The organism is Achromobacter sp. MFA1 R4, from assembly GCF_900156745.1.
GTDB lineage: Bacteria > Pseudomonadota > Gammaproteobacteria > Burkholderiales > Burkholderiaceae_B > Achromobacter.
This window is the reverse complement of sequence record NZ_LT707065.1, coordinates 5,223,156-5,453,841: the sequence shown is the minus strand read 5'-3', so window position 1 is coordinate 5,453,841 and position 230,686 is coordinate 5,223,156. Positions and strand designations below refer to the sequence as shown.

At 66.5% G+C, this 230,686-nt stretch carries 194 protein-coding genes, 1 pseudogene and 1 other annotated feature (2 of these 196 only partly in view); of the genes and pseudogenes, 96 read left to right on the top strand and 99 right to left on the bottom strand.

Translation table 11 applies throughout. The features are described 5' to 3' along the window. Together BXA00_RS24930 and BXA00_RS28980 are read left to right on the top strand one after the other, a co-directional pair. A protein-coding gene (locus BXA00_RS24930) for an ABC transporter ATP-binding protein (RefSeq protein ID WP_076521053.1) crosses the window boundary here: on the top strand, window positions 1–671 show its 3' portion. 7 nt of this gene lie to the left of the window's left edge; the window shows 671 of its 678 coding nt (coding positions 8–678); the start codon falls outside the window, past its left edge; the stop codon is at window positions 669–671. Between the two features lie 351 nt (window positions 672–1,022). Then, window positions 1,023–1,328 (top strand): hypothetical protein, encoded by a 306-nt coding sequence (locus BXA00_RS28980; RefSeq protein ID WP_156902864.1) that lies wholly within the window; start codon window positions 1,023–1,025, stop codon window positions 1,326–1,328. Window positions 1,329–1,392: 64 nt separating this feature from the next. On the opposite strand, the gene fabV is transcribed toward BXA00_RS28980, so the two are convergent. Next, window positions 1,393–2,583: an enoyl-ACP reductase FabV gene (fabV, locus tag BXA00_RS24920; RefSeq protein ID WP_076521051.1), complete on the bottom strand. Its 1,191-nt coding sequence runs from the start codon at window positions 2,581–2,583 to the stop codon at window positions 1,393–1,395. 106 nt (window positions 2,584–2,689) lie between these two features. Next, the gene (locus BXA00_RS24915) at window positions 2,690–3,664 is read right to left on the bottom strand and encodes a DMT family transporter (protein WP_076521050.1); all 975 of its coding nucleotides are present in this window, start codon (window positions 3,662–3,664) and stop codon (window positions 2,690–2,692) included. Between the two features lie 111 nt (window positions 3,665–3,775). Between BXA00_RS24915 and BXA00_RS24910 the strand changes: the two genes are divergently transcribed. From BXA00_RS24910 to BXA00_RS24880, 7 genes are all read left to right on the top strand, one after another. Beyond that, a complete protein-coding gene (locus BXA00_RS24910; protein ID WP_076521049.1) occupies window positions 3,776–4,663 on the top strand; it encodes a LysR family transcriptional regulator in 888 nt (295 codons plus the stop codon). A 415-nt stretch (window positions 4,664–5,078) separates the two neighbouring features. Beyond that, the gene (locus BXA00_RS24905) at window positions 5,079–6,125 is read left to right on the top strand and encodes a TRAP transporter substrate-binding protein (RefSeq protein ID WP_076521048.1); all 1,047 of its coding nucleotides are present in this window, start codon (window positions 5,079–5,081) and stop codon (window positions 6,123–6,125) included. Window positions 6,126–6,280: 155 nt separating this feature from the next. Next, window positions 6,281–6,901, top strand: coding sequence for a TRAP transporter small permease subunit (locus tag BXA00_RS24900; protein ID WP_076521047.1), 621 nt, complete (start codon window positions 6,281–6,283; stop codon window positions 6,899–6,901). Then, complete coding sequence (locus tag BXA00_RS24895; protein WP_076521046.1) at window positions 6,898–8,181, top strand: TRAP transporter large permease; 1,284 nt, start codon at window positions 6,898–6,900, stop codon at window positions 8,179–8,181. Before BXA00_RS24900 ends, BXA00_RS24895 begins: the two co-directional genes overlap by 4 nt. 66 nt (window positions 8,182–8,247) lie before the next feature. Continuing rightward, window positions 8,248–8,931: a DUF2848 domain-containing protein gene (locus BXA00_RS24890; RefSeq protein ID WP_076521045.1), complete on the top strand. Its 684-nt coding sequence runs from the start codon at window positions 8,248–8,250 to the stop codon at window positions 8,929–8,931. Between the two features lie 91 nt (window positions 8,932–9,022). Then, the gene (locus BXA00_RS24885) at window positions 9,023–10,372 is read left to right on the top strand and encodes an amidase (RefSeq protein ID WP_076522114.1); all 1,350 of its coding nucleotides are present in this window, start codon (window positions 9,023–9,025) and stop codon (window positions 10,370–10,372) included. 36 nt (window positions 10,373–10,408) lie between these two features. Then, the gene (locus tag BXA00_RS24880; protein ID WP_076521044.1) at window positions 10,409–11,215 is read left to right on the top strand and encodes a putative hydro-lyase; all 807 of its coding nucleotides are present in this window, start codon (window positions 10,409–10,411) and stop codon (window positions 11,213–11,215) included. An 18-nt stretch (window positions 11,216–11,233) separates the two neighbouring features. Here the strand turns inward: BXA00_RS24880 and BXA00_RS24875 are convergent, their stop codons facing one another. The 5 genes from BXA00_RS24875 to BXA00_RS24855 all read right to left on the bottom strand — a co-directional run bounded on the left by BXA00_RS24875 (window position 11,234) and on the right by BXA00_RS24855 (window position 16,911). Next, complete coding sequence (locus tag BXA00_RS24875; protein ID WP_172805888.1) at window positions 11,234–12,457, bottom strand: alpha/beta hydrolase; 1,224 nt, start codon at window positions 12,455–12,457, stop codon at window positions 11,234–11,236. A 338-nt stretch (window positions 12,458–12,795) separates the two neighbouring features. Beyond that, the gene (locus BXA00_RS24870) at window positions 12,796–13,866 is read right to left on the bottom strand and encodes a porin (protein WP_076521042.1); all 1,071 of its coding nucleotides are present in this window, start codon (window positions 13,864–13,866) and stop codon (window positions 12,796–12,798) included. Between the two features lie 268 nt (window positions 13,867–14,134). Further along, window positions 14,135–15,436, bottom strand: coding sequence for a TRAP transporter large permease (locus BXA00_RS24865; RefSeq protein ID WP_076521041.1), 1,302 nt, complete (start codon window positions 15,434–15,436; stop codon window positions 14,135–14,137). Then, on the bottom strand, window positions 15,429–15,929 hold the full coding sequence (locus BXA00_RS24860) for a TRAP transporter small permease (protein WP_076521040.1): 501 nt from the start codon (window positions 15,927–15,929) through the stop codon (window positions 15,429–15,431). Before BXA00_RS24860 ends, BXA00_RS24865 begins: the two co-directional genes overlap by 8 nt. Window positions 15,930–15,936: 7 nt before the next feature. After that, window positions 15,937–16,911 (bottom strand): TRAP transporter substrate-binding protein, encoded by a 975-nt coding sequence (locus BXA00_RS24855; protein WP_076521039.1) that lies wholly within the window; start codon window positions 16,909–16,911, stop codon window positions 15,937–15,939. Window positions 16,912–17,191: 280 nt separating this feature from the next. Between BXA00_RS24855 and nudC the strand changes: the two genes are divergently transcribed. From nudC to BXA00_RS24840, 3 genes are all read left to right on the top strand, one after another. Then, complete coding sequence (gene nudC / locus BXA00_RS24850; protein ID WP_076521038.1) at window positions 17,192–17,962, top strand: NAD(+) diphosphatase; 771 nt, start codon at window positions 17,192–17,194, stop codon at window positions 17,960–17,962. 202 nt (window positions 17,963–18,164) lie between these two features. Beyond that, window positions 18,165–18,674, top strand: a complete 510-nt coding sequence (locus tag BXA00_RS24845) for a winged helix DNA-binding protein (protein WP_076521037.1) — start codon at window positions 18,165–18,167, stop codon at window positions 18,672–18,674. An 88-nt stretch (window positions 18,675–18,762) separates the two neighbouring features. After that, complete coding sequence (locus tag BXA00_RS24840) at window positions 18,763–22,386, top strand: hydantoinase B/oxoprolinase family protein (RefSeq protein WP_076521036.1); 3,624 nt, start codon at window positions 18,763–18,765, stop codon at window positions 22,384–22,386. A gap of 23 nt (window positions 22,387–22,409) precedes the next feature. Here BXA00_RS24840 and BXA00_RS24835 read toward each other — a convergent pair whose 3' ends face one another. After that, the gene (locus BXA00_RS24835; RefSeq protein WP_076521035.1) at window positions 22,410–23,444 is read right to left on the bottom strand and encodes a C45 family peptidase; all 1,035 of its coding nucleotides are present in this window, start codon (window positions 23,442–23,444) and stop codon (window positions 22,410–22,412) included. 167 nt (window positions 23,445–23,611) lie between these two features. Here BXA00_RS24835 and glnH point away from each other — a divergent pair, with 167 nt between their 5' ends. The 3 genes from glnH to glnQ all read left to right on the top strand — a co-directional run bounded on the left by glnH (window position 23,612) and on the right by glnQ (window position 25,907). Then, entirely contained in the window at window positions 23,612–24,361 is a 750-nt protein-coding gene (glnH, locus tag BXA00_RS24830; protein WP_076521034.1) for a glutamine ABC transporter substrate-binding protein GlnH, read from the top strand. 164 nt (window positions 24,362–24,525) lie between these two features. Beyond that, complete coding sequence (gene glnP / locus BXA00_RS24825) at window positions 24,526–25,182, top strand: glutamine ABC transporter permease GlnP (RefSeq protein WP_076521033.1); 657 nt, start codon at window positions 24,526–24,528, stop codon at window positions 25,180–25,182. Then, window positions 25,179–25,907, top strand: coding sequence for a glutamine ABC transporter ATP-binding protein GlnQ (gene glnQ / locus BXA00_RS24820; protein WP_076521032.1), 729 nt, complete (start codon window positions 25,179–25,181; stop codon window positions 25,905–25,907). Before glnP ends, glnQ begins: the two co-directional genes overlap by 4 nt. 70 nt (window positions 25,908–25,977) lie before the next feature. Here the strand turns inward: glnQ and BXA00_RS24815 are convergent, their stop codons facing one another. The 3 genes from BXA00_RS24815 to gmk are packed head-to-tail and all read right to left on the bottom strand — an operon-like array spanning window position 25,978 to window position 29,175. Then, complete coding sequence (locus tag BXA00_RS24815; RefSeq protein WP_076521031.1) at window positions 25,978–28,272, bottom strand: bifunctional (p)ppGpp synthetase/guanosine-3',5'-bis(diphosphate) 3'-pyrophosphohydrolase; 2,295 nt, start codon at window positions 28,270–28,272, stop codon at window positions 25,978–25,980. Window positions 28,273–28,294: 22 nt separating this feature from the next. Beyond that, window positions 28,295–28,498, bottom strand: a complete 204-nt coding sequence (rpoZ, locus tag BXA00_RS24810) for a DNA-directed RNA polymerase subunit omega (RefSeq protein ID WP_006219679.1) — start codon at window positions 28,496–28,498, stop codon at window positions 28,295–28,297. Window positions 28,499–28,542: 44 nt separating this feature from the next. Continuing rightward, window positions 28,543–29,175 (bottom strand): guanylate kinase, encoded by a 633-nt coding sequence (gmk, locus tag BXA00_RS24805; RefSeq protein ID WP_076521030.1) that lies wholly within the window; start codon window positions 29,173–29,175, stop codon window positions 28,543–28,545. Between the two features lie 153 nt (window positions 29,176–29,328). Between gmk and BXA00_RS24800 the strand changes: the two genes are divergently transcribed. After that, window positions 29,329–30,099 carry an SDR family oxidoreductase gene (locus BXA00_RS24800; RefSeq protein ID WP_076521029.1) on the top strand — a complete coding sequence of 257 codons (771 nt, stop codon included), beginning with the start codon at window positions 29,329–29,331 and terminating at the stop codon, window positions 30,097–30,099. A gap of 93 nt (window positions 30,100–30,192) precedes the next feature. Here the strand turns inward: BXA00_RS24800 and BXA00_RS24795 are convergent, their stop codons facing one another. Then, entirely contained in the window at window positions 30,193–30,789 is a 597-nt protein-coding gene (locus BXA00_RS24795) for a C40 family peptidase (protein WP_076521028.1), read from the bottom strand. 373 nt (window positions 30,790–31,162) lie between these two features. Between BXA00_RS24795 and BXA00_RS24790 the strand changes: the two genes are divergently transcribed. Together BXA00_RS24790 and BXA00_RS24785 are read left to right on the top strand one after the other, a co-directional pair. Continuing rightward, entirely contained in the window at window positions 31,163–32,662 is a 1,500-nt protein-coding gene (locus BXA00_RS24790) for an AMP nucleosidase (protein WP_369825584.1), read from the top strand. Window positions 32,663–32,818: 156 nt separating this feature from the next. Continuing rightward, window positions 32,819–34,378, top strand: a complete 1,560-nt coding sequence (locus BXA00_RS24785) for an amino acid permease (protein WP_255376744.1) — start codon at window positions 32,819–32,821, stop codon at window positions 34,376–34,378. Between the two features lie 19 nt (window positions 34,379–34,397). Here the strand turns inward: BXA00_RS24785 and BXA00_RS24780 are convergent, their stop codons facing one another. Continuing rightward, on the bottom strand, window positions 34,398–35,330 hold the full coding sequence (locus BXA00_RS24780) for a YicC/YloC family endoribonuclease (protein WP_076521027.1): 933 nt from the start codon (window positions 35,328–35,330) through the stop codon (window positions 34,398–34,400). Between the two features lie 184 nt (window positions 35,331–35,514). Here BXA00_RS24780 and rph point away from each other — a divergent pair, with 184 nt between their 5' ends. After that, entirely contained in the window at window positions 35,515–36,249 is a 735-nt protein-coding gene (gene rph, locus BXA00_RS24775; protein ID WP_076521026.1) for a ribonuclease PH, read from the top strand. Window positions 36,250–36,256: 7 nt separating this feature from the next. On the opposite strand, the gene BXA00_RS24770 is transcribed toward rph, so the two are convergent. Together BXA00_RS24770 and BXA00_RS24765 are read right to left on the bottom strand one after the other, a co-directional pair. Then, window positions 36,257–37,639, bottom strand: coding sequence for an MmgE/PrpD family protein (locus BXA00_RS24770; protein WP_076521025.1), 1,383 nt, complete (start codon window positions 37,637–37,639; stop codon window positions 36,257–36,259). A gap of 16 nt (window positions 37,640–37,655) precedes the next feature. Then, the gene (locus tag BXA00_RS24765) at window positions 37,656–38,816 is read right to left on the bottom strand and encodes an acyl-CoA dehydrogenase family protein (protein ID WP_076521024.1); all 1,161 of its coding nucleotides are present in this window, start codon (window positions 38,814–38,816) and stop codon (window positions 37,656–37,658) included. Window positions 38,817–39,045: 229 nt separating this feature from the next. On the opposite strand from BXA00_RS24765, the pseudogene BXA00_RS24760 reads away from it, so the two are divergent. Further along, a pseudogene (locus BXA00_RS24760) lies at window positions 39,046–40,431 on the top strand (methyl-accepting chemotaxis protein); the annotation flags it as partial. 198 nt (window positions 40,432–40,629) lie between these two features. On the opposite strand, the gene BXA00_RS24755 reads toward BXA00_RS24760, so the two are convergent. Beyond that, window positions 40,630–42,399: an EAL domain-containing protein gene (locus BXA00_RS24755; RefSeq protein ID WP_083714484.1), complete on the bottom strand. Its 1,770-nt coding sequence runs from the start codon at window positions 42,397–42,399 to the stop codon at window positions 40,630–40,632. A gap of 313 nt (window positions 42,400–42,712) precedes the next feature. Here BXA00_RS24755 and rdgB point away from each other — a divergent pair, with 313 nt between their 5' ends. From rdgB to ntrC, 5 genes are all read left to right on the top strand, one after another. Beyond that, window positions 42,713–43,336: an RdgB/HAM1 family non-canonical purine NTP pyrophosphatase gene (rdgB, locus tag BXA00_RS24750; protein ID WP_076521022.1), complete on the top strand. Its 624-nt coding sequence runs from the start codon at window positions 42,713–42,715 to the stop codon at window positions 43,334–43,336. A 33-nt stretch (window positions 43,337–43,369) separates the two neighbouring features. Next, window positions 43,370–44,590 (top strand): radical SAM family heme chaperone HemW, encoded by a 1,221-nt coding sequence (gene hemW / locus BXA00_RS24745; RefSeq protein ID WP_076521021.1) that lies wholly within the window; start codon window positions 43,370–43,372, stop codon window positions 44,588–44,590. A 184-nt stretch (window positions 44,591–44,774) separates the two neighbouring features. Beyond that, on the top strand, window positions 44,775–46,187 hold the full coding sequence (gene glnA, locus BXA00_RS24740; protein WP_076521020.1) for a type I glutamate--ammonia ligase: 1,413 nt from the start codon (window positions 44,775–44,777) through the stop codon (window positions 46,185–46,187). A gap of 186 nt (window positions 46,188–46,373) precedes the next feature. After that, window positions 46,374–47,438: a nitrogen regulation protein NR(II) gene (gene glnL / locus BXA00_RS24735; protein ID WP_076521019.1), complete on the top strand. Its 1,065-nt coding sequence runs from the start codon at window positions 46,374–46,376 to the stop codon at window positions 47,436–47,438. Continuing rightward, a complete protein-coding gene (gene ntrC / locus BXA00_RS24730; protein WP_076521018.1) occupies window positions 47,438–48,943 on the top strand; it encodes a nitrogen regulation protein NR(I) in 1,506 nt (501 codons plus the stop codon). The genes glnL and ntrC overlap by 1 nt, the downstream gene beginning before the upstream one ends. Window positions 48,944–49,003: 60 nt before the next feature. On the opposite strand, the gene BXA00_RS24725 is transcribed toward ntrC, so the two are convergent. Continuing rightward, complete coding sequence (locus tag BXA00_RS24725) at window positions 49,004–49,915, bottom strand: LysR family transcriptional regulator (protein ID WP_076521017.1); 912 nt, start codon at window positions 49,913–49,915, stop codon at window positions 49,004–49,006. 181 nt (window positions 49,916–50,096) lie between these two features. Between BXA00_RS24725 and BXA00_RS24720 the strand changes: the two genes are divergently transcribed. The 5 genes from BXA00_RS24720 (at window position 50,097) to BXA00_RS24700 (ending at window position 54,514) form a co-directional block, all read left to right on the top strand. After that, window positions 50,097–50,795 (top strand): pirin family protein, encoded by a 699-nt coding sequence (locus tag BXA00_RS24720; protein WP_076521016.1) that lies wholly within the window; start codon window positions 50,097–50,099, stop codon window positions 50,793–50,795. 102 nt (window positions 50,796–50,897) lie between these two features. Then, window positions 50,898–51,803: a pirin family protein gene (locus BXA00_RS24715; RefSeq protein WP_076521015.1), complete on the top strand. Its 906-nt coding sequence runs from the start codon at window positions 50,898–50,900 to the stop codon at window positions 51,801–51,803. Window positions 51,804–51,881: 78 nt separating this feature from the next. Further along, window positions 51,882–52,502 carry an ABATE domain-containing protein gene (locus BXA00_RS24710; protein WP_083714335.1) on the top strand — a complete coding sequence of 207 codons (621 nt, stop codon included), beginning with the start codon at window positions 51,882–51,884 and terminating at the stop codon, window positions 52,500–52,502. A gap of 194 nt (window positions 52,503–52,696) precedes the next feature. Continuing rightward, window positions 52,697–53,569, top strand: a complete 873-nt coding sequence (locus BXA00_RS24705) for an alpha/beta fold hydrolase (protein WP_076521014.1) — start codon at window positions 52,697–52,699, stop codon at window positions 53,567–53,569. Window positions 53,570–53,608: 39 nt separating this feature from the next. Next, on the top strand, window positions 53,609–54,514 hold the full coding sequence (locus BXA00_RS24700; protein ID WP_076521013.1) for a LysR family transcriptional regulator: 906 nt from the start codon (window positions 53,609–53,611) through the stop codon (window positions 54,512–54,514). A 6-nt stretch (window positions 54,515–54,520) separates the two neighbouring features. Here the strand turns inward: BXA00_RS24700 and BXA00_RS24695 are convergent, their stop codons facing one another. The 5 genes from BXA00_RS24695 to BXA00_RS24675 all read right to left on the bottom strand — a co-directional run bounded on the left by BXA00_RS24695 (window position 54,521) and on the right by BXA00_RS24675 (window position 59,697). After that, entirely contained in the window at window positions 54,521–54,985 is a 465-nt protein-coding gene (locus tag BXA00_RS24695; protein WP_076521012.1) for a RidA family protein, read from the bottom strand. Between the two features lie 78 nt (window positions 54,986–55,063). Next, on the bottom strand, window positions 55,064–55,795 hold the full coding sequence (locus BXA00_RS24690; protein WP_076521011.1) for an SDR family NAD(P)-dependent oxidoreductase: 732 nt from the start codon (window positions 55,793–55,795) through the stop codon (window positions 55,064–55,066). 260 nt (window positions 55,796–56,055) lie between these two features. Then, window positions 56,056–56,832 carry an ABC transporter ATP-binding protein gene (locus tag BXA00_RS24685; RefSeq protein WP_076522110.1) on the bottom strand — a complete coding sequence of 259 codons (777 nt, stop codon included), beginning with the start codon at window positions 56,830–56,832 and terminating at the stop codon, window positions 56,056–56,058. A gap of 5 nt (window positions 56,833–56,837) precedes the next feature. Then, complete coding sequence (locus BXA00_RS24680; protein WP_076521010.1) at window positions 56,838–58,508, bottom strand: iron ABC transporter permease; 1,671 nt, start codon at window positions 58,506–58,508, stop codon at window positions 56,838–56,840. Window positions 58,509–58,653: 145 nt separating this feature from the next. Next, window positions 58,654–59,697: a Fe(3+) ABC transporter substrate-binding protein gene (locus BXA00_RS24675; RefSeq protein WP_076521009.1), complete on the bottom strand. Its 1,044-nt coding sequence runs from the start codon at window positions 59,695–59,697 to the stop codon at window positions 58,654–58,656. 360 nt (window positions 59,698–60,057) lie between these two features. On the opposite strand from BXA00_RS24675, the gene BXA00_RS24670 reads away from it, so the two are divergent. Beyond that, entirely contained in the window at window positions 60,058–60,834 is a 777-nt protein-coding gene (locus tag BXA00_RS24670) for a ferredoxin--NADP reductase (RefSeq protein WP_076521008.1), read from the top strand. A gap of 149 nt (window positions 60,835–60,983) precedes the next feature. Here BXA00_RS24670 and BXA00_RS24665 read toward each other — a convergent pair whose 3' ends face one another. Genes BXA00_RS24665 through BXA00_RS24655 form a run of 3 tightly spaced genes read right to left on the bottom strand, consistent with a single transcriptional unit; the run spans window position 60,984 to window position 63,722 of the window. Continuing rightward, window positions 60,984–61,946, bottom strand: coding sequence for a tripartite tricarboxylate transporter substrate binding protein (locus BXA00_RS24665; RefSeq protein WP_076521007.1), 963 nt, complete (start codon window positions 61,944–61,946; stop codon window positions 60,984–60,986). A 37-nt stretch (window positions 61,947–61,983) separates the two neighbouring features. Continuing rightward, the gene (locus BXA00_RS24660; protein WP_076521006.1) at window positions 61,984–62,367 is read right to left on the bottom strand and encodes a hypothetical protein; all 384 of its coding nucleotides are present in this window, start codon (window positions 62,365–62,367) and stop codon (window positions 61,984–61,986) included. Further along, on the bottom strand, window positions 62,364–63,722 hold the full coding sequence (locus BXA00_RS24655) for an acyclic terpene utilization AtuA family protein (protein WP_076521005.1): 1,359 nt from the start codon (window positions 63,720–63,722) through the stop codon (window positions 62,364–62,366). Before BXA00_RS24655 ends, BXA00_RS24660 begins: the two co-directional genes overlap by 4 nt. Before the next feature lie 95 nt (window positions 63,723–63,817). Here BXA00_RS24655 and BXA00_RS24650 point away from each other — a divergent pair, with 95 nt between their 5' ends. The 12 genes from BXA00_RS24650 (at window position 63,818) to BXA00_RS24595 (ending at window position 79,366) form a co-directional block, all read left to right on the top strand. Then, a complete protein-coding gene (locus tag BXA00_RS24650) occupies window positions 63,818–64,744 on the top strand; it encodes a LysR family transcriptional regulator (protein ID WP_076521004.1) in 927 nt (308 codons plus the stop codon). Between the two features lie 96 nt (window positions 64,745–64,840). Next, a complete protein-coding gene (locus tag BXA00_RS24645; RefSeq protein WP_076521003.1) occupies window positions 64,841–65,227 on the top strand; it encodes a Rid family detoxifying hydrolase in 387 nt (128 codons plus the stop codon). Between the two features lie 39 nt (window positions 65,228–65,266). Continuing rightward, the gene (gene recG / locus BXA00_RS24640) at window positions 65,267–67,357 is read left to right on the top strand and encodes an ATP-dependent DNA helicase RecG (RefSeq protein ID WP_076521002.1); all 2,091 of its coding nucleotides are present in this window, start codon (window positions 65,267–65,269) and stop codon (window positions 67,355–67,357) included. Between the two features lie 79 nt (window positions 67,358–67,436). After that, window positions 67,437–68,387 (top strand): LysR substrate-binding domain-containing protein, encoded by a 951-nt coding sequence (locus BXA00_RS24635; RefSeq protein ID WP_076521001.1) that lies wholly within the window; start codon window positions 67,437–67,439, stop codon window positions 68,385–68,387. Between the two features lie 178 nt (window positions 68,388–68,565). Next, entirely contained in the window at window positions 68,566–69,066 is a 501-nt protein-coding gene (locus tag BXA00_RS24630) for a Dps family protein (RefSeq protein ID WP_063954941.1), read from the top strand. Window positions 69,067–69,446: 380 nt separating this feature from the next. Further along, window positions 69,447–70,247, top strand: coding sequence for an SDR family oxidoreductase (locus BXA00_RS24625; protein ID WP_076521000.1), 801 nt, complete (start codon window positions 69,447–69,449; stop codon window positions 70,245–70,247). After that, window positions 70,240–71,904 (top strand): LTA synthase family protein, encoded by a 1,665-nt coding sequence (locus tag BXA00_RS24620; protein WP_076520999.1) that lies wholly within the window; start codon window positions 70,240–70,242, stop codon window positions 71,902–71,904. Before BXA00_RS24625 ends, BXA00_RS24620 begins: the two co-directional genes overlap by 8 nt. 118 nt (window positions 71,905–72,022) lie before the next feature. Next, window positions 72,023–73,129, top strand: a complete 1,107-nt coding sequence (locus BXA00_RS24615; RefSeq protein ID WP_076520998.1) for a Wzz/FepE/Etk N-terminal domain-containing protein — start codon at window positions 72,023–72,025, stop codon at window positions 73,127–73,129. 129 nt (window positions 73,130–73,258) lie between these two features. Then, window positions 73,259–74,245, top strand: coding sequence for a polysaccharide biosynthesis/export family protein (locus tag BXA00_RS24610; protein WP_231952154.1), 987 nt, complete (start codon window positions 73,259–73,261; stop codon window positions 74,243–74,245). Then, window positions 74,232–75,053 carry an ABC transporter permease gene (locus BXA00_RS24605; RefSeq protein ID WP_231952153.1) on the top strand — a complete coding sequence of 274 codons (822 nt, stop codon included), beginning with the start codon at window positions 74,232–74,234 and terminating at the stop codon, window positions 75,051–75,053. The genes BXA00_RS24610 and BXA00_RS24605 overlap by 14 nt, the downstream gene beginning before the upstream one ends. After that, a complete protein-coding gene (locus BXA00_RS24600; protein WP_076520996.1) occupies window positions 75,050–75,709 on the top strand; it encodes an ABC transporter ATP-binding protein in 660 nt (219 codons plus the stop codon). Before BXA00_RS24605 ends, BXA00_RS24600 begins: the two co-directional genes overlap by 4 nt. A 48-nt stretch (window positions 75,710–75,757) precedes the next feature. After that, entirely contained in the window at window positions 75,758–79,366 is a 3,609-nt protein-coding gene (locus BXA00_RS24595; RefSeq protein WP_076520995.1) for an FkbM family methyltransferase, read from the top strand. Between the two features lie 166 nt (window positions 79,367–79,532). On the opposite strand, the gene BXA00_RS24590 is transcribed toward BXA00_RS24595, so the two are convergent. The 6 genes from BXA00_RS24590 to BXA00_RS24565 all read right to left on the bottom strand — a co-directional run bounded on the left by BXA00_RS24590 (window position 79,533) and on the right by BXA00_RS24565 (window position 94,680). Then, on the bottom strand, window positions 79,533–80,882 hold the full coding sequence (locus BXA00_RS24590) for a glycosyltransferase family 2 protein (RefSeq protein WP_156902863.1): 1,350 nt from the start codon (window positions 80,880–80,882) through the stop codon (window positions 79,533–79,535). Between the two features lie 138 nt (window positions 80,883–81,020). Beyond that, window positions 81,021–82,229: a capsule biosynthesis protein gene (locus BXA00_RS24585; protein WP_076520993.1), complete on the bottom strand. Its 1,209-nt coding sequence runs from the start codon at window positions 82,227–82,229 to the stop codon at window positions 81,021–81,023. Then, window positions 82,226–84,265, bottom strand: a complete 2,040-nt coding sequence (locus tag BXA00_RS24580) for a capsular polysaccharide biosynthesis protein (RefSeq protein WP_231952152.1) — start codon at window positions 84,263–84,265, stop codon at window positions 82,226–82,228. The genes BXA00_RS24585 and BXA00_RS24580 overlap by 4 nt, the downstream gene beginning before the upstream one ends. A gap of 78 nt (window positions 84,266–84,343) precedes the next feature. Further along, entirely contained in the window at window positions 84,344–85,684 is a 1,341-nt protein-coding gene (locus tag BXA00_RS24575) for an aminotransferase class I/II-fold pyridoxal phosphate-dependent enzyme (RefSeq protein ID WP_076520992.1), read from the bottom strand. Between the two features lie 6 nt (window positions 85,685–85,690). Next, a complete protein-coding gene (locus tag BXA00_RS24570) occupies window positions 85,691–93,301 on the bottom strand; it encodes a type I polyketide synthase (protein ID WP_076520991.1) in 7,611 nt (2,536 codons plus the stop codon). A 785-nt stretch (window positions 93,302–94,086) separates the two neighbouring features. After that, window positions 94,087–94,680 (bottom strand): alpha/beta hydrolase, encoded by a 594-nt coding sequence (locus tag BXA00_RS24565; RefSeq protein WP_076520990.1) that lies wholly within the window; start codon window positions 94,678–94,680, stop codon window positions 94,087–94,089. A gap of 266 nt (window positions 94,681–94,946) precedes the next feature. On the opposite strand from BXA00_RS24565, the gene BXA00_RS24560 reads away from it, so the two are divergent. Continuing rightward, on the top strand, window positions 94,947–96,074 hold the full coding sequence (locus BXA00_RS24560; RefSeq protein ID WP_076520989.1) for a branched-chain amino acid ABC transporter substrate-binding protein: 1,128 nt from the start codon (window positions 94,947–94,949) through the stop codon (window positions 96,072–96,074). Window positions 96,075–96,217: 143 nt separating this feature from the next. On the opposite strand, the gene BXA00_RS24555 is transcribed toward BXA00_RS24560, so the two are convergent. The 4 genes from BXA00_RS24555 to ugpB all read right to left on the bottom strand — a co-directional run bounded on the left by BXA00_RS24555 (window position 96,218) and on the right by ugpB (window position 100,647). After that, window positions 96,218–97,306, bottom strand: coding sequence for a sn-glycerol-3-phosphate import ATP-binding protein UgpC (locus BXA00_RS24555; protein WP_076520988.1), 1,089 nt, complete (start codon window positions 97,304–97,306; stop codon window positions 96,218–96,220). A 47-nt stretch (window positions 97,307–97,353) separates the two neighbouring features. Further along, entirely contained in the window at window positions 97,354–98,205 is an 852-nt protein-coding gene (ugpE, locus tag BXA00_RS24550; RefSeq protein WP_076520987.1) for a sn-glycerol-3-phosphate ABC transporter permease UgpE, read from the bottom strand. 21 nt (window positions 98,206–98,226) lie between these two features. Next, entirely contained in the window at window positions 98,227–99,108 is an 882-nt protein-coding gene (ugpA, locus tag BXA00_RS24545; RefSeq protein WP_076520986.1) for a sn-glycerol-3-phosphate ABC transporter permease UgpA, read from the bottom strand. 225 nt (window positions 99,109–99,333) lie between these two features. Continuing rightward, a complete protein-coding gene (gene ugpB, locus BXA00_RS24540) occupies window positions 99,334–100,647 on the bottom strand; it encodes a sn-glycerol-3-phosphate ABC transporter substrate-binding protein UgpB (protein WP_076520985.1) in 1,314 nt (437 codons plus the stop codon). Window positions 100,648–100,840: 193 nt separating this feature from the next. On the opposite strand from ugpB, the gene BXA00_RS24535 reads away from it, so the two are divergent. The 7 genes from BXA00_RS24535 to BXA00_RS24505 all read left to right on the top strand — a co-directional run bounded on the left by BXA00_RS24535 (window position 100,841) and on the right by BXA00_RS24505 (window position 107,216). Beyond that, complete coding sequence (locus BXA00_RS24535; RefSeq protein WP_076520984.1) at window positions 100,841–101,185, top strand: hypothetical protein; 345 nt, start codon at window positions 100,841–100,843, stop codon at window positions 101,183–101,185. Beyond that, complete coding sequence (locus tag BXA00_RS24530; RefSeq protein WP_076520983.1) at window positions 101,182–101,736, top strand: queuosine precursor transporter; 555 nt, start codon at window positions 101,182–101,184, stop codon at window positions 101,734–101,736. Before BXA00_RS24535 ends, BXA00_RS24530 begins: the two co-directional genes overlap by 4 nt. 546 nt (window positions 101,737–102,282) lie before the next feature. After that, complete coding sequence (locus BXA00_RS24525) at window positions 102,283–103,398, top strand: high-affinity branched-chain amino acid ABC transporter substrate-binding protein (protein WP_076520982.1); 1,116 nt, start codon at window positions 102,283–102,285, stop codon at window positions 103,396–103,398. Window positions 103,399–103,589: 191 nt separating this feature from the next. Continuing rightward, window positions 103,590–104,516, top strand: a complete 927-nt coding sequence (livH, locus tag BXA00_RS24520; protein WP_076520981.1) for a high-affinity branched-chain amino acid ABC transporter permease LivH — start codon at window positions 103,590–103,592, stop codon at window positions 104,514–104,516. Further along, entirely contained in the window at window positions 104,516–105,751 is a 1,236-nt protein-coding gene (locus BXA00_RS24515) for a high-affinity branched-chain amino acid ABC transporter permease LivM (protein ID WP_076520980.1), read from the top strand. The genes livH and BXA00_RS24515 overlap by 1 nt, the downstream gene beginning before the upstream one ends. Next, entirely contained in the window at window positions 105,748–106,515 is a 768-nt protein-coding gene (gene livG, locus BXA00_RS24510) for a high-affinity branched-chain amino acid ABC transporter ATP-binding protein LivG (protein ID WP_076520979.1), read from the top strand. Before BXA00_RS24515 ends, livG begins: the two co-directional genes overlap by 4 nt. Next, window positions 106,515–107,216, top strand: coding sequence for an ABC transporter ATP-binding protein (locus tag BXA00_RS24505; RefSeq protein WP_076520978.1), 702 nt, complete (start codon window positions 106,515–106,517; stop codon window positions 107,214–107,216). The genes livG and BXA00_RS24505 overlap by 1 nt, the downstream gene beginning before the upstream one ends. Window positions 107,217–107,301: 85 nt before the next feature. Here the strand turns inward: BXA00_RS24505 and BXA00_RS24500 are convergent, their stop codons facing one another. From BXA00_RS24500 to BXA00_RS24490, 3 genes are read right to left on the bottom strand one after another with little or no spacing between them, the layout of a single operon-like run. Beyond that, window positions 107,302–108,045 carry an aspartate/glutamate racemase family protein gene (locus BXA00_RS24500; RefSeq protein WP_083714332.1) on the bottom strand — a complete coding sequence of 248 codons (744 nt, stop codon included), beginning with the start codon at window positions 108,043–108,045 and terminating at the stop codon, window positions 107,302–107,304. Between the two features lie 16 nt (window positions 108,046–108,061). Further along, window positions 108,062–109,513, bottom strand: coding sequence for an amidohydrolase family protein (locus tag BXA00_RS24495; protein WP_076520976.1), 1,452 nt, complete (start codon window positions 109,511–109,513; stop codon window positions 108,062–108,064). Between the two features lie 9 nt (window positions 109,514–109,522). Continuing rightward, the gene (locus tag BXA00_RS24490) at window positions 109,523–110,500 is read right to left on the bottom strand and encodes a tripartite tricarboxylate transporter substrate binding protein (RefSeq protein ID WP_076520975.1); all 978 of its coding nucleotides are present in this window, start codon (window positions 110,498–110,500) and stop codon (window positions 109,523–109,525) included. Between the two features lie 118 nt (window positions 110,501–110,618). Here BXA00_RS24490 and BXA00_RS24485 point away from each other — a divergent pair, with 118 nt between their 5' ends. Next, window positions 110,619–111,575 carry a LysR family transcriptional regulator gene (locus tag BXA00_RS24485; RefSeq protein ID WP_076520974.1) on the top strand — a complete coding sequence of 319 codons (957 nt, stop codon included), beginning with the start codon at window positions 110,619–110,621 and terminating at the stop codon, window positions 111,573–111,575. A gap of 82 nt (window positions 111,576–111,657) precedes the next feature. On the opposite strand, the gene BXA00_RS24480 is transcribed toward BXA00_RS24485, so the two are convergent. Continuing rightward, entirely contained in the window at window positions 111,658–112,269 is a 612-nt protein-coding gene (locus tag BXA00_RS24480) for a glutathione S-transferase family protein (RefSeq protein WP_076520973.1), read from the bottom strand. Between the two features lie 149 nt (window positions 112,270–112,418). Between BXA00_RS24480 and BXA00_RS24475 the strand changes: the two genes are divergently transcribed. Continuing rightward, a complete protein-coding gene (locus BXA00_RS24475; RefSeq protein ID WP_076520972.1) occupies window positions 112,419–113,582 on the top strand; it encodes a PQQ-dependent sugar dehydrogenase in 1,164 nt (387 codons plus the stop codon). 5 nt (window positions 113,583–113,587) lie between these two features. Beyond that, window positions 113,588–114,226 carry a glutathione S-transferase family protein gene (locus BXA00_RS24470; RefSeq protein WP_076522107.1) on the top strand — a complete coding sequence of 213 codons (639 nt, stop codon included), beginning with the start codon at window positions 113,588–113,590 and terminating at the stop codon, window positions 114,224–114,226. Window positions 114,227–114,248: 22 nt separating this feature from the next. Here the strand turns inward: BXA00_RS24470 and BXA00_RS24465 are convergent, their stop codons facing one another. Continuing rightward, window positions 114,249–115,157 carry a DMT family transporter gene (locus BXA00_RS24465; RefSeq protein ID WP_076520971.1) on the bottom strand — a complete coding sequence of 303 codons (909 nt, stop codon included), beginning with the start codon at window positions 115,155–115,157 and terminating at the stop codon, window positions 114,249–114,251. Between the two features lie 60 nt (window positions 115,158–115,217). Beyond that, entirely contained in the window at window positions 115,218–115,595 is a 378-nt protein-coding gene (locus BXA00_RS24460; protein WP_076520970.1) for a DUF423 domain-containing protein, read from the bottom strand. A gap of 293 nt (window positions 115,596–115,888) precedes the next feature. Between BXA00_RS24460 and BXA00_RS24455 the strand changes: the two genes are divergently transcribed. Both BXA00_RS24455 and BXA00_RS24450 read left to right on the top strand, forming a co-directional pair. Beyond that, window positions 115,889–116,374: an antitoxin Xre/MbcA/ParS toxin-binding domain-containing protein gene (locus BXA00_RS24455; RefSeq protein ID WP_076520969.1), complete on the top strand. Its 486-nt coding sequence runs from the start codon at window positions 115,889–115,891 to the stop codon at window positions 116,372–116,374. Next, window positions 116,371–116,883 (top strand): RES family NAD+ phosphorylase, encoded by a 513-nt coding sequence (locus BXA00_RS24450; protein ID WP_076520968.1) that lies wholly within the window; start codon window positions 116,371–116,373, stop codon window positions 116,881–116,883. Before BXA00_RS24455 ends, BXA00_RS24450 begins: the two co-directional genes overlap by 4 nt. A gap of 54 nt (window positions 116,884–116,937) precedes the next feature. On the opposite strand, the gene BXA00_RS24445 is transcribed toward BXA00_RS24450, so the two are convergent. Further along, window positions 116,938–117,999, bottom strand: coding sequence for an alcohol dehydrogenase (locus tag BXA00_RS24445; protein ID WP_076520967.1), 1,062 nt, complete (start codon window positions 117,997–117,999; stop codon window positions 116,938–116,940). 65 nt (window positions 118,000–118,064) lie between these two features. Next, window positions 118,065–119,273: an ABC transporter substrate-binding protein gene (locus BXA00_RS24440; protein ID WP_076520966.1), complete on the bottom strand. Its 1,209-nt coding sequence runs from the start codon at window positions 119,271–119,273 to the stop codon at window positions 118,065–118,067. 257 nt (window positions 119,274–119,530) lie between these two features. Between BXA00_RS24440 and BXA00_RS24435 the strand changes: the two genes are divergently transcribed. Then, entirely contained in the window at window positions 119,531–120,271 is a 741-nt protein-coding gene (locus tag BXA00_RS24435; protein ID WP_076520965.1) for an IclR family transcriptional regulator, read from the top strand. A gap of 30 nt (window positions 120,272–120,301) precedes the next feature. Here the strand turns inward: BXA00_RS24435 and rocF are convergent, their stop codons facing one another. Further along, on the bottom strand, window positions 120,302–121,240 hold the full coding sequence (gene rocF, locus BXA00_RS24430) for an arginase (RefSeq protein WP_076520964.1): 939 nt from the start codon (window positions 121,238–121,240) through the stop codon (window positions 120,302–120,304). Window positions 121,241–121,288: 48 nt separating this feature from the next. Beyond that, a complete protein-coding gene (gene rocD / locus BXA00_RS24425; RefSeq protein ID WP_076520963.1) occupies window positions 121,289–122,512 on the bottom strand; it encodes an ornithine--oxo-acid transaminase in 1,224 nt (407 codons plus the stop codon). A gap of 277 nt (window positions 122,513–122,789) precedes the next feature. Between rocD and BXA00_RS24420 the strand changes: the two genes are divergently transcribed. Both BXA00_RS24420 and BXA00_RS24415 read left to right on the top strand, forming a co-directional pair. Next, window positions 122,790–123,545 carry a MetQ/NlpA family ABC transporter substrate-binding protein gene (locus tag BXA00_RS24420; RefSeq protein ID WP_076522106.1) on the top strand — a complete coding sequence of 252 codons (756 nt, stop codon included), beginning with the start codon at window positions 122,790–122,792 and terminating at the stop codon, window positions 123,543–123,545. Between the two features lie 140 nt (window positions 123,546–123,685). Continuing rightward, window positions 123,686–124,141, top strand: a complete 456-nt coding sequence (locus BXA00_RS24415) for an Lrp/AsnC family transcriptional regulator (RefSeq protein ID WP_076520962.1) — start codon at window positions 123,686–123,688, stop codon at window positions 124,139–124,141. Between the two features lie 19 nt (window positions 124,142–124,160). On the opposite strand, the gene BXA00_RS24410 is transcribed toward BXA00_RS24415, so the two are convergent. From BXA00_RS24410 to BXA00_RS24375, 8 genes are all read right to left on the bottom strand, one after another. Next, window positions 124,161–125,330: a metallophosphoesterase gene (locus BXA00_RS24410; RefSeq protein WP_076520961.1), complete on the bottom strand. Its 1,170-nt coding sequence runs from the start codon at window positions 125,328–125,330 to the stop codon at window positions 124,161–124,163. 114 nt (window positions 125,331–125,444) lie between these two features. Next, window positions 125,445–126,662, bottom strand: a complete 1,218-nt coding sequence (locus BXA00_RS24405; RefSeq protein WP_076520960.1) for an alpha-hydroxy acid oxidase — start codon at window positions 126,660–126,662, stop codon at window positions 125,445–125,447. A gap of 184 nt (window positions 126,663–126,846) precedes the next feature. Next, window positions 126,847–127,716, bottom strand: coding sequence for an archaetidylserine decarboxylase (asd, locus tag BXA00_RS24400; protein WP_076520959.1), 870 nt, complete (start codon window positions 127,714–127,716; stop codon window positions 126,847–126,849). Between the two features lie 144 nt (window positions 127,717–127,860). Next, window positions 127,861–129,492 carry an ATP-binding cassette domain-containing protein gene (locus BXA00_RS24395; RefSeq protein WP_076520958.1) on the bottom strand — a complete coding sequence of 544 codons (1,632 nt, stop codon included), beginning with the start codon at window positions 129,490–129,492 and terminating at the stop codon, window positions 127,861–127,863. 187 nt (window positions 129,493–129,679) lie between these two features. Further along, window positions 129,680–130,549 carry a CoA ester lyase gene (locus BXA00_RS24390; RefSeq protein ID WP_076520957.1) on the bottom strand — a complete coding sequence of 290 codons (870 nt, stop codon included), beginning with the start codon at window positions 130,547–130,549 and terminating at the stop codon, window positions 129,680–129,682. A gap of 10 nt (window positions 130,550–130,559) precedes the next feature. Further along, entirely contained in the window at window positions 130,560–131,282 is a 723-nt protein-coding gene (locus tag BXA00_RS24385) for a response regulator transcription factor (RefSeq protein ID WP_076520956.1), read from the bottom strand. Window positions 131,283–131,615: 333 nt separating this feature from the next. Next, window positions 131,616–132,110 carry a hypothetical protein gene (locus BXA00_RS24380; RefSeq protein ID WP_076520955.1) on the bottom strand — a complete coding sequence of 165 codons (495 nt, stop codon included), beginning with the start codon at window positions 132,108–132,110 and terminating at the stop codon, window positions 131,616–131,618. 313 nt (window positions 132,111–132,423) lie between these two features. Continuing rightward, on the bottom strand, window positions 132,424–133,557 hold the full coding sequence (locus BXA00_RS24375; RefSeq protein ID WP_076520954.1) for a 3-deoxy-7-phosphoheptulonate synthase: 1,134 nt from the start codon (window positions 133,555–133,557) through the stop codon (window positions 132,424–132,426). Between the two features lie 314 nt (window positions 133,558–133,871). Here BXA00_RS24375 and BXA00_RS24370 point away from each other — a divergent pair, with 314 nt between their 5' ends. Continuing rightward, window positions 133,872–135,098, top strand: coding sequence for an EAL domain-containing protein (locus BXA00_RS24370; RefSeq protein ID WP_076520953.1), 1,227 nt, complete (start codon window positions 133,872–133,874; stop codon window positions 135,096–135,098). A 49-nt stretch (window positions 135,099–135,147) separates the two neighbouring features. On the opposite strand, the gene BXA00_RS24365 is transcribed toward BXA00_RS24370, so the two are convergent. Together BXA00_RS24365 and BXA00_RS24360 are read right to left on the bottom strand one after the other, a co-directional pair. Further along, window positions 135,148–136,803 (bottom strand): mucoidy inhibitor MuiA family protein, encoded by a 1,656-nt coding sequence (locus BXA00_RS24365; RefSeq protein ID WP_076520952.1) that lies wholly within the window; start codon window positions 136,801–136,803, stop codon window positions 135,148–135,150. Between the two features lie 132 nt (window positions 136,804–136,935). Continuing rightward, window positions 136,936–137,835, bottom strand: coding sequence for a LysR family transcriptional regulator (locus BXA00_RS24360; protein WP_076520951.1), 900 nt, complete (start codon window positions 137,833–137,835; stop codon window positions 136,936–136,938). Window positions 137,836–137,955: 120 nt separating this feature from the next. Between BXA00_RS24360 and BXA00_RS24355 the strand changes: the two genes are divergently transcribed. The 3 genes from BXA00_RS24355 (at window position 137,956) to BXA00_RS24345 (ending at window position 142,788) form a co-directional block, all read left to right on the top strand. Continuing rightward, window positions 137,956–139,236, top strand: coding sequence for an MFS transporter (locus BXA00_RS24355; protein WP_076520950.1), 1,281 nt, complete (start codon window positions 137,956–137,958; stop codon window positions 139,234–139,236). Window positions 139,237–139,300: 64 nt separating this feature from the next. Beyond that, on the top strand, window positions 139,301–142,297 hold the full coding sequence (locus tag BXA00_RS24350) for a GAF domain-containing protein (protein WP_076520949.1): 2,997 nt from the start codon (window positions 139,301–139,303) through the stop codon (window positions 142,295–142,297). 128 nt (window positions 142,298–142,425) lie between these two features. Further along, window positions 142,426–142,788 carry a hypothetical protein gene (locus BXA00_RS24345; RefSeq protein ID WP_076520948.1) on the top strand — a complete coding sequence of 121 codons (363 nt, stop codon included), beginning with the start codon at window positions 142,426–142,428 and terminating at the stop codon, window positions 142,786–142,788. A gap of 95 nt (window positions 142,789–142,883) precedes the next feature. Here the strand turns inward: BXA00_RS24345 and BXA00_RS24340 are convergent, their stop codons facing one another. Then, a complete protein-coding gene (locus tag BXA00_RS24340; RefSeq protein ID WP_076520947.1) occupies window positions 142,884–144,326 on the bottom strand; it encodes an RNA polymerase factor sigma-54 in 1,443 nt (480 codons plus the stop codon). A 157-nt stretch (window positions 144,327–144,483) separates the two neighbouring features. Next, window positions 144,484–145,485: a sigma-54-dependent Fis family transcriptional regulator gene (locus tag BXA00_RS24335; protein ID WP_083714330.1), complete on the bottom strand. Its 1,002-nt coding sequence runs from the start codon at window positions 145,483–145,485 to the stop codon at window positions 144,484–144,486. 174 nt (window positions 145,486–145,659) lie between these two features. Between BXA00_RS24335 and BXA00_RS24330 the strand changes: the two genes are divergently transcribed. Then, window positions 145,660–147,045: a sigma-54 dependent transcriptional regulator gene (locus BXA00_RS24330; RefSeq protein WP_076520946.1), complete on the top strand. Its 1,386-nt coding sequence runs from the start codon at window positions 145,660–145,662 to the stop codon at window positions 147,043–147,045. Between the two features lie 49 nt (window positions 147,046–147,094). On the opposite strand, the gene BXA00_RS24325 is transcribed toward BXA00_RS24330, so the two are convergent. Further along, window positions 147,095–147,469: a hypothetical protein gene (locus BXA00_RS24325; RefSeq protein WP_076520945.1), complete on the bottom strand. Its 375-nt coding sequence runs from the start codon at window positions 147,467–147,469 to the stop codon at window positions 147,095–147,097. Between the two features lie 257 nt (window positions 147,470–147,726). On the opposite strand from BXA00_RS24325, the gene BXA00_RS24320 reads away from it, so the two are divergent. Then, window positions 147,727–147,942 (top strand): hypothetical protein, encoded by a 216-nt coding sequence (locus BXA00_RS24320; protein ID WP_076520944.1) that lies wholly within the window; start codon window positions 147,727–147,729, stop codon window positions 147,940–147,942. Window positions 147,943–148,057: 115 nt separating this feature from the next. On the opposite strand, the gene BXA00_RS24315 is transcribed toward BXA00_RS24320, so the two are convergent. Then, the gene (locus BXA00_RS24315; RefSeq protein ID WP_076520943.1) at window positions 148,058–148,360 is read right to left on the bottom strand and encodes a DUF378 domain-containing protein; all 303 of its coding nucleotides are present in this window, start codon (window positions 148,358–148,360) and stop codon (window positions 148,058–148,060) included. A gap of 9 nt (window positions 148,361–148,369) precedes the next feature. Then, complete coding sequence (locus tag BXA00_RS24310) at window positions 148,370–148,666, bottom strand: hypothetical protein (RefSeq protein ID WP_076520942.1); 297 nt, start codon at window positions 148,664–148,666, stop codon at window positions 148,370–148,372. Between the two features lie 150 nt (window positions 148,667–148,816). On the opposite strand from BXA00_RS24310, the gene BXA00_RS24305 reads away from it, so the two are divergent. Further along, the gene (locus BXA00_RS24305) at window positions 148,817–149,407 is read left to right on the top strand and encodes a hypothetical protein (RefSeq protein WP_076520941.1); all 591 of its coding nucleotides are present in this window, start codon (window positions 148,817–148,819) and stop codon (window positions 149,405–149,407) included. Continuing rightward, window positions 149,404–150,063, top strand: coding sequence for a DUF4142 domain-containing protein (locus BXA00_RS24300; RefSeq protein WP_231952151.1), 660 nt, complete (start codon window positions 149,404–149,406; stop codon window positions 150,061–150,063). The genes BXA00_RS24305 and BXA00_RS24300 overlap by 4 nt, the downstream gene beginning before the upstream one ends. Window positions 150,064–150,128: 65 nt before the next feature. Here BXA00_RS24300 and BXA00_RS24295 read toward each other — a convergent pair whose 3' ends face one another. The 3 genes from BXA00_RS24295 to BXA00_RS24285 form a co-directional block, all read right to left on the bottom strand. Beyond that, on the bottom strand, window positions 150,129–151,019 hold the full coding sequence (locus BXA00_RS24295) for an SDR family oxidoreductase (protein ID WP_076520939.1): 891 nt from the start codon (window positions 151,017–151,019) through the stop codon (window positions 150,129–150,131). An 82-nt stretch (window positions 151,020–151,101) separates the two neighbouring features. Beyond that, complete coding sequence (locus tag BXA00_RS24290) at window positions 151,102–151,443, bottom strand: YqjD family protein (RefSeq protein ID WP_076520938.1); 342 nt, start codon at window positions 151,441–151,443, stop codon at window positions 151,102–151,104. 75 nt (window positions 151,444–151,518) lie between these two features. After that, the gene (locus tag BXA00_RS24285; RefSeq protein WP_076520937.1) at window positions 151,519–151,848 is read right to left on the bottom strand and encodes a four-helix bundle copper-binding protein; all 330 of its coding nucleotides are present in this window, start codon (window positions 151,846–151,848) and stop codon (window positions 151,519–151,521) included. 148 nt (window positions 151,849–151,996) lie between these two features. Between BXA00_RS24285 and BXA00_RS24280 the strand changes: the two genes are divergently transcribed. Continuing rightward, window positions 151,997–152,248, top strand: a complete 252-nt coding sequence (locus tag BXA00_RS24280) for a hypothetical protein (RefSeq protein WP_076520936.1) — start codon at window positions 151,997–151,999, stop codon at window positions 152,246–152,248. On the opposite strand, the gene BXA00_RS24275 is transcribed toward BXA00_RS24280, so the two are convergent. Then, window positions 152,249–153,301, bottom strand: coding sequence for a DNA topoisomerase IB (locus tag BXA00_RS24275; protein WP_076520935.1), 1,053 nt, complete (start codon window positions 153,299–153,301; stop codon window positions 152,249–152,251). It lies immediately after the preceding gene. A gap of 182 nt (window positions 153,302–153,483) precedes the next feature. On the opposite strand from BXA00_RS24275, the gene BXA00_RS29125 reads away from it, so the two are divergent. The 3 genes from BXA00_RS29125 to BXA00_RS24265 all read left to right on the top strand — a co-directional run bounded on the left by BXA00_RS29125 (window position 153,484) and on the right by BXA00_RS24265 (window position 154,981). After that, entirely contained in the window at window positions 153,484–153,648 is a 165-nt protein-coding gene (locus BXA00_RS29125) for a hypothetical protein (RefSeq protein ID WP_172805887.1), read from the top strand. Window positions 153,649–153,698: 50 nt separating this feature from the next. Next, on the top strand, window positions 153,699–153,851 hold the full coding sequence (locus BXA00_RS24270; RefSeq protein WP_076520934.1) for a DUF3309 family protein: 153 nt from the start codon (window positions 153,699–153,701) through the stop codon (window positions 153,849–153,851). Between the two features lie 173 nt (window positions 153,852–154,024). Then, window positions 154,025–154,981, top strand: a complete 957-nt coding sequence (locus BXA00_RS24265; RefSeq protein WP_076520933.1) for a 2-hydroxyacid dehydrogenase — start codon at window positions 154,025–154,027, stop codon at window positions 154,979–154,981. Window positions 154,982–155,014: 33 nt separating this feature from the next. Here BXA00_RS24265 and BXA00_RS24260 read toward each other — a convergent pair whose 3' ends face one another. Further along, the gene (locus BXA00_RS24260; protein WP_076520932.1) at window positions 155,015–155,851 is read right to left on the bottom strand and encodes a universal stress protein; all 837 of its coding nucleotides are present in this window, start codon (window positions 155,849–155,851) and stop codon (window positions 155,015–155,017) included. Between the two features lie 148 nt (window positions 155,852–155,999). After that, window positions 156,000–158,123: an FUSC family protein gene (locus BXA00_RS24255; RefSeq protein ID WP_076520931.1), complete on the bottom strand. Its 2,124-nt coding sequence runs from the start codon at window positions 158,121–158,123 to the stop codon at window positions 156,000–156,002. A gap of 255 nt (window positions 158,124–158,378) precedes the next feature. Between BXA00_RS24255 and BXA00_RS24250 the strand changes: the two genes are divergently transcribed. Together BXA00_RS24250 and BXA00_RS24245 are read left to right on the top strand one after the other, a co-directional pair. Further along, window positions 158,379–159,290 (top strand): EAL domain-containing protein, encoded by a 912-nt coding sequence (locus tag BXA00_RS24250; protein ID WP_076520930.1) that lies wholly within the window; start codon window positions 158,379–158,381, stop codon window positions 159,288–159,290. Between the two features lie 152 nt (window positions 159,291–159,442). After that, a complete protein-coding gene (locus BXA00_RS24245) occupies window positions 159,443–159,622 on the top strand; it encodes a hypothetical protein (protein ID WP_076520929.1) in 180 nt (59 codons plus the stop codon). Window positions 159,623–159,809: 187 nt separating this feature from the next. Here the strand turns inward: BXA00_RS24245 and treY are convergent, their stop codons facing one another. From treY to glgA, 8 genes are read right to left on the bottom strand one after another with little or no spacing between them, the layout of a single operon-like run. Beyond that, window positions 159,810–162,437 (bottom strand): malto-oligosyltrehalose synthase, encoded by a 2,628-nt coding sequence (gene treY, locus BXA00_RS24240; RefSeq protein WP_076520928.1) that lies wholly within the window; start codon window positions 162,435–162,437, stop codon window positions 159,810–159,812. Next, window positions 162,434–164,566 carry a 4-alpha-glucanotransferase gene (malQ, locus tag BXA00_RS24235; RefSeq protein ID WP_076520927.1) on the bottom strand — a complete coding sequence of 711 codons (2,133 nt, stop codon included), beginning with the start codon at window positions 164,564–164,566 and terminating at the stop codon, window positions 162,434–162,436. The genes treY and malQ overlap by 4 nt, the downstream gene beginning before the upstream one ends. Next, window positions 164,563–166,353, bottom strand: coding sequence for a malto-oligosyltrehalose trehalohydrolase (gene treZ, locus BXA00_RS24230; RefSeq protein WP_076520926.1), 1,791 nt, complete (start codon window positions 166,351–166,353; stop codon window positions 164,563–164,565). The genes malQ and treZ overlap by 4 nt, the downstream gene beginning before the upstream one ends. Further along, the gene (gene glgX, locus BXA00_RS24225) at window positions 166,350–168,461 is read right to left on the bottom strand and encodes a glycogen debranching protein GlgX (protein ID WP_076522104.1); all 2,112 of its coding nucleotides are present in this window, start codon (window positions 168,459–168,461) and stop codon (window positions 166,350–166,352) included. Before glgX ends, treZ begins: the two co-directional genes overlap by 4 nt. Before the next feature lie 4 nt (window positions 168,462–168,465). Next, the gene (gene glgB / locus BXA00_RS24220) at window positions 168,466–170,664 is read right to left on the bottom strand and encodes a 1,4-alpha-glucan branching protein GlgB (RefSeq protein WP_076520925.1); all 2,199 of its coding nucleotides are present in this window, start codon (window positions 170,662–170,664) and stop codon (window positions 168,466–168,468) included. Next, on the bottom strand, window positions 170,661–174,038 hold the full coding sequence (gene treS / locus BXA00_RS24215; RefSeq protein ID WP_369825583.1) for a maltose alpha-D-glucosyltransferase: 3,378 nt from the start codon (window positions 174,036–174,038) through the stop codon (window positions 170,661–170,663). Before treS ends, glgB begins: the two co-directional genes overlap by 4 nt. After that, window positions 174,035–177,256 (bottom strand): alpha-1,4-glucan--maltose-1-phosphate maltosyltransferase, encoded by a 3,222-nt coding sequence (locus BXA00_RS24210; protein ID WP_076520924.1) that lies wholly within the window; start codon window positions 177,254–177,256, stop codon window positions 174,035–174,037. Before BXA00_RS24210 ends, treS begins: the two co-directional genes overlap by 4 nt. Window positions 177,257–177,271: 15 nt before the next feature. After that, window positions 177,272–178,840 carry a glycogen synthase GlgA gene (glgA, locus tag BXA00_RS24205; protein ID WP_076520923.1) on the bottom strand — a complete coding sequence of 523 codons (1,569 nt, stop codon included), beginning with the start codon at window positions 178,838–178,840 and terminating at the stop codon, window positions 177,272–177,274. A gap of 297 nt (window positions 178,841–179,137) precedes the next feature. On the opposite strand from glgA, the gene BXA00_RS24200 reads away from it, so the two are divergent. The 5 genes from BXA00_RS24200 (at window position 179,138) to BXA00_RS24180 (ending at window position 182,453) form a co-directional block, all read left to right on the top strand. Next, the gene (locus BXA00_RS24200) at window positions 179,138–179,338 is read left to right on the top strand and encodes a hypothetical protein (RefSeq protein WP_076520922.1); all 201 of its coding nucleotides are present in this window, start codon (window positions 179,138–179,140) and stop codon (window positions 179,336–179,338) included. 103 nt (window positions 179,339–179,441) lie between these two features. Next, a complete protein-coding gene (locus BXA00_RS24195; RefSeq protein WP_076520921.1) occupies window positions 179,442–179,783 on the top strand; it encodes a YqjD family protein in 342 nt (113 codons plus the stop codon). Between the two features lie 164 nt (window positions 179,784–179,947). Beyond that, entirely contained in the window at window positions 179,948–180,388 is a 441-nt protein-coding gene (locus BXA00_RS24190; protein ID WP_076520920.1) for a PRC-barrel domain-containing protein, read from the top strand. Between the two features lie 22 nt (window positions 180,389–180,410). Beyond that, window positions 180,411–181,112, top strand: a complete 702-nt coding sequence (locus tag BXA00_RS24185) for a PIG-L family deacetylase (RefSeq protein WP_076520919.1) — start codon at window positions 180,411–180,413, stop codon at window positions 181,110–181,112. Window positions 181,113–181,307: 195 nt separating this feature from the next. After that, a complete protein-coding gene (locus BXA00_RS24180) occupies window positions 181,308–182,453 on the top strand; it encodes a DUF748 domain-containing protein (protein WP_076520918.1) in 1,146 nt (381 codons plus the stop codon). A gap of 24 nt (window positions 182,454–182,477) precedes the next feature. Here BXA00_RS24180 and BXA00_RS24175 read toward each other — a convergent pair whose 3' ends face one another. From BXA00_RS24175 to BXA00_RS24150, 6 genes are all read right to left on the bottom strand, one after another. Continuing rightward, entirely contained in the window at window positions 182,478–183,236 is a 759-nt protein-coding gene (locus tag BXA00_RS24175; protein ID WP_076520917.1) for a S9 family peptidase, read from the bottom strand. Next, the gene (locus tag BXA00_RS24170; protein WP_076520916.1) at window positions 183,223–184,353 is read right to left on the bottom strand and encodes a DUF3182 family protein; all 1,131 of its coding nucleotides are present in this window, start codon (window positions 184,351–184,353) and stop codon (window positions 183,223–183,225) included. The genes BXA00_RS24175 and BXA00_RS24170 overlap by 14 nt, the downstream gene beginning before the upstream one ends. A 7-nt stretch (window positions 184,354–184,360) precedes the next feature. Then, a complete protein-coding gene (locus tag BXA00_RS24165; RefSeq protein ID WP_076520915.1) occupies window positions 184,361–185,362 on the bottom strand; it encodes a lysylphosphatidylglycerol synthase domain-containing protein in 1,002 nt (333 codons plus the stop codon). Further along, window positions 185,359–186,549 carry a cardiolipin synthase ClsB gene (gene clsB / locus BXA00_RS24160; protein ID WP_076520914.1) on the bottom strand — a complete coding sequence of 397 codons (1,191 nt, stop codon included), beginning with the start codon at window positions 186,547–186,549 and terminating at the stop codon, window positions 185,359–185,361. Before clsB ends, BXA00_RS24165 begins: the two co-directional genes overlap by 4 nt. Next, window positions 186,546–187,313, bottom strand: a complete 768-nt coding sequence (locus BXA00_RS24155; protein ID WP_076520913.1) for an endonuclease/exonuclease/phosphatase family protein — start codon at window positions 187,311–187,313, stop codon at window positions 186,546–186,548. Before BXA00_RS24155 ends, clsB begins: the two co-directional genes overlap by 4 nt. Window positions 187,314–187,432: 119 nt before the next feature. Further along, window positions 187,433–188,899, bottom strand: coding sequence for a SulP family inorganic anion transporter (locus BXA00_RS24150; protein ID WP_076520912.1), 1,467 nt, complete (start codon window positions 188,897–188,899; stop codon window positions 187,433–187,435). A gap of 90 nt (window positions 188,900–188,989) precedes the next feature. After that, window positions 188,990–189,042, bottom strand: a sequence feature (sul1 is cis-regulatory element that is thought to sense ions involved in sulfur or methionine metabolism; They are found in Alphaproteobacteria). 214 nt (window positions 189,043–189,256) lie between these two features. Here BXA00_RS24150 and BXA00_RS24145 point away from each other — a divergent pair. Both BXA00_RS24145 and BXA00_RS24140 read left to right on the top strand, forming a co-directional pair. Continuing rightward, window positions 189,257–189,466 (top strand): hypothetical protein, encoded by a 210-nt coding sequence (locus BXA00_RS24145; protein ID WP_076520911.1) that lies wholly within the window; start codon window positions 189,257–189,259, stop codon window positions 189,464–189,466. A 433-nt stretch (window positions 189,467–189,899) separates the two neighbouring features. Further along, complete coding sequence (locus BXA00_RS24140; protein ID WP_076520910.1) at window positions 189,900–191,477, top strand: TerC family protein; 1,578 nt, start codon at window positions 189,900–189,902, stop codon at window positions 191,475–191,477. A 3-nt stretch (window positions 191,478–191,480) separates the two neighbouring features. Here the strand turns inward: BXA00_RS24140 and BXA00_RS24135 are convergent, their stop codons facing one another. From BXA00_RS24135 to BXA00_RS24125, 3 genes are all read right to left on the bottom strand, one after another. After that, entirely contained in the window at window positions 191,481–192,023 is a 543-nt protein-coding gene (locus tag BXA00_RS24135; protein WP_076520909.1) for a hypothetical protein, read from the bottom strand. A gap of 214 nt (window positions 192,024–192,237) precedes the next feature. Beyond that, complete coding sequence (locus tag BXA00_RS24130; RefSeq protein WP_076520908.1) at window positions 192,238–192,876, bottom strand: FMN-dependent NADH-azoreductase; 639 nt, start codon at window positions 192,874–192,876, stop codon at window positions 192,238–192,240. Continuing rightward, complete coding sequence (locus BXA00_RS24125) at window positions 192,873–193,331, bottom strand: GNAT family N-acetyltransferase (RefSeq protein ID WP_076520907.1); 459 nt, start codon at window positions 193,329–193,331, stop codon at window positions 192,873–192,875. Before BXA00_RS24125 ends, BXA00_RS24130 begins: the two co-directional genes overlap by 4 nt. A gap of 110 nt (window positions 193,332–193,441) precedes the next feature. Between BXA00_RS24125 and BXA00_RS24120 the strand changes: the two genes are divergently transcribed. Continuing rightward, a complete protein-coding gene (locus BXA00_RS24120) occupies window positions 193,442–194,866 on the top strand; it encodes a PLP-dependent aminotransferase family protein (protein WP_076522102.1) in 1,425 nt (474 codons plus the stop codon). A 44-nt stretch (window positions 194,867–194,910) separates the two neighbouring features. Here BXA00_RS24120 and BXA00_RS24115 read toward each other — a convergent pair whose 3' ends face one another. Further along, window positions 194,911–195,390: a carboxymuconolactone decarboxylase family protein gene (locus BXA00_RS24115; RefSeq protein WP_076522101.1), complete on the bottom strand. Its 480-nt coding sequence runs from the start codon at window positions 195,388–195,390 to the stop codon at window positions 194,911–194,913. Between the two features lie 237 nt (window positions 195,391–195,627). Between BXA00_RS24115 and chrA the strand changes: the two genes are divergently transcribed. Further along, on the top strand, window positions 195,628–196,884 hold the full coding sequence (chrA, locus tag BXA00_RS24110; RefSeq protein WP_076520906.1) for a chromate efflux transporter: 1,257 nt from the start codon (window positions 195,628–195,630) through the stop codon (window positions 196,882–196,884). A gap of 31 nt (window positions 196,885–196,915) precedes the next feature. Here chrA and BXA00_RS24105 read toward each other — a convergent pair whose 3' ends face one another. Both BXA00_RS24105 and BXA00_RS24100 read right to left on the bottom strand, forming a co-directional pair. Next, window positions 196,916–197,710, bottom strand: coding sequence for an enoyl-CoA hydratase (locus BXA00_RS24105; RefSeq protein ID WP_076520905.1), 795 nt, complete (start codon window positions 197,708–197,710; stop codon window positions 196,916–196,918). Between the two features lie 60 nt (window positions 197,711–197,770). Further along, entirely contained in the window at window positions 197,771–198,973 is a 1,203-nt protein-coding gene (locus tag BXA00_RS24100) for a multidrug effflux MFS transporter (RefSeq protein ID WP_076520904.1), read from the bottom strand. Window positions 198,974–199,059: 86 nt separating this feature from the next. Between BXA00_RS24100 and BXA00_RS24095 the strand changes: the two genes are divergently transcribed. Further along, the gene (locus tag BXA00_RS24095) at window positions 199,060–199,380 is read left to right on the top strand and encodes a SelT/SelW/SelH family protein (RefSeq protein ID WP_076520903.1); all 321 of its coding nucleotides are present in this window, start codon (window positions 199,060–199,062) and stop codon (window positions 199,378–199,380) included. Between the two features lie 308 nt (window positions 199,381–199,688). Next, on the top strand, window positions 199,689–199,844 hold the full coding sequence (locus BXA00_RS29120; RefSeq protein ID WP_172805886.1) for a hypothetical protein: 156 nt from the start codon (window positions 199,689–199,691) through the stop codon (window positions 199,842–199,844). A gap of 7 nt (window positions 199,845–199,851) precedes the next feature. On the opposite strand, the gene BXA00_RS24090 is transcribed toward BXA00_RS29120, so the two are convergent. The 3 genes from BXA00_RS24090 to BXA00_RS24080 all read right to left on the bottom strand — a co-directional run bounded on the left by BXA00_RS24090 (window position 199,852) and on the right by BXA00_RS24080 (window position 204,612). Continuing rightward, window positions 199,852–201,603: a diguanylate cyclase gene (locus BXA00_RS24090; RefSeq protein WP_076520902.1), complete on the bottom strand. Its 1,752-nt coding sequence runs from the start codon at window positions 201,601–201,603 to the stop codon at window positions 199,852–199,854. Window positions 201,604–201,810: 207 nt separating this feature from the next. Beyond that, window positions 201,811–203,361, bottom strand: a complete 1,551-nt coding sequence (locus BXA00_RS24085; RefSeq protein ID WP_076520901.1) for a sensor domain-containing diguanylate cyclase — start codon at window positions 203,359–203,361, stop codon at window positions 201,811–201,813. A 111-nt stretch (window positions 203,362–203,472) separates the two neighbouring features. Then, window positions 203,473–204,612: a site-specific integrase gene (locus tag BXA00_RS24080; RefSeq protein ID WP_076522100.1), complete on the bottom strand. Its 1,140-nt coding sequence runs from the start codon at window positions 204,610–204,612 to the stop codon at window positions 203,473–203,475. A 213-nt stretch (window positions 204,613–204,825) separates the two neighbouring features. Here BXA00_RS24080 and BXA00_RS24075 point away from each other — a divergent pair, with 213 nt between their 5' ends. Further along, window positions 204,826–205,869 (top strand): DNA-binding protein, encoded by a 1,044-nt coding sequence (locus tag BXA00_RS24075; protein ID WP_076520900.1) that lies wholly within the window; start codon window positions 204,826–204,828, stop codon window positions 205,867–205,869. A gap of 163 nt (window positions 205,870–206,032) precedes the next feature. On the opposite strand, the gene BXA00_RS24070 is transcribed toward BXA00_RS24075, so the two are convergent. From BXA00_RS24070 to BXA00_RS24055, 4 genes are all read right to left on the bottom strand, one after another. Then, a complete protein-coding gene (locus tag BXA00_RS24070; RefSeq protein WP_231952150.1) occupies window positions 206,033–206,842 on the bottom strand; it encodes a response regulator transcription factor in 810 nt (269 codons plus the stop codon). Window positions 206,843–207,096: 254 nt separating this feature from the next. Beyond that, window positions 207,097–210,366: a hybrid sensor histidine kinase/response regulator gene (locus tag BXA00_RS24065; protein WP_156902860.1), complete on the bottom strand. Its 3,270-nt coding sequence runs from the start codon at window positions 210,364–210,366 to the stop codon at window positions 207,097–207,099. A 10-nt stretch (window positions 210,367–210,376) separates the two neighbouring features. Beyond that, window positions 210,377–211,597: an EAL domain-containing protein gene (locus BXA00_RS24060; RefSeq protein WP_076520898.1), complete on the bottom strand. Its 1,221-nt coding sequence runs from the start codon at window positions 211,595–211,597 to the stop codon at window positions 210,377–210,379. After that, the gene (locus tag BXA00_RS24055; RefSeq protein WP_076520897.1) at window positions 211,597–214,419 is read right to left on the bottom strand and encodes an ATP-binding protein; all 2,823 of its coding nucleotides are present in this window, start codon (window positions 214,417–214,419) and stop codon (window positions 211,597–211,599) included. The genes BXA00_RS24060 and BXA00_RS24055 overlap by 1 nt, the downstream gene beginning before the upstream one ends. Window positions 214,420–214,701: 282 nt before the next feature. Here BXA00_RS24055 and BXA00_RS24050 point away from each other — a divergent pair, with 282 nt between their 5' ends. The 7 genes from BXA00_RS24050 (at window position 214,702) to BXA00_RS24020 (ending at window position 221,460) form a co-directional block, all read left to right on the top strand. Further along, window positions 214,702–215,478, top strand: a complete 777-nt coding sequence (locus tag BXA00_RS24050) for a hypothetical protein (RefSeq protein WP_156902858.1) — start codon at window positions 214,702–214,704, stop codon at window positions 215,476–215,478. A gap of 124 nt (window positions 215,479–215,602) precedes the next feature. Then, complete coding sequence (locus tag BXA00_RS24045; protein ID WP_076520895.1) at window positions 215,603–215,959, top strand: hypothetical protein; 357 nt, start codon at window positions 215,603–215,605, stop codon at window positions 215,957–215,959. 225 nt (window positions 215,960–216,184) lie between these two features. Further along, window positions 216,185–217,261: an AI-2E family transporter YdiK gene (gene ydiK / locus BXA00_RS24040; protein WP_083714329.1), complete on the top strand. Its 1,077-nt coding sequence runs from the start codon at window positions 216,185–216,187 to the stop codon at window positions 217,259–217,261. Between the two features lie 449 nt (window positions 217,262–217,710). Further along, entirely contained in the window at window positions 217,711–218,424 is a 714-nt protein-coding gene (locus tag BXA00_RS24035) for an RNA pseudouridine synthase (RefSeq protein WP_231952149.1), read from the top strand. A 59-nt stretch (window positions 218,425–218,483) separates the two neighbouring features. After that, complete coding sequence (locus tag BXA00_RS24030; protein ID WP_156902951.1) at window positions 218,484–219,623, top strand: LD-carboxypeptidase; 1,140 nt, start codon at window positions 218,484–218,486, stop codon at window positions 219,621–219,623. Between the two features lie 168 nt (window positions 219,624–219,791). Then, window positions 219,792–220,136 (top strand): helix-turn-helix transcriptional regulator, encoded by a 345-nt coding sequence (locus tag BXA00_RS24025; protein ID WP_076520892.1) that lies wholly within the window; start codon window positions 219,792–219,794, stop codon window positions 220,134–220,136. 16 nt (window positions 220,137–220,152) lie between these two features. After that, window positions 220,153–221,460, top strand: coding sequence for a type II toxin-antitoxin system HipA family toxin (locus tag BXA00_RS24020; protein ID WP_231952148.1), 1,308 nt, complete (start codon window positions 220,153–220,155; stop codon window positions 221,458–221,460). A 6-nt stretch (window positions 221,461–221,466) separates the two neighbouring features. Here the strand turns inward: BXA00_RS24020 and BXA00_RS24015 are convergent, their stop codons facing one another. The 3 genes from BXA00_RS24015 to BXA00_RS24005 form a co-directional block, all read right to left on the bottom strand. Continuing rightward, window positions 221,467–221,931 carry an Rrf2 family transcriptional regulator gene (locus BXA00_RS24015; protein ID WP_076520891.1) on the bottom strand — a complete coding sequence of 155 codons (465 nt, stop codon included), beginning with the start codon at window positions 221,929–221,931 and terminating at the stop codon, window positions 221,467–221,469. 81 nt (window positions 221,932–222,012) lie between these two features. Beyond that, the gene (locus BXA00_RS24010) at window positions 222,013–222,888 is read right to left on the bottom strand and encodes a cyclopropane-fatty-acyl-phospholipid synthase family protein (protein WP_156902857.1); all 876 of its coding nucleotides are present in this window, start codon (window positions 222,886–222,888) and stop codon (window positions 222,013–222,015) included. Window positions 222,889–222,931: 43 nt separating this feature from the next. Continuing rightward, the gene (locus BXA00_RS24005) at window positions 222,932–224,284 is read right to left on the bottom strand and encodes an APC family permease (protein WP_076520890.1); all 1,353 of its coding nucleotides are present in this window, start codon (window positions 224,282–224,284) and stop codon (window positions 222,932–222,934) included. A gap of 402 nt (window positions 224,285–224,686) precedes the next feature. Here BXA00_RS24005 and BXA00_RS24000 point away from each other — a divergent pair, with 402 nt between their 5' ends. Together BXA00_RS24000 and BXA00_RS23995 are read left to right on the top strand one after the other, a co-directional pair. After that, window positions 224,687–225,073, top strand: a complete 387-nt coding sequence (locus tag BXA00_RS24000) for a DUF6152 family protein (protein WP_076520889.1) — start codon at window positions 224,687–224,689, stop codon at window positions 225,071–225,073. An 18-nt stretch (window positions 225,074–225,091) separates the two neighbouring features. Then, on the top strand, window positions 225,092–225,577 hold the full coding sequence (locus BXA00_RS23995; protein ID WP_076520888.1) for a DUF6644 family protein: 486 nt from the start codon (window positions 225,092–225,094) through the stop codon (window positions 225,575–225,577). Between the two features lie 60 nt (window positions 225,578–225,637). On the opposite strand, the gene BXA00_RS23990 is transcribed toward BXA00_RS23995, so the two are convergent. Next, window positions 225,638–226,573, bottom strand: a complete 936-nt coding sequence (locus BXA00_RS23990) for an SMP-30/gluconolactonase/LRE family protein (protein ID WP_076520887.1) — start codon at window positions 226,571–226,573, stop codon at window positions 225,638–225,640. A gap of 192 nt (window positions 226,574–226,765) precedes the next feature. Here BXA00_RS23990 and BXA00_RS23985 point away from each other — a divergent pair, with 192 nt between their 5' ends. Then, the gene (locus BXA00_RS23985; RefSeq protein WP_076520886.1) at window positions 226,766–228,088 is read left to right on the top strand and encodes a tetratricopeptide repeat protein; all 1,323 of its coding nucleotides are present in this window, start codon (window positions 226,766–226,768) and stop codon (window positions 228,086–228,088) included. 33 nt (window positions 228,089–228,121) lie between these two features. Here BXA00_RS23985 and BXA00_RS23980 read toward each other — a convergent pair whose 3' ends face one another. Both BXA00_RS23980 and BXA00_RS23975 read right to left on the bottom strand, forming a co-directional pair. Next, window positions 228,122–229,486, bottom strand: coding sequence for an ATP-binding protein (locus BXA00_RS23980; protein WP_076520885.1), 1,365 nt, complete (start codon window positions 229,484–229,486; stop codon window positions 228,122–228,124). Next, window positions 229,483–230,154 carry a response regulator gene (locus tag BXA00_RS23975; RefSeq protein WP_076520884.1) on the bottom strand — a complete coding sequence of 224 codons (672 nt, stop codon included), beginning with the start codon at window positions 230,152–230,154 and terminating at the stop codon, window positions 229,483–229,485. The genes BXA00_RS23980 and BXA00_RS23975 overlap by 4 nt, the downstream gene beginning before the upstream one ends. 195 nt (window positions 230,155–230,349) lie before the next feature. Between BXA00_RS23975 and BXA00_RS23970 the strand changes: the two genes are divergently transcribed. Then, window positions 230,350–230,686 carry the 5' portion of a thermostable hemolysin gene (locus tag BXA00_RS23970; protein WP_231952147.1) on the top strand. It continues 224 nt past the right edge of the window, so the window shows 337 of its 561 coding nt (coding positions 1–337); it begins with the start codon at window positions 230,350–230,352; its stop codon lies beyond the right edge, outside the window.

Genomic DNA, 230,686 nt, shown 5'->3' with positions numbered 1-230,686 from the left:
GCAATAACTCGATCGTGGTGAAAGGGCTGGGCAAGCGGGTGGCCGATGCCGGCGGGACGCTCTCTATCCTGGAAGGCATTGATTTTACGGTCGCCGCGGGCAGCGCCGTGGCCATCACGGGCAGCTCCGGCTCGGGCAAGTCCACCTTGCTGGGACTCCTGGCCGGCCTGGATGTTCCCAGCATGGGCAGCGTACACCTGGCGGGGCAGGACCTGTTCGCGCTCGACGAGGACGGCCGTGCGCGCCTGCGGGCCAATCATGTCGGTTTCGTGTTCCAGTCGTTCCAGCTCCTGCCCAACCTGACGGCGCTGGAAAACGTGATGCTGCCGCTGGAGTTGGCCGGCCAGGCGGCGCGCGAGGCCGCGCAGGCCATGCTTGAGCGGGTCGGGCTGGGTGCGCGCCTGCACCACTATCCGCGCACCCTGTCGGGCGGCGAGCAGCAGCGCGTGTCGCTGGCCCGGGCCTTCGTGGTGCAGCCCGATCTGCTGTTTGCGGACGAGCCCACCGGCAGCCTGGACGCCGCCACGGGCGTGACGGTCATCGACCTGATGTTCGACCTGCACCGCGAACACGGCACGACGCTGGTGCTGGTGACCCACGATGCCCAACTGGCCGCGCGCTGCGGGCGGCAACTCGTGCTGGCCGCGGGCCGCATGGTCCAGGGCGCCTGACGCGATTCTCGCGCCGCGCTCGCGGCGCTTTCTGTCTTGCGATGGCCTTGACGCGCGTCAGTGCGGCAGGCCCGCGTCGTCAAAAAATCATTTCTGCAATCTGTGTTTGCAGTTCGACCTGCAATGTTGCGCCTGTGCAGCGTCAATCGAAAAATTATTAAAAAATCGAATTGCTGCGTAAAAACAACCGGAGTAGGCTCTTTTCAACGACGAAGTTGGCATTGAATACCCGCGCAGATGCGGCAGGTCGGACGGATTACTTGGTGCGGCCTTAGCTTTTGCGCAAAAGCGCCGTAATAGGAATGAAGAATGCAGTGCCGTTCTTGTTCTTACCCACGCCAAGGAGTTGCCATGTCTATACGTTCGTCAATCCATGCATCCTTGTTTGTTGCTTTGCTGGCCCCGGCGGTCGCCAGCGCGGACGGCGGAGTCATCCGCTTCGTCGGTGCAGTCGTAGAACCCAGTAGTTGCATGCCCCGCGTGACGCACGCCAATCCTGCCGCGCGTCCCACGGTCGCCTGCGCCCCGGTCCGCGGCCAAGGCACGTTCGATCCGGCGCTACGCGTCAAGACGAGTGTGGTGCAGGTGCCTGCGGAAGGCCCTCAGGCAGGGCGCGCCGCGTCCAAACGGTACGTGGTCACGTTGGAATACATCTGACCGAGGCGGCGCCCCGGCTGGCCGGGGCAGCCAGGCACGCGAGGCCCGCGGGCCCCGCGGCTGGTCAGATCAGTCCACGCATTTCCACGACGGGATCGACGTCGGCGTCATAATCCACGCCGTCGAATTCAAAGCCGAAGAGGCGCAGGAATTCGCGCTTGTAGCCCGCAAAATCGGTCAGCGTATAAAGGCTGCCGGTGTCGACCTGGTTCCATAGGGCCTGTACTTGCGCCTGTACGTGCGGGGCCAGTTCCTTGCGGTCGGCGCGCAGGCGTCCTTCCTCATCCATGATGGGCGAGGGGCCGCAGAGGCTGTCGCGGTAGAGGCCATACACCTGCTCGATGCAGCCTTCATGGGTGCCGTCTTCCTTCATGACTTTGAAGAGCAGCGACAGGTACAGCGGCATCATCGGAATGGCCGAGCTGGCCTGCGTCACGACGGCCTTGAGCACCGACACGCGCGCGTCCCCGCCATGGGCCGCAAGCTTTGCGCGGATGTCCAGCACCTTCTGGTCCAGGTCTTTCTTGGCGGCGCCGATCGAGCCGTTCCAGTAGATGTCGTGCGTGATCTTTTCGCCCAGATACGTAAAGGCGGTGGTGGTGGCGCCTTCAGCCAGCACGCCGGCCGCCTGCAGCGCATCGATCCACATCTGCCAGTCCTCGCCGCCCATCACGGCGACGGTGGCGTCGATCTCGGCTTGCGAGGCCGGTTCCAGCACGCCGTCCTTGATGAGCTCCTTGTCGGTGTCCAGGCCGCGCAGGGTCACGGACTTGCCGATGGGCTTGAGGGTGGAGTTGTGGACCTGCCCGGTCTTCGGATGCGTGCGGCGCGGGGCGGCCAGGCTGTAGATGACCTGGTCGACCTGACCCATGCCCGCCTTGATGGCGGCGATGGTCTTTTGCTTGATCTCGTCGGAGAACGCATCGCCATTGATGCTTTGCGCGGTCAGGCCTTCGGCCTCGGCGAACTTGTGGAAGGCGGCGCTGTTGTACCAGCCCGGCGTGCCCGCCTTGCTGGCTTCGCCCGGGCGTTCGTAGAAGACGCCCAGCGTCTGCGCGCCACAGCCGAATGCCGCGGTGATGCGCGCGGCCAGTCCGTAACCGGTCGATGCACCCAGCACCAGCACGCGCTTGGGCCCCCCGGGCACCGCTCCCTGCGCCTTCACGTAGTCGATCTGGTTCTTGACGTTGGCCTCGCAGCCGACGGGATGGGTGGTGACGCAGATGAAACCGCGCACGCGGGGCTTGATGATCATGAGGGCCTCTTGTTGGGGATACGCCAGGGGCCGATGCCGCATAGGGCAAAAGGCGAAGCGCATTGTACGGGAGGCGGTCGGCCCGCGGCGGCGGGCCGGCCGCCGTTCAGCGTGCGGCCGTCTTGCCGGCGGCGGAACCGGCCGGGACGGCGCCCTGGGCGCGGCTGCGTCGCCATTCGACCAGGCCGATGCCCATGCCGCTGGCGCAGATGATCGCGATGCCCAGCCACGTCAGCGCGTCCGGGAAGTGGCCCCACACCAGCCAGCCCACCGACGCCGCGCTGATGATCTGCAGGTAGATGAACGGGGCCAGCGTGGAAGCCGGGGCGCGGCGGTAGGCGGCGATCTGGAACAGATGGCCCAGGCCGCCGGTGACGCCGGTCGAGATCAGCACGATCCAGTCCAGCGTGGACAGGCCCTGCAGCACGGGCAGGGCGGGCGGCAGGATGAAGGGCAGGGTGACCGTCAGGCACACGGTGCCCACCGCGCCGCTCCAGATCAGGGACGTGAACGGGTCGTCGCCCGCCACGCGGCGCGTGGCGATGAATTGCGCGGTAAAGCAACAGGCCGTCAACAGCCCGAAGATCGTTCCGATGGGATGCAGCCCGCCGCCGGGACGGATGACGATGAGCACGCCGACGAAGGCAATGCCCGCGGCGACGAAGCGCGACAGGCGCGCGGGTTCGTTCAGGATCCAGGGCGCCAGCGACAGCACCAGCAGCGGCGCCAGGAAGTTGATGGACGTGGCCTCGGCCTGCGGGATGTAGCTCAGCGTCGTAAAGAACATGAGCGTGGCCAGGAACATCGAGCCGCCGCGCACGAGCTGCTCGCGCGGCTTCTTGCTGCGCAGCACGGCGGTGCCGCGGGCCGGCAGGACCAGTGCCAGCACCAGCACCAGGTGAATGGCATAACGAAACCAGGACAGCACCAGGAGCGGCACGCCCGCATCCATGACCCACTTGCCGCTGGCGTCCAGGCAGGACAGGGTCCACATCGACAGCACCAGCAGCAGCACACCGATCATCGGGCCGCGCGCGGCGGATGCGCCGGGGCGCGGGCGACCGTTATCGGCCGGGGACATGGACAGGGCTCCTGTTCTGGATGTAGGGACCGTCGCGCCATCGGACTGATGCAGGCGACGCGGCGCGGGGCGGCTGACATGATACGCTCATCCCGGCAGGGGAACAGGCCAATGATAGAACTACGAAACGTCGAAACTTTTTTCTGGGTCGCCACGCTGGGCAGCTTTCGCGCCGCGTCGGACAAGCTCAACACCACGCAGCCCGCGGTCTCGCAGCGCATCGCCTCGCTCGAGGCGGACCTGGGCGTCAAGCTGTTCGACCGCGATGCGCGCGGCGTCAAGCTGACGGCCAAGGGGCATGAACTGCTGTCGCACGCGGAGCGCATGCTGCAGGTGCGGCGCGACATGTTCGAGGCCGCGCGCGAGCAGAACGTCATGTCCGGCACGGTGCGCATCGGCGTGGCCGAGACCATCGTGCAGACCTGGCTGCCGGCCCTCATCGAACTGATCCATGCGACGTATCCGGCGCTGGTGCTCGAGATCGAGGTGGACACCACGCATGTGCTGCGCTCGCACCTGATGTCGCGCCAGATCGACCTGGCGTTCCTGATGGGGCCGGTGCTGGAGGCCCGGGTCGAGAACCTGCCGCTGTGCACCTATCCGCTGGCGTGGGTGGCGAGCCCGTTGCTGGACCTGGGGCCGGAGCCCCTGACGCTGGCGACGATCGGCAAGCTGCCGATCATCACGTATCCGTCCAACAGTTCGCCGTACCGCGTGGTGCGCGACATGCTCACGCGGGCGGGGATCGCGTCGCCGCGCATGTATGGCAGCGCGTCGATGTCCATGGTGGTGCGGATGACGCAGGATGCAATCGGCACCAGCGTGATCGCGCCCGTGTTCCTGGGCAAGGAACTGGCCCGCGGCGAACTGCGGATCCTGCAGGTGCAGGCCGATCCGCTGCCCGAGCTGAGCTTTACCGCCACCTGGGTGCAGGGGCCAGACAGCCACGCCGTGCGCATCATCGCGCAGATGGCGCAGAAGGTCGCGGCGCAGGCCTGAACGGCCAAATGGCCGTAGGTGTTTTCCCCAGATGGGGCGCCGCGCCACCCGTGGCCGGCGCGCCTGCCGGGCGGGTTTGCGCAGTGCGGCATCCGCCGCAAAGCCGCGCCGATGCGTCGTTTGCGAAAAACGGCGGCAAATCGCGCGGCGAGACCCAAAAAAAATTTATACCCCCACATCGGAACATACGATTGGACGGTCGCCGCCCCTGGCGATGCAATGGCGCTACAGAAATAAGTAGCGCCTGGATACACAGTGCGGGGGAAAAACCATGAATAGGCATCAGTTGCACGTCGGACCTGACGCATTTCCTGTCCCTGCCTTGCATCCCTGACACCCGATTCTTAACGGCGCGCGACCAGGATAACGGGATCCCGCGCGCGACAGACGATCCCGCCAGCCAGGAGTTTTGTCCATGAAGAAGTCTCTTGCTTTCGCCGCCGTCGCCGCCAGCCTGTTGGCCGGCGCCGTCCAGGCCCAGGACCTGCCCAAGACCAATCTGAAGGTCGTGGGCGGCCTGTCCAACCTGACCGCTTACAACGACTACGAGAAGCCGTTCTGGACCAAGACGATTCCCGAGCTGTCCAAGGGACAAGTCACGGCGGAAATCAAGGGCTTCAACGAAATGGGCCTGAAGGGGCCTGAGCTGCTGCGCCTGATGTCGCAGGGCGTGATCGAATTCGGCACCGCCACGCTGTCGTACTTCGCCAGCGACAATCCCATCAACGAAGCCATCGACCTGGCCGGCCTGGCGCCGGACGTCAAGACCGCGCGCGCCGTGACCGACGCATTCGAGCCCGTCTACGCCAAGCTCTACGGCGAAGGCAACAACGTCAAGCTGCTGGGCATTTCCACCTATCCGGCGCAGGTGCTGTTCTGCAATGCCGAGATCAAGGGCCTGGCCGACATCAAGGGCAAGAAGGTCCGCACCAGCAGCCGCACCACGGCCGAGTTCGTCGAGGCGCTGGGCGGTTCCAGCGTGACGATGGCCTTCGGCGAAGTGGTCCCCGCGTTGCAGAACAAGGTCGTGGACTGCGCCATCACGGGTTCGCTGTCCGGCTATTCGGCCAAGTGGTATGAAGTGTCGACCCACCTGGTCGCGCTGCCGATCAACTGGAACCAGCAGATCCATGCCGTCAACCAGAAGGCCTGGGACAAGCTGGATCCGAAGGTGCGCACGTTCCTGCAGACCAACATCACCATGCTGGTCGACAACATCTGGGACGCCGCCGCCCGCCAGACGCAGGAAGGCTATGACTGCAACACCGGCGCTGCCGCATGCCCGTTCCCCGTCAAGGGCAAGATGGTTCTGGTGCAACCCTCCGATGCCGACCGCGCCCTGCTGAAGAAGGTGGCGCAAGAGGCCGTGCTGCCCAAGTGGGCCGCCCGTTGCTCGGCGCAGTGCGTGAAGGACTGGAACGCCACCGTCGGCAAGACCCTGAACCTGACCGCCAGCAAGTAAAGGCCAGGACGCGCCAGCCCGCGGGCCGGCGCGTCCGCCGGCCAACGCGCCGGCCTGCTGTACCCGCCCGTGACACGGGCTTGCGATTCCGGCTTGCGATAGCGGCCTGCGCCATCCGCCTGTGATGCCAGGCCGAGCCACCCGAGGTTCCATTCATGACTCAAACCGAACACTTCCGCCTGCTAGGCGGCCTGTTGCGGCGCGCCGAGAGCTTTTCGCGCGCGGCCGTATGGGCCGGCGGCGCCCTGACGGTCGCCAGCGTGCTGCTGATCTCCTTTGACGTGCTGGCCCGTAAATTCCTGGGCTTCACGACCGGCGGCGCGGACGAACTGTCCAGCTACGCTTTCGCGATCAGCACGTCCTGGGCGCTGGCCTTTGCGACGCTGCAACGCGCCAACGTGCGCGTCGACGTGCTGTACCAACACCTGCCCGTCCGACTGTCGGCCGTGCTGGACTGGCTTTCCATCGTGGCGCTGGCCGTCTTCATGGTGTTCCTGACCTACTACGCCTACGACGTGGTGGTGACGTCCTGGACCCAGAAGTCCACCGCCAACACGCCGCTGGCCACGCCGCTGTGGATTCCGCAGGGCCTGTGGATGCTGGGCCTGGGCTGGATGTGCATCACGGTCGCGCTGATGCTGGCGCGCGCCTCTGCCGCCCTGGTCACGGGCGACATCGAACTGGTCAAGCAGATCTGCGGCGTGCGCTCCGCGCAGGAAGAGGCCGAAGAAGAAGCCGCCGCCGGCGAGCGCATGGTCAAGGGAGAATCCGCATGATTGCCACCGCGTTGACACTATTGCTGGTGCTCATCGGCCTGTCCATCCCCGTGGGCGCCGCGCTGGGCGTGCTGGGCCTGATCCTGGACCCGATGTTCTCGATGCTGCCGCTGACGCGCGCCATCGGCGAGATTTCCTGGAGCTCGAACAACGAGTTCCTGCTGGTCGCGATTCCGCTCTTCATCATGCTGGGCGAGGTCTTGCTGCGCGCCGGCTTTGCCGAGCGCATGTACGGCGCCATGAGCCTGTGGCTGTCGTGGCTGCCGGGCGGGCTGATGCATGCCAATATCGGCGCGTCGACCCTGTTTTCGGCGACCTCCGGCTCCAGCGTGGCCACCGCGGCCACCGTGGGCACCGTCGCCATTCCGCAGATCCGCAAGTACGGCTACAACGAACCGCTGTTCCTGGGCAGTCTTGCCGCGGGCGGCACGCTGGGCATTCTTATCCCGCCTTCCATCAACCTGGTCATCTATGGCGTGCTGACGAACTCGTCGGTGCCCAAGCTGTACCTGGCCGGCATCATTCCCGGCTTCGCGATGGCGATGCTGTTCATGCTGACGGTGGTCGTCGCCTGCGTCGCCAAGCCGTCGTGGGGCGGCAAGAAGATCAGCGCGACGTGGGGCCAGCGCCTGGCCAGCATCGTGCACCTGGCGCCGCCCATGGGGATCTTCTTCCTGGTGGTGGGCTCCATCTATGCGGGCCTGGCGACGCCGACCGAGGCCGCGGCGCTGGGCGTGCTGGGCGCCTTCATCCTGGCGGCGTGGTTCCGCCGCCTGAGCTGGTCGATGCTGCGCGAGGTAATGGAGGGCACGATGCGCTCCACGGCGATGATCATGCTGATCGTCATCGCGGCGAGCTTCCTGAACTTCATCATGTCGGCCACGGGCTTGACGGATGCATTGACCAAGTCCATCACCGGGCTTGGCTTGTCGCCCGGCTGGATGTTGCTGATCGTGGTGATTTTCTATCTGGTGCTCGGCTGCTTCATGGAAACCCTGTCCATGATGATCACGACGATTCCCATCGTCGCGCCCATCATGATCGCGCTGGGCTACGACCCCATCTGGCTCGGCATCGTGATCATCATCCTGGTCGAGGCCGCCCTGATCACGCCGCCCGTCGGATTGAACCTGTTCGTCGTGCAGAGCCTGCGCAAGAGCGGTTCCATGAGCGCGGTCATCGTCGGCAGCCTGCCGTTCGTCGCAGCCATGTTCGTGATGCTGGCGCTGCTGGCGTTCTGGCCCGACATCGCGCTGTGGCTGCCGCGCGTCTTTGGCTGATTTCCCTTTGATCCCGGCGCGGCCCGATGCCGCGCCGCTCTTCACCCCCTTCTTCGCAGGACAGACATGAAAGCCGTATTCAAGATCGACGACGCCAATCCCCGTCAGGTGGAAGTGGATTTCAACACCGTGATCGTGGCGGGCTGGGCCGGCCGCGACATGGCCGCCATCGAGCACCACATCGAGGAATTGGCCGCCATCGGCGTGCCGCGTCCGAGCAGCGTGCCGCTGTACTACCGCATCGCGGAGAACCAGTTGACCCAGTCCGCCAACGTGCAGGCGCTGGGCGAGGAATCGTCGGGCGAAGTCGAGACGTTCGTCTTTGCCGTGGACGGCGAGATGTACGTCAGCATCGCTTCCGACCACACCGACCGCAAGCTGGAAACGGTCAGCGTGGCCATGTCCAAGCAGGTCTGCGTCAAGCCCGTGGCCACCGAGGCCTGGCGCCTTGCCGACGTGGCGGACCACTGGGACGAGCTGGTCATCCGCTCCTACATCGTCGAGAACGGCGAAAAGGTGCTGTACCAGGAAGGTCCGCTGTCCACGCTGCGCACGCCGCAGGACCTGATCGCGGGCTACACCGGCGGCGCTGCCGTGCTGCCGCAAGGCGCGGGCATGACCTGCGGCACCGTGGGCGCCATCGGCGGCATCCGCGCGGCGGCGGATTTCACGATGGAACTGCACGATCCGCGCCTGCAGCGCACGTTGCGCCACCGCTATCATGTCGAATCGCTTCCCGTGGTGGCCTGACACCTGCCATTCCCGGCACTGATTAACCGGGCGCATTCCTGCGGATGCGTCCGTTCGCACATTCACGCCGCCCGGCGGCATGAGGACAATGATGGTTTCGACCCTGAATGATCTGACCACGGCCCTGCGCGAGGGCCGCAGCACCTCCGTTGCGCTGACCGAAGCCGCGCTGGCGCGGGCCCAGGATCCGGCGGGCGAGGGCGCCCGCGCGTTCACCAAGCTGTATGCCGAATCGGCGCTGGCCCAGGCGCGCGCGTCCGACACGCTGCGCGCGGCAGGGATCGTGCGATCCGCGATCGACGGCCTGCCCATCAGCATCAAGGACCTGTTCGACATCGAGGGCGAAACCACGATGGCCGGTTCGGTGGCCCGCGAGGGCGAGCCCGCGGCCGAGGCGAATGCCGAAGTCGTGCAGCGCCTGATCGCCGCCGGCGCCGTCATCATCGGCCGCACCAACATGACCGAATTCGCGTATTCGGGCCTGGGCATCAATCCGCACTACGGCACGCCGCTCAACCCCTACGACCGCGCCACCGGCCGCATTCCCGGCGGATCGTCCTCCGGCGCCGCCGTTTCGGTCGCGGATGGCATGGCTGTCGCGGGCATCGGCTCGGACACGGGCGGCTCCGTGCGCATCCCGGCCGCCCTGTGCGGCCTGACGGGCTTCAAGCCCAGCGCCTGGCGCGTGTCCATGCAGGGCGTGCTGCCGCTGTCGGCCAACCTGGACTCCATCGGCCCCATCGCCGCCAGCGTGCGCTGCTGCGCCGAGCTGGACGCCATCCTGTCGGGTGACGCGGGGCCGCTGCCGCAGGCATTGCCCGTGCGCGGCCTGCGCCTGGCCATTCCGACCACGCTGGCGCTGGACGCCATGGACAAGCACGTGTCGGACAGCTTTGCGGCGGCCGTGCAGCGCCTGGAAGCGGCCGGCGCGCTGATCGACCGGATCGAGATTCCCGAGTTCGCCGAACTGGCGTCCATCAACAGCAAGGGCGGCTTCACCGCCGCGGAAGCCTGGGCCTGGCACCGCGACCTGATCGCGCGCGCGGGCAAGCGCTACGACCCGCGCGTGGTGTCGCGCATCATGCGCGGCCAGGACATGTCGGCGGCGGATTACCTGGATCTGCTGGATGCGCGCGAAGCCTGGGTCGCCGCCGTGGATCACCGCATCGCGGGCTATGACGCGCTCATCATGCCCACCACGCCCATCGTGGCGCCGCCGGTGGCGGACCTGCAGGCCGCCGACGAGGCCTACTACGCCGCCAACGGCCTGATCCTGCGCAATCCGACGCTCATCAACTTCCTGGACGGCTGCGCGCTGTCGCTGCCGTGCCACGCCGCAGGCACCGCGCCGGTCGGCCTGATGATCGCCGGCAGCAACGGCGCGGATCGCCGGATCCTGGGCATCGGCCTGTCCGTCGAAGACCTGTTCGCCGGCCGCTGACCGGCATTTCAAGCAACCTGCAACAAGAGAACTTTCATGCCTGACGCCGATAACGTTCGAACCAGCCTCGCGCTTGCCCGGCAGGCGCGGCTGGACGCGCGCAGCGGGCGCCTGACCGGACCCACGGCCAATCTGGCGCCGGGGCACGTGCAGGCCAACCTGGCCATCCTGCCGCGCGCGCTGGCGGCGGACTTCCTGCACTTCTGCCAGCGCAATCCCAAGCCTTGCCCCTTGCTGGCCATGTCCGAACCGGGCGATCCGTCGTTGCCGGAACTGGGCGCGGACATCGATATCCGCACCGACATTCCGCGCTACCGGGTCTGGAAGGACGGCGTGCTGGTCGCCGAACCGACGGACGTGCGCGATCTCTGGCGTGACGACCTCGTCTCGTTCCTGATCGGCTGCTCGTTTTCGTTCGAAGAGGCCATGCTGGACAACGGCCTGCCCGTGCGCCACATCGAACAGGGCAGCAATGTGCCGATGTACCGCACCAACATCCCCACGCAGCCCGCCGGCGTCTTCGGCGGCCCGCTGGTGGTGTCCATGCGGCCGCTCAAGGCGGCGGACGCGATCCGCGCGATCCAGGTGACGTCGCGCTTTCCGTCCGTGCACGGCGCGCCGGTCCACATCGGCGATCCGTCGCTCATCGGCATCGCCGACATCGACCGTCCCGACTACGGCGATCCGGTGGATATCCGCGCCGGGGAAATGCCCGTGTTCTGGGCCTGCGGCGTCACGCCGCAGTCGGTCGTGGCGGCCGTGCGGCCCGAGTTCTGCATCACGCACGCGCCGGGCCACATGCTGGTCACGGACCTCATCAACAGCCGCATGGCGGTGTTCTGACCGGGCGCTGCGCAGGCTTCAACGCTTGCGCATGAGCGCTTCGACGCGCTGGTCGTAGTCGGGCGGGAAGGTCCAGAAGCGCATGCCTTGCTGCGTGTAGCCTTCCTGCAGCCCGCGGTCGGCTGGCGCCTTGTGGTACAGGAACTGCATCAGCACGTCGCTGCTGACCCAGCTGTTGCCGAACCAGAAACTGTGCGCGCGGCGGTGCATGTCGGGGATGGCGCGCGGATCGACCCAGATCATGTCGAAGTTCAACTGCTGGGAAGCCGCGTTCACGAATTCCACCTGTTCCGGCGTCAGGTCGTCCGCGCTGGGGCGGCCGGCCCGGGACGCGCGCTGATGGCGCGCCGCGAAGCCCAGGGCGCGATCGTCCAGGTTGGCGCCCAGGCTTACGCGTTCGGTCAGGTCGATGTACTGGCGCAGGTCCGTCACGAACCGATAGGTGTCCTCGTCGGGCGCCGCAAAATAGATCTGCCCCAGGCGCAGCCGCGCACGCAGCTGTTCGCGGCTTTCGCCGTCCCGCGGCTGGGCCAGCGTGGCCAGCCCTTCGCTCGCGATCCGCGCGCCCGCGCTGAAGGCGAGCACGTTGATGTGTTCCGCATTCGTGTTGCTCGCCAGCAGTTCTATCAACCGCGCAAACGCGGGCACCGACGCGCGCGCGGCGCGGACGTCGGTCGCATAGGAAAGCAGACTGCCCGCCGAGGGCCACAGGAAGGCCAGCACGACGGCCTGGCGGCCCGTGAAATGATGGAACTGGGCGGCCTGCGCGGTGCCGCGCCACACGGCGTTGTTGAACCCGTGCACGTAGATGATCAGGTCGCGGTGCCGGCTGACCGCCAGGGCGTCGTTGATGAGGTCGAAGTATGCCCGCGCCTCGGGCGAGGCTTGCACGTCGCTTTGCAGGGGCAGCGCGACCAGCTCGTCCATGCGCTCCAGGCTGAGCACCGGCCGGCCGCGCTGGCTGTCCGACGTGGAAAGCTGCCGCAGTTGATCCCAGTCCAGCGTGCCGTCGCCGATCTGCACTTTTGCGATGCCCAGGCGCAGTGTGTCGCTGGGGAAAATGGAATAGAACGGCTGGCGCGACCCGATGAACACGGCGCGGTTGGTGGCGTACAACAGGGGAATCGAGGTGCTGTCGAGCGCCGCGTCCTTGTGCGCGAAGGGGTCCACGAGGCCCGTTGTGAACTTGAGCGGCGTGGGCATCAACTGCACCGGCGAGGAGCAGGCCGCCAGCAACGCCATGGCTGCCATCGCCAGGGCTGTCAGGACAGCCCGCAGCGGACGGCTCGGTGACGCAGACGCGCAGGCACGCGGGAGGCTCATGCGTTGGGCCCGGTTCAGGTTGGTGGGGATGGGCGCTGCGCAGGCGCCGGGAGCGTCACGCGAAGCGCCACCGTCATACCACTGCAAACGGCGAAGGCACGCGTGGATTGTCGCCGTGGTCATGGCGACGATCAAGGGGGAAGGGGGGGGTGTCTGACCCCCTTGGGCCACGGTCTCGGAAGGAAGACCATTTCACTCGGGTGTCAGACAGCTCGTCCTGACACGCGCCGGCCCGGCGGGGGCCGGCGCTTGGGGCATCAGAAGATGTGGCGCATGCCCACGGCGGCGCCGAGCTGGTGGCTCTGGCCGGCGATTTCGCCGCTGGCGGCGTCGCTGACCTTGTTCCAGTCGACGGTGCCGTACAGTTGCGTGCGCTTGGACAGCGCGTATTCGGCCACGGCGACCAGCGCATAGCGCTTGCCCTTGTCGCCTTCCTCGACCACGTTCTCGCTGCGGTCATAGTAGGCTGCGCCCGTGATGGCCCAGCGCGGGGTGGCCTGCCAGGTCACGCCGGCGAAATAGCCGTTGTCCTTGCGATCGAGGCTGGCGGTGGTGGTGCCGCCCATGACGCCGTTGACCCAGCCCGTTTCGTCGCGGCCATTGAAGTAGCCCGCGAAGACCTTGGCCCCATCGAACTGGTAGGAGGCGTTCAGGTTCCAGGCGCGCTGGCGCTGGTCGGAATCGGCGGCGGCGTAGGTCTGTTGCCAGGCCGCGCCCAGGCCGAGCTGGCCCACGGTGTAGCGCAGGCTGGCGCCATATTGCTGGCCGGCCTTGCGATCGTCCCAGTCGTCGCCGTTGGCCCACGAGGCCACCACGGCCAGGTTGCCGAAGGTGTTGGCGTACTTGGTCATGTTGTTGGTGCGCACGCGCGACATGGCGGCGGGCAGCCAGGCGTTCTGCTCGTAATTGCCGACGGTCAACGGGTCGAAATAATCGGCCAGCAGGTCGAACATGGGCGTGTTCTGCAGGCCCAGCGTCAGCGTGCCGATGCTGCCGCCATCCAGGCCGACGTAGGCCAGGCGGCTGAAGGCCTTGGACGTATCCGACCCGCGGCCGTTCTGCAGGTTGACGCCGTTTTCCAGGCGGAAGAAGGCGCGGTTGCCGTTGCCCAGGTCTTCCGAGCCGCGCAGGCCCCAGCGGCTGTTGGAGATGGCGCCGTTTTCCATGGAGACGCGGCTGCCGTCTTCGCCCACGGCGCCTGAACTGGTGCTCAGGTAACGGATGCTGACGTCGGCGATGCCGTACAGGGTGACGCTGGTTTCGGCGCTGGCCGTACCGGCGGCCAGGCCCATGCCGGCCGCGGCCAGCGTGAGGGTGATGCGTTTCACTTGAGACTCCTCCAGGTGTAGCTGATTTGTGGTTGCGCCGCGCTTTTGGCTTGGCGGGTCGCGCCCGGCGGTTGGCCGCGCGCCTGGGGATTCTAAGAAAGTTGGCGCGGCCGGAACATCGAAAAACTTCGGCGTTTTCCCGGGTTTACAGCGTGAGGCGACCGCGACAGGTCCCCAAGCAGAAAAAACAGACCGACGGAAAAGAAAAAACCCCGTTCGAAGAACGGGGTTTGGAGGGCACGGGGCCTGGGCGACGCTTGCGCGGGCGCTACAGCGTCATGTGCAGCGGCAGCCAGGTCGCGATGCCGGGAATCACATAGAGCAGCAGCACGGCCACCGTCATCAGGATGAACATCGGCAGCGAAGCGCGGGCGATGTAGGGCAGTTCCCGCCCGCTCATGCCCGACAGCACGAACAGGTTGAAGCCCACCGGCGGTGTGATCTGTGCCATTTCCACCACGAACACGACGAAGATGCCGAACCAGATCAGGTCGATGCCGGCAGCCTGCACGGTCGGCAGCAGCACGCCCATGGTCAGCACCACGATCGAGATGCCGTCCAGGAAGCAGCCCAGCACGATGAAGAACACCATCAGCGCCATGATCAGGCCGAACTGGGGCAGGCCCAGGCCGCCGATCCATTCTGCCAGCGCGCGCGGCAGCCCGATGTACCCCATCGCCAGGGTAAGGAACTGTGCGCCCGCCAGAATCAGCGCAATCATGCAGTACAGCCGGGTGGCGCCCAGCAGGGATTGCATGAAGCTGCTGCGGTTCAGCGACCCTTGCAGCGCCGACAGGAACAGCGCGCCCACCACGCCGACCGCCGCGGCTTCCGTCGCGGTGGCGATGCCGGTGTAGATGGAGCCCAGCACCGCGCCGATCAGCAACAGCACCGGAATCAGGTGCCGCGAGCGGCCCAGCTTTTCCATGAAGGACAGGCCGGGGTCCGCCGCCGGAACCTGGTCCGGATTGCGGATGGCCCACCAGGCGATGTAGCCGCTAAAGAGCAGCGCCAGCACGATGCCCGGCACGATGCCCGCGATGAACAGCTTGGCGATGGACACGTCCGCCGCCACGCCGTACACGATCATGATGATCGAGGGCGGGATGAGCAGGCCCAGCGTGCCGGCGCCCGACAGCGTGCCAAGGATCTTGTCCTCGGGGTAGCCGCGGCGCGTGAGCTCGGGGATGGTCATCTTGCCGACCGTCGCGCAGGTGGCCGCCGATGAGCCGGACACCGCCGCGAAGATCGCGCAGCCGATCACGTTCGTGTGCAGCAGGCGGCCGGGCACCCGGTTCAGCCAGGGCGCAAGCCCCTTGAACAGGTCTTCCGACAGCCGGGTGCGGAACAGGATTTCGCCCATCCACAGGAAGAGCGGCAGGGCGGTCAGCGTCCAGCTGGACGAGGCGCCCCAGATCGTGACGGCCATGGCGTCGCCCGCGGGGCGGCTGGAGAAGATCTCCATGCCGATCCAGGCCGTGCCCGCCAGCGTCAGGCCGACCCACACCCCGCAGCCAAGCAGGACGAAGATCGAAACGACCAGTAGGGTAATGACGAGAAGTTCATTCATGAGTTTGCTGCGATGTGGCGGCGGAGAGGCCGCGCGAACGGCGGATCAGTTCATCGACGAGGGCGACGAAGAACAGGATCGTGCCGACGGCCATGGTCGTCTGCGGGATCCAGAGCGGCGTGGCGTCGTTCGACGTGGAGATGTCGTTGAACAGCCAGGAGTCGTACGTGAGCTTGACGCTGAAAAACGCGAAGGCGGCGGCCAGCAGGCAGCCGACGGCCAGGGCGAAGATGTCGAGCCGGCGGCTGCCCGCGGGCGCCAGCGAATTGAGCAACAGCGTCACGCGGATGTGCTCGCCGTGCTTGAACGTGCTGGCCAGCGCCAGGAATCCCGCCGCGGCCATGAAATACCCGGCATAGGCATCCGTGCCGGGAATGTTGAAACTGAGCTGGCGGGAGATGATCGCCGCCAGCACTGAAACAAGTACGCCTATCGTGCACAGGCCGGCCAACAGGCCGGCCGCGCCGTACAGGGAATCTAGAAAACGGCGCATGTCGGAATTACTGCTTCTTGTAGGCGTCGATCATGGCCTGGCCGTCCGCGCCGGCCTTCTTGAGCCAGTCGTCAAGCATGCGCTTGCCGATCACGCTCAGGCCTTCCTTGAGTTCGACCGTGGGCTTGATGGTTTCCATGCCGTTCTTGGCCAGCTCGGCCTGATACCACTTGTTCTTTTCCTGCGACAGCTTCCAGCCGCGTTCCTCGGCTTGCGCGGCGGCCTTTTTCAGGGCTTCCTGCGTGGCCGGATCCAGCGCGTCGAACGCCTTCTTGTTCACGATGATGGCGTTCTTGGGCAGCCAGGCCTGCGTGTCGTAGAACTTCTTGATGTACTCGTAGGTCTTGGTGTCGTAACCCGTGGACGCGGAGGACATGTAGGAATCGATCACGCCGGTGGCCAGCGCCTGGGCCAGTTCGGCCTGCTGCACGGTCACGGGCTGCGCACCGACCAGTTCGGCGATCTTGGCCGTCACCGGGCTGTAGGCGCGCCACTTCAGGCCCTTCATGTCGCTGATCTGCTTGATGTCCTTGTTGGCGAAGATGCCCTGGGGCGGCCACGCCACGGCATACAGCAGGGTCATGCCCTGCGAGGCCAGCTTCTTTTCCAGGAAGGGCTTTTGCGCCTGGTACAGCTTGAACGAGGCGTCGTAGCCGGTGGCCAGGAAGGGCAGGCCGTCCAGTTCGTAGACCGGGTCTTCGTTGGCGAAGTTGGTCAGCAGGATCTCGCCGATCTGCGCCTGGTTGCCTTGCACCGCGCGCTTGATCTCGGGCGCCTTGTAGAGCGAGGCGTTGTTGTGCAGCGTGATCTTGAGCTTGCCATCCGACAGCGTGTCCACGTCCTTGATGAAGGTGGTCAGGTTCTCGACGTGGAAGTTGCTCGCCGGGTAGGCGCTGGGGAGGTCCCACTTGGTCTGGGCCTGTGCGCCCGCGCTGAATGCCAGGACGATGCTGCCGGTCAGCAGCGAGATTTTCTTGTACATGGTGGTCCTTCTTTGCGAATGGTGAAGACGGGTCTTTCCCGATAGGCAGTGCGGAAAAAGATTGCGCGGCGCGGCGTCGCGCCGCCTGAGCGCCGTGCCATTCTATGTTGCTGTGCGGTAACAAAGCGCGGTAAATCGCCGTTTTACGGGTAATTCCTAAGGCTGCCTGTCGTTCATTGATTGAAGGTTCAATGTTTGCGGTCCATGACCGCCGAGGCGTTATCCGCGCACGGTTTTTCTTCTAAGATTGCGCCATTGCCTACGCAGCGCAGAGGGTCGTGTGAATTTCGTTTTTCGCCGTGATGAGTTGCTGGTCGAGACATCGTCCAGCGTGTTGCCGGATTCGGCGTTGTGCGAACGCATCGGCCTGACTGCCGCGGCCTTGCTGCCCGTCTGGGTGCAGGCGGATTCGCCGTATCGGACGGTGTGCGTCGAGCCTGGCATCGAAGCCCCGGAAGGCTACGCATTCAAGAAGCTGCGGTCGCTGTTCGGCGTGTTCGACGACGAAGCGATGGCATTGGCGGGCCGCGCCTACCAGATCGCCGAATGGGCGCGCACCCATCGCTTCTGCGGCGCCTGCGGCACCCGCGCCGAGCGCGTGGCGCACGAATTCTGCCTGCGCTGCCCCGCCTGCGGGCTGTCGGCGTATCCGCGCATCGCGCCGGCGATGATGGTGCTGATCCGCAAGGGCGACAGCATATTGCTGGCGCGCCACGCCAACGCGCCCACGGCCCGCTACACGGCGCTGGCCGGCTTTGTCGAGCCGGGCGAAAGCATCGAGCAGACCGTTCATCGCGAAGTCTTCGAAGAGGTGGGCCTGAAGGTCGGCAACCTGCAGTACTTCGGCAGCCAGCCCTGGCCGTTCCCGCACTCGCTGATGGTGGCGTTCACGGCGGACTACGTGTCGGGCGACATCCGTGTCCAGGAAGATGAGATTGTCGACGCCCGCTGGTTCGGCCCGGGCGACGCCATGCCCGAGATCGCGGCCCGCATTTCGATTGCCGGCTGGCTGATCCGGGCGAACCTGCCCATGGGCTGGACCGCGCCCTGACGGCCTGAGCCGTATGGCCCGAGCCCGGTGCCTCCGTGCCCTGAGGGACCGATGCCCTGAAGGCCGGCAGGTCGATTCCACCTAGGGGTATTCCCTCGAAGCGAGGGATTTTTTACGGCCACGCCTTATTTTTTATTGATGAAATATGGATAAATTATTAGTATTTCATCCAGATAAACTTGGCTTTCGGGTCCTGGCTCCTATGTCCTCTGCGTTGATTGCGTCATCGGCTCATCTGGCTGGCGGTAGCGCGCCAGATCTTTCCGAAGTGGAATTCGGCCTGATGATCGCCGGCCATGCGTTCGATCGCTGGACCGTGCGCTGCATGGCGGCTGCCGGCCTGCCGGACCTGACGCCTACCGACGTCATGGTGTTCCACCACGTCTACCACCGTCAGCGGCCCAAGAAGCTGGCCGACATCTGTTTCACGCTCAACGTGGAAGACACCCACGTCGTCAGCTATGCGCTGAAAAAGCTGGACCGGCTGGGCGTGGTGCGCGGCGAGCGCAGCAGCAAGGAAGTCTTCTACAGCGTCACACCCGAGGGCGCGGCGATTCTGAAGCGCTACGGAGAAATCCGCGAGCAGTGCCTGACCGCCGGCCTGGACGCGCCAGGCGGGGGCGGGCTGGAATTCAGCCGCCAGTTGGCGCACACGCTGCGCGCGTTGTCCGGACTGTATGACCAGGCGGCGCGTGCCGCGACCTCTCTCTGATTCCAATACGCGGGGCAAGGCCCCGATCCATCCGCAACCCGACCGTGGCCGAGCGCGCCCCGGCGGCCTCTTGTTTTCGAGGATACCTATGAAGTGGCAATTCTGGATTGACCGTGGGGGCACCTTCACCGACATCGTGGCGCGCCGCCCCGATGGCACGACCACCACGGCGAAGATGCTGTCGGAAAACCCCGAGCAGTATCGCGACGCCGCAGTCGCGGGCATACGCAAGCTGCTGGGCATCGCGCCCGGCCAGCCGGTGCCCGCCGATCAGGTCGAGTGCGTGAAGATGGGCACCACCGTGGCCACCAACGCGCTGCTCGAACGCAAGGGCGAGCGCACCTTGCTCGTGACCACGCGGGGCTTTCGCGACGCGCTGCGCATCGCCTACCAGAACCGCCCGCGGCTCTTCGACCGCAATGTGCTGCTGCCCGAGATGCTGTACGAGTCCGTCATCGAAGCGGACGAGCGCGTCGCGGCCGACGGCGAGGTGATCCGTCCGCTGGATGAAGCCGGTCTGCGCAAGGACATGCAGGCCGCGTACGACAGCGGCATCCGCGCCGTCGCCATCGTCTTCATGCATGCCTGGCATGCCACCGGCCACGAACAGCAGGCCGCGCGCATCGCGCACGACATCGGCTTCACGCAGGTGTCCGTCTCGCACGAGGTCAGCCCGCTGATCAAGTTCGTCTCGCGCGGCGACACGACCGTGGTGGACGCCTACCTGTCGCCCATCCTCAAGCGCTATGTGGACCAGGTTGCCGGCGAACTGCCCGGCATCCGCCTGATGTTCATGCAATCCAGCGGCGGCCTGACCGACGCGCATCGTTTCCGCGGCAAGGACGCGATCCTGTCGGGCCCGGCGGGCGGCATCGTCGGCATGGTGCGCACCAGCGAGATCGCCGGCTTCCCGAAGGTGATCGGCTTTGACATGGGCGGCACGTCGACCGATGTGTCGCATTACGCGGGCGAGTTCGAGCGCGAGTTCGAGACCCAGGTGGCCGGCGTGCGCATGCGCGCGCCCATGATGAGCATCCATACGGTCGCGGCCGGCGGCGGCTCCATCCTGCATTTCGACGGCGCGCGGCTGCGCGTCGGGCCGGATTCGGCGGGCGCCAATCCCGGTCCGGCCTGCTATCGCCGGGGCGGTCCGCTCGCGGTGACGGACTGCAATGTCCTGCTGGGCAAGATCCAGCCCGATTTCTTCCCCAAGGTGTTCGGACCCGAAGCCAACGAGCCCCTGGACCGCGACGCCGTGGTCGAACGTTTTTCCGCGATGGCCGCCGAGGTCCGCGCCGCCACGGGCCGCGAGATGTCGCCCGAACAACTGGCCGAGGGTTTCCTCGAGATCGCGGTGGGCAACATGGCCGAAGCCATCAAGCGCATCTCGGTGCAGCGCGGCCATGACGTCACCGAATACGCGCTGACCGTGTTCGGCGGCGCCGGCGGGCAGCATGCCTGCCTGGTGGCCGACGCGCTCGGCATGACGACCGTCTTTGCCCACCCGCTGGGCGGCGTGCTGTCGGCCTATGGCATGGGCCTGGCCGACCAGACGGACATGCGCCAGAAGACCGTCGAAAAGGTGCTGGACGCGGCCCTGATGAGCGAGCTGAAGGAAGAGCTGGACGTCCTGGCAAGCCAGGCCGTCGGCGAACTGCGCCGCCAGCATGTGGCCGAGGCCGACATCGGCGTGCAGCGCCGCCTGCACCTGAAGTACCGCGGCACGGATACGGCGCTGGAAGTGGCGTTCACCGACCTCGCGCAGGCCCGCCACGATTTCGAGGCCGCCTATCGCCAGCGCTATTCGTTCCTGATGCCCAACCGCGAACTCGTGGTCGAGACCATTTCGGTCGAGGCGACGGGCGGGGGCGAACGCGTGGGCGAGGCAGCGACGGCGCGCGCCCGCGACGGCGCGCTGCAATCGCGCCGCGTGGTCAGCATGTACAGCGCGGGCGCCTGGCGCGATACGCCGCTCTATGTGCGCGAAGACATGGCCGGCGGCGACGTGGTCCCCGGCCCGGCCATCATTTCCGAGCCCAACCAGACCACGGTCGTGGAACCCGGCTGGCAGGCCGAGCTGACCGCGCAGGACCACTTCGTGATCCGCCGCGTGGAAGCGCGTCCCGAGCGCCGCAAGGTCGGAACGCAGGCCGACCCCGTCATGCTGGAGGTCTTCAACAATCTCTTCATGTCGATCGCCGAACAGATGGGCTACCGCCTGCAGAACACGGCGTACTCGGTCAACATCAAGGAGCGCCTGGACTTTTCCTGCGCCATCTTCGATGCGCAGGCGCGCCTGATCGCCAATGCGCCCCACATGCCGGTGCACCTGGGTTCCATGGGCGAATCGGTGCGCACGGTCATGAACGCCAACGCCGGCCGCATGATGCCGGGCGACGCCTACGTCGTGAACGACCCCTACCACGGGGGCACGCACCTGCCGGACGTCACGGTCATTACGCCCGTGTTCGACAAGGCGGGGCGCGAGATCCTGTTCTATGTGGGCTCGCGCGGCCACCACGCCGACATCGGCGGGACCACGCCGGGCTCCATGCCGCCGGATTCCAAGACCGTGGAAGACGAGGGCGTGCTGTTCACCAATTTCCAGCTCGTCAAGAACGGCGAGTTCCGGGAAGAGGCCGCCCGCCAGATCCTGGGGTCGGGCCGCTGGCCGGCGCGCAATCCGGACCAGAACATCGCCGACATGCATGCGCAGATCGCCGCCAACGAAAAGGGCGTGCAAGAGCTTCTGCGCATGTGCGACCACTTCGGCCTGGACGTCGTGCGCGCCTACATGGGGCACGTGCAGGACAACGCGGAAGAGGCGGTGCGCCGCGTGATCTCGGTGCTCAAGGACGGCAGCTACGAATACCCGCTGGACAACGGCGCGGTCATCCGGGTGGCCGTGCGCGTGGACACCGAGGCGCGCAGCGCCGTGGTCGACTTCACCGGCACGTCGCCGCAGTTGGACAACAACTTCAACGCGCCCGGGGCGATCGCGGTGGCGGCGGTGCTGTACGTCTTCCGCACCATGGTCAACGACGACATCCCGCTGAACGACGGCTGCCTGGTGCCGCTGTCCATCATCCTGCCGGAAGGCTCGATGCTCCGTCCGAACCCGCCGGCATCGGTGGTCGCGGGCAACGTGGAAACGTCCATGTGCATCGTCAACGCGCTGTATGGCGCGCTGGGCGTGCTGGCGGCCAGCCAGGGCACGATGAACAACTTCACGTTCGGCAACGCGCGCCATCAGTACTACGAGACCATCTCGGGCGGCACGGGCGCGGGCCCGGTGCGCATCGACGCGGCCGGTCCGCATGACGAGGGCTTTGCCGGCACGTCGGTGGTCCAGGCGCACATGACGAACTCGCGCCTGACCGATCCCGAAGTGCTGGAGTTCCGCTTCCCGGTGCGGCTGGAATCCTACGAGATCCGCAAGGGTTCGGGCGGCAAGGGCCGGTATCCAGGGGGCGACGGCGGCGTGCGCCGCATCCGCTTCCTGGAAGACATGACCGCGGCCATCCTGTCGAACAACCGGCGTTACGCCCCGTTCGGCCTGGCCGGCGGGCAGCCCGGCGCGATGGGGCGCAACTCGGTCGAGCGCGTGGACGGCACCATCGAGGAACTCGGCCCGCAGGACAGCGCGCAACTGCACCCGGGCGATGTGTTCGTCGTCGAAACGCCGGGAGGCGGGGGTTACGGCACGCTGTGATCCGGGCGGGTGTCCGGTCCCGTTCAGTCGGGATCGGACATCACGTCCAGCGCGATATCCGCTCGCGCCTTGCGGTCGTGCACGCGCAGGACCACGGCATCGTCCGTGATCTCGAACAGGGCGGTCGCCAGGGTGTTCTCGTCGTCGGGATCATCCCGCGCGGTCCGCAGGATCGGCAGGGCGCCCTCGGTGTCGAGCAGCGCGGCAAGCATGTCGGCGCTGCCCGACTCCGGGGACCACCCATCCACCAGTCCTTCGATCCGGTTCTGCCGGGCCCGCGACGAATCGGTGACGATCTGCGGCTGGCCGCGGGTGTCGGCGTGCACCATATGGTTGGCGTGCCCGTAGCGTCGGCCGATTTCCAGTATCGACACCGAGCCGGGGGTGACTTCGGCGCTCAGCAGGCGCGCGTCCGTGGCCGCGCCCAGCGTGTGGTGAAAGCCGCCGGCATGGGGCAGGTCGCGCAGCAACGCCACCGCCTCGTCCAGGGTCGCGCAGTCCAGGACCGCGCGCGCCAGGAACATGCGCGGCACGCCCGTATGCCGCTGCCGCGTGCGCAGATTGTTGATGGTCTGCACCAGCCCCGCCCGGTTGGCGGCAAAAGTGTGCCCGGGCAGCGAGCCGGGATAGTAGAAGCTGAGATAGCCCGGCGCGTCATCCAGGGCGACGTCCACCAGATGGCAACGGCCATACAGATACGGATCGCCGTCTTCGTTGTGGCCGATCCAGCGCGCGCCGTCGGCGGTGCGCAAGGCCACCGAGGTGCAGCCGTCCGTGGCGCTGTGGAGCAGATCTCCGCGGCAGTGCCACAGCAGCACGTCCTTGATCGGCATGCGCAGGCCCTCGGCCATTCCCTCGAGTTCTTCCCAGATCAGCGGCAGGGCGGCCTGCGCCTGTTGCGCCAGGTCGTCCACGAAGGGATGCCCGCGCCATGGCCGCAGCGCTTCCCAGGTTGCGCTCTGCTCCAGGTAGGTCGCCATGATCGGGCGGGCCAGCCTGCCCAGCGCCTGGCCTACCTGGCGGCGGTTTCCGGCGATACGTAGGTACTTGTAAGCCATGGGAATCCTCCGGATGTCTCGCGGATTGTAAGTTTTCTCCCGCCCGCCCGGCGGGGACTGATGCGTTAAGATCGTCGATAAGCTGGCCCGGCGAACCCGGCTCAGCCCAGGAATCATGCCCTTACAACAGCCCCGGGGTGCCTGGCGCTCCCCAAGAGGAGAGTTTCATGATCAAGCGTAAAGTCGCCGCCGCACTGGTCGGCCTGTCCCTCGCCCTGACCGGCGCTTCGGCCGTGCAGGCCCAGGGCAAGGAATTGGTGGTCGCCACCGATACCGCTTTCGTGCCGTTCGAATTCAAGCAGGGCAATACCTATACCGGATTCGACGTGGATCTTTGGGCGGCCATCGCCAAGGAACTCAACCTCAAGTACAAGCTGCAACCGATGGACTTCGCCGGCATCATCCCCGGCCTGCAGACCAAGAACATCGACGCGGCGCTGGCTGGCATCACGATACGCGACGATCGCAAGAAGGTCATCGATTTCTCCGATCCCTACTACGAAAGCGGCCTGGCCATCCTGGTGGGCGAAAAGAACACCGACATCAAGGATGCCGCCTCGCTGGCCGGCAAGACCGTGGCCGTCAAAACCGGCACCGCCACCGTGGACTTCCTGCGGTCCCAGGTCCCCGACGCCAAGCTCAAGTTGTTCCCCAATATCGACAACGCCTACCTGGAACTGGCGACCGGCCGCGTGGATGCGGCGGTGCACGACACGCCCAACGTGCAGTATTACGCCAACACGGCCGGCAAGGGCCGCGTGAAGGTGGTCGGGTCGGTCAAGAGCGGCGACTTCTACGGCATCGCCTTCCCCAAGGGCAGCCCGCTGGTGCCCGAGGTGAACAAGGCGCTCGCCACGCTCAAGGCCAACGGCCAGTACGACGCGATCTACACCAAGTGGTTCGGCAAGAAGCCCTGACGGGCCCGGATAGCCGCACTTTTCGCGGGCGCGCCGCCTAGGCGGGACGGGACCATGCCGGCGCCGGCCGCAATGCCGGCTTCCGGCGCAGGCACCGTCTTCGCGCTTACGCGGTTGCCCGCGCCATGATAGGGGCGCGCCATCGCGCGCCAGGGGGGAAGATCGTGGAGTTCGACTGGGCTGTAATCAACGATGCGCTACCCAATCTCCTGACGGGTACGCTCATGACCATCAAGATCACGTTCTGGGGCCTGGCGGGCGGTTTCCTGCTTGGCGCGCTGTCGGGCGTGACGCGGGCCTACGGGAACGCGATTCTCTCGGGCATTGCGCAGGTCTATGTCGCGGTCATCCGCGGCACGCCGATCGTGGTGCAGGTCATGTTCATCTATTTCGCGCTGCCCTTGCTGGCGGACATCCGGGTGGACGCCGAATGGGCGGCCATCGTCACTCTCATCATCAATTCGGGCGCCTACATCTCGGAAATCGTGCGCGGGTCGCTGCTGTCGGTCCACAAGGGGCTGAAGGAAGCGGGGCAGGCCATGGGGCTGCCTTTCCACAAGATCCTGCTGCACATCATCGGGCCGGTCGCATTCCGGCGGATGATCCCCCCGCTGGGCAACCAGTGCATCATCAGCCTGAAGGACTCGTCGCTCTTCATCGTGATCGGCGTGGCCGAACTGACCCGGCAGGGACAGGAAATCATGGCCAGCAATTTCCGCGCGGTCGAAATCTGGTCGGCCGTCGCGATCATCTACCTGATACTCACGGGCCTGATGGCGTTGACCCTGCATCTGGTCGAAAAGAGGATGCGCATCCTATGAGCATGATCGAATTCCATAACGTCACCAAACGCTTTGGCGACTCGACGGTGCTAAATGGCATCTCGCTGAACATCGATGCGGGCGAGGTCGTGGTGGTGGTGGGGCCGTCCGGCTCCGGCAAGTCCACATTCCTGCGCTGCATCAACGTGCTGGAGACCATCAACGAGGGCGACCTGCTGGTCGATGGCCTCAGCGTGAAAGGGGATCCGGCGCAAATCCGCGAGATCCGGCGCGAGGCGGGCATGGTGTTCCAGCAGTTCAATCTGTTTCCGCAAATGACGGCGCTGGAAAACGTCATGTTCGGGCCGGTGCACACACGGGGCCAGAGCCGGGCGGAAGCGCGCAAGCTAGCCGGGGAGTTGCTTGCCAAGGTCGGGCTGGCCGAACGCATGAACCACTATCCGGCCGAACTTTCGGGCGGCCAGCAGCAGCGCGTGGCGATTGCACGCGCGTTGGCGATCATGCCCAAGCTGATGTTGTTCGACGAGCCCACCTCCGCGCTGGATCCCGAGCTGCGCCATGAGGTGCTGCAGGTCATGCGCGACCTGGCCGAGGAGGGCATGACCATGGTGGTCGTCACGCACGAAATGGAATTCGCGCGCAAGGTCGGCAGCCGGCTCATTTTCATCGACGCCGGCAAGATCGCGCACGACGGTCCGCCCGAGGAACTGCTGAACAATCCCCCCAGCCAGCGCCTGAAGGACTTTCTGCAGCACGTGGCCTGACCCGGGCATGAAAAAAGGCGCCCGGCACGGCCGGACGCCTTTGGTTGGCCTGGAGAGCGTGAGCCCGGCCTCAGCCCTTCACACGAACGATCTTCTGCACCTGCGGCACATGCCGGATCGCGCGGATGACCTGGGCCAGGTGCTTGCGGCTGTCGACCTGGATCGTCAGGTGCAGCGACACGGTGGCGACGGCATCATCATGCATCGTGACGTGGACGATGTTGGCGTCGGCGGCGGTGACTTCGGCCGCCAGCCGTCCCAGCACGCCGCGTTCATTGCGCGTGACGATGTCCAGGCGCGTGGCCAGGTGCTTGGCGGTCTGCGCGTCCCAACCCACGCTGATCCAGCGCTCGGGTTCGCGCAGGCGTTGGCGCATCGCCACGGGGCAGTCGGCGGTATGCACCACCAGGCCATGGCCCATGCGCATCCCGGCCACGATGGGGTCGCCGGGCAGCGGGCCGCAGCAGGGGGCCAGTTGCACGGCCTGGCCTTCGTTGCCCTGGATCAGGATGGGCGCGCTGCGCGCCGAGGTCAGTTCGTCCACCGCGGCGGCGGTGGTGGCGACCAGTTGGTGCTCGGGTGCGAAGCGGCGCGCGACGACCGCCGCCAGCCGCTTGCCCAAGCCGATGTCGGCCAGGATTTCCTCGCGCGAGCTGGCGCCCGTGCTGCGCGCCAGCTTCTGCCATGCCGGGTCGTCCGTGGCGGGCAGGGGCATATGCAGCTCCTGCATCGCCTGGGCGAGCAGCCGCTCGCCAAAGGCGACCGACTCTTCGTACTTGACCGTGCGCAGGTAGTGCCGGATCTCGGAGCGCGCCCGGCCGGTGCGCACGTAATTGAGCCACTGCGCGTTGGGACGCGAGGCCGGGGACGTGACGATTTCCACGGTGTCGCCGCTGCTCAGTTCGGTGCGCAGGGGGACGAACTCGCCGTTGACCTTGGCCGCCACCGCCTGGTTGCCGATGTCGGTGTGGATCGCATAGGCGAAATCCACCGGCGTGGCGCCCCGGGGCAGCGAAATGATCTTGCCGCGCGGCGTGAACACGTAGACGGCATCCGGAAACAGGTCGACCTTGACGTGTTCGAGGAATTCGCCGGAATCGCCGGTCTGGCTCTGGATGTCCAGCAGCGATTGCAGCCACTGGTGGGTGCGCTTCTGCAGGTCGTTGAGCGTCAGGTCCGCGCCCTTGTACAGCCAGTGCGAGGCCACGCCTTCTTCCGCGACATGATGCATGTCGCGCGTGCGGAACTGGAATTCAACCGGCGTGCCGTAGGGACCGACCAGTGTGGTGTGCAGGGACTGGTAGCCGTTCACCTTGGGGATGGCGATGTAGTCCTTGAACTTGCCGGGCACCGGGCGGAACAACTGGTGCAGCGTGCCCAGCGCCAGATAGCACTCGGGCAGCGTATGGACCACGACCCGGAAACCGTAGATGTCCAGCACGTCCGAGAACGACTTCTTCTGGTCGACCATCTTGCGGTAGATGCCGAACAGCGTCTTTTCGCGGCCGCTGACCTCGGCTTCGATGCCCGCGGCGGGCAGCGCGGCGCGCACGGAATCGGCGATCTTGGTGATGACCTCGCGACGATTGCCGCGCGCGGCCAGCACGGCCTTGTACAGCACCTGGTAGCGGTTGGGGTACATCGCGGCAAAGCACAGGTCCTGCAGTTCGCGGAACAGCAGGTTCAGGCCCAGCCGGTGCGCGATGGGCGCGTAGATGTCCAGGGTCTCGCGGGCGATGCGGCGGCGCTTTTCGGGATTGACCGCGTCCAGCGTGCGCATGTTGTGCAGCCGGTCGGCCAGCTTGATGAGGATGACGCGCACGTCGCGCGCCATCGCCAGCAGCATTTTCCGGAAGCTTTCAGCCTGTTGTTCCGCCTTGGTGGCGAAATCCAGGCGGTCCAGCTTGGACAGGCCATCGACCAGTTCCGCGACTTCGGGGCCGAATCGTTCGGCCAGCTCGTGCTTGGCGATGCCCTGGTCTTCCATCACGTCGTGCAGCAGGGCGGCAGACAGCGCGTTGACGTCGAGCTTCCAGCCCGCGCAGATTTCCGTGACGGCGATGGGATGAGAGATGTAGGGCGATCCGCTGGCGCGGAACTGGCCCAGGTGCGCCTGGTCCGCGAAGCGATAGGCTTCGCGCACGCGCTCTACATCGTTCTTGTCGAGATAGCTGCCGATGATTTCGGTCAGCGGCGCCAGCGAGGCGACCGGAGATCCGGTCGCGTCCGCCGCTTCTTGCGCGGCGACGGACGGTGGCGTGGGGGAGTTCTTGTCTTTCTTGCCCGTGCGGCGCCCGAGACGGGAGCCGGCACGCAGTGCGGCAAGCAGACCAGATGAAGCGTACTTCAGCCCGGGAAAAGCCATGCTAGCAGCCCCCCGGCAGTGATCAGGTGGGAACTTTACGCAGCATTTCCACGCCGGTGAGGCCGCCCGCGATTTCGCGCAGTGCAGTGACCGTGGGCTTGTCTTTGCTGTCCAGGCGCGGGGCATGGCCTTGCGCCAATTCACGGGCACGGTACGTCGCGGCCAGCGTGAGCTTGAAACGGTTGGGGATTTGATTCAGACAGTCTTCGACGGTAATGCGAGCCATTAGGACACCTGGTGCTGATGGAAGAGAGGGAGAATGCGTTCGGCTCAGTGTTCGGCCGGGATGCCAAGTTGGGCAAACAAGTCGGCGTGCCGGGCGGCCTGAGACGAAAAGCGTAGCCGCGCGGCGCTGACAATTTGGGTCAGTTCCGACAAGGCTACGCTAAATTCTTGATTAATAATAACATATTCGCATTCAGGCGCGTGGGCGATTTCGCCGCCCGCCGCCATCAGCCGGCGGGCGATGACCTGCGGCGCATCCTGGCCGCGCGCCTTGAGCCGACTTTCGAGTTCGTCGATGGAGGGCGGCAGCACAAAAATGCCGATCGCGCCGGGGAAACGCTGCCTCACCTGGCGCGCGCCCTGCCAGTCGATTTCAAGCAGCACGTCGCGGCCCTGGCTGGTGGCCTCGTCGATGCGATCGCGGGGGGTGCCGTAGAAATTGCCGTGGACTTCGGCCCATTCCAGCAGGTTCTGGGCTTCGCGCATGCGCTTGAATTCGTCGGTCGACACGAACCGGTATTCACGGCCGTCTGCTTCGCCCGGGCGGGGCGCGCGCGTGGTGCACGAAATGGAAAGCAGGATGGAAGGATCCTGGGCGAGCAGGGCCTTCACGAGGCTGGACTTGCCGGCGCCGCTGGGCGCGACGACCATGAAGACGTTTCCGGGAGTGGCGTGCATGAATGAATGTGACCGGCGTGTGATGCTAAGACTCGAAGAATAGCAAATCGCGCGGCGCGGCTGTTGAAAGTGTGTTGCGCTTGGAACCTTCGCTTGCAGCATCCGCGGGACGATTCGGGTAGGATTTCGCGCATCCATAAGCAGGAGAATCCGATGACGACGAACGAGATCGACCCACCCCGCGTGGCCTTGGTAACCGGCGCCGGCACCGGCATAGGCCGCGCGGTTGCCCTGGAATTCCTGGCGCAGGGCTACCGGGTCGTGCTGGCCGGCCGCCGGCGCGAGCCGCTCGAAGCCACGCGCACCGCTGCGGGCGAAGACGGTTTGCGGGCGCTGGTGGTGCCCACGGACGTGTCGGACGAGCAGGCGGTCCGGGATCTCTTCGATACCGCCCAGCGCGAATACGGCCGCCTCGACGTGCTCTTCAATAACGCCGGGCGCGGCGCGCCGGCGGTGCCGATCGAGGAATTGCCGGTGTCCGTCTGGCGCGATGTGGTCGACACCAACCTGACCGGCATGTTTCTGTGCGCCCAGGCCGCGATACGCATCATGAAGGCGCAGACCCCGCGCGGCGGACGCATCATCAACAATGGCTCGATCTCCTCGCACGCCCCGCGTCCGTTCTCGATCGCCTACACGGCCACCAAGCATGCCGTGACCGGCCTGACCAAGTCGATTTCGCTGGATTGCCGGCCGTACAACATCGCCTGCGGCCAGATCGACATCGGCAACGCCGCGACCGAAATGACCGAGCGCATGGCCGCCGGCATCCTGCAGGCCGACGGCAGCACCAAGGTGGAGCCGCGCATGGACGTGGCCCACGTGGCGCAGGCCGTGGCCGCCATGGCCCGCCTGCCGCTGGACGCCAACGTGCAGTTCATGACGCTGATGGCCACCAACATGCCGTTCGTGGGCCGGGGCTGACGCTTCCGGTCAAGCAGCGGGCATTGGGCGCACGGCCTTCGGTCATGCGCCCATCCGTCCCCCAGGGCGCCGGCCCGTAATGTGCTTGCCGGCTCAGCGCGAGGCTTGGGCCAACATCTGCTTGGGCGGCGTGTCCAGGTAGGCGCGGGCGCCGAGGTAGCGCTTGGACCAGTACGCGGATTTCATGTCGTCCACCCGCACCTTCGTGCCGCGGCGCGGCGCGTGCACGAATTTGTTCTGGCCGATGTAAATGCCCACGTGCGAGGTCACGCCCCGTCCGCGGGTGGCGAAAAACACCAGGTCGCCAGGACGCAGTTCCTTATTGGCGGCGACTTTGTGCCCCTCGGAGCGCTGCGCGCGGGCGGTGCGGGGCAGTTCGAGTCCGGCGATTTCGCGGAAGACATATAGAACGAGGCCGCTGCAATCAAAACCGTCGGCGTCGTCGCCGCCCCAGCTGTACGGCGTGCCGATGGCTTCCAGGCCGGCCTGCACGACGCGTTCGCGCAGCGTGGGCACCGTGGGCTCTTGCGCCAGGCGCAGGCCGCTGAGGGTGGGGCGGGCCTGATCGGAAGCCAGCGATGCGTGGGCGGCGCCGGGAGTCCAGGACAGGGTCAGGGCCAACAGCGGCGCTGACAGGAATGCGGGAATGCGGAAAAAGGAAAAGCGGACTTTTCGCGTGGGCGGAGTCATTACGTCACTTCAAGAATCGGAGTGGGCGGCATGGCTTTGCCTGGGGTGGCAAGCCGGCGGAAAAGGGAGCGGTTCGCAGGCGGAACACCCGGAACGCCTCACGATTATAGTGTAATAATATTCCATTACATTTGTAGTGCAATGCAGCATTATCGGCCGCCCGCCGTTACGGCCTTCCCACTGGCTGGCGTAACAGGACTCCCCCTGGCGATCCCGGACGCGGCAAGGAGGCGCGGGTATCCCCATCCGCGTGCGGGCCTGTCACGTGATCGCGCACCGCCTCGGGCATAATCGACTGCATCGGCTCCCCGCGGCGCCGCCGCGCGCGGCAAGGGATTCGAGCAAGACAGATAAGAAGGCGGAGTAAAGCTCAATGATGAACGCAGTACACCTTTTGTCGTCCTTCAACCGGCCCGAGGCGTTGCCCTTCGAACCCTTCCAGGACGCGCAGTCCGCGGTGGACCGGCTGGCTGAAATCTATGCGCGCAACACGGCTTTTTTGCGTACTGCCTTTCGTGAGGTCTTGAAGGACCCCGGCAATGGCGCCGCCCGTTTCAGGGCCTATTACCCAGCCATCCGCATCGTCGTGGATACCTACGACCCCATCGACACCCGGCTTTCGTACGGCCATGTCGCCGAACCGGGCATCTACCAGACGACCATCACGCAGCCGGCGCTGTTTCGCGATTACCTGATCGAGCAGGTCGGCCAGTTGTTGCAGAACCATCGGGTGGCGGTTGAAGTGGGCGAATCCGATTCGCCGATTCCGCTGCACTTTGCCTTTCCCGAGGGCGCCTACGTGGAAGGCGAGCACCTGGAGGCGCTCAAGCGGCCCCTGCGCGACCTGTTCGACGTGCCGGACCTGGCGGTCACGGACGACGCCATCGTCAACGGCTCCTGGCGGGGCAAGGAAGGCGAGCCCCGGCCGCTCGCGCCGTTCACGGCGCAGCGGGTCGATTATTCGCTGCACCGGCTGCAGCACTACACCTCGACCGCGCCGGCGCACTTCCAGAATTTCGTGCTGTTCACCAATTACCAGTTTTATGTGGACGAGTTCTGCGCGCGCGCCCGCGCGCTCATGTCCAGCGGCAACGAAGACTACGAGATGCTCGTCGAGCCGGGCAATCGCATCACCCGCCGCGGCGAAAGCGGCCCGGGCGACGAGGTCCAGCCGGTGCGGCTGCCGCAGATGCCCGCGTACCACCTGGTACGCGGCGACCATTCCGGCATCACCCTGGTGAACATCGGCGTCGGGCCGTCCAACGCCAAGACGATCACGGACCACATCGCCGTGCTGCGCCCGCACGCCTGGCTCATGCTCGGGCACTGCGCCGGCCTGCGGGATTCGCAGCGGCTGGGCGACTACGTGCTGGCGCATGGGTACGTGCGCGAAGACCACGTGCTGGACGACGACCTGCCCACCTGGGTGCCGGTGCCGGCGCTTGCCGAGGTGCAGGTTGCGCTGGAGCAGGCGGTGGAAGAGGTGGCCGGGCTGTCCGGGTGGGACTTGAAGCGCATCATGCGCACAGGCACGGTGGCGACCATCGACAACCGGAACTGGGAATTGCGCGATCACGTCGACCTGGTGGAACGCTTCGCGCAGTCGCGCGCGATCGCCCTGGACATGGAGTCCGCCACGATCGCGGCGAACGGCTTCCGGTTTCGGGTGCCTTACGGGACCCTGCTGTGCGTGTCGGACAAGCCCCTGCACGGCGAACTGAAGCTGCCGGGCATGGCCAGCGCGTTCTATCGGCGCCAGGTCAACCAGCATCTGGAAATCGGCATCCGGGCGCTGGAGCGCCTGCGGGACATGCCGCCGGAGCGGCTGCATTCGCGCAAGCTGCGCACGTTCATGGAAACAGCGTTTCAATAAATGCGAGGCGGGCGGGGCGCCAGGACGGTTGATCCGTCCCCCGCCGCCGGTCATTTTTCATGTCGGGGCCGATTGCGCTATTCTCGCGCGTTGCTCGGATTTCCCAGGGCCTACGCGCTGCGTTGCGCGGGGCCTGCAGACGTGAAGGAATGCATTTTGGCTCCATCGGAACACGATGATCGCCGCTCAGGCGGCACGCGCAAATCGGAGGCGGGCAGGCCGTCCGAACTGCGGCGCACGCTGTCCGCGCGCCACCTGACGATGATCGCCGTGGGCGGGTCGATCGGCACCGGGCTGTTCGTGGCGTCGGGCGCGACCATCGCGAAGGCCGGCCCCGGCGGCGCGCTGCTGGGCTACGTGCTGATCGGCATCATGGTCTATTTCCTGATGACCAGCCTGGGCGAACTGGCGGCCGCGATGCCGGTGTCGGGCTCGTTTTCCACGTACGGCGCGCGCTACGTCGAAGACGGTTTCGGCTTCGCGCTGGGCTGGAACTATTGGTACAACTGGGCCGTCACGGTTGCGGTGGACCTGGTGGCGGCGCAGCTCGTCATGGCGTATTGGTTTCCGGACGTGCCCGGCTTCTACTGGAGCGCCTTGTTCCTGGCGGTCACCTTCGGGCTGAACGCCCTGTCTGCCCGAGGGTTCGGCGAGGCGGAATTCTGGTTCGCCCTCATCAAGGTGATCGCCGTGCTGGCTTTCGTCGTCATGGGCGTGATGATGCTGCTGGGCATCATCCGCGGCGGCGACACCGGGGGCCTTGCCAACTGGACCGTGGGCGACGCGCCTTTCGCCGGCGGGTTCGCCGCGCTGATCGGCGTGGCGATGGTGGTGGGCTTTTCGTTCCAGGGCACCGAGCTTATCGGCATCGCCGCGGGCGAATCCAAGGACCCGGCGCGCAACCTGCCGCGCGCGGTGCGCCAGGTGTTCTGGCGCATCCTGCTGTTCTACGTGGCGGCCATCCTGGTCATCGGCCTGCTGATTCCCTATACCGATCCCCATCTGCTGCGCAACGACGTGGAAGACATCAGCGTCAGCCCGTTCGCGTTGATTTTCGAGCGGGCCGGTCTGTTGGGGGCGGCATCGGTCATGAATGCCGTCGTGCTGACCTCGGTGCTGTCGGCCGGCAACTCGGGCATGTACGCGGCGACGCGCATGCTGTACAGCCTGGCGCGCGAAGGCAAGGCGCCGCGCATTTTCGGGCGCATTTCGCATAGCGGCGTGCCGCTGTGGGCGTTGCTGGCCACCACGGCCGTCGCGGCGCTGTGCTTCTTCACGTTCATCTTCAGCCCCAACGCCGTCTATATCTGGCTGCTCAACACGTCGGGGATGACCGGCTTCATCGCGTGGCTGGGCATCGCCATCAGCCACTACCGTTTCCGCCGGGGCTACGTGAAGCAGGGCAACAGCCTGGCCGATCTGCCCTATGTGTCCCCGTTCTTTCCCTTCGGTCCGATCTTCGCGTTCGTGCTGTGCCTGGTCATCACGCTGGGCCAGAACTACCAGGCCTTCCTGCAGGACCGGATCGACTGGGGCGGGGTGGTGGCCACGTATATCGGCATTCCGCTCTTCCTGCTGATCTGGGCGGGCTACCGGCTGGCGCGCGGGTCGCGCGTTGTCAGCTACCGCGACATGCGCTTCCCGGATGCGCGCGCCCGCAGGGATTATCTGGATTCGGCGCTGCGCGGCGAGCCGGCCACGGGCGAGATCCGCTGAACGAGGGGCGCAACCCCCCTTATTCGATGTTCTGCGCCTGTTCGCGCATCTGCTCGATCAGCAGTTTCAGGTCCATCGCGGCGCGGGTGACTTCCATGCTGCCGGCCTTGGAGCCCAGCGTGTTGGCTTCGCGGTTCATTTCCTGGAACAGGAAGTCCAGGCGCTTGCCGGCGCTGCCGGCGTTCTTCTTGCCGGCGGACGGCTTGCCGCCGCCGTCCGTGAGCAGGTGCCGCAGTTCTTCCAGGTGCGAGCGCAGACGGGACAGCTCTTCGGCCACGTCGATGCGCAAGGCGAACAGGTTGGCTTCCTGGGACAGGCGTTCGGACAATTCGGCGCCGGAGATATGGGCAAAACCGCCGGGGAAGGCCGATTCCACGCTTTCGCGCAGCTTGGCGGCCTGCCGGTCGCGGTGGTCGGCCAGGAGTTGCGGCAGGTGGGCCTGCACGATGTCGACCACGCGGGCGACGCCGTCGGCGCATTCGCGCATCATGCCGGCGAGACGTTCGCCTTCGCGTTCGCGGCCTTCCTGCAATTGCGTCAGGGCCTGCTGGGCGGCCTGCAGGCAGGCGGCGCCCCAGATCTGCGGATCGAGCGCGTCATTGCCACGCTGGCCGGGCCAGTTGAACAGCTCGGCCAGGCGCGGCGAGGCGATGTCGGGGATGATGCGGCGGGCGGCCTGGAGCTGTTCGGCCAGGCTTTCGAGCCAGGCTGGGTCCAGCTTGGACAGGTCCGCGCTGGCGGCGCGGGTATAGGAAACGCGGATCTCCACCTTGCCGCGGGCCAGGTTGGCCGTCAGCAGTTCGCGCAGCGGCGTTTCGACGTGGCGCAGCTCGTCGGGCAGGCGGAAATACAGGTCGAGAAAGCGGCTGTTGACGCTGCGCAGTTCTATGGCAAGCGTGCCTTGTTCTAGGTCTGCTCGGGCGTTGCCGAAGGCGGTCATGCTGCGGATCATGATGGGCGTGTCCTGGTGATTCTTGGGGTGGAAGCCGGTTGCGCCGGGGCCCGCGGCGCCCAGGTCGTGGGCAGCGGGTCTGTGTTTTCAACCGGATGCATCGCGGCAGGATACTCCAAGCGCGCTGTTCCCGTGGCGCCTGCCCGTACAATGCCGCGAATCGAAGCCATGTCTGGAGCCCGCTGTGACCACTCTATCCACCCTTGCCCGGCCCTCGGGCCGCGCCGTCGAGCAATTGCGTCCTTTCAGCCTGGAGCGCGGCTTCACGCGCTACGCCGAAGGGTCGGTGCTGGTGAAGGCGGGCGATACCCACGTGCTGTGCACGGCAAGCGTCCTGGACAAGGTGCCGCCTTTCCTCAAGGGCAAGGGCGAAGGGTGGGTGACGGCGGAATACGGCATGTTGCCGCGCGCCACCCACACGCGCGGCGACCGCGAGGCGGCGCGCGGCAAGCAGAGCGGCCGCACGCAGGAAATCCAGCGCCTGATCGGCCGCAGCCTGCGCGCCGTGTTCGACATGAAGGCGCTGGGCGAGCGCACGCTCCACCTGGACTGCGACGTGCTGCAAGCCGACGGCGGTACGCGGTGCGCCAGCATCACTGGCGCCTGGGTGGCGGCGGCCGATGCGGTCGCGCTGCTGATGAAACGGGGCGACCTGACGGCCAATCCCATCCGCGACGCGGTGGCCGCGGTGTCCGTGGGGCTGGTGGGCGGGCAGGCGGTGCTGGACCTGGACTATCAGGAAGATTCCGCCTGCGACGCCGACGTGAACGTCATCATGACCGGCAGCGGCGCCTTCGTGGAGGTGCAGGGCACGGGCGAAGGGGCGACCTTCACGCGTGCCGAACTGGATACGATGCTGGTGCTGGCCGAGAACGGCATCGCCAACCTGGTGAAGGCCCAGCGCGCCGCCCTGGCGTAGCGGCCGGTCAGGCAGATTGCCGGGGCAGCAGCGCGTCCACCTTGCCCCGGTTCTCCAGTGCCCAGATCGTGGCGATCAAGCCGCGAAGTTCGGGTTCGGTCGCGGCGTCCGCATAGCGGCCCAGGCTGAGCGTCTTGTCCTCGATCTCCGCGCGGCTCAGGGTGTTGCCCGGATCGCCCTTGGGCTCGTCCACCCGTCCATGCAGCGTGCGTCCGTCGCGGGTATGCACCGTGACTTTGCCGATCCAGCGCTGCGGATAGGCGCCATCGACCTCGTCGTCCAGCACCATTTCCACCTTGCCGCGGAAAGCCGCGACGCCTGGGTCATCCAGGCCGGCGTCGAATTCCGCCAGCCCGGCGCGACCTTTGCGGGCGATCAGCGCCAGCACCGTTCCCATCGAGAACTTGGACTGGTGCACCGTCTGCGGGTTGACGACGGGGCCCAGCACATCGATGGCGCCCTGGTGGACGTGCGCCACGACGCGCTCGACGTCGGCTTCGGTGAGGCCGTTGTCGCGCAGGGCCTGCTGCAGGGCGTCGGCCGCCGGGTGCGTGTGCCGGCATGACGCGTGGAACTTGAATGAGGTTTCGGCCAGCGCCCAGCGCTGGCCCAGGCGGTCGCACAGGCGGCTGGGATCGGCGTCCGTGGACATGCCGGCGGCCATGCCCTGCGGGCCTTCGAGGATGTGCCGGGCGCCCGTGAAACCTTCCCGGGCCAGGTAGGCCGCGGTGATGCCGTCGGCCGCCGCCTTGGCGGTGTGAAGCTGCTTGGAATCGGCGGCGTCGCGCAGGAACTCCCAGAGTCCGGCCGCCTGCGTGCCGGCCGAACCCAGCGCGTGGAGCATCTGCTCGGGCGTCAGGCCCAGCAAGCGTCCGGTGGTGACGGCGGCGGCCAACGTGCCCGCCGTCCCCGTGGTGTGGAAGATCTTGTAGTGGGACCGGCCCAGGAATTCGCCCACGCGGATGCCGACCTCGTAGCCCGCCACCGCGGCGGTGAGCAGGTCGCGGCCCGACGCGCCCAAGGCCTGGGCGACGGCCAGGGCAGGGGGGAACACGACCGCGGCGGGGTGGAAGACCGACCCGTTGTGCACGTCGTCCTGCTCGACCACATGCGCGGCGGCGGCGTTCACCATGGCCGCAAACAGCGGCGTCGTGCGGCGGCGGGTGATCAGGACTTCGCTGGGACCATCCGCCGGGCCCATCGCCGCGGCGTAGCGGTCGATGGCCTGGACGGCGCGGGCGGAGGCCCCGGCCAGGATCGAGGCCAGGCAATCGAGCAGCAGGTCTTCGGCGCGGCGCAGCACGGGCGCCGGGATGTCTTCGTAGCGCAGGTTGGCGGCAAAGGCCGCGAGTTGGGCGCTCAGGTGCGGGGTGTCTTGGTCAGCGTTCATGGGCAAGGGTGGCGTGTCAGAAGGAGCGGGGCAGGCCCAGGATGTGTTCGGCGACGTACGACAGGATCAGGTTGGTCGAGATGGGCGCGACCTGGTAGAGGCGGGTTTCGCGGAACTTGCGCTCGACGTCGTACTCGTTGGCAAAGCCGAAGCCGCCGTGGAACTGCAGGCAGGCATTGGCCGCTTCCCAGGACGCGTCGGCGGCCAGCAGCTTGGCCATGTTGGCCTGGGCGCCGCACGGCTCGTGGGCGTCGAACAGGCGGCAGGCCTCGTAGCGCATCAGGCTGGCGGCTTCGACGTTGATGTGGGCGCGGGCGATGGGGAACTGCACGCCCTGGTTCTGCCCGATGGGGCGGCCGAACACCACGCGCTCTTTGGCATAGGCCGTGACCTTGTCGACAAACCAGTAGCCATCGCCGATGCACTCGGCGGCGATCAGCGTGCGTTCGGCGTTCAGGCCGTCCAGGATGTATTTGAAGCCTTTGCCTTCTTCGCCGATCAGGTTTTCTTCGGGGATTTCCAGGTTGTCGAAGAAGAGCTCGTTGGTCTCGTGGTTGACCATGTTGGGGATGGGGCGGATCGACATGCCGTGCTTGACCGCGTGGTGCAGGTCGACCAGGAAGATCGACATGCCTTCGGACTTGCGCGTCACCTGGTCGAGCGGCGTGGTGCGCGCCAGCAGGATCATCAGGTCCGAATGCTGCACGCGCGAGATCCAGACCTTCTGGCCGTTGATGACGTACCGGTCGCCGCGCTTGACCGCGGTGGTCTTGATCTTGGTGGTGTCGGTGCCGGTGGTGGGTTCGGTCACGCCCATGGACTGCAGGCGCAGTTCGCCGGCGGCGATGCGGGGCAGGTATTCACGCTTCTGGGCTTCGGAGCCGTGGCGCAGCAGCGTGCCCATGTTGTACATCTGGCCGTGGCAGGCGCCGGAGTTGCCGCCGCTGCGGTTGATTTCTTCCATGATGACCGAGGCCTCGGTCAGTCCCAGGCCCGAGCCGCCGTATTCCTGCGGGATCAGGGCGGCCAGCCAGCCGGCTTCGGTGAGGGCGCGGACGAAATCCTCGGGGTAGCCGCGCGCCTCGTCGATCTTGCGGAAGTAGTCGGCAGGGAACTGGGCGCAGAGGTCGCGCACGGCTTCGCGGATGTCCTGGTAGGCGTGGGAGGCGTGGGGCATAGGGCTGCTTATCGGGTGGGTGGGATGGTTCGATTCAGCATCGAATGTGCCGCAACACGGCAGACGTGCCAATTCACAATTCGTTAATACGGGGTTCCTGATCGCAAAAGCGCGCCTTCATGACGGCAGTGCGACATGCGGTTCCGAGGTTGTGTCAAGAAATTGCCAAACTGGGTGGCCATAATCCGCAGCACTGCCGCGCAGGCGGCGAGGCTACACACGGATTCATATGCGGAAAAATCTGAGGGTCACGACGGCGCTGTCGGCCATTCTTGCCTTGTTCGTCGTGCTGTTCGCGGTCGCCGCGGCGGCGGGCATCACGGTATTGCGCGACAACCGCGCGGATATCGAGGCCTTGGGGCGCGGCAGCATCGAAAGGGCGAGCGATCTGGCCGACATGACCAGCCGGCTGTTCCAGGCGCGCGCGGCCCTGACGGACGCCAAGACCGCCATGGAGGGCGGCCTTGAAGAGGCGCGCAACACGTCGCTCGCGCAGGCCGACACCTTGCTCAAGCAGGCCGCGGCCAGCCTGGCGCGGCTGCGCGCCAACCCGGACGACAGTGCGCAGGGCGCGCCGCTTTTCGGGCAGGTGCTGGCGGCCTATGCCGCCTTCGCGGACCAGACCCTGGTTCCGATGCACAAGGCGATCCAGGGCTGGAACGGCATTGAGGTCAACCGCCTGACGGACAAGGCATTGCCCGCCAGCGGCGCGGCCTATGTCCAGCGGGCCGAGGGCTACCAAGCCTTTGCGCGCGCACGGGGCCAGGAAGCGGTGGCGGGCGCAAGCCGCACGCTGGAGCGGGTGATCCTGGTCGCGGCTGGCGTGCTGGGCTTCGTGCTGATCCTGGCCGTGCTGATCCGCCTGGCATTTCGCCGCAGCATCCTGCGCCCGCTCAACGAGGCGGGCGCGCACTTCGACCGCATTGCGGACGGGGACCTGACCGGCGCGATCGCCCTGCGCGGCGACAACGAGATCGGCGTGCTGTATTCGGCGATGCGGCGCATGCAGACGGGGCTGTCGGCCGCGGTGGCGTCGGTGCGCCAGGGCGTCGAGGAAATCCACACGGGGTCCGGCGAGATCGCGGCCGGGGGCGCCGACATGTCGGACCGCGCGGCGCGCCAGGCCGGGTCGCTGCAGGAAGCGGCGGCCAACATGACGCAGCTTGCGCACACCGTGCAGCTGACCGCTGGCAATGCCGACCTGGCGAGCCGCCAGGCGCTGAGCGCCACGCAACTGGCGCAGCGCGGCGGCCAGGCGGTCGATGAAGTCGTGCACAGCATGCAGGGCATCGCGGACAGCGCGCGGCGCATCGGCGAGATCGTGGGTGTGGTGGACAGCATCGCCTTCCAGACCAACATTCTTGCGCTGAACGCGGCGGTGGAAGCGGCGCGCGCCGGCGAGCAGGGCAAGGGATTTGCGGTGGTGGCGGGCGAGGTGCGGTCGCTCGCCCAGCGCAGCGCGCAGGCGGCCCGCGAGATCAAGGGCCTGATCGAAGACTCGGCCGGGCGGGTGGACGCCGGCGTGCGCCACGTGAAGCTGGCGGGCGAGACCATGCGCGACATGGTCGCGTCCGTGGACAGCGTCACGCAGATCGTGGCCGAGATTTCCAGCGCCACGGCCGAACAGGCTGCGGGCATTGCGTCGGTGAACGATGCCGTGGCCGACATCGAGCGCGCCACGCAGGAAACCGCCGCCATGGTCGAGCAGACGGCGGCGGCAGCGGCCGCGCTGGAATCGCAGGCGCAGGGATTGCGCCGCGCCGTGGCCAAGTTCCAGATCGCCCAGGGGGCGCAGCCCGCCGGCGTCCAGGCCTTAGCCGGTGAGTTGCGGCAGGATGGCCCCGGCGTAGCGCTCGGCCACCAGCGACAGGTTCCCGTGCTTGACCTTGTGCTTGACATGCGCGGCAGCCGACGCGATGTCCTCCGGGCGGATGCGCTCGCATAGCGAGGGTGTGACGGTCAGGGCGCCCACGCCCAGCGTCACGAAGGGAAAGAAGCGCGGCACGCCGTAGCGGTCCTCGGCCTCGATGCCGCCGTTGCGGCGGCCCTGTTCGTCGTACAGGGCCACCGCCGCCTCGTTGAACTCCGCGATGATGCGCTCGATGCGCGCCATCCAGTCCGCGCTGCGCAGCAGCACGACGAAGTCGTCGCCGCCCACGTGTCCTACAAAGTCGCGCTGCGGATCGCAGTGGCGTTTGATGACCTCGGCGGTGAGCATGATCATGTCGTCGCCGCGCCAATAGCCGTAGACGTCATTGAACGGCTTGAAGTTGTTCAGGTCGCCGTAGCAGATGGTGAAGTCGGCGGCGTCTTCCAGCAGCGTGGCGATGTGCCGGCTGATGGGAATGTTGCCCGGCAGCGAGGTGAGCGGATTGGCGTAGCGGGCGGCCTCGATGCGCATTTCGGTCACCGAGCGCACCAGCGTCTCGCCCGTGGCCAGGCCGTCGTAGCGGCCCTCGCGGGTGATGATCAGCCCGTCCATCAGGTAGCGCTGGTCTTCGGAGATCAGCACATGGCTCAACTGGTCGATGGACACGTTCACGTCCACCAGCACGGGCTCGGCATTCATGAAGGTCGAGCAGGCATCGCGCCCGAACAGCTCGCGCGTGTAGCGCTGGGCGTAGTGTTCCGAGAAATCCCGCCGGTTGATGATGCCGACCGGCCGGTTGTCGCCGTCGATCACCGCCACGGCGTGCAGGTTCTTGTGTTCGATGAACAGCCGGTGCACGTCGTCGTTGGTGTGCTTGGTCAGCAGGGCGGCCGGCGCCTCGACCCGCAGGCTGGCCGCGGTACCGCCCGCCGAGCGTTGCGACACCGGGGCCGACGAGCGCGAGCGCAGCGAATCGCGCAGCGGCGGCGTCAGTTCGGTCAACAGCGTCTCGTCGGGCATGCCCAGGAACCAGCCCTGCGCGTAGCGGATGTCCAGTTCGCGCACCACCGCCAGGTCCGCGGCGGTTTCGATGCCTTCGGCAACGACCGAGGTGCCCAGGTGCTGCGCGACCTTCAGAATGGCGCGCACCATGTTCTGCTTGCGCTCGTCGTGGCCGATGCCGTCAAAGAAATAACGGTCGATCTTGACCAGCTCGGGCTGGGTTTCCGCCCAGAGTTGCAGATTGGAATTGCCGACGCCGTAGTCGTCGAGCGCGATGCGCATGCCGGCCTCGCGCAGGCAGGCGAATGCGTCGTGCAGCTCGCCCATGCGGTCCGACAGCGGGTCCTGTTCGGTGAGCTCGACGATGATGTTGCCCGGTTCGAGTGCGCAATCCTTGAGCAGCCGGGCCGGCATGTCGTGGCCCCACAGCGTCCAGTAATGGAGCAGGGCCGATCCGGACAGGTTGAGGAACAGCTTGCCGGCGGCGTCGTTCTGTTCAAACCCGCGCGCCCCGGCGCGGAAGCTGGCCAGTTCGAGCTGCGGATGCAGCCCCTGGCGGCGCGCCTCGGCAAACAGGGCGTCGGGAAAGTGCAGGGGAGTGTCGGCGGGGCCGCGGATCAGGCTTTCGTGGCCATAGATACGGCTGTGCGACAGGTCGACCACCGGCTGGAAGCGGGGCCGCAACAATCTTTCGCGCAGGATGCCGGCCAGGCTGGCATGGGCGGGCGCTCCGTGGGCTGGGTTGAGGAGTGCGCGGGACGCGGCCGGCCTGGGCAAAGCGTGAAGTGAGTTCATCGCCGGGGCATTGAGATACGATCAGTGACAAGATGGGTCATATTGACGACAAAATATGTCTGCGTTGTTGCGCCGCGCTGTTGCGCCGCATTGTTTCGCCGAATCGTGACGTGCAATATTCAGTCGCTGTTACAAAAGTGTCAACCGGCATTTGCGGTCCCCGGCGGTACCCGCGCCTGCATCGTGGGATGCGCGCCCGCAGGGGGCCGGGGCCTATACAATCCGCGCTATGACTTCCCCCAAGATTCCCGATACCCTGCGCCGCGTCGTCCTGGCGTCCAACAATGCCGGCAAGCTGCGCGAGTTTTCCGCCTTGTTCGCGCCCCTGGGCATTGAACTGGTTCCGCAAGGCGACCTGGGCGTGCCTGAAGCCGAAGAGCCGCACGTCACGTTCGTCGAGAACGCGTTGGCCAAGGCGCGCCACGCCAGCCGCCTCACCGGGCTGCCGGCGCTGGCCGATGACTCCGGCCTGTGCGTGGCTGCGTTGGACGGCGCGCCCGGCGTCTATTCGGCGCGCTATGCCAAGATGCACGGCGGAGAAAAGTCCGATGCGGCCAACAACGCGCTGCTGGTGCGCAACCTGGCGGACGTGGCCGACCGCAGCGCCTGGTACGTGGCCGTTCTGGCCCTGGTGCGATCCGAAAACGATCCGCGCCCGATCATCGGCGAAGGCCTGTGGCACGGCGAGATCATCGACGTGCCCGAAGGCGCCAACGGCTTTGGCTACGATCCGCATTTCTACCTGCCCGACATGGCGCTGACCGCCGCGTCGCTGGATCCCGACGAAAAGAACCGGGTCAGCCACCGCGCCCGGGCGCTGCGCGAGCTGCTCAGCAAGCTGAGCCAGGCCTGACCAAGGCGCCCCCCGGGGCGCCAGGAATTTTGCATGTCCATCACCATACCCATCCGCAATGACATGGGCGCACCCGCGTCGCGACTGGTCGTGCCCGCGGGCGCCACGCTGACCAGCCTGCCGCCGCTGTCGGTCTACGTCCACGTGCCCTGGTGCGTGCGCAAGTGTCCTTATTGCGACTTCAATTCACACGCCGCGCCGGGCGAAATCCCGGAACGCGCTTATCTGGATGCCCTGCGCAGCGACCTGGAGCAGTCGTTGCCGTCGATCTGGGGCCGCCAGGTGATTTCCGTCTTCATCGGCGGCGGCACGCCCAGCCTGCTGTCCGCCGCCGGGCTGGACGAACTGCTGGCCATGCTTCGGGCCTATTTGAATCTGTGGCCGGACGCCGAGATCACGATGGAGGCCAACCCCGGCACGGCCGAGGCGGACCGCTTCCGGGACTACGCGGCCAGCGGCGTCACCCGGTTTTCGCTGGGCATCCAGAGCTTTGACGACGCGCAGCTCAAGAAGCTGGGCCGCATCCATGACGCCGCCCAGGCCCGCGCCGCGATCGACATGGCCCAGCGCGCCGCGCCGCGGGTCAACCTGGACATGATGTTCGCTTTGCCCGGCCAGACGCTGGACGCCTGTAGAACCGATCTACGGCAGGCCATTGCCTTCGGCACCGAGCATCTGTCGCTGTATCACCTGACCATGGAGCCCAATACGGTCTTCGCGAAGTTCCCGCCCGAAGACCTGCCCGACGACGACACCAGCGCCGCCATGCAGGACGCGGTGGAAGCCGATCTGGCCGCGGCGGGGCTGGCGCGCTATGAGGTGTCGGCTTACGCCAAGCCGGGCGGGCGTTGCCGGCACAACATGAATTACTGGGAATTCGGCGACTACCTGGGCATCGGTCCCGGCGCGCACGGCAAGCTGTCGTTTCACGACCGCATCGTGCGCGAGGCCCGGCTGCGCAGTCCGGACTCCTGGATGCAGGCAGCCATGGCGCGCGACGGCAGCCATCTGGCCGAAAGCCACCAGGTCGGGCCGGACGAGCTGCCGTTCGAATTCATGCTCAATGCGCTGCGCCTGAAAGAGGGCGTGGCGGCCACCGCCTTCCATGAACGCACCGGCTTGTCGCTTGCCGTCATCGCGCACCAATTGGAGGCAGCCTCGAAACGGGGCCTGCTGGACGCCGATCCCACCCGCCTGCGGGCCACGCCCTTGGGCTGGCGATTCCTCAATGACCTGCAGGAAATGTTCCTGTAAGGTGCAAGCACCAGGATGGGGCGATCGTGCCCCATCTTTTGCACCACGATGGTGCTACATTTCCCCAAACCCGCACCGCCTCCCTCCGGGAATACCGGGGGTAAAACCTGGCACGCATATTGCTTCCTACTTTTATGCCAGTCGACGGGCAAAGCCCTCGACCCTTTTATCTAATGGAGATGACATGGCAAGCCCGAAAGACGTCCTGAAACAGATCGCCGATAACGAAGTGAAATTCGTGGATTTCCGCTTTACCGATACGGTTGGCCGTGAGCACCACGTTTCCGTGCCCACCACTGCTATCGATGAAGACAAGCTGGAAAGCGGGCAGGCTTTCGACGGTTCGTCGATCCCGGGCTGGAAGGGCATCGAAGCCTCCGACATGCTCCTCATCCCCGACTGCTCCACCGCGAACCTGGATCCGTTCCGCGAAGAGCCGACCCTGATCCTGTCGTGCGACGTGGTCGAACCGTCGGACCTGAAGGGCTATGACCGCGACCCGCGTTCGCTGGCCAAGCGCGCCGAAGCCTACCTGAAGTCCTCCGGCCTGGGCGACACCGCCTACTTCGGTCCGGAACCCGAGTTCTTCGTGTTCGACGGCGTGACCTGGAACACCGACATGTCGGGCACGTTCGTCAAGATCAAGTCCGAAGAAGCCCCGTGGTCCACCGGCCTGGAATTCGAAGGCGGCAACACCGGCCATCGTCCGGGCGTGAAGGGCGGCTACTTCCCCGTCCCGCCGGTCGATTCGTTCCAGGACATGCGCTCGGAAATGTGCCTGCTGATGGAACAGATGGGCGTGCCGGTTGAAGTGCACCACCACGAAGTGGCTGCCCCCGGCCAGCTCGAAATCGGCACCAAGTTCAGCACGCTGGTCCAGCGCGCCGACTGGACGCAGATCGTCAAGTACATCGTGCACAACGTGGCCCACGCCTACGGCAAGACCGCCACGTTCATGCCCAAGCCCGTCGTCGGCGACAACGGCTCCGGCATGCACGTCCACCAGTCCATCTGGAAGGACGGCCAGAACCTGTTCGCGGGCAACGGCTACGCCGGCCTGTCCGAATTCGCCCTGTACTACATCGGCGGCATCATCAAGCACGCGCGTGCCCTGAACGCCATCACCAACCCCGGCACGAACTCGTACAAGCGCCTGGTCCCGCACTTCGAAGCGCCCGTCAAGCTGGCCTACTCGGCCCGCAACCGTTCGGCCTCGATCCGCATCCCCTACGTGGGCAACCCGAAGGGCCGTCGTATCGAAACGCGCTTCCCGGATCCCCTGGCCAACCCGTACCTGGCTTTCTCGGCCCTGATGATGGCCGGCCTGGACGGCATCCAGAACAAGATCCACCCCGGCGATCCGGCCGACAAGAACCTGTACGACCTGCCGCCGGAAGAAGACGCGAAGATCCCGACCGTTTGCGCCTCGCTGGAAGAAGCGCTGGAAGCCCTGGACAAGGACCGCGAGTTCCTGACCCGTGGCGGCGTGTTCAGCAACGACATGATCAACGCCTACATCGACCTGAAGATGGCCGATGTGACGCGTCTGCGCATGACGACGCACCCGGTCGAATTCGACATGTACTACAGCCTCTGATGCATTGAGGCCGTGGCTGGGGGGAGCGCGATGATGTAGGCAGAAACCAGGGCCCACACCATGCGCACCACCAGGTCGCCGTCCGACGAACTGCCTGCCCGGCCCGCGCCGGCGGGCAGGGCGCCGGGCCGGCGCCCCCGTCGCGGACGCGTTCCGCTTTCCCCTGTCCATTCGGGTACGTTGAAAATGAATGTAGAAGCTCTCGATCTGCTAGCCACGTCAGTTTTCCTGGTCAACGAGCGCGGCCACATCGAATACGCCAACGCAGCCGCCGAGGACCTTTTCGGCCGCTCGCGCAAGCAACTGGGCGGGCAGTCCGCCGCCACCCTGTTCGACAATCCAGAGAATATCCAGTCATCGATCGACCGCGCCGCGGGCGGCCGGTACGCGGACGTGAGGCAACTGGCCTCGCTGCGCCGCGCCGCCGAATCCGTGGAAGTCGCCGTGACGACCGTCGGCCTGACCGGCCAGCGTTGGCCGGTGCTGATCGAGACGCGCGAAATCGAGCAGCGCGTCCTGGCCGATCGCAACCACCGGCTGGTGGACGAGATCGAAGCCCACCGCGAATTGCTGCGCAATCTGGCGCATGAAGTCAAAAATCCCCTGGGCGGCCTGCGCGGCGCCGCGCAACTGCTGGAAGCCGAGCTGCCCAGCGCGGCCCTGGCCGAATACACCCAGGTCATCATTTCCGAAGCCGACCGCCTGCAGGCGCTGGTGGACCGCCTGAGCGGTCCGCAACGTGTGCCGCTGAACGCGCGGCCGGTGAACATCCATGAAATCTGCGAGCGCGTCTGCGCGCTCATCCAGGCCGAGTTCCGCAACGACGTCACGATCCAGCGCGATTACGACGCCTCGGTGCCCGACCTGAAGGGCGACGCCGCCCGCCTGATGCAGGCCGTGCTCAACGTGGCGCGCAACGCCGCGCAGGAACTGGTGGCGCGCCCGCAAGGCCCGCAGACCGAGCCCGGCGTGGTCACCTTGCGCACGCGCGTCGCGCGCCAGGTCATGCTGGCGCACCGGCAGCACCGCCTGGCGCTGGTGCTGTCCATCATCGACAACGGTCCGGGCGTGCCGGACCACATCCGCGACCGCATTTTCCATCCGCTGGTCACGGCCAGGGCAGGTGGTACCGGCCTGGGCCTGAGCCTGGCGCAGGATTTCGTGCAGCAGCACGGCGGCATCATCGAATTTGAATCCCGACCGGGGCGCACCGAGTTTCGCCTGGTCCTCCCGATGGAGCCCGCAAACTGATGAAACCCGTATGGATCGTCGACGACGACCAGGCCATCCGCTGGGTCCTCGAAAAGGCCCTGGCCCGCGCTGGCGTCCCCACCCGCAGTTTTTCCCAGTCGGCCGACGTGCTGGAGGCGCTTTCACGCGAAACGCCCGTCGCGCTGGTGTCCGATATCCGCATGCCTGGCGGCAACGGCCTGGAGCTGTTGCGCCAACTGAAGGAGCGCCATCCGGGCTTGCCGGTCATCGTGATGACCGCCTTTGCTGACCTGGACAGCACCGTGTCCGCCTTCCAGGGCGGCGCGTTCGACTACCTGGCCAAGCCCTTCGACGTGAACGAAGCCGTCGCGCTGATCCAGCGCGCCATGCAGGAGTCCGCGCAGCCGGAAGCGCCCGAAGGGCAGGGCGAGGCAGGGCAAAACAATGAGCGCTGGATGATGACGCAGTCGTCATCCACCGCGATGCAGGAAGTCTTCCGCGCCATCGGGCGCCTGGCGCAATCCAAGGTCACCGTGCTGATCACCGGCGAGTCCGGCACCGGCAAGGAACTGGTCGCCCGGGCGCTGCACGGCCACGGCGTGCGCGCCAACGGCCCCTTCGTGGCGCTGAACGCCGCGGCCATTCCGCGCGATCTGCTGGAAGCCGAACTCTTCGGCCATGAACGCGGCGCGTTCACCGGCGCCAACAACCTGCGCCGCGGCCGCTTCGAAGAGGCGCATGGCGGCACCTTGTTCCTGGACGAAATCGGCGACATGCCGATCGAGTTGCAGACGCGCCTGCTGCGCGTGCTGGCCGAGGGCAGCTTTTACCGCGTCGGCGGCGCGCAGCCCGTGCGCGTGGACGTGCGCATCGTGGCGGCCACCCACCAGCCGCTGGAACAGCGGGTCGAACAGGGCCTGTTCCGCGAAGACCTGTTCCATCGCTTGAATGTGATCCGGCTGCGCCTGCCGCCGCTGCGCGAGCGGGTCGAGGACATTCCGGCGTTGGCGCAGCATTTCCTGACAGCCAGCGCGCGCACGCTGGGCGTGCCGGTCAAGCGCCTCACGCCCGAGGCGCTGGCCGTGCTGACCAAGTTCGACTTTCCGGGCAACGTGCGTCAGCTCGAGAACTTCTGCCACTGGCTGACGGTGATGGCGCCCGGCCAGACGGTGGACCGCATCGACCTGCCGCCCGAGATCCGGGCGATGGAACACCAGCCGCCCGCGGGCGCCGCGCCGCTGCGGCCGGCCGTGCCGATGGCAGGGGTGGGCACGGTCGTTCCGGCGGGGGTGCCGGCCGCCGCCAGCGCGGACGACGGCGCACCCCGCAACTGGCAGGACTCCTTGTTGCGCGATGCGCAGTACCGGCTGGAACGCGGCGAGCCCGCGGTGATGGCCACGCTGACGCGCCAATTCGAGAAGATCCTGCTGCAAAGCGCGCTGGACGCCAGCCGCGGCCGGCGCGTGGAAGCCGCGTCGCGCCTGGGCATCGGCCGCAATACCATCACGCGCAAGCTGCGCGAGTTGGGAATCGAGGACGAGTAACCGTCCCGGCGCCGGGCTCGCGGGCCCGCGCCGCGCATTCCCGCCCGCCTGCCCGCCGGCCTACAGACCCAGCAGGCTCTCGCACAGGCGCGGTGATTTCAGCTTCTGCAGCCACCACTTCATCGCTTCGCCCGGCGGCTCCGCCCGCCAGGCATACGCGACGTGTTCCGTCAGGGACATGCCTTCATCCGTTTCGCACACCACGAGCAGTCCCTGCGCCAGGTAAGGCGCCGCCAGCGTCAGCGGCAGGTAGCCGCAGCCCAGGCCGCGCACCTGCGCCTCGATCTTGGCCTGCATCGACGGCATCACCAGCGTCGGTTGTTCCGACAGGATGCCCCGCGACTGCACCGGCAGGTTGCGCGAGGTATCGGCGATCACCACGGCGCAATAGCGCGTGATGTCGGCGCGACTGAGCGGCTGGGGCAGCGACGCCAGCGGATGGTTCGCCGCCACGCAGAAGCCGAACTGCATCACGCCGATGGCCTGCGTGCGATACGGCCCGGTGGGTTCGCCCGCCGCGCCCGCGCCGATGACCAGGTCGGCGCGGCCCGACGTCAGCGCATCCCAGTTTCCGCTAAGCACTTCGGTGGAAAAGCGCAGCGTCGTGGCGCTGCCCACCGCATGGAATTCGTCGATCAGGTCATAGATGGGCCGCCACGGCAGCACCGCGCTGACGGCGATGCGCAATTGCACTTCCCAGCCCGTGGCGATGCGCTTGACGCGGCTGGCCAGCTCGTCCAACGACTGCAGCAGGTGCCGTCCGTCCTTGAGCAGCGCCTCGCCCGCTGGCGTCAGCAGCGCCCGGTGTCCCGAGCGGTCGAACAGCAGCACGTCCAGGCCGTCCTCCAGCTTGCGGATGGAATAGGTGACGGCGGAGGGCACCTTGCCCAGTTCGCGCGCCGCCTTGGCGAAGCTGCCGTGGCGCGCGATGGCGTCGACCAGGATGAGGAGTTCGGGGGTAATCGGTTGCATGGAAATCGCGCCGGAAATCAGCGTTCAAATAATTTGAACGAAGTCATCAAAATATAGCGCCAAACGCAGCCCGGAGCACGCGCAGAATATCACTCATGCCGGGGTTGCAGCCAAACGGAACGGCAAAGAGCCAGACGAGATGCAGCCCTAATCATTCATATTATTGAAACAGGAGTTCAACATGCTTACGATCCGCCGCGCTACCGAACGGGGTCACGCCAACCATGGATGGCTCGATTCGTTCCACACTTTCTCGTTTGCCAACTACTACGACCCGGCTCACATGGGCTTCGGCGCGCTGCGCGTGATCAACGATGACCGCATCGCGGCGGGCCGCGGCTTCGGGACCCACGGCCACCGGGACATGGAGATCATCACCTACGTGCTCGACGGCGCCATCGCCCACAAGGACAGCATGGGCAGCGGCTCCACCATCCGCCCGGGCAACGTCCAGCGCATGAGCGCCGGCCGTGGCGTCATGCACTCCGAGTTCAACCCGCTGCCGGACGCCGAAACGCACATGCTGCAGATCTGGATCGAGCCGGACGTGACCGGGATTGCGCCCGAGTACGAAGAGCGCGCGTTCAGCGACGCGCAAAAGCGCGGCCGCCTGCAAGCCCTGGTGACGGGCGACGGCGCCGACGGGTCGATGAAGATCCATCAGGATGCCCGGCTGTATGCGGGCCTGTTCGACGGTGACGAGTCGGCCGCGCTGACGCTGGCTGCCGGGCGCCGCGCCTGGGTCCATGTGGCCCGCGGCAGCCTGACCGTCAACGGCGTCGAGCTGGCCGCCGGCGATGCCGTGGCCATCACCGGCGACAGCAGCGTCGAGCTGTCGGGCGGCAAGAACGCCGAAGTGCTGGTGTTCGACCTGGCCTGAGGCCAAACGCCGGGCGGATGTCGTAATCCGCCCGGTTTCACCCTGTATCGGCCGCAAGGCCATTAAGATGGCCCCAGGCCAATTCATGCGGAGCATTGCACCATGTCGACCTTGTCCCAAGCCGGCGAAAGCCAGATCGAAACCATCGTGGTGCCGCGCACCAGCGACCTGGGCGGGTTTTCTGTCCGCCGCGCCATCCCGTCCGCGCAGCGCCGCAGCGTCGGCCCGTTCGTCTTCCTGGACCATATGGGTCCGGCCGATTTCGACGTCGGCAGCGGCATCGACGTGCGGCCGCACCCGCACATCGGCCTGTCCACCGTCACCTATCTGTACGAAGGCTCCATGGTGCACCGCGATGGCGCGGGCCATACCCAGACCATCCTGCCCGGCGAGGTGAACTGGATGACCGCGGGCCGCGGGATCGTGCATTCCGAGCGTTCCTCCCCGGAGAGCCGTCTTGCGCCGCAGCGGCTCTGTGGCCTGCAGATCTGGGTCGGCCTGCCCAAGGCCCATGAAGAAACGGACCCCGGTTTCACCCACTACGGTCTGGATGCCCAGCCGGTCGTCGAAGGCGAGGGCGTGCGCGCCCAGGTCGTGGCGGGCTCGCTGTTCGGACAGACCTCGTCGGTCAAGACCCTGTCGCCCCTGTTCTATGGCGATCTGCAACTGCAGGCCGGGGCCACCACCGTGCTGCCGGCCGAACATGAAGAGCGTGCCGCGTATTTGGCGCAAGGCACCGTCGAGATCGAGGGCCAGGTCTACGAAAGCGGCCGCCTCGTGGTGTTTGCGCCGGGCAAGCCCGTGCAGATCCGCGCCAAGACGGCTGCGCGCTTTGCCGTGCTGGGCGGCGAACCGCTGGATGGGCCGCGCTTCGTGTGGTGGAACTTCGTTTCCAGCAGCAAGGACCGCATTGAGCAGGCCAAGCAGGACTGGCAGCGCTCGCGCTTTGACCAGGTCGTGCCGGGCGACGAGACCGAATACATCCCGCTGCCGGAACCGCGCGTCTGACGGACATGACACTCGCTCCGGTGACGATGTAACTTTTAATATGTTTTTTTGAGGGTTACACTGTCCTCGGAGGTCACCATGAACGCCGCGCACGCACCCGCAGTCCACTCATCCGAAGCCCACGCACCCGAATTCAGGCAACTGGGCGACCACGTTGCCCTGGACATGATCAATACCGTCGAACAAGGCGGCGCCGGTCCGCTGGACCGCTGGCAATCCGACGCGGACGTGTCGGCGTGGCTTGCGCTGTCCGGCCTGGCCGCCGGGCAGGGCGCCGCGCCGGCCGGCTTGCTGGAAATCGCCCGCAGCCTGCGCGAAACGGTTCGCGAACTGGTGGTGCAACGCAAATCGGGCGCGCCGCTCGCGCTTTCTGAACTCAACCGCGCGCTGGCGGCCGGGGGAAGCCACCTGGAGTTGTCCGAGACGCAGGGCGCCGGCCTGTCGCTGGCGCGCCGTTACCCGTCCAAGACCCCAGCCCAATGGTTGCTGCCCGTCGCCGAGGCGGCCGCCGACCTGCTGGTTCACGGCGATTTCGGGTTGGTGCGCAAATGCGAAAGCGAGGCGTGCTCGCTCTGGTTCTACGACCGCACGCGTTCGCACAAGCGGCGCTGGTGCAGCATGGCCTTGTGCGGCAACCGGCACAAGGTGGCGGCATTCCGGCAGCGCGAGGCGGCCGACGCGACCGCCAAGCCTCGCTGATCGGTAGGGGTAGATACGAAGCCCGGCACGCCTGCCGGGTTTTTTCATGCGCGGGGCCCATGCCAGGGGAATCGGCTAGTTGGCGATTGCGTAACCGTTAAAACTACTCTTGACAGGTTACGCAGGGCGCGTAGACTGTGTTCTGACGCGTCGACACAGTCCGATTTCCCCTATCCCCCCTGCTGGAGCCCGACATGACCGCCCAAGCCACCCCCACCGTCCATTACCGCCACGCACACGCCGACGGCCTGCGATTCTTCTACCGCGAAGCCGGCGACCCGCAAGCGCCCGTTCTCCTGCTGCTGCACGGATTTCCCAGCTCGTCGCACCAGTTCCGCAATGTGATCCCCCAACTGGCCAGCCGCTTTCGCGTCATCGCGCCCGACCTGCCGGGCTTCGGTTTCACCGACGTGCCAGCCGAACGCGACTACCGCTACACGTTCGACAACCTGGCCAAGTCGCTGGAAGCCTTTGTCGACGAACTCGGCCTGACCCGGTACGCCATGTACTTCTTCGATTACGGCGCGCCGACCGGCCTGCGCCTGGCGCTCGCGCACCCCGAGCGGGTGACGGGGCTGGTGTCCCAGAACGGCAATGCCTATCTCGATGGCCTGGGCGACGCCTGGGCGCCGATCCGCGCCTATTGGGAGGACCCGTCGCCCGAAAATCGCCAGACCATCCACGACGCCATCCTGCATCTGGAAGGCACGAAGTGGCAGTACGTGCACGGCGTGGCCGACCCCGACAGCGTCGCCCCGGAGGGCTACACCCTGGACGCGGCTTTGCTGGAACGTCCCGGCAACAAGGACATCCAGCTCGATCTCTTCCTGGACTATGCGAACAATCTGAAGCGGTATCCGGCGTTCCAGGCGTTCTTCCGCCAATCGCGCCTGCCGACGCTGGCGATCTGGGGCCGCAACGATCCGTTCTTCATCCCGCCTGGCGCCGAGGCGTACCGCCGCGACAATCCGGATGCCGTCGTCGAACTGCTGGACACGGGTCACTTCGCGCTGGAAACTCACGGCCAGTACATCGGCCAGCGCATCATCGACGTGCTGCTGGGGTGACCCGCAGGGAACGCTGCCCGCCTATTTGCAGGAGTCCGCATGACCCGCCACTTCGACGACCTGCAATTGGGCAGCATCGAGATGTTCTGCCTGGCCGCGGAACTGAGCAGCTTCACCGCGGCGGCCAATGCCGCCGGGGTCACGCCCGCGGCCGTCAGCCGCAGCGTGTCGCGGCTGGAGGCGCGGCTGGGCATACGGCTCTTCGTGCGCAGCACCCGGCACATCCGCCTGAGCGACGAAGGGCTGGCGTATTTCGAACAGGTGCGTCCCGCGATCGCGCAACTGGTCGACGCGGAGCGCCAGGTGGGCGGGCAGGGCGCGGCCGGACGGTTGCGCATCAGCCTGCCCACGCCTTATGCGCATTACCGCGTGCTGCCGCTGCTGCCGGCGTTTCGCGACCAGTATCCCAACGTCGACGTCCACGTCCACATCAGCAATCGCAATGTCGATTTCGCCGACGACGGTTATGACCTGTCGGTGCGCGGCCGTGCGCCCGACGACTCCACGCTCATCGCGCGCAAGCTGGAAGACGCGGAGCTGATGGTCGTCGGCGCGCCCGACTACCTGCGCAGGCGCGGCACGCCCCAGTCGCTGGACGACCTGGGCGGGCACGACTGCATCCAGTTCGACCGGCCCAGCAGCGGGCGCCGCATACCGTGGACGTTTCAACGCGACGGCGAATCCGCCGACATCCTGACCGAAGGCCCTTACAGCACCGCCGAGGACGTACTGGGCGGCGTGTCCCTGGCCCGGGCGGGGGCAGGGCTGTTCCAGACCTACCGTTTCGTGGTCGAGGAAGACCTGCGCGCAAACCGGTTGACCGAGGTGCTGCAGCGCCATGGCGGCAGCACCCGGCCCTTCGTGTTGCTGTACCCGCATGCCCGGCATGTGTCGCGCCGGGTGCGGGCGTTCGTCGACTTCCTGGTCGACAGGCTGGCGCGCTGAGCGCGCTCAGGCGCGCGTCAATTGCGCGATCACCACCAGGATGACCGACGCATTGGCAGGCTGCTGAGAAACCGAATTGGCGGTACGCGCATGGCCGGCCTTGTCGCCCAGGACACGCGCAAAGAGCCCGGACGCGCCGTCGAGCACCGCGGGCTGGTCGAAGAACCCCGGCGCGCTGGCGACGTAGCCCTCCACCCGGACGATGTGGTCGAGCCGGTCGAAACTGCCGGCGTGCTGGCGTATCTGCGCCAGCGCATTCAGCGCCGCCAGTTCCGCGGCTTGCCGGCCCTGGTCGACGGTGAGGGCCGCGCCGACTTGCCCCTGCCACACGACGCGGCCGTCGCGCAGCGGCAATTGCCCCGAGATGAACAGCAGATCGCCCGCCTGGCTGGCGGCGGTGTATTGGCCCAGCGGCTGGGGCGCGGGAGGAAGGCTGAGGCCGAGTTCGGCCAATCTGGCTTCAATGGACATGGCGGTATCCCGGTGCGCGGAACGCCGGGAAGGCGTTCCGCTGTAGTGGTTCGTGACGGGTTCGTGATGGGTTCTTGTTTACCAGTGGCCGGCTGCGGCGCCGCCGTCCACGGGCAGGATGGCGCCCGTGGTGTAGGCCGAATCCGTCAGGTATAAGACCGCCCCGACGATGTCGTCCACCTTGCCCATGCGGCCCGCGGGCTGCAGCGAGTTCAGGAAGCCGAACGTGGCGGGATCGTGCATCGGCGTCTCGATGATGCCGGGCGCTACCGCATTGACGCGGATGTTCCGGTCCGACAGTTCGATTGCCAGCGCCCGCGTCGCATGATTCAGGCCGCCCTTGATCAGCACCGGCAGCAACGCCGGCACGCGCATGCTGGGCTGCAGGGCAATGCTGGCCGTGATGTTCACGATGTGGCCGTCGCGGTTCGCGGCCATGTGGCCCGCCGCCTGTTGGGTGATATGGAAAAAGCCCTTCAGGTTGGTGTCGATGATGCGGTCCAGGTCGTCGTCGGTGTACTCGCCCAAGGGCTTGGGGATGAAGATGCCGGCGTTGTTGATCAGCACATCGATCCGGCCAAAGCGCGCGATGGCCTGAGCCACGATCTCGCGGGCGGTGCTGGCGAGCGCGATGTCGCCGGCGACGGGAAGAAAGCCCGCGGGATTGCCCAGGCGGTCGGCCGCCGCGGCGAGCCCTTCCTGGCTGCGGGCGTTGCCCACCACGTTGTCGCCTCGGCGCAGGTAGGCCTGCGCCAGGGCGAATCCGATCCCGCTGGACGCGCCCGTGATCACTACAGTCTTGTTGGACATTTCAATACTCCGGTTCTGGCATGTGAAGGGTGCCTGCGCGCTCAGACAGTGAGACGAACTATAGGAGCGCGCGCGCCGGCGATAAACGCCCGCGCCGGAACATGAATTGATACCTGACGGAACAAGCGGCGACCGCCGGCGCTGGTCGAGGCTTCAAGCCCTGGCCGCAACAGGTCAGGGCGCCGGCGGATGGATGCGCGGGCAGGGCCCGAGCCGCTGCATGGCCGAGGGCCCCGCAACTGGGTGCGCCAATGGCGCGGCTAGCGGCCGCGCGCCAGCGCCTGTTCCCGCTGCTCTTCCAGCGCCTCGCGACGGATGAAGTCGCGCACGAAGGCATCGGCCGGATGATGGTGCAGGTTGTAGGGCGTATCCCACTGCGCGATGCGGCCCTTGGCCATGATGCCGATGCGGTCGGCGATGGCGAAGGCCTCGGCCTGGTTGTGCGTCACCAGGATCGCGGTGTGGCCGGTGGTCTTCAGGATTTCGCGCACCTCGAAGGCCAGGCGCTCGCGCGTGTCCACGTCCAGGTTGGAAAACGGTTCGTCCAGCAGCAGCAGGTCGGGCGAGGGCGCCAGCGCCCGGGCCAACGCCACGCGTTGCTGCTGGCCGCCGGAGATCTCGTGCGGATAGCTGTTCGCGGCATGCGCCAGGCCGACCAGCTCCAGCATTTCCTCGACGCGGCGCGCGCGATCGGGACGCGGCAGCTTGCGCAGTCCGAACGCCACGTTCTGCGCGACGGTGAGGTGCGGGAACAAGGCATAGTCCTGGAACATCATGCCCACGCGGCGCAGCTCCGGCGCGACCTGTTCGGTGGGAGAAGAGATGACGACGCCGTCCAGCAGGATGCGGCCCGCGCGCACCGGCTCGAAGCCGGCGATCGCGCGCAGCACCGTGGTCTTGCCGCAGCCCGATTCGCCCAGCAGGCAGCCGATGTGGCCGGCGGGCAGGCCGAGCGACAGGTCCTGGACGATCGGCTTCAGGCCGGCGGGCGTGTCGTAGGCCAGGGAGATGTGGTCGATTTCAAGCAGATCGGGCACGATGATCAATGTCCCATTTTCAGATTGGTGCGCGCCAGCAGGATGACCGGCAACAGACCGGCCAGCACGATGGCCAGGGCCGCCACGGCGCCTTCCTCATACGTGCCGCGCGCGGCTTCCGCGTAGAGCCAGGTGGCGAGCGTGTCGAAGTTCATGGGGCGCAGCAGCAGGGTCGCGGGCAGTTCCTTCATGGCATCGACGAACACCAGCAGCGCGCTGGCGGCCAGCGCGGGACGCAGCAGCGGCAAGTGGACTCGCCGCAACGTGCCGGCCGAGGTTTCGCCCAGCAGGCGGGAAGCCTGCTCCAGCGAAGGCGGAATGCGCGCCAGCCCCGCTTCGAGCGCGCCGGTCGAAATGGCCAGGAAGCGGATCGCATACGCGCACACAAGCGCGCCCATGGAACCCATCAGGAACAGGCCGGTGCCGCCGAAGAGGCGCGCGACCGCGGTGTCGATCCACACGAACGGCGTCAACAGGCCAATGGCCAGGACCGTGCCGGGCACAGCGTAGCCCAGGCTGGCGATGCGCGCGCAGGCGCGCCCCGGATTGAAGCTGGCGCTTTCGCGCAGGCTGCGGCCGGCCCAGGCGACGATCAGGCCGCACAGCAAGGTCACGACCGTGGCGCTGGAGGCGACGATCACAGTGTTGCTCAGGCCGCGGATCAACTGGTCGGACACGCCGCCCACCAGGTGCAGGCGCTTGTAGGTTTCCACGACGAGATACAGCGCGGGCGCGGCGAACCCCAGCAGCACCGGAATCCAGCCCAGCACGGCCGCGACCGCGGCGGACGCGCCGTGCAGCCGGCGCGGCTGCATCGGCCGCATGCGCTGCGTGTTGGCATAGCGCTGCCGCTTGCGCCCATGGCGTTCCAGCAGGATCAGTCCGATGACGATGGCCAGCATGGTCAGCGCGATCTGCGCCGCGCCCGCCAGGTCGGATCGCGTGACCCAGGTGGTGTAGACGGAGACGGTCAGCGTTTGCACGCCCAGGAACTCGGACGCGCCGATGTCGTTCAGCGTCTCCAGCAGCGCCAGGCTCACGCCGACCACGATCGCCGGCCGCGCCAGGGGCAGGGCGACGCGGCAGAACACCGCGACGCGGCCCGCGCCCAGCGTGCGCGCCGCTTCGAGCAGACTGGCCGCCTGCGTCATGAACATGACGCGGGTGCTCAGGTAGACATAGGGATACAGCACGAAGCCCAGCACGAAGATCGCGCCGTAGATCGAGCGCAGGTCGGGCAGGCGGAACTGGCGGGGGCTGTCATAGCCCAGCAGCGCGCGGATCGCGGACTGGATGGGGCCGATGGGATGCAGCAGGTCCAGGTAGGCGAAGGCGATGATGTAGGTGGGCACCGCCAGCGGCAGCAGCAGGGCCCAGGTGAGGACCCGGCGCGTGGGAAAGTCGTACGCCGTGACCAGCCACGCGGCGCCGGTGCCCAACAGCGTCACCACGATGCCGACGCCGGCAAGCAGCAGGGCGGTATTCGCCAGGGCTTGGGGCAGCACGTAGCTCGCCAGGTGCTGCCAGTGTTCCAGGCTGCCGCCCAGCGCCCACCAGCCCAGCGTCAATACCGGCGCAAGCACCGCCAGCGCGATCAGGGCCGCGCCGGCCAGCCAGCCGGTTCCGCGTTCAGACCAGCGCAGCCGCAGCGGCCGGGGCAAGGAATCTGTATGCATGCTTCAAAGTCGGTTGCATCAAAGGCAAGGCCTGTTCCCCCGAAAAGCGGGAACAGGCCCTACGCGTGGCCCCGCTGCCGGGGCGCTTGCGTGTCACTGCCGCAGGGTTGCGCCATGCCCGCGGGCATGGCTGCCCGGCAGCTTATCAGTTGTCGAAGCCGACCTTGTCCACCAGTTCGCTGGCTTGCTTGCGGTGCTTGGCGATCTCGGTCAGGGGCAGGGGATCGACCTTCAGTTCGCCGAAGCTTGCGACGACCGGATCCAGCTTCACGCCCTTGCGGACGGGGTATTCATAGTTGGCCTGCGCATACAGGGCCTGCGCCGGCTCGGACACCAGGAAGTCCAGCAGCTTGACCGCGTTGGCCTTGTTGGGCGCATGCGCCGCCACGGCCGCGCCGCTGATGTTCACGTGCGTGCCGCCTCTCTTGGCGTTGGCGAAGGTCGGGCGGATGACCTTGATGGCGTCGCCCCACTTGCGTGCGTCGGTGCCCGGTTCGGCGTTCTTCATGTGGCCGACGTAGTAGGCATTGGCCAGGCCGATGTCGCAGATGCCGCCCAGGATGTCGCGCGCCACGTCGCGGTCGCCGCCGGCGGCCTTGCGGGCCAGGTTGGCCTTGACGCCGCGCAGCCATTTCTCGGTGGCTTCGGCGCCGTCGTGCGCGATCATCGAGGCGACCAGCGCGGTGTTGTAGGGATGCTGGCCCGAACGGATGCAGACTTTGCCCTTCCATTTGGGATCGGCCAGGTCTTCGTAGCGGAAGGACTCCAGCTTGAGGTCCTTTTCCACGTACAGCACGCGGTCGCGCAGCGACAGCGCGTACCACTTGCCGTCGGCGCCGCGCAGGTTGGCGGGGATGACCGATTCCAGCGTCTGCGACTTGACCGATTGCGTGACGCCGCCGTCCACGAGGTCGAGCAGGTTGCCGATGTCCACGGTCATCAGCACGTCGGCGGGCGACTTGGCGCCTTCAGCCTTGACGCGCTCCAGCAGGCCGTCCTTCACGAAAACGGTGTTGACCTTGATGCCGCTTTCCTTGGTGAAGGCGTCCAGCAGCGGCTGGATCAGCTTGGGTTCCCGGGTGGTGTAGAGGCTGACTTCTTCCGCGGCGTTGGCCGAAACGGTGAAGGCGGCGGCGCCGGCGAGCGCCAGGGCGCGCAGCAGCGAATTCAATTGGGGACGCTTGGTCATGAAGGAACTCCAGCTCAGGCTGAATCGAAGATGGCTCAGGGGGCGCAAGGCGGAAGGCTGAATCGGTTGCCCGTCGCCGTTGCCAAAAACGGTCTGCTAACGAAAATGATTATCAAGTGAGAGTGCGACGATAACAGGAAGCAATGCGCCGTTCAACTGTCCGTAAGCCGATGATTCAGGACCTTGATTCCTATCAAGATGGAATAAGGGTATTACGGAATAATGAGAGCAGTTATCATCGAGACCCTGTAGAATAGGGTCAACCCTAATGCCCGCCGCATCCTTTTTCGCGGCTGGGAAATGACCTCGCGGCGCCAGCCGGGCCACGCCCGTCCACTGTCCGCACTTACTGAATACGACATGGCTGCTTTCAATACTGAGCGCGTACTTAGCGTGCACCACTGGAACGACACCCTGTTCTCCTTCACCACGACGCGTGACGCGGCCTTGCGGTTCCACAATGGCCACTTCGTGATGATCGGCCTCGAAGTCGAAGGCAAGCCGCTGCTGCGGGCCTACAGCATCGCCAGCGCCAACTACGAAGAAAACCTTGAATTCCTCAGCATCAAGGTGCAGAACGGTCCGCTGACCTCGCGCCTGCAGCACCTGAAAGAAGGCGATACCATCCTCGTCAGCCGCAAGCCCGTGGGTACGCTGGTCGTCGACGACCTCAAGCCCGGCAAGCACCTGTTCCTGTTCGGTACCGGCACGGGTCTCGCGCCCTTCATGAGCATCATCAAGGACCCGGACGTCTACGAACGCTTCGACAAGGTCATCCTGGTGCACGGCGTGCGCTGGGTCAGCGAGCTGGCCTACGCCAACTACATCGAAAACGAGCTGCCGAACAACGAGTTCTTCGGCGACGTCGTGCGCGACAAGCTGGTCTATTACCCCACGGTCACGCGCGAGCCCTTCCGCAACCAGGGCCGAATCACCGAACTGCTCGAAAACGGCAAGCTGTGCGCCGATATCGGCATTCCGCAGATCAACCCCGAAACCGATCGCGCCATGATCTGCGGCAGCCCGCATATGCTGGCCGACATCAGCGCCATGCTCGACAGCCGCGGCTTCGTGGTGTCGCCGGGCGTGGGTCAGCCGGGCGATTACGTCGTCGAACGCGCCTTCGTGGACAAATAACTCGCTGCGGCTACGTCGGGCGGACAACGTCCCGACGACACTCGCAACGTCAGCCGCAACGACAGCAGAAAAAAAGGCCCATCGCAATCGCGATGGGCCTTTTGCCATCTGTCTTTTGCCTTGTGCGCCGATGGCGCACGGGGCGGGGTTCATTCCGGCTTGATGCCGGCCTTCTTGATGATGTCGCCCCACTTTCTGGATTCGGCCTGTTGGAACTTCGCCAACTCGTCCGGCGTCGACGTGGCGGCCTCGGTGCCGGTCTGGGCGTAGAACTGTTGGGCGGCCTTGCCCTTGGTGGCGTTGACCAGCAATTCGTTCAGGCGCTTGACCACATCCGGCGGCGTGCCGGCCGGCGCATAGGCCGCGAACCAATAGCCCATCTCGTAGCCGGGCACGCCGGCTTCGGCGATGGTTGGCACGTCCGGCGCCAGCGGCGAGCGTGCCTGGCCCGTCACGCCCAGCGCGCGCAGCTTGCCGGACTTGACCTGGGGCAGGCCGGTGGCCGAATCGGTGATCATCATGTCGATCTGCCCGCCCAGCAGGTCCGTGACGGCCAGCGGGTTGCTCTTGTAGGGCACGTGCAACAACTGCACATTCGCCATCTGCTGCAGCAGCTCACCCGCGATGCGGCTGCTGGAACTGCCGCTGCCAAAGCTCAGCTTGCCCGGCGACTGCTTGGCCAGGGCCAGGAACTCGCCCACCGTCTTGGCGGACGAACTGGGATTGACCACCATGATCTGGCCGCCCTTGCCCAGCAGCGTGAGCGGGGCAAAGTCCTTGACCGGATCGTAGGTCAGCGATTTGTAGAGATGTTCGTTGGCGGCGTGCGTGGTGTTGGTGGTGATCAGCACCGTATAGCCGTCCGGCGTGGCGCGCGCGCCCGCCGCGGCGCCGATCATGGCGCTGGCCCCGGGCTTGTTCTCGATGACGACGGCCTGGCCGGTCTGGTCCGTGACGCCCTGGCCGACCGCCCGACCGATCTGGTCGGTGGCGCTGCCTGCCGCGAACGGCACGATGAAGGTGATGGGCTTGGCGGGGAATTGCGCCATGGCCGAAAGGGGCAGGGCGGCGGCCAGCAGCAGGGCCAGCCGGCCCTTGGTAGCAATGCGCATGTGTGTCTCCTGTGGTGTTTTCTTATCGGAACTGCAGTCAGGCGGCCGCGGGGCGGTCGCCGGGTATGTCTGGCAGCCGGCTCGCCAGCTCGGGGCTGACCTCCACCGTCATGTCCAGCAATCTGAAAGACAGGCTCTTGCCGTGCGTGTCGAGATTCAAGGCATCGTTGACGCCGCCGTCCAGGACGCCCTCCAGCACGAAATTCATGGCGTTCAGCGTCGGCAAGGCGTAGCGGGTGACCCGCTTCGGATGGCGATAGGCAAACCATTGCGCCACGCGCGATTCGGTCACCTGTTCGGCCAGCACGTCATAGCATTCGGCGTCCCAGGCGATCAGGCTCAGGTTCGAAATGTCGCCCTTGTCGCCGGAGCGGCCATGGGCCAACCGGTACAACGGCACAGCGAGCAAAGTCTGGGTCATGGCGCGATTTCCTCCAGGAAATTCCAGCCGCTGCGGACGGCCTCGCGGGGAATGGTGCAGGACATCATGTTCAGGCGCGGGCGCAAGGCGGTGCGCACGCCGCCGCCGCCGGCCGGACCGCAGGTATAGAGCGCGGTCACTTCGCGCAGCACGCGCTCGGCCTGGGCGCGGTCGGCGTTTTCCGTCGCCAGCCGCAGCCGCACGTCGCGGGCGTGGCTGTCGGGCGTTGCGCGCCGCATCGCGCCCGCGTCGTCGCCCAGGATGCTGATGGCGCCGATCAGGTCGGCGCGCAACTTGTAATCGCCGCCCAGGCGCTTTTGCACGATGTCGGCGGCGAGGCGGGCGCGGGCCTCGGCCTGCACGCCCGCGTACGAGATCTCGGCTTCGGCCAGCCACCCGCCGCGATAGCAGACATTGACCTTCAGTTCGTCGGGCCGCGCATGGCCCGTGATGCCGTGGACCGCGACGCGGTTGCCGCCCAGCTCGACCACGCGCGCCTGGCTCAGGTCGGCCACCACGTCCGGCGTCAGATAGCGCGCAGGATCATGGACTTCGTACAGCAGTTGCTCCTTGACAGTGCGCGCGTCGACGGCGCCGCCCGTGCCCTCGGCCTTGCCGATGACGAACTCGCCATCGGCCTGGATCTCCGCGATCGGAAAGCCCGCGGCGTGCACGTCCGGCACCTCCTTGAGCCCCGGCACGCAGAAATAGCCCCCGGTGACCTGCAGGCCGCATTCGAGCATGTGGCCCGCCATGGTGGCGCGCCCCAGCCGCGGCCAGTCGGCGGGATCCCAGCCAAAATGGGCCAGCGCCGGTCCCAGGGTCAGCGACGGGTCGGCCACGCGCCCCGCCACCACGATCTGCGCGCCGGCGGACAAGGCCTGCGCAATTTCCGCGGCGCCCAGATAGGCGGTGGCGCTCACGATGTCCAGGCCGTCCAGCGCGGCGCCCAGGCGCGCTTTGAGAAGGGCGCGATGTTCGGGCCCATTGAGCGCGTCGCCATGCACGACCGCGATGCGCGGGACGGGCAGCCCCTGTTCGCGCGCCAGTTCGGCGATGCGTCTTGCGGCGGCGGGCGGATTGGCCGCCCCGAAATTGCTGACGATGTTGATGCCATGGCGCAGGCAATCGGCCAGTATCGGGCCGACCAGCTCGTCCAGCAGCGGCTCATAGCCGCGGTTGGGATCGTCATTGCGCGCCAGTTGCGCCAGCGCCAGCGTCCGCTCGGCCAGCGTCTCGAAAATCAGGGTGCCGCCGCCGCGAGCGGCAAGGGTGCGGACCACGGCAGCGGCGCCGTCGCTGCGGTCGCCGGAGAACCCGGAGGCGCAGCCTATGAGCAGGGGAGGTTGAGACATGAGCGGGTCCAGAGGCGTTCAGGGTTGGAACCACTATAGGCAAGCCGCGATCATCCGTAAAATAGAAAAATCGGATCGATTAATCCAAGAAATCCATGAATCTATCCTCCCGCCAATTGCGTGCCTTCGTGGCGCTTGCCGATGAAAAGCACTTCACCCGCGCCGCGCAGCGCTGCCACCTGACCCAACCGGCGTTCAGCGCGCTGATCCGATCGCTCGAAGACAGCGCCGGCCTGCGGCTGTTCGACCGCAGCACGCGCCACGTCGAACTGACCGCCGAAGGACGGGTGCTGGACGCTTCGGCGCGCCGCCTGCTTGCGGACATGGACCTGGCCATGGGCGACCTGCGCGACCTGGCCGACCGCCGCCGGGGCAGGGTGACACTGGCCGCGCTGCCCTCGCTGGCGGCCGGCTGGCTGCCGACCCTGCTGGCGCGCTTCAAGCAGGCGCATCCGGGCATCGTGCTGGACCTGCGCGATGCCTTGCTCGATCCCTGCCTGGACATGGTGCAAAACGGGGTGGTCGATTTTGCCGTGGCCTCGCGCCGCCCTGATATGACGGACCTGGACAGCGAATTCCTGCACGCCGACCGCTATTTCCTGGTCTGCCGCGCGGACCATCCCCTGGCGCAACAACCCCGGGTGCGGCTGCGCGACGTCCTGCGCCATCCCCTGATCCAGCTTGCGCGCGGCAGCAGTGTGCGCAAACATCTGGACGAAGCGCTGGGCGCCGAGGCCCCGCTGCCGGTCTTCGAGGTGGAACACCTGGCCACGGTCACGGGATTGGTGCGCGCCGGCCTGGGCGTATCGGTCGTGCCCGCCATGACGCTGTTCCATTTCCGCAGCGACGACCTGCGCGTCGTGCCGCTGGCGGGGCGCGCGCTGACCCGGCCCCTGTACCTCGTGCGGCGCAAGGGCCGCAGCCTGTCCGTGGCGGCGCAGGCGCTCGCCGACCTGCTGATCGCGCACCGGGGGGACATCGGCGGCGCGGGCCATCGGCCCGTGGCGCACGACCCGTCCTAACCCATCTATACGGCGAACCGCCACTTTCGCAAACGTCTATTGCTGATTAAACTCCGATAGTTGTAGCTTCTATCCGTCACCAGAAGGATTCCGCCCATGAGCAAGCAAATCATTCATACCGACGCCGCGCCCGCTGCCGTCGGCCCTTACTCGCAAGCGGTTGCCGTCAGCGGCACCAAGACCGTCTATCTCTCGGGCCAGATCGGCCTGGAGCCGGGCACCGGCGACCTGGTATCCGAAAACTTCGACGCCCAGGTGCGTCAGGCTTTCGCCAACATGCAGGAGGTCATCAAGGCAGCAGGCGGTACGCTGGACAACGTGGTCAAGCTCACGCTGTTTTTGACCGACCTGGGCAAGTTCACGGCGGCCAACGCCATCATGGCCGAGATCATCCCTCAGCCGTTCCCGGCGCGCTCCACCATCGGCGTGGCCAGCCTGCCCAAGGGCGCGCAGTTCGAAGTCGAAGCCATCATGGTCCTGTAAGACGCGCCCGGACGTTTCATTCCAGGGGTTCGTTCCTACATGCCGGCCGCAGCAGTGGCCTCCAAACGCACCGGCGCCGACAAGAACGGCGCCGGCAAACCGATGACGGATACGGAGCGCAAGCTTCGTAACCTGGGCTTGGTGCTGCCCGAGGACTTCATGCTGCACCTGCCGCTGCGCTACGAAGACGAAACACGCGTCATCCCCATCAGCGCGCTGCGGCCCGGCCTTGCCGGCCAGGTCGAAGGCGAAATCACCAAGTCCGAGGTCCTGTACCGGCCCCGGCGCCAGCTCACCGCCACGCTGGCGGACGACAGCGGCGAACTGCAATTGCGCTGGCTGAACTTCTATCCCAGCCAACAAAAGCAAGTCACCGTGGGCAAGCGGCTGCGCGCCCGCGGCGAAGTGCGCGGCGGCCTCTTCGGCCGCGAAATGGTCCATCCGCGGCTGACCAGCGCGGACTCGCCGCTGCCGACCGCGCTGACGCCCGTCTATCCCACCACCGAAGGGCTGCCCCAGCCGACCCTGCGCCGCGCCATCGCGCAGGCGCTGGACCGGGCGGACCTGTCTGACACGCTGCCCGACGAGGCGCGCGCACGCTACGACCTGCCGCCCTTCGAACCCGCGATCCGCGCATTGCACACCCCAGCGCAGGGTGAATCGGAACAGGCCTTGCTCGACCGCGTGCACCCCGCATGGCGCCGGATCAAGTTCGACGAATTGCTCGCGCAGCAGCTTTCGCTGGCGGCCGCGCGCGCGGCGCGCCGCATCAAGGAAGCAGAGGCGCTGCCCGCGCAGACGGGGGGCGGCGGCCTGGTCGCCCGGCTCTACGAGGCCCTGCCGTTCAAACTGACGGGCGCGCAGCAGCGCGTCGTGCAGGAAATTTCCGCGGACCTTGCCAAGCCGTATCCCATGCATCGCCTCCTGCAGGGCGACGTGGGTAGCGGTAAGACCGTGGTGGCGGCCATCGCGGCCGCGCAGGCCATCGCGGGCGGCGCGCAGGTCGCGCTGATGGCGCCCACCGAAATTCTGGCCGAGCAGCACTTCCGCAAACTCGTGTCCTGGTTGCAGCCGCTGGGCGTGAACGTCGCCTGGCTGAGCGGCAGTCTCACCGCCAAGGCGCGGCGCGAAGCCGCCGCCGCGGCCGCCGACGGCAGCGTGCAGCTCGTGGTGGGCACCCAGGCCCTGATCCAGGACCATGTCGAATTCCATCGGCTTGGCCTGTCCATCGTGGACGAACAGCATCGCTTCGGCGTGGGCCAGCGCCTCGCGCTGACGCGCAAAGGCGAGACCGTGCGCGGCCGCATCGTGCCGCACCAGCTCAACATGAGCGCCACCCCCATCCCGCGCACCCTGGCCATGACCTTCTTCGCCGACCTGGACGTCTCCGTGATCGACGAATTGCCGCCCGGACGCAGCCCCGTGGTCACCAAGCTGGTCTCCGACGCGCGCCGCGAAGAAGTCATCGCCCACATCGCCCAGGCCGCGCGCGGCGGGCAACAGGCCTATTGGGTCTGTCCGCTGGTCGAGGAGAGCGAGGCCCTCGAACTCCAAACCGCCGTCGACACCTACGAAGGCATGCGAACCGACCTGCCGGACCTGCGGATCGGCCTCGTGCACGGCCGCCTGCCGCAAGCCGAGAAGGCCGCGGTCATGCAGGCCTTTCGCGACGGCGACATCGACCTGCTCGTTGCCACCACCGTCATCGAAGTCGGCGTGGACGTCCCGAACGCCTCGCTGATGGTGATCGAACACGCCGAGCGTTTCGGCCTGGCTCAACTGCATCAGCTGCGTGGCCGGGTAGGGCGCGGCACGGCAGAGTCCGTCTGCGTCCTGCTCTACCAGACGCCGCTGTCCCAGGTGGCGCGCGAACGCCTGCGCGCCATGTTCGAAACCTCGGACGGCTTCGAGATCGCACGGCGCGACCTGGAACAGCGCGGCCCGGGAGAATTCCTGGGCACGCGCCAGTCGGGCATGGCGCTGCTGCGCTTTGCCGACCTGGAAACGGACGCCGCGATCGCCGAAGACGCCCGCGACGCCGCCGTCTGGCTGCGCGCCGAACATCCCGCCGCCGTCGAGGCGCATCTGGCCCGCTGGATGCGCGGCCGCGAAGACTTCCTGCGGACCTGATCATGCGGCCCGACCACCACCTTGAATCCTCAAGCACCGGCCACAGGGCCGGCGCGTAACCCCGGGGGCGCAGTCCACCATGACTCTCACCGAACTGAAGTACATCGTCGCCGTCGCCCGCGAGCGGCATTTTGGCCGCGCGGCCGAAGCCTGTTTCGTCAGCCAGCCGACGTTGTCGGTCGCCATCCGCAAGCTGGAGGATGAATTGGGCGTGACGCTGTTCGAGCGCGGCGGCTCCGAGGTCGGCGTAACGCCCATCGGCCAGCGCATCGTCGCGCAGGCGCAGAAAGTGCTGGAGGAGAGCGCCAGCATCAAGGAAATCGCCAGGCAGGGCCACGACCCGCTGGCCGGCCCGCTGCGCGTCGGCGTCATCCACACCATCGGGCCCTATCTGCTGCCCAAGCTGGTGCCCGTGCAGATCAGCCGCACGCCGCAGATGCCGCTGCTGCTGCAAGAGAACTTCACCGTCCGTCTCGTGGAACTGCTGCGCCAGGGCGAGATCGACTGCGCCATCATGGCCTTGCCGCTGCCCGAAGCCGGCCTGGTCATGCAGCCGCTCTACGACGAACCCTTCGTCGTCGCCGTGCCCAACGACCATGAACTGGCCCAACGCAAGTCCATCGACGCGCAGGACCTGAAACAGCAGACCATGCTGCTGCTGGGCAGCGGGCATTGCTTCCGCGACCAGGTCCTGGAAGTCTGTCCCGAGCTGTCGCGCTTTTCGGCCGCCAGCGACGGCATCCAGCGCACCTTCGAAGGCTCCTCCCTGGAAACCATCCGCCACATGGTCGCCGCCGGCATCGGCGTCACCGTGCTGCCGGTCACCGCCGTACCCGAACATCCGCCCGCCAACAGCCTGCTGCGTTATCTGCCTTTCGACGGACAGGTGCCCGAACGCCGCGTGGTGCTTGCCTGGCGCCGCAGCTTCCCGCGCCTGGCCGCGATCGAGGCGCTGGCGCAGGCCGTCTACGAATGCGAGCTGCCGGGCGTGAAGATGCTGGCTGGCGAAGCCGCGGCCATGCAGGACTGACCGCGCGTGCCCGCGCCCGCGCCCGCGCCCGCGCCCGCACCCATTTTCGTCAACGCGATGGTTTTTTGCGCCGCGTCAAACGGTCGCAGGCCATCTTGAGATCGGGCCCGCGACAACGCCCGTTCTGTCGTGTTTGCAGTGGTATTCTTATTCCCGCCTTTTTCCATAGGAGCTAGCAATGGCCAAGTCCACCAAGAAGACCTCGAGCGTTCCGCGCATCAACATCGGTATTTCGGACAAGGACCGCGCCGCGGTCGCAGGCGAACTGTCCAAGCTGCTGGCTGATTCGTACACGCTGTACCTGATGACGCACAACTTCCACTGGAACGTCACCGGTCCCATGTTCAACACGCTGCATCTGATGTTCATGACGCAGTACACCGAAGAATGGAACGCGCTGGACAGCATCGCCGAGCGCATCCGCGCGCTGGGCCACTACGCGCCGGGCACCTACCGCGAATACGCCAAGCTGTCGTCCATCGCCGAGCCGGACTCCGTGCCGGACGCGCTGGAAATGGTGCGCCTGCTGGTCGACGGCAATGAATCGGTCGCCAAGACCGCCCGCGCCGCCTTCGAAAAGGCCGACGCCGCCAACGACCAGCCCACGGCCGACCTGCTCACGCAGCGTCTGGACGTTCATGAAAAGAACGCGTGGATGCTGCGCAGCCTGCTGCAGTAAATTCAATTCGTAGTTCGCTTACAATAGCCGGCCGTCGCACCCGTCAAGGGCGACGACCGGACTTTGTGAACACTGACAATGGCCGCCGAGAGGCGGCCATGTCTATGCGACGTGCCACAGTTAACGCCCCAGACGCCATCTTCTGCCACCATCTCTTGCTCCGCGCATTCGTTGCGTTGGCTCCGCGCGTCGCTGTGCATTCTGTCGCAGCAAGCCAAATACCTACCCCCCCAAGCCGTTCCATCCTCTAGCGCACAGTCCCGCCTGTCGCCGCGCGCCTTCGCCCGGTCTCTGACGGACATGCGAGCCGGCACGAGCGCCGCCACGGCCGCGCTGCGCCGCAATCCGTCGCGGCCCCTCCATCCCCAACCAGGCAGGTCATGAGTAGCAGTAGCAGTGAAGTCCGTGAACCCGGTTTCCCGAGTTGTGTGCTGATTACTGGAGCGACTGGCGGCATAGGCGGGGCCTTGGCGTTGGAGTACGCGGCCGGCGGCACCCGGACGCTCATTTTGCAGGGCCGCAACGCTGCGCGGCTGAGCGAGTTGAGTGCAGCCTGCCAAGCCCACGGCGCGCGTGTCGTCACGCACGAACTCGACGTGCGCGACCACGAGGCGCTGATGACGTGGTTGTCGGCCGCGTGCGAAGCCGACATGCCGGAACTCGTCATCGCCAATGCGGGCGTCAACATCAATACCGGCGAGCAACAACAGGGCGAAGCGTGGCAGGACGTGCACCGCCTGCTCGACGTCAACGTCAAGGCCGTGTTCGCCACCGTGCACGGCGTTTTGCCCGCCATGCGCGCGCGCGGTCACGGCCAGATCGCACTGGTCAGTTCTCTGGCCGCCTGGCGCGGCCTGCCGGAAACCCCCAGCTACAGCGCCAGCAAGGCTGCCGTAAAGGTCTACGGCGAAGCCATGCGCGATGCGTTGGCCGCTGAAGGTATCCGGTTCAACGTCATCATGCCGGGGTATGTCGAGTCCCAGATGTGCTTCGACATGCCCGGCCCCAAGCCATTCCTGTGGAAGCCGGAAAAGGCAGCTCGAGTCATCCGGCGTGGATTGCAGGCGAACCGTGCCCGGATCAGCTTCCCGTTTCCCTTGAATCTGGGGTGCTTTTTGCTGTCGGTGATCCATCCCGCGGTGTCTGGATGGATCCTGAAAAGGCTGGGTTACGGTGATTGACGCGTTCTGGATACCGCTGCTGCCGCCGTATTTGATTGGGTTGGCTTTGTCGTGGGCGATTGAGACCTTGCTGACGCCGCGACCAGTCGCCCCATGGCGCCGGCCTGCGGCCGCGATCGGCGTGCATGTGGGGGTGTGGACGCTGGCGTTTGCGTTGGAGTTGGCACTGTTCAGGCGGCCATACTTCGGGGTCTTCAATGTGCTGGCCGTTCAACTGCTCATCGTCTTGGTCAGCAACGCAAAATATCGCGCGCTGCGCGAGCCATTTGTCTATCCGGACTTTGAATACTTCACCGACGCGATCAGGCATCCGAGGCTGTACTTGCCGTTTTTCGGCGTGACTCGTGCGTTGGCTGCCGGGGGAGGGTACGGCGCGGCGCTATGGGCGGGATTGGCACTCGAGGACTCGGTCACGGCGGGCGCCGGAGTTTGGTTGGTATCGTTCGCAGAGTTGCCGCAAGAGCACATGTTCGATCCCACGGCGCCCATGGTGCCGTTCTTCGTACATGCTCTGGGGCTCGCCATGGCCGGTATCGCCCTAGCTGCCTTTGCTGGAATGCGTAATGCGGTGTGCCTTGATGCTTCCGTAGACCTGCGCCGCCTCGGCTTGGTCGCGGCGCTATGGTCGTACGGTCTCTGCGAACGGCAGACTGCGGATGATCTTCGAGCTAGCGCTCCGTTTTCTGGCGCCAGGCTGCCAGAGGTTCTTCCTGATCCAATGCCCGATTTGGTTGCGATTCAAAGCGAGTCGTTTTTCGATGCGCGGCGGGCCTATTCCAATCTGTTGCGCGCGGACATATTGGCCAACTTCGATCTGCTCAAGTCCGAAGCCGTCGCGCATGGACAATTGAAAGTCGCCGCTTGGGGCGCAAACACCGTACGTACCGAATTTGCCTTTTTGGCAGGCATGGAACAGGGCGATTTAGGGATTCACAAGTACAACCCCTATCGCAGATTGGCAAAACGAGGCTTTCCCACCATCGCGTCGTACCTTAAATCCCTCGGATATCACACCGTCTGCGTGCATCCATATCATCGTGGCTTTTACGGGCGAAATGAGGTCTTGCCTGCGTTGGGGTTTGATGAATTTATTGGTGGCGAAGCGTTCGCGGCATTGCCGAAAGATGGTCCATACGTCGGGGATAGAGCGTTGGCTGATTTTGTCAACGGCATTCTGCGAGGTTCAGAGGGGCCCCTCTATGTGCACGTTATTACTATGGAAAATCACGGTCCGCTGCATTGGGAAACCGTGAGTGAAACCGACGTTGGAGACGTGCTGACTGGAGGCATGCCGAAGGAATGCGAGGAGTTGGTCTCGTACGCGCGGCATCTTCGCAATGCCGACGCCATGTTCGGCATGGTCAGAGACGCTTTGATCAAGCGCAGACGACCTGCGTCCCTATGTATTTTCGGCGATCACGTGCCGATCATGCCGAATGTTTATCGCGCGCTCGGGGAGCTTGAGGGGACGACCGATTACGTCTTGTGGCAAACGGCTGTGCGCGCCGGTGCGCCCGTGCAGCCAGAGCAGGTTTCCGCGCTTAGCCGCTTGTGGTTGCGAACCTCAGGGCTACTGAATGTGCGCACAACGGAAAAAAATCAGGCGCGGCCGAGCGAAGCGCCAGGCAATCCGAGAATGTCATGCGTGGAGTGTTAGCCACACCATTGGGCACTTTCAAATACCGTACAATTCCCGCGCCCAGCAGATGCCTTGCCGCGACGGCAGGCTTCTGAGAAATACCGCGATTATGCTTAATTGGAACTTCAACGCTTAGATGATCAATTTTGAAAAACTAAAATCCAGACGCCTGTTTTGGTGGTTGGTAGGCATTCCAATGCTTGCGGCGGTAGTTTATTACAGCTTTTTCGCCATGGATCGGTATGTGAGCACCGCGCAGGTTGCGGTTCGGCAGGTCGGCAACAATGAGGCGCCACAGATCCCCGGATTGGCCGTGATGCTAAGCGGATTGAATCCCACATCACGGGAGGAAACCTTGTATCTTCGCGAATTCCTCACGTCGCAGGATATGCTCAGGGTCCTCCAGACAAAGCTGAATTGGGCAGAACACTACTCGGGCCACTGGCGCGATCCTTTGTATTTTTTAGCGAACAGTTCTCGGCAAGAGGATCTGCTCGACTACTATCGCCGCGTTGTGACAGCGCACTTCGACGAACAAACGGGCTTGCTCAGTGTGAGTGTCGAAGCATTTGATCCGCAGTTTGCCGAGAGAGTGCTGAAAGTAATGCTCAGCGAAAGCGAGCGGTTTGTGAATGAATTGTCCCATCGTATGGCGCGCGAGCAGATGACCTTCGCGCAGAGCGAGTTGGCCAAAGCTCGCACCGTATATGAAGATCGGCGTGAGGACATGCTGGTATTCCAAAGTTCCAATAATCTGCTCGACGCAGAGGCAACGGCTAAGGCCAGGGCCGAAATTATTGCGGAATTGGAGGCCAGTCTGACGAAAGAGCGAACGACTTTAAAAAGCCTCGCCGCAACGTTGAATGCCGATACCCCGCAAGTTCGGCAACAGCGGAATCGCATTCATGCCCTTGAACAACAACTGGCCTCTGAGATTCAACGTCTGGTTTCGCAGAAAGGGGGCGACAAATTAAACGTGGTTGCGTCCCGATATCGCAATCTGACCATCGATGCCGCTATTGCAGAAGAAGCGTACAAATTTGCAGTCAGTTCTGTGGAGTCGGCGCGCATTGAGGCGAGCAAAAAGCTCCGAAGTCTCGTCACAGTCGTGTCTCCCAATAAGCCGGATCGGGCACTTTATCCGGATCGGATATACAACCTAATTACCCTGTTTATGGGTTTGCTTCTGTTCTATGGTATCGCTCGATTCGTGATTGCGACGATCGAAGATCATCGAGACTAATGTTCTTGTTCCCAAAATAATATGAAACTTCGGCTTTCATCCGTTCGTGCGACTGCGGTTATCCTGCCTTTGATTTTGGGTGGTTGCGGAAGCCTCCTATCGTCCGCCGGACCTTCACGGTTCGCGATCATGAACAACGACCAAGCTCAGAACTATGTTTTGGTCGATCTGACGGCGGAGACCATTAGCCCATATATGCGTCCGCCGGAACCGGAGGTCGTCAGCACAGTCGCGCTACCTTCAGTTCCTGACATCAGTCTGGTTCCAGGCGACGTGCTCCGGATCATGATCGCCGATTCGGCCATGGATGGTGCAATCTTTGCCCCGTTGGCGACCGGAGGAACAATCTTCGAGAACATCCGTGTCGATAGCAAGGGAACCGTTTCTCTCCCGTATGTGGGTCGCGAACGGGTGACCGGCAAAACCCTTGAGGAAGTTGAGCGGCTCATTCGCAAGAAACTGAAAGGGATAACTAGTGATGTTCAGGTCCAGGCGACGCTGACCGGAGATTTGTCCGGGTCGGTATTGGTCGCCGGAGCCGTCAAGAGTCCGGGACGCTTTTCGGCCCTTCAGGGACCTCTAACGCTGTTGGATGCGATCAATAGGGCTGGAGGGCCGCTCCTGGAACCACATTTGATCAAGGTAATTGTTCGCACCGGGCAAAAGTCCTACCAGTTCAATTACCAAGAATTGCTCGCCGGAAACAATCAGGTCTTGCCTCCCGGGGCCGAGGTGGTGCTGGAGCGAGCGCGCAAGCGCTTCGTGGCGATGGGAGCTGTAGGCGATCCAGGATTACATGATCTGCCCTCCAACAATCCCAGTCTGCTCGAAGTGCTGGGAAGTGTGAAAGGACTCAGTGAAATCAAGGCGGATGCGGCCGGCGTTTTTGTCTTTCGTCTCGATGAAGAGCGAAATGACCAAAACGGCGGTGAACCAGTCGCCCAAGTGTTCAGGTTGAACTTGAAGGAGCCGGCATCAATGTTCCTTGCGCGCCAATTTCTTGTTCATCCAGAAGATGCGATTTTTGTCACCAACGCCGCGGTGCATGAATGGCAGAAAATCATTTCGCCGATTGTGCAAGTGCTGGTATTAGGACGCACCATTGAGAACTTCTAATGAGCGGATTGGAGCCGCGGAAATCACGCGGCGCACTCCGGCCGGTATTGTTCGGGCCGTCATATTCGCCTTGGTCTTGCGAGAGATGCGCGGGCGCTTTGGCACTCATCGGTATGGCGCGTTTTGGCTGATATTCGAGCCTTTGGCCCATATAGTGGCGCTCATGGCGATTTACGCGCTTTTGCGTGGACGCGCCAATAGCGGCCTGGATCTTTCGGTTTTCCTTGTTTCGGGAATCATCCCATTCATTTTGTTCAAAAATATCGCACTTAAAGGAATGGAAGCGGTAAATGCGAACAAAGGCCTATTTGCGTATCGACAGATTAAGCCAATTGACACCATAGTTGCGCGGGTTGTCGTTGAATGTGCACTGATGGCTTGCGTCTATGGAATGATATTGTTTGGGTTGGGCCTGTGGGGTGGAAGTGATGTTTCGATTTATCGTCCAATCCAATGGGGATTGGTCCTCTTTGTAGGCACGATCTTGTCATTCGGCCTGGGGTTGATTTTTTGTATTGTGGCCGAGGCTCTTCCGGAGAGTAAGACTTTTATCCGGCTTTCATATATGCCGCTGTATTTTTTGTCTGGAATAATTATTCCTCTTTGGCTGATTCCCGAGAAATTCCAGCACTTTATGCTTTGGAATCCCTACCTTCATCTGATTGACTCTTTGCGAGCCAATGTTTTTCAGCACTATCCGCAAGTTGCCGGTATCAGCATGTGGTATGCCTCCTTCGTTGCTTTGTCAACTTTATTTGTCGGGCTGGCTCTATACCGCGTGCGGCGTTTGAATTTGGTGGCGGTATGATCCAGATCGATAATGTAACGAAGTCGTATTTGACCAATAAAGGTAGAAAGTTCGTCTTTCGCAATTTGAGTCTGTCGCTGCCGTCCAATAAGAACATTGCGCTAATCGGGCGGAACGGTGCGGGTAAGTCCACGTTAATGCGGCTTCTGGGGGGGCAGGACGTTCCAGATAGCGGAAGAATCGTCAGCACTAAATCTATCTCTTGGCCGGTGGGCTTGTCTGGTGGATTTCAGGGTTCCTTAACCGGTCGGCAAAACGTCAAGTTTGTTGCTCGTGTGCAAGGGGCATACGGAGACAGTCTTCGTAGAGTCGTAAAATTCGTCGAAGAATTTGCGGATATTGGCGAATATTTTGATTTGCCAGTTAATACCTATTCTTCAGGCATGCGTGGCCGTGTGGCTTTTGGCCTTAGTCTGGCTTTTAATTTTGATTATTACCTTGTGGACGAAGCCATATCCGTTGGGGATGCGCACTTTCGAGAGAAGGCGCAACATCTATTTTCTGAGAGAACTGGAACGTCTAATCTCATTCTCGTTACCCACGGAATGGGGCAAGTCAGGAAGATGTGTGATTACGTGGTGCTTCTCAAAAATGGAGGTGTGGTGGAGCAGTATGAAGACGTCGAAAAAGGCATCGCAGCCTATCAAAGTCTTTAATCCACCAAACCCAAAAACCCATAAATATTTCGATCAAAACAACGAGAAATGAACAACTCCGGCAATCTCTTTGGCATCGCGTACGCGGGCAGGTCTGTCACCTTCCATTTTCAAGACGCTACGGATTATATTTCAAAGAAGATAATTGACTCTAAGGCGTTTTATGAGCTGGACGTTTTAGAGGAGATATCCGGGCTTTCTTTGGGCGAAGGGATTTTCGTGGATGTCGGTGCCAATATTGGCAATCACACGCTGTTCTTTTCGCTGATTCTGAATAGAGAGGTCGAAGCGTTCGAGCCGGCGGGTGATGCATTCGCGCAGTTGGTTCGGAATGTCCAATTGAATCGAGCCGAGGCATTGGTATCCTGCCACCGATTGGCAGTTGGCGCGCGGCAGAGTCGTGGGCTTATGAACGTTGTACCGGGAAATCTCGGTGCATCCAGTTTTTCCCTTGACGATAGCGGGACTATTCAACTCGTGACGCTCGACTCTATGCTCTATGAAAAAAGCAGCAAAGTGGCGTTGATAAAGATTGACGTAGAGGGCTTCGAGCTTGAAGTGCTTCAAGGAGCAATCCAAATTCTGGATAGAGATGCTCCTACACTAATTGTCGAGGGGCAGACAAACGCCGCATTCGGAGAGATATCCCAGTTTTTGTCAGCTCGGGATTATGTGCCAGTTTCAATTCGAGGCATCACTCCCACGTATTTTTTCGTGCATCGTGAAAAGCTTGGTTCAGTCCAGGAGCGTTCGCTATTTTATATTAGGCGCGATGTCGATCACAATAGAAGGACGCTGCAGAGCTATTTAGCCAGAATTGAATCGAGCCTGCGTGGCGTGCTGTCGACTGCCGAGTTCGAAAAGCTCAGTAGCGCTTTGGAGTCCCGACAGAAGTCATTGCTAGGCTCGTTGCCGGATCACAAGAGCTTGATGTCGGAGAATCTCAATGCCCTAGCAAGCGATATGAAAACCGCTGTGGCTAGTGCAGGGGCGGAACAAAGTCAGAGAATACAACTGCTTTCCGAAATACTTGAGCATAAATTTCGAGTGCTCATGCGGGAATTAGAGCTGGATCGAGAGGCTCGGTCCAGCTTGACGGACGAACTGCTCAATAAGATTTTGGAAGCCGGTCGTATGATCGCCGAAGAAGTTCTCTTCGAGGATCGAAGCCGGCTTGCCGAGGAGAGTGCTCGACGACAAGAATTTCTGGACAGCAGCCAAAACTCTTTGAGAGGAATTGCCGACCGTTTTGACGTCCGCATCTCAGAGTTGGACCTACGGCTCTCTGAGATTTCGGAAACTGTCAGCAATGAAATCGCTGAGGTTGGCAAGGTTGATTTGTCTACGACGCACGCCTTGCTTAGAGAGCAAGGCAGTTCAGTATGCGAGTTAACTGACTCCGTTGAGCTTGGCCTGAAGTCCTTGCAGGAAGGGCTTGCGAGCTTGACAGCGGCATCGGCTCGGGACAGCGGTCTTACAAAGGAATTGGAGGGGCTTCGCCTGGAGAGCAGGCAGGAGTCAATACGCAAGGAGAAGGAACTCGAACGTGCACATGCAGAGACCGAGCGTCTGCAAAGCGAAGTCAATCGTTTGATCGTAGCCGTGCAGACGGAACGCACGCGGGCGAGATACGCCGCGCGACGTCTGAATGTTCTTTATACGACGGGCGTGAGAGCCACATTTGGCAAGATCCGGAAAGTACTCTCCCCGTTGACGTTCGGATTTCTAAAGCCTTACGAAACGTGGCCTTCGTTTGAAAAGCGCATGGAGGCGCGAGTTGTTCGCGAGGTGCAGGACTTCAAGAAATTGAATGCCAACTCTTTAAGGAGCCCTTTGCCTGTGCCTGAGTCCGGCACGGAGAATCCCAGGGACCTCTTGGTTGGTCCTGCGCCGCAGCGCGGGCAAGTATTTAATGAAGCGAGCTACCGAGATCGAGTCCGCATTGGAATTGCTTCAATTGAAGTGAGGCGCACGGCGCTATCCCGAGTGATCGAGTGTTTGTACGATCAGGCAGATGAGCTTTTGGTCTACCTGAACGATTACGCCGAGGTACCCAACTTTCTCCGGCGGGAGAAGATCACCGTGATCCATAAGCAGGGGGATGTGGGGGACCGGGGAAAATTCTACGATATTGACAACTTCTCCGGTTACTTCTTTACATGTGACGATGATATCGACTATCCGCCTTATTATGTGCAGCACTGCATCGATGCTATAGAGAAGTACGGTCGAAAGGCGGTAGTGGGCTGGCACGGCTCTCTGCTGAAAAAGCCTTTCAACGACTATTACAGCCCCGAGTCGCGTCGTGTCTTTTCCTTCAGGTCCGGCCGCCCCGACGATCTGCCGGTACACATCCTCGGAACGGGCTGCTCGTCGTTTCACACAGACACTATCGACGTAAAGTACAGCGACTTTCTGACGCCCAACATGGCCGATGTCTATTTCGCTTTGCTTGGCCAGCGACAACGCGTTCCCTTTGTTGTGATCAAACACGATGCGTCCGAAGCCATACCGCTCGACATTCCTGATGACAAGCCCATTCATCGTGAATCCATGCAAAAGACCGGTTCTCGTGCTGACACCAGGGAGATACAAAATCAATGCGTCAAAAATTGGAGTGATTGGCGCGCAGAGGCGCCGACCCCGGTATATCTAAGATCGTCGTATACCATCGCGTATGTTGGACGCGTCGACGCGGTCCGCTGGAAGAAGGGCGGAATCCTTAAGTCTGGCGGCCTGATTACCCAGGCGTTGCGCGCCCTGGGCCATCGTGTCATTGACGTCGAAATCTCTCAAGAATTCGGGGCGATATCAGAACAAATCAAGCCAGCAGATATCGTTTGGATTTATCCTGGAGACCCCGAGCGACCTGATTTCGCGCCGGTGGAAAAGCTTATCAACCTGGCTGCCAAGGCTGACAAGCAGGTTTATGTAAATTTGTCGTACAACCGTGTAGCATCCCGCACTCGTTGGATAAGAGAAAAATTGAAGGGGTGGAATTCGGCGTATGGAAGCCGGGTAAAGGCTTGTCTATTTACCTACGCAGCTCTGAACGAGCCTGATTTTCATGACGTCAGGACAAACTTAATATGTATTCCGAAATCCATCGATTTCAGTGAGGGTGTGCAAGCTAATTTCGCCTCGACTGAGGGAATATTCCTTGGCGATCTTCAGAAGCTATTGAATAGAAGCTTGGTCGACGGCGAGATCGAGGATTGGATACTTGCTTTGCGCAAGGCATTGCCTGGCGTACCGTTGTATGCCGTCCGTCAGTACGGCGGAAAAATCGACAGGGATCTAGGACTGACCGTATTGCCTTACACACATGGCAGACCATGGGAGGAATGGCTTGCGGCGAGACGGATCGTTTGTTGCCTTACGCCTCATGCCACCTACGAAATGATCCCTGTCGAAGCGGGTGGGCTTGGGGTGCCCACTGTATATCGTCCCATGCCTCAATCTCATTCAGAGGATCTGTCGACCGCAGGCATCCAGGTGCATACGCCAGCTGAGTTCGCCGCAGCTTGCGCTGCCATTTATCATGACTATACGTTGTGGAATATGTACAGCCGTGCCGCAAGGTCTAGAGCGAAGAGCGCGCACATCAGTCAGGTTGCTGGATCGTTGCACGTCCAACTGGCACTCGGTAGGGTGTAGGGCCCCCAGAAGATGGGTGGACAAGCGCTGGAGGGGGACGCGCAGTGATGGCACCCTCCGCGCGATGCGATTCGATCGCGTCGCTTCCCTAAATCGTCCGTTGTTGGTGGACTGCGTCAAGGTGTGGGATGAGCGACTTTTAGAGCACGAGCTACAAGGGCGCGGGTCAATTTGCTTTGGGGAAGTGCGGATGCGAGCCGTCTCGAGCCATCCCTAGAATTCGTTCGGCACTGACGTCTCTGTAAGTCACTCGCTTCATTGAATGACCATTTCCATCCAAGCCGGTATCTGGGTCGTGCATGAGCGAAGAAGGGAGCCCCATTGCAATAAGCATGACCTGTTTTTGAAAAAGTACGCGACTATCGCCAAAATAGGCTCGGATGCGTTCGAAGAAGTCGGTATCGGCCCCAAAACGGATCTGGTCAAACTGCCCGATCATTTCTAGCGTCGGTGCGCGACGGAATACCAGGGTATTTGGCGACCACTGCCGCAGGGGCCATATATTGGGCGAAAAGAAGCGGCCTTCTTGATCCATTCTGACATATCGCGACGTAGCAGCAACGTGCTGTTCGCTGAGAGACAGCCAATTGATGGCGCTTATCAGTCGCGCCGGGTGCGACCAATCGTCCGCGTCCTGGAATGCTATGTACTCCCTGGTGCATAGTCTCAGGGCAATGTTCTTCGCAGCGTATGTGCCTACATTGCCGGCAAGCCGTCTCGAAATCACCCGGCCGGGGTAATCTCGAGAAAACTGCTGGATAATGTCCCAGGTATCATCGGTGCTCGCGTCATCAATGATTACGATCTCGCTTCGGACACTCATTTGTCGTAGCATGGAGAGCATCGATGAACGCAAGTATTTTCCCCCATTATATACCGTCATAACTACCGAAACTGCCGGTGTGTCGGCGGATAGCACTGAAGTCGCCGCCGACTCCGGGCTCAATGCGAGGATGTCGAAATTGCTTGCGGTATCGGCTCCACTGACTGCCGATAATCCCATCTCCTTCCAATAGGAATTCAGATAATGAAGCTTTTCCGGATAGGACCCCGCGTGGTTTGCAATTAGCAGATGCTCATCCCCGGTCGGACGTTGCAAGTCAGGGTGCGCACTGCTTTTAGTCTGCGTTGCCATGCGCAGGCATTGCTCGAGCCGAGTTTGGCCCGAGGTACTTGCGGAAGCGATGACACGGGAAGGCGACAGGCGGGTCAGTAGCTTTGCCGCGCGCTGGCGCTCCGTTGATATTGAAGACTGTAATGCGGATTCCAGGAGTTTCTCTGCAGTATCGTGATTGCCGCGAAGATACTCCAGCTTTCCCCGTGCAGCCTCCGTGAACAGCTTGGGATTTTCTTGATACAGCGCTGCCGCTCTCGTAATCAAACCGCAATCAAGTATTCGGTGAATAGTGTCTTTATTGGTGTGGGTGGCCAGCTCAAAGGCGATTTTATGATAGGGCGAATGCCAGCGGCATCCGGCCCGTATCCAATAACGAAAAAAATAATTCAGTCTATTCAATCGGTATTCCGAGTGACGTGGTTAGGCAGTGGGGACTGTCGCCATCCATGTGCTTGGCCATTGGAATGACTTAGGGCGTTAATCCAATTTGAATTGAGCTGTCGAGCGATTTTGACCTCTTCTGGCATCCAGTGTTATTCAAACCAAGAGCCTTCTGAGCGAATTGGTGACCGACAGGGCGATTCCCGATTTGCAATAAAACCCGCCATTTATTTGAGTGTCGTGTATGACTACGTTCCGGAATTTTCTGAACAGCTGTACATCCGGCTTGTCCTGATGTTTCCAGAACTCATCCAATCCCTTCTGATCTGTTAGACCAGGCATGTCATATATCGCTCGCCCAAGGGCCTTCGTGGGCTTGCCGTGAATGAGAGCTGACGCACCAACCGTACTGTTTATTGTGATCACCGCTGTACAGCGATTGATCAATGATGGCAGGTGCCCGCCGTCTATGTAAACTACACGGTTTCCTAGCATTAGTTGCCTACTTAATCGACGTATAAGTCTTGAGTAATTAACTAGTCCTGGATCAAGAGGGTGGGCCTTTATCAGTAATAGACTCTGTGCCGGAGCGTGGCGCGCAAAGGATCGAATCACCGTATCCAGGGCCTGACTCATGCTGGCAAAGTTGGAGTGGTGGATAATTTGTGAATCGGTGGTGAGTTGCAGTGGAAATAGATAATACGGTGGAGTTTGGCCGTCCATCGTAACCATCGTTTGTATTGCTTTTGCGCGTCGTCGGCTTATGTGAGTGCCTATGCCTTTTCGCAGGTAGCTTGCATACTCCGTGGCGGGACTATAGGGGACATGGCTTTTGACCCCCCGGTGAAGAATCGGATTGAGACCTGCCCAGAAGTTGTATCCCACGTCATAGGCTGCGCGCTTCCAAAACGGCGAAGAAAAGGAGGTGCCATTATCGTAGTTTGGCAGTTCCGTCGCTCGTTTGCGGTAGTAGTCAGGGTCACGGGGCAAAGCAGAATAGCCATTGACTCCTCCGCGCTCCAGCGTTACCCAGTAAGGACGGAAGTAGCCTTCTTCGAACACATGGACCCGAATCTCCGAGTCCCTGGCAAGTTCGATGGCGGGGCGATGAACTGGGCGGCAGTCGCCAAAGAGGACCACATCGGTTATGCCGTGCCTGTCGAACTCTCCCCTGTAAAATTCCGGCAGCTGGTCCATGGAGCCCCGATACGAGATCGCATCGCCTTGCCGCCAATAGATTCTGTCTCCCACGGAGAAGTTGACTTTCCGGACCTTCATTCCTTCTTGCCTTAGTCCTTTGGCAAGGGTCGGAAAGAAGGGAGAACAGACGCCCTGCAGGAAAAGAAACCGTTGTTTGGCGTTCATCGCTTCAATGCAAATCCAGCTTTTGCCCAAAGACGAACTTTATGCAACTGCCGCTGAAAGTAGTTTTTTCGTACCGAACGGAGATTTCCCGACTCGATAATTTTCGTCCGTTGAACGATTATCCGGCGTAGTGATGCTTCACAGGTCGTGTAGCCGTTCAGCGTCCAATCCCAATAAATAGGGTAGTGAAGCATTACACCCGCGACAAGCTCGTTCAACGTTAGCTTGCGATTTCGACGAGGCACGGTCATTCGGTCTTGTGTGAGGCCCCAACCCGAATAGAACGGCATCCCATAGACAACTACAGGCTTGCCTCGTAACAACGCGTCGAATCCGCTAAGCGAGGTCATCGTATGCACTTCATCACACGCGTCTAGGCAACTTATTATGGAAACTTCTGTTTCTATATGGTCTACATAGCGCAGCGCGTCGTCGATATGCACTTTGCCTTTGCGGTTCCTTACTGCAACATCGGGATGTGGTTTGTAGACGATGTAAGAATCTGGGTGCGCTTGCCGGGCCGCCCTGATGAGTGACAGGTTGTCGTGAACCGGCCCGCATCCGTAGCGGATTGACGCGTCATCTTCTACCTGGCCTGGCACCAGGACCACATGGCGGTGGCACGTGCTCCAGTTGGGAACTTGGGTCGGTTCTATGTTGTATTTAGTTAGCGCGTTCTCGACAATCAGGCTACGCACCCTCGTCGCCCGTTCGTTATCGCGCAATGTGAATTTGCGAGTATTGAGTAATGTTTCCAGGTCGTGGGCCTGTCTTGCGTCGAAATAAAGTCCCTGTGCGTCCAGGACCAGTGCGTGCGGCGGGGCGAAATCCGAGCCTAAACCGACGGATCGAATGAAACCGTCTTCCATGCGAAGCAAGGTGGCGCCCGAGTTCTGCGCCAGATCTGCGATGGCGGGGGATGGTGATGCACCCCATACTATTATTCGGTCTTTCGGATTTGGATTCAGTTCCTTCGCCGCCTCGATGTGCGGAACAAAATGTATTTTTTTTGGATCCGGACCAAGAAATGGTTTGATGTTTTCCGCCTTCCAACGCCGATAGCCAACCGCAATGCTTCGACCAGTCATGGCACGCTGCATGCGGCGCTGAAGATCAATCCAATCCATCACGTCGAAAATGGAGCCCGGCTCAAGGGTTTCAGGATTGAGGTAGCGTGTGTAGTGCAGATAAGCAGCCGCAAATAGCTCGTCAGTATTACGTGTGCGATTGCGCCTATCGCATTTCAGGCGATCGACTGTTGCTCCCCAACCGGCATACCAAGGCATGCCGAAACACGTCACGGGTATACCGTGAAGTAACGCTTCAAACCCCATGTGTGATGTCACTACATAGACGCGGTCGACCTGTCGTAGAAGGCTGCTGGGCGAAATCGGATTGCGCAGCAAAATGGTTTTGCTGTCTTCTTGGGTGTCAGAGAGATACCCTTTTTTTAAGCCTTGGCTTACTTCAGGATGTGTTTTTACATATACCGTCGCGCCCTGGTTTTCTTCTCTGGCGCACTGAAGCATTTGACTGAACGCCTCGGTGCTGGAGAGACCAAATCCAACACTCGCGTCTCCGAAGGTCTGATCGACGACCAGTACTTTGAAGCCGTTTGCCGGGCCGGGCAGAGTGTCGATATCGGGCGCTAGGTTGTATTTGCTCAGGCCTTTGGAAAGAATTAGGTCTCGTGCTCGCGAGTACTCCGAACCTTTGCCGGTCAGAAGGTTGCTGTCGGAGGACAGCAAGGTTTCGAGCTGAGACTCCCGGTCTGCTGCGTAATAAATGCCACAATTATCCACGACCAAGGAGAGCGTTGGATATCCGGGGCCAGCGCCATACGAACGCAAAAAACCGTCTTCAAGTCCGATGAAGGGCAGGCCGTGCGTCGCAGCTATGTCGCGAGGCCGTTTTGTTGATGGGCGAAATCCCCAGCCTGCAAGCGCGCTGATAGTTTTGGAGTGCGGAGGCTGTCCTGGGCGCAAATATACGAGACGCTCGCCTAGAAGGGCTTCAATGCCCGGCAGTTGAGACAAGCGACGAGAATAGGTTCCAATTGTCACAGGGCGGTTATCGAAATCGGCGGTTGGCGGCGCGCAGGATTGATCGAAAGATTAAAGTGAGCGAGCAAGTGCTTGAACCGTTTTGTGAATTTCGGCTTCCGAATGGGTGCAGGAAATAAAAAACCTTATTCGTGCGGCCTTTTCCGGCACCGCGGGATACAGAATCGGTTGCGCATTTATTCCCGCGTTGAAGAGCGCCGCTGACACCCGCGTCGCCTTCAACGAACTCCCCATAATCGCCGGCACGACCGCCAACCCGGTACTCATCCCCGTATCAATCCCCGCAGCCTTAGCCTGCTCCAGAAAGAAACGCCCACGCGCCTGCAGCGCCGCGACGCGATCCGGCACTTCCTTCATCCGCCGCAACGCGGCCAGCGACGCTGCCGCGACGCTCGGCGGCATCCCCACGCTGTACAGGAACCCCGGTGCTAGAAACTTCAGATGTTCGACCAGCGCCGTTTCACCGGCGATATACCCGCCGCAGCCAGCGAGCGTCTTGCTCAACGTCCCCATCCAGATATCGACGTCCTTGCCATCCAGGTCGAAATGTTCCCGAATCCCGTATCCCCGCGCGCCCATCACACCCAGCGAATGGGCCTCGTCGACCATCAGGAAGGCGCGGTGCCGGCGCTTCACTTCGATGAAGCGGGGCAGGTCGGGGTAATCCCCGTCCATGCTGTAGATGCCTTCCAGGACGATCAGGACACGTTCGAACTGGTGGCGTTGCTCATTCAGGATCTTGTCCAGCGCTTCCCAGTCGTTGTGAGGGAAGGGCAGGCGGCGTGCGCCGGATAGCTGGATGCCTTGCAGCACGCTGTTGTGGATCAGCTCATCGTGCAGGACCAGGTCGCGCGGGCCGAAGAGGTAGCCGATGGTCGAGACGTTGGTGGCGTGACCGCTGACGAAGGTGATCGCATCGTCCACGCCGTACAGTGCGGCGATTTCGGTTTCGAGTTCGCGGTGGATGGGACGTTCGCCGGAGACCAGGCGGCTGGCCGATACGGACGTGCCATAACGGTCGATCGCTGCCTTGGCTGCTGCGGCGACGACCGGGTCGCCCGACATGTCCAGGTAGTTATAGCTGGCGTAGTTGATGTAGCCGGTGCCGCTGATTTGGGTGCTGGCGCCGGCGGTGCCATCGTGCAGCTTGAAGAAGGGGTTCTTGACGCCCAGGCGGCTGGCGCCGTCGTTGATGATGCGCAGCTGCTGGTATCCCGGATGGAGATGGAAGCGGTAATGCTCTTCGGGAATCTCGGCCTTTTTCTCCGCGGGGCGCGACAGCGCCTGGCCGCCAGTGTTGGCGGCCGCGCGCAGTTTGCGCTCGAGCGCCTGCTGGATGAGTTTGTCCTTGATGCCGGCGGCAAGGCCGGGCAGCTTTTTTGCGGTGCTCAATTCTGTCTACTGGATCATGCGTTGCTTGGAGAAGCTGCCGTTGAGCTTGAGCTCGTCGACGAACTCCGAGACCGAGATGGAGGTGACCTCCGCGGCGTGGCTCGCGACGACTTGCTGCACGCTGGCGGCGACGGTGTCGTCGTCGGCGCTGTCGTGTTCGTCGCGCAGCAGCACGACGAGCTTCTGGGCGAGCTTGGCGGGGGTGGGGCTTTCGTTGAGCGCCATGACGGGCAGGCGGATGCCAAAGCGGTTTTCAAGCGCGACGACCAGTTCCACGCCCATGAGCGAGTCCAGGCCCAGGTCGTAGACCGAGCGGTTGGGTTCGATCTTGTCGGGTGCGACGCGCAGGATTTCGCCGATCTCGGCCTGTAGCATTTCGACGAAGCGGTCGTGCAGGGCCTCGTCGTCCAGGGTGGCGATCAGGTGGGCGATGTCGTCCGAGCCGGTCTCGTCGTCTGCGGCATCGCCGGCGTGGCGGGCGATGTCCGAGAATTTGGGCAGGCCGGCGGAGGGCAGGAAGCGGCTGAGGGCGCGCCAGTCCAGCTCCAGCACGCCCAGGCCGGACGCGTCTGCCGCCAGCATGGCGTCCAGCGCGTCCAGCGCGACCTGGGAGGCCAGGGCGCCGCCGCCCATGCGGCTTTGGAGGGCGTTCTTGATTTTTTCGTTGCGAGCAAGGAAGCCGACGTCATCGATGGCGCCCCAGCGCACGCAGGTGGCGGGCAGGCCTTCGGCGCGGCGTTGCGCGGCCAGGCGTTCCAGCCAGGCGTTGGCAGCGACATAGTTGCTTTGGCCGGGGTTGCCGAACAGCGTCGTGGCCGACGAATAGCAGATGAAGAGGTCCAAGGCCTGCGTGCGGGTGAGCTCGTGCAGGTGTTGGGCCCCGAGCACTTTCGCGGCCAGTGTGCGCTGGATCTGTTCCGAGGTGGCGTTGCGCGCCAGTCCGTCGTCGATGACCACGGCGGCGTGGACCACGCCCTTGAGGGGCGGCAGTGTTTGCGCCGTTTCCTGCAACAGGCGCGCGAGCGCCGCGCGGTCGGTGACGTCGCAGGCGGCGGCGTGGAGGCGTACGCCGCGGGCTTCGAACGCGGAGATGGCGGCCTGGGCCGACTCGGTGGCGGGCCCGCTGCGGCTGATGAGGATCAGGTTGCGCGCGCCGCGGTCCGCCAGCCATTGCGCGGTGCGCAGGCCAAAGCCGCCGAGGCCGCCGGTGACGAGGTAGGTCGCTTCGGCGGGCAGGGCGAGGCCGGGTGCGGTCCGGGCGTGGGGATGATGCACGCCGCTGATGCCGTTGCGGTAGGTGACGACGATCTTGCCGATCTGGCGGGCCTGCTGCATGTAGCGGAAAGCGTCGACGATGTCGTTGGCGTCGAAGACGGCATACGGCAGCGGATGCAGCGCGCCCTGGCGGAACAGGTCCATCATCTGGCCGAACAGGCGCTGGGTCAGGTCGGGCCGCTCGTTCATCAACTGGTCGGCGTCGATGCCGAAGTAGCTGATGTTGTTGCGGAACGGACGCAATCCGATGCGGGTGTTCTCGTAGAAATCGCGCTTGCCCAGTTCCAGGAAGCGGCCGAAAGGCTTGAGCACGCGCAGATTGCGGTTGATGGCTTCGCCCGCCAGCGAGTTCAGCACGACGTCGACGCCGCGCCCGCCGGTGTCGGCGAGGATTTCGTCGGCATAGGACAGCGAGCGCGAATCGTAGATGTGCTGCACGCCCAAGAGGCGCAGCAGATCGCGCTTTTCGTCGGAACCGGCCGTGGCGTAGATCTCGGCGCCGAGCCATTGGGCGAACTGGATGGCGGCAATGCCGACACCGCCCGCGGCGCCGTGGATCAGGATTTTCTCGCCTTCTTCGAGGCGCGCCAGGTGGTGCAGCGCGTAATAGACGGTGAAGAAGGTGCTGGGGATCGTGGCCGCGGCTTCGAACGAAAAGCCGTCGGGGATGTGGGAGATGGCATTGGGCCGCGTCAGCACGCGGTCTCCGAAGCTGGCGGGGCCGAAGCCGACGACAGCGTCGCCCACCTGGTAGCCGCCTGCGTCGGGGCCGACGCGGGTGACCGTGCCGGAGAATTCCAGGCCCAGGGTGGGACCGGCGAAGCCGTTTTCGATGGCTTCGTCGGACAGCAGGCCGAGCGCGTACATGACGTCGCGGAAGTTCAAGCCGGTGGCTTCGATGCGCACTTCGAGCTCGTCGTTGACCGGGGCGGGCGCCGCGCAGGATTCCCAACGCAGGTTGCGCAACTGGCCCGGGAATTCGAAGCCCAGGCGCACGGCCTGGCCTTCGGAGGGCTGGGCAATCGCAGGGCGTGGGCTGATGCGCATGCGGGGGGCATAGCGCTCGCCGCCCGCTGCAAGGAGGATTTCGTCCTCGTTGTCCGGGGTCGTCAGTTCGCGCGTCAGGGCGTCGGCCATCTGGCCCGCCATGGCCAGCGGCAGGTCGACCATGCGGATGCGGAAATTGGATGCTTCATTGGCCAGGGTGCGGCCGTAGCCCCACAGCGAGGCGTCGTTCAGGGCGTGCATGCCCGCGGCTTGCGGTGGTTGGCGCAAGTACTGCGCGGCGTCGGCAGTGATGAGCCACAGGGTGGCGGGCACTTGCGTGCGTTCGCACGCCTGGATGGCGGCGGCAGCCACGGCGCAGCGGCGCGTCTGCTTGGCGAGCAGTTCGTCGGGCGTCTCGTGCGCGTCGGCCCAGGCGAGGCCGTCCAGGTGCACGATGTGCTGCACCGGGCCCGAGGCGTCGCCGGCGAGCAGGGCGTCAAGGGCCTGGGGTGCGACATTGGCTTCCAGCCGGACCTTGTGGCCCGCGGCGGCCAGGGCGTCCTTGAGCGAATGCGCAAGGTTCAAGCCATGCTCGGGGTTCTTGTCGCCAAGAATCAGCCAGCGCGCCGGTTCGGCCGCGATCGCGGCGGGTTCGGCGCAGGCGTCGGCATTCAGGCGGGCGGTCAGGACATAGGCGCCGGTCGCCGGGGCCTGCGCAAAATCGAGCACCTCTGCGCATTGCAGACCCAAGCCCTGCAATTCCTCTTGCCAGAAGTCCGCGGGCTGCTGGGTGGAAAGCTGTTCGCCGTGCTCGCCGCGCTGCCACCACTGCGCACGCGCGCCGAAGACGAAGTCGGCCCAGGCGGCCGGGTGCGCGCCGCAGAACAGCAGCAGGCCGCCATCGCGCAGGCTGCCGCGGGCGTGCCGGAGCGCGTTGCGGGCGGCGTCCAGGGTGTTGAAGTCGCAGTGGAAGATGACCAGGTCGTGGCGCGCGACGGGCGCGGCGCCGTTCTCGGTGATGCTTTCGGTGCGGGCGTGGGGATAGCGCTCGGCCTGTTGGGCGGCGACGTGATCCAGGGCGTCCGCGTCGGTCGATGCGTAGGTGTAGTCCGCCACGTCGAAGTCGAGCGCATCGCAGCAGCTGAAGTTGAACAGCGGCGTGGCCTGGCCGATCTCCATCACGGCAAGGCGCTGCCCCGGCAGGCGCGCCGCCTGAGCGGCTTCCAGCACGTTGCGCAGGGCGATGCCCAGGGTCTGGCCGCTGGCCGTGCCAAGCAGGCTGCGGGTGATGGTGGCCGGGGAGGTCGCGCGCGGGCAGATCTCTTCCACCGACGCCTCGCCGCGCAGCAGCGCGGGCAAGTGCAGGCCGATGCGGCCGACGGCGTGGACGATCTGCGCGTAGTCCGGGTACTCGCGCAGCAAGGTGTTCCAGATATCGGTCGCGCCGCTGTCGACATCGGGGTCGGCGGATACGGCGATGCCCGACGCCTGCGCGTCGGCATGGCCGGCAGCGGACAGCCTGTCCACGAGATATTGCAGCAGCGGCGCGGCGCCGGGCGTGTGTCGGCCCATGTCGGCCAGCAGGGCCTGCGGAATCTGCCGTCCGTCCGGGGCAAGGGCGCGCAGGGCGTCCAGCGCGAAGCTGTCGCACAGGCTTTCCAGCAGCGGGTCGACTTCTTCCGCGTAGCGGGCATGCGCGCCGCCCGTCCTGCATTGGTCGATCGCCTTGGATAGTGCCGTGCGCAGGGCGCCGTGGTCGATCGGGTTGGCGCCAAAGGGGGCATGCGGGCGCGGAACGGCGACCGTGTCCAGAAAGCTCAGGTGGTCGGCCGCCGCCTTGCGCAAGCGGATGCTCCGGAAGCGGGCTTGTTCGACGGCGGCGATCTGCTCGCCCTGGGCGTTGTACAGCTCGAAGGTGGCCGTGAGCGAATGCGGGGCGCGGCGCTCCAGCCGCACGCGCGCGGCGGTCGGCTGGCCAGCCTTGGCGCGCAGGCTCAGGCGCCCGATCTTGGACGGCACATAGGCGATGCCCTGGCCCATGGCTGCGTCGTTCTTGAGCAACTGGATGATGAGCTGGAAGGCACAGTCCAGCAGGGCGGGGTGCAAGTGCGTGGCGTCCAGCTCGGCGTCCAGGCAGGCGTCGGCCTCCAGCACGGCCAGCACGCTGGTCTCGGATTCCATCCAGCCATGCTTGACGGCCTGGAAGGCCGGGCCGTAGTCCAGGCCCACGGCGCACGTCAGCGCGTTGTGGGTGTCGCGCGTGAAGTCGGGCGGGCGCGTGGGCAGGGTCAGCGCGGGCTGCGTGAGGCGAGCCAGGCGGGGTTCGCGCAGCAGTCGGCCGCTGGCGTGCCTGACCCACGGCTCGGTGCTGCCAATGTCCTTGGCGTTGATGCGGAAGCGGCCGTCGCTGTTGTCGAGCTGCATGCGCAGCACCTTGCTGGGGGCGGCGCCGAGCAGCAGCGGGCTGTGGATCTCCAGCTCTTCGAATTCGGCGCAGTCGGCGCTGCCGCCTTGCCAGCGCAGCGCGGCGGCCAGTGCGACCTCGGCAAAGCCGGTGGCCGGAAACACCACGGCGTCGCCGACGACGTGGTCGGCCAGCGAAGGGTGCGACTGCGTGTCGAGCTGGTTTTCCCAGGTGTGCTCATGCTGGTGCATGGCGTAGCCCAGCAGGGGGTGCACCAGGCGGCGCGTAAGCAGGCCGAGCGATTCCGGCGTGGTCGGGTGCCAATGGCGTTCGCGTTGCCAGGGGTAGGTCGGCAGATCCACCGGGGGCGCGGCCCACGGAAAGAGCGAGGCCATGTCGAGCTGGCCGCCGGCTACGATGACCTGCCCGGCGGCGCCCCAGATCTTCTCCGGGTCGTCGGCGCCGCGCGTGGCGGTACTCAGGACGCTGCCCGGCATGTCGGCCGTCTTGAGCGTGTCGTTCAAGTACGAACGCAGCACGGGGTGCGGGCCGATTTCGACGTAGATGTTGTTGCCGTCGGCGGCCAGTTGATTGGCGGACTGTTCGAATCGAACGGCCTCGCGCACGTTGCGCCACCAATAGGCGGCATCCAGTGCGGCCCCGTCGAGCGGTGTGCCCGTGACGGTGGAATAGAACGGAACGTCGCTCGTGCGCGGCCGGATGTCGGCGAGCGATTCGCGGATGCCTGCCTCGATGGCGTCCATCGCGGGGCTGTGAAAAGCGTAGTCCAGGTCCAGTCGGCGGTAGAACACGGATTGTTCCGCCAGCGCGGCCTCGAGCACGGCCAGCGCGTCGGGCGCGCCCGCCACCGTGGCGCCGCGGCTGCTGTTGAAGCCCGCCACGCATACGTGCTGGGCCAGTCCATGCTCGGCGATCAGGGCAAGCGCCTGCTCGCCACTGATGCCCACGGCGGTCATGCGGCCCAGGCCCTTGGTCTGCCCTTGAAGGCGGCTGCGCTGGAAAATGACGCGAACCGCATCGGGCAGCGTCAGGGCGCCGCAAGCCCAGGCGGCCGCGACTTCACCGACGCTGTGGCCGATGACGGCCACCGGGACGACGCCGCGCTGCGCCAGCATCCGGGTGATGCCGACCTGCAGCGCAAACAGGGCGGGCTGGGCGAATTCGGTGCGCTGGTAGCGATGATCGCCATTTTCGCCGGCCAGTTCCGCGCGCAGCGAGAAGTCGGCGTACTGCGCGAATTGCGCGTCCACGTCGTCGATCGCGGTGGCAAACACCGGGTCGGCCAGCAGGCGGCGTCCCATGTTGGCCCACTGCGAGCCATTGCCGGAGTAGACGAACACCGGGCCGCGCGCGTGCGCCAGCGCGCTGCCGGTTACCACGCCCGCCTTGGGATCGCCGCTGTCGGCGAATTGCTGGAGGGCTTCGGCGACCGTATCGCACTGCGTGCCGAACACGACGGCGCGTTCGCCGTGCCAATCGCGCCGCATGGCCGCATGGTAGGCGGCGTTGTACAGGAACCTTGCGGACTGTCCGCGCAGGACGCCGGCCATCTGGTCGGCCGCGGCCTTCAAGGCGGGTATGGACTTGCCCGATACCAGCACGGGGATCGGGGCGGTCTTGACGATCTTGCCTTCGGCGGCGGGGCTGCGCGGCGACGCGCTTTCCAGGATGACGTGCGCGTTGGCGCCGCCAAAGCCAAACGAGTTGACCCCGACCACCAGCTTTCCGGTGGGACGCAGTTTGCGGTTCTGCGTGACGACGTCCAGGTTCCAGTTCTGGAACTCGATCTTGGGGTTGAGGGTTTTGATGCCGATGGTGGCGGGCACCTCGCGGTGCTGCAGGACGTGCAGCGCCTTGACCAGCCCGGCGACCCCGGAGGCCGCCTCCAGGTGGCCCAGGTTGCTTTTCACGGAACCGATCGGCAGGGGGGCTCCCTTGTCTCGCCGCTGCGCCAGGGCCAGGCCGATGGCGCGGGTTTCGATGGGATCGCCGACGGCCGTGCCGGTGCCGTGGGCTTCCAGGTAGTCGATTTCGGACGGGGCAATGCCGGCCTGTTCGTAGACCTGGCGCATCAGCGCGGCCTGGGCCTCGACGCTGGGCACGGTCAGGCCGGATTTTCGGCCGTCGGTGTTGACGGCCGTGCCTGCCACCACCGCCAGGATGTTGTCGCCGTCGGCGACCGCCTGGTCGTAATCCTTCAGCAGGAACATGCCGCCGCCTTCGGAGCGGACATAGCCGTCGCCGGAGGCGTCAAAGACGTTGCAGCGGCCGCGCGGGGACAGCATGGACGCCTTGGAGAAGGTGATGAATCCGTAGGGATGCAGGTGCAGGCTGACGCCGCCCGCCAAGGCCTGCGTGCATTCGCCCGACAGGATGGCCCGGCACGCCTGGTGAAAGGCGACCAGCGAGGACGAGCACGCGGTGTCCATGGCGATGCTGGGACCGCGCAGGTCTAAGAAATAGGACAGGCGGTTTGCGGCGATGCTGGCGGTGTTGCCGGTGGCCATCGACGCGTCGACGGCCCCCAGGTCCTCGGCCAGGCGATAGGCGTAGTCGCTGCTGGCGATACCGATGTAGACGCCGCAGTCGGAGCCGCGCAGGGTGGAAGACGGGATGCCGGCGTGCTCCAGCGCTTCCCAGCTCATTTCCAGCAACAGCCGCTGCTGAGGATCCATGAGCGCGGCTTCGCGCGGAGAAATGCCGAAAAACGCCGCGTCGAATCCGGAAACGTCGCCGATGGAGCCGGCGGCAAACGTGTAGGCGGTGCCGGGATGGTCCTTCGCGGGATGCAGGTAGGCGTCGGCCGACCAGCGGTCTTTTTCGACACGGGTCACCAGATCGCGGCCTTCCAGGAGGGCCGGCCAATAGCTGTCATTGGTGGTGCTGGGAAACCGGAACGAAAGTCCGATGATGGCGACGCGTTTACGCATGCGTAGTCCTTCTAGCCCCGCAGCGCGGCGGCGGGTGAGTAAGCAATGGCGGTGGAGCGGATACGGGGATCGCAGGGGCGCCGATCAGGGGGCGCGCGTCATGCGCGCCTTGGCTGGCAGAAAGGCGAAAGCCCACGACGACAGTCAATCGCGGGCCGTTCAGCCGGGGATGACGGGACGATCCAGTCCGGAATGCGGTAGCAGCGTGGAGTCGCCGTGGAGCGGGGATTTGCGCCGTTGCCGGGGCGCGAGGGTAATGCTCTGCTTTTTCATTTTTGATGCAGGTCTTGCGCCGGGGGTGGGACTGCGCCGCTCGCACCTAAATACCAAGCAAGCGGGGTGGTGCTGCGGCCCGGACGCCGTGACATTTGGATAAATAGAAGGCGATTTTACTATATGTATCGAATTCGACCGAATCGGGTTCTGCTGCGAGCGCGGTAATCGCCCGGATTCTGCCTTCAATAGCAGCAAATTCGCTTCCACGTGGTCAATGCGGGCGCCAGCATAACAATTAGTTGTAACTACTTTGGCGCAAAATTCGACAAATCACTTCAATGACGCCCAGATCTGGGCATTTCATTTGGCCGAATAAAGATAATCGCTAGCGTTTATTAACGAATATCGAGGCGCAGTTTCGATTTGCAGGGTATCTGCGAATAAATGTGTAATCGTATGCAATTGCGTGGCGAAAATGCCCCAGTCAGCGCGAGGGCGCTGGGGTGCGTATGGCCTGGCGGCGGCTGGGCGACGCCGTTGCGTGGCATGCATGACGCCGGGAGAATCGCCTACAGTCCGTACAACGGAATGGGCGGGATGCGTTTGGGGGGCGGGGGGATACGCCAGGAGGCTCTGCGCCGCAGGGCGCCCAGCAGTTTCAATCCTTGCGGCCAGTCGGCAAGGCCGCTGTCCGCATTGAGGTGGCCGGCGCCCGGGATGACGACGATGCGGCTGCCCCAGTCGGCCGCGAAAGCCATGGCGCGGTCCAGCGAGCAGTAGGGATCGTTATCGCTGGCGACCACCACGCTCTGGAACGGCAGGGGCTGGCGGGGAACCGGGGCGAAGCCGCGCAGGGATGGCGGGGTGTCGGGACGTTCGACGTCCGCGGGCGCGACGAGCAGCGCGCCGGCGACCTTGGCGCGAAGGGGCACGGGCAGCGCGGCGCTGATCAGGCAGCCGAGGCTGTGCGCGATGAGCAGCACGGGGCTGCGCGCTTCGTCGACGCTGGCGGTCAGGCTGGAAATCCAATCGGCGGCGCACGGGTTGTCCCAATCGTGCTGCTCGATGCGCCGGGCATGGGGCATGACGGCCTGCCAACGGGATTGCCAGTGATCGGGACCGGAGTTTTTCCAGCCCGGGACGATTATCGGTTGGAGTCTCATGCGGCACATGATGCCGCCGCGCTTTAGTAACTCAAACGAATTAATCGTCTTTTGCATATACGGCGTTCGGAATAAAGCGGGGCGCGGCGGCGATGCCGCGGCGCAATACGGAACGGCGGCAAAACCGCCCCGGAACCGGCCAAAAGCCGCGATATTTCAGTGTATGCTTGCCGTGCAAATGCACTGTCACGGGCGCGACATCAACGATATCCGGCCGTCCGCTCGTTGACGGATCAACGATTACAAGTCATTCGAGGAGTCCACTCATGAAGCCAGTATTCCGTCTGACCCCGGTCATAGCAGCGCTGGGCGTCGCCGCTGGTTTGGCGTTTGGCGCGGCCGCGCACGCGCAGACCATCAAGATCGGCGTCGTCGGCCCCACCACCGGCGCGGTCACGCAGTATGGCGATATGGTCCGTGAAGGGGTCGATACCGCGGTCGAGCGCATCAATGCCGCCGGCGGCGTCAATGGCAAGAAGCTGGAAACCGTCGTAATCGACGACGGCTGCGAGCCCAAGCAGGGCCCCGTCGCCGCCAACCGCGTGGTCAACAGCAAGATCGGTTTCGTGGTGGGCCACGTGTGCTCGGGCGCGACGATCGCCGCTGCCGACATCTACAACAACGAAGGCGTGGTGATGATCACCCCGTCCGCCACGTCGCCGGCCCTGACCGACGGCAAGAACTACGAGTTCATCTTCCGCACCATCGGCCGCGACGACCAGCAAGGCCCCGCCGCCGCCAAGTTCATCCTCGAAAAGATCAAGCCCAAGAAGGTCGCCGTGCTGCACGACAAGCAGTCGTATGGCCAGGGCATCGCCACCGCGGTCAAGAATGACCTCGAGAAGGGCGGCGTGACCGTTGCCGTCTTCGAAGGCATCAACGCTGGCGACAGCGACTATTCGGCGGTCATCACCAAGCTCAAGAGCCAGGGCGTGGACTTCGTCTATTACGGCGGCTATCACCCCGAGATGGGGCTGCTGCTGCGCCAGTCGGCCGAGCAGGGCGTGAAGGCCAAGTGGATGGGGCCGGAAGGCACCGGCAACCCGGACATCAACGCCATTGCGGGCGACGCCGTCGAAGGCATGCTGCTGACGCTGCCGGCGGACTTCACCCAGAACGCCGCCAACGCCGACATCGTGAAGGCGTTCGAAGCCAAGAAGCGCAATGCCGGCGGCGCGTTCCAGATGACCGCCTACACGGCCACCCAGCTCATCGCGGACGGCATCAAGGGCGCGGGCTCGGACGATCCCACCAAGGTCGCGAAGTACCTGCATTCGAACACCTTCGACACGCCGATCGGCAAGGTGTCGTGGAACAAGCAGGGCGACCTGACGAACTTCCAGTTCGACGTGTTCACCTGGCACAAGGACGGCTCCAAGACCGTCTACAAGTAAACCGCGGCGCGACGGGTCCTGCGGGGCCCGTCCCGTGCACGGGGGGCGCCTGCCTGGCGCCCGAAAAAAAACCGGGCCGCAAGCGTTTTGCTTGCGGCCCGGACTTTTTGTGCGGCGAAAAAGCGCGGCGTCTCGTCGCCGGCTTACAGGCCTTGTACGCGGCGGCCCGTGTCGGCTTCGAACCAGTGCAGGGGATGGCGGCCATCGGGGCCGACATTGACGCGGGCGCCGACCTTGGCGGACGACTCGGACAACTGGCGCGTCGTGCAGCGCACCACCAGGGTGCTCTTGCCGCAGCGGCAGTGGACGAGCTGTTCCGAGCCCAGGGTTTCGACCATTTCGACTTCGGCGGGAATGCCCTGCGTATTGAGCAGCATGTGCTCGGGACGCATGCCCATGATGACCTTGCGGCCGCGCACCTGCGAAGGCACCTGCAGCGGCGAGATTTCGAGGTCGTTGCCGTCGGCCGTCTTGACCGTGCCGTCGCCGGCCACCTGCACTTCCATGAGGTTCATCGGAGGCGAGCCGATGAAGCCGGCCACGAACGTGGAGGCGGGCTTTTCGAAGACTTCCATCGGGGTGCCGATCTGCTCGGGCACGCCCTGGTACATGACGATCATGCGATGCGCCAGCGTCATGGCCTCGACCTGGTCGTGCGTGACGTACAGGCTGGTGGTGCCCAGGCGGCGATGCAGCTTCATGATTTCAAGGCGCATCGCCACGCGCAGCTTGGCGTCCAGGTTGGACAGCGGCTCGTCGAACAGGAACACCTTGGGTTCGCGCACGATGGCGCGGCCCATGGCGACGCGCTGGCGCTGGCCGCCCGAGAGGGCGCGCGGACGGCGGTCCAGCAGGTGGCCCAGTTCGAGGATCTGCGCGGCGATGTCGACGCGCTTTTTGATCTCGTCCTTGGAGAATTTGCGGATCTTCAAGCCGTACGCCATGTTCTCGAACACGGTCATGTGCGGGTAGAGCGCGTAGTTCTGGAACACCATCGCGATGTCGCGTTCGGCCGGTTCCAGGGTGTTGACCACCTTGTCGTCGATGACGATTTCGCCGCTGGTGACGGTCTCCAGGCCGGCGACCATGCGCATCAGCGTGGATTTGCCGCAGCCCGACGGGCCGACGATGACGATGAATTCACCGTCCTTGACGTCCATGTCGATGCCATGGATGACCGGCACGTTGCCGGCATAGGTTTTCTTGACGTTGCGGAAGCTGAGAGTAGCCATGAGTTATTCGTGTTCGGAGTCGTGTTCGGATTGGCGCGGCGTGGGGGTCATTTCTCGGTGTCGACCAAGCCCTTGACGAACCATTTCTGCATCAGGATGACGACCAGCGCCGGCGGGATCATGGCGAGCATGGCAGTGGCCATGGTGATGTTCCATTCGGTCACGCTGTCGCCGCCGCTGATCATCCGCTTGATGCCGATGACGACGGGGTACATGTCTTCCTGGGTGGTGACGAGCAGCGGCCACAGGTATTGGTTCCAGCCGTAGATGAACTGGATCACGAACAGGGCGGCGATGCTGGTCTTGGACAGCGGCAGCAGCACGTCGCGGAAGAACCGCACGGGCCCCGCGCCGTCGATGCGCGCGGCCTCGATCAGCTCGTCCGGCACCGTCAGGAAGAACTGGCGGAACAGGAACGTCGCCGTGGCCGACGCGATGAGCGGCAGCGTCAGGCCGGCGTAGCTGTTGAGCAGCCCCAGATCGGCCACGACCTTGTAGGTGGGCGCGATGCGGACTTCGACCGGCAGCATCAGCGTGACGAAGATCATCCAGAAAAAGAACATGCGGCCAGGAAAGCGGAAGTACACGACCGCGAATGCCGACAGCAGCGAGATGGCGATCTTGCCGAGCGAGATCGCCAGCGCCATGATCAGGCTCACGTACATCATGCGGCCGACGGGCGCGCCCGACGAACCGCCGGACGATCCGCCGAACAGGGCTTTCATGTAGTTGTCCACGAAGTGCGGACCGGGGATCAGGGACATCGGCGCCTGAGCGACTTCCTGCGCGGTCTGGGTGGACGCGACGAAAGTGACGTAGAGCGGAAATGCCACCATCGCCACGCCGCAAAGCAGAATGACGTGGGCCAGAATATCCAGCCAGGGACGGCGTTCAACCATTGTTATCAGCCTCGGACAAAATCAATACTGCACTTTGCGGTCGACGTAGCGGAACTGCACGACCGTCAAGGCAACCACAATGAACATCAGGACGACGGACTGGGCGGCGGACGAACCGAGGTCCAGGCCGCGGAAGCCGTCGCTGTACACCTTGTAGACCAGGATCGAGGTCGCCGTGCCCGGTCCGCCTTGCGTCGTCGTGTCGATCACGGCGAAGGTATCGAAGAAGGCGTAGATGATGTTGACCACCAGCAGGAAGAACGTGGTGGGCGACAGCAGCGGGAAGACGATGGTCCAGAAGCGGCGCGCCGGGCTGGCGCCGTCGATCGCGGCGGCTTCGATCAGCGAGCGCGGAATCGATTGCAGGCCGGCCAGGAAGAACAGGAAGTTGTAGGAGACCTGCTTCCAGACGGCCGCGATGATCACCAGGATCATGGCCTGGTTGCCGTCCAGGCGGGGGTTCCAGTCCACGCCCGACTTGCGCAGGGCCACGGCCAGGATGCCGACGGAAGGCGAGAACAGGAACAGCCACAGCACGCCGACCACGGCGGGCGCGACGGCATAGGGCCAGATGAGCAGGGTCTTGTAGAGTCCGGCGCCGCGGATCACGCGGTCGGCCATCACGGCCAGCACCAGGGACACGGCCAGGCCGACGCCCGCTACCATGACCGAGAAGAAGGCCGTCACGCGGAACGAATCCAGGTAGGCCTGCTGCGAGAATAATTCGATGAAGTTGTCCAGGCCAACGAACTGCGAGGACAGGCCGAAGGGGTCTTCAAGGCGCATGGACTGCCACATGGCTTGTCCGGCGGGCAGGAAGAAGAACACCACGGTAATGATCAACTGCGGCAGTAGCAGCAGATAGGGCAAGGTCTTGTGCCCGAATACAACGCGTTTTTCCATAGGGGGAACCCAAGGTACAGAAAAGCGGCGGTTGGAATAACCGCCGCCTGAAACCGCCAGCGCGCGTGCCGCGCGAGGCGCCCGGAGCCCGAAAAGCACCGGCACTCATAAAAACACGATAGGCTTAAAGCCCTAAAAAAACCAGGGCTTTAAGCCTCGTAAGTCCTTGTCGCGACATGGAAAATGCCGATTGACAAGGCGGCGGTCAGATCGCGCGAAAGGGCGTTACTTTACACTCTTCTCGAACTTTTCCAGCAACTCGTTGCCGCGCTTGACGATGTTCTCGGCGCCGTCCTTGGCCGAGACCTTGCCCGACACGATGCGTTCGATTTCGGCGTCTTCGATTTCGCGGATCTGCGGCAGGAAGCCCAGGCGCAGGCCGCGCGATTGGGCGGTGGTTTCGACGTTGAGCTGCTTGACGCCGACTTCGGTGCCCGGGTTCTTGTCGTAGAAGCCTTCCTTCTTGGTCAGCTCGTAGGCGGCCTTGGTGACGGGCACGTAGCCGGTCTGCTGGTGCCAGCGGGCGGCGATTTCCGGGCTGGCCAGGAACTTGAAGAATTCGGTCACGCCCTTGTAGACCTCGGGCTTCTTGTTGGCGAAGACCCACAGCGAGGCGCCGCCGATGATGGTGTTCTGCGGCGCGCCCTTGACGTCGGCGTAGTAGGGCAGCGTGGAGGTGCCGAATTCGAACTTGGCGTTCTTGGCGATGTTGGCGCGCAGGCCGGACGAGCCGGTGATCATGGCGCACTTGCCGCTGATGAAGAGCGAGTTGGGCTCGTCGCCGCGGCCGCCGTACATGAAGATGCCTTCCTTGCCCAGCTTGGCGAGGTTTTCCAGGTGACGCACGTGCAGCGGGGTGTTGATGGCGATGCGCGCATCCAGGCCGCCGAAGCCGTTGTCCTTGGTGGCGTACGGCACGTTATGCCAGGCCGAGAAGGTCTCGAGCTGGGTCCACGACGGCCAGGACGTGGTGTAGCCGCATTCCTGGCCCGCGGCCTTCAGCTTCTGGCCGGCAGCGGCCAGCTCTTCCCAGGTCTTGGGCGGATTGTCGGCGTCCAGGCCGGCCTTCTTGAAGGCGTCCTTGTTGTAGTAGAAGACCACGGTCGAGCTGTTGAAGGGCATCGACACCAGCTTGCCGTCGGCCGACGAGTAATAACCGGCCACGGCGCCGATGAATTCCTTCGGGTCGATCGGGTTGCCGGCTTCTTCGGACATCTGCTGCACCGGCTTGATGGCGCCCTTGGCGTACATCATGGTGGCGGTGCCGACTTCGAAGACCTGCAGGATGTCCGGGGCGTTGCCGGCGCGGAACGCGGCGATGCCGGCGTTCATGGATTCACCGTAGTTGCCCTTGTAGATGGCCTTGACCTGGTAGTCGGGGTTTTTCTTGTTGAATTCATCGACCAGGCCATTGACGCGGTCGCCCAGGGCGCCTTCCATCGAATGCCAGAACTGGATCTCGGTGGCCGCATGCGCGGAAGCGCCGGCGAAAGCCGTCATGATGGCGGCAAATGTCAGGGCAATACGGTGGGATCGCATAAATGGGTTCTCCAGTTGGGCGTGTTGCGAACGGGGTGTCCGGCCGCATGAAACACGACACCTTATGAATTGTTTGTGACAAAACCGTGACTTTCACATCCCTACAAACGCCTGTCAAATTGCGCGTTTCAGGCGCGAACGAACATTTTGTATCCGCTTTGCCCGGGAATTCGACCGATTACAATCGCCGCCTATGAAAAACGAACTTTCGATTGCGTTCATCGGCAAGGGCGGCAAGGGCGGCATCTGCGGCGCCCCGGCCCGTCGGGCGGCGGGCCGGCCCGGCAGAGTATGCGCCGCCTATGACCGTCATGTCATTGACATAAACCAGGATGCCCGGGGCGCCTGGACGGCGGCCGGCGGGCTTGCTGCCGCGCCCTGCGGCAGCGCGCTTGCGCGCTCGCGCGCGGGCAGGTTCGCGGCCAAGGCACGGAACATCGAAGACGGTGTGGCTTGCGCGCGTCAGTCGCGGCAAGACGACACTTTGGCGGCTCGCGCGGCGGCGCGGACGGCGCTGGCCGGGGAGTGGGGCAAATGACCGCGGACGTTGCGCGCTTTCCCGCCATGAGCCGTACCCAGTTCGGGATCTCGGTGCTGTGCATGCTGGCCGTCGTGGTGGGCTCCAATATCCTGGTCCAGGTGCCGCTCAATGATTGGCTGACCTGGGGCGGGCTGTCATATCCGGTGGCGTTCCTGGTCACCGACGTCCTGAACCGCCGCTTCGGGCCGGCCGCGGCCCGGCGCGTGGTGTGGTTCGGCTTTGCGGCCGCGCTGGTGGTGTCGGTCTGGGTGGCGTCGCCGCGCATCGCGCTGGCCTCGGGCCTGGCCTATCTGGGTGCGCAGCTCGTCGACATCCAGGTGTTCGACCGGTTGCGCGACCAGCGCTGGTGGCGTGCGCCGCTGGCGTCGGGCGTGCTGGGCGCGATCCTGGACACGGCGGTGTTCTTCAGCGTGGCGTTCGCGGCGAGCGGGGCGCCCTGGGTGACGTGGATGCTGGGCGACCTGGCGATCAAGCTGGCGGTCAATATCAGCATGCTGGCGCCGTTTCGCGCGTTGATGTGGAATCTGGCGCGGCCCGCGAACGCCTAGGCCCGCGCATCGTCTGGCGCCGTTCATGCGCGCGCCCATGGCATGTTTTCATGCCGGGGCGCGCGTTTTTATATTGGTGCGCCGCACAGGCATTGCATTATTAACGTGTGCATTAATCAGGTGCGATGCAGCACGTTGTGCAAGGGCTGTGTAAGACCCGCGTAAGTACTGTATTTAAATGCGAGATTAAACGACGTATTAATCGCTGCGTATAACTACGTATAGCTACGTATATTTAATCGCCCATCCCTGGCACAAGCGGAAGACGCAAGCATAGATATCGTTTTTTCACCAGTCATCGAAGCAGGAATTTTTGCGATTTATCCAAGGAATTCACGGACTTGCGGCCGCTATCCGTCCCGAATAAAAGGCCCTGACAAAATATTGGGGATTACACGCAGTGACAGTATGACGGCTTGCTTTCAGAATACCGCCCACACCGTGTTTTTGCCCAAGAAGCCGGCGACGGGCAATGCGGACAAAGGGGTACTCTCCCGATAACCCGTGTTGGACAGAGCCGCTCAAAACCTCGCTGGAGAACTCCGCATGAAGTTTCTGAATCGCCTTACCCCGGTAGCCATGGCGCTTGGGGCCCTTGCCTTGGCTGGCGCCGCGCACGCCGCCGACACGATCAAGATCGGCATTCCCCAGCCCATGACCGGTCCCAATACCCAATACGGCGACCAGATCCAGGCCGGCGCGCTGACCGCCATCGAGACCATCAATGCCAAGGGCGGCGTCAAGGGCAAGAAGCTCGAACCCATCCTGATCGACGACGGCTGCGAACCCAAGCAGGCCGTGCCCGCGGCCAACCGCGTGGTCAATTCCGGCGCCAAGTTCGCCGTGGCCCATGCGTGCTCGGGCGTGACGGTCGCCGCCGTGAAGGTCTATGAAGAAGAGGGCATCGTTGGCATCACCCCGGGCGCCACGTCGCCGCTGGTTACCGACACCATCAAGCCGCACTTCTTCTTCCGCACCATCGGCCGCGACGACCAGCAAGGTCCGTACGCCGCCAACTACATCGCCAAGACGCTCAAGCCCAAGAAGGTCGCCGTCCTGCACGACAAGCAGACCTACGGTTCGGGCGTGGCCACCCAGGTCAAGGACGCGCTTGCCAAGCAGAACGTCAACGTCGCGCTGTTCGAAGGCATCAACGTCGGCGACAGCGATTACTCGGCCATCATCACCAAACTGAAGTCCGCGGGCGTGGACCTGGTCTATTTCGGCGGCTACCACCCCGAACTGGGCCTGTTGCTGCGCCAGTCGCGTGAACAGGGCCTGACCGTCCAGTTCATGGGCCCGGAAGGCACGGCCAACCAGGATCTGGTGGCCATCGCCGGCCCGGCCATCGATGGCCTGCTGGTCACGCTGCCGGCTGACTTCACCAAGCTGCCGGGCAACGAAGCCATCGTCAAGGCCTTCAAGGACGCCAAGCGCGATCCGGACGGCGCCTTCCAGATGCCGGCCTACGCCGCGGTCCAGATCCTTGTCGACAGCATCAACGCGGTCGGCGAAGACCCGGCCAAGGTCGCGGACTACATGCACAAGACCACCTTCAACACCGGCATCGGCAAGGTCGAATACGATGCCAAGGGCGACCTGAAGGACTTTGAGTTCGCCGTCTACAAGTGGGACAAGAACGGAAAGAAGACCCAGCTGTAAACACGCGATCCCGCCGGCGCGTCGCCGGTGTGTAGGGCCTGTCGTCTCCGTCTTGCCGTAATCCGCGTAGCGATGCGCCAAAAGCGCTGTGCGGCCGGCAAGGCGGCGATCACAGGCCCTTATGAAATACGCCCAGGTTTCCGGCTCCGGGTCTCACTACCGGGGCCGGAACCATTTGGAGCAAGAGAATCATGTCTGACCTCATACCCCAACTTACCCAGCAATTCTTCAACGGATTGTCCCTGGGAGCGATCTATGCGCTGATCGCCATCGGCTACACAATGGTCTACGGCATCATCGGTATGATCAACTTCGCCCACGGCGAAATCTACATGATCGGCGCCTATGTGGGCCTGGTCACCTTGACGGCCATCGGCACCGGCAGCGGCCTGCCCATGCCGTTCATCATCGCCACCATGCTGCTCGTGGCCATCGCCGTTACCGGCATCTACGGTTTTTCGGTCGAACGCGTCGCGTACCGGCCGGTGCGCGGCAGCCCCCGCCTGGTGGCGCTGATTTCCGCCATCGGCATGTCGATCTTCCTGCAGAATTGGGTGGCGCTCGGCCAGGGCGCACGCGACATGGCCGTGCCCGCGCTGGTGTCCGGCGCCGTGCAGTTCCAGATGGGTACGGACTTCGACGTGACGGTGCCGTACTCGCGCATCATGATCATCGTCGTGACGGTGGTGCTGATGGTGGCGCTGACGCTGTTCATCAAGTATTCCCGCATGGGACGCGCGTCGCGCGCCTGCTCGCAGGACATGCACATGGCCAACCTGCTGGGCATCGACACCAACCGCGTGATCTCGTTCACGTTCGTGATGGGCGCGATCCTGGCGGCGGTGGGCGGCGTGTTGATCGCCATCACCATCGGCAAGCTCAATCCCTTCATCGGCTTTCTGGCCGGCATCAAGGCCTTCACGGCGGCGGTGCTGGGCGGCATCGGCAGCATCCCCGGCGCCATGCTGGGCGGCGTGTTGCTGGGCCTGGCCGAAACCTTCGCGGCCGCCTATATCTCGTCACAGTACAAGGACATCGTGGCGTTCTCGCTGCTGGTCCTGATTCTGCTGTTCCGTCCCACCGGGCTGCTGGGCAAACCTGAGGTGGAAAAAGTCTGATGTCGAACAACAATCTCAAAAACGCCACCGTGGCCGCCGTGTTGACGGCGGTCATCGTCACGCCGGTCTTTGGCCTGCAGCTCATCCGGCAGGGGGCTCGCACCTCCATGGAATCGAACTGGTCGCTGGTGGCGCTTGCCGCCGCGGCGGTGTTCGTATTCCAGCTGCTGCGGCCCTGGATCGCCATTCCATTCCAAAAGCTCAAGACCGGGCTGCCGACCTTGTCGGCGGCACCCGCCAAGACCCACAAGCCGCTGATGTTCCTGCTGTTGGCCATCGCGGTGATCTGGCCGTTCTTTGCGGGCCGCAGTTCGGTCGACATCGCCACGCTGGTGCTGATCTACGTGATGCTGGGCCTGGGCCTGAACATCGTGGTCGGCTTCGCCGGCCTGCTCGACCTGGGGTTCGTGGGCTTTTATGCGGTGGGCGCCTATACCTACGCCTTGCTGTATCACTGGGGCGGCTGGAGCTTCTGGGAGGCGCTGCCGTTCGCGGGCGCGATGTCCGCGCTCTTCGGCTTTGTCCTGGGCTTTCCCGTGCTGCGGCTGCGCGGCGACTATCTGGCCATCGTGACGCTGGGCTTCGGTGAAATCATCCGCCTGCTGCTCATCAACCTGAATACGGTGACGGGCGGCCCGGACGGCATCTCCGGCATTCCCAAACCCACGTTCTTCGGCCTGGAAATGACGCGCCGCGCCAGCACCGAGGGCGACCAGACGTTCCATGAGTTCTTCGGGCTGACGTTCCAGAACCAGGACTTGGTGATCTATCTGTACATGATGGCGCTGCTGCTGGCGCTGGTGACGCTGTTCGTGTCCACGCGCCTGATCCGCATGCCGGTGGGGCGCGCCTGGGAGGCGCTGCGCGAGGATGAGATCGCCTGCCGCTCGCTGGGCCTGAACCCCACGCGCATCAAGCTGTCCGCGTTCACGCTGGGCGCCATGTTCGCGGGCTTTGGCGGCGCGTTCTTTGCCGCGCGCCAGGGTATGGTCAATCCGGAATCCTTCACCTTCATCGAGTCCGCGCTGATCCTGGCCATCGTGGTGCTGGGCGGCATGGGGTCGCAGGTGGGCGTGATTCTTGCGGCCATCCTGCTGACCGTGCTGCCCGAGCTGGCGCGCGAGTTCGCCGAGTACCGGATGCTGATGTTCGGCCTGGTGATGGTGTTGATGATGATGTGGCGTCCGCAGGGGTTGTTGCCCATGAAGCGTCCCCACGTGGAGCTGTCTAAATGAGCGAGGCATTGCTGAAAGTATCCGGCCTGACCATGCGGTTCGGCGGCCTGCTGGCCGTCGATAGCGTGGCCTTCGAGGTCAAGTCCGACGAGGTGTTCGCCATCATCGGCCCCAACGGCGCCGGCAAGACCACCGTGTTCAACTGCGTGGGCGGGTTCTACGCGCCCACGGCGGGCGAAATCATCATGGACGGCAAGCCCATCACGGGGCTGGCCAGCCACAAGGTGGCGCGCCACGGCCTGGTGCGCACGTTCCAGAACGTGCGCCTGTTCAAGCAGCTCACCGTGCTGGAGAACCTGCTGGTCGCGCAGCACACGCAGGTGGAGGCGCGGCTGCTGCCCGGCCTGCTCAAGCTCAGGGGCTACCGGCAGTCCGAAGCCGAGGCGCTGTCGCGCGCGGCGCAATGGCTCGATTTCATGGGCCTGCGCGAGTTCGCCAACCGCGAAGCCGGCAACCTGGCGTACGGCCACCAGCGGCGCCTCGAGATCGCGCGCTGCATGATCACCAAGCCGCGGCTGCTGATGCTGGACGAACCGGCGGCCGGCCTGAATCCCCAGGAAAAGCGGGACCTGCAATCGCTGATCGACCAGTTGCGGCGCGAGTTCGGCGTCGCGGTGCTGCTGATCGAACACGACATGAGCCTGATCATGGGCATTTCGGACCGCATCCTGGTCATGGAACATGGCAAGCCCATCACGACCGGCACCCCCGACCAGGTGCGCAACGACGAGCGCGTCATCAAGGCGTATCTGGGGGAGGAATGATGCTCAAGCTGGAAAACATACACACCTACTATGGCGCCATCCAGGCGCTCAATGGCGTGTCGGTGGAAGTCAACAAGGGCGAGATCGTCACGCTGATCGGCGCCAACGGCGCGGGCAAGACGACGCTGCTGATGACGGTCTGCGGCAACCCCCGGGCCCGCGAGGGCAAGATCACGTTCGAGGGCGAGGACATCACCCACAAGGAAACGCACCACATCATGCGCAGTGGCATCGCCATTTCGCCTGAAGGCCGGCGCGTGTTCAAGGACCTGACGGTCGCCGAGAACCTGATGATGGGGGGCTTTTTCGCCAAGCGCGACGAGATCCAGGCGGGCATCGACCATGTCTATGGCCTGTTTCCGCGCTTGAAAGAGCGTGCCAGCCAGCGCGCGGGCCTGATGTCCGGCGGCGAGCAGCAGATGCTGGCGATCGGCCGTGCGCTGATGACCCGTCCGCGCCTGTTGCTGCTCGACGAGCCCACGCTGGGCCTGGCGCCGCTGGTCATTGCGCAGATCTTCGACATCATCCGCGAGATCCGCGAACAGGGCGTGACCGTGTTCCTGGTCGAGCAGAACGCGAACAAGGCATTGGGCGTGGCCGACCGCGGCTACGTGCTGGAGAACGGGCGCGTGGTGTTGCAGGACACCGGCGCGAATTTGCTGGTCAACGACCAGGTCCGCAAGGCGTATCTGGGCGGTTGACGTCTTCCCCGCGAAGGAAGCAGGCGCATCGGAAGATGCGCCTTTTTTTTCGTATGGCTCGCCAGGCGGCGGCATTGCGCCGTCTTCAGGCCGCGATGCGTTGTTCCGGCTGGTCGGCCTGGTAATGCGCGATCGCGGCGCGGGCGAGGGCGTCGATGGAGTCGGTCAGCGTCACGCCCAGGCTGGCGCGCAGGGCGTGCGGGACGGCGAGGGGCAGCTCGGTGCAGCCCAGCACCACGGCGTCGGCGCCGCGCGCCTTCAGGCGGGCGATGCATTCGGCGGCGGGTGCGAAGGCGTCTTCGAGCTGGTTGCCTTTGACGGCGCGGATCGAGCCCATGCAGTAGCGTTCGACTTCGTCGTCATCGGGCACGATGCATTCGTAGCCCTGGGCCTGAAGGTGGCGCTGGTAGAGGCCGAGCTTGAGCGTGGCGGCGGTGCCCATCAGGCCGATGCGGCCGCTGGGCAGGCCCAGGCGGCGCAGGTCTTCGATGACGGCTTCGATGATGTGCAGCACCGGCAGCGGCGTGGACGCGGCGATCTCGTCGAACCACAGATGGGCCGTGTTGCACGGGATGGCGATGAGCTGGGCGCCGGCCTGTTCCAGGAAGCGCACGCCGTCCACCATGTGGGGCAGGGGGTTCTCGCCGCCCGCCATGTAGGCGCTGGAGCGGTCGGGAATGCGGGGATCGTTGCGCAACAGCGTGGGAATGTGTTGCTGGTCGATCGTGGCGGGGGTCAGCGCCGCCAGGCGGAGGGCAAAGGCCGCGCCGGCCATGGGCCCCATCCCGCCCAATACACCCAGGTAGCAGCCCTGGGAAAACGTCTTCACTTTATGTACTCCGTGCTCATGCATCACCGGGCGTCAGGACCTGGCCCGGGCGTTCGGCGCTCGTCCGTTCCCCGTCCCAGACCTGCCTGCCATTGACCCACACGGCGTGGATGCCCCGGCTTGCCTGAATGGGAGCTGAAAAAGTGGCCGCGTCAGTGACGGTGGCGGGATCGAACAGCACCAGATCGGCATGATACCCCTCTCGCAGCAGGCCGCGGCCGGCGACGCCGTATTGGGCGGCCGCCAGTCCGGTCATTTTGTGGATGGCGGATTCGAGCGTCAGCAACTGCTGTTCGCGCACGAGGGTGCGCAGCACGTTGGTGAAGGTGCCCCATTGGCGCGGGTGCGGATGGGGATCGAAGGGCAGGCCGTCCGAGCCGACCATGGTCAGCGGATGGGCAAAGATGCGCTTGACGTCGGCCGGGTCCATCAGGAAGTAGATGGCGCCGGCGGGCGCCAGCCTGGCGACGGCCGCCTCGTCGTCCAGGCCCAGCTCGGCCATGACGTCGCTGAAGTCGCGGCCGGTTGCGTCCGGGTAGCCCTTGGACCACGTGATCATCGTGCGGCTGGCGAGCCGCGCGCGGTCCAGCCGCAGCATGGTCGACGTGGCGGGGTAGGGATGGCAGTCCAGGCAGACGGGCTGCGAGGCCGCCGCGCGGCTGATGAGGTCCAGCGTTTCGCGGGTGCGGCCGTGGTTGCGTTCGCCCGCCAGCTTGTGGTGCGAGAAGACGACGCGGCAGTCGATCTCGCGGCCGATGTGCAGCGCCTCTTCCATGGCGGGCACGATGTGGTCGGCCTCGTCGCGCAGGTGGGTGGCGTAGATCCCGGCGCGGCCGCGCAGCGGCAGGCACACGTCGACGATCTCGTCGGTGGGCGCGGCGCTGGCCGGCGGATAGAACGTGCCCGTGGACACGCCGAACGCGCCGGCATCCAGCGCTTCCTGCAGCAGCGCGCGCATGGCGGCCCGTTCGGCGCCGTTGGCCGCGCGCGCGGTGTCGTCCATGACGGCGACGCGCAACGTGGTGTGGCCCACCAGCGGAATCACGTTGACGGCCGCGGGCGTGGCCCGCAGCGCGTCCATCCAGGCGCGGAAGGTGTCAAAGCGGAACAGCTCCGGCGGCCCCAGCAGGTCCAGCGGCTGCGGGACCTGGGTGCGGGACAGGGGCGCCAGGCTGATCCCGCAGTTGCCGGTGACGACGGTGGTGATGCCCTGCGACACCTTGGGCCGCATGTCGGGATGGGCCAGCAGGTAACCATCGTCGTGGGTGTGCGAGTCGATGAAACCCGGCGCCAGGACCTGGCCCCGCCCGTCGATGACCGGTACGCCGTCCGGGTGGGCAAAGCCGCCCACCGCCGCGATGCGCCCGCCGCGCACGGCCAGGTCGCCCTGGCGCGCGGGCCCGCCCGATCCGTCGATGAGCGTTGCGCCCGCGACGATGAAGTCAGCCTGCAAGGTGTCTGCCGTCATGACGCTGGCTCAGTCGAGCTTTTCGATGCCGGCCGTGTCGATGATCTGCTGCCATTTGGCGGTTTCACGATCGATCAGCTTCTTGAAGTCGGCGGGGGAGCCGGTGGCCGGTTCGGCGCCCAGCGTGGCCAGGCCCTGGCGCACTTCCGGCGCCTGCAGCGCCTTCTGGACGGCGGCGTTCAGCGAGGCCACCACGTCGTCGGGCGTGCCCTTGGGCGCCACCACGCCGCCCCAGGCGACGGTTTCATAGCCCTTCAGGCCGGCTTCGTCCAGCGTGGGCACGTCGGGCATCATCGGCAGGCGCTTCAGGCTGCTGACGCCGATGGCGCGGACCTTGCCGCTCTTGACCAGCGGCGCGGCCTCCGAGGTGTTGACGAACAGGTAGTCCAGGCGGCCGCCGAGCAGGTCCTGGATGGCGGCCGGGCCGCCGTTGTAGGGGATGAACATCACGTCCACCTTGGCCATGCTCTTGAAGAGCTCGCCGCCCATGTGGCCCGTCGTGCCCACGCCCGACGCGCCGTACGACAGGCGGCCCGGTTCCTTGCGCGCGCGATCGATCAGGTCCTGGACGCTCTTGACGGGCGAGTCGACCGGGACAATCAGCGCGTTGTAGAGATCGAACATGTGGGCGACCGGGGTCAGGTCTTTGTCGACGTCGTAGGGCAGGCGCTTGAAGAGCGAGCGGTTCACGGCCAGCGTGTTGATGTTGCCGTAACCCACGGTGTAGCCATCGGGCGCGGCGCGCTTGATCAGCGCGATGCCGATGTTGCCGGCGGCGCCGGGACGGTTTTCGATGACCATGGTGGCGCCGGTGTCGCGGGCGATCTGGGTGGTGATCAGGCGCGACAGGACGTCGGGCGATCCGCCCGCGGCGGACGGGACCACGAAGGTGATGGGCTTGTCGGGATAGCCGGCGGCTGAGGCCGTGCCGAACAAGGCGACGCTGAGCGCCGCCACGGAAAGGCTGCGGAAGAACTTGTTGCGCATGGTGGATTTCCCCTGATGTTGTTTTGTGGAGCGGGCAGATTACACCCGGCCATGCGGCACTGCGTCATCGAAAAATGTCTCAAACCTATAATCCCCCGTTATTGGAAAAGGGGAAGAAATGGAAGCGGATGCGTATGCCGACGAGGTGGGTCCCAGCGCCGGGCGGCCGCTGAATCTGCGCCAGATCGAGGTGTTCCGCGCCATCATGATGGCCGGGTCGATCAGCGGGGCGGGGCGCATGCTGCATGTGTCGCAGCCGGCGGTGAGCCGGGTGCTGGCCCTGACGGAGACCCGCCTGGGCTATCGCCTGTTCGAGCGCGTGAAGAGCCGGCTGTCGCCGACCGCCGAGGCGCGGCGCCTGTATGCCGAGGTCGAGCAGGTGTACGGCGGCATCCAGCGCGTGAACGACCTGGCCGCCAGCCTGGGCCAGTCGGGCGCGGGGATGCTGAAAATAGTGGCCAGCGCCAGCTTCGGCCAGCGCCTCATTCCCATGGCGCTGGAGCGCTTCCGCGGCCGCAATGCCGGCGCGCGGGTGGATTACCGCAGCGTGACCTTCGACGAACTGGCGGCGTACTTTCTATCCGGCCAGGCGGACATCGGCATTTCCATGCAGCCGCCGGATCATCCGAACCTGACCTCCGTCCGTCTTGCGCGGGTGCCCGTGATCTGCGTGCTGCCGCCCGGCCATCCGCTGGCCAGCCACGAAGCGATCCTGCCGGAGGATTTCTCGTCGGCGGCGTGGATCGGCTACCCGCGCGACACGCCGCTGGGGCGCGCGCTGCAGTCATTCTTTGGCGATGGTCCGCGCTGCGCCGCCGCCATCGAGGTGCATTCTCCCGTGACAGCGTGTTCGTTCGTGCAGCAGGGATTGGGGCCAGCGCTGGTGGACGCGTGGTGCGTGACGCCGGACCAGGCCGCGCACATGGCGCTGCGCCCGATCCAGCCCGAGGCCAGCGTCGAAATCTGGGCGACCCATTCCAACCTGACCGCGCCGCCCTTGCTGGCGCGGCGCTTTCTGGCGGCGGTGAAGAAGACGCTGGAAGGTCAGGTGCTGCCCGGTGTGGTGACGGGATAAGTGGCGCCGGGACAAGGGACGCCGAGACAAGTGACGCCGGGACAAGTGACGCCGGGATAAGGCGGCCGGGCAGCGCGGTGCGTTACAGCCCTTCGGCCTGCAGGGCAGCCTTGACGCCGGCGTCGGCTTCCATGCGCGCATGGAACGTGGACAGGTTGTCCAGGCCGGACAGGTTCACTTCCTTGGCGCGCGCCCAGCGCAGCACCACGTACAGGTAGGCATCGGCTATCGACGGCGCGCTGCCCACGAGATAGGACTTGCCGGCCAGTTGCGCGTCCAGTTGCGCAAACAGCTTCGTCAGCAGCGCCGAGGCGGACGCCGCCAGTTCCTTCTGTGCGCTTTCGTCCTGCAGGTAGCGTTGCGCGCCGAACAGCAGCGAGAAGGTCTTGTGGACGTCGGAGTTGATGAAGCCGACCCAGCGGCGCACTTCGGCGCGCGAACGCGGGGTGCCGTCGCCGAGCAGTTGGCTTTCCGGAGCCTGTTCGGCCAGGTATTCCAGGATGGAGACGTTCTGCGTGAGGGTCCAGTCGTCCACCGTCAGCGCAGGCACGGCGCCCAGCGGGTTGATCTGCAGAAACTCGGGGCTTTTGAGGGCGTCGCGGCTGAGCTTGTGCGTTTCGTACGGCTTGCCGATCCACTCCAGAACGATGTGAGAAGCGAGCGAGCACGCGCCGGGCATGTAGTACAGTTTCATGTGATGGAGTCTCCTGACAGGAAGGACGGGAGAGCTCCCGTCGCTGGGCGCTATGGTACGCCAAGCGGGCGCGCCATTCGCCGGCACCCCGCGCCTCTCTGTCATGCCTTCCGCGCCCGCATTCCAACCTGTCGCCGCCGGAGATGTCCATGCCGTCACGCACCGCCGCGAGCACGCGCGCGATTCCCTTTTTCGTGTCCTTGACGCTGGCCTGCGCCGCCGCGCCCGCGATTGCGCGCGCCGCGCAGGAACCGCCCACGGCGCCGGCGCGGGTGACGCCCGTGGTGGGCGGCCTGGACCATCCCTGGTCGATGGCCTTCCTGCCCGATGGCGGCATTCTCATCACCGAACGCCCCGGGAACCTGCGGCTGCTGCGCACGCCCGGCGGGCTGTCCAAGCCGCTGGCCGGCGTGCCCAAGGTGGCCGCGCGCGGGCAGGGCGGCCTGCTCGATGTGGCGCTGTCGCCGGACTTCGCGACCGACCGCTATGTCTATCTGGCCTATGCGGAAGCGGACGGCGGCAAGAGCGGGACGGCCGTGGGCCGCGGGCGCCTTTCCGATGACGCCAGCGGCCTGGAGGATTTTCGCGTGTTGTTCCGTCAGGAGCCCAAGCTGTCGTCCGGCCAGCATTTCGGGGCGCGCCTGGTATTCGACGGCAAGGGTCACCTCTACATCGCGTTGGGCGAGAACAACCAGCGCCCCACCGCGCAGGACCTGGACAAGCTGCAGGGCAAGGTCGTCCGCCTCAAGGCCGACGGCACCGTGCCCGCGGACAATCCCTTCGTCGGCCGGCAGGGCGCGCGGCCGGAAATCTGGTCGTACGGGCATCGCAATCCGCAGGGCATGGCGCTCAATCCGTGGACGGGCGAACTCTGGGAAAACGAACACGGGCCGCGCGGCGGCGACGAGATCAACGTGGTGCAGCCGGGCAAGAATTATGGCTGGCCGCTGGCGACGCACGGCATCAACTATTCGGGTCTGGCCATTCCCGAGGCCAAGGGCGAGACCTTGCCGGGCATGGAGCCGCCGGTCTTCTGGTGGCCGAAGTCGCCCGCCATCAGCGGCATGGCCTTCTATGACGCGGACCGGTTCCCCGTGTGGCGCAATTCGGTGTTCATCGGCGCGCTGGGCAACCAGAACCTGATCCGCCTGACCGTCGACGGCAATCGCGTGATCGAAAAGGAAACGCTGCTCGACGACCGCAAGCGCCGCATACGCGACGTGCGGCAGGGGCCCGACGGCTATGTGTATGTGCTGACGGATGCTTCGCCGGGTGAATTGCTGCGGTTGGCGCCCGCCGAAACGGGGGGGTGACCGTCATGAAAACCTACGAACTCATCGGGTCCGCGGGCTGCGGCTCCGCCATCATCGAAATGGCGCTGGTGCTGGCCAACGTGCCCCACACGCTGACGAGCGTGCCCTACCTGAAGCCCGGTCCCGAGCGCAACCGCCTGCTGCGGCTCAATCCGCTGGGCCAGGTGCCCACGCTGGTCCTGCCCGACGGCGAGGTGTTGACGGAAAGCGCGGCGATGATCCTGCACCTGAACGACGTGGCGCCCGAGGCGGGTCTTGCACCCGCGCCGGGGCAGCCGGAACGGGCGCGCTTCCTGAATCTGTTGATGCGCATCGTGGCGGCAATCTATCCCACTTTCACGTACGGCGACGATCCTTCGCAGTGGACGACGCCAGGCCCGGCGGTGGACCTGCTGCGCGAGCGCGTGCACACGCGACGCGCCGTGCTGTGGCAGGAACTGGAACGGCAGGCCGGCACGCCGCACATGCTGGGCCGGCGGTTTTCGGCGCTGGACCTGTATGTGACCGTCATGACGCACTGGCGCCCGGGGCCGTCCTGGTTCAGCGCTATGTGCCCGGCCCTGACGGCGGTGGCGCGCGAAGCGGCGCTGGAACCGAACGTGGCCAGCGTGTTGCAGCGGCACTTTCCCCCGCCAAGCGAATAGCGCGGGCGGGCGGCCCGCGGCGTCAGCTTGCGGCCCGGCGGCGCGACTTGCCCCGCGCCTCGCGCACGGCGATGTACACGCCGCTGCCCGCAATGAAGAGGGCGCCCAGGTAGGCATAGGCATCGGGTGCCTCGCGCCAGAAGATCCATCCCAGGATGGTGGCCCAGACCAGGCCCGTGTAGTCGAAGGGCGCCACGACCGACGCGGGGCCGATGCGGAATCCCTGCGTGATCAGCGCCAGTCCCAGCGTGCTGAACAGCGCGACCGCGCCGAAATACGGCAGGTCTTCGACGGCCGGCGCGCGCCAGACCCACGGCAGCCCGACCGCGCTGCACACCAACTGACCCAGCACGATGTAGAAGGTGGTGGTCAGCATGCCTTCGGCGCGGTTGATGCCGCGCGCCGTGATCATCATGACCGCGTAGAGCAGGGCGGTGGTCAGGGGCAGCAGCGTCGCCGCCTGGAACGCCTGCGTGCCCGGCCGTACCACGATGAGCACGCCGGCAAAGCCGGCCAGCACGGCCAGCCATCGCTTTCCATCCACGCGTTCTTTCAGGATCAGCACCGACAAGGCCGTGACAAAGAGCGGCGCGGCGAACGCGATGGCCGTGGCCTCGGCCAGCGGCAGCGCCTGCAGGCCCAGGTAGAAGCAACAGGCCGACACCACGTTGATGGCGCCGCGCGTCAGGTGCAGGCCGGGGTGCGTCGTGCGCAGCACGCGGCGTCCGCCCAGCCACAGCGCCAGCGCGGTCACGAACGGCAATGCGATCAGCGCCCGCAGGAACAGGATCTGCAGCGGGTTGTAGTGGGCGCCCAGCCATTTGGCGTTGGCGTCGCTGAGCGTCAGGAAGAAGATGCCGCCCGCGACGCAGGCGATGCCAGCGGCGGCGGAGTGTTCACGGACGGCGGGTAATGCGGTGGAGGGGGACATCTGAAGCCTGCAAAGTCGGCGGTTCCTGCCGCCGGGGGGAGGGAAAGCGGGAAAGCGGCCTTAGCCCTGGGCGCGATAGGCGGCCAGCGCGACCATGGCCCAGGCGGCCAGGAAAGCGGTCCCGCCGAATGGCGTCACGGCGCCCAGCCACCGGACGCCGGTCAGGGACAGCACGTACAGGCTGCCGGAGAACAGCACGATGCCTACGAACATCACGAGCCCCGCGGCCGACAGCAGCGGCGAGCCGAAGCGCGTGCCCAGCAGCGCGATGATGAACAGGCCGAGGGCGTGGACCAGGTGGTACATCACGCCGGTCTGCCAGACGGCCAGGAGGTCCGGCGTCAGCAGCCGCTTGAGCCCGTGCGCGCCGAACGCGCCGGCGCCCACCGCCACCATGAGATTCAACGCCGCGAGTATCGTGAGCTGCCGGTCCGTCATTGCCAGTCCTTGTAAGAGATGCGAGGGGGAAATTTGCCGCCGCCTATGATAGGCCGAAACCTCGGGCCGAATGTCTGCCCGAATGTCTGCCCGGACAGGGCGCATGGCGGGGGCGGCGGCGGGTCTTGAAGGGGCATTTGGTGGACCCTTGATGCGGCCTTGGGCCAGCGCAACCCGGCCTTGCCCGGTGATTTCCAAATGGGATATTATAAATTCAATATGGAAACCCAGCCGCTGGTGGACCGTCCGCCTGCCCGGGCCGACAGTCCCCTTCGCGGCGTCAGGAGCCCCCCATGACCATCGCCCTTGCCGACAAGTCCCCCGCCAAGCGCGGCGCCAGCGCCAAGCGTCCGCCGCGCCATCCCACGGCCCGCGCCAAGCAGCTTTTTCGCGGCCTGATCGACAGCCCGCTCATCGACATGGCGCGCGACGTGCGGCGCGGCCTGCCCGCGCAGATGGTGGACGACGCGGCCGACTACCTGCAGGTTCCCAAATCCGAAATCATGGCCATCACCGAGGTCAAGGCGGCATCGCTGTCGCGCTGGACGCGTGAAGGGCAGGCGCTGCCGCTGGGCGAATCCGACCGCCTGGCCCGCGTCGCCCGCGTCGTGCGCGTCGCCCGCCAGGTGCTGGGCAGCGACGAAGAAGCCGTGCTCTGGCTGAACACGCCCGTGCCTGCGCTGGGCAACGTCAAGCCGCTGTCCCTGCTGACCTCCGACGCCAGCAGCCGCATCGTCGAAGACACGCTGGCCCGCGCCGCCGCCGGCGTTTACGCATGACGGACTTCGTCTCGTTGTGGCGCATCGGCACGACGGCGGGCAAGTACCGGGCGGATGACCTGAGCGGCGCGGGGGCCGCCGCCGTGGGCGGGCGTTACAACAGTCCGGGAACGCCGGTGGTGTATGCGTCCGCGAGCGTGGCGCTGGCGGTGCTGGAGACCGTGGTGCACTTTGCGGCGCGCGCGTCCGAACACGCCAACCGCTACCTGATCGAACTGGCGGTGCCCCACGCGCTGTTCGAGGCGCGCCAGGCGCTATCCCTGACCCAATTGCAGGAAGACTATCCGTTCTGGGATGCGGTGCCGTTCGCCGAGGCCTCGCAGGCGGTCGGCGACAACTGGGTGGCATCCGGCGTGTCGGCGCTGCTTGAACTGCCCAGCGCCATCGTGCCGTACCGGGGCGTGCCGGACTGCAATTTCCTGATCAATCCCGCGCATCCCGATGCGGAGCAGATCGTGGTGGTGCGGCGGGAACGCTTCATCTACGACCCGCGGCTGCGGCCGGCCTGAGCGCCGGGGCGCGCCCGTCGTCGAGCGCGCCACCGCGTGATCCGCGCCGCGGCGTCAATCCACCGTCAGCACGGCCCGGCCCACGACCTTGCCGGCCCGCAACGAGGCGAGCACGCTGTCCGCTTCGGCCAGCGCATGGCGATGGACCGGCATCGGCGGCACCTTACCGGCCCGCACCAGTTCCATCAGCTCCTTCAGCTCGGCCAGGTTGCCCACGTAGCTGCCGATGATGGACAGGGCCTTCATCGGGATCAGCGCGATGGGCCAGGTGGATCCGCCGCCGAAGAGACCCACGATGATGAGCTTGCCGCCCTTGGTCAGGAAGTCGAAGGCCAGCGACGTGGTGGCGGGCGCGCCCACCAGGTCGATCGCGGCCTGCACGGGCTTGCCGCCGGCCGCCTGGATGATCTGTTGCGCCGCGTCGGGCGCGGCGCCGTCGATGGCGGCCAGCGCGCCCGCGTCCAGCGCCGCCTGGCGCTTGGCGGGGTCGATGTCGACCACGATGGCGCCCGCGCCGCCCAGCGCCTTGATGAGGGTCAGGCTCATGAGGCCGAGCCCGCCCGCGCCGAAGATCACGACGGGATGTTCGCGGTAGACGTCGGCGCCGATCTTTTTCAGCGCGGAGTAGGTGGTCAGGCCCGAGCAGGCATAGGGCGCGATCTGCGCCGGTTCGAGGTCGCCGATGTCGATGAGATAGCGGGGGTGCGGCACCAGGATGTGGTCGGCGTAGCCGCCCGCGCGGTGCACGCCCAGGCAGGCCGGCGCGGTGCAGTGGTTTTCCATGCCGGCCATGCACGACGGGCACTTGCCGCAGCCGATCCACGGATACACGAGATAGTTGCGGTCGGGGGCGAGTCCCTGCGCGTCGGGCCCGGCCGCCACGACGGCGCCCACGGTTTCGTGGCCCATGGTCAGGGGCAGGGACACGCCGCGGTCCTTGAGCGACAAGGTGCGGCCCTGGCCGAGGTCATAGCCGCCTTCCCACAAGTGGATGTCGCTGTGGCATACGCCGGCCGCGCGCACCTTCAGCAGCACTTGCGACCCTTGCGGGGTGGGCGTGGGCTGGTCCATTTCCTGCAGGGGTTCGCGGAAATTGACGACGCAATAGCACTTCATGGATGTCTCCTTTGTATGTTCGCTGCGCCTTGCGGCCGGACGCGAGCCCGGCGCGCCGGCGGGATCTATTTCTTGACCAGGGGGCACTCGCTGTCGGCGAGCGACACGAAGACCTTTTCGCCCGGCACCGTGGACAGGATGCGGTAGTAATCGTTCGGATGCTTGGAGTCGGCGGGCTTTTTCACTTCAACCAGATACAGGTCCATGATGACGCGGCCGTCTTCGGGGCGCACCCGGGCATTCTTGATCAGTTTGGTCGTGATGGGCAACTCGCGCATCTTCTGGTTGACCGCCGCCCCGTCGAAGGTGCCCGCGGCCTGCGCGGCCTGCAGGTAATGGGTGGTGGCGACGTAGCTCAGGGCCTGGACGATCGACGGCGCGCGCGTGACGCCCATCTTCTTTTGCCAGCGCTGGGTCCAGGCGCGCGTGTCTTCGTCGGCGTCCCAGTAAAAGCCCGTGGGAAAGGCCAGGCCCTGGGCGACGGGCAGCCCCATGGCGTGCACGTCGTTGATGAAGGTGAGAAACGTCAGCATGCGCTGCTTGCCACCGCCCAGGCCGAACTCCTGCGCCTGCTTGATGAGATTGACCAGGTCGCCGCCGGCGCTGGCCAGGCCGACCACGTCGGACTTGGAGGACTGCGCCTGGATCAGGAACGAGGCGAAGTCCAGGGCGCCCAGGGGATGGCGCGTGCTGCCCACGACCTTGCCGCCCGCGCCCTCGACAAAGCGCGACGCGTTGCTCTCCAGCGATTTGCCGAACACGTAATCGGTGGTGATGAAATACCAGCTTTTGCCGCCGCTTTCGACGACGCTCTTGACCACGGCGTTGGCCAGCGCATAGGTGTCCGGCGCCCACTGGGTGCTGAGGTTGCTGCATTGCTTGCCGCTGAAGTCGCCCGCAAAGCCGCCGCTGATGAGGGCCGTGCCGCCTTTTTCGCGCGCCACGCCCTGGGCGGCAAGCCCGGCCGAGCTGGCGCCGCCATCGACGACCGCCACCACGCCCTGCGTATCGAACCACCGGCGCACCAGCGCGGATGCGACGTCGGCCTTGTTCTGGTTGTCCGCGCCGACGACCTCGACGGTCTTGCCGGCCACTTTGCCGCCGAAGTCTTCCACGGCCATGCGCACGGCCATTTCGGAGCCCAGGCCCCCCAGGTCGGAATAAATGCCGGAGCGGTCGTTGGATACCCCCAGCCGCACGACGTCGGACTGGGCTTGGGCCGCGCAGGCGGCCAGGGCGGCGGCAAGGGCCGCCAACACGGGTTTGATACGCATCTGTCTGTCTCCCAGCCCGTGGACGGGCCGTTTTTATTGAATGTGATGGATGACGCGGCAACACGGGAAGGCGGCGCCGGTCTCCAGCCGGCTGAAACTTATTTCTTATTGGTGAATGGAAATTCCTGTGCAAGAATTTATGTACCTGACCATGAAAAGTCAACACGGTGGAATACCTTAGTTCCTTAGCCCCCGTAGTCCCGTAGTCCCTTGGTCCGGACGCGGGGAAATCGGACGCCACGAAGGAGGCCGACGCAGTGGAAGTCAAGCTAGTCGCGCGGACGCTGGAATTGATCGAGCTGTTTGCGCACGCGCGCCGTCCGATGCCGCTGACGGAGCTGGCCCAGGGCCTGGGCGCGCCGATGTCCAGTTGTCTGGCGCTGGTGCGCACGCTGGTCGCGCGCGGCTACCTTTACGAAGTGCGGCGCCGCGCGGGCTACTACCCGACCGCCAAGCTGCACGCGCTGGCCGGGCAGATCCTGGCGGGCGATCCCTGGCTGGAGCGGGTGCGCCCGCGCCTGCTCGCCTTGCGCGACGCCGTCGACGAAACCGTGATGCTGGGAAAGATCCAGGACGGCGCGGTGGTCTTTCTGGACGTGGTGGAATCCACGCAGCCCGTGCATTACGCGGCCCGGCCGGGCGAGCGGCGGCCGCTGCACACCAGTTCCGTCGCCAAGGCCATCCTGGCCCGCCTGCCGGCCGCCGAGCGCGAGCACGTGCTGGCGGCGGCGCAGTACACGCGCTACACGGACAGCACGTTGACGACCCGTGACGCGCTGCTGGCCGACGTGGCGCGCGCGGCCGAACGGGGGTGGGCGTCGAACGTGGGGGAGAGCGTGGTGGACCTGACCGGCCTGGCCGTGGCGCTCGACCTGGGCGGGGAATGGTATGCGCTATGCCTGGCCGGACCCACGCCGCGGGTGTGGGGCCAGCATGAGGCAAAACTGGTTCACATGCAGGCGGCGGCCGAGGCCATCCGGCGCGACCGCGAAGGCTGAGCGGGCGGCCCGGCGCAACATGGCCGCCCGCTACGCGCCGCGGCGCACCAGCGTCGACTTGCCGAACAGGCTTTCGATCAGGTCCACGGCCAGTTCGGCAGTGCGGTTGCGCACATCGAGCGCGGGGTTGAGCTCCACGACGTCGAGCGAGCGCATGAGGCCGATGTCGGCGATCATCTCCATGCAGAGCTGGGCCTCGCGGTACGTGGGGCCGCCCATGACCGTGGTGCCCACGCCCGGCGCGATTTCGGGGTCCAGGAAGTCCACGTCGAAGCTCACGTGCAGATGGGTCTGGGCGTCCAGGCCGGCCAGCGCGGCCTGCATGGTGGCGCGCATGCCCATTTCATCCAGGTAACGCATGTCGAAGACCTCCATGCCGGCGTCGTGCAGCAGCCGCTTTTCGCCCGGGTCGACGCTGCGGATGCCGATCTGGCGCACGCAGGCCGGATCGATGTCCGGGCAGACGCCCGACATGCCGGTCAGGGGCGCGGGTCCGTTGCCGCACAGGCAGGCCACCGGCATGCCATGCAGGTTGCCGGTGGGCGTGAGCGCGTTGGTGTTGAAGTCGGCGTGGGCGTCCAGCCACAGGATGCGCAGCGTCTTGCCCGTGGCGCGGCAATGGCGCGCCACGGCGCTGATCGAACCGATGCCCAGGCTATGGTCGCCCCCCAGCAGCACGGGCAGGCGGCCGTGGGCCAGCTCCTCGTGGACGGCATCGTGCACGGCCTGGTTCCAGGCGGCCACTTCCGCAAGGTGGCGGTAGCCGTCCACGGGCGGCAGCCAGGGGTTGGCCGGGCCGTATAGGTTGCCGCGGTCGCGGACCTGGTAGCCCAGGGCCTCGATGACCGGCCCCAGGTTCGCGACGCGCAGGGCTTCCGGGCCCATCGAGGCGCCGCGCGCGCCGGCGCCGATGTCGGTGGGCGCGCCGATCAGGGTGACGTCGGCGGGCAAGGCGGGGGTGTTCGTCAAGTCGTGGGCTCCGGTGTTGCGGTTCAAGGGGTGTCGTGATGGGGGGAATCAGGCGGCGGACAGCACCGCCGCCAGTTGGTCGCAGGCCCAGTCGACTTCGTCGCGGGTGACGACCAGGGGTGGGGATAGCCGCAGCGTGTGGCCGTGCGTGTCCTTGACCAGCATGCCCCGCGCCTGCAGGCGCTCGCACCACAGGCGGGCGCCGCCCGCGTCCGGCTCCAGTTCGACGGCCAGCATCAGGCCGCGTCCGCGCACTTCGCGCACGGGGCCGGGCAGGTCGCGCAGCCGCGCCAGGAAATGGGCGCCGACCGTGGCCGCGTTGTCGATCATGCCTTCCTCGGTCAGCACGCGCAGCGCGGCGCGCGCGATGGCGCAGGCCAGTGGATTGCCGCCGAAGGTGCTGCCGTGCTGGCCGGGCTGGAACACGCCCAGCACGTCGGCGTTGGACAGGACGGCGGACACGGGATAAAAGCCGCCCGACAATGCCTTGCCGATGAGCGTGACGTCGGCCTCGATGCCTTCGTGTTCCTCGGCCAGCAGCTTGCCCGTGCGGCCCAGGCCGGTCTGGATTTCATCGAGGATCAGGGTGATGCCTTTTTCCGTGCAGCGCTGCCGCACGCGGGCGAAGTAGCCGGGCGGCGGCAGCACGACGCCGGCTTCGCCCTGGATCGGCTCGACCAGGAAGGCCACCGTGCGGTCGCTGATGGCGGCGTCGAAGGCGTCGAAATCGCCAAAGGGTACGATCTTGAAGCCCGGCGCGAAGGGGCCGTAGTGGCCATAGGCGTCGGGGTCGGTCGAAAACCCGACGATGCCCAGCGTGCGCCCGTGGAAGTTGTTGGCGCAGACGATGATCTCGGCCTGGCCCTCGGGCACCCCGCGCACCTCGTAGCCCCATTTGCGCACGGCCTTGATGGCGGTTTCCACGGCCTCCGCGCCGCTGTTCATGGGCAGGATCTTGTGGGCGCCGGTCAGGCGCGCCAGATCCTCGTAGAAGCCCGCCATCTGGTCATGGCGGAACGCGCGGGAGGTCAGCGTGAGCTTGCCCGCCTGTTCCACCATCGCGGCCAGGATACGCGGATGGCAGTGGCCCTGGTTGACCGCGGAATAGGCGGCCAGGCAGTCCAGGTACTTGCGGCCGTCGACGTCATACACCCACACGCCGCTTGCCCGCGAAAGCACCACGTCCAGCGGGTGGTAGTTGTGCGCGCCCAGCTGGTCTTCGATATGGTCCCGGCGGCTGGCAGCGGACTGCGCGCCGGTCTGAGGGGGCATTACCGCACTCATGAGCGTCTCCCGAAGGCGTTCGGCGGCCATGTCTGGCCATGGATGGCGGCCCGGTCTTTGGAGCCATCTTAGCGCCACCGGCGCGGCTTGGCATTGCCATTGCATGACCAAGGCTTTTCCGGAGGCGGCGGGCGGGGTGCTGCACAATAGCGCCTGTGCCGGACCGTCGTCCGGCGTTCCGAATCTGTGGATGGCCGACATGCTTTTGCACCAATTGCTTGAGAAACTGACGCGCGGGGCCATCGTGGCCGCCCTGGGATTGGCCATGGTCGCGCCTGCGGCGGCGCAGGAACAGCCGCTGCGCATCGGCGTCATCGCCAGCGTCGCCAATGAAGCCACCGAACTGGCCATCGCCCAGGCAAAAAAGGAAGGGCTGGACGTCAAGCTGGTGGAGTTCAACGACTGGGTGCTGCCCAACATCGCCGTGGCCGACGGCTCGGTGGATGCCAATTTCTTCCAGCACGCGCCATTTCTCGAACTCTTCAATCAGCGGCGCGGCGCCAACCTGCAGCCCATCGCGTATGGCTATTCGACCACCATCGGACTGTTTTCCAAGAAATTGAAGAAGGGCGATCCGGTGCCCGAGGGCGCGACGATCGCGGTGCCCAACGACCCGGTCAACACCGGCCGCGCCTTGCTGCTGCTCCAAACGATGGGGCTCATCACGCTCAAGCCGGGCGTGGCGCACCAGGCGACCCTGCAGGACGTGGTGGCCAACCCGAAGCGGCTCAAGTTCGTGCAGATCGAAGGGTCGCAATCGGCCCGCACATTCGATGACGTGACGGCCTCGGTGACCTACACGACGTTTGCCAAGCAGGCGGGCCTGAACGAAAAGGACGGCCTGGCCTTCGACAATACGGACCCGGACAGCATCCGCCGCTACGCCATCCGCTGGGTCGCCAAGCCGGAAAAGGCGCAGGATCCGCGCCTGCTGAAGTTCATCGCCATCTATCAGAACTCGCCCGAGGTGAAGGCCACGCTCAAGCGGCTCTACGGCGATCTGATTTCCTTTCCTTGGTGAACGGGCAAACGGAATAAGCGGAATCAGCGGAATAAGCGGTATACGGAATGATGGGGCAAACGGAATAAAATCCGGGTTTGCGCCGATCAACCCTTATTCCCTCAAAGGGCGGCCTGCGTCGCAGGCCGAACCTGATTCCCATGTCTGACCTCGATGACCGCGACCGGAAACTCTTGACGCTGCTGGCCCACGACGCCACGCCCAGCTATGCGGAACTGGGCAAGCAGCTCAACCTGTCGGCGCCCGCGGTGCACGAGCGGGTCAAGCGGCTCAAGCGCGACGGCCTGATCAAGGGCATCACCGCCAAGCTGGACGGCGCGAAGATGGGCCGGCCCTTGCTGGCCTTCGTGCACGTGGACACCATCAACTGGACCATCACGCAGCAGGTGCTGGGCCTGGCCGAGCTGAACGAGGTCGAGGAAATCCACACCATCACCGGCAAGAGCGCCATGCTGCTCAAGGTGCGCGTGCGCGACACGCAGGCCCTGGAGCTGCTGTTGGCGCGCATCCATCAGATCGAAGGCATCTCCAACACCACCAGCGATATCGCCCTGACCAGCTACCTGGAACGCGGTCCGCTGCCGGAGGCGGCCTGAAGGCCGACCGCGCGATACATCACCGGGCAGGCGCCCCGCGCAGGCGCAGCCGCGTGATTTCCGACGGCGCCCACAGGCGCTTGGGCGGCCCCCAGTAGCCGGTGCCGCGGCTGGTATACACCCACATCTGCCCCAGCCGGTGCAGCCCGGCCGTGAAAGGCTGCTGGAACCGCACGAAGAATCCCCATGGAAAGAACTGGCCGCCATGCGTATGGCCGGACAACTGGAGGGTGTAGCCCACCGGCTCGGCCGCGGCGGCGCTGCGCGGTTGGTGCGCGAGCAGGATCCGCGGAAACGCGTCGGCCGGGGCGCCCGCCAGCGCCGCGGTGGGATTGCTGCGCTGGTGCGGGTCATAGGCGCCGGCGCTGTAGTCCGTGATGCCTGCGACCACCACGGGCAGGCCCGACGGATGGATCACGGCATGTTCATTGAGCAGCACGCGCAGGCCCAGTCGCCGGAACTCGGCGATCCAGGGGCCGGCGCCCGAATAGTATTCATGGTTGCCGGTGACCAGGTAGACGCCGTGCGGCGCGCGCAGATCACCGAGGGGACGCGCCTGGGCGGCGAGCTGCTCGACGCTGCCGTCGACCACGTCGCCCGTGATGGCGACCATGTCCGGCAACTGCGCGTTGACCGCATCCACGATGGCCTGGACGTAGCGGCGCTTGATGGTCGGACCGACATGGATATCGCTGATCTGCACGATGGTGAAGCCGTCCAGGTCTTGCGGCAGTCCCGCGATCGGCACGTCGACGTCGACAACGCGCGCGCGGCGGCGGGCGTTGTAGAAGCCCGCGAGCGTTCCCGCCAGCGCCAGGCCGATGACCGCCCACGCGCTGGCGCCGCGCAGGGCCGTCCAGGGCACGGCCGCGCCGGCCGCCAGGTTGCCCAGCCACAGCAGCAGCATCGCGCCGTCGCGCAGGACGGTCAGTACGAAGAGCGACGAGAACAGCCCCATGGCCAGCAGACCCACCCAGGCAATGCGGTCGCCCCAGGGCGGATGGACCGACGAGCGCGCCAGCATGCCCATCGGGATGAGCACGCACGACAGCACGAGCGCCAGAATGGCGGCGGCGGCGCCTTGGCCGCCAAGCTGCAGGTCCGGAATCAGGCGGGCGCCCACATACACATGGGCCAGGGCGCCCAGGGTCAGAAAGCGCAGGAAAAATGAGGATTGGCGCAGGGACACGGAAGGAGAGGGTCGCGCCGGAGCGGGCGCGCGGGTAACGGAGGAACCGCCATTCTATGCTCCGCGGGCCGCCGGGCACACCGGGGCCCCGCGCCTGCGCCCGCCGCCGCGCCTTCAAGCGGGCAGCTCGCCTTCCCGGCAGATGAGGCTGGCGTCCATTTCGCTCAGGCGGTTGATGCCCAGCATCGCCATGTTGCGGTCGACCTCGGCGCGCAACAGACCGATGGCGTGCGCCACGCCTTGCTGGCCGCCCACCGCCGCCGCGTAGTTGAACGGGCGTCCCACGAACACGCAGCGCGCGCCCAGGGCCAGCGCCTTGAGCACATCGCCGCCGCGGCGCACCCCGCTGTCCATCATGACCGTCATCGCGCCAGCCTGCGCGACCACGGCGGGCAGCACGCGCAGCGGCGAGATCGCGCCGTCGAGCTGGCGCGCGCCGTGGTTGGACACGATGATGCCGTCCGCGCCATGCTGGCGCGCCAGCATGGCGTCGCGCGGATGCAGGATGCCCTTGATGATCAGGGCGCCGGGCCACGCGCGGCGGATGCGCGCCACGTGCTCCCAGTTCAGGTGGTCGCGCGCCGTGAAGTCGCGCAGCACCGACGCGGACACGATGGGCGCGCCGCGCGTGGCGAAAGAGTTCTCGAAGTGCGGCATGCCATGCGCCAGCAGCGTGCGCAGAAAGGTGCCCGCGAGCCAGCGCGGCCGTGCCAGGCCGTCCAGCGCAAGGCGCAGGCTGGGCTTGAGCGGCGTGGAAAAGCCGGTGCGCACGTTGTTTTCGCGGTTGGCCGACACGGGGATGTCCACGGTCAGCACTAGGGTCTCGTAGCCGGCGCGGCGGGCGCGTTCGATCAGCGCGTCGATCTTGGCGGGATCGCCCGGCAGGTACGCCTGGAACCAGGTGCCCGGGGCTTCATCGATGACGGCTTCAAGGGGGATCAGCGACGTGCCGCTCAGGATGGCGGGCACGTTCTCTTCACGGGCCGCGCGCGCCAGCACGATGTCGCCGCGATAGGCCGACAGCGCACTGATGCCCATGGGCGCAATGCCGAAGGGCGATGCGTACGTGCGACCGAACAGTTCGGTCTGCTGCGTGCGGCGGGACACATCGACCAGGACGCGCGGCGTGAACGCGATCTGCGCGAACGCCGCGCGGTTGCCGGTGAGGGATTGGTTGTCTTCCGCCGCCCCGGCGATGTAGCCGAAGATCGGCCGCGGCAGGCGCCGTCTGGCGGCGGCCTCGAAGTCGTCCAGGGACAGGATGCGGCCGAGCGCGCGGGGCAAAGGGCGGGCCGCGGCGCGGGCGGGGGCGGGCAGGGCGGTGGTAGACATGGCGGGCCGGTAAAAGCCCGTAATCTAGCAACCCGGATTCATCGCATAAAGCGAATAAATATTGAATTGCATGTTCGCTCCAGGCGAAGGAGCGTGCGTCGTGGCGGCCAAGCGCGGCCGCCAAGCGCGGCGGCCAAGCGCGGCGGCCAGGCGCGGCGGCCAGGCGCGGCCGCCAGCGCGCCGGTCAGCCCTGGACGGGCAGCGCCAGCAGTTCACCCATGCGCACGGGGCCCAGCACCGACGGCGTGTCGGCCCAGCGCACCTTGTCGGGTCCGAACAGCACGATGGCCGTGGAGCCAAGCTTGAAGCGGCCCATTTCAGCGCCTTTTTCAAGATGGATGGGCGCGCGCGCCGCGGCGTCGTAGCGGACGGACCGGATGCGGCGCTTGTGCGGCGTCACCAGGCCGGCCCACACGGTTTCGATCGAGGCCACGATCATCGCGCCCACCAGCACCACGGCCATCGGACCGTGTTCCGTGTCGAAGATGCAGACCACGCGTTCATTGCGCGCGAACAGCCGCGGCACGTTGCGCGCCGTCAGCGGGTTGACCGAGAACAGGCGGCCGGGCACGTGGATCATCTCGCGCAGCGTGCCGGCGGCGGGCATGTGGACGCGGTGATAGTCCTTGGGCGAAAGATAGATGGTGGCGAACTGGCCGCCCTGGAACGGCGCGGCGCGTTCGGCATCGCCGCCCAGCAGGTCCACCAGGCCGTAGTTGTGGCCCTTGGCCTGGAAGATGCGGCCCTGTTCGATCGCGCCCATCTGGCTGATGGCGCCGTCGGCGGGACAGACCACCGAGCCGGGCTCGTCGTCCAGCGGACGCGCGCCGTCTTTCAGCGCGCGCGTGAAGAAATCATTGAAGCAGTCATAGGCCAATGGGTCTTCTTGCAGGGCCTCGCTCATGTTCACGCCGTACTTGCGGACAAAGCGCGAGATCATCCAATTCTTCACCGCGGGTTCGCGGCAGTCCGACGCGTATCCGAAAAAGCGCGACACCAGGTGGTGCGGGGCGAGATACTGGCTGGCAAGAAATAGTTGGTCTTTGATAGGCATCGATGGCGCTAAAAAACGCGTCCCGCATACAGCGGGACGTGGTTGAAGGTGCCGCGCGGGCCCAGGTTGAGGCTGGATGCAGGCAATTCGGCGCGATTGTAACGCGTCCGGGGGCGCGGCGGCGTGCTTGGTGCCGTGGCGCGTTCAGGCCGCCTTGGCCGCCAGCTTGGTCTTGTAGAGCCAGTCCTTGTAGTCGTCCAGGTCGCCGTCGAACGGACTGACCTTGCCGTCGGCCACGATGATGAACTGGTCGGTGGTGGCGCGCAGCAGATGGCGGTCGTGCGACACCAGCACCAGCGTGCCCTCGAACTGCGCCAGCGCCGTGGTCAGGGCCTCGCGCGTTTCCAGGTCCAGGTGGTTGGTGGGCTCGTCCAGCAGCAGCAGGTTGGGGCGCTGCCACACGATGAGCGCCAGCGCCAGGCGCGCCTTTTCACCGCCGGAGAACGGCGCGATCGAACTGGTGGCCATGTTGCCGTTGAAGTTGAAGCTGCCCAGGAAGTTGCGCAGCTCCTGTTCGCGCACGGTGGGCGCGGCCTTGGTCATGTGCCACAACGGCGATTCGTCATGGCGCAGCATCTCGACCTGGTGCTGGGCGAAGTAGCCGATGGACAGGCCCTTGTTGAATTGCGTTTCGCCGGCCAGCGAATCGAGTTCGCCGGCGATGGTCTTGATGAAGGTCGACTTGCCCGCGCCATTGATGCCCAAGAGGCCGATCCGCTGGCCCGCCTGCAGCGAAAAATTGATGCCCGACACGATGATCTTGTCGGACACGTCTTGGGTGGCCTCGTCCTCGATGCGATACCCGGCGCTGACCTTGTCCATCGTCAGCAGGGGATTGGGGGCGCGCAGCGGTTCGCGGAATTCGAACGAGAACTCGGCGGCCGCGCGCAGCGGCGCCACCTCTTCCATGCGGGCCAGGGCCTTGATGCGGCTCTGCGCCTGGCGCGCCTTGCTGGCCTGCGCCTTGAAGCGGTCGATGAAGGATTGCAGGTGCGAGCGCTGGCGCATCTGCTTTTCGATCATGCCCTGCGCCAGTTCCAGCTGGGCCGCGCGCTGACGTTCAAAGGACGAATAATTGCCCGAGTAGCGCTTGAGCTTGCGTTCGTCGATATGCACGATCACGTTGACCACGCCGTCCAGGAAGTCGCGGTCGTGCGAGATGACGATGAGCGTGCCCGGGTAGCGCTTGAGCCAGTCCTCCAGCCAGATGATCGCGTCCAGATCCAGGTGGTTGGTGGGCTCGTCCAGCAGCAGCAGGTCGGACGGGCACATCAGCGCCTGCGCCAGGTTTAGGCGCATGCGCCAGCCCCCGGAAAAGCTGGTGAGCGGCAGGTGCATCTGCGCCTGCGAGAAGCCCAGGCCGGTCAGCAGCTGTTCCGCGCGGGAGTGGACCGTGTAGGCGTCCGCGTCGGCCAGGGCGGCGTAGATATCGCCCATGCGCAGGCCGTTCTCGGCGCTTTCGGGTTCGGCTTCCAGCGCCGCGAGTTCGGCCTCCAGCTTGCGCAGCGTGACGTCGCCGTCGATGGCGTATTCGATGGCGGGCCGGTCCAGCGCGGGCGTTTCCTGCGCCACGTGGGCCACGCGCCAGCTCGCGGGATAGTCCAGGTCGCCCTGGTCCGCGTGCAGCGTGCCGCGCAGCAGGCCGAAGAGGCTCGATTTGCCGGCGCCGTTGGCGCCGATCAGGCCGATCTTGTCGCCGGGGTTCAGAAGCAGGTCGACCTTGTCGAGCAAGGGCTTGACGCCGCGCATGAGTGAAACTTGTTGGAAGCGGATCATGGGTGTTGGGCTGGATGGCGCGGCAGGCGCGCGGCAAGGCTCCCGCCACAAGGCGCGGCCAAAAAGAGGGAACCGGGGCGGGTTCGCGCATGCGCAAAAGCGGGCGCGGGGCGCGAAAGACGGAAGCGGACGGGAACGAGCCTTATCCGATTGCGGACGACATTGTAGCGGGCCGGCGCGGACCGGGTTATTTCGTCTCGATCGCCGCGGCCAGCGCCAGCAGGCGCTCGGCCTCCCGCGCATGCAGGTTCTCGACCAGGGCGCCGTCCACGACCGCCACGCCCTTGCCCGCGGCCTGGGCCGCCTGCCAGGCGTCCAGGCGCTTGCGCGCGCCGTCGAGCTCCTCGGGTGTCGGCGCAAAGGCGGCGTTGGCCGCCGCGATCTGGCGCGGATGGATCAGGGTCTTGCCGTCAAAGCCCTGGTCGCGCCCCTGCCGGCAGGCGTCCTGCAGGCCGGCGTCGTCGTTCAGGTCCAGGTGCACCCCGTCCAGGACCGCGAGGCCGTGCGCGCGCGCCGCCATCACCGCCAGCGAGCGCGCCAGCAGCGTCTCGTGGCGCGCGGGCGTGTGGCGGGCGTGCAGGTCCTTCACCAGGTCCGAGGTGCCGACGACGATGGCGGCCAGGCGCGCATGGCCGCCGGCGATGGCGTCAAGGCGCAGAAAACCCAGCGGGGTCTCGGCCATGGCCCACAGCGGCAGGTCCGACGGCGCACCCGCGGCATCCAGCGCCTCGCCCAGCGCGGCAAGCTGCGCGGCCGATTCGACCTTGGGCAGCAGCACGGCATCGGCGCCGGCTTGCGCGATGGCGCGCACGTCGTCCAGCCCCCACGGGGTGTCCAGGGCATTGACGCGCACGATGCATTCGCGCCGTCCGAAACCGCCCGCGCGCAAGGCCGACGCCACCTGCGCGCGCGCCAGTTTCTTGGCGTCGGGCGCCACGGCGTCCTCCAGGTCCAGGATCAGCGCGTCCGCATCGAGCGTGCGCGCCTTGTCGAGCGCCCGCGCATTGGCGCCGGGCATGTAGAGAACGGAACGGCGGGGGCGGAGGATGGCGTTCATGCTTGCGGTCTCAGCGGTTGGGGAGCGTGCCGACGATGGTGACGGGCGAGGTGCAGACGTAGCCCACGCCATACACCGTGCGGATGCCGATGTCCCCGCCAGTGTGCGCGCGCAGCTTGCGGCGCAGCCGGTGCATGTGGGCGTCCAGCCGGTGCGTGTCGTAGGCCTGCGCGCTGGCGCCCAGGGCTTCGACGAGGCGTGCGCGGGTCAGGGGCAGGGGCGCCGCCTGGATCAGCGCGCCGATCAGGCGGCTTTCGGCATCGGTGATGTCGACGCTGACCTGGCCGGGCGATGTCAGGGTGCGGCGCGCCGGGTCGAAGCGCCACGCGCCGGACTGCGTATCGTCGAGGTCGGCGGCGGGCACCACGCGCAGACGGCGCGACAGCGCGACCAGCGTGGCGCCCAGTTCGGCCAGGTTGACGGGCTTGGTCAGGTAATGGTCGGCGCCCAGGCTCAGCCCGGACACCTTGTCTTCGCTCAGGAGCCGTCCCGTCAGCATGACGATGCCCATGGACGGGTAGGTGGTGCGCAGGTGGGAGACGCGCGCAAGCCCGTCGCCATCCGGCAGCATGGCGTCCAGCACGAGGATGGCGGGCGTGACGGTCAGCAGCAGGTCGTCCAGCTCGGCCAGGGAGCCGGCCGTGAGGATGGCCTTGTCCAGGCCCAGGTCCTGGATGTATTCGGCGATGGAGTCGCGCCAGTCCCCGTGGTCGTCGACGACGATGATCGTCACGGCGCGGCGCGCTCTCGCGCTCCTTGTGCGAACAGGTGTGTTCTGGTCATGCTGCGGTTTCTTAGAGGGGGCGGGCTCGCGCGGCGCGCGGACCCCGGGAGCAATACGGCGATCGGTCTGATGTGCTTGCGTTCTTGCGCGCAGAATATCATCCCGGCCGTTGCGGCGGCGCGGCATCGAACGGGGACGCCATCCGGATGGTGTAAAAAAAGGGGCTGGTCAATAATTGAGCAGGCCGTTTCGTGTCGCCCGAAAGGCCATCAGCCGTGCGTTTGGGTTTTTCTTATCCACAAATTCTGTGGATAAGAAAAAACCGCCCGGATACCGTCCAATCTACGCGGGCAGCAATTCGACCGGCACGCCCTCAGGCACTTTGCGCATCCGTTCGCGTTCAATCCGGGGCGGCGCAAAGCGCGTCTTGCGCGCCGCAGCATTCTGCAGCAGGACCGACAGCACCGAGCCCTTGTCCTGGATCCAGTGGGTCTTGCCGCGCAGCAGCTTCATGGCGTTCTCGGGCGTGCCCAACCGATACGACATGGCGTTGATCTCGGTCGAGGACTTGCCGTTGAACACGGACGCGTCCAGTTCGGTGATGGCCGCCGCATCGAGATTGCTGCTTTCGTGATCGATGCGGTAGACATACTTGAACCCGTGATGCGGGTCCTGCACGACGATGAGTTTCTCCGAACCGGAGATATCGGACAGCATGCCGAGCACCAGCGACTCGACCATCTGGTTGCCGCGTTGTTCTTCGGTGTAGATGAAAATGCTGTGGCGCACGCGGGCGGATTGAGCCGGCGCGGCCGGCACGAGGCGAGAACGTTCCATACCTGACGGGAAAATTGCGGGAAGGGCGCGGGGCCCTGGAAGATGCGGAACGAACGTGTCGCCCGGTTCCGACTTGAACACCACGCGCATGATACCAATTGTTTCAAAAGCGTGCTGTAACAGCAGCAATGCCGCCGCGGAGCGGACGCCGGTCAGCGCCGATGATCTGGCCCGATCTTTGCAGGACGATGACAAGCGGCAAGCCAAGGCCTGCCGCCGGCGCGCCGCCCGCGCCAGGCGGCGTGGCGGTGCACCGGCGTATCGACGCACCGGCGTATCGACGCACCGGCGTATCGACGTATCGGCGTACCCGTCAGGCGACCGCGGCGAGCTTCTGCCGGCGCTGGCGCACGGCTTGCGCCAGCGCGGCGAGCACCGGTTCGGTCTGGGCCCAGCCCAGGCAGGCGTCGGTGATGGACACACCATGGCGCAGCGGCTGGCCGGGCTTGAGGTCCTGGCGGCCTTCTTCGAGATGGCTTTCGATCATGACGCCCGTGATGCGGCTGTCGCCCTGGGAGATCTGGGCCGCGATGTCGTTGGCCACGTCGATCTGGCGCAGGTGCGACTTGTTGGAGTTGGCGTGCGAGCAGTCGATCATGACCTGCTCGCGCTGGCCCGCGGCGCGCAGCGCGGCGCAACAGGCGTCGACGCTGGCCGCGTCGTAGTTCGGCCCTTGCTTGCCGCCGCGCAGGATCACGTGGGTGTCCTGGTTGCCGCGGGTTTCGAAGATGGCGGCCATGCCCATCTTGGTCATGCCCATGAACGCGTGCTTGGCGCTGGCCGCGACCATGGCGTCGGCCGCGATCTGGACGCCGCCATCGGTGCCGTTCTTGAAGCCCAGCGGGCAGCTCAGGCCCGAGCTGAGCTGGCGATGGCTGGGGCTTTCGGTGGTGCGCGCGCCGATGGCGCCCCAGGCGATCAGGTCGGCGATGTATTGCGGGCTGAGGAGATCCAGGAATTCGGTGGCGATGGGCAGGCCCAGGCCGCTGATGTCCAGCAGCAGTTCGCGCGCGCGGCGCAGGCCTTCGTTGATGCGGAAGCTGCCGTCCAGACGCGGATCGTTGATATAACCCTTCCAGCCGACGGTGGTGCGGGGCTTTTCGAAGTACACGCGCATGACGATCAGCAGGTCGTCCTTGTGCGCGTCGGCGGCGGCGCGCAAGTGGCGCGCATACTCCATGGCCTGCGCATGGTCGTGGATGGAGCAGGGGCCCACCACCAGCACCAGGCGGTCGTCGCGGCCGTGCAGCACGTCGGCGATGTCGGCGCGGCTTTGCTCGACGAGCGTCTGGATCTCGGTCGAGACGGGCAGTTCGTCTTGCAGCAGGGCCGGTGAAATCAACGGACGCACCGCGCTGATGCGGGTGTCGTCGGTGCGCGTGTTGTCCTGGGTGGCGTCGGCCGCGCCGACCTCGCGGTCGTGCAGGGGGTCGTCAATGCGGGTCAAGGGAAGCTCCGTGCCGTAGATGCGGGAAAGTCCGCCATTATCGCACCCGCGGACGGTGGAGGCGGATGGGCGGGGGCGGATGCGGGGTTGGCGGGGACAGGCACCAAGGAACGGGACCAGACGGCGGATGCGCCGGCAACTACGACTATCGGCGACGGGCTGAATTAACCCGTTATCGATAAAGACATGCTTTGCGCGGATGCCTTAGCATTGACCCGTGCTCCCAAGGGGCCGGGCTCACCGGCTTGCGGCAGGCGCAGGCAGGGGCCGATCGAGGCTTCTTTCCGTGTGTAAAGGTTCCAGGACGGTCAGCAATGCCCAAACCCGATGCCGGCGCGTCCCGACGGTTTCTTCTCGTGGAAGACCACCCCGTCGAACGCGCCTATCTGCAGAACATGCTGCTGGCGTTGGGCTACCGCCGCGTGGCGGGGTTGGGAAGCAGCATCGAAGCCGTGGGCGCGATGACGCGCCAATACTATGACGTCCTGATCAGCGACATCGTGATGGGCGAGGGCGATGGCACGCGCCTGCCCAATGACCTGCGCCGGCTGGTGGACGCGGGACGCCTGAAGAGCATGCCGCCGATCATCTGGATCAGCAGCCTCAGCGACGAACTCCTGCAATCCCATGTGCGGCTGGCCCTGCAGGCGGGCTGCCCGTCGGCGCAGGCGCTGGCCAAGCCCGTGTCGCGCGCGGCCATGCAGCAGGCCATCAAGAACGCCCTGCACAGCATCGACGACGAATCGGCGTCCCCGCACAAGCCCAAGTCGGTGCGGCGCGAGGTGATGGAAGCCGCGCTGAGCCAGGCGCTGGCGACCGGCAAAGGCATGCACGTGGTGCTGCAGCCGCAGATCAGCCTGTCCACCGGGCGCGTGGTGGCGGCCGAGGCGCTGTCGCGCTGGGTCCACCCCAAGCTGGGCGCGATCTCCGCGGCCGATTTCGTGCCGGCCGCGCACCGGCTGGGCATGGACCGGATGCTGTTCAGCCGTGTGGCGGACCGGGTGATCGAGGTGCTGCGGCGGATGCAGGACGAGGACATCGCGGTGCCGATCGCCATCAATGCCTCCGCGTCCACGCTGTGCTCGCGCGAGCTGCCCGGCCTGCTGGAGCAGAAAGTCGGACAGGCCGGCCTGCCGGCCCGGCTGATCAAGGTCGAGCTTACGGAAGACGAGCCCGTGACCGATTGGCTGGCGCTCTCGTCCACGCTGAACCTATTGCGCGTGCGCGGCTTTGAACTGGCGATGGATGACTTCGGCGCCGGCATTGCCTCGATGCGGCTGTTTTCGGCCATGCCATTCAATGAGTTGAAGATCGACCGGGACTTCATCGTCCACATGCACCGCGAGGCCGCGTCGCGCGCGGTCGTCGCGGCAGCGATCGAAATGGGGCGGGTGCTTGGGCGTCGCGTGGTGGCCGAAGGCGTCGAGCAGGAGCGCGACGTGCAACTGCTGCGCGAACTGGGGTGCGACGTCGCGCAGGGCTACGGGATTTCGGTGCCGCTGGAGCCCGACGAGTTCATCGAATTCTGCCGGTCGCATTGAGCGGGCCGCGCCGCCATGTCGCGCGCGATGGCGGCCTGCGCCCGCGCATTCAAAGGCCGGACACGTCGATGTCGCCCGGGTAATCCACCGAGAACTTGAACACCGTCTCGCGCGACTTGCCCGGTTCGAGCGTCCAGTCCCAGGCCACCTTGCCGTCTTCTTCGCGCTTGATGTCGCGGTCGGCGGGCGATAGCAGCTTGACCACGATCTTCTCGTTGCGCGAGACCGGCAGGCGGTCCTTGAAGGACACCTGTTCCTGGGTGGTCTTGTTGTTCTTGACCGTGATCTTGTATTCGTAGGTGACGCGCTTGCCGCTGCCCGAGAAGCCGGTGCTTTCGGTGTAGCGGTTCACGAGCTGCCGCTTGATCGAAATGCCGTCGTCGGCGCCCAGCGCCAGTTCCAGTTTTTCGCCGGGCATCACGGCTTTCATGGCGCCCGAGGCGACGAAGGCATCGTCCAGGAAGGTATTGAGGGGCCCCGCGAGGAACGGGAACGCCGTTGTGTTGCTGGCCTGCGCCGTCAGGTACGTGGCCTCGCGCAGCGCCGGCGTGGACTGGTACTGCAAGGTGGCGGGCAGCCTGGCGCTGGCGATGGCGACGCGCTGCGCCGTGTTGTCGGACGGCAGCGTGGCCGGATTCTGGATCTGGAAGGATGCGCTGGTCGCGGCGTTCTGGACCTGGGCGGTGGCGACGTCGATCGCCTCGGGCGCCGGTTCGGCCGCCATTTGCGCGTCCGCCATGGCGCGGGCCCGGGGCGCGCGCTTGGTCTGCATCTCCGGCTGCATTTCCGCCTGAACCGCGGCGGGAGCCGGCGCGGGAGCGGGCATGGGCGGCGGCGGGGCGGCCACGTCGATGATCCACGGCCGCAGCGTGGGCGCGCCACCGCCCAGCGATGGCCGCGCGGTGGACAGGGTCAGCTTCACGTTGTTCCAGTCCTCGCCCGTGTTCTGGCGGATGACGCCGAAGTAGCCCAGGTCCACGTGGCGATCGGCCGGGCGCAGCCGCGCATCGTAGGACGGCGTCCAGCGCGCGCCCGCGACCGCATAGGACAGCGCAAGGTCCAGCTTGCCGCTTCGGGCCATGTCGACACGCAGGACGACCGTCTTGCTGCGCCGGCCCGCCGCCCCGCGCACCTGCCCGAGCTGGGCTTGCAGGGCGGCCAGTTCACGTTCCAGCACAGCCCGCTTTTCGGCCACGCCGCGCAGGCCCGCCAGCGTCGTGCCCAGCGTCTCGGCGCTGAGCGCCTGGATCGCCTTGAGTTCGTCCAGGGTGAGGCGGGCGCCATCCTTGGCCGGTTCGGTCGCCCCGCGCTGCATCATCAGGATGAGTTCGCGCTGGTTGTCCAGCACGGCCGCTTCGTCGTCCAGCGCCGCCTGCCGGGCCTCCAGTTTCTCGATCTGGGCTTCCAACTGACGGACGCGTTCGCTGGCGGCGTCCGCCTGGTAGGCGTCCCGGACCTTCACGTCCAGCAGCGTGGCCTGGCCGGTGCTGCGGGCCGACACCTGCAGCGAGTTGTCCTGCAGCGTCGCCGGCAGGTTTTCCAGCACGAGTTCATGTTCGCCCGCGGCGAGGTCGCTGCTGGCGGCGCGGGTGACGACCGCGCGGTCCTGGTAGACGGTGACCGCGCCGATGGCGGAGGGCAGCGCGGCGGCGCCGCCGAGGCCGGGGAGGGTTGCGAAAGCCAGGGCCAGGAGGGTACGTCTCACGGGAGCACCTTGGAAAAGTGGGGGGCGGGAGCGTCCCCACGGGGACGCATTGCGGCAAGCGCGTGAGTCTATCGCCGGCCCAGCCCGGCCGGTTTACAGAAAATGACAAACGCGACAGGGCGATACCGCGGTTCAGGCGGATTCCGGATGCGCCAGACGCCGCAGCATCTGGACGGCGTTCTCCGCGGCGGCCGAGCGGTCGTGGCGGCGGTAGGCCATGTCGAGCAGCGCGTGCGGCGCGTCGCCCTTGATCGGGCGGTACTCGATGCCCTGCGCGCCCATGTGGCGCATGGCGGCGGGCACGATGGAGATGCCCACGCCCGCCGCCACCAGGCTCACGATCGACGCCATCTGCGGCGCCTCCTGGATGACGCGCGGCGCAAAGCCCGCACGCTGGCAGGCGGACTGGATGGCGTCATACAGCCCGGCGCCGATGGGACGGGGATACAGCACGAAGTCTTCCGCGGCCAGCGCCGCGATCGGGATGGCGCGCTTGCGGCTGAGCGCGTGGTCGGGGGGCAGGGCGATCAGCATGGGCTCGTCCAGGACGCGTTCGGACTCGAACTCGGCGTCCAGCACGTAGGGCGGCCGCACGAAGGCGACATCCACCTCGCCCGCGCGCAGGCCGCGCAGCAGCGTCAGGGTATTGCTTTCGGTGAGGGTGATGCGCACGTCCGGATAGCGGTCGCGGAAGGCGCGGATCGCGCGCGGCAGGTAAGGATGGAACACCGCAGACGCGGTAAAGCCCACGGTGATGGCGCCCCGTTCGCCGCGACCCAGCCGCCGCGCGAGGTCCACGGCGCGGTCGGCGCTGGCCAGGATGGCGCGCGCGTCCTCAAGGAACTGCGCCCCGGCCTCGGTCAGCGCGATGCCGCGCGGCAGGCGCAGGAACAGCGCCGTGCCGATCTCGCGTTCCAACTGCTGGATCTGCTGGCTCAGCGGGGGCTGGCCGATCCCCAGGCGGGCGGCGGCGCGCGTGAAGTGCAGTTCCTCCGCGACGGCGGTGAAGTATCTCAGGTGGCGCAGTTCCATCGTTCAACAGTCCATCGTTTTTAAATATGCACGGGTGCAGTTTCATATATTGGACATATGCAGGGCAAGCGTCTACCTTGTCGCTACGGGCTTGCTGCCCGTTGTCATTCGAGAAACCTGATGTCTACCCCTTCCACCCGTTCCGCAACCGAACGCGACGCCGCGCCGTCGACGTATCTGGCGCGCGGCACGCCCGGACTGCGCCGCGCCCAGTGGGCCTTGTTCGCCGCCGGCTTTTCCACCTTTTCCCTGCTGTATTGCGTGCAGCCGCTGATGCCGATCTACACCCGCGCATTCAACGTCTCGGCGGCGCAGAGCAGCCTGGTGCTGTCGCTCTGCACGGGCCTGCTGGCCATCGCGATATTTTTTGTGGGCCTGTTTTCGGCAGCCCTGCCGCGCAAGCCCATCATGGCGCTGTCGCTCTTCGCCTCGGCCATCCTGGGCACCATCGCCGCCGTCGCGCCCGACTGGCACAGCCTGCTTGCGTTGCGGGCGCTGCAGGGCGTGGCGATGGGCGGGGTGCCCGCCGTGGCCATGGCCTATCTGGCCGAAGAGGTCGAGCCCGGCACGCTGGGGTTCGCGATGGGCCTGTACATCAGCGGCAGCGCATTCGGCGGCCTGTCGGGCCGCGTCATCACCGGACTGGTGTCCGACCACTACGGCTGGCGCGCGGCCATGGGCACGCTCGGATTGCTGGGCATCGTCGCGGCCATGCTGTTCATCTGGCTCCTGCCGGCATCGCGCCGTTTCACGCCGCGGCGCGGGCAGGGATGGGCGGGCGTATGGGGCGACGTGCGGGCCGGCGCGGGCGCGCATTTGAAGAACGGGCCGTTGTGCGGACTGTTCGCCATGGGCGGGCTCCTGATGGGCGCCTTTGTGGCGGTCTATAACTACGTGGGCTTTCGTCTCCTGCTGCCGCCGTTCTCGCTCAGCCAGACCTTTATCGGCTTCATCTTCGTCGTCTATCTGGTCGGCATTTTCGCGTCGACCTTTTTCGGCCGGCTGGCCGACCGCCACGGACGCGGCGCGATGCTGTCGGCGGCCACGGGCCTGGCCCTGGCGGGTCTGTTGCTGACGCTGTCGGATTCCCTGCCGCTGCTGATCGCGGGCATCGTGGTGTTCACATTCGGCTTTTTCGCCGCCCACGCGGTCGCGAGCGGCTGGGTCGGGCAGATGGCGCGCGGGTTCAAGGCGCTGGCGGCCTCGTTGTACCTCCTGGTCTATTACGTGGGGTCCAGCGTGCTGGGGGCGCTGGGCGGACATTTCTGGACCGCCGCCGGCTGGGATGGCGTGGCGGCGATGGCGGGCGGGTTGCTGGCGGTGGCGCTGTCCATCAGCGCCGGGCTGGCCTGGCGCACCGGCCGGCGGCACGCGGCCGCCGGCGTCGCCGGTCCGGCCTGACGTTACAGAGGTTTAGCCAAGTAGGTCCCTATCGCGTACAGTCCTATCTGCGATAGGGGGAACCATGTTGACCAAGCAAGACCGCGTGTCCCTCCCCTGGACCGACACGCTTGCTCGTCTGGAAGATGAACGCATCATGCTGGAGCGCATCGCCGCTGGCGTACCGCTGCAGCAGGTGCTTGAACACGTGCTGCACGCCATCGAGGCGCAGTCCAGCGTAAAAGTGCGCACGGCCATCGCGCTGGCGGACGACCCGGGAATCGTGCTGCGGCATGGCGCCGCGCCCAGCCTGCCCGACGCTTTCAATGCCGCGGTGGACGGGGTGCCGGTCGGCCCGATGGCGGGCTCGTGGGGTGCGGCCGCGCACGCGGGCAACCCGGTGTACGTCGATGACATCGCCACCGATCCGCGGTGGGCGACGTGGCGCGATCTTGCGCTGGCCCATGGCCTGCGCGCCTGCTGGTCCACGCCGATCAAGTCGCCGGACGGGCGGCTGCTTGGCGTCTTCTCCAACTACTACGAAGAATGCCGCCAGCCGTCCGCCCAGGACATCGACGCGATCGCGCTCGTCACGCGCAGCGCCGCGCTGGCGATCGAACGGCATCGCATGGATCTCGCGCTCCGGCACAGCGGCGAACGGTGGCGGGCGATGTTCGACGGCATGCAGGAAGCGTTTTTCCTGGCCGAGGCATTGCGCGACGACGCGGGCCGCGTCACGGACTTCCGCTTCCTGGAGGTCAATCCGGCCTTCGAACGCCAAAGCGGCATGAAGGAAGGCGACACGCTGGGCCATACGCTGCGCGAGATGATTCCCGGGGTTCCCAGCCAGATTCTGGACACCTTCGCGCAGGTGGTTGAAACGGGCGACCCCATCCAGTTCGAGTTTGCCGTGCCCGCGCCCAAGGATGCCTGGTATGAAGCGCGCGCCCGCAAGGTCGACGCCGACCGGATCATGGCGCTGTTCCTCGATGTGACCGCGCGCAAGGCCGCTGAGTCCGAGCTCTGGGAAGGGCAGCACCGCAAGAATTTCCTGCTGGCGTTGGGCGACCGGATGCGCGAACTGCATCTGCAGGCGGCCATCGAGCAGACGGCGTGCGAGGCCCTGGGCCAGCACCTGTCGCTGGGCCTGGTCGCCGTGCTGGACTGGGCCGGCGAAGGCGCGGCGCCGGTGGTGTCCACGTGCTGGCGGTCCGACGCCGACCTGGCGCGGCAGGACGCGTTGGCGCCCGGGCAATTGGGCGACGAGTTCTACGAGGCGGTGCGCCAAGGGCGCACTACCTATCTGCAACCGCTGCTGGCCCAGGAAGGGGGCGAGATCCGTCCGTCGGCCATCGTGGTGCCGATGCGCCGCTGGGCGCGGCAAGGCGGCGCGCTGGTCGTGCGGCCTTTGTCCAGCAGCCGGCTCAAGCCGGGCGACCTGGCCTTCATCGAAGAAGTGGCCGAACGCATGTGCGACGCGGTCGAGCGCTCGCAGTATTCGCGCATGCTGGAACAACGGGTGGAGCATGCCATCGCCGAGCGCGACCGCATCTGGCGCCTGTCGCCGGAATTGCTGGCGGTCATCGACACGAAGGGGCGCTTTGTCAGCGTGAACCCGGCCGTGCTGCCCATCCTGGGCTGGAGCCCCGACCAGTTCCTGTCGATGGGACTGACCGAGCTGATCCATCCGGACGACCTGGACGCGACGCGCGCGGCCTGGTCGCTGGCCGGCCGGCCCCCGGGCGCGCAGTCCGTGCGGCATCTGGAAAGCCGCGTGCGCAAGCGCGCGGGCGGCTACAGCTGGATCACGTGGAGCATGTCGTGGTCGCAGGACAGCCTTTACCTGGCGGGCCGCGACGATTCGGACCTGAAGGCGCAGGCCGAGGCGCTGGCCGAGACCGAGAACGCGCTGCGCCAGGCGCAGAAAATGGAGGCGGTCGGGCGCCTGACGGGCGGGATCGCGCACGATTTCAACAACATGCTCCAGGGCATCACCGGCGCCCTGTACCTCATCCAGCGCAAGCTGGCCGCGGGGGTGCCGGAACAGGCGCAGCGTTTCATCACCGTGGCCATGGACTCGGCCAATCGCGCCGCCCACCTTACGCAGCGCCTGCTCACGTTTTCGCGGCGCCAGCCGATCGACCCCAAGCCGTTCAGCGTCGAGGCCGCGCTGCACTCCATGACGGACCTGTTCCACCGCTATACCGGCGAGCGCGTCAGCCTGGTCTTCGACCTGGAGCCGGGCCTTTGGCCGGTGAACTGCGACAAGAACCAGTTCGAGAACGCCATGCTCAACCTGGTCATCAATGCCTGCGATGCGATGCCCAATGGCGGCGTGCTGACCGTGGCCGCCGCCAACGCGCACCTGGATGACTCGTCATCGCGCCAGCGTACGGGGATCGGCCCCGGGGCGTTTGTCGAAGTGTCGGTCTCGGACGTGGGCTGCGGCATGTCGCCCGACGTGCTGGCGCATGCCTTCGACCCCTTCTACACGACCAAGCCGCTGGGCGAGGGCACGGGGCTGGGCCTGTCGATGACCTACGGGTTTGCGAAGCAGGCGGGCGGCAGCGCGCTCCTGGAAAGCGCGGAGGGCGTCGGAACGTCGGTTCGGCTGTACCTGCCTCGCCATCAGGGCGAGCCCGAACTGCCGGCCGAGGCGCCGACCGCGACCGGCGCGCAGGCGGCTTCGCCCGGCCAGGCGTTCGTCATCGTCGTGGAGGACGACACGAACGTGCGCGAGATGGTTCGGGAGTCGCTGGTCGACATGGGCCTGCATGTGCTGACCGCGGCCGACGGCGAGGCGGGGCTGGAACTGGTCACGTCGACGCGCAACCTGAGCCTGCTGGTGACGGACGTGGGCTTGCCCAACCTGAACGGCCGTCAATTGGCCGACGCCGCCCGCGTGGCGCATCCGGGCCTGCGCGTGCTGCTCATGACGGGCTACGCGGAAAGCGCGGCCAGCACGCGCGGTTTCCTGGAAGAGGGCATGGAGCTCATCGTCAAGCCGTTCTCGCTGGATGCGCTGGGCGAGCGGGTGCAACGCATGCTGGAGGCGAGCGCCGGGCCGCAACGGGCGGCCTAGGGGTCAAGTGTTGCAAAGGCAGGTAAAAAATGCCCTGCCTCGCGAACTACTGCGCGGGGCGGGCGGCAGGCAAGGGCGGGCACGGGGCTTGCGACTAGGAGGATGCAATTCAACCTAGGAGGTCTGTTATGAAATACCGTGCCATGACTTGCGCGTTTGCATTGATTGCCGGCCTGGCGACCGCCGGCGGGGCGATGGCCCAATCGACGGGCGGGAGCGTCACCACCTCGCCGTCGAACACCCCGAACGATGGCACTGCGGTGCCGCCGAACACGAAGGTGCCTGCGGGCACGATTCCGCCGGCTCCGAATGCCGCGCCGAATACCCCCACGACGCCGCCCAAGCTGGACAAGAGCGGCCACATGAGTTCGGGCAAGCATCAATCGGAGATGCCCAATCGCAAGCGCGAAGCCAATGACAACGTGCCGGCGACGCCTGCCGCCGGCGCCACGCCCGCGCCGGGCTACCCGAACACGGGCGGCAGCAAGTAATCCAGCAGGCGGGGCAACCCGCCAGCAAAAAGGCTTCCGCGAGGAAGCCTTTTTTTGATCCCGCGGCGGCGCGCAACGCGGGCGCCGCGCGCCGCTCAATGCTGCCTGCGCAGTTCGGCGGGCGGAACGCGCAGTTGACCGCGGTACTTGGACACCGTCCGGCGCGCGAGCAGGATGCCGTTGGACGCGAGCTGCTGCGTCAGCGCCACATCCGACAGCGGCATGCAGGGGTCCTCGGCTTCGACCATCTCCTTGATCAGCGCGCGCACGGCCGCGGCCGAACACGAGCCGCCCGATTCGGTGGCCAGCTCGCGCGAGAAGAAGTGGCGGAATTCGAAGACGCCGCGCGGCGTCGTCATGTATTTGCTGACCGTGGCCCGCGACACCGTGGATTCGTGCATGTTCAGATCGTCCGCGACCTCTCGCAGCATCAGCGGCCGCAGCGCCACCTCGCCGTATTCGAAGAACATCTGCTGGCGTTTGACGATCGCCTCGGCCACGCGCTGGATGGTCGTGTAGCGTTGCTCCACGTTGCGCACCAGCCAGCGCGCCTCCTGCAGTTCCTGCGCCATCGGGCTGCGGTCGTCCAGGCGGGCACGGCGAAAGAGGTCCGCGTAGGCGCTGTGCAGTCGCGCGCGCGGCATCGCGCTGCGGTTGGGCAGCACGCGCCAGCGCCCCTGCCATTTGTCGACGAATACATCCGGCACGACATAGATGGGGGTCTCGCCGCTATAGCGCGCGCCCGGCTTGGGATCCAGCCGGCGGATCAGCGCGCTGGCTTCGCGCAGGTCGTCGTCGGAACATCCCAGCACCCGGCGCAGGCCCTGGTAATCGTTCTTGGCCAGGCGGTCCAGGTGTTCCTGCACGATGCGGTGGGCGAGGGCCCGCGTGTCGTCGTCCTCGTCGGGCAGCGCGGCCAGTTGCAGGGTGAGGCATTCGCGCAGGTCGCGGGCGGCGATGCCGGGCGCGTCCAGTTGCTGCACCAGGCGCAGGGCGGCGGTCCATTCGCTTTCTTCCGGCGTGGGGTCGATGTCCGCATCGGCAGCGTTGCACAGGTTGGTCAGGGGCACGCGCAGATAGCCGTCATCGTCCAGCGCATCGATGATGAATTCGGCCAGCAGGCGGTCGCGCGGCTGCAGGTGATAGTTGCCCAGCTCGTTGGACAGGCGTTCGCGCATCGAGACGCTGGCGCAGGCCCATTGGCCCAGGTCGCTTTCGCCGCCGTTGGGCGCATGGGTCGGATAGTCGCCGGAGTAGGCGGGCGCATCGGGCGGGAGCTCATCGGCGTCGGTGCGTTCGGGCGCGCTGTCAGGCTCGGCGGCGGGCTGGCTTTCGAATGTGACGGCGTCGCCGTGGGCGCCAGGCGCGGCCGGGGCGGCCTCAGGCTCCGAATCGTCCGGATCTTCGAGAAACGGGTTGTTCGCCAGCGCATGCTGGACGGCCGTGGTGAACTCCAGCGCCGACATCTGAAGCAGCTTGACGGATTGCTGCAGACGCGGCGCAAGCGTCATTTGCTGGCGCAGGCGAAGTTCTTGCATTGGGTGGCCCAATCGAGTCTCCTGAAGGGGCAGCCGCCGGAAAGCGGCTCATCCCATCAGTAGATGCAAAGATCGTGCCAGGTCTGTTCCCCGGGGCAGCGGCGCGTCGGGAACGCGCCGTGCTGGGCCAGTATTACAAGGGGACGGTAAGAACTGCTCAAGCGGCCTCGGGCTCATCCTTTTCATAGATGTCCAGCCGGTTGTACAGGGTCTTCAGGCTGACGCCGAGGGTTTCCGCGGCCAGGCGCTTATCGCCCGCGTGATGGGCGAGGGTGGCCAGGATGAATTCGCGCTGCGCGCGGCCCAACGGCATCCCCACGGGGAAGTTGAGCGACCCGTCGCGCAGCTGGGCCTGGTTGGGTCCGCGGTTGCGCGAAAGCAGGTCGGCATCGAGCTGGGTGTCGGCCATGATGTAGGCGCGCTGGATCACGTTGCGCAATTCACGGACGTTGCCCGGCCAGTCGTGCGCCTTGATCGCCTCGAGCATGTGCGGGGAAAAGGTTTTCTGCGTGCCGTGCTGCGCGTTCAAGGTATCCAGGAACTGGTTTGCCAGCAGCAAAACATCGTCGCCGCGTTCGCGCAGCGGCGGCACGCGCAGCGGTATCACCAGCAGGCGATGCAGGAAGTCCTGCCGCAGCCTGCCGTCGGCGACCGACGCCGCGGGATCCCGGTTGCTGGCGCAGATGACGCGCACGTTGGCGCGCAGCAGGTCCGTGCCGCCCACGCGCTGATAGGTGCCCACCTCCAGTACGCGCAGGAAGTGGACCTGCATGTCGGGCGGCATTTCCGTGACTTCGTCCAGGAACAGCGTGCCCCCGCTTGCGTACTCGAAATAGCCGGCGTTCTGGGACACCGCGCCGGTAAAGCTGCCTTTCTCATGGCCGAACAGTTCCGCGTGGGCGAGCGAGCCGCTGATCGCCCCGCAATTGACCGCCACGAAAGGCTGGTCGCGGCGCTCGCTGGCTTCATGGATGGCGCGGGCGACGATTTCCTTTCCCGCGCCGCTTTCGCCGATAATGAACACGCTTGCGTCGGTGGCCGCGGCCAGCGCGATCTGGTTGCCCAGTTTGCGCATCTGCGGCGACATGCCGCTGGTGTCGGCAAAAGCGGAAAGTGCGGGTGGCGCGGTATTTCGTGTGGCGGTGTTACGAGTGGCCATGCTGATTCCTAGTCCCCAATCGGGCCTGTGACAGGCTCATCGTAGAGGGCGGACCCCGCTCAGATTGCGACGAGTTGCAAGTAATCGAAAACGTTGGTGGAAACGGGCAAATATTTGCGCCGGCCGCCCCCATAGTGACTATCCTCAGGGTTATGCAAGGGAAACGGAGATAGCATGCCTCACCTGCTTATCGTTGACGACGACGACGCGATACGCGAAACATTGGCCGAAATCGGCCGCGAGAGCGGGTTTACAGTGGCCTTGGCGGCCAGCGTCAAGGACGCCATGATCCAGCTCGAACGACAGGCGCCGGATCTGGTGCTCACTGACGTCCGCCTTCCGGGCGGCAGCGGGATGGACATCTTCAAGAACGTTGCCGTGCACAGCGCCGAGGTCGTGGTCATGACCGGCCACGGCACGGTGGACAACGCGGTCCAGGCCTTGCGCCTGGGCGCGACGGACTATCTGGTCAAGCCCATCTGCATGGAGCGCCTGGAGGAAATCCTCAAGCGCATCATGGCCAATTCGGGCGGCGAAATGCCCGGCACCCCGTTCGAAGAGCCTGGACGCTTCGGCAAGCTGTTCGGCAAATCCGAACGCATGCTGGAGCTGTACCGCCAGATCGGGCGCGTGGCGCCCACCAACGTCACCACCTTGCTGATCGGCGAAAGCGGCACCGGCAAGGAGTTGGCTGCGCATGCCATCCACGAACTCAGTCCGCGCCGCCAGCGGCCGTTCATCGCGGTCAACTGCGGGGCGATTTCGCCCAACCTGATCGAAAGCGAAATGTTCGGGCACGAGCGCGGCAGTTTTACCGGCGCCGACCGCCAGCACAAGGGCTATTTCGAGCGCGCCGACGGCGGGACCCTGTTCCTGGACGAAGTCACCGAAATGCCGCTGGACCTGCAGGTCAAGCTGCTGCGCGTCCTGGAGACTGGGCAGTTCATGCGCGTGGGCACCAATCGGGAGATTGCCTGTGACATCCGGGTCATTGCCGCCACCAACCGCAACCCGGAGCAGGCCGTCCAAGAGGGCAAGTTGCGCGAGGACCTGTACTACCGGCTGAGCGTGTTCCCCATTGAATTGCCCGCCTTGCGCGATCGCGGCAGCGACATCCTCTTTCTGGCGGAACGCTTCCTGCAGACGCTGAACGAGGAATCCGGCAAGACCAAGTTGTTCTCGCCCGAGGCCGCCGCGGCCCTGGAGCAGTACGAATGGCCCGGCAATGTGCGCGAGCTGAAGAACTTTGTGCGGCGCGCCTTCATCATGGCCGATGGCGACGTGATGGATCTGGAAATGCTGGTGCCGCAGGTGTCGCCCACGGGCGAGACGGCGGGCAGTCAGGTCAGCGTTCCCGTTGGCGAGACCCTGGCCGAAGCGGACCGGCGCCTGATCCTGGCGACGCTGGAGCGATGCAATGGCGTGAAAAAACAGGCGGCCGCCGTGTTGGGCATCAGTCCCAAGACGCTGTACAACCGCCTGGAAGAGTACGCCGCGGCGGGCTATACACTGCCGGGCGAAAATTCCCGGCCGGGCAACGCCGCCCGGGAATCTGCCTAGAAATACGGCCTGGAAAAACGGCCTGCCTGCCTGGCAGGCCGCTGCCTGATTACTTGTTGTAGCGGGTCTTCAGGTCGGCCATACAGGCGTCCTTGGCATTACCGGACATGGCGTCGCATTTTTCCTTGCCGACCTTGTAGTCGGCATCGTTGCGCGCCTTGGCCGCGTCATGCGAGGCCTCAGCCTTTTCCTTGGCCGCCTTGGCGTCCGCCTTGGCCTTGTCGCGCGTCGCCTCGGCCTGCTGCTGGCACACGTCCTTCGCGTTGCCCTTCATCCCGTCGCATTGTTTCTTGTCCATCTTGTACTGATTGTCGATCTGGTCGTCGGTGCGCACACCGGCTGCGCCGGTTTGGGCGGTGGCCGAGAAGGCCAGGGCGGACAGACACAGGGCAAAAGCGGGGCAAATCGTTTTGGACAGCTTCATGACTGACTCCTTGGGTAGTTGGTCCGATTGCACGCGGACCCGATAGGGACAGAGCAAGCGGCGTGCCTGGGTTTGTGTGGGTTTGCCTGGCTGTGCCTGGCTTGGCTGGGTTGAACGAGGTTTGCCGGGTTTTGTCTGTCAGGGCCGGTCAGCGCGGGAGAGCGCCGGTCAGCGCCAGGGAGCGTCAGGCACGCCGCTTGCGCATGCAGGGTCGCCGGGCCGCAGTGGCGGCCAGGCGCGTATCCAGGAGATGAATCATGAGCACCCACAGCGAACAACAGCCGGCAAAATCCAAGGCCAATACGCCCAAGGACGACACCGAGGCGGCCCGCCAGAGCGGCCAATTCGGCGCGGACAAGCCGTCGGCCGGGGAACAACCCTACAAGCGCGAGTCGGACAAGACGCCCAATCGCAAAGGGGCCGAATTTGAAGAGGGGGGCCAGTACCCGGGCAAGCGGCCGGACGGGAACTGAAGGATGCAGGCCTGCGCTGCGGCGCAGGCTGCCGGGAGCGTGGGCGCCTGGCCGCAAGTCCGTGGAGCGGGGCGCCTAATCGGAAGCCCGTGTAGCGGGGAGCCTGGCGGGGCGCCTAGCCCGGCGCATCCCGCGCCTCCTCGGCCAGACGGAACAGCAGCACGACGCAATGCAATGCCGCCAGTCCGACCACGCCGTACACGACCCGCGCGGCGGTTGGATTCGGCAGGAGCTTGGCGGCCACGTCCAGGTTGACGGCGGCGATGAGGCCGCAGTTCAGGCCGCCGGCCACCACCGCCATCAGCGCCGACCAATCCAGCACCGAAAGGCCGCGCCGCGACCCCTCGGCGTCGGGTTGGGGCTCGGCGTCCGGGGGATCGTCCTGGGCACTCGGATCCTCGTTGCGGGAAATCTCCATCGTCCTGCCTCAGCGGCCGGCGCCACGCGTATCGTCCGCCTGTCCGCCGTTGCGCACCGGGTCGGGGGCATCCCGCGAAATGCCGGCCTCATCCGCGTCGGTGACGCGGTCCGGCGCGACGTCGGCGCCGTCTTCATCGGGCAGGTCCGGCTCCACGCTTTCGCGTTCGCCGGTGCCCTGGGCATCGCTGTCGGTGTGGGCGCGGTTGCGCGGCAGGTCGCTGGCGGAATCCGACGAATCGCTCGGGCCGAGATCCGGGCGGCCGCTGTCGTCGTCGGGCAAATCGGTGTTGGGAATACGGGGCATGCTGGTCTCCAGGTAGGGACGGCATCGGGCGTACGCGGGATCCGCGCGCCATCGATTCGCCCCGGTTTTGCAGCAAGCGCCGTGCCGCGGGCGCGGCGGGCCGGGTATGGAAGTTGCTCCCTGCTGGGCATTCACACGCGGGAGACTGCCATGTCATTGATTGTCGCTGCACGGTTCCAGACCTTCGACGAGGCCACGCTGGCCGCCCGCAGGCTGTTCGCCGAGGGCTATACCGAAGAGGACGTCCATACGTTCTACGTCAGCATCGCGGGCGAGCACGGCCGCTATCCGTTGGGCGGAGACCGGCTGGCGGATCCGGACGCCAAGGGCGGCCATTTCGGCGCGGTGGCGGGCGCCTCGCTGCTGGGCCTGGTGTTCGCCTTGCTGGCCGGGTTGATCGCGGCGCGCCTGGCCGCGTCCATCTTCATCACGATTGCCGCCGCCGGCGTGGGCGCCTATATCGGCGCGCTGATGGGGGCCATGTGGGTGGTGGGCCGCAAGAAGCGGGTGCGGACCGCGCCGGGCGCACCGGCCGCCTCGCATCCGCCGGTGCGTCAGGCCGGCGTGATGCTGGCCCTGCACGTGGATCTGGGCCGCGAGGCGCAGGCGCGGCAGATCCTGCGCGCTGCGGGCGGCACGGACATCGAACGCGCCAACGGGCGCTGGCAGGACGGCAAATGGCAGGATTTCGATCCCCTGGACCCGCCACGGCCCGTCGAGGCGCCCACGACAGCCCAATGACGCTTGCCGCCCGCACGCCTGGAGACACCACGATGAAGCGACTCAGCATATCTTCCATTGCCGCATGGGTTGTGGCCGCCGTCATGCTGGCCGGGGCGGCGCAGACCGTGCTGGCCGCGGAGCTGGCGGCGTCCGATGCGCGATTCCTGCAGGCGGCCGCGGGATCGGGCCTGTTCGAAGTGCAGGCGGCGGCGCTGGCTGAAAAGCGCGCCAAGGATGCGCAGGTGCGCACGTTTGCCGAGAAAATGCGGACGCAGCATGCGGCCGTCAACCAGGAGATCAAGGCCCTGGCCGCGGCAAAGAATGTGTCGCTTCCGGATGAGCCTTCCGAACCGGACCGCGCCACGCTGGAGCGGCTGCGGGCGATGACGGGCGCCGCGTTCGACCAGCTGTACGTCGAAAAAGCGGCGTTGGACGCCCATGCGATCGCCAACCGGTTGTTCGACACCGCGGCCAAGGAAGCGGAGGATGCGCAGGTCCGGCAATTCGCGGCCCGGACATTGCCGATGCTGAGGGACCACTACGCCATGAGCCGAACGCTTGTGGGGGAACCCGCGGGCCACGGGGACAGGATCCAGCCCGCGCCCAAAGGCGAGGCGCCCGCGATCTCGCCGGCTTCCCGCGAGGCGCCGGCCTCGGTCGTGCCGCAAAAATAGGCGGCACTGCGGGTCGGCACGGCGATGCGGCACGGCGGATTCGGGCGCCGGGACGGGCAGGGCGTTCAGTCGCCCGCGCTTCCCGTGATGGGGAGCACGATGCCGGTGATGTAGCTGGCGCATTGCGGCGAGGCCAGGAACACATAAGCGGGCGCAATTTCTTCCGGTTGCGCGGGCCGGCCCAGGTCGGTCTTTGCGCCGAACGACTTGATGGCCTCGGCGCTGCGATCCGCCGGGTTTAGCGGCGTCCAGACCGGGCCTGGCGCCACGGCGTTCACGCGGATGCCCTGGCCGGCAAGATTGGCCGCCAGCGATCGCGTGAACGCGTGGATGGCGCCCTTGGTCGCCGAATAATCCAGCAGGGCGGCGCTGCCGTTCAGGCCCGTGACCGATCCCGTATTGATGATTGCGTCACCGGCCTTCAGGTGCGGCAGCGCCGCGCGCGCCATGTAGAAATAGGCCGTGATGTTGGTGCGCAGCGTCCTGTCCCATTTCTCGTCGGTGATCTCCGGCAACGTGTCGGTGTGCTGTTGATAGGCCGCGTTATTGACAAGGATGTCGAGCTTGCCGAAATGCTTGACGACCTGCGCGACAGCTTCGTTGCAGAACGCCGGGTCCTGCACGTCGCCGGGTATCAGCAGGCATTGGCGGCCTTCGGCCTGGACGGCTTGGCTGGTCTCGCGGGCGTCTTCATGTTCGTCCAGGTAAGCGACGGCGACGTCCGCGCCCTCGCGCGCGAACAGCACCGCAACGGCCCGGCCGATGCCGGAATCGCCGCCGGTGATGATCGCGATCTTGTCCTGCAGCTTGCCGCTGCCCTGGTAGCCAGGCGCCTGGTACTGCGGTTTGAGCGCCATGTCGGCTTCGACACCTGGCTGCTCGTCCAGATGCTGGCCGGGCATGGGCGGGGTGGGGTGCGGGCGGTCGCCGGTCTGGGCGCTTTTGGGTGTACTCATGTGGTCTCCCATTGGGCGGCGCGGGATGCGCCATGCATGGGAGCATCGAGCAAACGCCGTGCCCGGCGGCCCGCCCCGCGGCCTATTGGCGGCCGACGATCACGCCCAGCAGAAAGGCCGCGCCGGCCGCCAGCCCGACCGCCTGCCAGGGGCGTGCGTGGATGTATTCCTCGGTGCAATCCAGCGTTTCACGCATCAGGTCGTGGGCGTTGTCAGACGCGTCGCGCAGGCTTCTGCGCGTGGCCTGGAGCTGATCGCTCAAGCGCGCCTTCAAGGCCTCCAGGTCCGTCGCCGAACTATCGCTGAGCGTGGCTTCCAGCTCGTCGATCCAGCTTTCCGGATGCCGGGAGCGCCTGTAGGCGCCACGATTGTCGGGGCCGTTCTCGGGGAAGTCGGAAGGCATGGGGGTATTCGTCGTGGCCATCGAAAGCTCCTGATCATCGGGCGGAAAATGCGCCAGCGCGGACCGGCCCGGGGCGGCCGCTAGGCGGGACGAGGCTTACGCCTCGACCATATCTCGGCATGCCAGCGTGCAGGCGATGCAGGCGCCGGCGCAGATCTTGCAGTGTTCGGCGTCGTGCGCGGCGCATTGCCGGGCACAGGCATCGCAGACCTGCGCGCACGGCGTGCACAGCGCATGGGCAAACTCGCCATTGCGGCCCAGCATCGCCGCGCAGAGGCGGCAAATCGCGGCGCAATCCGTGCACAGTCCGATGCACTGCTTCATGGCGGTCGCATCCTCCTGCAGGCAGGCGGCGGCGCACGCATCGCACGCCACCGCGCATTCATAGCAGGCTTGCACACATTGCTCGAAGTTTGGGTCTCGCATTGCATCTCCTTGTGAGCGGCGGCGGCCGCCCGGACAGCCAGAGGCGGCGCGCCAGCCGGCACATCCGCTTGCAATTTGAAGGGCTTGACTGTTTTTCCCGTGGATCTGTCGCCGTAGGATGAAGGTTCGCAACTGGCTGGAGAGAACCATGAAACCTTCGTCCGAACCCAAGCCCGCCGCGTCGGCGCGCACCGGCGAGACCCCGCAGGACAACGCTAAGATACTGCCGCCGCGCGGTCCCGTCGATGTGCCAAAACAACCGGATAAACCCGATGCCCGCACGCCCGACGAAGCGGCGCGCGACAAGCGCGAGGTGGTCGACAACCGCACCGAATCCAATTGGGCCGACGGCTCCGCGCCGCAGCCTCGCGCCAAGAACGCCCGGTCGTCGATTCTCTGATCAGGCATCGTCAGCCGCCTGGTCGTGCAGGAAGGCGAGCAGGCGGCGCTCGTCGGCGGCCAGGCCGCGCGGGCCGGGCGGCGCCGCGGTGGGACGCGGCAACGTGCCGGTCAGATAGGCCTGCAGAATCGCGGGATGGACATAACAGGTGCGGCAGACGGCGGGGGTGTTTGCCAGCCGTTTTGACACCTGCTTGATGACGTCCACCGCTTCCTGTTTGGCCTGCCGCTCGTCGACGAACGGCCGCGCCTGCAGGGCGGCATACGCCATGACCGAGCCCGCCCAGGTTCGGTAGTGCTTGGCGGTGTACTCGCCGCCGCCCGCCTCGCGCAGGTAGGCATTGACGGCGCCCGAGTCGATGGGACGCCGGGCGCCATCCGCGTCTAGATACTGGAAGAGCTGCTGGCCGGGAATGTCCAGGCACTGCTTGATGACGCGCGCCAGGCGGCGGTCCGTCACGGTGACGTCGTGCGCGACGCCGCTCTTGCCCTGGAACTGGAAGCGCAAGCGGCTGCCGGCCACGGTGGTGTGTCGGCGCTTGAGCGTCGTGAGGCCATACGACTTGTTGGCGCGGGCGTACTCGCGCCCGCCGATGCGGATCAGCGTGATCTCCAGCAGGCGCACCAGGACGGCGATCACCTTGTCCTGCGTCAGCCCGGGGATCTTCATGTCGCGTTCGACCTGGCGGCGGATGCGGGGCAGGGCATGGCCGAAGGACAGCAGGTTCTGGTATTTAGTGGCGTCGCGCACCGCCGTCCAGGCGGCGTGGTAGCGGTATTGCTTGCGCCCGCGCGCATCGCGCGCCGTGGCCTGCAGATGCCCGCGCGGCGATGGGCAGATCCACACGTTTTCGTAGGCCGGCGGAATCGCCAGCGCATTGATGCGCTGGATTTCGGCGTCATCGGCGATGCGCCTGCCTTGCGCATCGACATAGTGGAAGGTATGGCCGTTGACGCGCACGCGCGTGTAGCCCGCCTGCGTGTCGTCCACGTAGATCAGCGAGGCCGGCTCGATGGGCGGCGGCGCCTGTTCTGGGTGCGTGCGGGGGCTCATTCATTCTCCGTGTGCGCGGGCAGCGCCCGGGCCCAGCATGCGCCGTTCCCGATGCGTGGGCGTGGCGCGAGGGAGGGGTTTGGGCACGGGGCTTGCTGATGCTTTGGTCGGCAATCGCGTCGCCTGATCCGCCCAGCGGGCCGGCCGCGCCGGCCTCGAGAGAATCTTCAGAGGAGAGTGCAATGCAAACCGTCCTGCAGTTACATGTGCCGCCCAAGCCGGACCCGATACCGCCCGGCTCGCCGCCGGGAGATCTTCCCGTCGATCCGGACACGGACGAACCGGACGTGGACCTGCCGCCCTTGTCGCCGCCGGTCAAGGAAATCGTGCCGCCGAAAGACATCTGATGGATGCCTGCCCCCTCAACAACTCAAATCAATAAAGACAAGGAGTCACCATGTCGACCATCCTCCTGATCATCCTGATCCTGCTGCTTATCGGCGCCGTGCCGGCGTGGCCGCACAGCCGCAGCTGGGGCTACTACCCCAGCGGCCTGCTGGGCATTGTCGTGATCGTGCTCATCGTGCTGCTGTTGATGGGACGGATATAGCGGCCTGACAGCCGTGTCGAATCCGCCTGGCGCCCACCGCGGCGCCAGGCGGATTTTCATTTGGGCGCGGCCAGCCGCTGGTCATCCCTTGGCCAGCCGGATGGCGCGCACCCCGGGGCGGGCGTAAGATCGGCGGGTTTTTCCGCAGCAACCCACACATTCGCAGCCCCGCCATGCCCATTGCGCTACTGATCCTGATCGACAGCGTCCAGGACTATCTCCCCGCCATCGAAGCCCAGGGCTTTCGCCCGATTCTCGCTCCCTGCGACCAGACCCGTGCCCAGGCCATCGCGCGGCATGGCGCCGAGATCCGCGCCGTGTTGACACGCGGTGCGACCGGCCTGCGCGCCGACGAGATGGCGGCCATGCCGCAACTGAGCCTGGTGTGTTCGCTGGGCGTGGGCTATGAAAACATCGACCTGGCGGCCGCGCAGGCGCGCGGCCTGGTGGTCACGCACGGACCGGGCGCCAACGCGGTGTCGGTCGCCGACCATGCGATGGCGCTGCTGCTGGGCGCCGCGCGCCGGCTGCCGCAGGCCGACGCCTGGGTCCGGCAGGGACACTGGAGCGGCTTCATGGGGCCGCAGGTGACCGGCAAGCGCCTGGGCATCCTGGGCCTGGGCACCATTGGCCTGGAGATCGCGCGCCGCGGCGCGAACGGCTTTGGCATGCGCGTGGGCTACTTCAACCGCCGCGCCCGCCCGGAATCGGGGTATGCGTACTTCGACAGCCCGCGCGCGCTGGCCGCCGAATCGGATTTCCTGGTGGTGGCGACGCCCGGCGGCGCAGGCACGCATCATCTGGTGGATGCGGCGGTGCTGGAGGCGCTGGGGCCCGAGGGCTATCTGATCAACATCGCGCGCGGCAGCGTGGTCGACACCCAGGCGCTCATCGCCGCGCTGTCTGAACGGCGCATCGCGGGCGCCGGGCTGGACGTGGTGGATGGCGAACCGGCCGTTCCGGACGCGCTCAAGCGCCTGGACAACGTGGTGCTGACGCCGCACAGCGCGGGGCGTTCGCCCGAGGCCGTGGCGGCGACCGTGGCGCTTTTCCTGGAAAACGCCCGGGCGCATTTCGCGGGCAAGCCCGTGCTGACGCCCGTGCGCGACGCGCAGCCCGCCGCCGCTTGAACGGCACAGGCGGCGCCGGCCCCTGGCGCCGCGTCAGTGCGAAAACATGATGGGCACCGTCATGCTTTTGAGGATGGACGCGGTGGCGCCGCCCATCGCCCATTCGCGGAATTTGCTGTGCCCGTACGCGCCCATGACGATCAGGTCGGCGCTGTAGTCCGCGGCGGCGTTCAGGATGGTGCTGCCCACGCCCACGCCCTTGATGTCGCGGCGCACGTGGTCGGGCGCGGGAATGCCGTGCGCGACGCAATAGGTGACCAGGTCTTCGAACGGGATGGAATCCACGTTGCGGGTGGCGGCGCCTTCATCCATGGTCAGGACGACCAGTTGCGTGGCCCCGCGCAGAAGCGGCGCGGCGTCGGCCAGCGCGCGGGCGGCTTCCCGGCTGCCATCCCAGCACAGCAGGACGCGGTCGCCCACGACCGCGAACTGGCCGCTGGAGGGCAGGACCATGACAGGGCGGCCCGCCGATAGCAGGGTCTGTTCGACGAATTCGTTCTCGTGGGCGGCCTCGACGTCGTCGCGGTTCTGCTGGCTGACGATGATGAGGTCGGTGGCGCGGCCGTGCAGGGCGACGGTGGCGCTGGGCGAGGACTCTCCGGCGCGGACGATGGCCGGGATGTCGGCGTTGGCCGCCGCTTCCAGGAACGCGTTCTGCACCGCGGCGCGGTTCTGCGCCTGCAGATCCTTCATGACGTTGAGCGTGCGCGACATCATCACGGATTCGCCGTAGTAGTACTGCGGCGGTGCGGAGCTGGCGTAGACCCCCACCAGTTCGGCCTTGTGGCGCCTGGCCAGGCCCAGCGCCAGCGTGGTGCGGCGCGAGCAGTCGAAACCGTGGTCCAGGTGGACGGAAATGCGGCGGTACATGGTGGGCCTCCTTGGTTAAATGCGTGCCATGTCCCTATGGTTGCCGTTTACCTTCCAAGACCCATTGATGCGCATCAAGCCGCCCGGAGTTTCGCGCAGGCGGCTCAAGTCGCCGGCGATACCCGACGGCCCCTGGCGATGCCCGGCGCTAGGAGGCGGGCTGCTCGCGTTGCACCTGCTGGCGCAATTGCCGGATCTGCCGCGCCTGCTGCCCGATGCGGTCCAGGGGCGCGGCGAGCGACGGCTCGGCCGCGGCGATGGCGGGCGGCACGTTCAGGCCGCGGGCTTCCTTTGCAGGGGCCGGCCCGTCCGGATGCAGCACGTGCGCCAGCGTGGTCCCGTAGTTGCGCAGCGCGGCGGCGGCGGGCGAGTCGGCGGGCAGCCCCGGCTGGATTTCCAGCACCGTGCCCGCGGCGGTGATGCGGCGCATGGCGTTGAGCAGGTTCACGGCGGTATCCACGTTGCGGTCGCGGTGCACCGGGTTTTGCTGCAGCCGCTGCAAAGACGCCTCGGCGTTGTCGGCCGACAGGCAGGCCAGCCTGCGCAACCCGACAATGTCGCGCGCGGCCCCGGCGCCGCTCTTTTCGTGGGTGAGGGCAAGCGCGTAGTCGGCATGGCACTGCAGCGCGCGGGCCAGGGCGCCGGCGAGCTGGCGGGGCTCTTTTTCGGGCCACACCAGAAAACCCACCAGCAGCGCCAGGATGCCGCCCAGCACGCTGTTGAACGCGCGCAGCGCGGCCAGCATGGGCTCGTAGATCTCGGGTTGCTGGATATGGCTGACCAGCACGAACTGCGAGGTCAGGAAAAAGGTGAAGAGCGCGTAATGGATGGTGCGGGCGGCAAAGGTGCCCAGCGCGATGGGCAGCACCGCCAGGGCCACGGACAGCGGTGTGCTGAGCAACAGGCCGAGCAGCGAGGCGCCGATGGCGCCCGCCACGCTGCCGGCGACGCGCTCGAGGGTGCGCTGCCAGGTCGTCGCGAAATACGGTTGCAGGATGAACACCAGCGTGAGCGACATCCAGTAGCCATGGTTGACGGCGAAGGTCTTGGACAGCGCCACGGCGATGGTCGCGCCCACGCCCACGCGCAGGGCGTGGCGGAAGGCGTCGGACTCGAAGCGCAGGTTCTGGCGCAGCGTGCGCCAGGCCTGCCGCGCGCCGCTGGCGTCGCCGCCGGTCTGGGCGGGCGCGGCGGGCGCGGGACCCTGGTCGAACAGCGCGTGCATGACGGCCTGGGCGGTGTGCAGCAGGCGGTCCAGGACGGGCACCACGGTGGCCAGATCCGGCGCATAGGCCATGGCGCCGCCGCGCAGGTCGCGCAGGCCGGCGTTGTAATGGGCCAGGCGCTCGCGCAGGCATTCGGCCTGTTTGGCGTCATTGACGTCGGAGGTGCTGGCGATGGCGTTGCAGACGCTGGCGTAGCGGTGCAGCGCGTGCGACAGGTGCGCGCCCGCGCTGCGGCCCAGCCAGCGCGGCGCATTGGACTCCAGCAGGTCGGCGGCGGCGACCAGCGCGATGAAGCTGTCCTCGGCGCTGTCCAGCAGGTACAGCAATTGATGGGCGCGGGCGCGACGCGACGGGCGGGCGTCCAGCACCTCGCGGATGCGGACCCGGGCCGCTTCCAGGGCGGCGCGCTGCGCACTGCGCTGGGGCCGGACGACGGCGCTCCAGGCCTGCGGGCCGCCAGCGGGCGCCAGGCCGGAATACATGCGCGCGAGCGCGTCGGCAAAATCGGCCAGGCCGCGATAACTGTGCGCGACCGCGTGGGTGGCGTCCTTCCAGGGGCGGCGGCGCCACACCAGCGCGGTCATGAGAATCGCCCACACCGCGCCGGCCAGGAAGAATAGGGTGTACCAAAGGCTTTCCAGCAGCGTGGGGGCGGGCAGCTCCGCGGCCACCACGAAACCGGCCGACAGCAGCGTGCCGACGATGGCGGCCGCCGGGCCCAGCACGCGCAGCAGCCCGCCGAAGGTGCAGCAGACAAAGGTGAGCGGCAGCAGCAGCCACAGATGCGCGGCGCTGGCGCTGGCCAGCAGGCAGAACAGGGCGCCGATCAGGCCCAGCGCCAGCATGGACCCGGCCCGCTTGCGCAAGGGGCCGCCGGGGTCGCCGAAGCATGCCCAGAACGCCGCGATGGCGGTCCAGCCCAGGCGCGGTTCGTGCACCAGCACGGCGAGGATGACGGGGGCCGCGCTGATGGCGGCGGCTTGCAGGGCGTCGAGCCACAGCACATTGCGCACGGCGGCGCGCCAACGGGTAAGCAGACTAGTCACGCGGGAATGAAAGCAGCAAAGTAAGGGCCGGACGGGCCGGATGCCGCCAACCCTACCATGTCGACAAGACGCCCGCAGGCGCGTCCCGCAGGCATGCCGCCCCGGGGGCGGAAACATGAATCCGCGCACCTTAACACGTGTTGTTACATGTGTGTGACTTTATGGCGGCAAGGGCGCAGAATGCCCGAAATCACTGCGCCTCGACCTGCGCCCGGAACGCGCAGGCCCGCAGCCGGGGCGCGCCGGGAGCAAGCCATGATGAATCCAGAGTCTTGCCAAAACCCCGTGGTGGGCGATGCGGAAATTGCCGCGATGATCACGGGCAGGGATGGACTGCGCGTCCTGTTGCAGCCGCAGGTGGACCTGCTGACGGGCCGCATTGTGTCGGCCGAGGCCCTGGTGCGATGGCAACACCCCCGGCTGGGCACCGTGATGCCAGCCGAGTTCATCCCCGCGGTGAACCGGCTTGGCCTGGACCGGGTGCTGTTCGAGCGGGTCTGCGTGCGGGTCATCGACGCGCTGCTCACGCTGCGCCGCGCCGGCCTGGCGGTCCCGCTGGCGATCAATGCGCCGGCCACCACGCTTTCCGAGATGCGCTCGGTCGAGTTCCTCCTGGACCGGATCCGTGCCGCGGAACTGCCGCCGTCGCTCGTGCGCGTGGAGCTGACCGAAGACCAGCCCATCCGGGACCTGGATGTATTGCGCGCCTCGCTGCTGCGCCTGGAAGAGGCGGGCTGCGAGGTCAGCCTGGATGATTTCGGGACCGGCCATGCCTCCCTGAAACTGTTGTCCGCGATTCCGCTGTCCGAAGTAAAGATCGACCAGTATTTCGTCACGCGCATGCGGCGCAGCGCCGTGGCCTTCGAGGTGCTGCGCACCGCCGCCGAACTGGCCACGCGGCTGGGCTGGCGCGTGGTGGCGGAAGGCGTCGAGAACGTCGCCGACATTCCCGCCTTGCGCGCGGCCGGCTGCCGTTACGGGCAGGGCTTTTCGCTGGGCCGTCCCATGCCGCTGGACGAACTGATCCTGCGGCTGCGCACGCAGCGCGATGGCGGCGAACCGCTGGCGGCGCCCGCCGCCTATGCATCGGCCTGGCTGAATGCCTTCGACAGCCCCGGGACGGACGCGGAACCGGATCGGCCCACCCATCACACCGCGACGCTCTAGAACCGCACTTTTTACCGATCATTGGACGCCGGGACCCTCGACTCTTTCGTCCCCCGATCCCGCACCGCCCAGGCCCTCGGGCGCACGCCGTTTGGGCACGCCGGTTGCTCATCTATCCACGCGGAATATCTCCGCATCTTAGGAGACGAGTAATGGCCAATCAGAACCAGCCCGACCAGCAAAAGCAGCCCCAAAAGCAACAGTCCCAGGAGAACCCGCGGGACCGCAACCAGTCGCCGGGCCAGCAACCCGGTCAATCTGGCCAGCAGATGGAAAAAGACAGCAATCAACAGGGCCAGAGCCCGGGTCAGCAGAACAAGACCCAGCGCTGAGCGCGCGGGCTGCGCGCGCCACGTAACCAGCCCGTGTGACGCCGCGTAGCTTTTCACGGCCCCGTTCGCGCCTCCTCCGTGGCGCGGACGGGGCCGTTTTGCTGTTTCCGGAAATCCGGACATCCGGAAATCCTGAAATCCGGAAATCCTGAAATCCGGAACCAGGACGAGTGAATCCTCGTCCCGCCTACGCCGACAGGCACAGCGCGGCAGGCCCGTCGCGCAGCACTTCCGCCAGCGGCAACACGTCCCCCGTGGCCGCCCGGATACGGCGACCTGTCAGGGCATCGTGCAACGACAGGCGCGGCCCGCCCTCGGGCAGGCGCAGCGCCGTGTCGCCCCAGAATGCCCGCGCCTGCTCGGCCTCGCCCCGGGCATAGCCCTGGACCCGCAGGGCGCACAGCCGGGATCCCACGATCAACGCCGTCTGGCCTTCGTGCTGGCGCAGGAAGGCCAGCACATGCCCGGCCTGGCTGCCTTCGCCCCGCAGGTGCAGGAACACCCCGCCGGTGAACGGCGCGGGGGTCCGCTGTCGGGCCAGCAGCAGCCGGTGGATCAGTGCCTGCTTGACGGCGCCCGACTGCCAGGCCGGGGCCGCCAGGTCCATCACCGCTTCCCGCGAGGCCTCGGCCAGCAGCGCGGCGCGCAGGGCGTAGTCGACCGGCCGCCGGTTGTCCGGATCGACCAGGCTGAAATCCCACAGGTCCGTTCCCTGGTACAGGTCCGGCACGCCGGGCAGGGTATTGCGCAGCAGGGTCTGGGTGAAGCTATTCACCATGCCGGCCGGCGCCAGTTCCAGCGCGAAGCCGGCGATGCCGGCGAGCACCCGGCGCCCCTCGGCATCCTGGCCCAGCCAGGTCAGGCATTCCTTGGCCGCGGCCTCGTAGGCCGGATCCTGATCGGTCCAACTGGTGTGCAGCTTGGCTTCGCGCAGGGCCTTTTCCTGCCACTGCGCGATGCGGTCCAGCCAGGCTTGCAAGGCATCGGGCGCCCAGCCGGACGGGTCCGCGCCCCAGGCGGGCGGCCAGGCCCCGATCAGGGTCTGGACCAGCATGTAGCGGTCGGCCCGCGTGATGCCGCCCGGCAGCGCGTCGATCCAGCCGCCGGCCAGCTCCAGCCAGCGGTCGGGCATCTCCGACAGCACGGCAAGCCGGGCGCGCGTGTCCTCGCCCCGCTTGTGGTCGTGCGTGGCGGTGGCCAGCATGGCGCGCGGATGGGTGCGCGCGCGGGTGGCGCAGGCGTCGTAGAAGTCTTCGGCCGACAGCCCAAAGCGGTCCGGCGATGCGCCCACCTCGTTGCGCGACAGCAGCGGGCCATAGCGGTAGAACAGCGTGTCCTCCAGCGCCTTGGCGGCCAGGGGCGGCGTCAGTTGCTGGAAGCGGCGCAGCACCGTGGGGTCGGACGCGTCGCCGTCCAGCCACTGGGCAAGCTGAGCCAGCAGCGCCGCGTCGGCAGACCCCTCGCGCGCGGCCAGCGCCGTCGCGGCGCCGCGGACCGCGACGGCGCGCCAGTGGGCGTCCGCGGGCGAGCGGCCCGCATCCTCGGCGTAGGTGCGGTAAACGGGAAAGGCGGCCAGCAGCGCGCTCAGCGCGCGGTCGATGGCGGTGGCGGTGAGGTCGCGCGTGCGCAGGTCCCGCGCGGCAAGCTGCTCCAGGCAACGCACCAGCGCCTGCCGCTCCGCCGGGAAATGGCGCGCCAGCATGCGCACGCGCGCCGCGCGTAGCTGTTCGCCGGGCTCGCGCCCGTCGTCGGTCAGGGCGCGCCAGAAGGCGCGCAGCGGCTCGGCGGCCTGCGGCGCGTGCAGCAAGGCGCCCACCTGGTCCATGAAGTCGTAGCCCGTGGTGCCATCCGTGAGCCAGCGCGGATCCAGCACTTCGTCAGGCCCCAGGATCTTTTCCACCACCAGGTACGGCTGGTCTGGGCGCAGCGCCGCCGGCCGGCTGGCGCCGGCGTCGGCAAGGCGGGCCGACAGGCGGCGCAGGTAGCCGCCCGGCGAGGCCAGCCCGTCGATGTGGTCGATCCGCAGGCCGTCCAGCACGCCTTGCGCAACCAGGCGCAGCACCAGCGCGTGCACGGCGTCGAAGACCGCCTCGTCCTCGACGCGCACGCCGACCAGTTCGCTGATTTCGAAAAAACGCCGCCAGTTGATCTGGTCCGGCGCCGTGCGCCACCAGGCCAGGCGATAGTGCTGGCGTTCCAGCAGCGCGTGCAGGTGCTGGCGCCCGGCCGGTTGCGCGGGGTCGTGTTCGCGCAGCCAGGCCTGGCGCTCGGCGCCGCGCGGCACGGAGGACGGCGTCAGGGGATAGCGCTGTCCATGCACCTCCAGTTCGGGCGCGGGCGCGTCGTCGTCCCATTGCGGCGTGATGGCGCCGTGTTCCAGCGACACGCCGTACGGCTCGCCGAGCACGGGCAGCAGGACCTTGTTGCGCAGGGCCGGCGCGGGCGGATGCCAGTCGATATCGAAATACGCCGACCACGCGCTGGCGGGGCCCTGGGCCAGCACGTCGCGCCACCATGCGTTGGCGGGGTTCGCCGCCATGTGGTTGGGGACGATGTCGGCCACCAGGCCCAGCCCCCGCGCCCGCGCGGCGCTGGCCAGGCGAAGCAGGGCGGGCTCGCCGCCCAGTTCCGGACTGACGACGGCGTGGTCGATGACGTCATAGCCGTGGGTGGAGCCTTCTCGCGCGCGGGTGATGGGCGACAGGTACAGATGGCTGACCCCCAGGTCCGCGTAGTAGTCCACCTGGGCGCACGCGTCGTCGAGCGTGAAGCCGGCATGCAGTTGCAGCCGGGCGGTGGCTTGCGGTGTGCTCACGGTTTTCTCCTTCCGTCGCGCGCGGCATCCAGGCGGGCCTGCGTGGCGGGGTCGGCAAAGATGGCGCGGATGCTCAGGGGCAAGCGCTGGCGCCAATTGGGATGGGTGTCGATGGTGCCGGGCAGGTTGGGCTGGTCCAGCATGCCCACGATGTCCTCCATCGGCACCAGCAGCAGCGGGCACGGGCTGGAAGACACGAAGCGCAGCAGCGCGGGAATCGGCGCCTGCGTGGGCAGGCTGCCGGCGTCCGGGTCCGCGGTGCGGGCGAGCAGTTCACGGTCTGCCGCGCGGCCGGCGCGCAGTTGCTGCTCGTCATCGTCGGCGCCCAGCAGGTCCAGCTTGACGCGCCAGTCGATGTCGCGCTCTTCCCACCAGCCGCGCAGGGTCGGCAGGTCGTGCGTCGTGGTCATGGCGACGGCGTGCGCGGGCCAGTCGGCGGGGGCGGTGAAGCCGTCCGGGGCATCCGGGCCGGGTTGGGCGTCGGGGGCCTGACGCATGAACCACAGGACGTTCATGCCGAGCACGCCGTTGTCTTCCAGCCGCTGGTCAAAGCCCTCGGGCACGGTGCCCAGGTTCTCGCCGATGGCGCAGGCCCGGTGGCGCCAGGCCTCCAGCGCGGTCAGCGCAAGCAGCTCCTGCAGCGGGTAGCGCAGGTAGGCGCCGTCGGCGGGCGAGGCGCCTTCGGGCACCAGCCACAGGCGGGCCATGCCCAGGATGTGGTCGATGCGCACGCCGCCGGTGTGCGCCAGCACGGCGCGCAGCATGTCGATGAAGGCGGCATAGCCCTGGGTGTGCAGCGCGCGCGGGGAAAACGCCGTGAGCCCCCAGTTCTGTCCCAGCGGGTTGTAGATGTCGGGCGGCGCGCCCACCGACATGCGGCCCATCAGGTCGGCCTGCCGGCTCCATGCGTGGCTGCCGTCGGGGCTGGCGCCCACCGCCAGATCGGCGAGCAGGCCCAGCCGCATCCCGGCTTCGCGGCCCGCGTCGTGCGCCAAGGCCAGGCTTTCCGCCGCGAGCCACTGCGCAAACTGGTGGAAGTCCACCTCCAGCGCATGGTCCTGCGCGAAGCGCGCGACCTGCGCCGAGGCCGGGTCGCGCAGCGCCGCGGGCCAGGCTTGCCAGGGCGGGATCGTGCCGTCCGGCTTGCGCTGCGCGGCGTGCAGCGCCTCGAACACCGCATGGTCGCGCAAGGTCTGGCCGCGGTCGGCGCAGAACTGCGCGTAGCGCGTGCGCAGGCTGGCCTCGCCGTGGCTGGCGAAGTCCGCATGCAGGGCGCGCAGCGCCCGCAGCCGCACGGCGGCCGCGGCCGGCCAGTCGATGAGATCCAGGCCGTCCAGCGCGCTCAGTTCTGCCCGTCCGGTGCCGCCCAGCGCGCGCGCCATGGCGTCCGGGCCCAGCACCGACGCGGGCGCGGCGTACAGCACGTTCAGGAACAGGCGGTTGGACGGCGAATACGGGCTGGACCGCTCCGGCTGCGCCGTAAACATGGCGTGGACCGGGCTGATGGCCAGCATGTCCGCGCCTTGACGGGCCGCGGCCACCGCCAGCTCGCGCAGCGCGCCGAAATCGCCGAAACCATGCGTGCGCGGCAGGGACGCGTCGGCCTCCTGGCGCAGGCTGTACACCTGGGCGGCCAGTCCCCAGCAGCGCGGACGGCTCTCGCCGGTCAGGTCCGCCAGGCTGGGGGCCTGCAACGGCGCGACCGCCAGCGTGGCCTGCGCGGAGAGCAGGACAAGGCGGTGGTAGCCGGGCTCGTCGGGCGCGACGAGGCAGGGCGCGCCATCGCGGCCCTTTTGGATCATGCCTTCGATGACGCGGCCCGATTCGCACAGGATGCGGTAAGGACCGCGTGCGGCCCCGGGCAGCGCGGTTTCGGTACCGCAGCGCGTGACGATCATGGGGGGCAGGGCGTCGCCGGATTGCACCGCCAGGCGCTGGCGGCTCTCCTGGATGTCGCGCGCCGTGGCGGCCGGCAGGTCCATCGCCGCCAGCAGGGCGCGCAGCGTGTCGGGCGCCACGCGCTGGGGGCGCTGGCGGGCGTCCGACCAGTGTTCCGCGATGCCCGCCTCGGCGGCCAGCGCGGACAGGCCATCGGCGTCGGTGCTGGCGTTGGCGGCGCCGCGCTTCATGCCCGCTCCTCCAGCAGCCATACGGTGCAGTCCGGGCACAGCTCGCCCTGTTCGAGCCGCGCGCGCCCGCCGGCGAGCGATTCGAACAGCAGCGTGGATTGCACGTCCGGGCCGGGCATCAGCGCGGGCGCCACCGCCTGCGGATGGGGCCCGAGATTGGTGTAGACCGTGAGACGGGCGCCGTCGGCCAGTTCCCATCGCGCATAGGCGCTACGGTCGCCCACCGCGGCGGCGCCCAGGCTGACCGCGCCCGCCAGCCGGGGCGTGATCAGCCGAGCGCGCAACTGCAGCAACGCGGTGTAGTCGCGCAGCCACTCCTGGGCGTCAGCCTCGTCCGCTTGCCACGGGTCGCTGGCGCGGTAGGTGTCCACGGCGTTCGGGTCCGGCACCTGCGCGGCGGGCGTATCGCCCGCGAATTCGGGAAACGCGGAGAACTCGCGCTGCCTGCCTTCGCGCACCGCCTGAGCCAGCGCCGGATCGCCATGGCTGGTGAAGTACAGGAAGGGGGTGCGCGAGCCGCGTTCTTCGCCCATGAAGATCAAGGGAATCTGCGGGGCCAGCAGCTGCAGCGCCACCGCCGCGCGCAGGCGGTCGGGATGGTCGACCAGGGCGGTCAGCCGTTCGCCGCGCGCGCGGTTGCCGGTCTGGTCGTGGTTCTGCAGGAACAGCACGAAGGCGGTCGGCGGCAGGTCGGCGCTGGGCTCGCCCCGCAACTGGCCCCCGCGATAGGTCGAGGGCTGTCCCTGGTACAGCCAGCCTTCGGCCAGGCAGCGGGCCAGCGCCTGGGCGGGCGCCTCGGCGTAGTCGGCGTAATAGCCGCGCGATTCGCCGGTCAGCAAATGGTGCAGGACGTGGTGGGCATCGTCGTTCCACTGCGCCTCGAAGTCGCCCCGCAGCAGGCTGGCGCGGTTGTCGTCGTTCTCGACCACCAGGTGCACGTGGCGTTCGGCCGAGACCCCGTCGCGCACGAAACGGGCCAGCTCGTGCAGCCATTCGTGCCCCGCGATTGCATGCACGGCGTCCAGGCGCAGGCCGTCGAAGCGGTATTCCGTCAGCCAGTACAGCGCGTTTTCCTTGAAGAAGGCGCTGACCGCTTCCTGGCGGAAGTCGATGGCGGCGCCCCAGGGCGTGTCGATGTCGGTCCGAAAGAACGGCGCGGCGTAGGCCGACAGGTAATTGCCGTCCGGGCCGAAGTGGTTGTAGACCACGTCCAGCATCACGCCCATGCCCAGGCCATGGGCCTGGTCGATCAGCTGCTTCAATTCGTCGGGCGTGCCGTAGGCCGTGTCGGGCGCATAGGGCAGCACGCCGTCATAGCCCCAGTTGCGTTCGCCCGGAAAATCGGCGATGGGCATGAGTTCCAGCATGGTGACGCCCATCGCGGCCAGCGCCGGCAGCCGGGCGGCCAGACCCGCATAGCCGCCCGCCAGGCCCGCATGCACCTCGTAGATGACGGTTTCTTCCCAGGGCCGGCCGGTCCATTCCGGATGGCGCCACGGGTACGCGCCGGGCGCCACGACGATGCTGTCGCCATGCACGTCGCCGTCCTGCAGGCGCGAGGCGGGGTCCGGGACCACCGTGTCCGCGTCCAGCCGGTAGCGGTAGCGCGCGCCCGGCGGACAATCCACGTCCGCCTGCGCGTAGCCGTCCGGGCCGGGACGCATCGGGATGGGCGGATGCCCCTCGACTTCGAGGGCCAGGCCGGCCGGGGCGCTGGGCGCCCACAACCGAAAGCGCGTCACGCCGCTGTCCAGCGGCACCGCTCCGAAAGAATAGGCGTGCGTCATGTCGCGTCTCCCGGTTCCTCGCGCTGGGACATCAGGACCAGGCTGTGCGGCGCGACCGTCACGGTCGCATCGTCCCATGGCCGGGGCGCCGCCGGCTGGTCCGAGTCCAGTTCCAGCGACCACGGCAGAGCAGGCTCCGGCAGGGTGAAGTCCACGGGTTCGTGCGTGGGATTCATCAGCAGCAGGGTCACGTCGACCCCGCCTTCGGGCCGCTGCGCGGCGCGGCGCAGGCCCATCACGCGCTCCTGTTCCGATTCCCAGGCGGGCCCGTCCAGTTGCGCGCCGGCGGCGTCGAACCACGAGATGGCCGGTATGCCCGGCAGCATCTCCTGGCCGGCGTCGCCGTAGCGGGCGATGCGCACGCTGGGATGCGCGCGGCGCAGGGCGGTCAGGCGCCCGACGTAGCGGCTGAGCGCGCGCCCGGCGTCGCTCTGCGCCTGCGTCCAGTCCAGCCAGGACGTGGCGTTGTCCTGGCAGTAGGCATTGTTGTTGCCGTCCTGGCTGTTGCCGAATTCGTCGCCGGCCAGCAGCATCGGCGTGCCGTCCGACAGCATCACCGAGCCAAGCAGCGCGCGCTGCACCCGGCCGCGCGTCTCCAGGATCTGCGGGTCGTCGGTGGGGCCTTCCGCGCCCCAGTTGTGGCTGAAGTTCTCGGAATGGCCGTCGTTGCCGTCTTCGCCGTTGGCCTCGTTGTGGCGGTTGTCGTAGCTGACGATGTCCGCCAGCGTGAAGCCGTCGTGCGACGCGACGTAATTGACGCTGGACCAGGGACGGCGGTGGCGGCGGTCGAAGATGTCGCGCGAGCCGCACAGCCGGGCCGCCATGTCGCCCCGCATGCCTTCATCCCCGCGCCAGAAGCGGCGCGTGGTGTCGCGAAACTTGTCGTTCCATTCCGCGAACCCGGGCGGGTGGTTGCCAAGCTGGTAGCCGTCGGGCCCGATATCCCAGGGCTCCGAGATGAGTTTCAGCCGGGACAGCACCGGGTCCTGCAGGATCACGTCGAAGAAGCCCGAGCCGGGATCGTAGCCATTGCCTTCGCGCCCCAGCGTCACGCCCAGGTCGAAACGGAATCCGTCCACGCCGTAAGAAGTGGCCCAGTAGCGCAGCGAGTCGGTCACCATCTGCAGCACGCGCGGGTGCGACATGTTCACCGTGTTGCCGCAGCCGGTGTCGTTGATGTAGTAGCGCTCTTCGCCCGGCATCAGGCGGTAGTAGCTGGCGTTGTCCAGACCGCGCCAGGACAGGGTGGGCCCCATCTCGTTGCCTTCGCAGGTGTGGTTGTAGACCACGTCCAGGATCACTTCGATGCCGGCCGCGTGCAGGCGGCGTACTGCCTGGCGCAGCTCGTTGGGGTGCTGCATCAGGTAGGTCGGCTCGGGCGCGAAGTAGGACAGGGTGCTATAGCCCCAGTAGTTGCGCAGCCCGCGCTCGGTCAGGAAGTGGTCCTGCAGGAAGGCGTAGACCGGCAGCAGTTCCACGGCGGTCACGCCCAGCCGCTGCAGATGCTCGATGAAGCGCGGGTCGGCCAGGGCCGCGCAGGTGCCGCGCAGCGGCTGGCGCAGGTCCTCGCGCTGCATGGAAACGCCGCGCAGGTGGACCTCGTAGATCGTGGTGTCGTTCCAGGAGGTCTCGGGCGCGTCGTGGTTGCCCCAGTTGAACGGGGTGGCGTCGGCCACGATCGCCTTGGGCATGGCGGGCGCGCTGTCGCGGCGGTCAAAGCTCAGGTCCAGCCGCGAATGGTTCATGCGGTAGCCGAACAGCGCGTTGCTCCAATGCAGCGGTCCGCTCAACTGGCGGGCGTAGGGGTCCAGGAGCAGCTTGTTCGGATTGAAGCGATGCCCGTTGTGGGGATCGTAGGGACCATGGGCGCGGTAGCCGTACAGCAGGCCGGGCTCCGCGTCCGGCAGATAGCCATGCCAGATCTCGTCCGTGCATTCGGGCAGGTCGAAGCGGCGCAGTTCTTTGCGGCCCTTGGGGTCGAACAGGCACAGCTCCATCCGCGTGGCGTGCGCGGAGAAGACGGCGAAATTCACGCCCAGGCCATCGCTGGTGGCCCCCAGCGGGTAGGGTTGTCCGGCGGTGATACGTGTCAGTTGGGACGGGTCCATGGATTCAGCCTTCATGCATCAGGTAGAGGGTCGCCAGGGGCGGCAGGGTGAGCGACAGGGCCTGGGGCTGCCCATGGGCAGCCATGTCGCCGGTGGTGGCCCCGCCCTGGTTGCCCAGGCCGGAACCGCCGTAGTGGGATGCATCGGTGTTCAGCAGCTCTGTCCACCGTCCGGCGCGCGGGACGCCGATGCGGTAGTCGTGCCGGGCAACCGGCGTGAAGTTCGACACCGCCAGCACGGGCCGCTGGCCGTCCGTGCGGATGAAGGCGACCACGCTGTTGTCCTGGTCGTCCATGATCGTCCAGGCAAACCCCGCGGGGTCCGCATCCAGCGCGTGCAGGGCCGGGACGTCGCGGTAGAGCCGGTTCAGGTCGGCCACCAGGCGCTGCATCCCCAGGTGGCCGGGATGGTCGAGCAGGTTCCAGTCCAGCGTGGCATCGTGGTTCCATTCGGCGGGCTGGGCGAGTTCTCCGCCCATGAAGAGCAGCTTCTTGCCGGGATGCGCCCACATGAACCCCAGATAAGCGCGCAGATTGGCCAGCCGGGCAGGCGCGTCGCCCGGCATCTTGCCCAGCAGCGAACCCTTGCCGTGCACGACTTCGTCGTGCGAGAGCGGCAGGATGAAGCGCTCGCTGTACGCATACACCATCCCGAAGGTGATGTCGTGGTGATGGTGGCGGCGATGGATGGGGTCATGCGCCAGGTAGCGCAGGGTGTCGTGCATCCAGCCCATGTTCCATTTGTAGTGAAAGCCCAGGCCGCCCTCGGACACGGGCGCGGTCACGCCGGGCCAGGCGGTGGATTCCTCGGCCACCATGATGGCGTCCGGCGCCTCGGCGCGCACGGTGTCGTTCAGTTCCTGCAGGAACTGCACCGCCTCCAGGTTTTCGCGGCCGCCGTAGCGGTTGGGGATCCATTCGCCCGGCTGGCGGCTGTAGTCGCGGTAAAGCATCGACGCCACGGCGTCCACGCGCAATCCGTCAATGTGAAAACGCCGCAGCCAATGGATGGCGCTGGCGATCATGAACGCCTTCACTTCGTTGCGGCCCAGGTTGTAGACCATGGTGTGCCAGTCGGGGTGATAGCCTTCGCGCGGGTCCTCGTACTCGTACAGCGAGGTCCCGTCGAAGGCGGCCAGCCCGTGCGCATCGTCCGGAAAATGCGCGGGCACCCAGTCCAGGATGACCCCGATGCCGGCGGCGTGGCAGCGGTCCACGAAGCGGGCGAACGCCTCGGGCGGCCCGTAGCGCGCGGTCGGCGCGAACATGCCGAGCGGCTGGTAACCCCACGAGCCGCCGAAGGGATGCTCCATGATGGGCATCAGCTCCAGGTGCGTGAAGCCCATGGCGCGTGCGTAGGCGGGCAGTTTGTCGGCCATCTGGTCCCACACGCAGGGGTCCGCGTCGCAGGCCGCCCACGACCCCACATGCACCTCGTAGATCGACACGGGCGCGGCGGGCGACTGGCGCGCGGCGCGTTCGCGCATCCAGGCGTCGTCGCTCCACGCGTAGGGCGCGGGATCGTCCACGACCGAGGCGGTGGCGGGCGCCAGTTCGCAGCGCCGCGCCATCGGATCGGCCTTCATGAAGGCGTTGCCCGAGCGGTCGGTGATGGCGAACTTGTAGCGGTCGCCGGGCTGGACGCCGGGGATGAAGATTTCCCACACGCCTGCCGCATGGCGCAGGCGCATGCCGTGGCGCCGCGCATCCCAGCCGTTGAAGTCGCCGACCACCGCGACGCGCCGGGCGTTCGGCGCCCAGACCGCGCAGCGCAGGCCGTTCACCCCGTCCACTTCCACCAGATGCGCGCCCAGCGTGTCCCCGGCATCGCGCCAGGAACCCTGCGCCAGCCGCTGCAGCGTGGCTTCGTCGATGAGCGGGCCGAACGCGTAGGGGTCGGCGGTGACCTGTTCGGCCGCGGGCCAGCGGATCGCCAGGCGGTACGAGGCGCCATCGCCGGGCCGGGCGTAAGGCGCGGGGCCCGCATACAGGCCCTGGCCCTGTTCGCGCAGGGGCGTGCGGGCGTCGTCTTCGTCCAGCACCTCGACGGCCTGGGCGCCCGGCACGAAGACGCGGACCCATCCGTCGTGCGGTCCCAGCAGGCCAAAGGGATTGTCGTGCAGCCCGTGAGCCAGGGCAGTCAACTCCTGCGCGTCGATGTGGCCGTCGTGGTCGGCGGCGGGGGCAGCGTAGGGTCCGCTCATTGGGTCTTTCCTTCGGCGTCGATGGCGGCGGACAGCAGGATGCTGCGCGCCAGTTCGGTCAGGGCGCACAGCGGGATGGAGATCCAGTCGGGCCGGTGGGCCGCCTCGTAGCTGACTTCATAGGCGGCCTTCTCCAGCTGCGCCAGGGCGAGCAGGGCATGTTCCTTGTCCCCGGCCGCGTCCAGGCCCGCCCCGCGCGCGCCTCGGTAGCCTTGCAGGAAAGCGTCCGAGGCCTGGTGGCGAAAGCGCGCCAGCAGCGCGTCGCGCTGTTCGGCGGGCGCGACCGTCGGGGCGGGACTCTCGTCGGCGCCGGCATTGGCGTCCAGGTGTGCGCCGCCGATCAGGTCGGTACGCGCAATCGACGCCGCCGCGTAGTCGAACGAGCGCAGCATGCCGGCCACGTCCTTGTAGGGCGAGGCCAGCGCGCGGCGCGTCTCCAGGCTGCTGATCGGTTCTCCCTCGAAATCGATCAGGTAGGCATCGGTCTGCGCGACCAGCACCTGGCCCAGATGGAAGTCGCCGTGGATGCGCACCCAGGGCGAGTCCGCCTCGGCCTGCGCCATGGCGCCCACCCGCGCCGCCAGGCGCGCGTGGTGTTCGAAGAACCATTCGGCGCAGGCGCGGGACGGTTCCTCAAGCTTGTCCAGGCTGGCGCGCAGGTGCTTTTCGGCGCGATCGAGCAGGCCGCGCACGTGTTCGGTGCGCGCCTGCAGGTCCTCTTTGCTGGCCGGGCGCGACTGGAAGTTCGCATCGTCCGTGGGCGCGGCCAGCAGCGCGTGCATCTGTCCCAGGCGTTCGCCGATGGTGGTGGCCATGACGGCATAGCCCTGCAGGCTTTCCTCGAATTCCTCGGGCGTGTTGCCCACCAGCAGCGCGTTGGCCAGCGTGCGCTTCAGGTAGTCCAGCGTCCAGCTCCAGGCGTCGCCTTCGTTGGGCACGTAGCCATGGGCGACGGCCAGGGTGTGCACGACGCCGTCCGCGTCCACGCGCTGCACTTCGCCCAGCAGGGGAGGAATGTTGCCGTAACCCGCGCGCGTCAGGTAGCGGGTCATTTCCGCTTCGGGCGACACGCCCGGCTGCACGCTGCGGATGAGCTTCAGGATGACTTCGTTGCCCACGATGACCGAACTGTTGGACTGCTCGCCCGACAGCCACTGCAGCGCGACGTCGCCCTCGAAGTCCAGCTCCTTCAGGCCCGCTTCCGGCAGGAAGCGGATGACGCCCGGCTTGTCGCCGGGCTTGCCGGTGCTGCGGCCGTCCAGCTCCGCGCCGGCCTGCATGGCCTTGAGCGTGCTGAGCACGAATCCGGGCTGCAGGAAGGCGTCGGCCAGCACGCCGACCTCGGCGCCGCGGCGCACGCGGGCGATGGCGTACTGGATGACGGCGGTTTCGTCCCAGACCAGCACGAAGGGCGCCTGCGCCCGCATGCCGGTCACGCCGTCCTCGGGTTCGATCTCGGCCCAGTAGTATTCGCCGTCGGCCGACTCGAACGGGGTGGCGTAGGCCAGCCGCGCGCGCTTGGGCGGTTCGGAACCCGGATACCAGCGCTGGCGCGCCAGGTACTGCGGCAGGATCTCGCGTTCCAGCGTGGCGCGCGACGCGTCGGTCAGCGCCGCGCCGCCGCGCGCCTTGAGCACCAGCGTCACCAGTTCGGGCATCTGGGCCGGCGCGGTGGTGTGCCAACCGGGCGGCGCGGCGTCCTGGCTCAGGTCCATCCAGTAAAAGCCATAGGGCGGCAGCGTCAGCAGGTAGGGCAATTCGCCGATCGCCGGAAAGGGCGTGCCGCCCAGCATCTCCACCGGCACCCGGCCCGCGAACTCCTGCATGGGGAGTTCCACGGGCTGCGCGGCATTGGACAGGTTGGCCACGCACAGGATGGTCGTGTCTTCCCATTGCCGCAGGTAGGCCAGGATCTTGCGGTTGCCGGCAAAAATGAACTGCAGCGTGCCGCGGCCGAAAGCATGGCTCTGGCCGCGCTGGGCCAGCAGGCGCCGGGTCCAGTTCAGCAGCGAATGCGGATCGCGCTGCTGCGCCTCCACGTTGACCGCCTCGTAGCCATAGAGCGGCCCCATCAGCACCGGCAGCGGCAGGCGCTCGGGGTCGGCCCGCGAAAAGCCGCCATTGCGGTCCGGCGACCATTGCATGGGGGTGCGCACGCCGTCACGGTCGCCCAGGTGCACGTTGTCGCCCATGCCCAGCTCATCGCCGTAATACAGCACCGGCGTGCCGGGCATGGACAGCAGCAGGCTGTTCATGAGCTCGACGCGGCGGCGGTCCCGTTCCAGCAGCGGCGCCAGCCGGCGCCGGATGCCCAGATTGATGCGGGCGCGCGGCTCGGCGGCATAGACGTTCCACAGGTAATCGCGTTCGCGGCTCGTCACCATTTCCAGCGTCAATTCGTCGTGATTGCGCAGGAAGATCGCCCATTGGCAGGTGGGCGGGATATCGGGCGTCTGGCGGATGATGTCGGTGATCGGGAAGCGGTCTTCCTGCGCGATCGCCATGTACATGCGCGGCATCAGCGGAAAGTGAAAGGACATGTGGCACTCGTCCCCGGCGCCGAAATACTCCTGCGCGTCCTCGGGCCATTGATTGGCCTCGGCCAGCAGCAGGCGGCCCGGGTACTCGGCTTCGATCACGGCGCGGATCTGCTTGAGGACCTGGTGCGTCTCGGGCAGGTTCTCGTTGTTGGTGCCCTCGCGCTCGACCAGATACGGCACGGCGTCCAGGCGCAGCCCGTCCACGCCCATGTCCAGCCAGTAGCGCATCACCGACAGCACTTCCTTGAGCACCTGCGGATTGTCGTAGTTCAGATCGGGCTGGTGCGAATAGAAGCGATGCCAGAAATAGGCGTTGGCCACCGGATCCCAGGTCCAGTTGGACTTCTCGGTATCGCAGAAAATGATGCGCGTGCCGGCGTAGGCTTTGTCGTTGTCCGACCAGACATAGAAATTACGCGCCGCCGACCCGGGCTTGGCGGCCCGCGCGCGCTGGAACCAGGGATGCTGGTCCGACGTGTGGTTGACGACCAGCTCGGTGATGATGCGCAGGCCGCGCGCGTGCGCCGCGCGGATCAGCTTGCGCACGTCGGCGACGGTGCCGTAGTCCGGATGCACGCCGCGGTAATCGGCGATGTCGTACCCGTCGTCGCGCCGCGGCGACGGGTAGAAGGGCAGCAGCCAGATCGTGTTGACGCCCAGGCTGGCGATGTAGTCCAGCTTGGAGATCAGGCCCGGCAGGTCGCCGACCCCGTCGCCGTTCGAGTCAAAGAAGGACTTGACGTGCAACTGGTAGATGACCGCGTCCTTGTACCAGAGCAGATCGTCCTGAAGGGGTTGGGTTTTACTCATCATGGCTATGGGCGCGGGCGTCATCCATGCAGCGAAAGCCGCCACACGCGATAGGGTTGGTCGGGGGTCAGCGTGACGGCGCGGTGCTTCTCGTGCCAGGTCTCGCGGCCTTCGGTGAGCAGGTCTTCGGCGATCAGCGGTCCGGCGTCGGCCTGGCCGAACAGCCAAAAGGGCGCCTCGACGCGCGCCGGCTGCGTCTGGAACGGATCCAGGCTGATCACCGCCAGCACGACATTCCCATGGCCCGGCGTGGACTTGTAGAACGCCAGCACGCGGTCGTTGCCGCTGGTGGTGAGCGTCAGCCCGCGATGGGTCTGCAGCGCGGGATTGGCGTGGCGAATCTGGTTCAGGCGCGTGATCTCGGCCCGGATGTTGCCGGGCGCGTGCCAGTCGCGCTGGCGCAGCTCGTACTTCTCGGAGTCCAGGTACTCTTCCTTGCCCGGCAGCGGCGCGCCTTCGCACAGTTCAAAGCCGCTGTACATGCCCCACAGGCCCGAACCCAGCGCCGCGAGGGCCGCGCGGATCAGAAAGCCCGGCCGCCCCGAGGTCTGCAGGAAGAACGGGTTGATGTCCGGCGTATTCACGAAAAAGTGCGGACGGAAGAAGTCCGCCGCGGGCGGCGACGAGATTTCCTCCAGGTACTCCTCCAGCTCGGCCTTTTCATTGCGCCAGGTGAAGTACGTGTACGACTGCGTGAAGCCGATCTTCGCCAGCCGGTACATCATCTTCGGGCGCGTAAAGGCTTCGGACAGGAAAATGACGTCCGGATGCTGCGCGTGCACTTCGCCGATCAGCCACTGCCAGAAGGGCAGCGGCTTGGTGTGCGGGTTGTCGACGCGGAAGATGCGCACGCCATGCCTGACCCAGAAAAGCACGATGTCGCGCAGCGCGCGCCACAGGCCCAGCTTGCGCGCGCGGCGGTTCTGGCCGCCATAGAACGCGACGTTGACGATGTCCTCGTACTTTTTGGGCGGGTTCTCGGCGTAGCGCAGCGACCCGTCCGGCCGCCACGAGAACCAATCCGGATGCTGCGCCAGCCAGGGGTGGTCCGGCGAGCATTGGATGGCAAAGTCCAGCGCCAGCTCCATGCCATGCCGCGCCGCCGCCTCGACCAGGTCGAGAAAATCGGCCAAGGTGCCCAGTTGCGGCTCGATGGCGTCGTGGCCGCCGCTCTGCGCCCCGATCGCGTAGGGGCTGCCCACGTCGCCGGGCTCGGCGCGCAGGCTGTTGTTGCGGCCTTTGCGGTTGCGCAGCCCGATCGGATGGATGGGCGGCAGGTACAGCACGTCAAAGCCCATCTCGCGCACGTCGGGCAGGCGGGCGATCACGTCGGCGAACGTGCCGTGCCGGCCGGGCTCGGCGGCCTGCGACCGGGGAAAGAGCTCGTACCAGGCCGAATGGACGGCCTGGCTGCGGTCCACCCAGACGGGGTAGGCGATGGCGGTCACGGCTTCGAAAGGGCGGTCGTCCAGCTCGCGCATCGCCCGCGCCAGCGCCGGATCGAGCAGCAGCGCCACCTGTTCCGGGGTGGGCGGTTCAGGATGCGCCAGATCGGCGTGCGCGAATGCGGCCAGCGCATCGTGCACCGGCCCGGCATCTGCGCCCGGCGGCGTTCCGGCCTGCGCGCGCGCCTGCGCATCGCGCAGCAGCGCCAGTCCTTCGTGTATCTCCAGGCTCAGGTCGCGGCCCGCCTGGTGTTTGACCTCGATGTCGTGGCAGAACGTGCGCCAGGCGTCGAACCAGGCCGCGACGACGAACTCGTGGGCGCCGACGCGGCGGGGCCGGAAGTCTGCCTCCCAGCGGTCGTTCATGCCGCGGGTCATGGGCACGCTGTGCCAGCGCGCCTCGTCCTTGGCGCGCCAGCGCACTTCGGCCGCAAGCTGGTCGTGGCCGTCCATGAAAATATCCGCCTGCACCACGATGCGCGCATGCGGAATGCTCTTGACTGGGTAAACGCCGCCATCGACCGCCGGGCTGATGTTTTCCAGCGCGATGCGTTGCGTCGCCAGATCGTCGGCGCGGGTGCGGTGGTGGCGCACGGCCTCGCGGACCGGCTCGGTGGACTGGAACGACAGCATGGCGCACTCGCCGGCTTCCAGCGCCCGGGCCTGCGCCTGCAAGCCCGCCGGCGGGGTGAAGGGGACGACGTCCGCGGGGGGCAGCAGCGGCGCCAGCGCATCCCAGTCCATGGCGGCCTCGCCGGTGTCGGACGGGTTGATCGCGAGCGCGAGCGTCGCGCCGTCGCCCGCGTCGCGCAGCAGCGCGGTGCAGCTTCCGTCGCGTCCGCCCAGCATGCGCAGCGGACCGCGCAACCGCGAGTCGGCGAACCAGCGATTCGCGGCCTCCACGTCCGGCAGGCGGCGCTCGTCCTCGTCGGACAGCATGAGTCCGTCGCCCGTCACGGCGGCGCTCCACAGCGCGCGCCTGCCGTCTTCCGACGGCCGCAGGGCGCCCGCGTGCGGCGGCGCGGCAACCACCTCGCCGATGGCGCGCAGGCGTGCATCCTCCTCGGCCAGCCAGGAGGACTTGAAGTCCCACCACGGCAGGGACGAGAACGCGGCGTCGAACGCCGCGTCGCGCAGGCTCGCCAGGCTTTCCGCCGGCAGGCCGGGCGTCCAGGCCAGCAGGCGCACGTCGGGGTGCTGCGCGCGCAGCGCGGCCCCCAGCTCGCGCCAGGCCGGCGCGGGCAGGCGGTGGGGCGCCTGAAAGACCAGGCCCTTGACGCCGCTGGCGGTCCAGGCAAGCAGCCGTTCGGTCCAGGACGCCAGGAAACCGGGGGGCAGCGGGCCGTCGGGCAGATGCATGACGCCGCGCTCTTCGACGCTGACGCGCGGATCGCGCGCCGGCTCCTCATGTAGCGAGCGGTACCAGCCCGGCGCGGCGGTGGTTTCCACGGCGTCGCGCGCGCTGCGGTCCAGGACCACGTCCACATACAGGGCCAGGCCGTGTTCGGCCAACTGCGCCGACACTTGTGTGAACCATTGCGTGATGGGTGTCTCGTCGCTGTCGACCCGTGTCTTGTCGGCGTCCTGCGCGGCCCGGGGGCCAGGGAGGGGCGCGGCTTGCGTTCCCGGTTCCGTCCCTGTCAACCAGGGCGCCGGCAGCAGGACGGCGTTGAAGCCGCGCTGCGCAAGCCGCTTGCACAAGGCCTGGATGGCGGCGTGTGCGCCATCCAGGCCTTGGCGGGCGTGGTAGATGCGTGTGGGTGCGCGGGAGGGCGCGGGGACGGTGGGATGGGGCACCGGGCTCGCTCCTTGTCAGATGGCGGCTGGCATGGCGCCACTCGTGCGCTGCGGGCGGCGGTTGACCGCGGAGACGCTGGCCGGTTGCACGGCCGGCGCGGGCGCCGCGTCGCGGTATTCCGGCTCCACCAGCGAGCGGTAGAGGCTGGCGTAGAGGCTCACGGCCGAACGCCAGCCGAAGTCGGCGTTCATCGCATTGCGCTGCATCAGCCGCCAGAGGATGCCGTGCGCGCGCAGGTCGAGCGCGCGTTCAATGGCGGCGCTCATGGCCTCGGGCGTATCGCCTTCGAACAGCAGGCCGTTGGCCGATGCCATGGCGGACAGCGGCGCGCGCGCGCCCGGGTCCTGGATGGTGTCTGCCATCCCGCCCACGCGCGATCCGATCGGCAAGGTGCCGTAGCGCATGGCGTAGAGCGGCGTCAGGCCGAAGGGCTCGAAGCGGCTGGCGTGCAGCAGGATGTCCGACCCGGCGTGCAGGCGATGCGCGATGCCTTCGTCGTAGCCGATGTGGACGCCGCAGCGGCCGGGGTAGCGGCGCGCGATGTCCTTCAGCGCTTCCTCCAGGCGGTGGTCGCCCTGGCCCAGGATGACGATCTGCAATCCGGGGTGCCGATCCAGCGCTTCGGGCAGCGCATGCACCGCCACGTCGGCCATCTTCTGCTCGGTCAGCCGGTTGCCCATGCCCAGCACGGTGGCGCCCGGGTCTGGCCGCAGGCCGAATTCGCGCTGCAACGCCGCCTTGCAGTGGATCTTGTTCGTCATGTCGCGCACCGAATAGCGGTGGCTGCGCAGGTACGGGTCGCGCGCGGGGTTCCACAGCACGTCGTCGATGCCGTTGGGAATCGGCAGCAGGTCGTCGGCGCGGCTGCGCAGCAGCGCGTCCAGGCCGCAGCCGAAGGCGGGGGTCATGATTTCGCGGGCGTAGGTGTGGCTGACCGTCGTGACGCGGTCGGCATAGCGGATGCCGGCCTTCAGGAAATTGATCTGGCCCCAGGCCTGGACGCCATCGTCGTTGCGCGCCCACTCGGGCACGCCGAACTCATCCGCGCACGACATCGGGAAAAGGCCCTGGAACGCCAGATTGTGGATCGTCACCACGCTCTTCACGTCGGGCAGGTTGGCCGCGCGCAGCAGCAGCGGCACCAGGCCGGCGTGCCAGTCGTGCGCATGCACCAGGGTGGGGCGCACCAGGCCGGGCAGGCCCGCGGCCACGCGCACCGCGGCGTGCGACAGCGCGGCGTAGCGCAGGCCATTGTCCGGGTGTTCGCGCCCGTTCTCGTCGGCATACAGGCCGCCGCGGTCATACAGGGCGTCGTTTTCCAGGATCAGGTAATCCAGCCCCGATTGCGGGCACTTGCCCTCCAGAAGCACGGCGGGCCCGCCCGGCAGGTCCTGCAGGGTCGCCACGGTACGCACTCGATTGAGTTTGGCCCGCACGCCCCGATAGGCCGGCAACAGCACGGTCAGGGGCATCCGCGCTTCTACCAGTGCGCGCGCCATGCCGGTAATGGCATCTCCCAGGCCGCCTGTTTTGGCCAGGGGGAAGGCTTCTCCCGCCGCGATCAGGGTTCTTGTCTTTGCCATGCCTTGCTCCAGGTGATTTGGCCGCGGTCGCGAATAGAGCGATTCGATCGCGATGACGCCGAGGCCTTCCCTTACGCAAGCCGCGTGCCCAAACCGCCCCGTAACGCAGAAATTGCGCAGTGCAGCAGAATGGCGCTCGTCCAAAGGGGGAAAGGGCCCGGGGCCGCCTTTCATTGCCGTGCCGCTTTGTAATTTTTAGCCGCGGCCATGCACCCAATTTGCCACGCTCGGCGGGAACGGCGGTTGCTGCCGGGGTGTTGCAGCAATTCCCGGCCACCCACAAGTCAGGAGCACACCATGGCAAACCCCGCAGGGACGGATACCCCAACACCCGGGCAGGGCGGGCAGCGTGCCCCCGATCAGGCGCCTGCCGAGCAGCCCCAGCCCAAGCCCCCCGGATCGGGCAAGGACGACAAGGGCCGCTGGCCCCCCGACAGCATTCCCAATCCCATGCCGGGCGTGGACCCGCAGCAGACGCCGGGCATCGACCGGCTATGACCGGGCGTGACCGGTCCGGGCATGGCATGCGGCTTGCGGAGGCATCCCGCGAGCGCCTTGCCGCCGGGCAACGGTCCGCCACTTTTTTTCAAAAGGAGAACATATGAACAAGCGAGATAGGCTGCGCGACATGTTTGACTCGTCGGACACGTCCTCACGGACGATGCGCGATCTGATATCGGGCACCGAGGATCTGCTGCGCAGCACCGCCAGCTACAGCGGCACGGAAATCGAGGCCGCGCGCGACAAGCTCAAGCAGCAGCTCGACGCGGCGCGCGACCATGCCCGCGGCTGGGAGCGCGCCGCCTGGAACCGTGCGCGCGAGGTGTCGCACGCCACGGACGAGTACGTCCATGAAAACGCGTGGAAAAGCATTGCCGGCGCGGCGCTGATCGGCGTGCTCGCGGGCATCTGCATGATGTCCGACCACGGCAGGCGTCGTTGACGCGCGCGGCGCGCGCAATCGGCCGGCCGGGGCCGGTCCCGTCAGCGCACGGGGCCGGCCCCGGCCGGTTTTGGAGGACGAGAAGCCAGAAACGCTGCCCGCCGGCCACGGACACAGGCATGGCACATGGCTTGCGGGGAAGCGGTCATCCAAGGAGACACACCATGAACCAGACGATGAACCCGACAACGGCCGGCGCCGGTCAGGCGCAGGGCGAGACCCGGATCGTGGGCGGACCGAAGCGCGATCCGAGCGGCCCGGGCCCGCAGATCATGGCGGCCGGCACGCTGGAAGGCAATGACGTCTACAACCCCGCCGGCGAGTCGCTGGGCAGCATCCAGGACATCATGCTGGACGTGCCGCACGGGCGCATCGCCTACGCGGTGCTGTCGCGCGGCGGCGTCCTGGGTATCGGCGACAAGCTCTACGCCATTCCGTGGAGCGCGCTGACGCTGGATACCGACCGCAAGTGCTTCGTGCTGAATGTGGCCAAGGAGGTGCTCAAGAATGCCGAGGGCTTTGACAAGGACAATTGGCCGAGCATGGCCGATGAGACCTGGGCGCGCGGCATCCATCAGTATTACAACCAGCCCCCCTACTGGTAGGCCCGGACAAAGAGAGGTTGGCATGCTCCGCGAAGGCAGACTGGTTGCGGTATCCCCTCATTTCAACGACGCCGCGGCCAGTTGCGCGGGCCTGCTCGCGGCACGCCCCGACAGCACCGTGCTCACGGTGTATTCGGGCATGCCGTTGCTGGCCGGGCATGTGAGCGATGCGGACCGCAGCCGCGGGTTCACGAGCGGCCGCCAGGCCGTGCAGGCCCGCCATGCGCTCAGCGATCGGGCCTTGTCCCTGCTGGGCGTGCGCGGTGCGCAGATGGATCTGCTGGACGGGCAGTACCTGGTCAGCGGGGAAGAGGGGCGGCTGACGGGCGCCCTGGCCGCGGCCCTTTCCGCGCTGCGGCCGCGCGTCATCCTGATGCCGCTGGGGCTGGGCCGCGCGGCCCATGTGCGCGTATCCGATGCCTGCCTGACCATCCGCGCGCTGTTCCAGCGCGTCGAGTGGATCACTTATGAAGAGGTGGCTGACGGCGAACCCGGTGTCGTCCAGGAACGGCTGGCCTCGTTGCTGCGGCGGCATATCCTGGCATCGCCGATCGACGTCGCGGCGCAGGTCGACATGGCCCGCGCGCGAGATCGCGCGCGGGCGGCAAGGAACTGCCTGGCGGGCAACATCGACGAGGCGGCATTGCCGGCGGCCGCGGCGCAAGGGGCGCCCCATCCCGAGCGCTACTGGCGCCTGTCGTGGCGGAGAGACCAGATTGCATGAGCCGGATCATCACGAACGCTTCGGCCGGCCTCATCCTTTTCGGCCATTGATGAAAGATTGCGCATCCCGGACGATGCTCGGGTTGCGCCGCGCGCCGCGCCTCGCTATGGTGCAGGGAAGGCGGCGCGCATGGTGCCGCTTTCCCACCCAACGCTTTCCCACCCAACGCTTTCCCACCCAACTACGGAAGCCGCAATGAGTTCGAATGCAGCCGCCGCGCGCGGCCGGTCGCGCTGGGGCACGGCCCTGGCCATCCTGCTCCTGATCGCCGCGGTGCTCGGCGTCCTGGCGCTGGCCGCGACCCGCGTGGTCGAGCAGCGCATCGCCAGCATCCTCGGGCCGCGCGGCCAGGTCGGCAATGTGCAGGTCGGGCTGCGGCAGGTCGTGCTGACCGATGTCGCCGTGACTGGCGCTTCCGGCCAGCCGGGCGCGCGCGCGCGCCGCGTCGAGCTCGAGCCGGAATGGACGGCCTTCCTGCGGCGCGAGGCCGTGTTCAAAAGCATCGTCGTCGAAGGCTTCGACTTTGCCGTCGTGCGCAGTCCGGATGGCGTCATGCAGATCGCGCCGGCGTTGCAGGCCGCGCTTCGGGCGGGCGATGGCGGCGCAGGCAGGTCGCGGCGCGATGGTCCCGTCCACGTCGATGAATTGATCCTGCGCGACGGGCGCCTGGAATACCTGGACGGTGCGGTGTCAAAGCCCCCGCACCGTATTCCCTTCACTGCGGTGCAGGCGCGCCTGCAGCCGCTGGTGATTCCGGGCGACGGGTCGGCCAGCGACATGGCATTCAGCGGCACCGTCCAGGACAACCGCAACGGCGAGGCGACCGTGCGCGCGCAGGGCAAGGTCGTCGTGGGCGGCGCGGACGCCGACATGACCGTGGCGGCGCGCAATATGGATATCCGCTACGCCGCGCCGTACCTGGCCGAGAATGGCGCCGGATCGCTGTCGGGCGGCTCGATGGACCTGGACATGAAGACCTCCATCGTCGAGCGCGAGTTGAAGGCGTCGGGCACGGTCGCGCTGCACAACCTGAAATTCAGCGGGGACGGCAGCCTCTTCAGCCTGCCGCGCAAGGCGGTGTTGGCGGCGCTCAAGGACAAGAGCGGCACGGTGCGCTTCGAATTCGCGCTGTCCGGCCGGCTGGACAATCCAAAGTTCTCCGTCACGCGCGGCTTCTCGGCCCAGGTCGCGCAAGGCTTCGGCCATGCCATCGGCGTGGGCGCGGAGGGCGCCGCCGAAGGCGTCGCGGGTGCGGTGAAAGAGCTGGGCAACGCGCTATCGGACCTGTTGTCGCCCGAGAAGTCGACGCCAGAGAAGTCGACGCCAGAGAAAAAGCAGTGAGCCATCTGCGCCGCGGCGCCCGGTTCAGGGCACCGGCCGGGGCCGCCCGACGCGCGCACCCATGACCATCTCGGTCACCCAGTTCACCAGGATCGACGTGTAGGCCTGCTGCGAAGCCTTGTCGCTCAAGGCATGGTCCGCGCCGTCCAGGATGCGGTGGGTCAGCGAATGCGAGCGCCGGAACGCCGACCGATAGCTCATGATCGTGGAGTGCGGAATGTAGATGTCATGCTCGGCCTCCACGATGAGCACGTCGCCCGTGAACGTGGCGCAGGACGCCAGCGCGCGGTTGCTTTCGGGTTCGACGTGGGTATTGCGATAGGCGCGCAGCGTCTCGCGGTTGAGCTGGTTCTTGGGCAGCATCCATTCATCGTCGCGATACAGCGCGGGCACGTGCAGCGCCAGCCAGCGCACGCGGCGCAGCCCGCTCAGGATGGCGGCCAGGTAACCGCCGTAGCTGCTGCCCACCACCGCCACCGAGCCGCTGTCGAGCGACGGGTGGGACGCCAGCCGGTCGTAGGCGGCCATGACGTCGCGCAGGTTGTCGTCGCGCGAGACCTGCATCTGCTGGGCCTGCGTGGCGGCGTGGCCGCGCAGGTCAAACGTCAGGCACACGCAGCCCAGCGCCGCGATGCCCTTGGCCCGCGCCAGGTCGAATTTCTGGTCGCCGCCCCAGCCGTGTATGAACAGCACGCCGGGCACCTTGCTTTCGGGCGTGAGAAACGTGCCGGCCAGGCGCTGGTCCGCCACTTCGATGTCGATCGGGTCGCTAAGTGCGGCCATGGGTTTCCTCCAGGATGCCCCCCGATTTGGTGATCATACCGACGGCGGAATCTTCGCCGCGATACACATGGTGCTGCGAGGTCGGCTCGGGCTCGTCTGGCCCGTAGCGTTCCCGCGTGAACGCCGCGACATGCTTGAGCGATGGCGACAGCATGAAGGCCTGCAGCCCGGCGATCTCGGCGATGCTGGCGCCGCCCGCGCGCCAGGATTGTTCGAGCACGCCCGCGCGGGGCGCGCCCTGGGCATTGCGGCCGATGGCGACGTCGTAATTGCGGCGCGACGCGAAAAATGCCGGATAGGCGGTGGACACCGCCGTGTCGTAGCGGCAGGCCAGGTCCACGGCTTGCCGTTGCTCGCCGGACAGGTCCAACGCCCGCAACTGGTCAAAACCGCCGCGGGCGAGCATCAGCGTCGAACCGCCATAGACGGGCACGCCGTTGTTGTCCGGGGTGAGGCACTGCGTGCCCACATAGGACGCCTCCAGCCTGCCCACGCGCACCCAGCCGACGCTGTAGGTTTCGATCTGCGCCAGGTCTTCCTCCAGCACCAGGCCCAGCCGGCGCACCGACGCGGCGTCCTGACCGGCCAGCGCGGCCTGCAGTTCGCGCGCGTCGCGCACGACGATCTGGCCGCGGCCCGCGGTGGCGTCGGCGGGCTTCAGGCGCAACGCTCCGCGCCTGAGCAGCCGTTCGCCGGCCCGATGGGCGTCGTCCAGCGTAAAGGCGCTGAATCCGGACAGAACAACCTCGCTCAGCGCCTCGCCCAGGCTGCGGACCCACCCCTGCGGCGCCTTGGCCTGGGCGTCCACCAGGCCATGGGTGATGGTCTTCGTGGCCACGAAGGCGTGCGGGGTCACGCCGCCGAACAGGTCGGCGGCGCGCGCGATGCCCAGCTTGCTGGCGCGGGCCAGGCTGGTGATGCTGCGGTCCGGCACGTAATAGGGCGGGGGCTCGCCGCGGTTGCGCGTCGGCCGAAAGCCTGGCGTGAAACGCCGGCCCAGCAGCGCCGCCAGCCGCAAGGCCAGGGCTTCCTGGGAAGCGATTTCGTGTTCGGATGCGCCAGCGCGCCGCGGATAGGCGGCGACCGTGCCGGATGTCTGGGTTTGCGGATGACTCATAGGGGCCTCAAAGCGAACGCCGCACCTGCGTGGGGGGAGCGGCCTCGTCCTTGCGCCGCCGCATGCCCAGCCGCAACTCGATCAGGGGATAGGCCGCCAGTGCCAGGCACAGCGGCGCCAACGCATACACCGCGCGGTACGCCAACGCGGCGCCCAGCACCTCGGTCGGCGGAATCTGCGAACCCAGTGCGGCCACGAAAATGGCTTCCGTCGTGCCCAGCCCGCCCGGCACGCGCGTGATGACCGACGCGAAACTGGTGCACAGCAGGATGCCCAGCACGGCGGGATAGCTCGCCTTGCCTTGCAGCAACACGTAGACGATGGCCCCCATGATGGACCAGGACAACGCCGCCACGGCGCACTGGGCCACCGCCATGCGCGCACGCGGCAGCGCGATGTGGTGCCCCATCCAGGTCACGCTGCGCTGCTTCGCCCGCGCGCAGGTCGCCACATAGGCGATACCCAGGGCAAGCAGTCCCACACCCAGTAGCCGCAGCATGCCCGAACCGATTTCCCAGCCGTCCGGCACCGGGACCACGCCCAGCGCGAACAGCGCCCCGGCCAGCCAGGCGTAGCCGATCCAGTTGGAGGCCGCGGCAAACAGGGCCACGCGGGTCGCGACGGACTTGCGGCAGCCCAGCCGCGTGTACAGGCGCAGACGCGCACCCAGACCGCCCACCAGCACACCCAGGTTCAGGTTCAGCGCGTAGCTCAGCATCGCCACGCCCAGCGCCTTGGGCGCGGGCAGGTTGTGGCGCGTGTACTTTTTGCCCAGCAGGTCCAGGCTGCCGTAGGCCAGGTAGCCCGCGACCACCAGCCCGCCCGCGATCGCGATGGTCTGGCCCGGGATCTTGCGCATCGCGACCCAGACCTGCGGCCAGTCCACCGAGCGGCCGAAGTAATACAGCAGGGCGGCCACCACGATCAGCACCAGCACGGGCAGGACGCGCTTGATGCGGGGCCAGCGACGGCGCAAGGCCCGCATGGGCGACGTATGGAGAATCTTCATGCCGTCTCCCGGCCCGTGTCTGGGCTGACCGTCTGCAGATGCGGCTTGTGCGCGGGCAGGCTGCCGGCCCAGGCGGGGAAGCGCCGCAGGAAGTGGAACACCACCACGCCCAGCCACAGGCGGCGCAGCCGGCGCCGCGAATTCTTGGGCATTTCCACCGGCCGGCAGTCCTCCGCGATCAGCCGGTCCAGGCTTTGGCGCAGGTCGGCGTTCAGCGAGGCGTCGCGCACCACCACGTTGGCCTCCAGGTTCAGCGCGAGGCTCAGGGGGTCCAGGTTGCTGGAGCCTATCGTCGACCAGTCGTCGTCCACGCACGCCACCTTGCCGTGCAGCGGGCGCTTGCAGTATTCATAGATCTGCACGCCCGAGTCCATCAGGTAGTCGTAGAGCATCGACGCCGCCAGGCGGGCGACGAGCACGTCGGGTTCGCCCTGCAGCAGCAGCCGCACGCGCACGCCGCGGCGGGCCGCTTTGACCAGATCGCGCAGCAGGTGGTAGCCGGGAAAGAAATACGCATTGGCGATGAGCACATCGGACCGCGCCGAGCGCACGCCCGCGCGGTAATAGCGTTCGATGTCGCTGCGATGGCTGTCGTTGTCGCGCACCACCAGGCGGCCGCCGCCATCTCCGGCGGGCAGGGGGTCCAGCCGCGCAGGGCGCCGCCGCAACCGTCGCCGGCCTTCGCCCAGCGCGGCGCGCGCATAGTCGGCGATGTCGGCAGCCAGCGGCCCTTCGACCAGGACGGCATAGTCCTGTTTGGCCTCGGGGCCGTATTCGGGCAGGTGATCCGCCGAAAAATTGATGCCGCCGATGAAAGAGCGTTCCCGGTCCACCGCCACGATCTTGCGGTGCATGCGCCGGAAGACGTTCGTGCGCACGCCCAGAAAGCGCGGCCGCGGGTCAAACACATGAAAGCGCACGCCGGCCTCGGTCATGGCGCCGATGAAGGCGTCGCTGAGCTCGTCGGACCCGTAGCCATCCACCAGGAGATCCACGCTGACGCCGCGCCGGGCGGCCCGGATCAGGGCTTGCTGGATTTCCTGGCCGACGGCGTCGTCGAACAGGATGAAGGTTTCCACCAGCACCTCGCTCTGCGCGGCGTCGACGGCCTCCACGACGGCAGGAAAGTACTCCGTGCCGTTTTCCAGCAAGGTATATCGGTTGTTTTCACGCCAGCCGAGGTTCATAGCGCAATCTCCGCGCAGATAGGCACATGATCGGAAAGGCGCGACCACACGCGAGACGCCAGCGGCACCGGCTGCCAGTCGCGCACGCCGCGCACATAGATGCGGTCCAGCCGCAGCAGGGGCCAGCGCGCCGGGAACGTCCGGGCGGGGCGGCCCAGCCGCGAGGTGAACACCTCGCGCGTCCCGCAGTCGCGCATCAGCGTGTCCGCGCGCAGGCGCCAGTCGTTGAAGTCGCCCGCGATGAGCAGCGGCTCGTCTTGCGGCACCCCGTGAGTGACCAGTTCGCACAACTGGCGCAGTTGCGCGCCCCGATGGCGTTCCAGCAGGCCCAGATGCACGCAGATCGCGTGCACCGGCGAGGCGAGGGACGGCGGGCGCAGCACGCAGTGCAACAGCCCGCGGCCTTCGTGGCCATCAACGCTCACGTCGTGGTTCTGATGGGTTTCGATCGGATAGCGCGACAGGATGGCGTTGCCGTGGTGGCCTTCGGGATAGACGGCGTTGCGGCCGTAGGCGTAATCCGTCCACAGCGTGTCGGCAAGGAATTCGTACTGCGACTGGTCCGGCCAGGACTCATGCCTTTCCGCGTGGGTCTGGTGTTCGCCCAGGACCTCCTGCAGGAAGACCACGTCCGGCGCGGCGGTGCGCAGCGCTTCACGCAGATCGTGCAGCATGAAGCGGCGGTTGAAGCTGGTGAAGCCCTTGTGGGTATTGACCGACAGCACCGTCAGCGTCGTGGCGTCGATGTAATGCGAAGCGGGCATGAAAACTCCGGCGGTTACGATCTGCCGGATGGAGCAAGCGGCGTGCCCGCCACGTAACAAACTATGTGCGCGATCGCCTGCGGCCGCGCGCGTGGGTGCGCGGCCGGCCCGGATGTGGCCTAATGCCCCGCGCTGGCGCCCGGCTGCGCGTAGCGGCCGACCAGGGTCGCGCTGGCCTGATTCAGTCCCACCACGTCGACCTGCCGGCCGGCCCGGCGCAGCTTGAGCGACACTTTGTCCAGTTCACCCACGGCCGAAATGTCCCAGAAATGCGCATCCGTCAGGTCGATGACGACGCGGTCCACGGCCTCATGGAAGTCGATCGCCGCGGAAAACCGGGACGCCGACGCAAAGAAGACCTGCCCCGAGACCCGGTAGGTACGGGTGCGGCCATCGTCGGACAGCGACGTGGCGATGCCGAGCAGTCCTTTCACCTTGCTGGCAAAGAACAGACCGCTCAGCACCACCCCGACCAGGACGCCGCGGGCCAGATCGTGGGTCCACACCACCACGGCCACGGTGGCCAGCATGACCACCGACGACTGCCAGGGGTGCGAGCCCAGGTTGCGGATCGATCGCCAGTTGAACGTGCCGATCGACACCATGATCATCACGGCCACCAGCGCCGGCATGGGAATCTGCGCCACCAGCGGGCCCAGCGCCACGATCAGGAACAGCAGGAACACGCCGGCCACAAAGGTGGACAGGCGGGTCCGGCCCCCGGAGCGGACATTGATGACGGACTGCCCGATCATGGCGCATCCGCCCATCCCCCCCAGAAAGCCCGTGACGAGGTTGGCGATGCCCTGGCCCCTGCATTCGCGTCGCTTGTCGCTGGGCGTATCGGTCATGTCGTCGACGATCTGCGCCGTCATCATCGATTCCAGCAGCCCGACCGCCGCCATCGTCAGCGAGTACGGCAGGATGATGCGCAGCGTCTCCAGCGTGAAGGGCACGTCCGGAATCATGAACGCGGGCAGGGTGGAGGGCAGGGCGCCCATATCGCCCACCTTGTTGACGTCCAGGCCGGCATAGATGGACACGGCCGTCATCACGATGATGGCCACCAGCGGCGACGGCACCGCGGTGGTGAGCCTGGGCAGCAGGTAGATGACGGCCAGCGCGGCCGCGACCATGGCGTAGGTGACCCATGTCACGCCGATCAGCTGCGGCAGCTGCGCCGTGAAGATCAGGATGGCCAGCGCGTTCACAAAGCCCGTCACCACGGAACGGGAGACGTACTGCATCAGCAGGTCCAGCCGCAGGAAGCCGGCCACGATCTGCAACAGCCCCATGAGGACCGTGGCGGCGAACAGATAGCCGATGCCGTGTTCGCGCACCAGCGGCGCGACCAGGACGGCCACGGCCGCGGTCGCCGCCGAAATCATGCCGGGCCGCCCGCCCGTGAACGCAATGATGAGCGCGATGGAAAACGAGGCATACAGCCCCACGCCGGGGTCCACGCCCGCGATGATCGAAAAGCCGATGGCTTCCGGGATCAGGGCAAGCGCGACCAGCACGCCCGAAAGAATGTCTGCGCGCGGATTGGCCATCCATTCACGGCGCAATCTGGAAAGAACTGTCATGGATTGGGTAAGTTGAATTGAGCAAGCGGGGCGTGGTCGCGCTGCGCGGCGTGCGCGTCAGGGTTGGGCGAACGCCCTGGGGTGCTTGAGGGTTGTCCGAGGGATAGGCGCCCGGCCGAGCCACCCGGCAAGCCGGGTCCATCCAACACCGCGACGGCGTCGCGGCCGCGCATCCGTTGCGGATGCGGCGACCGTGATTGTACCTGCCTCGTACCTGCGTCGTATTAGCGGGATCCCCGGCCAGGGCTCAGGCACGCGACTTGCCCCTGTGTGTCTGCCGATCCCGCGTCAGGGCGACGCGCCAGGTTCCTCTGGCGTGGCCGCCGCCGGGCCACCGTTGCCGATGAAGGAGCCATCATGAAGACCCGAAAGATGTATCTTTGCGCCGCTGCGCTGACCTGCCTGCTCGCGACGTCCGTGTCGGCGCAAACCGTCGAGAAAACGCTGGTCGCCCAGACCAAGACGGCCGAGGCGGATGTCCGCAAGACCAGCCAGCCCAAACCGGACCATCCGGCCGCGCAGCGCGAAAAAGTGGCGAAGGGCACAGAGGGATGCGCCGTAACCTGACGCCCCTGGCCGCCACCGCGCGCGACGGGTCCGGGGCCCGCCTTCAAACGGCGATCCGGCCAGGTCCGCGCAGGCGGGTCTAGATTTCAGGTAGTATTCAGTTTCCCGTAAGCAAGAGAGCACGGCGGAGCGTCCGGCCTTGTGCTGCCCCGGCAGCCCGGCGCCATCCGCCATCTATGAACGACGAACCCCCTTCTAGCAGGGCGCCGCATCCTGACTGCCGGCGCCCGACGTTCCCTCCCGATTTTGCCGCGGCAAGCGATGCCTGGCCGCGCGCCGTTCCCCTCATCGCCATGGCGGCCACCCCGCGCCTGGGCGGCCGCGCGCCGCCGCGCCCGCTGGGGTCGCCGCCTGTGCGGCACGCATTCGACATTTCCCTTTTCCGCCGCCGCGCACCCGTTGCGCGCGGCCTCACGTTTTCCGTGGAAACCTGATGATTTTCGACTGGATGTCCGACCCCACCGCCTGGCTTGGCCTGGCGACGCTGGTCGTGCTTGAGATTGTGCTGGGTATCGACAACCTGGTGTTCATCGCCATCCTGGCGGACAAGCTGCCGCCCGAACAGCGCAACCGCGCGCGCCTGATCGGCCTGACGCTGGCGCTGGTGATGCGCCTGGGCCTGCTCGCCAGCATCGCCTGGGTGGTGACGCTGACGGCGCCGCTCTTTACGGTATTGGGCGCGGAAATTTCCGGAAGGGACCTGATATTGATCCTGGGCGGGGCCTTTCTGCTCTTCAAGGGCACGATGGAGCTGCACGAGCGCGTCGAAGGCAGCGCCAGCCATGACTCGGCGCAAAAGCCCCAGCACGCCGTCTTCTGGCAGGTCATTCTGCAGATCGTGGTGCTGGACGCCGTGTTCTCGCTGGACTCGGTCATTACCGCCGTGGGCATGGTGCAGGACCTGAGCATCATGATGATCGCCGTGGTCGTGGCGATGGCCGTCATGATGGTCGCCAGCCGCCCCTTGATGGCCTTCGTCGGCCGCCACCCGACGGTGGTGATCCTGTGCCTCGGCCTTCTGCTGATGATCGGCTTCAGTCTGGTGGCCGAGGGCCTGGGCTTCCATGTGCCCAAGGGGTATCTGTACGCGGCCATCGGCTTCTCCATCCTGATCGAGCTTTGCAACCAGCTCGCCCGCCGTAACCGTGCCCGCGGCACGCACGCCCTGGGCCGCCGCCAGCGCACGGCGCAGGCCGTGCTGCGCCTCTTGCGCGGCGGACGCGCCGGCCAGCCGATGTCGCAAGTGGATGATGTCGTGGCCCTGGTCGACGGGGCGGGCGACGAGCCCGCGTTCGCGCCGGAGGAAAGCTCGATGATCGAGCGCGTGCTGTCCATCGGCGCCCGCGACGTGCGCGCCATCATGGTCCCGCGCGGCGACGTGATCTGGCTCGACGTGGCCGACACGCCCGACCGCATCGTCCGCAAATTCTCCAGCGGGCACTCGCGCCTGCCGTTGTGCGCGGGCGATCCGGCCAACGTGCTGGGCGTGCTGCACTTCAAGGACGTGCTGCCGCTGCTGCAGAACCCGGGGCCGGTCGACCTCGTTGAACTGGCGCGCGAGCCGCGCTACGTGCTGGAGACCACGCCCGTGCTCAAGGTGCTGGACGAACTGCGCGCCTCGCGCGACCACATGCTGATCGTGGTGGACGAACACGGCGTGTGCGAGGGCCTGGTCACGCCCCTGGACGTGCTGACGGCGGTGGCGGGCGACCTGCCCGAACATCGGGAAGACCTGCCCGAGGCCATGCAGCTGTCGGACGGTTCCTGGCTGCTGGGCGGGCGCCTGTCGGTGGACGAAGCCGCGCGCCTGCTCGCTGCGCCGGCGCTTGCCGATGACTATCCCGATGCCACGCTTGCCGGTTGCCTGCTGCGCGCGGGCGGCCGGATTCCGGACGCGGGCGACATCGTGATGCTGCGCGATTGGGGCTTTGAAGTGACGCGGCGCGATGGCCTGCGCATCGACCAGGTGCATGCGCGCCCGCGCCAGCCGGAGCCCAGTGCGGCCGATTGATGCTCAGCTGCAGATGCGCCGCCATGGCGACCGGTTCACCGGGCAATACCCCGGGCACCGCGTCGCCACGGCCTTGCCGCTCAGGCATTGCGCATTCGACTCGGTAAAGCCGTACTGCATGTTGCCGTAGCACCCGCACAGCTCCAGCACGGTGCCGGGCGGATGGGGCTGGGGTTCCGGCGCAAGCTTGGCGGCCGGGTTTGCCGATGGTTTTGCGGCCGGATTTGCGGACGACTTTGCGGCGGATTTTGACCCGCTGGCGGACGAGGCCGCGGGCGACGGCGGTGCCTCGGCGGCAGGCGGGGTGCGGGCGGGCGGCGGGGTGTCGGGCTGCGCCCGCTTGGACTTCGCCTCGCCCGTTCCCAGGCGGTCCTTCACGGCCGCAACCGTCATGCCGCAGCGCTTGGCGATCGTCGCCACGCTGCGCCCCGCGTCCGCCATCCCGCGCAGGGTCTTGTCGCTGCATGCCGCCTGCGATGCGGCCGGGACCAGCAAACCCAGCCACAGCAGCGCGCACGCGATGGTTCCTGACCTGCACAGCGTCATGACACGCCTCCCGCACCGTGGTGCGCCGGGGCAGGACGACACCCCTGTTGGACCGCAAGTGCGGCCTAGCGTAGAGCGGCTAAATCGCGGGTGTCAATGCGGCGCGATCGTATCGCCAGAATGGGTTGCGCCTGCCCCCCGGCGGCAGGGCAGGCGGCCGCCATCCGGCTGGTATCCGCGGACAGCCGGACTGCGCGTTGCGGCCGCCACGCGCTCAGGCGGTCATTTCCGGCACGGCGGCCGCGAACGGAATGCGGTCCAGCGCAAGCGCCGCCTCCCGGCGGGCCTGCGCGAGCCACTCGGGACCGCGCGCGGTGCCTTCCACGGCCAGGAACGTCACCTGCGTCAGGCCGATGGTGGCCAGCACGTGCCGCAGATAGGGCGTCAGGAAGTCGGGTTGCCGCGCATCGTCGCCACGGAACGCGCCCCCGGAGGCAATCGCCACGTAGACGGGCCGGTCCGCCAGCAGGCCCACCTTGCCCTGCGGGGTGATGTGGAACGTGTTGCGCACGCGGACGACATGGTCCAGCCAGGCCTTCAGCGCCGAAGGCACGGTGAAGTTGTGCATGGGCGTGGCGATCACGATATGGCTGGCGTCTTCCAGCATCCGGATCATGTCGTCGGACGCCTTCAGCGACCCGCGTCCAAGCACGTCGGCGCCGGGGTCCGCGGGCGCGGCCAGGGCGCTCGCGTAGTCGCTGTCCGCATGGGCGAGGGCAGTGGCATCGACCTCGACGACGTCCATGCCGCCGGCCGGACGGGCCTGCAGCAGGCGCTCGACGATGCGCTGCGACAGCCGATAGCTTTCCGAGTCCAGCCCCCGCGGGCTGCAGCGGATGCGAAGAATGCTCATGGGGTGGTTCCTTTCAAGGGTTTGCTGAACCGGATGGCGCTGGTCAACAGGCCCTGCCGGAAGTAAAAGCGCTGCGCCAGCGCGTTGCCCAGCCCGGTATCGAGCACGAGCCGGGCGCAGTCCGTGGCCCGCGCCAGATCGTCCAGTGCGCCGAGCAACTGGGCGCCCCAGCGGCTGCCGCGCGCGGAGGACTCGACCACCAGGTCGTCGACATACAGGAAGCGGCCGTAGATCAGGTTTTCCTGGTGGCGGTAGCCGGCCAGCGCCACCGCGCGCCCGTCGTTTACCGCGGCCAGCAAGCGATAGTTTTCGCGGTGCATGCGGGCCAGGCGTTGGACAAATTCGTCCGCGTCGGCCAGATGGGGCCGCAGTTCCTGCATCAGCGGCAGGCAGGCGCGCCATTCGTCCGGGGATTCGAGGTGGCGCAAGGCCGCATGTGGGGTGGGCGTGTTCATGGATCAGTACCGATAGTCGGGGGAGCGAGGAAGCGCTGCAGCAGATGTACGAATCTTAAAAAGCGCATGCCATAATTTGAAGGGCCATAAATATGCTTTTGGACTATGCCATGATCGCTGCCACGCCCGACGGGCTGCATTCGGTTTCCGAGACCGCCGCCCATCCGCTCTACCGCCAGGTCTACGAGCGCTTTCGCGGCGCCATCGCCGAAGGCACGCTCAAGCCCGGCGACCGCATTCCGTCGGCGCGCGCCCTCGCCAAGGAAATCGGCGTGGCCCGCGGCACCATCGAGGTCGCCTATTCGCTGCTTGCGGCCGAAGGCTATATCCAGGCGCGCGGCCAGGCCGGCACCATCGTGTCGCCCAACCTGCAGCCCGTGGCGCACGCCGCGCCCGCGCCCAAGGCCCGGCCCGCCGAGGTCCAGGAGGACAACTGGCAGCGGCCCGCCGCGCTGATGCCCTTCCAGATGGGGCTGCCCGCGCTGGACGCCTTTCCGCGCAAGATCTGGGCGCGGCTGGGCGCGCGGCACCTGCGCGCGATGCAGCCGCCAGAGCTGGCTTACCCCGATCCCGCAGGCCTGCTGGCGCTCAGGACGGCGACCGCCGCCTACCTGCAGGTGGCGCGCGGCATCCAGTGCAGCCCGATGCAGGTGTTCATCACGTCCGGCTACCACCACACCATGCAGCTCATCATGCAGGCGCTGTTCAAGCCCGGCGATGCGGTCTGGGTCGAAGACCCGGGCTATCCGCCCACGCGGGCGCTGCTGGCGCAGGCCGGCATGCAGTCGGTGCCGGTGCGCGTGGACGCCGAGGGTCTGGTGGTAGAGGCGGGCATCGTCCTGGAGCCGCGCGCCAGGGCGGCGGTCGTGACGCCCGCGCACCAGAGCCCGCTTTGCCTGTCGCTGTCGCTGCCCCGGCGCCAGGCGCTTCTGGACTGGGCCGAGCGCAGCAGCGCGTGGATCGTCGAGGACGACTACGACGGCGAGTACCGTTACGTCGGCCGTCCATTGCCCGCCTTGAAAAGCCTGGATCGCCAGGGCCGCGTGCTGTATTCGGGGACGTTCAGCAAAGTGCTGTTTCCCGGGCTGCGCCTGGCCTATCTGGTCGTGCCCGAAGAGCAGGCGCCGCGGTTCGATCGCCTCTGCCGGCTGCTGGCCGGCGGCGCGCCCGCGCTGACGCAGGCGATTTTGGCTTCATTCATCAACGAGGGCCATTTTGGGCGCCATATCCAGCGCATGCGTCGGCTGTACGGCGAACGGCGCAACGCGACGGCGGCGGCCCTGTCCGCCGTGCTGGGCAACCGGCTGCGCATCGATCCCCAGCCGGGCGGCATGCATCTGGTGGCGCGCCTGGAGGGCCATCACACCGACCGCGCGCTGGCGGCGCGCATGCTCGAAAACGGCTTGTACGCGCACGCCTTGTCGCACTGGTCGGCGGCCCCCGATGCCCGCTCCGGCCTGCTCATGAGCTTCACCAATATCGCATCGGCGCAGCAGGCGCAGGACCTGGCTCGGCGCATCCTGCCGCTCATGTGAGCGGACAGGGGTGAACGGAAACGGTGAACGCCGGGCGGCGGGGCTCAGTTCAGGCCGGCCTTGTCCAGCCCATAGGCCTGGTCCGCCGATCCGGGCACGGTGCGAAAGCCCACATTCAGGCGATTCCAGCCGTTGATGGCCACGACCAGGAAGCTCAGGTCCGACAACTCGCTTTCCGAGAAGTGGGCGCGGACGGATTCGTAGATCTCGTCGGGCACGCCGTGCGGGGCCAAGGCGGTCAGCGCCTCGGTCCATGCCAGCGCGGCGCGTTCGCGCGGCGAAAAGAGCGTCGATTCGCGCCAGATGGCGACATGATGCAGGCGCAGCGCCCGTTCGCCCTTGATCGTGGCTTCCTTCACGTGCATGTCCAGGCAGAATCCGCAGCCGTTGATCTGCGAGGCGCGGATGTCGACCAGATGGCCGAGCTCCTGGACCACGGGCGTCTTCTTGAGCGCCATGCTGAAGTCCAGATACTTCTTGGACAGCACTTCGGATACCTGGAAATAATTCACGCGCTGGGTCATGGTCATGCCTTTCTGAAAGGTCGGTGATAGGGGAGACAGGCGCATGATGCGGCCCATTGGCCCAACCCGGAAGTGCCATGAAGCGGCTTTCGATATGGACCATGTTGCGGCCGGGCAATCACGCCTTGGGCGCGCGCCGTTGACATTTATCCGATTGAATCCCCGGCGCGGCCCGGCTATAAGCTTGGATCTGGGGCCTGAAAATCGTCACCCCGCCTGTCCAAGACGCCCAAGCCGATGCCGCATCCATCCCCCCATGACGAACACGTCGACAGCAAACCAGCGACAGGCGCGCGCGTCCATGGCGGACGCGGATCCTGTCTCGAAGTCTTCCTGGTGTTCCTGCGCCTGGGCTTAACGTCCTTCGGCGGTCCGGTCGCCCACCTGGGCTACTTCCGCGCCGAGTTCGTCGACCGCCGCCGATGGCTGGACGACTACGCCTTCTCGGATCTCGTGGCCTTGTGCCAATTTCTGCCGGGGCCGGCCAGCAGCCAGGTCGGCATGGCGATCGGACTGCGCCGGGCCGGCTGGTCCGGCATGCTGGCCGCCTGGGTGGCGTTCACGCTGCCGTCCGCGCTGGCGCTGATCGGCTTTGCGATGGGCCTTTCCCACTATGGCTGGCTATCGGGATCGGCGGCGATCCAGGGGCTGAAGGTGGCCGCCGTGGCCATCGTCGCCCAGGCAGTCTGGGGCATGGGGCGCTCCCTGTGCCCAGACCGGTCCCGCGCCGCCCTCGCGGTAGGCGCGGCGCTGCTCACCGTGGTGCTGCCCAACGCGTTTTCCCAGATGGCGGCTGTCCTGCTGGGCGCGGTGCTGGGCGCGGTCGTCCTGCAATTGCCGCCGCGGCCCATCCTGGCCCAGGGCGCTTCGGGCGTGCCGCGCGGCGCGGCCCTGGCCGCGCTGGGCATCTTCGCGGCGCTGATGGCGGGCCTGCCGCTTTGGGCATTGATGTCGGACAGCGCGCTGGCCGGCCAGATCGCGGACTTCTACCGCGCCGGGGCCCTGGTCTTTGGGGGCGGGCACGTGGTGCTGCCGCTGCTGGAGACCGCATCGGTCTCGTCGGGCATGGTGTCCAGCGCGGATTTCCTGGCGGGTTATGGCGCAGCGCAGGCCGTGCCCGGCCCGTTGTTCACCTTCGCGGCGTTCCTGGGCGCGCTGTCGGCGGGCCCCTTGTCCGGCTGGGCGGGCGGGCTGGCGCTGCTGTGTGTCATCTTCCTGCCGGGCGCCTTGCTGCTGACCGCGGCCCTGCCGTTCTGGGACACGCTGCGGCGCCGTCCCGGCGTGCGCAACATGGTGGCGGGCGTGAACGCCAGCGTGGTCGGCATCCTGCTGGGCGCGCTGTACGACCCCGTCTGGACCAGCGCCATCCTCGGCAAGGCCGACTTCGCCCTTGCGCTGCTCCTGTTCGCGCTGCTGGTCTACGCCCGTTGGTCGCCCCTGTGGGTGGTGCTGCTGGCCGCGGCCAGCGGCTGGACACTGGGGTGGCTGGTCTAGCCCTGGCCGCGCGGCCGCTCCCGGCGTGGCCTCATGCGCCCCAGCGGGCGGGGCGCTTTTGCAGGAAGGCGTCGATGCCTTCGCACGCATCGGCTTCCATCATGTTGCGGGCCATGACGTCGCCCGCATAGTCGTAGGCGTCGGCCAGCGCCATCTGACGCTGCTGGTAGAACATGCGCTTGCCGTACCGCACCGCCGTCGGGCTCTTGGACAGGATGTCGTCCACCAGCGCACGCACCCGTGCGTCCAGCTCGCTTTCGGGCACCGCATCGTTGATCAGCCCCCAGTCCGCCGCCTGGCCGGCATCGATGAAACGCGCCGTCATCAGCATCTCGAAGGCGCGCTTGGCCGATACATTGCGCGTCAACGCGACCGCTGGCGTCGCGCAGAACAGGCCCACGTTGATGCCGGACACGGCGAACTTCGCGGTATCGGCGGCGACCGCCAGATCGCAGCTCGCGACCAACTGGCAACCCGCCGCCGTCGCGATGCCGTGCACTTTGGCGATCACGGGCACCGGCAGCGCCTGCAAGCCCTGCATGACGCGCCCGCATTGGCGGAACAGCGCGCGGTAGTAGTCCAGGTCGGGCTGGCTGCGCATCTCGCGCAGGTCATGGCCCGCGCAAAACGCGCGCCCGGCCGATTCCAGCACCACGCAGCGCAGGTCCGGGTCCCTCGCCAGCCTGTCGATCTCTTGTTGCAGGGCCGCCAGCAGCGCCTCGGACAAGGCATTGAACTGGGATGGCCGGTTCAGTCGCAGCGTGACCACGCCGTCTTGGGCGGTGGACAGCAGCAGCGGTTCGTCCGCGTTTTTTTCGATGGACATGTCGCCTCCAGAAAGGGTGTTCCTGGATACTAGCGCACCCCGCGGGCCGCGCCCCGGCGTTCAGGAACCGGCCGCCAGGCGCCGTCCCAGGGCGGGGGCCAGCAACAGCAGCGGCGCCACGATCACGGCGCCGATCAGGGCCATGGCCGCCTGCGGCGCCATGCCGCTGTCCAGCAGCACGGTCGCAATGACCGCCGAACCGCTCATCTGGAACAGCCCGTAGACCGCGGCGGCAGTGCCCGCACGGTCTGCAAAGGGCTCCAGCGCCAGGCTCAGTCCCGACCCCAGCGCGAGCGAGAATCCCACGGTCAGCACGCACACGGGCAGCATGAAGATCCACGCGGAAACCGGCGTCCACAGCCATGCGCAGACATGCATGGCCGACGCCAGCAGCAGGGCGGCCATGCCGACGCGCACCATGGTGTAGCGGCCGTAGCGCGCGATAAAGGCGGGCGCCACGAAGAACGCCGCGATATTGATCGCCGCATTGCCCCCGAACCAGGCGGAAAACCCCAGCTCGGAATAGCCGAGCTGCTGCACCAGCACCACCGGCGCGGCCGACACGAACACCAGGATCATCGCCATGCCCGCCATGCCGAACAGGGCGAAATACAGAAACCGGCCGTTCGCCACGATGGGCGCATAGCGGGGCAGACTGTAGAGCGCGCCGGGCCGGTGCGCCGGCTTGGCGCGGGTCTCCTCGAACCGCAAGGCGAGCAGCGCCGCCAGCGCCAGCGAGAACAGCGCCATGAACACAAACGTGCTGCGCCAGCCGGCATGCACCGCCAGCACGCCGCCCACCATCGGCGCCAGCGCCGGCACCGAGCACAGCGCCCCGTTCAGATAGCTGTACACGCGCGCGCCGACCGCCGGGCTGAAGCAATCGCGCACGGCGGCAAACGCCACCAGCGACGCCGAACATGCGCCCAGTCCCTGAATGACGCGCGCCGCGTAAAAGACATCGAGCGAATTTGCGACCGCGCCCAGCGCGGAGCCCAGCAGATAGGCCAGCGCGCCGCACAGGGCCACCGGCCGCCTGCCATAGCGGTCGGCCAGCGGTCCGATCAGCACCTGACCCACGCCCACCGCAAAGATGAACAGCGTGATGCTGGCCTGCAGTGCGCCGATGGGCTCGCCAAAAGCGTGCGCCATGGCGGGCAGGGAGGGCAGGTAGATGTCGATGGCCATCGGCGTGAGCGTGACCAGTCCCATCAGCAGACCGATCAGCCAGCGCTGGCCTCGGGGCGTCAAGGCAGACTTCATTGCAGGCTCTGGGCCATTGCAGACCCGGGAAAACCCGACATTATCCATGATCGCCCGCGCGCGGGCTGGCGTAGAATGCCTGTCCCCTGAGCCCGCCCGCCTTGCGCCCTCGCATCGTCATCCTGTATTGCACGCAGTGCCAGTGGCTGCTGCGCGCCGCCTGGATGGCGCAGGAACTGCTCTCCACGTTTTCGACCGACCTGGGCGAAGTCGCGCTGCAGCCCGGCACCGGCGGCATTTTCCAGATCACCTACAACGGCGATCTCATCTGGGACCGCAAGCGCGACGGCGGCTTTCCCGACGCCAAGGTCCTGAAACAGCGTGTGCGCGACCGGCTCGACCCGGGCCGCTCACTGGGCCACATCGACGCCCACGGTGCCGCGCCGGCCCCCCAGGCCGACCTCTGAACCGCCGCGCGGCTTTCCATTGCTGACCCTCGGGGGCAGCGGCTCGTTCTGCCGTCAATCTCGCCGGTCAATCCCGGGTTCCACGTGCGCCACGATTAAAGCTGGCTATTTTCACCATAATTGTGCTAAAATCTTTTATCTATCGGCAAAATTATAAGAACAAGCTTTTTGCAAACCAGCCGATGGCAATCTTTCCCGGCGCCGCCACGTACCTGAATGCTCCCCCGCGTCCGCGGCATTCATGGCCCGCCTGAATCTGTGCGCAATGCTCGGCGGGGGAAGCCATGCGCCTGTCCAGGAGCATGCTTATGTCTCATCAATTGACTGCCAAGAAGGGAAGCTTCGAGATCCCCCCGCTGAATTGGAAGGCGCCCGACGCCAACAAGCAGTCTGACCGCCGCGACACCACGTCCCGCGACGCCGACACATCCAAAAAGGCGCAAGCCTCGCACGACAAGGCATAAGCCTCGCTCAACCCAGGGTGCGCTGCTGGACCTGATTGCGCCCATTCAACTTCGCCAGATACAGGAGTTCGTCCGCGGCCCGGAACAGGCCGCTGGCGGATTCCGCCTGGCTCCACGATACGCAGGCCACGCCAAAGCTGGCCGTCAGGTTGAACGTAACGCCGTTCTCCGACGTGACGGCGCAAGCGCAGATGCGGGCGCGCAGGCGCTCAGCCATCTCCACCGCTTGCTGCGCGCTGCGCGTGCGGCACAGCACCGCAAATTCCTCTCCGCCCACACGCGCCACGACGTCCTGCTGCCGCCAGGTCGTGCGGCATAGGTCGGCGACGGCCTTGAGCGCCAGATCGCCGCTTGCGTGGCCATGGGTGTCATTGATGGATTTGAAGTGGTCGATGTCGAACAGGACCAAAGCCAGCATCGGCCGGCTTTCGTCCCACAGGGCGCGTATCGCCTGAAAGCGCGTCTCGAAGGCGCGCCGGTTCAGCAGTCCCGTCAGGTAGTCTGTTTCCGCCATGTGGGCCAGGTCCTCGATCAGCCGGTCCCGTTCAGCCTGCAGGCGCATTTGCGTGGCGGCGTTCCGCTTGAGCACCCGCAAGGCATTGAATACCTCTTGCACTTCGCCATGGTGCCCGCCAGAGGGGATCCGGGCCGGCGCGAGGCCGTTCGCAATCGCGCTGATGATGCGCGTGGCCAATGCGAAGGGCTGGATCACCCGCGTCCTGAACTGCACCAGCGCCACCGCCAGGGCGGCCGCCAGCAGGGCGGTCGCCGCCAGGGTCACCGCCAACAGCCGCGCCGCGCCCGCACGATGCGCGTCGATGTGGCGTTCCATCTCGTCCAGCAGCACATCGCGGAAGTCGGTGATCGCCCCCATCAGCGGCACATACGTCGCGGCGAGCGCCTGCGTCGTGACGGACGCCTGCGATTGGCGCGACGCCTCCTCGCGCACCCACGCCAGGTACGCCAGTCCCTCCCCGAAATAACGCCGTTCCATCCGCGCCTGTGCCTCGGACGCTCGCGCATCCCGGTAGCTGGCCATGCGGCCATCGATCAGTGCCCGCAACTCGTCGATCCGGCCCAGCACGCGCTCGATGCGGAACTGTTCCTCGGCGGTCAGTTTCCGATGCCTGCCCAAGGCGGGCGTGAAGGTGGACCCCAGCAGGCCCGCCTGTTCGCGCAGCTCGCTTGCCAGGAGCGCCAGCGACAGCAGGCTAGGCGCATTGGCTTCGCTGCGCATGACCAGCCCGGCATTGGCGGCCAGACTCGCCTGCCACATCGGAACGATGCGCACCATGGCGCTGACCGACTCCCACAGCATCTGACTCGACAACGCGTCGCGCGGCGTGGCGATGCGTGTATCGATCTCCCGCCGTGCGTCGTCCAGCGCCCGGCGTATCCGCTCGATCTCCGCGCGCTTGCCCGCATCTTCTGGCGCGCAATGCTGCGCCAGCAGCGCGTCGACCAGCCTGTCGGTGCCAGCGCGCGCCGCGCCCAGGTTTGCGAGCACCGAATCCGGCACGGGCAGGGCCGAGCCCAGGGCGGCGTTCATCGGTCCGCGTTCGGCCGACGTAAACTCCATGACCCGGATGGTGGCGCGCACCGATCCGAATGCCTGCCGCGCCTCCGACGCCGCGCTGTAAGAGCGCCAGCTCTGGAACAGGAGGATGCCGGCCAGCACCCCCACCAACAACAGCACGCCTGCGGCCAGCGCGACGAAATGACGTTCCAGGGATTTGGGCGCGACGGCGGGGCGCAACATACTCGGCAAGCAGATCCATGCGAAGTCGAAGCCGCGCAGGATACTGTAAATGCCGGTGCGACGAACGCTGTTTGAGCAAGTCGTGCCGCATTTCAATCTATTCCAGCAATACTATGTCGCTGAAACTCGTTTAATTGCAATTTCCTGCGCAAATTTGCACCGATGCCGCGTTGCTGATGTGGCTCGCGCGCCTGCGCCGGCCCCCGCTCATGCACCGTGCATCACCACGCGATTGCGCCCCTGCTGCTTGGCCGCATACAGCGCCGCATCGGCGGCCCGGAACGTTTCGTCCACGTCGGGCCCGCTCGACGTCCAGTGGGCCACGCCGGCCGAGATCGTGACGCGGCTGGCCCCGTGCAATTCCCGCGAGGCGATATGCACCCGCAGCCTGTCGGCGACATTGGCCGCTTCGCGGGGGCCGACGCCCGGCAGCAGGATCAGGAACTCCTCGCCCCCGCTGCGGCAAAGCACGTCCGAGGGGCGCGAGCATTCGCGCATGATCTGCGCCATGTCGCGGATCACCTCGTCGCCGGCATTGTGGCCATAGGTGTCGTTGATCTGCTTGAAATGGTCGATGTCCAGCGCCACGACCGAAAAAGGCGTGGCCCGGGCCTGCATCAGCTCCACGGCGTCCTGCGTGCCGCGGCGATTGCGCAGCCCCGTCAGCGGATCCGTAATGCTGGCGAGGTTCAGCTTGCCGATCTTGTCCTGCAGACTGGTGAAACTGGCGATCACCGCGCGCTTGAGCCGTTCTGCCTCGAAATACCAGGCGCGCACCGATTGCACCCGCTGCATCGCAACGTCCACGTCCTGGTGTTCCACCGTCGTGGCCAGTTGCGACAGGGGTAGCGAGATCATGCGGGCGCACCACCAGATCGCCAGCAGGAACGCCACCGCCAACGGCGCGGCGTAACCCAGCAGCGCCCAGATCAGATCATGGATCGGCTCCAGCGTGACCTTCGCGGGGCGTTGCGCCACCACGCCCCAGCCGCTCGTCGGCACCGGGGCATAGCCCGCCAGCATGTCCACGCCCTTGGTGTTGACCACGCGCATCGCGCCAGCCTCGCCCTTGACCACGGCGGCGACGACCGGATTGGACAGCACCGTTTCTCCCACGCGCTCGCTGTCGGTGTGATAGATGAGCCGCCCATCGCCGTCCACCACATACAGATAAGAGCCGTCATGGTAGTGATGCTTGCCCAGCAGCTCGTGCAGGGCGCTTTCGTTGCGCAGGTAGAGCGAGCCCGCGACATAGCCCAGGTACGCGCCATCGCCCGAGTAGATGGGGTGGGAGACATTGATCAGCAGGTTGCCGGCGATGGACACATAGGGCTTGCTGATCAGGGGCTGCCGGGCGCGCAGCGCCTCGCGGCTGCCCGGCGTGTCAACCTGGGTGCCCAGGAAGCTGCGGAACGTCTGCGTCGTCGCCAGAATCGTGCCATCCGCGCTGACGACACCGACCGAATTGAAACTGTCCGTCTGCTGCTGCACGCGCATGACCTCGGCGGCAAGCCGATCCGGCGACCCGATCAGTTCCGGCATGTGCCGTGCGCTGTATCCCAACTGCTGCTGTGCCGATCTCAGGAAGCTGCCCGCGCTTTCCGCCAGCTTCACCGCATACACGCGGTTTGATTCAAGCGTGTTCTCGATCAACTGCTCGCGCTGCACGAGGTAGCTGGCATACAGGGCATTGGCCGTGGCGGCGATGGCGCTGAAGACGGTAAGCGCAAGCACTAGCCCGCGGAGATTGATTTGCATGGGATCGGAACGGGCAGGGGACGAGCCGGCGCCCCGCCGTGGCAACACGATCCGACGACGTCAGACGGGCCGCAAGTCCGGGGCGCAGTGATTTTAATGTCACCGCCACCATTACGGCAGGTCCCGGTCATCCTGTAGGTCCGGCGCCTGTGGTTCGTCCAGCAGGCGGGCAGCGGGCGACAGCGCGGCCGCTCCCGCCCGGAAATACCCCATCACCGTCGCCACGCTGGCGTGGCCGGTCATCGCCATCGTGTCGCCCAACGGCACGTTGCGCCGCCCGGCCTCCGTGACAAAGCCGGAGCGCAGGCTGTGTGCCGAAAAATCGCCCTCCAACCCCGCCAGCCGGCTGCGCGCCAGCACGATTTCGCGCACGGCGGCGGCGGCCAGGGGCTCGCCGATCACATCGCCGCGTCGCACCCGCCGGAAGATCGGTCCCTGGCGGATCGCGCTGGCCGCCAGCCACTCGTCCAGCGCCTGCGCGGCCTTGCCCAGAATGGGTTTCTGGTCATGGGCCCGGCTGGCGCCGGTCTGGTTGGTCTTGGAGTGCGCCATCGTATAGAGGTAGCCGTCAGCCGTGCGCTGCGTGTTTTCCATGGTGGCGCGCACCACCTCGGATCGCCGTCGGCCGCCGCTGGCCCAGGCAAAGAGCAACAGTGCGCGATCGCGCTTGCCGCGCAAGGAATCGTCGCAGGTGTCGAGCATGGCCTGCAGCGGCTCGCGCGTCAGCGCCTCTTTCTTGGCGGGCGCAATGCCGCGCCGGGCATACGCGCGCCGCGTCTTCGACAGCAGTTCTCGGACCGCGGCCGCGCGGCAAGGATTTGGGTGCCCCAGCAGTTCATGCGCCTTTGATAGCACCGACAACCGCTGCAGCAGCGTGTTCAGGCTGGGCGCTCCCAGCCTGCCCTTGGCTTTCAGCCGCACCAGCTCCTGATCCAGGGCCAGCGGCAATTCCCACGCCAGTCCGTCCTCGGTCGAGCGCTGCGCGTGATCCACGACGAACTGAATGACGACGGTCTCGGGCAAGGGCAGGGCGAACGCACGGCCATAGCGCAGTTCGAACCAGGCCGTCCAGTAGCGCATCGCCGCCCGATAGCTTGCAGCCGTGTTGGCGGAACTGCCTTCCCGCATGAGTCCGCGCACCGCGGCATCGGCCCGTGCATCGAGCGCCTGGGGGTCCAGGGGGCGGAGCGAGGCCGGGGCGGGGAGGGCGGCCGGTAAAGGTCGGGGGTTTGGCAAGGGGAGTTCTGGCATCAAGGGGAAAAGGAACCGCGGGCGTGGCCGCGATGTAGCTGCGGTCGGCCGTAGCGGGGTACATGGGGTGCGATCCGCTGCCCTAAGGCCGAAATGCGATGAAATTATATATTTACTACATATGCTGTATGATATCTTACATAAAAGGCTTTTTATACACGATAAGGTTCCATTATCGTGGGTAATTCTTCATGCGGCGACAGGAAATCAATCATGGCCACGGGTATCACCGAATCAGACGTCTGGACTGCCGCCGACGCGCTCCTGCTGGAAGGCGCCCGGCCGACCATCGAGCGGGTACGCCAGAAAATCGGCCGCGGATCGCCCAATACCGTCAGCCCCCACCTGGAAACCTGGTTCCGTGCGCTGGGCGCCCGCATCAAGGACCCTCGCGCCTTCGCCGCGCCACCCGAGGTGCCCGATCCCATCGCCCAGGCGGCCGCGCATTTCTGGGACGCCGCGTTGGCGGCGGCGCGTGCCGAACAGGCCCAGGCCTACCAGGAACGCCGGGACGCCCTCGAAAGGGAAGCGGAACGCCACCAGGCCCTGGACGAACAGCTACAGCAGCGCGAGGCCCAACTGATCAACCGGGAACGCGACCTGCAAGAAGGGTTGAAGGTCGCCACCGCGCAATTGGCCGCCACCGAAGAACGCCTGCAAGCCGCCGAAGCGCAACTGCGCCAGCGCGACAAGGCGCTGGCCGTCGCCCAGGAAAGCCTGGCGGATGCACGCAGCGCCAACAAGGCACTGCTGGCCGACGCCGATCTGGCGCGCGACCGTCATACGCAGGCCTTGGCCGCGCTGGATGCGCGCCACGCCGCCCACGAACGCCGCTGGTTGAACGAGCTGGATACCGAACGCAGTGCCGTCAAGCGCCTGCAGTCGCGTCTGGAAGCCCTGCAGGCGGCCAGTCAGCAGCAGGCCGACCAGTCGCGCGAGGCCCTGGCAGAAGCCCAACAGCAGCAGCGCGCGGCCGAACAGGACGCGCAGCTAGTCCGGGCACAGGCGCTCGCGGACGCGCGCCAGCGCGACATCGAATCCGCCGTCGCCGCTCAGACGCTTCAGGCCGTCCAATCACGCGAAGCGGATCTGATGCGCAGACTCGCCGCGTCGACCGCGCAGTCCGATGAACTGCTGTCCCAGTTGAAAGCCCGGGACGCCCAATTCGGGGACCTGGCACGCCGCCTCCTGGCCAGCCAGGAGGCCGCCCCCGCTTCCACGGACAAGCCGCCTGCCAGCAGCAGCCCGGCACCCTGATCCCGAAGGGCATCGCGGACGCGTGAGACGCGCGTCCATTTATTCGTAATCCTATGATTTTTCGGGGTTTCCCCGCTGCCGGCAATGAGGCTTCATTTTTCATTCCTCATGTTCGGTGGCTGAGTCTTCGCAGGGCAATCGTTGACTGCCGCAGGGAGCAGGCTCAGGAAAAGCCCTGCTCATCGGCGTACCTGAGCAGTTCGGCGTTGGTTTCGATGTTCAGCTTGCGCATGGCGGATTGTTTTTGCGTGCCGATGGTAGCGACCGATCGGTTGAGGCGGCGCGCGATTTCAGTCACCGAAAGCCCCTGCGAAAACATCCGCACCACTTCCAGCTCTTTCGGGGACAACCCCTTCGTGCGGCTGGCACGCCCCATCGTCACATCGTTGTGGCTGAGGCGCGCGCTGATGCTATCGGACAGGATAGGCCCTTTTTCCGTCAACGCCCGCACGCATATGGCGACCAGCGCTTCAATGGGCTCTTCCTTGCTGACGATGCCAGCCACGCCGATCTGGCGCAGTTGGCTCAGAATGCCGCTGTTCGACAGCATCGTGAACACCACGATGGGAATATCCGGAAACAGGCGCTGTAATCGCTGAATCAGGCGCAAGCCGTCCTCGTCGGCGGACTTTGAACTCATGGAAAAGTCGGTGACGATGAGATGGCACGGATCCTCTTGCACCGCCGTGATCAGTTCAAGCCCGGACCGCGCCGTGGCGATCACGGTGAATCCGGGGATTTCGTTCAGGGAGTCAGCAAGCGCGAGGGAGATGACGGGATGGTCATCGGCGAGGATGATCCGCACGTTTTGGCCGGCCGGAAGCTTACTCATGGATTCGCCGTCCGAATGGCAGTCGATCGAGCCTGGTTGTCCGTCCTGCTCGACGAGCGCGCCCGTCTTGGGAAGTAGGTTCGTGGCTGGCCCTACCAGGCCGGGGGCGCCAGGATTCTCAGTACTTCCGTCGTTGTCCATTTTATGTCCAAATTCTACTGAAAAGGCTAGAAGTGACGGTTGGGCCTCCGGGCACACCAGACGCAAGCCGGCTCGCCAGGAAAGGGGGAACCGTTCAATCTAACTGTCGGGCATTCCAAAAAATATAGAAAGTTTTCGATAATTAGAGTTACATGAGGCACACAATACGGCGTCGGCGACTGCTCGCTTGTCCGTGACCGCCAACGGTGACTGGCCACGGTGATCGCGGATGTAAAGTCGTTGCGACCTGGGCTTCAAATGTCAGCCAGCGTATCGCGCAGTAGCTTGGCCACGACCCGGCCTTCGGCTTGCGCGGCGGAATCCAATCCCCCATTGCGCAGCATGGCCTCCAAGGCTTCCAATCGCTCGGTCAGCGCCGTCATCTGCATCACGCTAAGCGCGCCACGCATTCGGTGCAGCGTCCGTCCAAGCAGCCGCTGGTCGTTGATGTCCAGGGCGCGTTCCATTTCGGAAACGTCCGCTTCCATCGTGCTGACAAACAACGCCCGGTATTTTTCGGGCACGATCGGCGCGGGGTCGGGGTCCCAGGACGGACGAGGCTGGGTGTCCGGGTCCGCCTGGCTGGGGGAGGTCGCGCCATCGCCCTGCAGGTGCCAGCGCAGGGTGGCCAGGCCGATGGGCTTGACGAGCCAAGCCGTCATTCCCGCGGCCAGGCAACGCTGCTCCTCTTCGCGCATGGCGTTGGCCGTGACGCCAATGATGGGAATGGTGGCGCCGCGCAGACGCAGTTCCCTGGCGAGTTCGTAGCCGTTCATGCGCGGCATGTTGACGTCAGTCAGGACGACGTCGTAGTGCGCAAGCCCCCACAACATCAGTGCCTCGGCGCCATCGGACGCCAGGGTGACCTCGCATCCGAGCTGTTCGAGCTGATGCTGCAGCGTGGCCTGGTTGATGGGGTTGTCTTCGGCAGCAAGTATCGACAGGCCAAGCGGAGCAAAGGCGCCGATGTCGGTCGCAGGCATCAATGCGCGTTCCCCGCGCACGGCGGCCAGTATGCCTGCGGCAATGTGCTCCACGCTGTTGATGACCTTGATGGTCCGTGCGGATGGGGGCTTGGCGGTGGCGCTGGCCAGCACATGATGTCCCGTCCACTCCATTGCATCGAAGTTACCCGGGTACAGGACGTCCACCAAGACGTCGTCCGGGCCGCCGGCCGGCAGGAGCTGGGGCGCGGGAAGCGCCTGCGCGCCCCAGCGCTTTAGCCATTGGCAGATGTTGTCGGACAGTTCGTGATGTGGGCTGCGGACATACACGTTGATATTGCTCAGGTCGGGCGGGCTGGCGGGCGGGCCGGAAGCGACCTGCAGGGGAAGCTCCAGCGAAAAGCTGCTGCCCAGTCCCAACGCGCTGGTCACGCGGATTTCGGTGCCCATCAGGCCGGCCAGGCGCGCGCAGATAGAAAGGCCGATGCCGGTGCCTCGCACCGTGTGGGAACCGCTGTTGATCTGATAGAAGGGAACGAAGAGCTGAGACTGTTCCTCCTTGGCGATGCCGATCCCTGTGTCGACCACCTGCAGCATCAGGTGCGTCGTGTCGGGCTCGACCTTGGCCACCGTCAGGCGGGCGATCACATGCCCGGAATCGCTGAACTTGATGGCGTTGCTGAGCAGGTTGCTCAGGATCTGGCGGATACGCACCGCATCGCCCGTCATCCATTCGGGCACGGCAAGGTCTACGCAGGAAAAGAGCAGCAGGCCCTTCTGGCTGGCCATCGCGGCGTAGGCGTTGGTGCAGCCTTGCACGAGTTCTCGCGGATTGAACTCCGAGGATTCCAGGACGAGCTGCCCGGTCTCGATCTTGGTGATGTCCAGGATGTCGCTGATGAGCTGCAACAGGATGGCCGACGAGCTTTGCATGCGTTCCAGGTGTTGCCGCTGTTCGGCGTCCAGGGAGGTCAGGCTCATCAGTTCCAGCGTGCCCAGCACGCCATAGAGCGGCGTGCGGATTTCGTGGCTCATCGTGGCCAGGAAGGTCGATTTGGCTTCGCTTGCCTTGTCGGCTTCGCGCTTGGCCTGCGCCAGGGTCTGTTCGATGACGGCGCGGGCGCTGATGTCGGAAAACGCGCAAAGCACGACGTCCTGGTGGTTGTAGCGCGTGGGGGCGTAGGCGACATAGAGCGGACGCCCGTCGGTCGCCTGGAAGCTGGGAATGGTGCCGGGACCGGTGGCGCCAAGGACGTGGCGCAGGAACAGGTTGGTTTCGGGTGAATTGTCCAGTTCACGGCCGGCTTCGGCCCCCAACCATTGCAGCGCCAGGCTGTTGCCGAATACGACTGCGCCCACCGGCCGCGCCAGCACGCACAGCGCCACCGGTGCGGTTTCGATCAGCGTGCGGCTGAATTCTTCTTTTTCGATGATGTCGCGCTGCGCGTCCAGCGCGGGCGCGATCACCCGCCGGCTGTACCAGCGCGACGACACGATGCCGGTTCCGAGGCTGAGCAGGAGCAACAGGCCGGCGATGACGGGAAGCCAGAGATTGTCCTGGAAGAATGCGCCATAGCTGACCCGGTATGTCCCGGCCCACACCCCGCTTGGATCCGTGATGCGCAACACGATGCCGTCGGCCGTGTAGCGCAGCCCATCCTCGGCTGGCGCGGGCCCCTGCCGGTCGCCGAGCAGCAGGCCTTCCTCGCGATGGGTCAGCCAGAATCCGCCGTGCAGCGGCTTGCGCAAGGTCTTCTCGAAGACGTTGATCCGCTGGTGGTTGAACTGGGTCACCGCGTAGACGGCAGACGGCTTGCCCTGGCCGCTGGTCCAGACCGCTTGCGGCATGTCCGCGTAGATCAGGCCCAGCATGTTGCCGGGAAGCGCATCGGTCCTGAACCAATGGACGCGGTTGGCCCCGGGGGACTCCGCGTGGCCGGGCACGTCGTGATCGATGAGACGCTGCTGGACCGTCTGCAGGCGGCGCAGCTCGGCCCGCACGGCGTCCGTCACCGCCAGGAAGGTGGTGGGGCTGAGGCGTTCATACCCCGATGCGGCGCCCACGGCGGGCACGCTCAGACTGATGCTGTCGGCCTGGTTGACCAGGAAGATCGTGGACGCGGGAAAGTACGACGCAGCCCAGAAGCTGGAATAGAAATCGGCCAGGAAGCCCCCCAGGTTCGCAAGTCGACGCCCTGCGGTGGGGCAGTCCGAGGCGTCCTCGCACGCCAGCGAAAATGGCATCTCCGCGTACGTGTTTTGTCCCTCGAAGACCTGCATTCCAAAGCGCTCCGGCACGTCGGACGCATGCAGGTCGATGGTGCTGGCCAGGCTTTCGACGGGCAGGGAAGCGTGCTGCGCGCGCAGTCTGCCCAGGAACTGCTCTTGGGCATGGATGTAGCCGACCAGGATGGAAAAGTCGAGCTTCAGGCGGTCACTTTCCTGCTCGACGATGCGGTTCAATCCCCAATAGAGCGCCCCGACCAGCACCAGCGCAAAAGGCAGGATGCCGAACAGGGCAAAGTTCAGCCAGCGCGAGGTTCGCGTAATCCTGGCAAAAGGCGTGTCCTGCTTGCGCATGGGTGGCTTCTTACTGCTGCAACGGGTCCATGGCCTGCCTCTCCATGGCAAGCAGCTGGCTGAATCCGTCGATGTCCACGGCGGCCGAAATGAGGAAGCCTTGCGCGCAGTCGCAGCCGATGCGCCGCAGGAATTCGAGGTCCTTGCTGGTTTCGACGCCTTCGGCGGTGACCTGAAGCCCGAGCTGGCGGCCAAGCTGCACGGATGAGACGAGCGCCGCGGCGCGTCCTTCATCGTTGGCCGCGCCACTGACGAAAGCGCGATCGATCTTCAACTCGGTGAATGGCGTGGAAATCAGGCTGTACATGGAGCTGTATCCTCTGCCAAAGTCGTCTTGCGCCAGCCCGAAGCCCTTCAGACGCAGCCTGCTGGCCCCCATATAGTATTGGCCTTGTATGGTGGTTGTCTCGTCTTCGAGCAGTTCGAACGAGATTTCTTGCGTCGCCACCCCCTTGGACACGACGATCTGCTCCAGCTCGTCGGGGAGGTCCGGGTCGTCCAGGAGCTGCGTCGGCAGGTTGACCGACACCGGCATCCGGTATCCCTGCTGCCGCCAATGCAGGTGCGCGTCAAGGGCGTCTTCGAGCATGCGCCGAAGCAACGCCTTGTCCAGGCCATGCCGCCGCACCGCGGAAAGAAAGGATCCCGGGAGCATGAAGCCGAATTCCGGATGCTGCCAGCGGACCAGCGCCTCGGCGCTCACGATCCGGCCGCTGGCGAGCGCCTTCTTGGGCTGAAACCAGGCCCGCAGATGGCCGTGGCTCAGGGCGTGTTCCAGGGAGCCTCGGTCAAATACCGCGCCGGCCTCGGTCGGGAATTGGGGCTTTGAAGGTTCAGGGCGGCTTTGGCGGAGCTGGTTGGCCAAATGCCGGGCGTGTTCAGGAGTCAAGGGCTTGGAGAACGTGCCCAGCACCGCCAGGCCCTTTTCCTTGGCCATCAGGGCAACGCTGTTCATGATGCGGCGGGGGCAGGCCGACACGATCGCCAGCATCGGGTTGTGATGCAGCTTGGCGAGCTGGTCTATGAATTGCACGCCGTCCATGCCGGCCATGTTCAGGTCCATCAGCACAAGGTGATAGGCCTGCAGGCCCATCATATCCAGGGCAGCCTCGGCGCTAGGGGCGACATCGGCGTGGCTGAACCCTGCCGACTCCAGCAAATCCGCGAGGTGGACGCATTGAAACGGATGATCGTCCACGATCAGAATTCTGTAGTCGGACAACTTCTTCATCATATGACTTCCTTAAGCGCAATTAAGGCCTGACGCAACGCGGATATAGGCAGCGGTTTGAGCAGCACGGTCGTCATGCCCGCTTCGGTGCTGCGCCGTAAGTCATCCGTGAATGCGCTGGCGGTGATTCCCACGATGGGGCGCGTATAGCCCTGCCCGCGTAGCGCACGGGTGAGGGCGTAGCCGTCCATTTCGGGCATCTGCAGGTCGGTCAAGATGGCATCGAAGCCGGGTATGTCCGGCACCTCCAGTGCCTCCTTGCCATTGGCGGCCGGGACAACCGTGCAGCCCAGGTGCTCCAGTTGCTCCCGCAATATCTGCCGGCTGATCGGGTTGTCCTCCACGACCAGCACATGCATGTCGAGCGCGTCCCGCGAGGCCTTGAGTTCGAGCGTGACCTTGGCCGCCACGCCGTCCTGGGCGAGGCGGACCGCCGCGACGATGCTGGCCAGACTATGCGCGTTGGCCATCCAGCTGTTGCGTCCTCCTTCCAGCCGCGGCCGTACGCCGGGCGGTTGCGCGATCACCCGGGCGCCGGTCCATGGCGCCGGTGTCAAGTCGCGGGGCCAGGTTTCAATCAGCACGCCGCCTTCCAGCCGGCCATGAAGCGACGTCTTGTAGGGCATGGCCATGGCGCCGCAGTGGCGCAGCCATTGGCAAAGGTTGTTCACCACGTCGTTGACGGCGCCCCGAACGAATACCGGCCGGGGATCCAGCCGTATTCCCATTTCCGAATGCGCGTCGCCCGCCAACGGCAAGGTGAGCTCCAGGGACATGCTGGTGCCCAGTCCGGGTTCGCTGACCGCGCTGAGGGTGCCGCCCATCATGTCGGCCAGCCGCCGGCAGATGGCAAGTCCCAGGCCGGTGCCGGGAACGGTCTGGGTGGAGCCGCTTTCGGCCTGGAAGTAGGGTTCGAACAATTGGGCGTGATGCTCCGCGGAGATGCCCATGCCGGTGTCCGCCACCTGGAATTTCATGGTCGCGGAGTGCGCGTCCTGGCTGAGGGCCTGCAGGCGCAGCACCACCTGGCCGGAACTGGTGTACTTGATGGCGTTGCTGACGAGGTTGTTCAGGATCTGGCGCACGCGCGTGACATCGCCCACGACGACCGGCGGCGACGCGACGTCGGCCAGCGCGTAGATGTGCAGGCCCTTGGCCTCGGCGCGCGCGGCGTAACTGCTGACAACGCCGTCCAGCATTTCCGCGGGCGAGAATTCGGCCGTTTCGAGGGTCAGGTAACCCGCTTCGATGCGCGACAGGTCGAGCGTATCGTTGATGGTGCGCAGCAAGGTGGCGGAGGACTGCTGCATGGTTTCGAGGTATTGCTGCTGCTGGCTGTCCATGGTGGTCAGGCTCAGCATTTCCAGCGTGCCGAGAATGCCGAACAAGGGCGTGCGGATCTCGTGGCTCATGGTGGTCAGGAAGACCGTCTTGGCGTGGTTGGCGGCGTCGGCGTGCAGCTTGGCCTGGGTAATGGATTGCTCGACCCGCTTGAATGCGGTGATGTCGTTGATGCCGCAAAGGACGACGTCCTCGGCATGAAAGGTGATGGGGGCGAAGGTCAGGTAGACGCACCGTCCGTCGCTCAGGACGTATTCACGTTCAGCGCAGAAGTTGTCCTCTGCCAGCAGCTTGGCTAGCAGTTCGGAGTCACCCAGCAGCCATTGCCGCGCAAGTTCATTTGAAAGCAGCGGGGTGCCATCGGCGCGACGCAGGAGGCACAGGCCGACCGGCGCGACCTCGACCAGCTTGCGATTCAGGGCCACGCTGTCGGCCAGGGCTTCGTACTGGCGCAGGGCCGGCGCGACGAGTTTTTTCTTGATGTGGCGTATGCCCAGGATCACCATCGCGAACAGCAGCGCGGCGCCGCCGAGCGCCGCCTGGATGGCATGGGCGGTATCGCCCAGGATCCGGCTGATCGGTGTGTAGTACACCAGCCGCCACCCGGCCTCGCCCACGGATTTGTTCAGCACGACAAAACGGGGCAGCAGCCCGGGTCCCCACCAACCGAACGAATCCTCCTTGCCGGCGTAATTGCCCAGCCCTGCAACGACTTTTGCCTCGGCCGGGCTGTGCAGGACCGGCGCGTCGTTTTGGTCGTACAGGGCGTAATTGCCGCCGCGCATGGAAGACAGGTCGATCGCCGCATCGATGTCGCTGACTTCAAGGCCGATCCAGCCGGCGCGGGGCGTGGCCGGATCCACGGGGGTGTACAGGTACAGCGCGCTGGCAACGTCCATGGGCGGCTTTAGCCAGACGATGGGGCTGTAGCCGCCTTGCGAGACGCTGGGATCCGCCACGGCCAGCGAGCGTGCGATCCAGGATTGCTTGGCGGCGTCGATGGCGGACGCCTGCGAGGGACGCGGCGCGATGTAGGCAGTCTGGCCATTGCGGGCCGAACTGAAGAGCAATTGGGTACGCGCGAGGGCAATGTCGTTGAGGTCGCGCGGCGTGAGGATCAGGGCCCAGTCGTAGGCGTTCTGGTCTTCGTGCAGGGGGAAGACCTCGATCTGGCGGGTGTTGCCGAAGTAGGAGGGTGTTTCGGAAGCCGCGGCGGCATCGGCATTGCGGACCGAGGAAGAGGCCAGCGAACGGACCAGCGACTCGCGCTGGTCGAAGAAGATCTGCGCGTTGTACGCGGCGGCGTTCATTTGCCGGCGGTACGCGGAAACGGTGTCGGTGAACGACCAGTACACATAAAAACCGGCCGCCGCCGCGATGCAGGCGAGCAACGCGGCGGCGAACAGATGCAAAAGCAGCGTCGGAGCGCGGGGGACTGGCTGGACGTCGCGCGCGAGAGTGATGGGTTCCTGAACGGGCATGCGCCCATCGTAGGTAGAGCCCCGGGCAGTGGATATAAGAATATTCTGAAATTTGGCTGACAGCCCGGCGGGCGCCCAGGCCCGTAAATACGGGCTTATCCGGGCGTTTTCGCAAATCAAATTTTTATTATTGGAGTGCGGGATGGCCGTTCCTATACTGCGTAGCCATCGCTAGACCATGGCCACTTTCCGGCCATAGATTCGCCCCGCCGCGCCCGCTGTATCCGGGTTCTTCACGGTATCCGGTTTCTTCACGACTGGCGAGTCCACAACACAACTCATATGAACGCTATCAATTTGGTCGAATCCGCCTCGCTCTTGAGCGAGCCGCTAAAAATTCAACCAGTGCTGGACGCCAAAGGAGTCGTGCGCGAAATGGCGCTGGTGGGCGGGTGGACGAACCGAACCCCGCACTTCATCACCAACGAGGCCTCGGCGGACGCCTTGCGCCGGGCAGGGCGCGTCTTTCGGGCGGCGGGCTGCATGGCGCCGCTCACGATGGACCATCCCCTCAACGTCAACTCCGATATCCGCCTACCCGAACAGTTGTGCCAGGATCTGCGCATCGGTGCAGTGGAAGGCGATCTGCTGCGCGAGACCACCCCTGAAGATCGCAGCCTGCCGATCTATCCCTGCGCCAAGGTCACCTACAACGTGCCCCTCAGCGACCGCCTCGCGGAGGGTTCCAGTCTTTTTCATCTCTATAACGAACTGCGGCCCGCGCTGCGCGTGCGGCTGCTGCCCTGTTCGCAGGCCGGCGAATCCATGCCGTTCGGCACGCTGCGCGCCACGGGCATCCGGGTCGGCATCCCCGAAGGCATCAACCGGCAGCGCGGTTTGCAGGAGCGGTTTTTCAGCCTGCTGGGCCAGGCGTCGCGCCAGGGCCTCAGAGTGCTGGCCTGCGACATCCGCGGCATCGAAGACTTCAACTGGCTGCGCGCGCAGCCGGACGTGCTGTTCCAGGGAGAGGTCCTGTCCATCGCCCTGAGCCTGGAATACGTGCAGGACTGGCTGACCGCCGCGGGGTCGGGCTGGCGTGCATTCCAGTTGGGGGCCTAGGACCGGTGCGCCGCGTTACTGCGCATTGACCGCGCGGCGCGGATGCGGGCTCGCCGCTTGAGTCCCATCCGGGCCACACCCGGGCCGCACCCGGGCCGTTGGACGGATCCGATAAAATCCGCCCATGCTTCCTACTCAAGTCATTCTGGCGCTGCTGGTGCTGCAGTGCGCGCTTCTTATTCCGTTGGTGGCCGTGTGCATCCAGCTTGCACGCTGGGTGCACTGGCGCTTTCTTGCCGATCCCCAGGCGCGGGGAGAGCGCCCGCACTTTACCGGCCCCGTCCTGGCCCTGATTTTCAGCACGCTGGCAGCCACCGATTTCCTGGGGTTCGAGCCTTTTGTCACGGTATCCCGCCTGAACCCCATACCGGAGAGCGCGCGCGCTTACTTTACGGTGGCCATGCTGGCGCTCGGGGTCTGGTGCTGGGCGTATGCCGGTGCTATCCGGGGCCGGCTTCGCGCGATGCTGGGCGCCGCGTAAGGGGCGCCGGCGGGCGACGCCGGACGTCGCCGCGCCCGCGACGCAAAGCGTGACCTTCCCATTCAGGTTCACGCGGATTTCGGATACATTCGACTGATCGCGTTGGCTTGCAGGGCGGGCGCCGCCGGTCCGCATCCACCGCAACGAGGGCGGCAGCCCTGCCAGGAGCATCGGGTGATACCACGCCAGTCAGTCGACATAGCCCGGGTCCTGCTTGTCATCGTGATGCTTTTGGCGCTGATGATCGGCAGTCTGTATATCCTGCGGCCGTTCCTGCCCGGGCTGATCTGGGCGACGACCATCGTCGTGGCCACCTGGCCGGTGCTGCTGGGCATCCAGCGGCGATGCGGCGGGCGGCGGTGGATCGCCACCGTGGCAATGCTCCTTATCCTGCTGTTTGTGATCGTGCTGCCGCTGTACCAGGCGATCTCGACCCTGGCGCAGCACGGCGGCACCATCGTGGCCGCGGTCAAGAGCCTGCCTGACTATGCCTTGCTTGCGCCGCCTGCGTGGATAGGCGGCCTTCCGCTGGTGGGGCCGAGAATCGCCCAGGAGTGGCAGACGCTGTCGGACGCGGGCGCCGGTGGCCTGCTGGCTCGGATCGAACCGTACCTGACCACGGCCGCCACCTGGCTGCTGGGCCATGCCGCCATCGTCGGGGTGTTCGTGATGCACATGCTGATCACCGTGATCATTGCCGGCATCCTGTACACCAAGGGCGACATGGCTGCGGAGTTTGTCCGGCGGTTTGCGAATAGGCTCGCGGGGCAACGCGGCGTGGCGGCGATCATGCTGGCCGCGTCGGCGATCCGCGCCGTGGCGCTGGGGATCGTGGTCACGGCGGTGGTGCAGTCGGCGCTGGGCGGTATCGGACTGTGGATGGCCGGCGTGCCAGCCGCGGGCATTCTCACCGCCCTGATGTTGATGCTTTGCCTGGCCCAGCTTGGGCCGGTCCTGCCGCTGCTTGGCGGCGTGGCCTGGTTGTTCCAGCACGACATGAAGCTGGCGGCGGCAGTCCTGCTGGTGTGGGCCATCGTGGTTGGCATGCTGGACAACCTGCTGCGGCCGCTGCTCATCAAGCGCGGCGTGAACCTGTCGATGCTGCTCATCCTGTCCGGGGTCCTGGGAGGCATGATCGCGTTCGGCATCGTCGGGCTGTTCATCGGACCGGTGATCCTGGCGGTGACCTCGACGCTGTTGAACGCGTGGGTGGACGAGGTGCCACCGCCCGCACGGGTCGATCCGGACGCGCTGGCCCTGCAGCGAGAGCCGCCGCCTGGAACGCACCGGAAAAGGGCGTAACATCCGTTCCAAGGCGCGGGCCATGTGGCCCGCTTTTCGCAATACCCGGCACCACCCATGACGATGCATTTCTTCGCGCCGCCCGCGAGCGCGCCCGATCTTTCCCTTTTTCTCCCCAAGTCCTTGCGCCGCGAGGTGGCCGGATGAGCACTCCTGTACGGCCCACCAAACCTGGCACGCTGACCGTTGCGCGTCGCCCCGCCAAGCGCGGCGCAGGCAGCGGCAGCGCGGACACCGGTCGCGCCCGGGCGCCCCGCGCCGAGGCGCCTGGACGCGGCCCTCGTCCGTCTGAATCGCCCAATTCGCCCAATTCGCCCAAGTCGTCCGAGTCGCCCAAGTCGCCCAAGTCGCCAAGACCGCCCACCCCGTCCAGACCGCCGAAACCCTCGCAAGGCCGAGAGGCTGGCGGACCGGTGCGCCCGGCCAGACCCCGCGCAGCGGACGATACCGTGCGTCTGGCCAAGCGGCTTGCGGCCGAGCAGTCGTGTTCGCGCGGCGATGCCGAGCGCTACATCGAAGGCGGCTGGGTTGCGGTGGACGGCAAGGTGCAGGAGGAACCGGGATTGCGGGTGGGCCCATCCCAGACCGTCGCGCTCCTGCCCGGGGCGCGGCTCGAAGAGGGGCGCCCCGTGACGATATTGATCCACAAGCCGGCCGGCATGTATGCCGACGACCAGCCGGGCTCGGCGCGCGATCTCATCCTGCCCGAGAACCTGATGCCGGGCGACCGGTCCGGACAGCGATTCCTCAAGCGCATATTCAACGGCCTGAAACTGGTGACCCCCCTGGAGCGCGCGGCAAGCGGGCTGGTGGTCTACACGCAGGAGTACCCGGTGGCCCGCAAGCTCGTGGAGGAGGGCCGCCACGTGGAGCAGGAGTATGTCGCGCAGGTTGAAGGGCAGTTGAGCGATGCGGATCTAGCGCGGATGCAGCGAGGCATGGCGTACGAAGGAATGCCCGCCACGCCCCTGAAGGTGAGCTGGCAAAGCGAGGGGCACCTGCGGTTTGCCTTGAAGACGCCGGCGCCCGGCTTCATCGAAGCCTTGTGCGCGGCGGCAGGCTTGCGCCTGCTGGCGCTGCGGCGCCTGCGGATCGGCCGCCTGCCGATGGCCGGTCTTGCCGTGGGCCAGTGGCGATATCGGCTTGAGTACGAGCGATTCTGATGTCCGGGCTGTCCAGATCCCCGATTGCTGACGCCCAGTCCCGGTGGGCGACGGACGGCATGGCGGGCGGCAAGCTCGGCTATCCCGACGCTGGCCGGCGCCGGCTGTTGCTGAACGCGGGCGCGTTGTGCCTGTCGGGCCTGGCCCTGGGCGGATGCGCAGGGGGCCGGCAAGTTTCGCCCCGGGGCGCGCCGTCCGGACAACCGGCGCCGCCGCCCTCGACTGCCAAGGCGGCGGCCGCACCCGTACCGGCGCTAAAGCCCGGCGCGAAGGTTGCCATCGTGGCGCCTGCGTCCGCCGCCCCAAATGCCAGCGATCTTGCGGCGCAATGGCTGGAGGATCGCGGCTTCGTGCCGCAGGTCATGCCGGCATCGCGCACACGGCTCGAGGCGCCGTACGAGTACCTGGCGGGCACGGACGCCGAACGGCTGGACGACCTGCACGCCGCATTCGCCGCCCTGGACGTCGGCGCGGTCTGGTGCCTGCAGGGCGGCTTTGGGTCGTGGCGGCTGCTGGACAAGCTGGATTACGGCCTGCTGCGCCAGCATCCCAAACCCTTCATCGGCTATAGCGACATCACGGCGCTGCACCTGGCCATACAGCGGCATGCGGGCTTTGTGACGTTCCATGGGCCGATGCTGGCGCAGGATCTGCTGGCGGGCAAGGGCGAGCCCACCGAGTCGCACCTGTTGGCGATGATCGGCGGCCAGATCGGGGAGGGCGCCTGGATTCAGGCGCCGCCCGACAGCTGGCCGGTGGAGCTGGTCGCGGGCACGGCCAGCGGCCGTCTGGTTGGCGGCAACCTGGCGCTCATCGCCGCGCTGACGGGTTCCAGGCACGAGATCGACACCCGTGACGCCATTCTGTTCTTCGAAGACGTCAACGAGGCCTTGCCAAGGGTGGATCGGCTGCTGAGCCAGTTGGCGGCCGCAGGCAAGTTCGACGGCGTCAAAGGGGTGGTGGTGGGCACGTTCACCCGCATTCTTGGCACGAACATGGACGACGCGCAGGCGCAGAGCCTGCTGTACCCGCTATTGCTGGAGCAGTTTGGCGCCCGGGGAATCCCGGTCCTGGCTGGCTGGCCCAGCGGGCATGGCGAGCCCAATCTGACGCTGCCGCTGGGTGCGCGTGTGACGCTGGACACCCGGCGCGCCGCCTTGCGGTTGGATCAGGCGGTGACCACGTCACGCGTCGGCTAGGGGATTTGATGTGGATTTGATGTGGATTTCATGCGCTATTAATAGTGCATAAAATTGATTTGTGATCGATAAACAGGTCAAAGAGTGCGCAGTCTCTTGGGCTCCCAGCGCCCTACAAAATGACTCATTAATGGTGCATTAAACGGCTTTACGCGCTATTATCGATTCATGAAAAAGAAGATCGAACCCAGCTTCGAAGCCGCCGAGGCCCTGGCCCGCCTGGGCGCCAACGTCCGCACGGCGCGCCTGCGCCGTAACGAGACCGAGGCCACGCTGGCCAGCCGCATGGGTGTCTCGCGCGCCACCATCAACCGGCTGGAGCGCGGCGACGGCGGCGTTTCGCTTGCGCTTGCCATCGAGGCGCTGTTGCTCTACGGCTTTGGCGATCAGGTGTTCGCCCTGGGCGACCCGGACGCGGACGGCGTGGGCAAACGCCTGGATGCCCTGCGCCGACCCAGCCGCGGCAGCCGCAAAGCGCCGCATTCGCACCGCACCGACCCTGCCAGCCTGTAACCCTGCGTCCCACATCGTGGCTGCCAAAAAACACAAAACCGTCGAAAGCGAACTGTTCGTTTACGTGGACATACGGGGCGAAGCGGTGCTGGCGGGCATCCTGACCCTGGACGACACCGACGAGAATCACTTTTTCGCCGAGTTCACCTACGTGCAGTCGTATGTGAACGATCCGCGCGCATTTTCGCTGGACCCGCTCAACCTGCCGCTCTCGGACGCCACCACCACGTTCCGCACCGAAAGCCGCTATCAAACCCTGGGCGCCATCTTTGACGCCGCGCCGGATGCCTGGGGCCGCAACGTGATGCGCATCGACAACGCCGGCGCCCGCGTGACCGAAAACGAGGTGCTGCTCAAGGGACGGGGCATGGGCGTGGGCGCGCTTTTTTTCAGCGCCCGGCAACTGACGCCCAACATGCGCAAGACGTACCGGTTGCCCGAAGTCAGCCAGCTCGAGTCGCTGGCGGACCTGCTTGCCGACATCGACCAGGGCATCAAGCCCAAGGGGCTGTACCGGGACATCCTGGGAAGCTCGTGGGACATCGGAGGCGCGCGCCCCAAGACGATCGTGCGGGACGCGGAAGGCGAGATGTGGATCGCGAAGTTCCCGCGCAAGGGCGATTCCTATGACCGGCAGCGCGTCGAGTACGCCAATCTGCAGATGGCCAAGGCCATCGGCCTGTCGGTCCCAGAGATCCGCCTGGCGCAGACGCATCTGGGCGCGGTGCTGCTGACGCACCGGTTCGACCGGCAATTGCTGCCCGCCGAGCATGGCGCGGACCCCATCATCGCGCGGCGGCACTTTCTGAGCGGCGCGTCGCTGATCAGCCCCTCCGTGCAGATCGGCAAACGCGAGCTGGACGGTCCGCGCGGCAAGGCCACGTATTCCTATGCGCGCCTGGCGGACGTCGCGCGCCGGATTTCATCCCATCCCGTCCAGGACCTGCTGGAGCTGTATGCGCGCATGATCCTGAACGTCGCGGTGCACAACACGGACGATCATCTGAAGAACGTGGGCTTCCTGAAGGACGAAGCGGCGCAGACCTACCGGCTGGCGCCGCTGTTCGACGTGGTCACGCAGGAGGGCTCGGCCAAGCACTATCTGCACATCGGCGCGGCGGGCCGCGAAAGCACGTTCGCCAATTGCCTGACGGAGTACAGGCGCTTCGGGCTGCGGTCAGAAGCGGCGGCGCAGTCCATCATCGACCGCGTGCGCGACGTCGTGCGGGACCGGCGGCGCTATTACGAAGCGGCGGGCATGTCCGACGACGAGATCGCCCACGTGGAGGCGTCGTTGATGGCATGGCGCCAGCCCGGCGGGTAGGGGCGTTCAGGCCTGGTGCGCCGCCTGGGGGTCGAAGGCCTGCCCGCGCGCCGACATGCGCCGGTGGAAATCCCGGCTCAGCGCGGCCAGCGTCACCTTGCCAAAACGGTCCAGCAGCAGCGCCTGGGCTTGCACGAAAGCGTCGTCCAGCGAGGCGTTGACCGCTTCTTCCACCAGGCATCCCGGCGATTCGCTGCGGTTGCCCATGGCGAAGATCTCCGGCGCACCGAGCGCGTCGTAGATGTCGCGCAGCGTCACCGCGTTGAAATCGCAGGAAATCGACCACCCGCCGCCGTGGCCCTTTTCGGAACGGACCAGGCCTTGTTCGCGCAGGCCGGCCATGATGCGGCGGATGACGACGGGATTGGTCTGCATGACGCGGCCCAGGTCGTCCGACGTCATGGGGCCAGCGTGTTCGGCCATGTGCAGCAGGACGTGCAGGACCCCGGATAGCTTGCTGTCTCTTCTCATGCAACAGATGCTATTGCATGAGGACGCGGCGGGTCAACGGCGCAGCCCGTGCGGCCCGCGCCGACGTGGGCCGCGAGGCGGCTACATTCGCTTGGCCTGCCATTGCCCCTTGCCCGCCGCGTTGCCGGTCATGTTGCGGCCATTGACCACCCCTGCATAGCGCACGCCGTCCGCCGTGAACGTGATGGACGTCCCATCGAGCCGCGCGTCGGTGATCGGCGTGGCGCCCAGCTTGCCGGACAGCATCTGGTAGCGCTGTTCCAGCTGCAAGGTCTGGCCGTCCAGGTCCCATTTGCCCTGGACCTTGGCGGGCACGATCCAGAGCAGGGCCGTGCAGTAGGTCTGGCAATTCTGGGTCAACGTCTCCGAGGCATCCGGCTCCCAGTCGCCCATGCGGAAGGTGTTCGACACGATCCGCGTGCCGGGCCGCAGATCCAGGATCTTCGGCCGCAGCTTTTCGTTGATGGTCGACAGCAGGAACATCGTGATCACGTCAGCCTGGGACAGGTCGGTGGTGAAGAGATCCGCGGCGACGAAGGTGGCGCGGTCGGCCACCCCCGCGCGCTTGGCGTTCTCGCGGGACAGCTCGACCATGTCGGGGTTGTATTCGATGCCTTGCGCGGTCAGCCCGCGCTGGGCCGCGGTGATGACGGTGCGGCCGTCGCCGGAACCCAGGTCCATCAGCCGGTCCTTGGGCGTCACCTTGGCCATGTCGAGCATCTTGTCGACGAGAGCCTGGGGCGTCGGCACCCAGATGACGTCTTTGCCCTGCTGGCCCACGTCAGGCACATAGGCCTTCTGTTCAGCCGCCTTGGCGGGTGGGGCGGCGGTGGTCTGGGCCATGGCCGCAGCCGCGCCCAGCAGCGTGAACGCCAATGCCGACGCCAGCATCGCGGCTTGCAGGCGGGAGGCGGGTACCCGTGTGGCGGCTTTCGGTAGCAGGGGAGAGCGTTGCATGGTGAGGGTTCCTTGGACGGGGGGGACGGGGAAATGAACCGTGTCAGCCGGCGGCCGTGGCGGGCTTGAGCAGGCGCATCAAAGGCACGCCGGCAGCCAGGACGACCAGGCCGATCAGGGCGCCCGCGCCGGCGTACATGGCGCTGGAGACGACCAATCCGGCGCAGGTCAGCGCGAGCAGCAGCGGGGGCAGCGGAAAGAGCGGCACCCGGAACGGCCGCGGGCGGTCGGGGTCCATGCGGCGCAGGCGCCACACGGATGCCGCCACCAGCAACATGAAGATCCAGAACACCGGCGCGGTGTACGCCACCATGGTCTGCACACTGTTTTCGCTGAATGCGCCCAAGCCCACCAGCGCCAGCGTGATCAGCCCCTGGATCAGCAGCGCGCTGACCGGGGTCTCGTTGCGCGCGTTCCATCCGGCCAGCGCATGCAGCCGCGGGACGTCGCGGCCCAGTGCGTAGTACACCCGCGCGCCCGTGATGATGGTGCCGTTGATCGTGCTCAGCGCCGTGGCGCAGATGGTCAGGCTGAGCAACGCCGCCGCGTAGGGGCCCGCGGCCAGTTGCATGACTTCGGCCCCCAGCGCGGGCGTGTCGCGCAGTTTCTGCAGGCCGAAGATTTCGAGCAGCGCAATGTTGGTCAGCACGTACGCGCCGGTCACCACGGCGGTGCCGATCAGCAGCACCCGGCTCATGTTGCGGGCGGGATCGCGCAACTCGCCGCTGAGGTAGGCGGCCTCGTTCCAGCCGCCGTACGTCAGCAGCACGAAAACCATGCCCATTCCCAGCAGGCCGGCCGCATTGCCTGACAGGGGGGCGGCCGGCGCCGCCGCATCGACGGACCCACCACCCGAGGCGGTGAGGCTGGCAAGCAGCACCGCGGCCAGGGCGATGAGGGTCAGCACGGTAAAGAACCATTGCAGGCGCTTGGAATACCGCGTGCCGACCATGTTCAGGCCGGTCAGCAGGACGACGGAGATTGCCGCATGCACGGCGGGTCCCTGCGACCCCAGCGGCAGCAGCCGTTGCGCGTAATCGCCGTAAATGAAGGCCACCACCGCGATGGCGCCGGTCTGGATGACGGAACAGCGGGCCCACGCAAACATCAGGCCCACGCGCGCGCCCCATGCCCGGGTGAGGTACAGGTATTCGCCGCCCGCGCCGGGGTAGGCCGAGCCCAGTTCCGCATAGCACAGCGCGCCCACCAGCATGACCAGTCCGCCGGCGCACCAGAGGCCGATGTAAATGGCCTCGGATGCCGCGTGCTGCGCCACCAGGGGAGGAAAGCCGAAGATGCCGATGCCGACGACCACGCCGACCAGCACCACCGTCGCGTCCATGACCGACAGGCCAGCGCGCGCGCGTTCGTTCAGGGTGTCGGGAACACTGCTCATGAGCGTGCGCGCCGGAGAGTCGGGCCGGCGCACACGGAAAGGCCGTCTGAAGGGGAATGGTCGGGCGGTCGCGCGGTCGGGGTCGAGGGCGGATTCGCGAGGGGACGCGGACGGAGCAGTGACATGCAATTCTCCTGGAGGGGGCGCGCGACGAAGGATTCGAGGCAACTATCGGCATATGCTGACAATTGTCTGAACATAAAACGACCGTAACCCAAAGACGAAAGTTCCGCAGGGTTTTCCTGGGGGAGCCTGCGCGCCGCATCGCCGCCGGCGTCCGAAAGCGGCGGTTTCCTGCACCTTGTCTGGCCGCGCCACACTGCTATGCTCTTTGGACCGACGATCGCGTCCGCGCGAGGCCGGGACAGGACAGCAGGCGACCGCAACTTCAGGAGGCACGACATGAAGCTTTCCCCACGCGCGTCCATTGCAGCACTGGCGCTATGCGCATCGGCCGGGGCCGTCCCCTCGGCGATGGCGCACCACGGCTGGACTTGGGCCGAATCCGAACAGATGACCCTGGAGGGCACGGTCGAGCAGGTACAGATCGCGCCGCCGCACCCTTCGCTGAAGGTCCGGGCCAAGGACGGACTCTGGACCGTCGAACTCGGCAATCCCTCGCAGACCAAAGAGGCCGGGTTCGTCCAGGGATCGGCCAAGCCGGGCGACGCCATTACCGCCGTGGGCAACCGCGACCAGGACGCCGCCAACAAGCGCATGAAGGCCGTGCAGGTGACGGTGGGCGGCAAGACCTACGACATCTATCCCAGCCGCATCAAAAAGCCCTGAGCGCGCGCGCCGGTTCCGATGCCAGAACTGCTGCGGCTCGCGCTCGAACAGCTCGAATCCGTGCCGCCGTCGCTGTGGCTGCGCCGGTCGGGCACTTTGTATCTGTTGGTCAATGCCGCCCATATCGGCGCCATCGGCCTGCTGATCGGCTCCATCGTGCCGCTGGACCTGCGATTGCTCGGGGTCCTCAAGCCCGGACCGCTGGCCGTCCTGGCGCCCGTGCTGGCGCGCACGGCAGCCGCGGGCCTGGCGCTGGCCGTGCTGACGGGCGCCATGCTGTTTTCGGTGCGGCCCTTCGATTACCTGCAGAATCCGGCGTTCGGGGTGAAGATGGGCCTGCTGGCGGCGGGCGCGGCCAACGCCTGGCTGGTGCGGCGGGGCGGGGCCTGGGCCGGCGTGGCGGCCGGGCGCCAGCCATCGGGCGCGCTGCGTGTGCAGGCGGCGGCTTCGCTGGCGCTGTGGCTCGGGTGCCTGGTGGCGGGGCGTTGGATCGGATTCCTGTAGCGGCCAGCCTGCCCCTTGGCCGGGCGCCGGCGGCAGGGACGCGCCGGCCTCGCGCGCTGTTCAGCAGTGCGCTGCGCCCTGCGCATTCACGTACAGCGCGAACAGGCATTGCCCCGTGACCATGAAGAGTCGATTGCGCCGCGGCCCGCCAAAGCACAGGTTGGCGCAACGGTCGGGCAGGGCGATCCGGCCGATCGCCGTGCCGTCCGGCGCATACACCATCACCCCGCTCAGGGCCGGTCCCGGTCCCCAGCCCGCCCAGACATTGCCCGCCGTGTCGCAGCGTATGCCGTCCGGAATGCTGTCGCCATGCGCCTGGACAAAGACGCGGCCGTCGACCAGCGCGCCATCGTCCCGCACTCCATAAACCAGGATCCGGTTCGGCGCGGAGCCGTTGTCGACCACGTACAGCAGGCTTTCGTCCGGCGAAAAGCAAAGTCCGTTGGGATTGCGGATGTCCCGGATCACGGCCTGCAGCCGCCCCGAGACCGGGTCCAGCCGGTAGACGTTCGTGGGCAGCTCGGGTTGCGCCTGGTAGCCCTCATAGTTATTGAGAATGCCGAACAGCGGGTCCGAAAACCAGATCGACCCGTCGCGGCGCACGATGACGTCATTGGGGGCATTGAGCCGCTTGCCCTCAAACCGGTCAGCCAGCACCGTCAACGTGCCGTCGTATTCGGTGCGCACCACGCGGCGCTCGCCATGTTCGCAACTGATGAGCCGGCCCTGGCGGTCGCGCGTGTTGCCGTTGGCGTAGCCGGACGGCTTGCGGTACACGGACACCGCGCCGGTTTCGTCGTCCCACCGCATGATGCGGTTGTTGGGGATGTCGCTCCAGAGCAGGCACCTGGCGTCCCCGAACCAGACCGGGCCTTCGCCATAGCGGATTCCCGTCGTCAGGCGTTCGACGGCGGCGTTGCCGATCCGGATATCCTGGAATCGGGGATCCAGCACCGTGATGGCCGGATCGGGGTAGCTTTCGCTGGGTTCCCACATAGGACCTCCTGTGACGGCAGCCTGCCTGCCCGGGTATCGCCGTTTGGTGTTGCGCCCTGGAACCATAGCGCCGCGCTGCGCCGCCGCGCAAATCCGGTGCAGGCGCACTAGCGCGACTGCGCTTTGCCCGGCGGCCGCGTTCATGCTTATATTTTTGGAGCCCTACGCGGGGCGGCATCCAAGGAGAGCACCATGGCGCTGAGCGACGTGCGGGGCAATCCCGTTTCGACGGATGAACAGGCGTCCATGGACGCCTACGAACGGGCGCAGACCCTGTTTCATGGCTACTACGGCGACCCCTTGGGCATCATCGACCAGGCCTTGGCCGACGACCCGGTGTTCGTCATGGGCCACCTGTTGCGGGCCGGGATGATGATCACGGCCAGCGACAAGTGCGTCGAGCCGCTGCTGCGCGAAAGCGTGGAGGCGGCGGAAGGCCTGTACGACATCGCCAATGAGCGCGAACGGCGCCACACGGCAGCCGCGCGGGCATGGCTGGACGGCGAGTTCTCGCATTCCCTGCGGCGCTACGCCGACATTCTGATCGACCATCCCCACGACACGTTGGCGCTGCAGGTCGGCCATATCGGCGACTTCCTGCTGGGCCGTTCCACCATGCTGCGCGACCGCGTGGCCGGCATCCTGCCCGCCTGGAACCAGGGCATGCCGGATTTCGGCTATGTGCTGGGCATGTATGCCTTCGGGCTGGAAGAGACCAACCTGTACGACAAAGCCGAAGCCCAGGGTCGCCGCGCGCTGGACCTGAACCCCCGCGATCCGTGGGCCGTGCATGCGGTCGCCCATGTCCTGGAGATGCAGGGCCGGGTGGACGAGGGCATCGCCTGGCTGAACGGCCGCCGCGACGATTGGTCCACCGACAACATGCTGTCGATCCACAACTGGTGGCATCTGGCGCTGTTTCATCTGGACCGGGACGAGACCGACGAGGTGCTGGCGCTTTACGACAAGCGCCTGCGCGAATCGTCCACCGGGCAGGTGCTGGACCTGATCGACGCGTCCGCGATGCTGTGGCGGCTGTTGCTGCGCGGGGTCGACGTCGGCCCGCGCTGGCGCCAGTTGGCCGACGTGTGGCAGGCGCGCGGCGGGACGGGGTATTACGCCTTCAACGATGTGCACGCCCTGATGGCCTACCTGGGTTCGGGCGACGGGGCCGCGGCGCAGCAATTGATCGAGGCCATGGAAGCCGCCGCGCAGGAAGCGGGCACCAACGCCATGATGACGCGCGACGTGGGACTGCCGGTGGCGCATGCGCTGGTGGCCTTCGTGCGCGAAGACTACGCGCTGACCGTGGACCTGCTGCGGGACGTGCGCCTCATTGCGCATCGTTTCGGCGGCAGCCACGCCCAGCGTGACGTGCTGGCGCTGACGCTGGTCGAGGCAGCCCTGCGTGAAGGCGCGCGCTCGCTGGCGAAGGCGTTGACCGCCGAGCGCATGGCGCTCAAACCCAACAGCGCGGGCAACCGCAAGCTTGCCTCGCGCGCTGCGGCGCTGTAGCGGTATCGCGGCGTGGCCTGCGACGCGGCCGCGCTACGCGCCGCGCATGATCGAAACGCGCAGGCCAGGACCGAAATCGTCCGCGGCATCACGCATGGAAAACCTGATGAGCATCCCGTGATTGCGCGCAATCCGGCGGGCGATCGACACGCCCAGGCCGCTGCCCGATTCCTCATTGCCCGCCGCGCGCAGGAACCGGTCTCCCAGTCTGGGCAGGATTTCGGGCGCGATGCCCTGGCCTTCATCGTCCACGGTGATCTGCGCGGCGGAAAATCTTAGCCGCACCTGTGAATGGCGAGGGCCGTAGCGGATCGCGTTGTCCAGGATGTTCTTGAGCATGATCGTCAGCGCGGTCTCGTCGCCGGCCATCGGCAGCGGCAACACGCCGGCCTCGGGCCATTCGATGGCGATGTCGATGTCGCGCCGGTCCGCGATCCAGAGGCAATCGCCCACCGCCTGCTCGGCCACGGCCCGCCAATCGACCGAGCGGTCAAAGCCGCTGTGGTTCGTGGAATCCAGCCGGGCCATCGTCAACAGTTGCGAAACCAGCCGATCCAGCCTTTCCATGCCGCGCGTCACGCTGGTGCGCGCAAGCTGCGCCTGGGCGGGATCGCCGGTGCGCTGGACCACGTCCCATTGCGCCCGCAAGGCGGCCAACGGTGTGCGCAATTCGTGCGCGGCGTCCGCGGTGAGGCGGCGCTCCTGCTCGATCAGGGCCGCGACACGGGCCAGCAGGCCGTTCATCGCCTTGACCAGCCCCCGCAGCTCGCCGGGCACGTCGGCAATCTCCAGCTGCGAGGCGTCGTCCGGGCTGCGGCGTTCCAGCTGTTGCGAAAGGTCGTGGACCGGCTTGATCGCCCGCCGGACGGCGATGATCAGCAGGACGATCAGCACGGGCAGGCCAATCAGCCACGGCACGATCTGGCTCGCAATATAGGCCACGACGAGATCGTTGCGTTCACCCACGCGCTGGCCGACGGCAACGCGCGTCTGGCCGGAAGGATCGTCCAGATACACCAGGCGCCAGGGCACGCCATTGACGATGCTGTCGACGAAACCTTCCCGCTCTGCCGCGCGCGGAAACTGCAGCGCCTCCGGGTCCAGCACCAGGGGGGCGCCTTCGTTGCGCCAGATCGCCACGGACAGGTCGCCCAGGCCCGCGTCGCCGGAATCGCCCGAGGCGGGCGAGCGCGCTGGCGCCGGCGCCGGCACCGAGGTGGCCGACGCCGGGATCAGCGCCGCCACGGCGATCGTCTGCTGCGCCAGCCGCAGCATGTCCGTGTCGTAGAGTTCGTTGATCTCATGGGAGGCCCGCCAGTAGGTCCCGGCAATGGCGATCAGCCAAGCCAGGGGCGCTGCGAGCAGCACCGCGAAAATCAGCCTGCGTTGCAGCGTCATGGCTCGGCGTCCACCTGTCCCAGGGCATATCCCGATCCGCGCACCGTGCGCACGATCTTGGGATGGATTTTCTTGCGTAGATGGTGCACAAACACCTCCAGCGCGTTGCTCTCCAGATCGGCGTCCCAATCGTAGAGTTTGTCGCGGATGAAGTCGCGCGTGAGCACGCGGTTCGGATGCGTGAGAAACAGCTCCAGCAGCAGGGCTTCCCGCGTCGTGAGGTCCACCTTGTGCCCCTTCCAGCGCACTTCGTGCAGGGCAGGCTGGTACTCCAGATCGCCGTGGCGCCACACCGGTTCGGGCTTGCCCGCCACCCGCCGGGTCACCGCCCGCAGGCGGGCCGCCAATTCATCGAGCGTGATGGGCTTGATCAGGTAGTCATCCGCGCCGGCATCCAGCCCGGCGATGCGGCTGTCCACGGACTCGCGCGCCGTCAGGATGACGACCGGAAGGTGGCGGCCGGCGTTACGCCAGCGCGTCAACAAGGCGACGCCGTCCTCGCCGGGCAGTCCCAGGTCCAGCACGACCGCATCGTAGTGCACCACGTTCATGGCCTGGTCGCCATCGCGACCGTTGGCAAACCAGTCGACGGCATAGCCGAGCAGGCGCAGGCCGGACTTCAGGCCATCGCCGATCAGGGGGTCGTCTTCGATGATGAGAATACGCATGTGAAGCTTTGCGACACGTTTGAGGCAGGTTCGACGCAGATTAGCACCGCCGGACCGTTAATTTCTCATTAAGGTTCCTTGCCTAAGCTGCGCCCCATCATGAACCAACCCGAGCAGATGGACGCCAGCATGCCGTTGACAAAGTGTTCGCTCCCCCCAACACGACTGGCGAGTCCATTGCGGATGCCGTCCCCCGTGTCGACCCTGCATATCCACGCACCCGGCGACCCCTTGCGCGCAGAGGTGGAATCCTACATCCGCCAGCGTTACCAGGAACGGTTTGGCGCCAGGCTGAACGAATGGCTGCCCACGCTGGTCAGCGTGCAGACCAATGGGGAAATCATCGCCGCCGCCGGCTACCGGGGCGCCGAAACGCCGCTGTTTTTGGAGCGATACCTTGCCGCGCCCATCGAGCAGTATCTGCGCGATGAGGATGCGCCGGTCGCGCGCCGCCTTATCGTCGAGGCGGGCCAGTTCGCCGCAGTGCGGCCGGGAGCGGGCAGGCTGCTTGTCCCGCTGCTGGCGCGCCACC

Coding starts and splice junctions, on each gene's coding strand:
- BXA00_RS28980 (WP_156902864.1), top strand. CDS start 1,023: ATGTCTATACGTTCGTCAATCCATGCATCCTTGTTTGTTGCTTTGCTG.
- fabV (WP_076521051.1), bottom strand. CDS start 2,583: ATGATCATCAAGCCCCGCGTGCGCGGTTTCATCTGCGTCACCACCCAT.
- BXA00_RS24915 (WP_076521050.1), bottom strand. CDS start 3,664: ATGTCCCCGGCCGATAACGGTCGCCCGCGCCCCGGCGCATCCGCCGCG.
- BXA00_RS24910 (WP_076521049.1), top strand. CDS start 3,776: ATGATAGAACTACGAAACGTCGAAACTTTTTTCTGGGTCGCCACGCTG.
- BXA00_RS24905 (WP_076521048.1), top strand. CDS start 5,079: ATGAAGAAGTCTCTTGCTTTCGCCGCCGTCGCCGCCAGCCTGTTGGCC.
- BXA00_RS24900 (WP_076521047.1), top strand. CDS start 6,281: ATGACTCAAACCGAACACTTCCGCCTGCTAGGCGGCCTGTTGCGGCGC.
- BXA00_RS24895 (WP_076521046.1), top strand. CDS start 6,898: ATGATTGCCACCGCGTTGACACTATTGCTGGTGCTCATCGGCCTGTCC.
- BXA00_RS24890 (WP_076521045.1), top strand. CDS start 8,248: ATGAAAGCCGTATTCAAGATCGACGACGCCAATCCCCGTCAGGTGGAA.
- BXA00_RS24885 (WP_076522114.1), top strand. CDS start 9,023: ATGGTTTCGACCCTGAATGATCTGACCACGGCCCTGCGCGAGGGCCGC.
- BXA00_RS24880 (WP_076521044.1), top strand. CDS start 10,409: ATGCCTGACGCCGATAACGTTCGAACCAGCCTCGCGCTTGCCCGGCAG.
- BXA00_RS24875 (WP_172805888.1), bottom strand. CDS start 12,457: ATGGCGTTGCTGGCGGCCTGCTCCTCGCCGGTGCAGTTGATGCCCACG.
- BXA00_RS24865 (WP_076521041.1), bottom strand. CDS start 15,436: ATGAATGAACTTCTCGTCATTACCCTACTGGTCGTTTCGATCTTCGTC.
- BXA00_RS24860 (WP_076521040.1), bottom strand. CDS start 15,929: ATGCGCCGTTTTCTAGATTCCCTGTACGGCGCGGCCGGCCTGTTGGCC.
- BXA00_RS24855 (WP_076521039.1), bottom strand. CDS start 16,911: ATGTACAAGAAAATCTCGCTGCTGACCGGCAGCATCGTCCTGGCATTC.
- BXA00_RS24845 (WP_076521037.1), top strand. CDS start 18,165: ATGTCCTCTGCGTTGATTGCGTCATCGGCTCATCTGGCTGGCGGTAGC.
- BXA00_RS24840 (WP_076521036.1), top strand. CDS start 18,763: ATGAAGTGGCAATTCTGGATTGACCGTGGGGGCACCTTCACCGACATC.
- BXA00_RS24835 (WP_076521035.1), bottom strand. CDS start 23,444: ATGGCTTACAAGTACCTACGTATCGCCGGAAACCGCCGCCAGGTAGGC.
- glnH (WP_076521034.1), top strand. CDS start 23,612: ATGATCAAGCGTAAAGTCGCCGCCGCACTGGTCGGCCTGTCCCTCGCC.
- glnQ (WP_076521032.1), top strand. CDS start 25,179: ATGAGCATGATCGAATTCCATAACGTCACCAAACGCTTTGGCGACTCG.
- BXA00_RS24815 (WP_076521031.1), bottom strand. CDS start 28,272: ATGGCTTTTCCCGGGCTGAAGTACGCTTCATCTGGTCTGCTTGCCGCA.
- rpoZ (WP_006219679.1), bottom strand. CDS start 28,498: ATGGCTCGCATTACCGTCGAAGACTGTCTGAATCAAATCCCCAACCGT.
- gmk (WP_076521030.1), bottom strand. CDS start 29,175: ATGCACGCCACTCCCGGAAACGTCTTCATGGTCGTCGCGCCCAGCGGC.
- BXA00_RS24800 (WP_076521029.1), top strand. CDS start 29,329: ATGACGACGAACGAGATCGACCCACCCCGCGTGGCCTTGGTAACCGGC.
- BXA00_RS24795 (WP_076521028.1), bottom strand. CDS start 30,789: ATGACTCCGCCCACGCGAAAAGTCCGCTTTTCCTTTTTCCGCATTCCC.
- BXA00_RS24790 (WP_369825584.1), top strand. CDS start 31,163: ATGATGAACGCAGTACACCTTTTGTCGTCCTTCAACCGGCCCGAGGCG.
- BXA00_RS24780 (WP_076521027.1), bottom strand. CDS start 35,330: ATGATCCGCAGCATGACCGCCTTCGGCAACGCCCGAGCAGACCTAGAA.
- BXA00_RS24770 (WP_076521025.1), bottom strand. CDS start 37,639: ATGAACGCTGACCAAGACACCCCGCACCTGAGCGCCCAACTCGCGGCC.
- BXA00_RS24765 (WP_076521024.1), bottom strand. CDS start 38,816: ATGCCCCACGCCTCCCACGCCTACCAGGACATCCGCGAAGCCGTGCGC.
- rdgB (WP_076521022.1), top strand. CDS start 42,713: ATGACTTCCCCCAAGATTCCCGATACCCTGCGCCGCGTCGTCCTGGCG.
- hemW (WP_076521021.1), top strand. CDS start 43,370: ATGTCCATCACCATACCCATCCGCAATGACATGGGCGCACCCGCGTCG.
- glnA (WP_076521020.1), top strand. CDS start 44,775: ATGGCAAGCCCGAAAGACGTCCTGAAACAGATCGCCGATAACGAAGTG.
- glnL (WP_076521019.1), top strand. CDS start 46,374: ATGAATGTAGAAGCTCTCGATCTGCTAGCCACGTCAGTTTTCCTGGTC.
- ntrC (WP_076521018.1), top strand. CDS start 47,438: ATGAAACCCGTATGGATCGTCGACGACGACCAGGCCATCCGCTGGGTC.
- BXA00_RS24725 (WP_076521017.1), bottom strand. CDS start 49,915: ATGCAACCGATTACCCCCGAACTCCTCATCCTGGTCGACGCCATCGCG.
- BXA00_RS24720 (WP_076521016.1), top strand. CDS start 50,097: ATGCTTACGATCCGCCGCGCTACCGAACGGGGTCACGCCAACCATGGA.
- BXA00_RS24715 (WP_076521015.1), top strand. CDS start 50,898: ATGTCGACCTTGTCCCAAGCCGGCGAAAGCCAGATCGAAACCATCGTG.
- BXA00_RS24710 (WP_083714335.1), top strand. CDS start 51,882: ATGAACGCCGCGCACGCACCCGCAGTCCACTCATCCGAAGCCCACGCA.
- BXA00_RS24705 (WP_076521014.1), top strand. CDS start 52,697: ATGACCGCCCAAGCCACCCCCACCGTCCATTACCGCCACGCACACGCC.
- BXA00_RS24700 (WP_076521013.1), top strand. CDS start 53,609: ATGACCCGCCACTTCGACGACCTGCAATTGGGCAGCATCGAGATGTTC.
- BXA00_RS24695 (WP_076521012.1), bottom strand. CDS start 54,985: ATGTCCATTGAAGCCAGATTGGCCGAACTCGGCCTCAGCCTTCCTCCC.
- BXA00_RS24690 (WP_076521011.1), bottom strand. CDS start 55,795: ATGTCCAACAAGACTGTAGTGATCACGGGCGCGTCCAGCGGGATCGGA.
- BXA00_RS24680 (WP_076521010.1), bottom strand. CDS start 58,508: ATGCATACAGATTCCTTGCCCCGGCCGCTGCGGCTGCGCTGGTCTGAA.
- BXA00_RS24675 (WP_076521009.1), bottom strand. CDS start 59,697: ATGACCAAGCGTCCCCAATTGAATTCGCTGCTGCGCGCCCTGGCGCTC.
- BXA00_RS24670 (WP_076521008.1), top strand. CDS start 60,058: ATGGCTGCTTTCAATACTGAGCGCGTACTTAGCGTGCACCACTGGAAC.
- BXA00_RS24665 (WP_076521007.1), bottom strand. CDS start 61,946: ATGCGCATTGCTACCAAGGGCCGGCTGGCCCTGCTGCTGGCCGCCGCC.
- BXA00_RS24660 (WP_076521006.1), bottom strand. CDS start 62,367: ATGACCCAGACTTTGCTCGCTGTGCCGTTGTACCGGTTGGCCCATGGC.
- BXA00_RS24655 (WP_076521005.1), bottom strand. CDS start 63,722: ATGTCTCAACCTCCCCTGCTCATAGGCTGCGCCTCCGGGTTCTCCGGC.
- BXA00_RS24650 (WP_076521004.1), top strand. CDS start 63,818: ATGAATCTATCCTCCCGCCAATTGCGTGCCTTCGTGGCGCTTGCCGAT.
- BXA00_RS24645 (WP_076521003.1), top strand. CDS start 64,841: ATGAGCAAGCAAATCATTCATACCGACGCCGCGCCCGCTGCCGTCGGC.
- recG (WP_076521002.1), top strand. CDS start 65,267: ATGCCGGCCGCAGCAGTGGCCTCCAAACGCACCGGCGCCGACAAGAAC.
- BXA00_RS24635 (WP_076521001.1), top strand. CDS start 67,437: ATGACTCTCACCGAACTGAAGTACATCGTCGCCGTCGCCCGCGAGCGG.
- BXA00_RS24630 (WP_063954941.1), top strand. CDS start 68,566: ATGGCCAAGTCCACCAAGAAGACCTCGAGCGTTCCGCGCATCAACATC.
- BXA00_RS24625 (WP_076521000.1), top strand. CDS start 69,447: ATGAGTAGCAGTAGCAGTGAAGTCCGTGAACCCGGTTTCCCGAGTTGT.
- BXA00_RS24615 (WP_076520998.1), top strand. CDS start 72,023: ATGATCAATTTTGAAAAACTAAAATCCAGACGCCTGTTTTGGTGGTTG.
- BXA00_RS24610 (WP_231952154.1), top strand. CDS start 73,259: ATGAACAACGACCAAGCTCAGAACTATGTTTTGGTCGATCTGACGGCG.
- BXA00_RS24600 (WP_076520996.1), top strand. CDS start 75,050: ATGATCCAGATCGATAATGTAACGAAGTCGTATTTGACCAATAAAGGT.
- BXA00_RS24595 (WP_076520995.1), top strand. CDS start 75,758: ATGAACAACTCCGGCAATCTCTTTGGCATCGCGTACGCGGGCAGGTCT.
- BXA00_RS24585 (WP_076520993.1), bottom strand. CDS start 82,229: ATGAACGCCAAACAACGGTTTCTTTTCCTGCAGGGCGTCTGTTCTCCC.
- BXA00_RS24570 (WP_076520991.1), bottom strand. CDS start 93,301: ATGCGTAAACGCGTCGCCATCATCGGACTTTCGTTCCGGTTTCCCAGC.
- BXA00_RS24565 (WP_076520990.1), bottom strand. CDS start 94,680: ATGAGACTCCAACCGATAATCGTCCCGGGCTGGAAAAACTCCGGTCCC.
- BXA00_RS24560 (WP_076520989.1), top strand. CDS start 94,947: ATGAAGCCAGTATTCCGTCTGACCCCGGTCATAGCAGCGCTGGGCGTC.
- BXA00_RS24555 (WP_076520988.1), bottom strand. CDS start 97,306: ATGGCTACTCTCAGCTTCCGCAACGTCAAGAAAACCTATGCCGGCAAC.
- ugpE (WP_076520987.1), bottom strand. CDS start 98,205: ATGGTTGAACGCCGTCCCTGGCTGGATATTCTGGCCCACGTCATTCTG.
- ugpA (WP_076520986.1), bottom strand. CDS start 99,108: ATGGAAAAACGCGTTGTATTCGGGCACAAGACCTTGCCCTATCTGCTG.
- ugpB (WP_076520985.1), bottom strand. CDS start 100,647: ATGCGATCCCACCGTATTGCCCTGACATTTGCCGCCATCATGACGGCT.
- BXA00_RS24535 (WP_076520984.1), top strand. CDS start 100,841: ATGAAAAACGAACTTTCGATTGCGTTCATCGGCAAGGGCGGCAAGGGC.
- BXA00_RS24530 (WP_076520983.1), top strand. CDS start 101,182: ATGACCGCGGACGTTGCGCGCTTTCCCGCCATGAGCCGTACCCAGTTC.
- BXA00_RS24525 (WP_076520982.1), top strand. CDS start 102,283: ATGAAGTTTCTGAATCGCCTTACCCCGGTAGCCATGGCGCTTGGGGCC.
- livH (WP_076520981.1), top strand. CDS start 103,590: ATGTCTGACCTCATACCCCAACTTACCCAGCAATTCTTCAACGGATTG.
- BXA00_RS24515 (WP_076520980.1), top strand. CDS start 104,516: ATGTCGAACAACAATCTCAAAAACGCCACCGTGGCCGCCGTGTTGACG.
- livG (WP_076520979.1), top strand. CDS start 105,748: ATGAGCGAGGCATTGCTGAAAGTATCCGGCCTGACCATGCGGTTCGGC.
- BXA00_RS24505 (WP_076520978.1), top strand. CDS start 106,515: ATGCTCAAGCTGGAAAACATACACACCTACTATGGCGCCATCCAGGCG.
- BXA00_RS24495 (WP_076520976.1), bottom strand. CDS start 109,513: ATGACGGCAGACACCTTGCAGGCTGACTTCATCGTCGCGGGCGCAACG.
- BXA00_RS24490 (WP_076520975.1), bottom strand. CDS start 110,500: ATGCGCAACAAGTTCTTCCGCAGCCTTTCCGTGGCGGCGCTCAGCGTC.
- BXA00_RS24485 (WP_076520974.1), top strand. CDS start 110,619: ATGGAAGCGGATGCGTATGCCGACGAGGTGGGTCCCAGCGCCGGGCGG.
- BXA00_RS24480 (WP_076520973.1), bottom strand. CDS start 112,269: ATGAAACTGTACTACATGCCCGGCGCGTGCTCGCTCGCTTCTCACATC.
- BXA00_RS24475 (WP_076520972.1), top strand. CDS start 112,419: ATGCCGTCACGCACCGCCGCGAGCACGCGCGCGATTCCCTTTTTCGTG.
- BXA00_RS24470 (WP_076522107.1), top strand. CDS start 113,588: ATGAAAACCTACGAACTCATCGGGTCCGCGGGCTGCGGCTCCGCCATC.
- BXA00_RS24465 (WP_076520971.1), bottom strand. CDS start 115,157: ATGTCCCCCTCCACCGCATTACCCGCCGTCCGTGAACACTCCGCCGCC.
- BXA00_RS24460 (WP_076520970.1), bottom strand. CDS start 115,595: ATGACGGACCGGCAGCTCACGATACTCGCGGCGTTGAATCTCATGGTG.
- BXA00_RS24455 (WP_076520969.1), top strand. CDS start 115,889: ATGACCATCGCCCTTGCCGACAAGTCCCCCGCCAAGCGCGGCGCCAGC.
- BXA00_RS24450 (WP_076520968.1), top strand. CDS start 116,371: ATGACGGACTTCGTCTCGTTGTGGCGCATCGGCACGACGGCGGGCAAG.
- BXA00_RS24445 (WP_076520967.1), bottom strand. CDS start 117,999: ATGAAGTGCTATTGCGTCGTCAATTTCCGCGAACCCCTGCAGGAAATG.
- BXA00_RS24440 (WP_076520966.1), bottom strand. CDS start 119,273: ATGCGTATCAAACCCGTGTTGGCGGCCCTTGCCGCCGCCCTGGCCGCC.
- rocD (WP_076520963.1), bottom strand. CDS start 122,512: ATGCCCCCTCAGACCGGCGCGCAGTCCGCTGCCAGCCGCCGGGACCAT.
- BXA00_RS24420 (WP_076522106.1), top strand. CDS start 122,790: ATGGTCGCGCCTGCGGCGGCGCAGGAACAGCCGCTGCGCATCGGCGTC.
- BXA00_RS24415 (WP_076520962.1), top strand. CDS start 123,686: ATGTCTGACCTCGATGACCGCGACCGGAAACTCTTGACGCTGCTGGCC.
- BXA00_RS24405 (WP_076520960.1), bottom strand. CDS start 126,662: ATGTCTACCACCGCCCTGCCCGCCCCCGCCCGCGCCGCGGCCCGCCCT.
- asd (WP_076520959.1), bottom strand. CDS start 127,716: ATGCCTATCAAAGACCAACTATTTCTTGCCAGCCAGTATCTCGCCCCG.
- BXA00_RS24395 (WP_076520958.1), bottom strand. CDS start 129,492: ATGATCCGCTTCCAACAAGTTTCACTCATGCGCGGCGTCAAGCCCTTG.
- BXA00_RS24390 (WP_076520957.1), bottom strand. CDS start 130,549: ATGAACGCCATCCTCCGCCCCCGCCGTTCCGTTCTCTACATGCCCGGC.
- BXA00_RS24380 (WP_076520955.1), bottom strand. CDS start 132,110: ATGGAACGTTCTCGCCTCGTGCCGGCCGCGCCGGCTCAATCCGCCCGC.
- BXA00_RS24370 (WP_076520953.1), top strand. CDS start 133,872: ATGCCCAAACCCGATGCCGGCGCGTCCCGACGGTTTCTTCTCGTGGAA.
- BXA00_RS24360 (WP_076520951.1), bottom strand. CDS start 137,835: ATGGAACTGCGCCACCTGAGATACTTCACCGCCGTCGCGGAGGAACTG.
- BXA00_RS24355 (WP_076520950.1), top strand. CDS start 137,956: ATGTCTACCCCTTCCACCCGTTCCGCAACCGAACGCGACGCCGCGCCG.
- BXA00_RS24350 (WP_076520949.1), top strand. CDS start 139,301: ATGTTGACCAAGCAAGACCGCGTGTCCCTCCCCTGGACCGACACGCTT.
- BXA00_RS24345 (WP_076520948.1), top strand. CDS start 142,426: ATGAAATACCGTGCCATGACTTGCGCGTTTGCATTGATTGCCGGCCTG.
- BXA00_RS24340 (WP_076520947.1), bottom strand. CDS start 144,326: ATGCAAGAACTTCGCCTGCGCCAGCAAATGACGCTTGCGCCGCGTCTG.
- BXA00_RS24335 (WP_083714330.1), bottom strand. CDS start 145,485: ATGGCCACTCGTAACACCGCCACACGAAATACCGCGCCACCCGCACTT.
- BXA00_RS24330 (WP_076520946.1), top strand. CDS start 145,660: ATGCCTCACCTGCTTATCGTTGACGACGACGACGCGATACGCGAAACA.
- BXA00_RS24325 (WP_076520945.1), bottom strand. CDS start 147,469: ATGAAGCTGTCCAAAACGATTTGCCCCGCTTTTGCCCTGTGTCTGTCC.
- BXA00_RS24320 (WP_076520944.1), top strand. CDS start 147,727: ATGAGCACCCACAGCGAACAACAGCCGGCAAAATCCAAGGCCAATACG.
- BXA00_RS24315 (WP_076520943.1), bottom strand. CDS start 148,360: ATGGAGATTTCCCGCAACGAGGATCCGAGTGCCCAGGACGATCCCCCG.
- BXA00_RS24310 (WP_076520942.1), bottom strand. CDS start 148,666: ATGCCCCGTATTCCCAACACCGATTTGCCCGACGACGACAGCGGCCGC.
- BXA00_RS24305 (WP_076520941.1), top strand. CDS start 148,817: ATGTCATTGATTGTCGCTGCACGGTTCCAGACCTTCGACGAGGCCACG.
- BXA00_RS24300 (WP_231952151.1), top strand. CDS start 149,404: ATGACGCTTGCCGCCCGCACGCCTGGAGACACCACGATGAAGCGACTC.
- BXA00_RS24295 (WP_076520939.1), bottom strand. CDS start 151,019: ATGAGTACACCCAAAAGCGCCCAGACCGGCGACCGCCCGCACCCCACC.
- BXA00_RS24290 (WP_076520938.1), bottom strand. CDS start 151,443: ATGGCCACGACGAATACCCCCATGCCTTCCGACTTCCCCGAGAACGGC.
- BXA00_RS24285 (WP_076520937.1), bottom strand. CDS start 151,848: ATGCGAGACCCAAACTTCGAGCAATGTGTGCAAGCCTGCTATGAATGC.
- BXA00_RS24280 (WP_076520936.1), top strand. CDS start 151,997: ATGAAACCTTCGTCCGAACCCAAGCCCGCCGCGTCGGCGCGCACCGGC.
- BXA00_RS24275 (WP_076520935.1), bottom strand. CDS start 153,301: ATGAGCCCCCGCACGCACCCAGAACAGGCGCCGCCGCCCATCGAGCCG.
- BXA00_RS29125 (WP_172805887.1), top strand. CDS start 153,484: ATGCAAACCGTCCTGCAGTTACATGTGCCGCCCAAGCCGGACCCGATA.
- BXA00_RS24270 (WP_076520934.1), top strand. CDS start 153,699: ATGTCGACCATCCTCCTGATCATCCTGATCCTGCTGCTTATCGGCGCC.
- BXA00_RS24265 (WP_076520933.1), top strand. CDS start 154,025: ATGCCCATTGCGCTACTGATCCTGATCGACAGCGTCCAGGACTATCTC.
- BXA00_RS24260 (WP_076520932.1), bottom strand. CDS start 155,851: ATGTACCGCCGCATTTCCGTCCACCTGGACCACGGTTTCGACTGCTCG.
- BXA00_RS24250 (WP_076520930.1), top strand. CDS start 158,379: ATGATGAATCCAGAGTCTTGCCAAAACCCCGTGGTGGGCGATGCGGAA.
- BXA00_RS24245 (WP_076520929.1), top strand. CDS start 159,443: ATGGCCAATCAGAACCAGCCCGACCAGCAAAAGCAGCCCCAAAAGCAA.
- malQ (WP_076520927.1), bottom strand. CDS start 164,566: ATGAAGCGCGGCGCCGCCAACGCCAGCACCGACGCCGATGGCCTGTCC.
- treZ (WP_076520926.1), bottom strand. CDS start 166,353: ATGACGCACGCCTATTCTTTCGGAGCGGTGCCGCTGGACAGCGGCGTG.
- glgX (WP_076522104.1), bottom strand. CDS start 168,461: ATGGACCCGTCCCAACTGACACGTATCACCGCCGGACAACCCTACCCG.
- glgB (WP_076520925.1), bottom strand. CDS start 170,664: ATGAGCGGACCCTACGCTGCCCCCGCCGCCGACCACGACGGCCACATC.
- treS (WP_369825583.1), bottom strand. CDS start 174,038: ATGACGCCCGCGCCCATAGCCATGATGAGTAAAACCCAACCCCTTCAG.
- glgA (WP_076520923.1), bottom strand. CDS start 178,840: ATGGCAAAGACAAGAACCCTGATCGCGGCGGGAGAAGCCTTCCCCCTG.
- BXA00_RS24200 (WP_076520922.1), top strand. CDS start 179,138: ATGGCAAACCCCGCAGGGACGGATACCCCAACACCCGGGCAGGGCGGG.
- BXA00_RS24195 (WP_076520921.1), top strand. CDS start 179,442: ATGAACAAGCGAGATAGGCTGCGCGACATGTTTGACTCGTCGGACACG.
- BXA00_RS24190 (WP_076520920.1), top strand. CDS start 179,948: ATGAACCAGACGATGAACCCGACAACGGCCGGCGCCGGTCAGGCGCAG.
- BXA00_RS24185 (WP_076520919.1), top strand. CDS start 180,411: ATGCTCCGCGAAGGCAGACTGGTTGCGGTATCCCCTCATTTCAACGAC.
- BXA00_RS24180 (WP_076520918.1), top strand. CDS start 181,308: ATGAGTTCGAATGCAGCCGCCGCGCGCGGCCGGTCGCGCTGGGGCACG.
- BXA00_RS24175 (WP_076520917.1), bottom strand. CDS start 183,236: ATGGCCGCACTTAGCGACCCGATCGACATCGAAGTGGCGGACCAGCGC.
- BXA00_RS24170 (WP_076520916.1), bottom strand. CDS start 184,353: ATGAGTCATCCGCAAACCCAGACATCCGGCACGGTCGCCGCCTATCCG.
- BXA00_RS24165 (WP_076520915.1), bottom strand. CDS start 185,362: ATGAAGATTCTCCATACGTCGCCCATGCGGGCCTTGCGCCGTCGCTGG.
- clsB (WP_076520914.1), bottom strand. CDS start 186,549: ATGAACCTCGGCTGGCGTGAAAACAACCGATATACCTTGCTGGAAAAC.
- BXA00_RS24155 (WP_076520913.1), bottom strand. CDS start 187,313: ATGCCCGCTTCGCATTACATCGACGCCACGACGCTGACGGTGCTGTCG.
- BXA00_RS24150 (WP_076520912.1), bottom strand. CDS start 188,899: ATGACAGTTCTTTCCAGATTGCGCCGTGAATGGATGGCCAATCCGCGC.
- BXA00_RS24145 (WP_076520911.1), top strand. CDS start 189,257: ATGAAGACCCGAAAGATGTATCTTTGCGCCGCTGCGCTGACCTGCCTG.
- BXA00_RS24140 (WP_076520910.1), top strand. CDS start 189,900: ATGATTTTCGACTGGATGTCCGACCCCACCGCCTGGCTTGGCCTGGCG.
- BXA00_RS24135 (WP_076520909.1), bottom strand. CDS start 192,023: ATGACGCTGTGCAGGTCAGGAACCATCGCGTGCGCGCTGCTGTGGCTG.
- BXA00_RS24130 (WP_076520908.1), bottom strand. CDS start 192,876: ATGAGCATTCTTCGCATCCGCTGCAGCCCGCGGGGGCTGGACTCGGAA.
- BXA00_RS24125 (WP_076520907.1), bottom strand. CDS start 193,331: ATGAACACGCCCACCCCACATGCGGCCTTGCGCCACCTCGAATCCCCG.
- BXA00_RS24120 (WP_076522102.1), top strand. CDS start 193,442: ATGATCGCTGCCACGCCCGACGGGCTGCATTCGGTTTCCGAGACCGCC.
- BXA00_RS24115 (WP_076522101.1), bottom strand. CDS start 195,390: ATGACCCAGCGCGTGAATTATTTCCAGGTATCCGAAGTGCTGTCCAAG.
- chrA (WP_076520906.1), top strand. CDS start 195,628: ATGCCGCATCCATCCCCCCATGACGAACACGTCGACAGCAAACCAGCG.
- BXA00_RS24105 (WP_076520905.1), bottom strand. CDS start 197,710: ATGTCCATCGAAAAAAACGCGGACGAACCGCTGCTGCTGTCCACCGCC.
- BXA00_RS24100 (WP_076520904.1), bottom strand. CDS start 198,973: ATGAAGTCTGCCTTGACGCCCCGAGGCCAGCGCTGGCTGATCGGTCTG.
- BXA00_RS29120 (WP_172805886.1), top strand. CDS start 199,689: ATGTCTCATCAATTGACTGCCAAGAAGGGAAGCTTCGAGATCCCCCCG.
- BXA00_RS24090 (WP_076520902.1), bottom strand. CDS start 201,603: ATGTTGCGCCCCGCCGTCGCGCCCAAATCCCTGGAACGTCATTTCGTC.
- BXA00_RS24085 (WP_076520901.1), bottom strand. CDS start 203,361: ATGCAAATCAATCTCCGCGGGCTAGTGCTTGCGCTTACCGTCTTCAGC.
- BXA00_RS24080 (WP_076522100.1), bottom strand. CDS start 204,612: ATGCCAGAACTCCCCTTGCCAAACCCCCGACCTTTACCGGCCGCCCTC.
- BXA00_RS24075 (WP_076520900.1), top strand. CDS start 204,826: ATGGCCACGGGTATCACCGAATCAGACGTCTGGACTGCCGCCGACGCG.
- BXA00_RS24070 (WP_231952150.1), bottom strand. CDS start 206,842: ATGGACAACGACGGAAGTACTGAGAATCCTGGCGCCCCCGGCCTGGTA.
- BXA00_RS24065 (WP_156902860.1), bottom strand. CDS start 210,366: ATGCGCAAGCAGGACACGCCTTTTGCCAGGATTACGCGAACCTCGCGC.
- BXA00_RS24060 (WP_076520898.1), bottom strand. CDS start 211,597: ATGAAGAAGTTGTCCGACTACAGAATTCTGATCGTGGACGATCATCCG.
- BXA00_RS24055 (WP_076520897.1), bottom strand. CDS start 214,419: ATGCCCGTTCAGGAACCCATCACTCTCGCGCGCGACGTCCAGCCAGTC.
- BXA00_RS24050 (WP_156902858.1), top strand. CDS start 214,702: ATGAACGCTATCAATTTGGTCGAATCCGCCTCGCTCTTGAGCGAGCCG.
- BXA00_RS24045 (WP_076520895.1), top strand. CDS start 215,603: ATGCTTCCTACTCAAGTCATTCTGGCGCTGCTGGTGCTGCAGTGCGCG.
- ydiK (WP_083714329.1), top strand. CDS start 216,185: ATGCTTTTGGCGCTGATGATCGGCAGTCTGTATATCCTGCGGCCGTTC.
- BXA00_RS24030 (WP_156902951.1), top strand. CDS start 218,484: ATGGCGGGCGGCAAGCTCGGCTATCCCGACGCTGGCCGGCGCCGGCTG.
- BXA00_RS24025 (WP_076520892.1), top strand. CDS start 219,792: ATGAAAAAGAAGATCGAACCCAGCTTCGAAGCCGCCGAGGCCCTGGCC.
- BXA00_RS24015 (WP_076520891.1), bottom strand. CDS start 221,931: ATGAGAAGAGACAGCAAGCTATCCGGGGTCCTGCACGTCCTGCTGCAC.
- BXA00_RS24010 (WP_156902857.1), bottom strand. CDS start 222,888: ATGCAACGCTCTCCCCTGCTACCGAAAGCCGCCACACGGGTACCCGCC.
- BXA00_RS24005 (WP_076520890.1), bottom strand. CDS start 224,284: ATGAGCAGTGTTCCCGACACCCTGAACGAACGCGCGCGCGCTGGCCTG.
- BXA00_RS24000 (WP_076520889.1), top strand. CDS start 224,687: ATGAAGCTTTCCCCACGCGCGTCCATTGCAGCACTGGCGCTATGCGCA.
- BXA00_RS23995 (WP_076520888.1), top strand. CDS start 225,092: ATGCCAGAACTGCTGCGGCTCGCGCTCGAACAGCTCGAATCCGTGCCG.
- BXA00_RS23990 (WP_076520887.1), bottom strand. CDS start 226,573: ATGTGGGAACCCAGCGAAAGCTACCCCGATCCGGCCATCACGGTGCTG.
- BXA00_RS23985 (WP_076520886.1), top strand. CDS start 226,766: ATGGCGCTGAGCGACGTGCGGGGCAATCCCGTTTCGACGGATGAACAG.
- BXA00_RS23980 (WP_076520885.1), bottom strand. CDS start 229,486: ATGACGCTGCAACGCAGGCTGATTTTCGCGGTGCTGCTCGCAGCGCCC.
- BXA00_RS23975 (WP_076520884.1), bottom strand. CDS start 230,154: ATGCGTATTCTCATCATCGAAGACGACCCCCTGATCGGCGATGGCCTG.